This window comes from Mycobacterium sp. DL, from assembly GCF_039729195.1.
Lineage (GTDB): Bacteria > Actinomycetota > Actinomycetes > Mycobacteriales > Mycobacteriaceae > Mycobacterium > Mycobacterium hippocampi_A.
This window is the reverse complement of record NZ_CP155796.1, coordinates 3,771,687-3,996,196: the sequence shown is the minus strand read 5'-3', so window position 1 is coordinate 3,996,196 and position 224,510 is coordinate 3,771,687. Positions and strand designations below refer to the sequence as shown.

231 protein-coding genes, 5 tRNA genes, 1 other RNA gene and 4 pseudogenes (2 of these 241 cut by a window edge) are annotated in these 224,510 nt (G+C 66.2%); 136 read left to right on the top strand and 105 right to left on the bottom strand.

Going from position 1 to position 224,510, the window contains the following annotated elements; genetic code table 11:
• The 3 genes and pseudogenes from ABDC78_RS19080 to ABDC78_RS19070 all read left to right on the top strand — a co-directional run.
• A protein-coding gene (locus tag ABDC78_RS19080) for an acyl-CoA dehydrogenase family protein (RefSeq protein WP_067992172.1) crosses the window boundary here: on the top strand, positions 1-955 show its 3' portion. Its footprint begins 200 nt before the window's first position; 955 of the gene's 1,155 nt are visible here — the last part of the coding sequence; its start codon lies off the left edge, out of view; it ends in the stop codon at positions 953-955.
• A gap of 126 nt (positions 956-1,081) precedes the next feature.
• Complete coding sequence (locus tag ABDC78_RS19075) at positions 1,082-2,638, top strand: long-chain fatty acid--CoA ligase (protein WP_067992169.1); 1,557 nt, start codon at positions 1,082-1,084, stop codon at positions 2,636-2,638.
• 267 nt (positions 2,639-2,905) lie between these two features.
• A pseudogene (locus ABDC78_RS19070) lies at positions 2,906-4,302 on the top strand (IS1380 family transposase).
• A 458-nt stretch (positions 4,303-4,760) separates the two neighbouring features.
• Here ABDC78_RS19070 and ABDC78_RS19065 read toward each other — a convergent pair.
• The 5 genes from ABDC78_RS19065 to ABDC78_RS19045 all read right to left on the bottom strand — a co-directional run bounded on the left by ABDC78_RS19065 (position 4,761) and on the right by ABDC78_RS19045 (position 8,866).
• A complete protein-coding gene (locus ABDC78_RS19065; protein ID WP_078290120.1) occupies positions 4,761-6,053 on the bottom strand; it encodes a helix-turn-helix domain-containing protein in 1,293 nt (430 codons plus the stop codon).
• A gap of 18 nt (positions 6,054-6,071) precedes the next feature.
• On the bottom strand, positions 6,072-6,371 hold the full coding sequence (locus tag ABDC78_RS19060; RefSeq protein WP_131805205.1) for a hypothetical protein: 300 nt from the start codon (positions 6,369-6,371) through the stop codon (positions 6,072-6,074).
• Positions 6,372-6,837: 466 nt separating this feature from the next.
• Positions 6,838-7,737, bottom strand: coding sequence for an alpha/beta hydrolase (locus ABDC78_RS19055; protein WP_011895462.1), 900 nt, complete (start codon positions 7,735-7,737; stop codon positions 6,838-6,840).
• 52 nt (positions 7,738-7,789) lie between these two features.
• Complete coding sequence (locus ABDC78_RS19050) at positions 7,790-8,224, bottom strand: PaaI family thioesterase (protein WP_011895463.1); 435 nt, start codon at positions 8,222-8,224, stop codon at positions 7,790-7,792.
• A 48-nt stretch (positions 8,225-8,272) separates the two neighbouring features.
• Entirely contained in the window at positions 8,273-8,866 is a 594-nt protein-coding gene (locus ABDC78_RS19045; protein ID WP_011895464.1) for a TetR/AcrR family transcriptional regulator, read from the bottom strand.
• Between the two features lie 180 nt (positions 8,867-9,046).
• Here ABDC78_RS19045 and ABDC78_RS19040 point away from each other — a divergent pair, with 180 nt between their 5' ends.
• Genes ABDC78_RS19040 through ABDC78_RS19030 form a run of 3 tightly spaced genes read left to right on the top strand, consistent with a single transcriptional unit; the run spans position 9,047 to position 12,245 of the window.
• The gene (locus ABDC78_RS19040) at positions 9,047-10,540 is read left to right on the top strand and encodes an acetyl-CoA acetyltransferase (RefSeq protein WP_067992167.1); all 1,494 of its coding nucleotides are present in this window, start codon (positions 9,047-9,049) and stop codon (positions 10,538-10,540) included.
• Positions 10,537-11,634: a medium chain dehydrogenase/reductase family protein gene (locus ABDC78_RS19035; RefSeq protein WP_043985022.1), complete on the top strand. Its 1,098-nt coding sequence runs from the start codon at positions 10,537-10,539 to the stop codon at positions 11,632-11,634. The genes ABDC78_RS19040 and ABDC78_RS19035 overlap by 4 nt, the downstream gene beginning before the upstream one ends.
• 59 nt (positions 11,635-11,693) lie before the next feature.
• Positions 11,694-12,245: a carboxymuconolactone decarboxylase family protein gene (locus tag ABDC78_RS19030; RefSeq protein WP_011895467.1), complete on the top strand. Its 552-nt coding sequence runs from the start codon at positions 11,694-11,696 to the stop codon at positions 12,243-12,245.
• Positions 12,246-12,276: 31 nt separating this feature from the next.
• Here ABDC78_RS19030 and ABDC78_RS19025 read toward each other — a convergent pair whose 3' ends face one another.
• A complete protein-coding gene (locus ABDC78_RS19025) occupies positions 12,277-12,825 on the bottom strand; it encodes a hypothetical protein (RefSeq protein ID WP_052537336.1) in 549 nt (182 codons plus the stop codon).
• Between the two features lie 179 nt (positions 12,826-13,004).
• Positions 13,005-13,874 carry a metal-dependent hydrolase gene (locus ABDC78_RS19020; RefSeq protein ID WP_011895469.1) on the bottom strand — a complete coding sequence of 290 codons (870 nt, stop codon included), beginning with the start codon at positions 13,872-13,874 and terminating at the stop codon, positions 13,005-13,007.
• A 102-nt stretch (positions 13,875-13,976) separates the two neighbouring features.
• On the opposite strand from ABDC78_RS19020, the gene ABDC78_RS19015 reads away from it, so the two are divergent.
• Complete coding sequence (locus tag ABDC78_RS19015) at positions 13,977-14,618, top strand: TetR/AcrR family transcriptional regulator (protein WP_011895470.1); 642 nt, start codon at positions 13,977-13,979, stop codon at positions 14,616-14,618.
• A gap of 91 nt (positions 14,619-14,709) precedes the next feature.
• On the opposite strand, the gene ABDC78_RS19010 is transcribed toward ABDC78_RS19015, so the two are convergent.
• A complete protein-coding gene (locus ABDC78_RS19010) occupies positions 14,710-15,351 on the bottom strand; it encodes a TetR/AcrR family transcriptional regulator (RefSeq protein ID WP_085981140.1) in 642 nt (213 codons plus the stop codon).
• A gap of 137 nt (positions 15,352-15,488) precedes the next feature.
• On the opposite strand from ABDC78_RS19010, the gene ABDC78_RS19005 reads away from it, so the two are divergent.
• The 8 genes from ABDC78_RS19005 (at position 15,489) to ABDC78_RS18970 (ending at position 24,017) form a co-directional block, all read left to right on the top strand.
• Positions 15,489-15,614, top strand: coding sequence for a hypothetical protein (locus ABDC78_RS19005; protein ID WP_255620133.1), 126 nt, complete (start codon positions 15,489-15,491; stop codon positions 15,612-15,614).
• 110 nt (positions 15,615-15,724) lie between these two features.
• A complete protein-coding gene (locus ABDC78_RS19000) occupies positions 15,725-18,811 on the top strand; it encodes an MMPL family transporter (RefSeq protein ID WP_067992162.1) in 3,087 nt (1,028 codons plus the stop codon).
• A 449-nt stretch (positions 18,812-19,260) separates the two neighbouring features.
• A complete protein-coding gene (locus tag ABDC78_RS18995) occupies positions 19,261-20,784 on the top strand; it encodes a fused MFS/spermidine synthase (protein WP_178357487.1) in 1,524 nt (507 codons plus the stop codon).
• A gap of 80 nt (positions 20,785-20,864) precedes the next feature.
• Positions 20,865-21,158 carry a hypothetical protein gene (locus ABDC78_RS18990; protein ID WP_178357486.1) on the top strand — a complete coding sequence of 98 codons (294 nt, stop codon included), beginning with the start codon at positions 20,865-20,867 and terminating at the stop codon, positions 21,156-21,158.
• Between the two features lie 74 nt (positions 21,159-21,232).
• The gene (locus ABDC78_RS18985) at positions 21,233-21,658 is read left to right on the top strand and encodes a TIGR03618 family F420-dependent PPOX class oxidoreductase (protein ID WP_178357485.1); all 426 of its coding nucleotides are present in this window, start codon (positions 21,233-21,235) and stop codon (positions 21,656-21,658) included.
• A gap of 152 nt (positions 21,659-21,810) precedes the next feature.
• Positions 21,811-21,939 carry a hypothetical protein gene (locus ABDC78_RS18980; protein ID WP_256735893.1) on the top strand — a complete coding sequence of 43 codons (129 nt, stop codon included), beginning with the start codon at positions 21,811-21,813 and terminating at the stop codon, positions 21,937-21,939.
• 3 nt (positions 21,940-21,942) lie between these two features.
• Positions 21,943-23,289 carry a hypothetical protein gene (locus tag ABDC78_RS18975; protein WP_178357484.1) on the top strand — a complete coding sequence of 449 codons (1,347 nt, stop codon included), beginning with the start codon at positions 21,943-21,945 and terminating at the stop codon, positions 23,287-23,289.
• 245 nt (positions 23,290-23,534) lie between these two features.
• The gene (locus ABDC78_RS18970) at positions 23,535-24,017 is read left to right on the top strand and encodes a hypothetical protein (protein WP_178357483.1); all 483 of its coding nucleotides are present in this window, start codon (positions 23,535-23,537) and stop codon (positions 24,015-24,017) included.
• Positions 24,018-24,062: 45 nt separating this feature from the next.
• Here ABDC78_RS18970 and ABDC78_RS18965 read toward each other — a convergent pair whose 3' ends face one another.
• Positions 24,063-24,869, bottom strand: coding sequence for an ESX secretion-associated protein EspG (locus ABDC78_RS18965; protein WP_178357482.1), 807 nt, complete (start codon positions 24,867-24,869; stop codon positions 24,063-24,065).
• A 124-nt stretch (positions 24,870-24,993) separates the two neighbouring features.
• Between ABDC78_RS18965 and ABDC78_RS18960 the strand changes: the two genes are divergently transcribed.
• Positions 24,994-25,920 (top strand): phosphatase PAP2 family protein, encoded by a 927-nt coding sequence (locus tag ABDC78_RS18960; protein ID WP_347133145.1) that lies wholly within the window; start codon positions 24,994-24,996, stop codon positions 25,918-25,920.
• Positions 25,921-25,951: 31 nt separating this feature from the next.
• Here the strand turns inward: ABDC78_RS18960 and ABDC78_RS18955 are convergent, their stop codons facing one another.
• Genes ABDC78_RS18955 through ABDC78_RS18940 form a run of 4 tightly spaced genes read right to left on the bottom strand, consistent with a single transcriptional unit; the run spans position 25,952 to position 27,781 of the window.
• Positions 25,952-26,272: an SMR family transporter gene (locus ABDC78_RS18955; protein ID WP_178357480.1), complete on the bottom strand. Its 321-nt coding sequence runs from the start codon at positions 26,270-26,272 to the stop codon at positions 25,952-25,954.
• A gap of 5 nt (positions 26,273-26,277) precedes the next feature.
• Entirely contained in the window at positions 26,278-26,616 is a 339-nt protein-coding gene (locus tag ABDC78_RS18950) for an SMR family transporter (RefSeq protein ID WP_178357479.1), read from the bottom strand.
• 27 nt (positions 26,617-26,643) lie between these two features.
• Positions 26,644-26,784 carry a hypothetical protein gene (locus tag ABDC78_RS18945; RefSeq protein WP_178357478.1) on the bottom strand — a complete coding sequence of 47 codons (141 nt, stop codon included), beginning with the start codon at positions 26,782-26,784 and terminating at the stop codon, positions 26,644-26,646.
• 10 nt (positions 26,785-26,794) lie between these two features.
• On the bottom strand, positions 26,795-27,781 hold the full coding sequence (locus tag ABDC78_RS18940; protein WP_178357477.1) for an LLM class F420-dependent oxidoreductase: 987 nt from the start codon (positions 27,779-27,781) through the stop codon (positions 26,795-26,797).
• 204 nt (positions 27,782-27,985) lie between these two features.
• Between ABDC78_RS18940 and ABDC78_RS18935 the strand changes: the two genes are divergently transcribed.
• From ABDC78_RS18935 to ABDC78_RS18915, 5 genes are read left to right on the top strand one after another with little or no spacing between them, the layout of a single operon-like run.
• A complete protein-coding gene (locus ABDC78_RS18935; RefSeq protein ID WP_178357476.1) occupies positions 27,986-29,239 on the top strand; it encodes a hypothetical protein in 1,254 nt (417 codons plus the stop codon).
• 1 nt (position 29,240) lies between these two features.
• The gene (locus tag ABDC78_RS18930) at positions 29,241-29,894 is read left to right on the top strand and encodes a DUF4129 domain-containing protein (protein ID WP_178357475.1); all 654 of its coding nucleotides are present in this window, start codon (positions 29,241-29,243) and stop codon (positions 29,892-29,894) included.
• Positions 29,891-31,042, top strand: a complete 1,152-nt coding sequence (locus ABDC78_RS18925; protein ID WP_178357474.1) for a DUF4350 domain-containing protein — start codon at positions 29,891-29,893, stop codon at positions 31,040-31,042. Before ABDC78_RS18930 ends, ABDC78_RS18925 begins: the two co-directional genes overlap by 4 nt.
• A gap of 38 nt (positions 31,043-31,080) precedes the next feature.
• Positions 31,081-32,001 carry a MoxR family ATPase gene (locus ABDC78_RS18920; RefSeq protein WP_218620371.1) on the top strand — a complete coding sequence of 307 codons (921 nt, stop codon included), beginning with the start codon at positions 31,081-31,083 and terminating at the stop codon, positions 31,999-32,001.
• A gap of 10 nt (positions 32,002-32,011) precedes the next feature.
• Complete coding sequence (locus ABDC78_RS18915; protein ID WP_178357472.1) at positions 32,012-33,334, top strand: DUF58 domain-containing protein; 1,323 nt, start codon at positions 32,012-32,014, stop codon at positions 33,332-33,334.
• 8 nt (positions 33,335-33,342) lie between these two features.
• Here the strand turns inward: ABDC78_RS18915 and ABDC78_RS18910 are convergent, their stop codons facing one another.
• Positions 33,343-34,335: a stage II sporulation protein M gene (locus tag ABDC78_RS18910; RefSeq protein WP_178357471.1), complete on the bottom strand. Its 993-nt coding sequence runs from the start codon at positions 34,333-34,335 to the stop codon at positions 33,343-33,345.
• Between the two features lie 27 nt (positions 34,336-34,362).
• On the opposite strand from ABDC78_RS18910, the gene ABDC78_RS18905 reads away from it, so the two are divergent.
• Entirely contained in the window at positions 34,363-35,253 is an 891-nt protein-coding gene (locus ABDC78_RS18905) for an RDD family protein (protein ID WP_178357470.1), read from the top strand.
• An 11-nt stretch (positions 35,254-35,264) separates the two neighbouring features.
• Here ABDC78_RS18905 and ABDC78_RS18900 read toward each other — a convergent pair whose 3' ends face one another.
• Complete coding sequence (locus tag ABDC78_RS18900) at positions 35,265-36,605, bottom strand: carotenoid oxygenase family protein (protein ID WP_178357469.1); 1,341 nt, start codon at positions 36,603-36,605, stop codon at positions 35,265-35,267.
• A gap of 133 nt (positions 36,606-36,738) precedes the next feature.
• Between ABDC78_RS18900 and ABDC78_RS18895 the strand changes: the two genes are divergently transcribed.
• The 3 genes from ABDC78_RS18895 (at position 36,739) to ABDC78_RS18885 (ending at position 38,956) form a co-directional block, all read left to right on the top strand.
• Complete coding sequence (locus tag ABDC78_RS18895; protein WP_178357468.1) at positions 36,739-37,266, top strand: PadR family transcriptional regulator; 528 nt, start codon at positions 36,739-36,741, stop codon at positions 37,264-37,266.
• 94 nt (positions 37,267-37,360) lie between these two features.
• Entirely contained in the window at positions 37,361-38,074 is a 714-nt protein-coding gene (locus ABDC78_RS18890) for a PadR family transcriptional regulator (protein WP_178357467.1), read from the top strand.
• Positions 38,075-38,134: 60 nt separating this feature from the next.
• On the top strand, positions 38,135-38,956 hold the full coding sequence (locus ABDC78_RS18885; RefSeq protein WP_178357466.1) for an oxidoreductase: 822 nt from the start codon (positions 38,135-38,137) through the stop codon (positions 38,954-38,956).
• Positions 38,957-38,960: 4 nt separating this feature from the next.
• Here ABDC78_RS18885 and ABDC78_RS18880 read toward each other — a convergent pair whose 3' ends face one another.
• Positions 38,961-40,502 carry an NCS1 family nucleobase:cation symporter-1 gene (locus tag ABDC78_RS18880; protein ID WP_178357465.1) on the bottom strand — a complete coding sequence of 514 codons (1,542 nt, stop codon included), beginning with the start codon at positions 40,500-40,502 and terminating at the stop codon, positions 38,961-38,963.
• A 209-nt stretch (positions 40,503-40,711) separates the two neighbouring features.
• Here ABDC78_RS18880 and ABDC78_RS18875 point away from each other — a divergent pair, with 209 nt between their 5' ends.
• The 4 genes from ABDC78_RS18875 to ABDC78_RS18860 all read left to right on the top strand — a co-directional run bounded on the left by ABDC78_RS18875 (position 40,712) and on the right by ABDC78_RS18860 (position 44,899).
• Complete coding sequence (locus ABDC78_RS18875) at positions 40,712-41,446, top strand: class I SAM-dependent methyltransferase (RefSeq protein ID WP_178357502.1); 735 nt, start codon at positions 40,712-40,714, stop codon at positions 41,444-41,446.
• Between the two features lie 10 nt (positions 41,447-41,456).
• A complete protein-coding gene (locus ABDC78_RS18870; protein ID WP_178357464.1) occupies positions 41,457-42,935 on the top strand; it encodes a glutamate--cysteine ligase in 1,479 nt (492 codons plus the stop codon).
• Between the two features lie 177 nt (positions 42,936-43,112).
• Positions 43,113-43,691, top strand: coding sequence for a TetR/AcrR family transcriptional regulator (locus ABDC78_RS18865; protein WP_178357463.1), 579 nt, complete (start codon positions 43,113-43,115; stop codon positions 43,689-43,691).
• Positions 43,692-43,705: 14 nt separating this feature from the next.
• Positions 43,706-44,899: a cytochrome P450 gene (locus tag ABDC78_RS18860; RefSeq protein WP_178357462.1), complete on the top strand. Its 1,194-nt coding sequence runs from the start codon at positions 43,706-43,708 to the stop codon at positions 44,897-44,899.
• Here the strand turns inward: ABDC78_RS18860 and egtE are convergent.
• The 7 genes from egtE to ABDC78_RS18825 all read right to left on the bottom strand — a co-directional run bounded on the left by egtE (position 44,889) and on the right by ABDC78_RS18825 (position 52,146).
• The gene (egtE, locus tag ABDC78_RS18855; RefSeq protein WP_178357461.1) at positions 44,889-45,986 is read right to left on the bottom strand and encodes an ergothioneine biosynthesis PLP-dependent enzyme EgtE; all 1,098 of its coding nucleotides are present in this window, start codon (positions 45,984-45,986) and stop codon (positions 44,889-44,891) included. The genes ABDC78_RS18860 and egtE overlap by 11 nt on opposite strands.
• The gene (gene egtD / locus ABDC78_RS18850; RefSeq protein ID WP_178357460.1) at positions 45,983-46,948 is read right to left on the bottom strand and encodes an L-histidine N(alpha)-methyltransferase; all 966 of its coding nucleotides are present in this window, start codon (positions 46,946-46,948) and stop codon (positions 45,983-45,985) included. The genes egtE and egtD overlap by 4 nt, the downstream gene beginning before the upstream one ends.
• Entirely contained in the window at positions 46,948-47,637 is a 690-nt protein-coding gene (gene egtC, locus ABDC78_RS18845; RefSeq protein WP_178357459.1) for an ergothioneine biosynthesis protein EgtC, read from the bottom strand. The genes egtD and egtC overlap by 1 nt, the downstream gene beginning before the upstream one ends.
• Positions 47,630-48,919 (bottom strand): ergothioneine biosynthesis protein EgtB, encoded by a 1,290-nt coding sequence (egtB, locus tag ABDC78_RS18840; RefSeq protein WP_178357458.1) that lies wholly within the window; start codon positions 48,917-48,919, stop codon positions 47,630-47,632. The genes egtC and egtB overlap by 8 nt, the downstream gene beginning before the upstream one ends.
• Positions 48,916-50,178 carry an ergothioneine biosynthesis glutamate--cysteine ligase EgtA gene (gene egtA / locus ABDC78_RS18835; protein WP_178357457.1) on the bottom strand — a complete coding sequence of 421 codons (1,263 nt, stop codon included), beginning with the start codon at positions 50,176-50,178 and terminating at the stop codon, positions 48,916-48,918. Before egtA ends, egtB begins: the two co-directional genes overlap by 4 nt.
• 144 nt (positions 50,179-50,322) lie before the next feature.
• Positions 50,323-51,030 (bottom strand): sensor domain-containing protein, encoded by a 708-nt coding sequence (locus ABDC78_RS18830; RefSeq protein ID WP_347133144.1) that lies wholly within the window; start codon positions 51,028-51,030, stop codon positions 50,323-50,325.
• Positions 51,031-51,165: 135 nt separating this feature from the next.
• Entirely contained in the window at positions 51,166-52,146 is a 981-nt protein-coding gene (locus tag ABDC78_RS18825) for a bile acid:sodium symporter (protein ID WP_178357456.1), read from the bottom strand.
• Between the two features lie 162 nt (positions 52,147-52,308).
• Between ABDC78_RS18825 and ABDC78_RS18820 the strand changes: the two genes are divergently transcribed.
• Both ABDC78_RS18820 and ABDC78_RS18815 read left to right on the top strand, forming a co-directional pair.
• Positions 52,309-53,589, top strand: a complete 1,281-nt coding sequence (locus tag ABDC78_RS18820; RefSeq protein WP_347133142.1) for an Ig-like domain-containing protein — start codon at positions 52,309-52,311, stop codon at positions 53,587-53,589.
• A gap of 295 nt (positions 53,590-53,884) precedes the next feature.
• Entirely contained in the window at positions 53,885-54,544 is a 660-nt protein-coding gene (locus ABDC78_RS18815) for a thioredoxin domain-containing protein (RefSeq protein WP_178357455.1), read from the top strand.
• A gap of 63 nt (positions 54,545-54,607) precedes the next feature.
• On the opposite strand, the gene ABDC78_RS18810 is transcribed toward ABDC78_RS18815, so the two are convergent.
• Both ABDC78_RS18810 and ripC read right to left on the bottom strand, forming a co-directional pair.
• Positions 54,608-55,216 (bottom strand): copper resistance CopC family protein, encoded by a 609-nt coding sequence (locus ABDC78_RS18810; protein WP_347133140.1) that lies wholly within the window; start codon positions 55,214-55,216, stop codon positions 54,608-54,610.
• Positions 55,217-55,459: 243 nt separating this feature from the next.
• Positions 55,460-56,551 carry a peptidoglycan hydrolase RipC gene (gene ripC / locus ABDC78_RS18805; protein WP_218620339.1) on the bottom strand — a complete coding sequence of 364 codons (1,092 nt, stop codon included), beginning with the start codon at positions 56,549-56,551 and terminating at the stop codon, positions 55,460-55,462.
• 295 nt (positions 56,552-56,846) lie between these two features.
• On the opposite strand from ripC, the gene ABDC78_RS18800 reads away from it, so the two are divergent.
• The 4 genes from ABDC78_RS18800 (at position 56,847) to ABDC78_RS18785 (ending at position 59,779) form a co-directional block, all read left to right on the top strand.
• Positions 56,847-57,440, top strand: a complete 594-nt coding sequence (locus tag ABDC78_RS18800; protein ID WP_178357453.1) for a heme-copper oxidase subunit III — start codon at positions 56,847-56,849, stop codon at positions 57,438-57,440.
• 77 nt (positions 57,441-57,517) lie between these two features.
• Positions 57,518-57,790: a hypothetical protein gene (locus tag ABDC78_RS18795; protein ID WP_256735881.1), complete on the top strand. Its 273-nt coding sequence runs from the start codon at positions 57,518-57,520 to the stop codon at positions 57,788-57,790.
• 302 nt (positions 57,791-58,092) lie between these two features.
• On the top strand, positions 58,093-58,713 hold the full coding sequence (locus ABDC78_RS18790) for a TlpA disulfide reductase family protein (RefSeq protein WP_163681082.1): 621 nt from the start codon (positions 58,093-58,095) through the stop codon (positions 58,711-58,713).
• 70 nt (positions 58,714-58,783) lie between these two features.
• Positions 58,784-59,779, top strand: a complete 996-nt coding sequence (locus ABDC78_RS18785; RefSeq protein ID WP_178357451.1) for a cytochrome c oxidase assembly protein — start codon at positions 58,784-58,786, stop codon at positions 59,777-59,779.
• A 614-nt stretch (positions 59,780-60,393) separates the two neighbouring features.
• On the opposite strand, the gene ABDC78_RS18780 is transcribed toward ABDC78_RS18785, so the two are convergent.
• From ABDC78_RS18780 to ABDC78_RS18770, 3 genes are all read right to left on the bottom strand, one after another.
• Positions 60,394-61,338 (bottom strand): M56 family metallopeptidase, encoded by a 945-nt coding sequence (locus ABDC78_RS18780; protein WP_178357450.1) that lies wholly within the window; start codon positions 61,336-61,338, stop codon positions 60,394-60,396.
• On the bottom strand, positions 61,335-61,721 hold the full coding sequence (locus ABDC78_RS18775; protein WP_178357449.1) for a BlaI/MecI/CopY family transcriptional regulator: 387 nt from the start codon (positions 61,719-61,721) through the stop codon (positions 61,335-61,337). Before ABDC78_RS18775 ends, ABDC78_RS18780 begins: the two co-directional genes overlap by 4 nt.
• Before the next feature lie 202 nt (positions 61,722-61,923).
• Complete coding sequence (locus tag ABDC78_RS18770; protein ID WP_178357448.1) at positions 61,924-62,946, bottom strand: M23 family metallopeptidase; 1,023 nt, start codon at positions 62,944-62,946, stop codon at positions 61,924-61,926.
• 510 nt (positions 62,947-63,456) lie between these two features.
• Here ABDC78_RS18770 and ctaD point away from each other — a divergent pair.
• From ctaD to ABDC78_RS18750, 4 genes are all read left to right on the top strand, one after another.
• Positions 63,457-65,202 (top strand): cytochrome c oxidase subunit I, encoded by a 1,746-nt coding sequence (gene ctaD, locus ABDC78_RS18765; RefSeq protein ID WP_178357447.1) that lies wholly within the window; start codon positions 63,457-63,459, stop codon positions 65,200-65,202.
• A gap of 470 nt (positions 65,203-65,672) precedes the next feature.
• Entirely contained in the window at positions 65,673-66,503 is an 831-nt protein-coding gene (locus tag ABDC78_RS18760; protein ID WP_178357498.1) for a L,D-transpeptidase, read from the top strand.
• A gap of 383 nt (positions 66,504-66,886) precedes the next feature.
• Positions 66,887-69,445: a heavy metal translocating P-type ATPase gene (locus tag ABDC78_RS18755; protein ID WP_178357446.1), complete on the top strand. Its 2,559-nt coding sequence runs from the start codon at positions 66,887-66,889 to the stop codon at positions 69,443-69,445.
• 65 nt (positions 69,446-69,510) lie between these two features.
• The gene (locus ABDC78_RS18750) at positions 69,511-70,263 is read left to right on the top strand and encodes an adenylate/guanylate cyclase domain-containing protein (protein ID WP_347133139.1); all 753 of its coding nucleotides are present in this window, start codon (positions 69,511-69,513) and stop codon (positions 70,261-70,263) included.
• Between the two features lie 21 nt (positions 70,264-70,284).
• Here ABDC78_RS18750 and ABDC78_RS18745 read toward each other — a convergent pair whose 3' ends face one another.
• The 3 genes from ABDC78_RS18745 to ABDC78_RS18735 form a co-directional block, all read right to left on the bottom strand.
• The gene (locus ABDC78_RS18745) at positions 70,285-70,854 is read right to left on the bottom strand and encodes a hypothetical protein (protein WP_178357444.1); all 570 of its coding nucleotides are present in this window, start codon (positions 70,852-70,854) and stop codon (positions 70,285-70,287) included.
• A gap of 162 nt (positions 70,855-71,016) precedes the next feature.
• Complete coding sequence (locus ABDC78_RS18740; protein ID WP_306172895.1) at positions 71,017-71,370, bottom strand: hypothetical protein; 354 nt, start codon at positions 71,368-71,370, stop codon at positions 71,017-71,019.
• A 517-nt stretch (positions 71,371-71,887) separates the two neighbouring features.
• On the bottom strand, positions 71,888-72,844 hold the full coding sequence (locus ABDC78_RS18735; RefSeq protein ID WP_178357443.1) for a L,D-transpeptidase: 957 nt from the start codon (positions 72,842-72,844) through the stop codon (positions 71,888-71,890).
• 139 nt (positions 72,845-72,983) lie between these two features.
• Here ABDC78_RS18735 and ABDC78_RS18730 point away from each other — a divergent pair, with 139 nt between their 5' ends.
• The 4 genes from ABDC78_RS18730 to ABDC78_RS18715 all read left to right on the top strand — a co-directional run bounded on the left by ABDC78_RS18730 (position 72,984) and on the right by ABDC78_RS18715 (position 78,007).
• Positions 72,984-73,754: a cytochrome c biogenesis CcdA family protein gene (locus ABDC78_RS18730; RefSeq protein WP_178357442.1), complete on the top strand. Its 771-nt coding sequence runs from the start codon at positions 72,984-72,986 to the stop codon at positions 73,752-73,754.
• A 114-nt stretch (positions 73,755-73,868) separates the two neighbouring features.
• Positions 73,869-75,794, top strand: a complete 1,926-nt coding sequence (locus ABDC78_RS18725) for a cytochrome c oxidase assembly protein (protein ID WP_178357441.1) — start codon at positions 73,869-73,871, stop codon at positions 75,792-75,794.
• A gap of 268 nt (positions 75,795-76,062) precedes the next feature.
• Positions 76,063-76,824, top strand: coding sequence for a tat pathway signal sequence (locus ABDC78_RS18720; protein ID WP_178357497.1), 762 nt, complete (start codon positions 76,063-76,065; stop codon positions 76,822-76,824).
• A gap of 493 nt (positions 76,825-77,317) precedes the next feature.
• Complete coding sequence (locus ABDC78_RS18715) at positions 77,318-78,007, top strand: DUF305 domain-containing protein (RefSeq protein ID WP_178357496.1); 690 nt, start codon at positions 77,318-77,320, stop codon at positions 78,005-78,007.
• 19 nt (positions 78,008-78,026) lie between these two features.
• On the opposite strand, the gene ABDC78_RS18710 is transcribed toward ABDC78_RS18715, so the two are convergent.
• Both ABDC78_RS18710 and ABDC78_RS18705 read right to left on the bottom strand, forming a co-directional pair.
• Positions 78,027-79,211: an ATP-binding protein gene (locus ABDC78_RS18710; RefSeq protein ID WP_178357440.1), complete on the bottom strand. Its 1,185-nt coding sequence runs from the start codon at positions 79,209-79,211 to the stop codon at positions 78,027-78,029.
• The gene (locus ABDC78_RS18705) at positions 79,208-79,966 is read right to left on the bottom strand and encodes a response regulator transcription factor (protein ID WP_178357495.1); all 759 of its coding nucleotides are present in this window, start codon (positions 79,964-79,966) and stop codon (positions 79,208-79,210) included. The genes ABDC78_RS18710 and ABDC78_RS18705 overlap by 4 nt, the downstream gene beginning before the upstream one ends.
• Before the next feature lie 131 nt (positions 79,967-80,097).
• Between ABDC78_RS18705 and ABDC78_RS18700 the strand changes: the two genes are divergently transcribed.
• Complete coding sequence (locus ABDC78_RS18700) at positions 80,098-80,265, top strand: hypothetical protein (protein ID WP_178357439.1); 168 nt, start codon at positions 80,098-80,100, stop codon at positions 80,263-80,265.
• Positions 80,266-80,422: 157 nt separating this feature from the next.
• Here the strand turns inward: ABDC78_RS18700 and ripB are convergent, their stop codons facing one another.
• Positions 80,423-81,190 carry an NlpC/P60 family peptidoglycan endopeptidase RipB gene (gene ripB / locus ABDC78_RS18695; protein ID WP_178357438.1) on the bottom strand — a complete coding sequence of 256 codons (768 nt, stop codon included), beginning with the start codon at positions 81,188-81,190 and terminating at the stop codon, positions 80,423-80,425.
• A gap of 443 nt (positions 81,191-81,633) precedes the next feature.
• Between ripB and ABDC78_RS18690 the strand changes: the two genes are divergently transcribed.
• The 9 genes and pseudogenes from ABDC78_RS18690 to rpsR all read left to right on the top strand — a co-directional run.
• Positions 81,634-82,359, top strand: a complete 726-nt coding sequence (locus ABDC78_RS18690; protein WP_178357437.1) for an adenylate/guanylate cyclase domain-containing protein — start codon at positions 81,634-81,636, stop codon at positions 82,357-82,359.
• A gap of 44 nt (positions 82,360-82,403) precedes the next feature.
• Positions 82,404-83,027, top strand: a complete 624-nt coding sequence (locus tag ABDC78_RS18685; protein ID WP_178357436.1) for an isoprenylcysteine carboxylmethyltransferase family protein — start codon at positions 82,404-82,406, stop codon at positions 83,025-83,027.
• Positions 83,028-83,190: 163 nt separating this feature from the next.
• Entirely contained in the window at positions 83,191-83,970 is a 780-nt protein-coding gene (locus ABDC78_RS18680; protein WP_178357435.1) for a helix-turn-helix domain-containing protein, read from the top strand.
• Between the two features lie 47 nt (positions 83,971-84,017).
• Positions 84,018-84,986, top strand: coding sequence for a sterol desaturase family protein (locus tag ABDC78_RS18675; RefSeq protein ID WP_178357434.1), 969 nt, complete (start codon positions 84,018-84,020; stop codon positions 84,984-84,986).
• 127 nt (positions 84,987-85,113) lie between these two features.
• The gene (locus tag ABDC78_RS18670) at positions 85,114-85,497 is read left to right on the top strand and encodes a metalloregulator ArsR/SmtB family transcription factor (RefSeq protein ID WP_178357433.1); all 384 of its coding nucleotides are present in this window, start codon (positions 85,114-85,116) and stop codon (positions 85,495-85,497) included.
• Entirely contained in the window at positions 85,490-87,514 is a 2,025-nt protein-coding gene (locus ABDC78_RS18665) for a cation-translocating P-type ATPase (protein ID WP_347133137.1), read from the top strand. Before ABDC78_RS18670 ends, ABDC78_RS18665 begins: the two co-directional genes overlap by 8 nt.
• Positions 87,515-87,544: 30 nt before the next feature.
• On the top strand, positions 87,545-87,898 hold the full coding sequence (locus tag ABDC78_RS18660) for a DUF3703 domain-containing protein (protein ID WP_178357432.1): 354 nt from the start codon (positions 87,545-87,547) through the stop codon (positions 87,896-87,898).
• Positions 87,899-87,946: 48 nt separating this feature from the next.
• Positions 87,947-88,180, top strand: a pseudogene (rpsN, locus tag ABDC78_RS18655) (30S ribosomal protein S14); the annotation flags it as partial.
• Positions 88,181-88,191: 11 nt separating this feature from the next.
• Positions 88,192-88,338 (top strand): annotated as a pseudogene (gene rpsR, locus ABDC78_RS18650) (30S ribosomal protein S18); the annotation flags it as partial.
• Here the strand turns inward: rpsR and ABDC78_RS18645 are convergent.
• The 5 genes from ABDC78_RS18645 to ABDC78_RS18625 all read right to left on the bottom strand — a co-directional run bounded on the left by ABDC78_RS18645 (position 88,335) and on the right by ABDC78_RS18625 (position 93,843).
• Entirely contained in the window at positions 88,335-89,783 is a 1,449-nt protein-coding gene (locus ABDC78_RS18645; RefSeq protein WP_178357431.1) for a catalase, read from the bottom strand. The pseudogene rpsR and the gene ABDC78_RS18645 overlap by 4 nt on opposite strands.
• A 98-nt stretch (positions 89,784-89,881) precedes the next feature.
• Complete coding sequence (locus tag ABDC78_RS18640) at positions 89,882-90,361, bottom strand: hypothetical protein (protein WP_256735879.1); 480 nt, start codon at positions 90,359-90,361, stop codon at positions 89,882-89,884.
• 56 nt (positions 90,362-90,417) lie between these two features.
• Positions 90,418-91,467 carry a DUF4185 domain-containing protein gene (locus ABDC78_RS18635; protein ID WP_178357493.1) on the bottom strand — a complete coding sequence of 350 codons (1,050 nt, stop codon included), beginning with the start codon at positions 91,465-91,467 and terminating at the stop codon, positions 90,418-90,420.
• 71 nt (positions 91,468-91,538) lie between these two features.
• Positions 91,539-92,573 (bottom strand): aspartate-semialdehyde dehydrogenase, encoded by a 1,035-nt coding sequence (locus ABDC78_RS18630; protein ID WP_178357429.1) that lies wholly within the window; start codon positions 92,571-92,573, stop codon positions 91,539-91,541.
• A 4-nt stretch (positions 92,574-92,577) separates the two neighbouring features.
• Positions 92,578-93,843 (bottom strand): aspartate kinase, encoded by a 1,266-nt coding sequence (locus ABDC78_RS18625; RefSeq protein ID WP_178357428.1) that lies wholly within the window; start codon positions 93,841-93,843, stop codon positions 92,578-92,580.
• 85 nt (positions 93,844-93,928) lie between these two features.
• On the opposite strand from ABDC78_RS18625, the gene ABDC78_RS18620 reads away from it, so the two are divergent.
• From ABDC78_RS18620 to ABDC78_RS18605, 4 genes are read left to right on the top strand one after another with little or no spacing between them, the layout of a single operon-like run.
• Positions 93,929-94,507 (top strand): nitroreductase family protein, encoded by a 579-nt coding sequence (locus ABDC78_RS18620; protein WP_347133135.1) that lies wholly within the window; start codon positions 93,929-93,931, stop codon positions 94,505-94,507.
• Positions 94,508-94,524: 17 nt separating this feature from the next.
• A complete protein-coding gene (locus ABDC78_RS18615; RefSeq protein ID WP_178357426.1) occupies positions 94,525-94,860 on the top strand; it encodes a metalloregulator ArsR/SmtB family transcription factor in 336 nt (111 codons plus the stop codon).
• Positions 94,857-95,321 (top strand): SRPBCC family protein, encoded by a 465-nt coding sequence (locus ABDC78_RS18610; protein ID WP_178357425.1) that lies wholly within the window; start codon positions 94,857-94,859, stop codon positions 95,319-95,321. The genes ABDC78_RS18615 and ABDC78_RS18610 overlap by 4 nt, the downstream gene beginning before the upstream one ends.
• A complete protein-coding gene (locus tag ABDC78_RS18605; protein ID WP_178357492.1) occupies positions 95,321-95,938 on the top strand; it encodes a maleylpyruvate isomerase family mycothiol-dependent enzyme in 618 nt (205 codons plus the stop codon). The genes ABDC78_RS18610 and ABDC78_RS18605 overlap by 1 nt, the downstream gene beginning before the upstream one ends.
• On the opposite strand, the gene ABDC78_RS18600 is transcribed toward ABDC78_RS18605, so the two are convergent.
• Positions 95,939-96,922, bottom strand: coding sequence for a linear amide C-N hydrolase (locus ABDC78_RS18600; RefSeq protein ID WP_178357424.1), 984 nt, complete (start codon positions 96,920-96,922; stop codon positions 95,939-95,941).
• Positions 96,923-97,094: 172 nt separating this feature from the next.
• On the opposite strand from ABDC78_RS18600, the gene glnT reads away from it, so the two are divergent.
• The 8 genes from glnT to ABDC78_RS18560 all read left to right on the top strand — a co-directional run bounded on the left by glnT (position 97,095) and on the right by ABDC78_RS18560 (position 105,672).
• A complete protein-coding gene (gene glnT, locus ABDC78_RS18595) occupies positions 97,095-98,411 on the top strand; it encodes a type III glutamate--ammonia ligase (RefSeq protein WP_178357423.1) in 1,317 nt (438 codons plus the stop codon).
• A 24-nt stretch (positions 98,412-98,435) separates the two neighbouring features.
• Entirely contained in the window at positions 98,436-99,344 is a 909-nt protein-coding gene (locus tag ABDC78_RS18590) for a glutamine amidotransferase (RefSeq protein ID WP_178357422.1), read from the top strand.
• Complete coding sequence (locus ABDC78_RS18585; RefSeq protein WP_178357421.1) at positions 99,332-100,024, top strand: protein glxC; 693 nt, start codon at positions 99,332-99,334, stop codon at positions 100,022-100,024. Before ABDC78_RS18590 ends, ABDC78_RS18585 begins: the two co-directional genes overlap by 13 nt.
• Before the next feature lie 10 nt (positions 100,025-100,034).
• The gene (locus ABDC78_RS18580) at positions 100,035-101,372 is read left to right on the top strand and encodes an FMN-binding glutamate synthase family protein (protein WP_178357420.1); all 1,338 of its coding nucleotides are present in this window, start codon (positions 100,035-100,037) and stop codon (positions 101,370-101,372) included.
• A complete protein-coding gene (locus ABDC78_RS18575; RefSeq protein ID WP_178357419.1) occupies positions 101,369-102,583 on the top strand; it encodes an FAD-binding oxidoreductase in 1,215 nt (404 codons plus the stop codon). The genes ABDC78_RS18580 and ABDC78_RS18575 overlap by 4 nt, the downstream gene beginning before the upstream one ends.
• An 11-nt stretch (positions 102,584-102,594) precedes the next feature.
• On the top strand, positions 102,595-103,266 hold the full coding sequence (locus ABDC78_RS18570; RefSeq protein ID WP_178357418.1) for an XRE family transcriptional regulator: 672 nt from the start codon (positions 102,595-102,597) through the stop codon (positions 103,264-103,266).
• A gap of 159 nt (positions 103,267-103,425) precedes the next feature.
• Positions 103,426-105,243, top strand: a complete 1,818-nt coding sequence (gene leuA / locus ABDC78_RS18565) for a 2-isopropylmalate synthase (protein ID WP_178357417.1) — start codon at positions 103,426-103,428, stop codon at positions 105,241-105,243.
• A gap of 45 nt (positions 105,244-105,288) precedes the next feature.
• Positions 105,289-105,672 carry an SHOCT domain-containing protein gene (locus tag ABDC78_RS18560; RefSeq protein WP_178357416.1) on the top strand — a complete coding sequence of 128 codons (384 nt, stop codon included), beginning with the start codon at positions 105,289-105,291 and terminating at the stop codon, positions 105,670-105,672.
• Positions 105,673-105,679: 7 nt separating this feature from the next.
• Here the strand turns inward: ABDC78_RS18560 and ABDC78_RS18555 are convergent, their stop codons facing one another.
• Entirely contained in the window at positions 105,680-106,681 is a 1,002-nt protein-coding gene (locus ABDC78_RS18555; protein ID WP_347133134.1) for a DEDDh family exonuclease, read from the bottom strand.
• An 88-nt stretch (positions 106,682-106,769) separates the two neighbouring features.
• On the opposite strand from ABDC78_RS18555, the gene ABDC78_RS18550 reads away from it, so the two are divergent.
• Together ABDC78_RS18550 and ABDC78_RS18545 are read left to right on the top strand one after the other, a co-directional pair.
• Positions 106,770-107,999 (top strand): MurT ligase domain-containing protein, encoded by a 1,230-nt coding sequence (locus tag ABDC78_RS18550; protein WP_178357415.1) that lies wholly within the window; start codon positions 106,770-106,772, stop codon positions 107,997-107,999.
• Positions 107,996-108,712: a glutamine amidotransferase gene (locus ABDC78_RS18545; RefSeq protein ID WP_178357414.1), complete on the top strand. Its 717-nt coding sequence runs from the start codon at positions 107,996-107,998 to the stop codon at positions 108,710-108,712. The genes ABDC78_RS18550 and ABDC78_RS18545 overlap by 4 nt, the downstream gene beginning before the upstream one ends.
• Here the strand turns inward: ABDC78_RS18545 and ABDC78_RS18540 are convergent.
• The 3 genes from ABDC78_RS18540 to ABDC78_RS18530 all read right to left on the bottom strand — a co-directional run bounded on the left by ABDC78_RS18540 (position 108,666) and on the right by ABDC78_RS18530 (position 110,660).
• On the bottom strand, positions 108,666-109,550 hold the full coding sequence (locus ABDC78_RS18540; RefSeq protein WP_178357490.1) for a DUF559 domain-containing protein: 885 nt from the start codon (positions 109,548-109,550) through the stop codon (positions 108,666-108,668). The genes ABDC78_RS18545 and ABDC78_RS18540 overlap by 47 nt on opposite strands.
• Before the next feature lie 161 nt (positions 109,551-109,711).
• Entirely contained in the window at positions 109,712-110,323 is a 612-nt protein-coding gene (gene recR / locus ABDC78_RS18535) for a recombination mediator RecR (RefSeq protein WP_178357413.1), read from the bottom strand.
• Positions 110,324-110,327: 4 nt separating this feature from the next.
• Complete coding sequence (locus ABDC78_RS18530; RefSeq protein WP_178357412.1) at positions 110,328-110,660, bottom strand: YbaB/EbfC family nucleoid-associated protein; 333 nt, start codon at positions 110,658-110,660, stop codon at positions 110,328-110,330.
• A gap of 137 nt (positions 110,661-110,797) precedes the next feature.
• On the opposite strand from ABDC78_RS18530, the gene ABDC78_RS18525 reads away from it, so the two are divergent.
• Positions 110,798-111,559: an Rv3717 family N-acetylmuramoyl-L-alanine amidase gene (locus tag ABDC78_RS18525; protein ID WP_347133132.1), complete on the top strand. Its 762-nt coding sequence runs from the start codon at positions 110,798-110,800 to the stop codon at positions 111,557-111,559.
• Positions 111,560-111,589: 30 nt separating this feature from the next.
• Here ABDC78_RS18525 and ABDC78_RS18520 read toward each other — a convergent pair whose 3' ends face one another.
• Positions 111,590-112,045, bottom strand: coding sequence for an SRPBCC family protein (locus ABDC78_RS18520; protein WP_178357410.1), 456 nt, complete (start codon positions 112,043-112,045; stop codon positions 111,590-111,592).
• A gap of 81 nt (positions 112,046-112,126) precedes the next feature.
• Here ABDC78_RS18520 and ABDC78_RS18515 point away from each other — a divergent pair, with 81 nt between their 5' ends.
• The 3 genes from ABDC78_RS18515 to ABDC78_RS18505 are packed head-to-tail and all read left to right on the top strand — an operon-like array spanning position 112,127 to position 115,216.
• Positions 112,127-113,506 carry an FAD-binding oxidoreductase gene (locus ABDC78_RS18515; RefSeq protein WP_178357409.1) on the top strand — a complete coding sequence of 460 codons (1,380 nt, stop codon included), beginning with the start codon at positions 112,127-112,129 and terminating at the stop codon, positions 113,504-113,506.
• A complete protein-coding gene (locus tag ABDC78_RS18510; protein ID WP_178357408.1) occupies positions 113,503-114,825 on the top strand; it encodes a class I SAM-dependent methyltransferase in 1,323 nt (440 codons plus the stop codon). The genes ABDC78_RS18515 and ABDC78_RS18510 overlap by 4 nt, the downstream gene beginning before the upstream one ends.
• Positions 114,826-114,835: 10 nt before the next feature.
• Entirely contained in the window at positions 114,836-115,216 is a 381-nt protein-coding gene (locus ABDC78_RS18505) for a phage holin family protein (protein WP_178357407.1), read from the top strand.
• On the opposite strand, the gene ABDC78_RS18500 is transcribed toward ABDC78_RS18505, so the two are convergent.
• The 4 genes from ABDC78_RS18500 to ffs all read right to left on the bottom strand — a co-directional run bounded on the left by ABDC78_RS18500 (position 115,158) and on the right by ffs (position 119,763).
• The gene (locus tag ABDC78_RS18500; protein ID WP_178357406.1) at positions 115,158-116,186 is read right to left on the bottom strand and encodes a GGDEF domain-containing protein; all 1,029 of its coding nucleotides are present in this window, start codon (positions 116,184-116,186) and stop codon (positions 115,158-115,160) included. The two genes, ABDC78_RS18505 and ABDC78_RS18500, sit on opposite strands and share 59 nt — an antisense overlap.
• Positions 116,187-116,342: 156 nt before the next feature.
• Entirely contained in the window at positions 116,343-118,304 is a 1,962-nt protein-coding gene (locus tag ABDC78_RS18495) for a DNA polymerase III subunits gamma/tau (protein ID WP_178357405.1), read from the bottom strand.
• Positions 118,305-118,330: 26 nt separating this feature from the next.
• The gene (locus ABDC78_RS18490; RefSeq protein WP_178357404.1) at positions 118,331-119,629 is read right to left on the bottom strand and encodes an aminotransferase class I/II-fold pyridoxal phosphate-dependent enzyme; all 1,299 of its coding nucleotides are present in this window, start codon (positions 119,627-119,629) and stop codon (positions 118,331-118,333) included.
• A gap of 37 nt (positions 119,630-119,666) precedes the next feature.
• Positions 119,667-119,763, bottom strand: an RNA gene (gene ffs, locus ABDC78_RS18485) — signal recognition particle sRNA small type.
• 92 nt (positions 119,764-119,855) lie between these two features.
• On the opposite strand from ffs, the gene ABDC78_RS18480 reads away from it, so the two are divergent.
• From ABDC78_RS18480 to ABDC78_RS18455, 6 genes are all read left to right on the top strand, one after another.
• A tRNA-Ser gene (locus ABDC78_RS18480) sits at positions 119,856-119,941 on the top strand.
• 71 nt (positions 119,942-120,012) lie between these two features.
• Entirely contained in the window at positions 120,013-120,804 is a 792-nt protein-coding gene (locus ABDC78_RS18475) for a hypothetical protein (RefSeq protein WP_178357403.1), read from the top strand.
• 52 nt (positions 120,805-120,856) lie between these two features.
• Positions 120,857-121,870 (top strand): trypsin-like peptidase domain-containing protein, encoded by a 1,014-nt coding sequence (locus ABDC78_RS18470; RefSeq protein WP_178357402.1) that lies wholly within the window; start codon positions 120,857-120,859, stop codon positions 121,868-121,870.
• A gap of 45 nt (positions 121,871-121,915) precedes the next feature.
• On the top strand, positions 121,916-122,986 hold the full coding sequence (locus ABDC78_RS18465) for a dihydrodipicolinate reductase (RefSeq protein ID WP_178357401.1): 1,071 nt from the start codon (positions 121,916-121,918) through the stop codon (positions 122,984-122,986).
• 56 nt (positions 122,987-123,042) lie between these two features.
• The gene (locus ABDC78_RS18460) at positions 123,043-123,915 is read left to right on the top strand and encodes a DMT family transporter (protein WP_178357400.1); all 873 of its coding nucleotides are present in this window, start codon (positions 123,043-123,045) and stop codon (positions 123,913-123,915) included.
• Between the two features lie 27 nt (positions 123,916-123,942).
• Positions 123,943-124,584 (top strand): GNAT family N-acetyltransferase, encoded by a 642-nt coding sequence (locus tag ABDC78_RS18455; protein WP_178357399.1) that lies wholly within the window; start codon positions 123,943-123,945, stop codon positions 124,582-124,584.
• Here the strand turns inward: ABDC78_RS18455 and ABDC78_RS18450 are convergent.
• The 5 genes from ABDC78_RS18450 to ABDC78_RS18430 form a co-directional block, all read right to left on the bottom strand.
• Entirely contained in the window at positions 124,581-125,858 is a 1,278-nt protein-coding gene (locus tag ABDC78_RS18450) for an HNH endonuclease signature motif containing protein (RefSeq protein WP_347133131.1), read from the bottom strand. The two genes, ABDC78_RS18455 and ABDC78_RS18450, sit on opposite strands and share 4 nt — an antisense overlap.
• A 69-nt stretch (positions 125,859-125,927) precedes the next feature.
• Positions 125,928-126,677: an alpha/beta fold hydrolase gene (locus ABDC78_RS18445; RefSeq protein WP_178360686.1), complete on the bottom strand. Its 750-nt coding sequence runs from the start codon at positions 126,675-126,677 to the stop codon at positions 125,928-125,930.
• The gene (locus tag ABDC78_RS18440) at positions 126,674-127,204 is read right to left on the bottom strand and encodes a hypothetical protein (RefSeq protein ID WP_347133130.1); all 531 of its coding nucleotides are present in this window, start codon (positions 127,202-127,204) and stop codon (positions 126,674-126,676) included. The genes ABDC78_RS18445 and ABDC78_RS18440 overlap by 4 nt, the downstream gene beginning before the upstream one ends.
• Positions 127,205-127,221: 17 nt before the next feature.
• Positions 127,222-128,277 (bottom strand): non-homologous end-joining DNA ligase, encoded by a 1,056-nt coding sequence (gene ligD / locus ABDC78_RS18435; RefSeq protein WP_178360685.1) that lies wholly within the window; start codon positions 128,275-128,277, stop codon positions 127,222-127,224.
• A 1-nt stretch (position 128,278) separates the two neighbouring features.
• Complete coding sequence (locus ABDC78_RS18430) at positions 128,279-129,280, bottom strand: ATP-dependent DNA ligase (protein ID WP_347133520.1); 1,002 nt, start codon at positions 129,278-129,280, stop codon at positions 128,279-128,281.
• On the opposite strand from ABDC78_RS18430, the gene ABDC78_RS18425 reads away from it, so the two are divergent.
• Together ABDC78_RS18425 and ABDC78_RS18420 are read left to right on the top strand one after the other, a co-directional pair.
• Positions 129,279-130,451, top strand: coding sequence for a tyrosine-type recombinase/integrase (locus tag ABDC78_RS18425; RefSeq protein ID WP_067391639.1), 1,173 nt, complete (start codon positions 129,279-129,281; stop codon positions 130,449-130,451). The two genes, ABDC78_RS18430 and ABDC78_RS18425, sit on opposite strands and share 2 nt — an antisense overlap.
• A complete protein-coding gene (locus ABDC78_RS18420) occupies positions 130,448-132,967 on the top strand; it encodes a site-specific integrase (protein WP_084377508.1) in 2,520 nt (839 codons plus the stop codon). Before ABDC78_RS18425 ends, ABDC78_RS18420 begins: the two co-directional genes overlap by 4 nt.
• A 138-nt stretch (positions 132,968-133,105) precedes the next feature.
• On the opposite strand, the gene ABDC78_RS18415 is transcribed toward ABDC78_RS18420, so the two are convergent.
• Both ABDC78_RS18415 and ABDC78_RS18410 read right to left on the bottom strand, forming a co-directional pair.
• Positions 133,106-133,552, bottom strand: coding sequence for a methyltransferase domain-containing protein (locus tag ABDC78_RS18415; protein ID WP_234787695.1), 447 nt, complete (start codon positions 133,550-133,552; stop codon positions 133,106-133,108).
• A gap of 331 nt (positions 133,553-133,883) precedes the next feature.
• The gene (locus tag ABDC78_RS18410) at positions 133,884-134,342 is read right to left on the bottom strand and encodes a MarR family transcriptional regulator (protein ID WP_067391637.1); all 459 of its coding nucleotides are present in this window, start codon (positions 134,340-134,342) and stop codon (positions 133,884-133,886) included.
• Between the two features lie 239 nt (positions 134,343-134,581).
• Between ABDC78_RS18410 and ABDC78_RS18405 the strand changes: the two genes are divergently transcribed.
• The 7 genes from ABDC78_RS18405 (at position 134,582) to ABDC78_RS18375 (ending at position 141,890) form a co-directional block, all read left to right on the top strand.
• A complete protein-coding gene (locus ABDC78_RS18405) occupies positions 134,582-135,106 on the top strand; it encodes a hypothetical protein (RefSeq protein ID WP_067391634.1) in 525 nt (174 codons plus the stop codon).
• 418 nt (positions 135,107-135,524) lie between these two features.
• A complete protein-coding gene (locus ABDC78_RS18400; protein WP_131808574.1) occupies positions 135,525-136,187 on the top strand; it encodes a hypothetical protein in 663 nt (220 codons plus the stop codon).
• The gene (locus tag ABDC78_RS18395) at positions 136,184-136,774 is read left to right on the top strand and encodes a hypothetical protein (protein WP_067391627.1); all 591 of its coding nucleotides are present in this window, start codon (positions 136,184-136,186) and stop codon (positions 136,772-136,774) included. Before ABDC78_RS18400 ends, ABDC78_RS18395 begins: the two co-directional genes overlap by 4 nt.
• On the top strand, positions 136,771-138,393 hold the full coding sequence (locus tag ABDC78_RS18390; protein WP_067391624.1) for an ABC transporter substrate-binding protein: 1,623 nt from the start codon (positions 136,771-136,773) through the stop codon (positions 138,391-138,393). Before ABDC78_RS18395 ends, ABDC78_RS18390 begins: the two co-directional genes overlap by 4 nt.
• A gap of 46 nt (positions 138,394-138,439) precedes the next feature.
• Positions 138,440-139,450, top strand: a complete 1,011-nt coding sequence (locus tag ABDC78_RS18385; protein ID WP_067391621.1) for an ABC transporter permease — start codon at positions 138,440-138,442, stop codon at positions 139,448-139,450.
• Positions 139,447-141,117: a dipeptide/oligopeptide/nickel ABC transporter permease/ATP-binding protein gene (locus tag ABDC78_RS18380; RefSeq protein WP_084377504.1), complete on the top strand. Its 1,671-nt coding sequence runs from the start codon at positions 139,447-139,449 to the stop codon at positions 141,115-141,117. The genes ABDC78_RS18385 and ABDC78_RS18380 overlap by 4 nt, the downstream gene beginning before the upstream one ends.
• Positions 141,114-141,890: an ATP-binding cassette domain-containing protein gene (locus tag ABDC78_RS18375; protein WP_067391616.1), complete on the top strand. Its 777-nt coding sequence runs from the start codon at positions 141,114-141,116 to the stop codon at positions 141,888-141,890. The genes ABDC78_RS18380 and ABDC78_RS18375 overlap by 4 nt, the downstream gene beginning before the upstream one ends.
• A gap of 227 nt (positions 141,891-142,117) precedes the next feature.
• Here the strand turns inward: ABDC78_RS18375 and ABDC78_RS18370 are convergent.
• From ABDC78_RS18370 to ABDC78_RS18355, 4 genes and pseudogenes are all read right to left on the bottom strand, one after another.
• A pseudogene (locus tag ABDC78_RS18370) lies at positions 142,118-142,234 on the bottom strand (ATP-dependent DNA ligase); the annotation flags it as partial.
• Between the two features lie 57 nt (positions 142,235-142,291).
• Complete coding sequence (locus tag ABDC78_RS18365; RefSeq protein WP_178360683.1) at positions 142,292-143,425, bottom strand: epoxide hydrolase; 1,134 nt, start codon at positions 143,423-143,425, stop codon at positions 142,292-142,294.
• The gene (locus ABDC78_RS18360) at positions 143,422-144,405 is read right to left on the bottom strand and encodes an alpha/beta hydrolase (RefSeq protein WP_178360682.1); all 984 of its coding nucleotides are present in this window, start codon (positions 144,403-144,405) and stop codon (positions 143,422-143,424) included. The genes ABDC78_RS18365 and ABDC78_RS18360 overlap by 4 nt, the downstream gene beginning before the upstream one ends.
• Positions 144,406-144,432: 27 nt before the next feature.
• Positions 144,433-146,193: an amidohydrolase family protein gene (locus ABDC78_RS18355; protein ID WP_178360681.1), complete on the bottom strand. Its 1,761-nt coding sequence runs from the start codon at positions 146,191-146,193 to the stop codon at positions 144,433-144,435.
• A 113-nt stretch (positions 146,194-146,306) separates the two neighbouring features.
• Between ABDC78_RS18355 and ABDC78_RS18350 the strand changes: the two genes are divergently transcribed.
• The 9 genes from ABDC78_RS18350 (at position 146,307) to ABDC78_RS18310 (ending at position 154,686) form a co-directional block, all read left to right on the top strand.
• Positions 146,307-147,671: an aromatic ring-hydroxylating dioxygenase subunit alpha gene (locus ABDC78_RS18350; protein ID WP_178360680.1), complete on the top strand. Its 1,365-nt coding sequence runs from the start codon at positions 146,307-146,309 to the stop codon at positions 147,669-147,671.
• Positions 147,640-148,272, top strand: coding sequence for a TetR family transcriptional regulator (locus ABDC78_RS18345; protein ID WP_178360679.1), 633 nt, complete (start codon positions 147,640-147,642; stop codon positions 148,270-148,272). Before ABDC78_RS18350 ends, ABDC78_RS18345 begins: the two co-directional genes overlap by 32 nt.
• A 13-nt stretch (positions 148,273-148,285) precedes the next feature.
• Complete coding sequence (locus tag ABDC78_RS18340; protein ID WP_178360678.1) at positions 148,286-149,356, top strand: ATP-dependent DNA ligase; 1,071 nt, start codon at positions 148,286-148,288, stop codon at positions 149,354-149,356.
• A gap of 141 nt (positions 149,357-149,497) precedes the next feature.
• Positions 149,498-150,145, top strand: a complete 648-nt coding sequence (locus tag ABDC78_RS18335; protein WP_178360677.1) for an ABC transporter permease — start codon at positions 149,498-149,500, stop codon at positions 150,143-150,145.
• Positions 150,138-151,334 carry a betaine/proline/choline family ABC transporter ATP-binding protein gene (locus ABDC78_RS18330; protein ID WP_178360676.1) on the top strand — a complete coding sequence of 399 codons (1,197 nt, stop codon included), beginning with the start codon at positions 150,138-150,140 and terminating at the stop codon, positions 151,332-151,334. Before ABDC78_RS18335 ends, ABDC78_RS18330 begins: the two co-directional genes overlap by 8 nt.
• 8 nt (positions 151,335-151,342) lie before the next feature.
• On the top strand, positions 151,343-152,113 hold the full coding sequence (locus tag ABDC78_RS18325) for an ABC transporter permease (protein WP_347133519.1): 771 nt from the start codon (positions 151,343-151,345) through the stop codon (positions 152,111-152,113).
• Entirely contained in the window at positions 152,113-153,087 is a 975-nt protein-coding gene (locus ABDC78_RS18320) for a glycine betaine ABC transporter substrate-binding protein (RefSeq protein ID WP_178360674.1), read from the top strand. The genes ABDC78_RS18325 and ABDC78_RS18320 overlap by 1 nt, the downstream gene beginning before the upstream one ends.
• A gap of 56 nt (positions 153,088-153,143) precedes the next feature.
• The gene (locus ABDC78_RS18315) at positions 153,144-153,794 is read left to right on the top strand and encodes an MBL fold metallo-hydrolase (protein ID WP_178360673.1); all 651 of its coding nucleotides are present in this window, start codon (positions 153,144-153,146) and stop codon (positions 153,792-153,794) included.
• Positions 153,795-153,810: 16 nt separating this feature from the next.
• Entirely contained in the window at positions 153,811-154,686 is an 876-nt protein-coding gene (locus ABDC78_RS18310; protein ID WP_178360672.1) for an LLM class F420-dependent oxidoreductase, read from the top strand.
• Positions 154,687-154,689: 3 nt separating this feature from the next.
• Here the strand turns inward: ABDC78_RS18310 and ABDC78_RS18305 are convergent, their stop codons facing one another.
• A complete protein-coding gene (locus tag ABDC78_RS18305; protein ID WP_178360671.1) occupies positions 154,690-155,682 on the bottom strand; it encodes a phosphotransferase in 993 nt (330 codons plus the stop codon).
• Positions 155,683-155,731: 49 nt separating this feature from the next.
• Between ABDC78_RS18305 and ABDC78_RS18300 the strand changes: the two genes are divergently transcribed.
• The 5 genes from ABDC78_RS18300 to ABDC78_RS18280 are packed head-to-tail and all read left to right on the top strand — an operon-like array spanning position 155,732 to position 161,590.
• Entirely contained in the window at positions 155,732-157,054 is a 1,323-nt protein-coding gene (locus tag ABDC78_RS18300; RefSeq protein WP_178360693.1) for an aspartate aminotransferase family protein, read from the top strand.
• A complete protein-coding gene (gluQRS, locus tag ABDC78_RS18295; RefSeq protein ID WP_178360670.1) occupies positions 157,051-157,932 on the top strand; it encodes a tRNA glutamyl-Q(34) synthetase GluQRS in 882 nt (293 codons plus the stop codon). Before ABDC78_RS18300 ends, gluQRS begins: the two co-directional genes overlap by 4 nt.
• Before the next feature lie 44 nt (positions 157,933-157,976).
• The gene (locus ABDC78_RS18290) at positions 157,977-159,446 is read left to right on the top strand and encodes an ABC transporter permease subunit (RefSeq protein ID WP_178360669.1); all 1,470 of its coding nucleotides are present in this window, start codon (positions 157,977-157,979) and stop codon (positions 159,444-159,446) included.
• Positions 159,443-160,201 (top strand): amino acid ABC transporter ATP-binding protein, encoded by a 759-nt coding sequence (locus ABDC78_RS18285; protein ID WP_178360668.1) that lies wholly within the window; start codon positions 159,443-159,445, stop codon positions 160,199-160,201. The genes ABDC78_RS18290 and ABDC78_RS18285 overlap by 4 nt, the downstream gene beginning before the upstream one ends.
• Positions 160,202-160,225: 24 nt before the next feature.
• On the top strand, positions 160,226-161,590 hold the full coding sequence (locus ABDC78_RS18280; protein ID WP_178360667.1) for an FAD-dependent oxidoreductase: 1,365 nt from the start codon (positions 160,226-160,228) through the stop codon (positions 161,588-161,590).
• A gap of 3 nt (positions 161,591-161,593) precedes the next feature.
• Here ABDC78_RS18280 and ABDC78_RS18275 read toward each other — a convergent pair whose 3' ends face one another.
• Positions 161,594-162,361: an SDR family NAD(P)-dependent oxidoreductase gene (locus ABDC78_RS18275; protein ID WP_178360666.1), complete on the bottom strand. Its 768-nt coding sequence runs from the start codon at positions 162,359-162,361 to the stop codon at positions 161,594-161,596.
• Positions 162,362-162,447: 86 nt separating this feature from the next.
• On the opposite strand from ABDC78_RS18275, the gene ABDC78_RS18270 reads away from it, so the two are divergent.
• Positions 162,448-163,377, top strand: a complete 930-nt coding sequence (locus tag ABDC78_RS18270; RefSeq protein ID WP_178360665.1) for a LysR family transcriptional regulator — start codon at positions 162,448-162,450, stop codon at positions 163,375-163,377.
• Here ABDC78_RS18270 and ABDC78_RS18265 read toward each other — a convergent pair.
• Together ABDC78_RS18265 and tgt are read right to left on the bottom strand one after the other, a co-directional pair.
• Positions 163,360-164,583, bottom strand: coding sequence for a cytochrome P450 (locus ABDC78_RS18265; protein WP_178360664.1), 1,224 nt, complete (start codon positions 164,581-164,583; stop codon positions 163,360-163,362). The genes ABDC78_RS18270 and ABDC78_RS18265 overlap by 18 nt on opposite strands.
• A gap of 34 nt (positions 164,584-164,617) precedes the next feature.
• Entirely contained in the window at positions 164,618-165,826 is a 1,209-nt protein-coding gene (gene tgt / locus ABDC78_RS18260) for a tRNA guanosine(34) transglycosylase Tgt (RefSeq protein WP_178360692.1), read from the bottom strand.
• A 53-nt stretch (positions 165,827-165,879) separates the two neighbouring features.
• Between tgt and ABDC78_RS18255 the strand changes: the two genes are divergently transcribed.
• Together ABDC78_RS18255 and ABDC78_RS18250 are read left to right on the top strand one after the other, a co-directional pair.
• On the top strand, positions 165,880-166,338 hold the full coding sequence (locus ABDC78_RS18255; RefSeq protein WP_178360663.1) for a lipoprotein LpqH: 459 nt from the start codon (positions 165,880-165,882) through the stop codon (positions 166,336-166,338).
• Positions 166,339-166,458: 120 nt separating this feature from the next.
• Positions 166,459-166,920 carry a lipoprotein LpqH gene (locus tag ABDC78_RS18250; protein ID WP_178360662.1) on the top strand — a complete coding sequence of 154 codons (462 nt, stop codon included), beginning with the start codon at positions 166,459-166,461 and terminating at the stop codon, positions 166,918-166,920.
• 22 nt (positions 166,921-166,942) lie between these two features.
• Here the strand turns inward: ABDC78_RS18250 and ABDC78_RS18245 are convergent, their stop codons facing one another.
• Complete coding sequence (locus tag ABDC78_RS18245) at positions 166,943-167,287, bottom strand: DUF732 domain-containing protein (protein WP_178360661.1); 345 nt, start codon at positions 167,285-167,287, stop codon at positions 166,943-166,945.
• 114 nt (positions 167,288-167,401) lie between these two features.
• On the opposite strand from ABDC78_RS18245, the gene ABDC78_RS18240 reads away from it, so the two are divergent.
• Positions 167,402-167,779, top strand: coding sequence for a hypothetical protein (locus tag ABDC78_RS18240; protein WP_178360660.1), 378 nt, complete (start codon positions 167,402-167,404; stop codon positions 167,777-167,779).
• Here ABDC78_RS18240 and ABDC78_RS18235 read toward each other — a convergent pair.
• A complete protein-coding gene (locus ABDC78_RS18235) occupies positions 167,770-168,789 on the bottom strand; it encodes a dihydrodipicolinate reductase (protein ID WP_178360691.1) in 1,020 nt (339 codons plus the stop codon). The genes ABDC78_RS18240 and ABDC78_RS18235 overlap by 10 nt on opposite strands.
• A 72-nt stretch (positions 168,790-168,861) precedes the next feature.
• Between ABDC78_RS18235 and ABDC78_RS18230 the strand changes: the two genes are divergently transcribed.
• The 3 genes from ABDC78_RS18230 to ABDC78_RS18220 are packed head-to-tail and all read left to right on the top strand — an operon-like array spanning position 168,862 to position 170,658.
• Entirely contained in the window at positions 168,862-169,779 is a 918-nt protein-coding gene (locus tag ABDC78_RS18230) for a nitronate monooxygenase (protein ID WP_178360659.1), read from the top strand.
• Between the two features lie 30 nt (positions 169,780-169,809).
• On the top strand, positions 169,810-170,148 hold the full coding sequence (locus tag ABDC78_RS18225; protein ID WP_178360658.1) for a hypothetical protein: 339 nt from the start codon (positions 169,810-169,812) through the stop codon (positions 170,146-170,148).
• 27 nt (positions 170,149-170,175) lie between these two features.
• Positions 170,176-170,658, top strand: a complete 483-nt coding sequence (locus tag ABDC78_RS18220; RefSeq protein WP_178360690.1) for a DUF309 domain-containing protein — start codon at positions 170,176-170,178, stop codon at positions 170,656-170,658.
• Here ABDC78_RS18220 and ABDC78_RS18215 read toward each other — a convergent pair.
• Both ABDC78_RS18215 and ABDC78_RS18210 read right to left on the bottom strand, forming a co-directional pair.
• A complete protein-coding gene (locus ABDC78_RS18215) occupies positions 170,645-171,403 on the bottom strand; it encodes a DeoR/GlpR family DNA-binding transcription regulator (protein ID WP_178360657.1) in 759 nt (252 codons plus the stop codon). The two genes, ABDC78_RS18220 and ABDC78_RS18215, sit on opposite strands and share 14 nt — an antisense overlap.
• 21 nt (positions 171,404-171,424) lie before the next feature.
• Positions 171,425-173,419, bottom strand: coding sequence for a PTS mannitol transporter subunit IICBA (locus ABDC78_RS18210; RefSeq protein WP_178360656.1), 1,995 nt, complete (start codon positions 173,417-173,419; stop codon positions 171,425-171,427).
• 189 nt (positions 173,420-173,608) lie between these two features.
• Here ABDC78_RS18210 and ABDC78_RS18205 point away from each other — a divergent pair, with 189 nt between their 5' ends.
• The 4 genes from ABDC78_RS18205 (at position 173,609) to ABDC78_RS18190 (ending at position 177,266) form a co-directional block, all read left to right on the top strand.
• The gene (locus ABDC78_RS18205) at positions 173,609-174,694 is read left to right on the top strand and encodes a zinc-dependent dehydrogenase (protein ID WP_178360655.1); all 1,086 of its coding nucleotides are present in this window, start codon (positions 173,609-173,611) and stop codon (positions 174,692-174,694) included.
• 114 nt (positions 174,695-174,808) lie between these two features.
• Positions 174,809-174,982, top strand: coding sequence for a CsbD family protein (locus ABDC78_RS18200; protein ID WP_178360654.1), 174 nt, complete (start codon positions 174,809-174,811; stop codon positions 174,980-174,982).
• Positions 174,983-175,173: 191 nt separating this feature from the next.
• On the top strand, positions 175,174-175,803 hold the full coding sequence (locus tag ABDC78_RS18195; protein ID WP_256736279.1) for a hypothetical protein: 630 nt from the start codon (positions 175,174-175,176) through the stop codon (positions 175,801-175,803).
• Positions 175,804-176,003: 200 nt separating this feature from the next.
• Positions 176,004-177,266 (top strand): hypothetical protein, encoded by a 1,263-nt coding sequence (locus ABDC78_RS18190; RefSeq protein ID WP_178360652.1) that lies wholly within the window; start codon positions 176,004-176,006, stop codon positions 177,264-177,266.
• 34 nt (positions 177,267-177,300) lie between these two features.
• Here the strand turns inward: ABDC78_RS18190 and ABDC78_RS18185 are convergent.
• The 3 genes from ABDC78_RS18185 to ABDC78_RS18175 form a co-directional block, all read right to left on the bottom strand.
• Positions 177,301-177,391 (bottom strand) — tRNA-Ser (locus ABDC78_RS18185).
• Positions 177,392-177,519: 128 nt separating this feature from the next.
• The gene (locus ABDC78_RS18180) at positions 177,520-177,969 is read right to left on the bottom strand and encodes a nucleoside deaminase (protein ID WP_178360651.1); all 450 of its coding nucleotides are present in this window, start codon (positions 177,967-177,969) and stop codon (positions 177,520-177,522) included.
• Entirely contained in the window at positions 177,966-178,490 is a 525-nt protein-coding gene (locus ABDC78_RS18175; RefSeq protein ID WP_178360650.1) for a tRNA adenosine deaminase-associated protein, read from the bottom strand. Before ABDC78_RS18175 ends, ABDC78_RS18180 begins: the two co-directional genes overlap by 4 nt.
• A 106-nt stretch (positions 178,491-178,596) precedes the next feature.
• Between ABDC78_RS18175 and ABDC78_RS18170 the strand changes: the two genes are divergently transcribed.
• Complete coding sequence (locus ABDC78_RS18170; protein WP_347133518.1) at positions 178,597-179,541, top strand: prephenate dehydrogenase; 945 nt, start codon at positions 178,597-178,599, stop codon at positions 179,539-179,541.
• On the opposite strand, the gene ABDC78_RS18165 is transcribed toward ABDC78_RS18170, so the two are convergent.
• From ABDC78_RS18165 to ABDC78_RS18145, 5 genes are read right to left on the bottom strand one after another with little or no spacing between them, the layout of a single operon-like run.
• Positions 179,504-180,106 carry a putative glycolipid-binding domain-containing protein gene (locus ABDC78_RS18165; protein ID WP_178360648.1) on the bottom strand — a complete coding sequence of 201 codons (603 nt, stop codon included), beginning with the start codon at positions 180,104-180,106 and terminating at the stop codon, positions 179,504-179,506. The genes ABDC78_RS18170 and ABDC78_RS18165 overlap by 38 nt on opposite strands.
• Complete coding sequence (locus tag ABDC78_RS18160; RefSeq protein ID WP_178360647.1) at positions 180,103-180,897, bottom strand: ABC transporter permease; 795 nt, start codon at positions 180,895-180,897, stop codon at positions 180,103-180,105. Before ABDC78_RS18160 ends, ABDC78_RS18165 begins: the two co-directional genes overlap by 4 nt.
• Positions 180,894-181,565, bottom strand: a complete 672-nt coding sequence (locus ABDC78_RS18155) for an ABC transporter permease (RefSeq protein ID WP_178360646.1) — start codon at positions 181,563-181,565, stop codon at positions 180,894-180,896. The genes ABDC78_RS18160 and ABDC78_RS18155 overlap by 4 nt, the downstream gene beginning before the upstream one ends.
• A 7-nt stretch (positions 181,566-181,572) precedes the next feature.
• A complete protein-coding gene (locus ABDC78_RS18150; RefSeq protein WP_178360645.1) occupies positions 181,573-182,673 on the bottom strand; it encodes an ATP-binding cassette domain-containing protein in 1,101 nt (366 codons plus the stop codon).
• An 18-nt stretch (positions 182,674-182,691) separates the two neighbouring features.
• Complete coding sequence (locus ABDC78_RS18145) at positions 182,692-183,645, bottom strand: ABC transporter substrate-binding protein (RefSeq protein ID WP_347133127.1); 954 nt, start codon at positions 183,643-183,645, stop codon at positions 182,692-182,694.
• A 103-nt stretch (positions 183,646-183,748) separates the two neighbouring features.
• On the opposite strand from ABDC78_RS18145, the gene ABDC78_RS18140 reads away from it, so the two are divergent.
• Positions 183,749-184,093, top strand: a complete 345-nt coding sequence (locus tag ABDC78_RS18140; protein WP_178360644.1) for a lipopolysaccharide assembly protein LapA domain-containing protein — start codon at positions 183,749-183,751, stop codon at positions 184,091-184,093.
• Between the two features lie 6 nt (positions 184,094-184,099).
• Here ABDC78_RS18140 and ABDC78_RS18135 read toward each other — a convergent pair whose 3' ends face one another.
• The 3 genes from ABDC78_RS18135 to ABDC78_RS18125 form a co-directional block, all read right to left on the bottom strand.
• Positions 184,100-184,912, bottom strand: a complete 813-nt coding sequence (locus ABDC78_RS18135; RefSeq protein WP_178360643.1) for a transglutaminase family protein — start codon at positions 184,910-184,912, stop codon at positions 184,100-184,102.
• A gap of 92 nt (positions 184,913-185,004) precedes the next feature.
• Positions 185,005-186,024: a phosphotransferase family protein gene (locus ABDC78_RS18130; protein WP_178360642.1), complete on the bottom strand. Its 1,020-nt coding sequence runs from the start codon at positions 186,022-186,024 to the stop codon at positions 185,005-185,007.
• A 9-nt stretch (positions 186,025-186,033) separates the two neighbouring features.
• Positions 186,034-186,642 carry a histidine phosphatase family protein gene (locus ABDC78_RS18125; protein ID WP_178360641.1) on the bottom strand — a complete coding sequence of 203 codons (609 nt, stop codon included), beginning with the start codon at positions 186,640-186,642 and terminating at the stop codon, positions 186,034-186,036.
• A gap of 18 nt (positions 186,643-186,660) precedes the next feature.
• Between ABDC78_RS18125 and ABDC78_RS18120 the strand changes: the two genes are divergently transcribed.
• Positions 186,661-187,734: a putative zinc-binding metallopeptidase gene (locus ABDC78_RS18120; RefSeq protein ID WP_178360640.1), complete on the top strand. Its 1,074-nt coding sequence runs from the start codon at positions 186,661-186,663 to the stop codon at positions 187,732-187,734.
• Positions 187,731-188,501 carry an SDR family oxidoreductase gene (locus ABDC78_RS18115; protein WP_178360639.1) on the top strand — a complete coding sequence of 257 codons (771 nt, stop codon included), beginning with the start codon at positions 187,731-187,733 and terminating at the stop codon, positions 188,499-188,501. The genes ABDC78_RS18120 and ABDC78_RS18115 overlap by 4 nt, the downstream gene beginning before the upstream one ends.
• A gap of 86 nt (positions 188,502-188,587) precedes the next feature.
• Here ABDC78_RS18115 and ABDC78_RS18110 read toward each other — a convergent pair whose 3' ends face one another.
• Entirely contained in the window at positions 188,588-190,465 is a 1,878-nt protein-coding gene (locus tag ABDC78_RS18110) for an alkyl sulfatase dimerization domain-containing protein (RefSeq protein ID WP_178360638.1), read from the bottom strand.
• A gap of 48 nt (positions 190,466-190,513) precedes the next feature.
• Here ABDC78_RS18110 and ABDC78_RS18105 point away from each other — a divergent pair, with 48 nt between their 5' ends.
• Complete coding sequence (locus ABDC78_RS18105; RefSeq protein WP_178360637.1) at positions 190,514-191,062, top strand: cupin domain-containing protein; 549 nt, start codon at positions 190,514-190,516, stop codon at positions 191,060-191,062.
• Here the strand turns inward: ABDC78_RS18105 and ABDC78_RS18100 are convergent, their stop codons facing one another.
• The 7 genes from ABDC78_RS18100 to ABDC78_RS18070 all read right to left on the bottom strand — a co-directional run bounded on the left by ABDC78_RS18100 (position 191,063) and on the right by ABDC78_RS18070 (position 196,442).
• Positions 191,063-192,820 (bottom strand): HNH endonuclease signature motif containing protein, encoded by a 1,758-nt coding sequence (locus ABDC78_RS18100; RefSeq protein ID WP_256736274.1) that lies wholly within the window; start codon positions 192,818-192,820, stop codon positions 191,063-191,065.
• An 82-nt stretch (positions 192,821-192,902) separates the two neighbouring features.
• Positions 192,903-193,319 carry an MmcQ/YjbR family DNA-binding protein gene (locus tag ABDC78_RS18095; protein WP_178360636.1) on the bottom strand — a complete coding sequence of 139 codons (417 nt, stop codon included), beginning with the start codon at positions 193,317-193,319 and terminating at the stop codon, positions 192,903-192,905.
• Complete coding sequence (locus tag ABDC78_RS18090; RefSeq protein WP_178360635.1) at positions 193,312-193,815, bottom strand: metallophosphoesterase; 504 nt, start codon at positions 193,813-193,815, stop codon at positions 193,312-193,314. The genes ABDC78_RS18095 and ABDC78_RS18090 overlap by 8 nt, the downstream gene beginning before the upstream one ends.
• A 37-nt stretch (positions 193,816-193,852) precedes the next feature.
• Entirely contained in the window at positions 193,853-195,514 is a 1,662-nt protein-coding gene (locus tag ABDC78_RS18085) for an FAD-dependent oxidoreductase (protein ID WP_178360634.1), read from the bottom strand.
• A gap of 125 nt (positions 195,515-195,639) precedes the next feature.
• Positions 195,640-196,212, bottom strand: a complete 573-nt coding sequence (locus ABDC78_RS18080) for a DUF664 domain-containing protein (protein WP_178360633.1) — start codon at positions 196,210-196,212, stop codon at positions 195,640-195,642.
• 13 nt (positions 196,213-196,225) lie between these two features.
• Positions 196,226-196,301: transfer RNA gene (locus ABDC78_RS18075), tRNA-Arg, on the bottom strand.
• A gap of 52 nt (positions 196,302-196,353) precedes the next feature.
• Positions 196,354-196,442: transfer RNA gene (locus tag ABDC78_RS18070), tRNA-Ser, on the bottom strand.
• An 83-nt stretch (positions 196,443-196,525) separates the two neighbouring features.
• On the opposite strand from ABDC78_RS18070, the gene hisC reads away from it, so the two are divergent.
• From hisC to ABDC78_RS18050, 4 genes are read left to right on the top strand one after another with little or no spacing between them, the layout of a single operon-like run.
• Positions 196,526-197,593, top strand: a complete 1,068-nt coding sequence (hisC, locus tag ABDC78_RS18065) for a histidinol-phosphate transaminase (RefSeq protein WP_178360632.1) — start codon at positions 196,526-196,528, stop codon at positions 197,591-197,593.
• Entirely contained in the window at positions 197,590-198,102 is a 513-nt protein-coding gene (locus ABDC78_RS18060) for a DUF4334 domain-containing protein (RefSeq protein WP_178360631.1), read from the top strand. The genes hisC and ABDC78_RS18060 overlap by 4 nt, the downstream gene beginning before the upstream one ends.
• 18 nt (positions 198,103-198,120) lie before the next feature.
• On the top strand, positions 198,121-198,564 hold the full coding sequence (locus ABDC78_RS18055) for a hypothetical protein (protein ID WP_178360630.1): 444 nt from the start codon (positions 198,121-198,123) through the stop codon (positions 198,562-198,564).
• 26 nt (positions 198,565-198,590) lie between these two features.
• A complete protein-coding gene (locus ABDC78_RS18050) occupies positions 198,591-199,415 on the top strand; it encodes a crotonase/enoyl-CoA hydratase family protein (protein WP_178360629.1) in 825 nt (274 codons plus the stop codon).
• Between the two features lie 12 nt (positions 199,416-199,427).
• On the opposite strand, the gene ABDC78_RS18045 is transcribed toward ABDC78_RS18050, so the two are convergent.
• Together ABDC78_RS18045 and ABDC78_RS18040 are read right to left on the bottom strand one after the other, a co-directional pair.
• A tRNA-Ser gene (locus ABDC78_RS18045) sits at positions 199,428-199,514 on the bottom strand.
• A gap of 10 nt (positions 199,515-199,524) precedes the next feature.
• Positions 199,525-200,037 carry a MarR family transcriptional regulator gene (locus tag ABDC78_RS18040; protein WP_178360628.1) on the bottom strand — a complete coding sequence of 171 codons (513 nt, stop codon included), beginning with the start codon at positions 200,035-200,037 and terminating at the stop codon, positions 199,525-199,527.
• 78 nt (positions 200,038-200,115) lie between these two features.
• Here ABDC78_RS18040 and ABDC78_RS18035 point away from each other — a divergent pair, with 78 nt between their 5' ends.
• On the top strand, positions 200,116-201,090 hold the full coding sequence (locus ABDC78_RS18035; RefSeq protein WP_178360627.1) for an NAD(P)H-quinone oxidoreductase: 975 nt from the start codon (positions 200,116-200,118) through the stop codon (positions 201,088-201,090).
• Positions 201,091-201,105: 15 nt separating this feature from the next.
• Here the strand turns inward: ABDC78_RS18035 and ABDC78_RS18030 are convergent, their stop codons facing one another.
• The gene (locus ABDC78_RS18030) at positions 201,106-202,302 is read right to left on the bottom strand and encodes a cysteine desulfurase-like protein (RefSeq protein WP_178360626.1); all 1,197 of its coding nucleotides are present in this window, start codon (positions 202,300-202,302) and stop codon (positions 201,106-201,108) included.
• A gap of 356 nt (positions 202,303-202,658) precedes the next feature.
• Between ABDC78_RS18030 and ABDC78_RS18025 the strand changes: the two genes are divergently transcribed.
• From ABDC78_RS18025 to ABDC78_RS18010, 4 genes are read left to right on the top strand one after another with little or no spacing between them, the layout of a single operon-like run.
• Entirely contained in the window at positions 202,659-203,174 is a 516-nt protein-coding gene (locus ABDC78_RS18025; protein ID WP_178360625.1) for a bacterial proteasome activator family protein, read from the top strand.
• 37 nt (positions 203,175-203,211) lie between these two features.
• On the top strand, positions 203,212-203,997 hold the full coding sequence (locus ABDC78_RS18020; protein ID WP_347133517.1) for an ABC transporter ATP-binding protein: 786 nt from the start codon (positions 203,212-203,214) through the stop codon (positions 203,995-203,997).
• Positions 203,990-204,913: a glycosyltransferase family 2 protein gene (locus tag ABDC78_RS18015; protein WP_178360623.1), complete on the top strand. Its 924-nt coding sequence runs from the start codon at positions 203,990-203,992 to the stop codon at positions 204,911-204,913. Before ABDC78_RS18020 ends, ABDC78_RS18015 begins: the two co-directional genes overlap by 8 nt.
• Positions 204,910-205,740, top strand: a complete 831-nt coding sequence (locus tag ABDC78_RS18010) for an ABC transporter permease (protein WP_178360622.1) — start codon at positions 204,910-204,912, stop codon at positions 205,738-205,740. The genes ABDC78_RS18015 and ABDC78_RS18010 overlap by 4 nt, the downstream gene beginning before the upstream one ends.
• Here ABDC78_RS18010 and ABDC78_RS18005 read toward each other — a convergent pair.
• The gene (locus ABDC78_RS18005) at positions 205,728-206,159 is read right to left on the bottom strand and encodes a pyridoxamine 5'-phosphate oxidase family protein (protein WP_178360688.1); all 432 of its coding nucleotides are present in this window, start codon (positions 206,157-206,159) and stop codon (positions 205,728-205,730) included. The genes ABDC78_RS18010 and ABDC78_RS18005 overlap by 13 nt on opposite strands.
• Positions 206,160-206,238: 79 nt before the next feature.
• Here ABDC78_RS18005 and ABDC78_RS18000 point away from each other — a divergent pair, with 79 nt between their 5' ends.
• On the top strand, positions 206,239-206,580 hold the full coding sequence (locus ABDC78_RS18000) for a zf-TFIIB domain-containing protein (RefSeq protein WP_178360621.1): 342 nt from the start codon (positions 206,239-206,241) through the stop codon (positions 206,578-206,580).
• Here ABDC78_RS18000 and ABDC78_RS17995 read toward each other — a convergent pair.
• Both ABDC78_RS17995 and ABDC78_RS17990 read right to left on the bottom strand, forming a co-directional pair.
• Positions 206,577-207,341: a phosphotransferase gene (locus ABDC78_RS17995; RefSeq protein WP_178360620.1), complete on the bottom strand. Its 765-nt coding sequence runs from the start codon at positions 207,339-207,341 to the stop codon at positions 206,577-206,579. The two genes, ABDC78_RS18000 and ABDC78_RS17995, sit on opposite strands and share 4 nt — an antisense overlap.
• A 20-nt stretch (positions 207,342-207,361) precedes the next feature.
• Positions 207,362-207,823: a carboxymuconolactone decarboxylase family protein gene (locus tag ABDC78_RS17990; RefSeq protein ID WP_178360619.1), complete on the bottom strand. Its 462-nt coding sequence runs from the start codon at positions 207,821-207,823 to the stop codon at positions 207,362-207,364.
• 49 nt (positions 207,824-207,872) lie between these two features.
• Between ABDC78_RS17990 and ABDC78_RS17985 the strand changes: the two genes are divergently transcribed.
• Positions 207,873-209,279, top strand: coding sequence for a PLP-dependent aminotransferase family protein (locus ABDC78_RS17985; RefSeq protein WP_178360618.1), 1,407 nt, complete (start codon positions 207,873-207,875; stop codon positions 209,277-209,279).
• A gap of 9 nt (positions 209,280-209,288) precedes the next feature.
• The gene (locus ABDC78_RS17980; protein WP_178360617.1) at positions 209,289-209,783 is read left to right on the top strand and encodes a nitroreductase family deazaflavin-dependent oxidoreductase; all 495 of its coding nucleotides are present in this window, start codon (positions 209,289-209,291) and stop codon (positions 209,781-209,783) included.
• 45 nt (positions 209,784-209,828) lie between these two features.
• Here the strand turns inward: ABDC78_RS17980 and ABDC78_RS17975 are convergent, their stop codons facing one another.
• The 4 genes from ABDC78_RS17975 to ABDC78_RS17960 all read right to left on the bottom strand — a co-directional run bounded on the left by ABDC78_RS17975 (position 209,829) and on the right by ABDC78_RS17960 (position 211,476).
• Entirely contained in the window at positions 209,829-210,005 is a 177-nt protein-coding gene (locus tag ABDC78_RS17975) for a hypothetical protein (RefSeq protein ID WP_347133126.1), read from the bottom strand.
• A gap of 53 nt (positions 210,006-210,058) precedes the next feature.
• Entirely contained in the window at positions 210,059-210,283 is a 225-nt protein-coding gene (locus ABDC78_RS17970; RefSeq protein WP_178359608.1) for a hypothetical protein, read from the bottom strand.
• Positions 210,284-210,388: 105 nt separating this feature from the next.
• Positions 210,389-210,697, bottom strand: coding sequence for a hypothetical protein (locus ABDC78_RS17965; protein WP_137145757.1), 309 nt, complete (start codon positions 210,695-210,697; stop codon positions 210,389-210,391).
• Positions 210,694-211,476, bottom strand: coding sequence for an AAA family ATPase (locus ABDC78_RS17960; protein WP_178359607.1), 783 nt, complete (start codon positions 211,474-211,476; stop codon positions 210,694-210,696). The genes ABDC78_RS17965 and ABDC78_RS17960 overlap by 4 nt, the downstream gene beginning before the upstream one ends.
• 151 nt (positions 211,477-211,627) lie before the next feature.
• Here ABDC78_RS17960 and ABDC78_RS17955 point away from each other — a divergent pair, with 151 nt between their 5' ends.
• Positions 211,628-212,347 carry a DUF3800 domain-containing protein gene (locus ABDC78_RS17955; protein ID WP_178359606.1) on the top strand — a complete coding sequence of 240 codons (720 nt, stop codon included), beginning with the start codon at positions 211,628-211,630 and terminating at the stop codon, positions 212,345-212,347.
• 77 nt (positions 212,348-212,424) lie between these two features.
• On the opposite strand, the gene ABDC78_RS17950 is transcribed toward ABDC78_RS17955, so the two are convergent.
• Positions 212,425-213,000 (bottom strand): recombinase family protein, encoded by a 576-nt coding sequence (locus tag ABDC78_RS17950; RefSeq protein WP_178359605.1) that lies wholly within the window; start codon positions 212,998-213,000, stop codon positions 212,425-212,427.
• 184 nt (positions 213,001-213,184) lie between these two features.
• Here ABDC78_RS17950 and ABDC78_RS17945 point away from each other — a divergent pair, with 184 nt between their 5' ends.
• The 4 genes from ABDC78_RS17945 to ABDC78_RS17930 all read left to right on the top strand — a co-directional run bounded on the left by ABDC78_RS17945 (position 213,185) and on the right by ABDC78_RS17930 (position 214,456).
• A complete protein-coding gene (locus ABDC78_RS17945) occupies positions 213,185-213,415 on the top strand; it encodes a hypothetical protein (RefSeq protein ID WP_178359604.1) in 231 nt (76 codons plus the stop codon).
• 47 nt (positions 213,416-213,462) lie between these two features.
• The gene (locus ABDC78_RS17940) at positions 213,463-213,714 is read left to right on the top strand and encodes a MazF family transcriptional regulator (protein ID WP_317161269.1); all 252 of its coding nucleotides are present in this window, start codon (positions 213,463-213,465) and stop codon (positions 213,712-213,714) included.
• Between the two features lie 56 nt (positions 213,715-213,770).
• Positions 213,771-214,160 carry a VOC family protein gene (locus tag ABDC78_RS17935; protein ID WP_178359602.1) on the top strand — a complete coding sequence of 130 codons (390 nt, stop codon included), beginning with the start codon at positions 213,771-213,773 and terminating at the stop codon, positions 214,158-214,160.
• 125 nt (positions 214,161-214,285) lie between these two features.
• Positions 214,286-214,456 (top strand): hypothetical protein, encoded by a 171-nt coding sequence (locus ABDC78_RS17930; RefSeq protein WP_178359601.1) that lies wholly within the window; start codon positions 214,286-214,288, stop codon positions 214,454-214,456.
• A gap of 100 nt (positions 214,457-214,556) precedes the next feature.
• Here ABDC78_RS17930 and ABDC78_RS17925 read toward each other — a convergent pair whose 3' ends face one another.
• From ABDC78_RS17925 to ABDC78_RS17900, 6 genes are all read right to left on the bottom strand, one after another.
• Positions 214,557-214,784, bottom strand: a complete 228-nt coding sequence (locus tag ABDC78_RS17925) for a ribbon-helix-helix protein, CopG family (protein WP_178359600.1) — start codon at positions 214,782-214,784, stop codon at positions 214,557-214,559.
• Positions 214,785-214,904: 120 nt separating this feature from the next.
• Complete coding sequence (locus ABDC78_RS17920; protein WP_178359599.1) at positions 214,905-215,570, bottom strand: Fic family protein; 666 nt, start codon at positions 215,568-215,570, stop codon at positions 214,905-214,907.
• A 69-nt stretch (positions 215,571-215,639) separates the two neighbouring features.
• A complete protein-coding gene (locus tag ABDC78_RS17915; protein WP_178359598.1) occupies positions 215,640-216,011 on the bottom strand; it encodes a hypothetical protein in 372 nt (123 codons plus the stop codon).
• A 2-nt stretch (positions 216,012-216,013) separates the two neighbouring features.
• A complete protein-coding gene (locus ABDC78_RS17910) occupies positions 216,014-216,922 on the bottom strand; it encodes a hypothetical protein (protein ID WP_178359597.1) in 909 nt (302 codons plus the stop codon).
• Positions 216,913-219,291 (bottom strand): hypothetical protein, encoded by a 2,379-nt coding sequence (locus tag ABDC78_RS17905; RefSeq protein WP_178359596.1) that lies wholly within the window; start codon positions 219,289-219,291, stop codon positions 216,913-216,915. The genes ABDC78_RS17910 and ABDC78_RS17905 overlap by 10 nt, the downstream gene beginning before the upstream one ends.
• Positions 219,292-219,306: 15 nt before the next feature.
• A complete protein-coding gene (locus ABDC78_RS17900; protein ID WP_178359595.1) occupies positions 219,307-219,774 on the bottom strand; it encodes a hypothetical protein in 468 nt (155 codons plus the stop codon).
• A gap of 354 nt (positions 219,775-220,128) precedes the next feature.
• Here ABDC78_RS17900 and ABDC78_RS17895 point away from each other — a divergent pair, with 354 nt between their 5' ends.
• Both ABDC78_RS17895 and ABDC78_RS17890 read left to right on the top strand, forming a co-directional pair.
• Positions 220,129-220,329, top strand: coding sequence for a toxin-antitoxin system (locus ABDC78_RS17895; protein WP_178359594.1), 201 nt, complete (start codon positions 220,129-220,131; stop codon positions 220,327-220,329).
• A gap of 433 nt (positions 220,330-220,762) precedes the next feature.
• Entirely contained in the window at positions 220,763-222,676 is a 1,914-nt protein-coding gene (locus ABDC78_RS17890) for a hypothetical protein (RefSeq protein WP_178359593.1), read from the top strand.
• Between the two features lie 130 nt (positions 222,677-222,806).
• On the opposite strand, the gene ABDC78_RS17885 is transcribed toward ABDC78_RS17890, so the two are convergent.
• The gene (locus tag ABDC78_RS17885; protein WP_256736144.1) at positions 222,807-222,986 is read right to left on the bottom strand and encodes a hypothetical protein; all 180 of its coding nucleotides are present in this window, start codon (positions 222,984-222,986) and stop codon (positions 222,807-222,809) included.
• 703 nt (positions 222,987-223,689) lie between these two features.
• Here ABDC78_RS17885 and mobF point away from each other — a divergent pair.
• Positions 223,690-224,510, top strand: the 5' end (the start) of a protein-coding gene (mobF, locus tag ABDC78_RS17880) for a MobF family relaxase (RefSeq protein ID WP_347133125.1). It continues 4,999 nt past the right edge of the window; only the first 821 of its 5,820 coding nucleotides appear in the window; its start codon is at positions 223,690-223,692; its stop codon lies beyond the right edge, outside the window.

Below are 224,510 nucleotides of genomic sequence, written 5' to 3'. Positions count from 1 at the left end.
CGACATGCAGATCGTCGGTGAGGAACTGGCCGCGGCCGGCTGCCCGCTGCTGATGACGGTGGTCTCCCCCACCATCTGCGGCACGATCATCGAGGCTTTCGGCAGCGACGAGCTAAAGGCGCGCTGGCTGCCGGGCATCGCCAGCGGCGAGATCATCATGGCGTTCGCGATCACCGAGCCGGATGCGGGCTCGAACTCTCACAACATCTCCACCCACGCCAAGCGCGTCGGTGGGGATTGGGTGCTCAACGGCACCAAGTACTACATTTCCGGCGTCGACGAGGCGGAGGCCATCCTGGTCGTCACCCGCACCGCGACCGACGACCGCGGCCGCGGACGGCTGAGCCTGCTGGTGGTCCCGACCGACGCGCCCGGGTTGACCAAGACCCTCATCCCGGTGCAGGCGGTGACACCGGAGAAGCAGTTCACGCTGTTCTTCGACGACGTGCGGGTGCCGGCCGAGAACCTGATCGGCGCGGAAAACGACGGTCTGCGTCAGGTGTTCATGGGCCTCAACCCCGAACGCATCATGGGCGCCGCCCTGGGCAACGGCATCGGCCGCTACGCGCTGGACAAGGCGTCGGCCTACGCGCGCGAGCGCAAGGTCTGGGACGTGCCGATCGGAGCCCACCAGGGCCTGTCCCACCCGCTTGCGCACGCCAAGATCCAGCTGGAGCTGGCCCGGCTGATGACCCAGCGGGCGGCCTCACTGCACGACGCCGGCGACCCCGGTTCCGCGGAGGCGTCGAACATGGCCAAATACGCTGCGGCGGAGGCCGGCATCCTGGCCCTCGACCAGGCGATCCAGACCCACGGCGGCAACGGGTTGGCCACCGAGTACGGGCTGGCCACTCTCTGGGGCCCGGTGCGGCTGATGCGCACCGCGCCGATCAGCCGAGAGATGATCCTCAACTATGTGGCTCAGCACAGCCTGAACCTGCCCCGCTCATACTGAGCATCCTTCATCCGTTCGTGTCCGCTTCGGTCTACAAGACGGACGGTGGTGATCGGTCGCCCGCCGGGGCCGGGTCCTGCCTTACCGAGCATTTGTCAACCAAAACTGCCGAGGAGGCAAATCAACATGGATCGCGGTATCGGTCAGTGGGTCACCAAACGGGCCTTCCTCAACGGGCAGCGCACGGCGTTCGTCTGCGGTGACACCAGCTTCACGTACTCCGACTTCGATCGGCGCACCAACCAGGTCGCTTCGAACCTGTTGCGTCTCGGCGTCCGCAAGGGGGACCGGGTGGCCATACTGCTGGTGAACTCGGTCGAGTTCATGGAGGTCCTCCTCGGCTGCGCGAAGATCGGCGCCATCACCATCCCGATCAACGTCCGACTCGCAGGCCCGGAGATCGGCTACATCCTCGCCGACTCCGGCGCCGACGTGTTCGTGTTCCACGAGCCGCTCGCGGCGGCGGCGGTCAGCGCGCTGGCCGAGCCGGGGGTCCGGGTCCGCCACACGGTCCGGGCCGGGGGCGCCCCGGCCGACGGCGAGATCGCCTACCCAGACCTGCTCTCCGGCGGCGCCCCCGAGCCTCTCGACAGCGACGTCGAGGGCCGCGACGCCGCGTTCATCATGTACACCTCGGGCACCACCGGCCGCCCGAAGGGCGCCATCCTCACCCACGACAACCTACTGTGGAACGCCATCAACGTGCTGGGCGCCGAACAAGGCCTGACCGGCAGCGACGTGACTGTTGCAGTCGCCCCCATGTTCCACATCGGCGGGCTCGGGGTACATACGCTGCCATTGCTCTACGTCGGCGGGACCAGCGTGATCCTCCCGTCGTTCAACCCGGTGAGCACGCTCAAGGCGATGGCCGAAAGCCGCGCCACCGTCCAGTTCATGGTGCCGGCGATGTGGTCGGCGCTGACCCAGGTGCCCGACTTCGACTCCTACGATCTCTCCGCGTTGCGTCTGGCCATGGGCGGCGGCGCACCGATGCCGCTGACTGTCATCGACTTCATGCAGCAACGTGGCGTCCCCTTCACCGAGGGATTTGGGATGACCGAGACTGCACCCATGGTCTCGGTCTTGGACGCCGCCAACATCACGACGCGGGCCGGATCAATCGGCCGGGTCGCCATGCACGTCGATGCCCGCATCGTGGACGCCGACGACCGGGACGTCCCGGCCGACACCGTCGGCGAACTCCTGGTGCGCGGACCCAACGTGTTCGTCGGGTACTGGATGAAGCCGGCGACCACCGCCGAGGCCTTCCGGGGCGGCTGGTTCCACACCGGCGACCTCGGCCGGATCGACGCCGACGGCTACATCACGCTCGTCGACCGCAAGAAGGACATGATCATCTCGGGCGGGGAAAATGTCTACCCCATCGAGGTCGAGCAGGTGCTGTTCCGTCACCCCGGTGTGCTCGACGCCGCGGTGGTCGGCGGTCCGGACGACAAGTGGGGTGAGCGCGTCGTCGCGGTGGTGGTGGCCGACCCAGCCGCCGAGCAGGAACCCAGCGCCGACGAACTGATCGCCTGGTGCCGCGAACGGCTGGCGCATTTCAAGTGCCCCCGCGAAGTGCACCTCCTTCCCGAGCTGCCCCGCAACGCCACCGGCAAGCTCCTCAAGACCGAGCTGCGCAAGCGATTCACCGGCGTCGAGGGCGGCGTCGTCCAGCGCTGAGGCACGACACCGGAGGCGGAGCGCGGGTTTGGGAAGTGTTGTCACGACGAGTAGCCACGGTCGCCGCTGCAAATAGCTGAAGATGTTAATCGTCGCTAACGTCTAGCGCGTGGCAAGACCACGCGCGCCACTTGTCGGATGTTCTTATCCTCGATCCACCGATGAATTGGCTGGTCGTGGGGTGTCGGAATGAGGAAAGTGCCCTCTGAGCTGCGATGATGAGTGTTCTCTACGCACTTATCGGCACAACTCGGAAAGGCACTTCCGGTGCAAGTGTCCCATAGGTTCGCCGCATCGTCGGCGGTCTTCGATGATGAGCGTCTGGTGTCGTGCGCAGGCCTGGTACCGGTGATGGCCCTTGCCGAGCAGACCGGACTGTCATCGTCATTGGCCGACAAAGTTCGGTTCAGCTGCGAGCGGGTCAAGTCCGGTGCGGCCAATCCGTCGCCGAAGCTGACCACGCTGATCGCCGGGATGTGCACCGGCGCGGACAGCATCGACGACCTCGACGTAGTTCGTAGCGGCGGGATGAAGACCCTGTTCGGCGAGGTGTACGCCCCGTCGACCATCGGAACCTTGTTGCGGGAGTTCACCTTCGGCCATGCCCGGCAACTGGAGTCGGTGCTCAGTGAGCACGTGGGCGCTCTGTGCGAGCGTGTCGATCTGTTGCCCGGCGCCGACGGGCGGGTGTTCATCGACATCGACTCACTGCTGCGCCCGGTCTACGGCCAGGCCAAACAAGGTGCGAGCTACGGCCACACCAAAATCGCCGGCAAGCAGATCCTGCGCAAGGGTCTTTCCCCGTTGGTGACCACCATCAGCACCGAACACTGCGCTCCGGTGATCACCGGAGCACGACTGCGGGCGGGCAAGACCAACTCGGGCAAAGGCGCGGCCCGCATGATCGCCCAAGCCGTCGCCACCGCCCGCGGCGCCGGTGTCACCGGGCGCATCCTGGTGCGCGGCGACTCGGCCTACGGCAACAGCAGCGTGGTCACCGCCTGCCGCCGCGCCGGTGCCCGGTTCTCGCTGGTGCTGACCAAGACCGCCGCAGTCGTCGCGGCCATCGCCGACATCAATGACACCGCGTGGATCCCGGTGTGCTATCCCGCCGCGATCCCGACACCGGTGCCTGGATCTCCGATGCCGAAGTCGCCGAAACCACCTGCACCGCTTTCAGTTCCACGAAGACTCCGATCACGGCACGGTTGATCGTGCGCCGGGTCAAAGACGCCCGATACCCCGACGCCCTGTTCCCGGTCTGGCGATATCACCCGTTCTTCACCGACACCGACGAACCCGTCGACGTCGCTGACATCACTCACCGCCGCCACGCGATCATCGAAACCGTGTTCGCCGACCTCATCGACGGACCCCTGGCCCACATGCCCTCGGGACGTTTCGGGGCGAACTCTGCCTGGATACTGTGCGCGGCCATCGCCCACAACCTGCAGCGCGCCGCCGGCATCCTGGCCGGCGGTGCACACGCGGTGGCTCGCGGCGCCACCCTGCGCCGACGCCTCATCACCATCCCGGCCCGACTGGCCCGCCCCCAACGCCGACCCATCCTGCACCTACCAGCCCACTGGCCGTGGGCGACGCACTGGCTCCGATTGTGGCGCAACACCATCGGCCACAGCCCGCCAGCAACCGCCCCCACCTGACCAATCCGCCGAAAGGCCACGACCGGAGCACACAGGAAAAAGCTGGACAGACCAGCCGATACCCCCTGCTCACAGCCAGCAAGCGACCACCAAACCATTCCAGCCTCAGCCACGACAGCTCATCGGTGGATCAAGGCTTATGCCTCCTGGTTGTCTGGGCCGACAAGTCGCAACCTGCGCCACGACTCGCCTGTCGCCTTGCGCGATGGGTGCTTGAGCGTGTCTGACGTCGATGAGCTTCGGTGAATGGGTTGCTTCAGCTCCGTACGGCGGCGATCGACGACTCCACTCGATCAGCCTGCCCGCAGCAGAGCCCCGCGGCAGCGTCGAAACATGAATCGAACTCGGATTATCAGGCCGGGCGGCGCCGGATCGTCGCGCTGACCATCCTCAGATTCGGCGTGTTCGTCAGTAGACGGCACAGTTACGCAGCAAGGGCGTTCGCGGGACACGAACGACTAGGACCGCCCCAAGGCTTGTGTTGGGTTCAGTGCTACTTCGCCGAGCCAATAGCACATCAGTAGGGCGACCTCGACGTCTAATCGTTCCGCGGCGATCGGGCGACCGCGGCGCTCGAGTGCTCGATTTACGCGATACTTGACGGTATTGGCGTGTATCTGCAATTCGTTGGCGGCGGCTTTGAAGCTGGAACCGGCACGCAAGAACACCCTCAACGTGTCTCGTAGACGCTGGTCCGATGCAGTGTTCTGAGCCAACGGGCCCAGCACATCGTAAATCCATTCCTTCAGAGTCGCGTCATCGGTCATCAGCATCGAGGCCAGGGCCACACCGGGATCTCGTGCAGCGACGATCCGGTGCCGTGAGGAGCCGTCGGCTGCCACCGCGACCACACGGGCCTGCTCAGCCTGTCGGTAGGTGCGGCGGAAGCCTTCAATCCCCGGAAGTGGTTCACCGACGGAAAGTCTTGGGCCGTCAGGTTGAGCCCGGACGAAGTCGCGCAGCTGCGATAAATAGTCCGACGGGCGGTGAACCGTCATCCATGCGCATCCGACGAGGCGGTCGATGGAGAAGTAGACCGATTGCTTCGCTCCAGTGGCGGAGACCGCGTGTTGCATGAAGCGCTCCATGGCGATGAACTCGTCGGTGTCGGCGCCCGCATCTCGGTCGAGCCATACCATGAGAGCCACATGCGTTGCGCCCAAGAAGTACCTCATAGCCGACGACGCTTCGGTCAGGTCTACGTCGCGTCCGTTGAGGATGTCTCGAATGGCTTGTGCACGCAAACTTCGTCGGCGCTCGTCCCACTCCGCGCGTTCAGTCTGATATGTCTCCAAGACCTGCTCAGACATCCAGTCGATGTAGCGGAAAGACACACGGGTGATGTGTTCAATGAGCGCCAATTTCTCCTCGGGCGGTAGGTCCGCGCTCCGAAGGCCAGCGATGATGAGGTTCAATCCATACTGGTGCCCGAGCCTGTATGCCCGCAGCAGCGCGTTGACGGGTACCTCGCGTTGCGCCATCCTCCGGGCGTGTTCAAGGGCGGCCGTCGGTGACTCCATGCGGTCGAACGGGATCGAGTGACGGACGACGGAGAACCAAGTGTCTACGTTCGCGGCGACGGTGTCACTCAGTAGCTCTTTGAGCTGTTGATCGGCAGCGAGTTCGGCAACTTGCTCAATCAGAAGGCCATGTATGGACTCGGGCAATTCTCTGACGAGGTCGCCGAGGTCTCGGAATAGGTGATGAACCGCGTGACCGGGGGTGTCTTGAACTTCGGATGAATCAAGCACAGCTGCGACCGTACTCGATTACTTGTCTTTGCGAGACAACAGACGCCCGCAGGTTCGACCCTTCGAGACATACCGATCGCGGATCCGGGTATCTACGCTGTTAAGGAGCGGTGAGCCACGTTTTACCATTTCAGCAGCCGAACGAGGCATTGCTGTGGGCCACGGCGAACGGATGCGCGTGAAGAGGAAGGCGGAGGCATGAGTTGTCTGCTCGCAATAACCTTGTTTGCGGCCTTCGCGGCCGGAGCAGCCCCATTGCGAGGAACGATCAGCACCGCCCTGGCCGCAATAGACGACTTTCTCGATCGTTTCGGCCACGAAGTTTCCGGAACTGCTCATGCGAAGGAACGCCCGCCGCTCTGACGAGGTGGTCGAATCGGGCGCCGGATATGCCCGCCCGCCTCCCGCATACCGAAGCTGAAGCCTGGATAGCAGTAGGCTGTCCTCTGGACTCGCCCCCGGCCGTCGACTGACTCCAAGATCCCAACAGCAGCGCCGATCTGATCCGGGTCGCCCCGGCGGCGGGTGTGTTCGTCAAGGTGTGCGGGCACTGGTTCGGAGAACTCCGACCGCTCGATCCGACCTGGACAGCGCCCACCAGCAAAATGCTTCGGTTCGAATGATAATTCGGCCCAGGCGATGGTCGAACCATACGGTTTGGCATCGCTGCCTTCGGATGCGCCGATACTGCGCCGCCGGGGTTCCGTTCATGGAGGTAGTTCTGACACCTCGACAACGAACCAGAGTGGCCGGGCCGCGGCCATCGCAGGGCCCTGAAAGACGCTCAGTCCGACGAGTCGTTCAGCGTGCGGTCGAGAAAATCTGCGACTGCCGAAGTGAAGGCGTCGTTGTCGTCGCCCGCAACCATGTGGCCCGTGCCCGAAACGTCGACAGCCTCGGCGTGCGGTACGACTTCGAGGAACTCCTCGACCGACTGCTGCGACGTCACGTCGGAGTGAACGCCGCGAATGAGAAGCGTTGGTGCTCGCACGCGGCGGGCCCCTTCGATGAGAAGGTCGCTTATGGCGCCGAATTCTTTGGCACCAGTTGCTGGGTCGCCCTGCAGGAACTCGAAGTTGGAAGCTATGAACGCCGGATCCCATCGCCAGATCCACCGACCGTCGTCGCGCTGCTGCAAGACCTTTCGGAGACCGTCCAAGTTCTTGGGCCGAGCGCGATGCCGGTTGTACTGGGCAATGACGTCCGCGGCCGCGTCGAGCGTATCGAATCCGTCGGGATGGGCGCCCATGAAAGACACGACGCGGCGTGCTCCGTGAAACTCCATTCGCGGAGTTATGTCGACCAGTACGACGGCTCCCCACAGATCGGCAGGCGCCACCAAATGCGTTCCCAACACCGTCATGCCGCCCAAGGATGCGCCAACGACAGCTGGCGGGCGGCCATCGCTGGCATATCGGCGAATCGACAGCAGGTCGGATGCAAGTCGGTCGAGATCGTATCGACCATCGGGGTCCCACTCGCTGTCGCCGTGACCGCGGGCGTCGTAAGCGACGACGGTATACCCGCGCGCGTGTAAGCGGCGCGCGGTAGTCGCCCAGGCATGGCGGTTCTGTCCACCGCCGTGCAGCAGTATGACGACCGCGCGGGCGGATTCGTGTCGGTAGACATCGGCTGCAAGGGCGGTTCCGTCTTCGTTGCGGACGCGCTCGAACGTTGAGGTCATTTGCTGTGTCCTCGATGGTCGCCTTGGGCAGCGTTCTCGTTCCGCGACCGGATCACGAGGCGCTCTGGGCGACGACGGTCACTGTTCCCTGTGCGGCGCATACCGGGCGTCCCGTATTGGTGATGTCGATCCTGGCGACGCCGCTACGCTTCCCCAGCGCGATGATGTCGGCGACCGCAACGCAGACTCCACTGGACACCGGACGTAGGAGGTTCAGTTTGAATTCGGTTGTGGCCACCCATGACCCAGGTGGGATCACCGGATAGAACACCACGCCCAAGCAGTGGTCGACCATCGCTGACAGGCATCCGCCATGCAGAGTGCCGAAAGGAGTCAACAAATCGGCTCGGGCGTCCATTTCCACTACCAGTCTCCCGGCGGAGAACTCGATGTGGCGGAAGTCCAAGTACTTGGCGAGCCCTCCCGAGGTTCCCCCCGCGTGCTGGAGCTCCTCGGCTATTTGCTTGTTGAACTGGGGGAAGTCCATGGTCAGCGCCTCGTTTCGTTCAGCGATACCGATGCCATCGCTGAGACACTACTCCGCAGTTGTCGCAGCAATGCAACTGTGAGTGTCGGCCAGTAGCGCGGGAAGCAGGAATCGGCGCAAGAAAGCATCGATTCCTTCGGGGCTGCGGTGCCGGGGGCCGCGAACCGCGAGCAAGCTGAGGATGATGCGCAAAATCCATTCGGCGGCGTCATCGACCGAAACGCCGGCTTCGAGTTGATGCCAGTGTGCGGCGAACACGGGTCGCAGAAACTCGGCGACGAGTTCGAACAGCGCCACCGACGTTCCCTCGGCCAGTCCCACGCCGGCGAGTTCATCGTCGCTGGCGAAGAGCATGCCGATTATCGGTTCGCGGCGTGCCGCGCGCACCGTGACTGCAACGAAGTCCAATATGGCAGAGCCCAAGTCGGTGTGCGCCAAGATCCGTCCGCTGGTGCGGTGCAGGTAGCGTTCCGCTGCGCGGACGATGACACCGGATACGACGGATTCGCGACTAGCGAAGTAGCGATAGACCGTGGCGCGCGATACGCCCGCATGCCTGGCGATATCCTCCATCGTGGTGCCCGACAGCCCCTTGCCTTGCAGGCACGTTTCGGCGGCGTCGAGTAGGCGATCGCGCGCCATATCGCGGTTTCGCCCAGGAGTCGCGTCGCCCCGCCGCAACGATCTCTTCGTCACGGGTACGAGTATGCCCTGTCAAGGGACCCGCTCTGTCGAACACCCGCGGTTGTCGCATGGAAACGGATGTGACAATATCGCAGTCGTGTCGCATAGAAGACCTCGACGATGAGCGTGATCTGACCGTTGGCCATCCCACCACGCACTCCGGTTGTCGTCGGCGTCGGTGAACTGACACATCGCGGTGAAGGCACCGTCGATCCCATCGATTTGGCCGCCGAGGCCGCGCGTCGAGCGCTGCATGATGCTTCGGCCGCGATCGGGCATCGCATCGATACCGTGGCGACGCCCGGAATCTTGATGATCCCACGCGACAACCCCGCGTCGAGGATTGCCGAAGCGACTGGGCTGACGCCGGATCATCGCATCAGTTGTCCGGTCGGCGGCAACACCCCCCAGTATCTGGTCGAGGTCCTCGGCCGCCGCATTTGGCGCGGCGTCAGCGACGGGGCTCTGATCGTCGGAGCGGAAAGCGGCGCGTCAGCACGCAAAGTCGCATCCGGTAGCGCACTTTTGGAGCCCAAACCCATCGCAGCACAGGACGAGTCACTCGGTGACACCCGCCCGGGACTGAGCGAAGCCGAGGTGGGCGCCGGGTTACATTGGCCGCACGAGGTGTACCCGATCTTCGAATCCGCGATCGCGGCCCGATCAGGCCGCACATTCGACGAACAGCGCCGCTGGCTGGGTGACTTGATGGCTCCGTTCACGGTTGAGGCGTCCCGACATCTCGAGCAGGCCTGGTTTCCGCGTGCCCGTAGCGCAGACGAGCTCAGCACGGTCTCCCCGGCTAACCGGATGGTGTGCGAGCCGTATCCGAAGCTGCTCAACAGCATCATCGCCGTGGATATGGCTGCCGCTTTCGTGATCATGGCCGCCGAAGTCGCCGAGGAACTCGGAGTGCCCAGTGATCGTTGGGTCTTCCCGTGGTCGTCGGCCACATGCAACGACGTGTATTTCCCGGTTCAGCGGCCTGATCTGGGTCGTTCCGCCGGAATAAGGGCCGCCGGCAAGGCGGTATTGGCGGCCAGTGGACTTCACATCGACGACATTAGATGGTTTGATTTCTACTCTTGCTTTCCTTCCGCGGTCGAGGCGGCGATCGACGCCTTGGATCTCGACCCGGCGGATGACCGCGGGTTCACGGTGACCGGCGGACTGCCCTACCACGGAGGGCCGGGTAACAACTATGTCAGCCATTCGATCGTCGAGATGGTGCGACGCTGCAGGAGCGACCCGGACGCCGTCGGGCTCGTGTCCGGACTGGGCTGGTACATCACAAAGCACTCGCTGGGTCTGTGGTCGGCGACTCCACCGCCAACGGGATGGCAGACTCCGGACATGGCCGATGCGCAGTCTGCGATCGACGGCACCTCCCTCCCGGTCGCTTCTCCCGCCGACGCATCCGGAGAGGCGACCATAGATGGATACACGGTCGTGCACGACCGTGACCAAGGCCCCTCCTGGGTGCCGATTTTCGCGCGCATGACCGACGGCCGCCGCGTCGCGGCGCGCAGTGACGATGCCGAGGTGGCGGTGGCAATGTCACGAGACATGTGCGTCGGACACCAAGTCGCCGTGCGGCAGGCGGACGGACACGTCGAATTCGAACTGTCGTGAACGCCGACGCGCTCGTGCTGACCAAGCCGCGCACCCTTGAACGGCGGCATCTTCCGGTGCCGCGCATCGACGACGAGTCCGGTCTCCTGCGGATCGAGGCGTGCGGGCTCTGCGGAACCGACCACGAGCAGTTCAGCGGACACCTGCCGACGGGGTTCGCCTTCATCCCCGGACACGAGATCATCGGCGTCATCGAGGGAATCGGTGACGCCGCGCGCGAGCGTTGGGGCGTCTCGGTGGGTCAGCGAGTCGCCGTCGAGGTGTTCCGATCGTGTCGGGAGTGCGACTCGTGCGGCCGCGGCGAGTATCGCAGGTGCTCGAGCAACGGCCTCGCCACCATGTTCGGCTTCGTCGACGTGAACATCCCGCCCGGCCTGTGGGGAGGCTATGCAACCCACCTGCATCTGCCGTTCGATTCCATGCCGTTGCCGGTCCCGGACGGACTCGACCCGATCGTCGCGACGTTGTTCAATCCGCTTGGGGCAGGGATCAAATGGGCTGCCATGTTGCCCGAGACAAGCCCGGGCGACGTCGTCGCGGTCCTCGGACCAGGGATCCGCGGGATTTGTGCTGCCGTAGCCGCCAAGGAGGCCGGAGCGGCATTCGTCGCGATGACCGGGGTCGGCCCTCGCGACCGAACTCGGCTAGCCGCAGCCCACCAGTTCGGCGTGGACCTGACCATCGACGTCACCGAAGACGACCCGGCGCAGGCCCTGCAAATGGCGACCGGCCGGCTCGCAGATGTCGTCGTCGACGTCACCGCGAAGGCGCCAGCCGCATTCGCGGACGCCGTCGCACTCGCGCAGCCCGGCGGACGCGTGGTGGTCGCGGGCACACGCGGCGGCGGCGGAGCGCCGGGCTTCGAGCCAGACCTGCTCGTATTCAAGGAACTACGCATCTTCGGTTCGTTGGGGGTCGACTACCCCGCCTACCAGAGCGCCATCGAGCTGCTGGTCTCTAGGCGTTGGCCCTTCGAAGAATTGCACCGCGAGATCACCGGTTTCGCCGGCCTGCCCGGGCTGCTCGACCTTCTGGCCGGCAACGAGCCGGACCGGGTCCCCGCTCTGCACAACGTCTTTGTGCCGATCGCCTGACAGCGCCAACTAGCGCCCAACCGGAAGGATCCACCGTGAGCAGCCAAAGCCGGGTTGACATGCTTGCCCTGACAGATGCCCGCGAGCGCGCCGCTCAATGCGGGATTCCGGACGCCATGGCTGAACTGTCTGTTTTCAGGATCGCGCTTCATCAGCCCCCTGTAGCCGTCGCATTGCATGGAATGCTGGAGGCGTTGCTGTGGAAAGGCGCGCTGGATGCGCGGCTACGGGAGCTGATCATCATGCGAATCGGCTGGGTCACTGATTCGGTCTATGAGTGGACGCAACACTGGAGGGTTGCCCGCTTGCTCGATGTGCCCGAACGCGACCTGCTCGGGGTGCGCGACTGGCAGAACGCCGGCCACTTCGGCGAAGCCGAGCGGGCGGTACTGGCGGCGACAGACGAGACGTTGCGTGACGGCACCATCTCGGATGAAACCTGGGCTGAGTGTCAGCGCGCGTTGCACGGGGACCCGGCCGTCCTCGTCGAACTCGTCGCCGCGATCGGGAATTGGAGATTGTTCTCAGCGCTGCTGCGGTCCTTGCACGTGCCGCTAGAAGACGGCCTCGAAGGATGGCCCCCTGACGGAGTTCGACCCTCCGTTGACTGAAGGGTGATCGGCTCGCCATGTCGACTCCGTGCTATGACTCTGCCCCTAGCACCTGTTGGTCGGGATCTGACGATGTCGAACGGTCGGGCGGTTGCATCTGCAGACGGCGATTCCACCACCGAGGATTGCGCCGGGCCTGAAGACTGAGCCGACGGAATTCCATCCGCTGCAGTCGAAGGAGAACTGGAACACCCAGCAGCGGGACGATCGCACCACGGACCGCACCTCGGCGACCATTCTCCAGCAATCCGGCTACAGCACTGAGCCCCGAAATGTAAAGAATACCGTTGTAAGGCACCAGGATTGGGCCGCATAGTCCTTCGCACTCGGACAGGCTTGGCACACCAAATCTCCAGCGCTTCGGCCAGTGTATGAAGTGAGCCAACACGGTCGTCAGGAACAGGCCGTTCACAACACCGAGGACAGCCTCGTGACGCTTATCGGCACGTTCCGCCATGCGAAGTACTACTGCGGTGCTCATGCCCCAACCCGTCGCTGCCGGCACCGGACCAATCACCGACGCGAACGGCATCGCAACTCCGGACAGCAATTCGTAGAAGACATGCGCGCTCGCTGACACGGCGCCAACTTGTGTGCAGATTTGCCGGGACGTCTTCGGACGCTGACGGGACGGCGGTAATGGCCCTTCCGCCCGCATCAGCGGAATGCCTGAACGCGCGATGCGGCCACGGCGCAACGCACTTCTTCGTGAAGAGGTCGTTCCATATGGCGGCTTTCACCACAAAAGTACTTGTCGACCTACACGTTACTCCGTAGCTGTTGGCCGCCATCGGCGTCGAAGAGTTCCTTGGTCCAACGTTCGAGGATTTCTGCGCTATCCCAGTCGTCGGGATGGAACCCGGCGTGGGTGTAGGAACGGAAGCGCTCAATCGCTGCTCGGCTGAACAGCGGGTTATGACGGAAGGCTCGAAGGCTGCGCAGCAACCGCACCGGGTTGTAGGCGGCACGATCGCCGGCCAGAGAGCGGGTGGTCTGGATGACCAACTCGGTGAACAATAGGAGACTGGCGATCCGCATTCCCCAGACCCTGGTGCGTTCGCTTCCACCGACCGTCTCGTAGACATCGAAAGCGACGGCCTTGTGCTCGCATTCCTCCAGTGCGTGCCAAAGCAGAATCGGCCGCACCTCGGTGTAGCCGATCAGTTCTTGAGCTTCGTCGCTGGTGAGAATGATCTCGGCGAATGTCGCCGTGTAGTGCTCGAGGGCTGCCGTCACAGCCAGGCGCATCTTGGGAGAAAAACGCTTCTCGAGTCGGCCAACCAACTTCTTGATATGCCGATCGATCCCCTCGGTGGGATAGCCCATCGCTTGAAGGCGATCGTTGAGCAGCCGATGCTGGTGCCGGTGGGTGGCCTCTTGAGCGATGAATCCCTTGACCGCCTCCTTCAGGTCAGCGTCGCTGATGTGGTCCCGGTACTCGCGGACTGACCGGATGAAGAAGTCTTCGCCTTCGGGGAACGTGGCCGACAAGGTGGACACAAAGTGGCTCATCACCAAGTCGCCATCGACGAAGTGCTGCCGACTGGTCTCAGCAGGCATGTCGAATCGGACACGGCGGGGCTTCGGGACGACCCGCGTGGTGGGCCGTGTGGACGAATCGTCGCTCATGTTGTTCTCCTGTTGTCATGGGCACTGATGATCTGACTTTACGCCTAGTCAGAATTAGATGGCAAGCTATGCGTTGTGCGATCGGTGCGGGTGTACAGCGGGATGTCCGCCGAGGAGCGTCACCGGAACAGGCGCACGCGTCTCATCGAGGCCGCGATGGAGTTGATCGGCACGCACGGCGTTGCCGCCGCCACGGTGACTGCCGTATGCGCTGAGTCCGGCGTGACGTCACGCTACTTCTATCAGCATTTCCCTGACAGAGACGCCCTCTTGCGAGCTGTCTACCAGCAGCTCTACGCAACCTTCCAGGAGGTGATAGTTGACGCGATCCCCGATGCCGGCGCCCCACCCGAGGTGCTCGCGTACGCGCCGATCCGCGGGCTGGTCAGCATGATCAACAATGATCCTCGACTGGGTCGGATCTTGTTCGTGGAATCTGCAACGGAGCCGCTGCTTCGGGAGTTACGCAGCGACATGATGACCGGTTTCACCGACCTCGTATTGCGTGAGGCCAGACTTCACCTTGACATCGCCGACTCCGCAGTGGGCGTTGCCCATTTGGCCTCGACATTGGGTGTGGGTGGGTTATTCGAAGTCTTGCGCCGCTGGCTCGACGGAGAACTCGAGTTCACCACCGATGAACTCGTTCAGCACTGCGCAGGTTTCCTGGGCAGCCTCGGCAGCTATGTGCTGCTGCAGAACGCAGTCGAGTCGGCCACGACCAAAGCCAAACCTCAGAGTTAGCTTCTGGCGCCTCCCGGCCGCGCTTCGCGAATGTCGAGGTGCCTCCGCTTGCTTCATTCCGGACTGAACACATGAACGCCGCTGTACAACATTAGAGGCCAGCGTCGTCGACCAAATAACGTTCGGCGAGCGTCTCGGCAAGCCGACTCGTGTGCTCCACGATCTCCCCCTGGATGACGTCAAGCAAACCTGCATGCCATGCGGTGATCAATTCGACGAAGCCACCAACGGCCACCAGTGTGTCCATCCGAAGGGCGGTTTCATCGGCTTCCGGCCTCAGGTGTGGCTCACTGGCTGCGATCACCAGGTGTGTCGCCTCCTGCAGTGCGACAGCGCGCCGATCCTGAAGCGGGGAACTGCCCACGTGTTGAGCCAGTAGAATCTTCGCCCTGCCCGGATCCTCTGCAATCCGGTCGACCACCGCGGCGATGGTCACGCGGATGGTCTCCATCGGCGGCTGCCCGATGCGTTCTGCGAGCGTCGCAGAAACCTCACCGAGCATCTCGTTGCGCACGCCGTCCCATGCAGCGACAAGTAACTCGTCGCGGGTCTTGAAGTCTTCGTAGAAGTAACGGTCGTTCAGGCCGGTTTTGGCGCACACTCCTCTCATCGTGACTGCTGCCCAACCGCTTTCACTCCAGATTTCCGTCGCGGCATCAATGAGGCGCTGACGGCGCTCCGCCCGGCGTTCAGCACCGGTACGCCCGCCCCATCTCTTCGACCGCGTCCGCACATGTCCATCTTGGCAAGCCACAGTAGGTCGCAACACTTTGGTAGCATCCGCCCCCAATGGGGGCGCGTGCCACCATAGGACTCCGCGGAGGGCAGCGATTGACGATCAGAACGCTCAAACTTCGAGTTCTCAGAGACGTGGCAGCGGCTGTCGTCATTCCCGCCCCCAGCAGTGATCGTGCGGCACTGGCGACGGTGGCGGTAGGAGGCGCCCTGCACGCCGTGCAGGTATTCGCGGCCGACTGGCCCGCCGCAATCCCGTAGGGAGTCGACTCATGACGCTCTTGAGCGAGGCCCCCACCGGTCGCCGTCACCACTTGCACTACGTGCGGTAGCGTACCGATACCGGCAGTATCGCTACCAGTGGAGGCCAAGTGACCGACGGCAGTGCAGATGCCCCAAGCCAGGCCAAGCGGCCTGGTCGGCGCGCCAACGGATCCACCGACCCGGCCGACACTCGCGAGTACAGCGAACGGTTGGCGACCCTGGCCCGGTTCACCCTCCGACACAAAGCGCTCGTCATCGGGGTATGGCTAGGCGCCGCGGTGGTTCTCGCGCTGCTGTTCCCACAGCTGGAAACCGTGGTGCGCCAACAGTCGGTGGACCTCATTCCTCGCGACGCCCCGTCCTTGCAGACGGTTGACCGCATGAGCGCCGCGTTCGGCGAAGAAGGCTCGAAAACCATGGTGTTCGTCGCCATGGAAGACCCCACTGGCTTGACTCCAACTGCACGGCAGCGCTACGGCGAACTCGTGCGCCGGTTGCAGGCCGAGGGCGACCACGTCCTGCTGGTGCAGGACCTGCTGGCCGATCCGATTACCGAAGCTCAGGCAGTCAGCGCCGACCGCAAAGCCTGGTATCTGCCCGTCGGTGTCACCGGCACCCTCGGAGACCCCACGGCAGCCGAATCCTTGAACGCGGTGCGCGACATCGCCGCGGAGGTGTTCACCGGATCGACCACGACCGTCCAAGTGACGGGACCACCGGCGACCTTCAGCGACATGATCGCCTCCGCCGAGCACGACCTGCTGTTGATCTCGATCGCTACCGCCGGCGTGATCGCCCTGATCTTGCTGATCGTCTACCGGTCAGTGTTCACCGCGCTGTTGCCACTGCTGGTAATCGGGTTGAGCCTGGCGGTTGGGCGCGGCGTGCTATCCGCCCTCGGCGAGATGGGCATGCCGGTCTCCCAGTTCACCGTCGCATTCATGACGGCGATCCTGCTCGGCGCCGGAACTGATTACACAGTTTTTCTGATCAGCCGGTACCACGAGCAGCGCCGCGCCCAAGTACCCGCCGATCAGGCGATCATCCACGCCACCGCCAGCATCGGGCGCGTCATCCTGGCGTCCGCCGCCACCGTGGCACTCGCGTTCTTGGCCATGGTCTTCGCGCGGCTCAGCGTCTTCGCCGCCCTGGGCCCCGCGTGTGCCATCGCCGTGCTGTTCGGATTTCTGGCGACCGTCACCCTGCTGCCACCCGTGCTGTCGCTAGCCGCCAAACGCGGCATCGGTGAACCCAAATCCGATCGCACCCGCCGCTACTGGAACAGCGTCGCCGTCGCCGTGGTCCGCCGTCCGGTGCCACTGCTGATCGTCAGCCTGGCCATCCTGCTCGCCCTGTCGGCAGCCGCTGCGACCATCAAAATCAGCTACGACGACCGCAAGGGACAACCAGACACCACGGCCAGCAACCAGGGCTACCAACTTCTGGACCGCCACTTCCGCAAGGACGTCGTCATCAGCGAGTTCCTCGTCGTAGAGAACCCGACCGACATGCGGACCGGGAGGGGGCTGGCCGATCTCGACGAGATGGCCTCTCGCGTCTCCCAGATCCCCGGCGTCACCAGGGTGTCCGGAGTCACCCGCCCCACCGGGGAGCGCCTCGACCAAGCAGAACTGGCCTGGCAGAACGGCCAGATCGGCGAGAAAATGGCCGGCGCGGTCGCCGAGGGCAACTCACGCAAGGACGACCTCGCCAAACTCACCGGCGGCGCCGACCAGCTCGCCGACGGCCTCGCCCAACTCGATGGCACGGTGCGCACCGCCCTCGCGCCACTGGCCGGAATCCTCACCCAAGCTCAATCCGCGGGAACTCAGGTCAACCAGTTCCGCCCACTGCTGCAACAACTTTCCGCCACCGCCCCCGCCGTCGACCAAGCCATCCAATCCGGCCCAGGACTGCGACCGCTGGCCAACCAGGCGCAGAACGCGATCACCCAGCTCGATCCACTCGTGGGCGCGCTCAACACCTCACCGTGGTGTGCCGCCACCCCGCAGTGCGCCCAAATTCGTGACCAGGTGAAGATTTTGGTCAGCCTGCGCGACAGCGGATTCTTCGACCAGATCGCCGACCTCGGGGACCGCTACGATCCCGCGACCAATGCCACCGTTGGTGGCACCCTCTCCAACGTCCAGAACGCAGTCGCCTCGCTGGACAAGGCATTCGGAGCCCTCGGTGACCCCGCCGACCTAGCCACCAATCTCCGCCGATTGCAGGAGGGAATCGGACAGCTCGCCTCCGGCGCTCAAGCACTCGCGACCGGTGTCCGCACCCTCGCCGACAGCAACATCGAAATGCTGTCCGGTATGAGCCAGATCGCCACCCAACTACAGAATTCCTCACGCGCAGCGGCGGACTCCGACTCCTCGAGCGGTTTCTACTTGCCCGCTAATGCATTCGAGAACCGGCAATTCACCGATGTTGCCAAGCAATTCCTCTCACCGGACGGCAAGACCGCGCGGTTCATGATCGAAAGCAGCCACGACCCTTACAGCGTCGAAGCCATGGAGCTCGCCAGCCGCATCACCGACACCGCCAACACCGCACGACCCAACACGTCGCTCGCCGACGCCACCGTATCCGTCGCCGGCTTCCCCGCCGTCAACTCCGATATCCAACGATTCCTATGGGCCGACTTCGCACAACTGGCCGTCGCCACCATAATCATCGTCGGCGTCATCCTGGTCCTACTGCTGCGCGCACTCCTGGCACCGCTCTACCTCTTAGGCACCGTCGTGCTCAACTACCTCGCCTCGCTCGGCATCGGCGTTGTGGTATTCCAATGGGGACTGGGCTACGAAATCGCTTGGCCCGTACCATTACTGGCATTCATCATCCTCGTCGCCGTCGGCGCCGACTACAACATGCTGCTCGTCTCACGGCTCCGCGAAGAATCCGGGACCAACATCCGCGTCGGCGTCCTGCGCACCGTGGCAAACACCGGAGCCGTCATCACCTCAGCTGGTCTGATATTCGCCGCCAGCATGTTCGGCCTCATGGTCGGCTCAGTCGCAATCATGATCCAAGCCGGCCTCATCATCGGCTTCGGATTGCTGCTCGATACCTTCCTCGTGCGCACCCTCACCGTGCCCGCCATCGCCACACTTCTACGCGAAGCCAGCTGGTGGCCTTCCAAAGCAACGCGGACCCCAGTAGCTGACACCGCCACGCAGAAATAAGGAGCAACGCACTACTAGTGGAAGCGAGGAATGCGAGGAACGCGAGGTCCATTCGCAGACGTGATCTTTGGTTGCGGATCCGTCGTGATCTGGTGTTGCAAGCCCGTCGAGTAAGCGTCCAAACTGACATCCTGATTTCAAGGTTCCCGCTCTCGGTAAATCAAAGGCGGCCTTGACCACCAAGGTGTCTCAGTCCGCAGGCAGTCCGCAGTAGATTTTCGCGACTCCTGCGCGCGCCAACCCACCCAATGCAGCTGAGCTGGGAAAACTTACGCGGGCCAACGTACCCAACGTCATCAAAACCCCAGGTGGCGTGGTTCGGGACGAAGAGGTCGTGGGTTCAAATCCCGCCACCCCGACTCGTGTGATCGCAGGTGAGAGGCCCTGACCGGGAATTCTGGTCGGGGCCTTCTTCCTGTTCGGCGGCCATCGCGAAGTCGCCTGCGAGGATGGGCTACGTGGCCCAAGCGAATCGCCCGTCCGGGCAGCCCGCGACCCCGGAAGTCACCCTGATGGGTTCCCGCACGGCGTCAGCGCTGGCCTTCTTCTCCTCGGCTGCGGTGCTGGTGGTCGAGATCACCGCGCTCAGACTGCTCGCTCCCTATCTCGGTCTGACACTCGAGACGAGCACGATGGTGATCGGAATCGCGCTGTGCGCAATCGCTTTCGGATCTTGGGTGGGTGGGCGTGTCGCAGACTGGCGGGATCCGCGTCAACTCATCGGGCCCGCACTGGGCATATCCGGGACTGTGGTGGCGTTCACTCCGGCGCTGCTGCGAAGTGTGGCCGAGTGGGCACCACCTGCCCTGATGTTCGTGGCGTCGGCGAGCATCCTGGTGCCTGGTGCGCTGCTGTCGGCGGTGACGCCGATGGTGACGAAGCTGAGGCTGAGCAGGCTCGCCGAAACCGGGACAGTGGTGGGTCAGTTGTCCGGAGTCGGCACCGTGGGCGCGATCGCCGGAACCGTACTCACCGGCTTCGTCCTGATCTCGCGGCTACCGGTCACCGCCATCCTGGTCGGCCTCGGAGTTCTGTTGGTTGCCGGCGCCGGCTTGTTCGAGTGGCGAACCCGCAGGTGGACCAGTGCTACTGCGGCGGCAATGGCGCTCGTGACCGTGGCGGGTGGTGTCGCCGGCTACTTCGCGCCCGGCGGGTGCGACGCGGAAACGCAATACCACTGCGCCCGGCTGATCACGGACCCCGACCGCGGCAGCGGCCGCACCCTGGAACTCGACGGTGTGCGGCACTCCTACGTCGACGTCGACGACCCGACGTTCCTGCAATTCACCTACATCCGTGCGATCGCCGCGATCGTCGATACGTCGTTTCCCGGGTCCGCGCCACTGACGGCCTATCACCTCGGCGGCGGTGGTCTGACGTTTCCCCGCTATCTCGCCGCCCGCCGGCCCGGCACCGACAATGTCGTCTCCGAGATCGACGGCGGAGTGGTGCGCATCGACCGCGACGTACTCGGCGCATCAGACATCGGGATCGACCTTCGCGTCGAAGACGGCCGACTCGGTCTGCGCCGACTCGAAGATGACAGCCGCGATCTCATTGTGGGCGACGCCTTCGGCGGTGTGAGTGTGCCCTGGCACCTCACCACCGTCGAGGCCATGGCAGACGTGCGCAGGGTCCTCAAACCCGACGGCATCTACGTCGCGAACCTCATCGACCACGGAGCCCAGGCGTTCGCGCGCGCAGCGGTCGCGACCTTAAGGCAGACCTTCGATCATGTCATCCTCACCGGCCAGTCCAACCCGCCAGACGGCGGCAATCTGGTCGTCGTGGCCTCGGACGGTCCACTCGATCAACGCGGCATCCACACGGCGCTCGACATCCAGGAAACGCCATGGACCGTCATCGCCGACACCGACTTGTCCACATGGATCGGGGAGGCACACGTGCTCACCGATGACTACGCACCGGTCGACCAACTTCTCCAGCCCTATTCCATCCCACGCGCTCGGTGAGTACCCGAAGACGTTCCGTCCCGTCAGCCCGCGAAATTGGGCGCTATCGTGATAGACGACGCACTCTGCGAAGGAGTTCGATGACGCCGCCGCTCGAAACGCCAACGCCCGCAATGCGCAACGGTGTGGGAACCGCTGCGCTGATTCTCGGGGTCATCTCGATCACGTTCACCTTCGTCCCGATCGTCGGAGATTTTGTCGCGCTCCCCGCCGCGGTCTGCGCGATCATCGCCGGGGTGGTCGGTTCCGGCCGCGTCGATCGCAGGCAAGCCACGAACCGGGGCGCCGCACTGGCCGGCGGCGCCCTCGGAGTTCTCACTCTGCTGCTTGCGCTTGTCATATTCGCCGTGGTCCACGGATTGGCACAGTCCTGAGCTCGAGCCGGTGTAACTCATCGGCGGCCGGGCACTCTGTGATGACAGTGACGCAACCCCACTCAGGAGACCTCATGCCTTCAGCACTGACCGACGACGCCAAGAAGATGCTGTCGAAGCCCAACCCCGCCGTCATCAGCACCGTCCGCAGCGACGGGCATCCGGTCTCGGCCGCGACGTGGTACCTCCTGCGAGGCGACCAGCTGCTGGTCAACATGGATGTTCACCGCAAGCGGCTGAATCACATGCGCAAGGATCCGCGGGTCTCGCTGACGGTGATCGACGACGGCGACTGGTACACCCACGTCACCGTCATCGGACATATCACCGATATCTATGACGACGAAGGCCTCACCGACATCGACGCACTGTCCCAGCACTACCAGGGAAAGCCATACCCGGACCGTGACCGGCCGCGTGTCAGCGCGCTGATCGAGGTCGACCGGGTGCACGGCTGGGGCGCCCAGAAGAACAACGATCAGCCTGACGGCCGCGGCTGAGCGTCGCGCCTCCGAGTCCGGTGACCATCCGGCGCGGCCCAGATTCCATGCCCTGACTGGTCTTCCGGTCATGGCCCTCTTGCCGTCCAGTCCGCCCGAGCGGACGAAATTGGTGCACCACCGGCCCCTCTGGCTGCACTAATCTGGTCGCCATGGATGTCGATCCGGAGATTCTGCGGGCCTTCGCCGGGCAGGTCGACAACGCCGCGGCGCTGATCCGCGACGCCGATATCGGGACCAAGGTGGCCACCGCTGCCGACGGCTTCGAGGGAATCTTCTGACCCGTGCTGCCTTCTCGTTCCCGATTGGAGCGCTGGAATCCCGATTCTCTGGCCTTCACCGGACAAGCGGTCGAGGACAGCGGCCGAGCTGTCGCCGATGCGGTGACCATGATGAGCAACAACATCGACACCATGCCCGAGACCAGAGCGTGGTCCGGTGACGCGCACACCGCGGCCAACAAGATGTTCGGACGCGCAGCGGACGCGGCGAGTGACTTGGCGGCGTACACCAAGACCGTCGGCGCGGCGCTTCGGGGCGGCGCCGGCACCGTCAGCGAAGCACGAACCGCATTGTTGAACAGGGCCGACGAGATCGACATGACCGGTCAATTACACGTCAGCGATCAGTGGGTGGTCCTGATCACCGGCGCTGCGATGACCGCCGAGGAGGCGGCAGCGCTGGAGCGACGCGCCCAGGCCGAGCAGATCACCGTCAACGGACTTCTGCTGGCGGTGGGCGCTGCCGACGACGACACTGCCGCCGCGGTGGTCGCGGCGGCGAAGCCGCACGGGTTCGAAGCGCCAGATCCGACCGGACTGGACAACTTGATGCCCGGACTACAGAGGCCCGGCGATGAAGTGCCTTGCCCGGCGGCGGCGACCGGACTGATGCAGCAGGCAATGCTGCGTGACATCGACATGTCACAAACGGTCAGGGATACGGCGGTGGAAGCCGACGGTGACATCACCACCACAACGCACACCATGCAGGATGGCAGCAAGCAAGTGGTGACCGACGACAACGAGTACCAGTGGGACCGTGGCCCTACCCTGCGCGTCGCCCACTACGACAGAGATGGGAACTTCTTGTCGCAGACCAGCACTGTCACGTGGAAGGACTCGACGACCTATTCACTTCGAGGCGCCACGACAACGAGTACACGTCTTGCAGACGGCACACTCATGGAAACCCATCAGTGGCCGAACGGCAGGACCGAAGCCAAGCTGTACACCCCCGACGGGCGGGAAGGCGACATCCCGATTGAGATTTTCAGCAATCCACCTACGGCCATCGCGGGTGGTGCTCTGACCGGTTTGGAGCGATACGTCGAACAGGGTGGATCCATCCCGAGACTGAGTGCGGAAGCACTCGAGAAGGTCGGTACAGGAGCCAAGTTCGCCGGACCTGCCGTCGGGGTCGCTGAGATGTTGCTCAATGTCGCCGGCGCCCAAAGTGCTTTCGAGCGATGCGTTGACACCTACACCGGTGCCGGCTCAATCGCGGGTGGATTCGCGCCTTTGGCATTCCCTGGAGTGGGATGGATTGGTGCGGGATTCATCTCCGCGGCCGGCTCTCAAGGTGTTGGCGCTCTCGGCACCTTCCTGGGAAATCAGTTCTGCACGCGATGAGACTGGTCAGCAACCTAGCCGCATTCGGGTTTCTGCCTGCATGCGGAATATTCTTTCTCTGGTGGGGGCTCGCGGAAATCGTTGACGGAAAAGGCCTCTCGGGAGCAATCGCGTCAATATTCGCTGTCGGAATTTTCGGCTTTTCGGCCCAATGGGCGGTCATGCGGTGGATGGCGGAGCCTAGAGGCCAGTTCAACTCCGTCGGAACCACAATTCGACCGAGGAAACTCTTTGACGCACTTTCCATGATCTGGATCGGCGCGGCGGTACTCGCGGCCGTACTCTATGTCGCTTTCGCACCATTCGGTCATGTCGACATGCCCACTTATCGGTCTTCCACGCCCTGGATGATGGTCTTCATCCTGGTGACGGGCGTGGCGACGCTGTGGCGCATGATCGCTCACGGCGGCGACTGCTATCTGCGCTTGACCCCGGACAGTTGCGAAGTGTGGAACGGGCCGTGGCTGGCATTCCGGCGCGCCAATTGGGAAGACATCAAACAGATTCAGGACCACCCGGTGCGTCGCAAACTCCGCGGCAGAGAGCTGATCGTGCTGGTGCTGCCCGAGGGTAGAAGCGCCACCCTTCTCTCAGATTGTGTCACCGGCAACAGCGACCCGTTGCGAGACTGGGTTCGGTTCTATTGGCAGCACCCCGAATGCCGCGACGAGCTCGTCGACGGCCGCGCCCTTCAGCGTCTCGATGACAAGAAGTTCACCCGCGAATGACATTGGTCGTCTCTCGTCGCACCGGGGTGAACGCAGTTCTCAACCTCAAATAAGGCCGCGGCGCGCACGCGCGGACTCCATGTCGTCTGCGATGGAACCCTCGATGAAACTCCGCAGCATGTCTTCGCTCAGCGGCTCGGCGTGGCCGTCAGATTCGTAGATGTAGTCGCCGTCGCCGCTGACCCGCACCCACTGCAGGATTCGACTCTGCGGGTCCGGACCCCACTGCCGCGCCGGCTCGTAACGGGTCTGCACCGTCCCGGTCGCCACGATCTCGCTGACGTCGAAGACGCGGGCAGGCAGTTCGTCGGGCTCGGCACGCCGGACAGGGAATCCGAGGTCATCGTATTCTTCCAGCGTATCGGGCATCTTCGGCAGATGATTGCCACCTCCGGCCACCGCGATACGCGGGTGCGCACCCGCGCCGACCAGTCCTACCGATTCTGCAATCGCGGCCGCCAACGCATCCGGCGCCACCGAGTGGATGTCGACGACGTCGATACCGTCCCGGTCGCGGGTCTGCACTGCGACGAACCCGGATTCGCCCGCACGCAACGCGTGCAGCCGCAACTCGGGCGCGTGCGCGTCCAAGGAGTGCACTCGGCATTCCACGCAGACATCGCTTCGCACAAGGGCTTCCACCCATGATCGGACTCCGGGGAGGTCTCCACCGGCGAGTCGATCAGCGATCGGTTCGCCCGCTCTGGCGGCAAGCCACACCGACCCGACGGGTCGGCTACGCCCCAGTGGATACGGCAGCATGTCCCAGCCGAACAGTGCGCACGCCGATTCCAGGTCGACCACGGCCACGGTGTCCCCCGGCGTCTGAGCGAAGCGCGGCACATACGTCATGGACTTATTCTGCGGGCGGCCACGCTCACTGCGTACAAACGGTGCGGGATACAGACTGCCGATACGCTCGGTCGAACGCTGGGTTTCGGTCCGGACCGGACGTACGAATAGGAGCTCTGGGGCGGTGACGAGGACCGAGAGGCGGGTGGCGCTCGATGGGGACGACCGGCTGCATCGGGCCCGGCACCGGTGGACTGCAGTACTGATCGCCGCATTGCTGTTCGGCGCCGTGGTCTACCTGCTGGCCGTGCAGACCACGACGGGCCAGCGGTTCGAGGACGCGGCGCTGCGCGGCGCCACCCAGGTCGACGCCGAGTTGCGTCAGGCGGCGCTGGACCAATTCCACACCATCACGGTGACGTCTCAGCTGGCCGCGGCGGCGATCGTCGGAGTGATCGGGTTACTGCGTCGCCAGGTGTGGCTGGCCGTGGCCGGGGTGGGGGTGATCCTCGGCGGGCAGGCCGCCACGCAGGTGCTGAAGTATCACGTGCTGTCGCGTCCCGAACTTGTCGCGATCAACGGCACGTTCGCCGACAACACATTGCCCAGCGGGCACACCACCGCGGCGATGTCGCTGCTGTTCGCCACGCTGATCGTGATGCCGTACCGGTTCCGTGGTGTGGCCATGTTCTTCACCCTCACCTGGGCGGTGGGCATCGGTGCCTACACCGTCATCATCAAGGCCCACCGGCTCTCGGACACTCTGGCTGCCGACGCGGTGGCGCTCATCGTGGCCTGCGCCGCGTCACACTTCCTGGCCCGTACCGGCCGGATCCGCGCGGTGATCTCCCCCTCTGCGACGCGCTACACACTCCGTACGGTGTTCGTCGTGCTGGTCGGCGCTGTGGGGTCGGCGAGCCTGGCACTCGGCGTGGTGCAGGTGCTGCGCGGCGCGTCGGCCCATCTGAACGACGACCCCGCAGAGTGGCATCTGTTTCTGGGTTCGCAGTGGCTGGCCGCCGCCGGTTCGGTGGCCGCTGCGCTGCTGTTCTGGTGGACCTGGCACCGACTGGAGAGCAAACGTAGCGGCGACCCGGTCAGAACCCGTTAGGGCCGCGTAACGACCCGCGGGTCCTCCGTGCTCAGTGTCCGGCGCCCAGTTCGACCAGCAGGACACCGACCATGATCAATCCGAGTCCGGCAACCATCCGGCGCGTCAACTGCTCACCGAACAGCACCCGTGACGCCAAGGCGGTCAGCGCCACCCCCGCCGCGGCCCAGATCCCGTAGGCGATGCCCAGCGGCATGCCCTGGCGCAGCGAACCGAGCAGCATCGTGAAGGCGACGACGTAGCCGACCAGGACCACGGCGTAGAGGCGCGGCCGGCCGGTCGCGGCGACCCGCAGCGTCAGCGTGGCGACGACCTCCGACAGGATCGCGCCGCACAACAGCAGGTACTGCACTCGCCTCAGCCACCCTCAGACGGCGTCGCGGGATGCGAGCCGGTCTCGACCAGCAGCACCCCGGCGATGATGCAGACCAGGCCGACGCCCATCGCGACGGTGAACGCCTCGCCGAAGAACATCGCCGACAGCGACGCCACGAGTGCCACTCCCGTCGCTGCCCAGATGCCGTAGGCGACACCGATTCCCATGCCCCGCTTGAGCACAGCGGCAAGGAAGACGAACGATGCGAAATAGCCCACCACCACCACGACGTACAGCGCCGGAATCGTGGCGGACCCCTTCAGCGACAGTGTCGCCGCCACTTCACACAGGATCGCGCAGGCCAAAAGAAGCCACGTCATGGCATACCTCTGCGTGTCTCGCCCGCCTCAGGCTGTCGGCTCGCCTGCGTCCCCGTCGACGTCGGGGGTGTCCTTCCGCCGGTCGGCGCCCTCAGCCTCGTCGGCCTTGGTGTTCTTCGAAGATGCCGAACCCTCTTCGTCGTCGTAGATACCTTTGCCTCGGGTCATCGAATTCCCCTCACTGCGAAGCGCTTCGGAGCTTGTCCAGGAGTGGGCCGGCCGCCTGTTCGAGGAACGCATCCTGGCTGTCGCCGCCGACCTGCACGAGTGCGATGTCGGTGAAGCCCGCCTCCCAGTATTCACGCACCGATTCCACGATCGCGTCCAGGTCGGGACCGCAGGGGATGGACTCGGCGACATCCTCGGGTCGGACGAACTGCGTGGCGCCGTCGAAACCCGCCGTGGTCGGCAGATCCGCGTTCACCGCCCAACCACCGGCGAACCATCGGAACTGGTCGTGCGCGCGGGCCACGGCGGCGTCGCGGTCGGGATCCCAGCAGATCGGGATCTGACCGATCACCCGGACGTCGCCCGGAAGCCCGGTCCCACGCCGGGTGTCATGCCAGGAATCGACAAGCTCCTTGTTCGGCTGCACGGCGATCAGGTGGTCGGCCAGCGGCGCGAACTCCTCGACGGAGCGGTCGCCCGAGACCGCCGCTGCAATGGCGATCGGTACATCGGGGACGTCCCAGATCCGCGCAGAATCGACCTGGAAGTACTCACCTTTCCAGTCGACCAACTCCCCGGTCCACAGCTCGCGGATGATCTGAATGGCCTCCCGCAGCATGTCCTGACGCCGCGCCACGGTCGGCCAGCCTGCGCCGACGACGTGCTCGTTGAGGTTCTCCCCACTGCCCAGGCCCAGCGTGAACCGGCCGTCGGCCAGGATCTGCAGGGTCGCCGCCTTCTGAGCGACCACGGCGGGGTGGTATCGAATGGTCGGGCAGGTGACGTAGGTCATCAGCTCCACCCGTTCGGTGGCGTGTGCGACCGCTCCGAGAACCGACCATGCGTAGGGCGCGTGACCCTGCGACGACAGCCAGGGGAAGTAGTGGTCGCTGGACACTTCGAAGTCGAAACCGACTTCTTCTGCCGAAATCGCATAGCGGACAAGCTCTTTGGGTCCACTCTGTTCGGTCATGAGGGTGTAGCCGAAACGCGTCATGCGCGTCGGATACCCGAGCTTCCCAGTCCGAAACGATGACGCCGACCACGGCGTCGCCGAACCCCGATATGACGCACATGTCCCACTCGCGGGCCGCCGGTTGATGCGGTGATCTCGATGATCTCCGGGGGTGCCGGAACGTCAGGCGTGCGTCTGGAGTGACTGACGTTGTCAATTCCGGCGGTGATCGACAGGATGGTGATCATGACCTCAAACGTCGGCGGGTTCGGTCCGGCGGGGACTCCTCCCCCCAGTGGCCCGCCCACCGGCTATCCCCCACCCGGATACCCGGGCTACCCGCCGGCAGGCTACGGGCCACCGCCCGGTTACGGGCCACCGCCGGGCTACGGGCCACCGCCGGGCTACGGGCCACCGCCGGGCTACGGGCCACCGCCCGGTTACGGGCCACCGCCGTACGGCGGCGCGCCCGGCTACGGGTCCCCCGGCTACCCACCGCCGGGATACGGACCGCCGCCGGCGTTGAAGCCGGGCATTGTTCCGCTCCGACCGCTCAGCCTGTCCGACATGTTCAACGGCGCGGTCGCCTACATCCGGGCCAATCCCAAAGCCACCCTTGGCCTCACGACGATCGTCGTGGTCGCGGCGCAGATTCTGACGCTGGTGCTGTCGCTGGTGCCGTTCGCGTTCACCGGCCAGTTCGCCGACGCGATGGGCAGCGACGAGCCCACCGCCGAGATGATGGTCGGCTGGGTGGCATCGAGCCTGACCGCGAGCGTCTCCACGTTTCTGTCGGCGATCCTGCTCAGCGGTCTGCTGACCGTGATCGTCGGGCGCGCGGTGTTCGGCGCCACGATCACGATCGGGGACGCCTGGCGTCGGTTCCGCCCGCGACTGTGGGCGTTGATCGGGTTCACGCTGCTGCAGACAATCGGCGCCGTGCTGCTGATCGTCGTCGCGTTGTTCATCATCTTCGGGATCGCGGTCGCCACCGACGACGGCCTGGTCGCATTTCTCGTCGGTGCCCCGCTCATGCTCGCGGTGCTCGCCGCACTGGTGTACCTCGGCACCATGCTGACGTTCGCACCGGTGGCCATCGTGTTGGAGCGCCGCGACATCATCTCGTCGATCAAACGGTCCTTTGTCCTGATCAAAGGTGACTTCTGGCGGGTGTTCGGCATCCGGCTGCTCGCGACGCTGGTGGCGAATCTGATTGCGGGGGCGGTGGCGATCCCGTTCAGCTTCGGCGGCCAGCTCGTGTTCGCCACGTCGGTGTCGACCGCGGCAATGCTGCTGTCCATGGTGTTGTTGTCGGTGGGTGGCGCCATCGGCCAGATCATCACCGGACCGTTCAGCGCAGGCGTCATCGTGCTGCAGTACACCGACCGTCGCATCCGGTCGGAGGCCTTCGATCTGGTCCTGCAGACGGGCGCGGCGAGCGGACCTGCGACATCGTCACCAGAATCCACCGACGACCTCTGGCTGACCCGCCAGAGCTGACATGCCCACGATCGACATCGACCGCGATGCTGCCCACGGCGCCGCCCAGCGGGAACTCGCAGATCCCGTCTATCCGCGGCCGTCGCTGACCGAGCAGATCGTCAACTGGATCGACGAACTGATCTACCGACTGGTGGCCGGCGGCGCGGACGTTCCGGGTGGCTGGTTCACCGTCACGGTGCTGCTGATCCTGTTGGCCGTCGCCGTGGTGGTGGCCGTCCGCATCGCCCGACGGGCCATGCGCACCAACCGCGGTGCTACGGCCGCGCTGTTCGGCGGCCAGGAACTCAGTGCTGCCGAGCACCGCGCCACCGCCGAAGGGTATGCGGCGGCCGGAGATTGGGCGCCCGCCGTGCGCCACCGGCTGCGGGCAGTCGCGCGCCAGCTCGAGGAGAACGGTGTGCTCGATTCCGTTCCGGGGCGGACAGCGACCGAGCTGGCGCGTACCGCGGGCCGCGCGCTGCCGGATCTGGCCGGCGAACTCACCTCGGCCGCAGAGGCTTTCAACGACGTGACCTACGGGGAACGGCCCGGCCTGGAGTCGCAGTACCGGATGATCGCGGCGCTGGACGACAAGCTGGGCAGCCACATCGCGCGACGGCAGGGCGCATCCCCGCAGACCGAGGCGCCTCCGGCTTGGGCCGAGGTGCGATGACACAGCACTCGTCGACAGTGGTCGGCCCCACCCTGAGCCAGCGTTGGCGCGGACTGCGATGGGTGCTGCTCGCCCTCGCCGTCATCGTCGTCGTCGCCGCGGCAGGAACCTACCTCACCGCCCCTCGACCCGGCGGCAGGATGGAGGCGACGTCGACGTCCGCGGAAGGGGCGCGCGCCCTGGTGACGCTGTTGCGTGACAACGGCGTGACGGTCGTCGAGGCAGAGACCATCGCCGACGTCGAACGCGAGGCCCGATCCGACAGCCTTCTCGTGGCGGCGCAGACGTTCAACCTGTTCGGTGACTCACTGCTGAGCCGGCTGGCGGAGGTGCCGGGCGATCGTCTGCTGGTCGAACCGGTGGGCAGCACCCGCGAGCAACTCGCACCCGGGATCCGCCGCGCGGAATCAACGAGCTATGGCGGGCTGGCACCGAATTGTGATCTGCGCGAGGCGAATCGGGCCGGAACGGTGCAGTTCGGTGTGGCCGACGCCTACCAGGCGTCCGGGACGACACCTGTGACCCGCTGCTACGACGGCGTGCTGGCGCGCTACACCGCAGACGGCCGCACGGTCACCATCGTCGGCAGCTCCTACTTCATGACGAACGAGGGCCTGCTCGAGGAGGGCAACGCCGCGCTGGCGATGAACCTCGCGGGCACCCGATCCCGGGTGGTCTGGTACGCCCCGCAGCGCGACGAGGGTCAGGACTCCGGCGGTAGCGCCACGGTTTCCGACCTGATCCCCCCGCAGGTGACCTGGGTGGTGTGGCAGCTGGTGCTGGCGGTGGCGTTGCTCGCGCTGTGGAAGGCGCGCCGGGTCGGACCGCTGGTGGCCGAGAGGCTGCCGGTGGTGGTGCGTGCCTCGGAGACGGTGGAGGGCCGCGGACGGTTGTACCGGTCGCGACGGGCCAGGGACCGCGCCTCCGACGCGCTGCGCACATCGAGCCTGCAGCGTCTGCTGCCCCGCCTCGGGTTGGGACCGGGGGCCCAGCCGTCCACCGTTGCCGCTGCCGTCGCCGCACGCAGCGGCCTGGACCCCCAGCCCATCACCCATACGCTCTACGGGCCGGCGCCGGCCACCGACGCCGACCTGGTCAACCTCGCCCGCGAACTCGACAACTTGGAAAGGCTGGTCGCACAGTCGTGACACAACCCACCGAGCACGACAGCGCCCGCGCCGCGCTGATGGCGCTGCGCACCGAGATCGGCAAGGTCGTCGTCGGCCAGGACGCCGTGGTCAGCGGCCTGGTGATCGCGCTGCTGTGCCGCGGCCACGTGCTGTTGGAAGGGGTTCCCGGCGTCGCGAAGACGCTGCTGGTGCGCACCCTGGCGGCGGCGCTGCAACTGGACTTCAAGCGGGTGCAGTTCACCCCCGACCTGATGCCCGGCGACGTCACCGGATCGCTCGTCTACGACGCACGCACCGCGGAGTTCGAGTTCCGCGCGGGTCCGGTGTTCACCAACCTGCTGCTGGCCGACGAGATCAACCGGACGCCACCCAAGACGCAGGCAGCGCTGCTGGAGGCGATGGAGGAGCGGCAGGTCAGCGTCGACGGCGAGCCTCGCGCGCTGCCGGACCCGTTCATCGTCGCGGCCACCCAGAACCCGATCGAGTACGAGGGCACCTACCAGTTGCCCGAGGCCCAACTCGACCGGTTCCTGATCAAACTCAACGTTCCGCTGCCGCCGTGCGACCAGGAGATCGCGATCCTCGACCGCCACGCGCGGGGCTTCGACCCGCGCGACCTGTCTGCCGTCAGACCCGTCGCCGGCCCCGCCGACCTCGCCGCAGCGCGCGAAGCGGTCCGGCAGGTGCTCATCGGCGACGAGGTCCTCGGCTACATCGTCGACATCGTCGGTGCGACAAGGCAATCCCCGTCGCTGCAGCTCGGGGTGTCGCCCCGCGGTGCCACGGCCCTGCTGTCGACGTCGAGGTCGTGGGCATGGCTGTCGGGCCGCAGCTACGTCACCCCCGACGACGTCAAGGCGATGGCCAGGCCCACGCTGCGGCATCGTGTCGCACTGCGCCCCGAGGCCGAACTCGAAGGGGCAAGCGCGGACGGCGTGATCGAGGGCATCCTGGCTGCGGTGCCGGTGCCGAGATAGGTGCCGCACAGTGATACTCACCGGACGCACCGGACTGATCGCACTGCTGTGCGCGCTGCCCATCGCGTTCTCCGCCCGGCCCGCACTGGCTTTCGCGGTGCTCGCGGCACTGCTCGCTGTAGCCGTCGCGGCGGATCTGGTCCTGGCGGGGAGCCCGCGGGCCCTCGAGCCGACACGCAGCGGTCAGACCTCGGCGCGCCTGGGCCAACCGGTGACCGCGGTGTTGACGGTGGCCAACGGCGGTAGGTCGCGCTTCCGGGGGGTGGTCCGGGATGCGTGGGCACCCAGCGCCCGCGCCGAACCGCGCACCCATCCTGTTGATATCGCTGCAGGCCAACAGATCACGCTCGAAACACAGTTGCGGCCGGTACGACGCGGCGACCAGGTGTCGGCGCTGGTGACCGCCAGATCGGTGGGGCCGCTCGGCCTTGCCGGAAGGCAGGGGTCGCACCGGGTCCCGTGGACGATCCGCATCCTGCCGCCGTTCCTGTCGCGCAAGCACCTGCCGTCACGGCTGGCCAGGCTCCGTGAGCTCGACGGGATGACGCCTGCGCTGATCAGAGGGCAGGGCACCGAGTTCGATTCGCTCCGTGAGTATGTCGTCGGCGACGACGTCCGCTCGATCGACTGGCGTGCCACAGCGCGACGCGCCGACGTGGTGGTGCGCACCTGGCGGCCCGAACGCGATCGACGGGTGGTGATCGTGCTCGACACCGGTCGGACGTCGGCCGGGCGGGTCGGTGTGGATCCGACGGCGGCAGACCCCGGAGGCTGGCCGCGCCTGGACTGGTCGATGGACGCGGCGCTGCTGCTGGCGGCGCTGGCCACCCGCGCCGGAGACCACGTCGACTTCCTGGCACACGACCGCGTCACCCGGGCCGGGGTGTTCAACACCTCGCGTACCGAACTACTGGCCCATCTGGTCGAGGCGATGGCGCCGTTGGAACCTGCGCTGGTCGAGTCCGATTCGCGGGCGATGGTCGCCGCGATCCAGCGGCGGACGCGACGGCGCGCCCTCGTCGTACTGCTGACCGACCTCAACGCCTCGGCCATCGACGAGGGGCTGCTCACCGTGCTGCCCCAACTGACCGCCAAACACCATGTGCTCTTGGCAGCGGTCGCCGATCCGCGGGTGGACGCACTCGCCGCGGGCCGCACCGATGCCGTCGCGGTGTACGACGCCGCGGCGGCCGAGCGCGCCCGCAACGAACGACGCGACGTCGCGTCCCGGTTGCGGCGCTGCGGGGTCGACGTGGTCGACGCCCCGCCGGAGCAACTCGCACCGGAACTCGCCGACCACTACCTGGCGATGAAGGCCACCGGACGGCTGTAGGGCGACGCTCAGCGGGTCGGCACCAGGTCCGGAGCGTCCTCGATGTCACCGGTCTCACCGGCCATCGACGCCTTCCGGCCGAAGTGGATCACGTACCCGATGAAGGCGGCCTCCGCAGCGACTCCGATCAGGATGCGCGCGAATGTCGGCAGCGGCGACGGTGTGACAAACGCCTCGATCACCCCGGATATCAGGAGCACGACGACCAGGCCGAGCGCCACCGCGATCACCGCGCGGCCCTGCTCGGCGAGCACCTGACCTCGTGGCCGGTTGCCCGGCGACACCACCGACCAGCCGAGTCGCATCCCGGCACCGGCGGCCAGGAACACCGCCGTCAACTCCAGCAGCCCGTGCGGGGTGATCAGGCCGAGGAAGATGTCACCCTTGCCTGCGTCGAACATCAACCCGGCGTTCGCACCGAGATTGGCCGCGTTCTGGAACAGCACATACGGGATGGGGATGCCGAGCAGGATCGCGAAACCGATGCACTGCGCCGCGACCCAGGCGTTGTTCACCCAGACCTGCAGGGCGAACGATCCCGCCGGATTCTCGCTGTAGTACGCGGCGAAATCGTTGTTGACCAGTTGGTCGATCTCGGCGGGCGTGCCGAACGCGGCCTGCACCTCGGGGTTACCGGCGATCCAGACGGCGATCAACGTGGCGACGAAGAAGAACCCGATCGCCGAGCCCAACCACCACCGCCAGGAACGGTATGCGACCACCGGGAAGGACACCGTCCAGAAGCGGACGAACTCGCGCCACAGCGGCGCATGGGCCCCGGTCACGACCGAGCGCGCCCGGGCCACCAACCCGGACAGCTTGCCCACGAGAACGGCATCCGAGGACGACGAACGCACCATCGACAGGTGGGTGGAGACCCGCTGGTAGAGGTCCACGAGCTCGTCGACCTCGGCGCCGGTCAACTGCCGGCGTTTCTTCACCAACCGGTCGAGTCGATCCCACGTCGGGCGATTCGCCACCACGAACGCGTCGACATCCACACCCGCTGATCCTAGTAGCGTTGGGATATGGCCAGTCCGCAAGAGCCCGTGGTGACCGGGGACGCGGTGGTCCTCGATGTCCAGATCGCCCAGGTCCCGGTGCGTGCATTGGCGGTGTTGATCGACATCGTCGTCGTGTTCATCTGCTACGTGACCGGTGTGGTGCTGTGGGCGGCGACGCTGTCACAGTTCGACTCGGCGTTCTCGGGTGCGGTGCTGATCATCTTCACGGTTCTCGCCCTGGTGGGCTATCCGGTCGTCTTCGAGACCGCCACCCGAGGCAGGTCGCTGGGCAAGATGGCGATGGGCCTGCGGGTGGTGTCCGAAGACGGCGGCCCGGAACGCTTCCGCCAGGCTCTCTTCCGCGGGCTGGCGGGTGTGATCGAGATCTGGATGCTCACCGGCGGTCCTGCGGTGATCTGCAGCCTGATCTCGCCGAAAGGCAAGCGTATCGGCGACATCTTCGCCGGCACGGTGGTGATCAGTGAACGCGGACCGAGGCTTTCACCCCCGCCACCGATGCCCCCGCAGCTCGCGTGGTGGGCGTCTTCGCTGCAGCTGTCCGGCCTGGGCTCCGAACAGGCCGAGCTGGCTCGTCAGTTCCTCACTCGCGCACCACAATTGAATCCCCAGATGCGCGACCAGATGGCCCACCGGATCACCACCGAGGTGATCTGCCGCATCTCGCCGCCGCCGCCGCCCGGTACGCCGGCGCCGCTGATCCTCGCGGCCGTGCTCGCCGAACGTCATCGCCGGGAACTGACCCGGCTTCGGGCGCCGCAGCCGCCCGCGTGGGCCACGAATGGCGGAGTGGATCCGAGATACACCTATCCCACTTTCCCGCAGACGCCGACACCCCAGCAGCCGTCACCCCAGCAGCCGTCGAAGGAACCAGGAGCGTTCACCCCGCCGTCGTAGCCCACCAGGGGTCAGTCGGCGATCCAGTTCCCGTGGAAGCCGTACGGAACACGCTGTGGCAGCTCAATTCTGGCCACCGGAGCACCGGCGAAGTCGGACGCATCGATGATCACCAGATCGCTGCCGTCACGTGCGGGATCGTAGACATAACCCAGGTACCAGCCACTGCTCTCGTCGGCGGCGCCCGGGTCCGGCACGAACACGAACTCTCCCGGTCCGCCCGGCGCGTCCACGGTTCCGAACCGGTGCGTGGCGGCGTCGCCGGTGAGCAGGTCGTGGCGGACCAGGCCGCCGTCCCCCACTGACACCGCGTAGCGCGCCGGCAGGGTCGCCAGCCGGTCGTCGATCCGGGGGAACTCCACCGACCGGTCATCGAGCTGACTCTCGGTGACGGTGCCGCGGCGCAGGTCCACCGTCCACGTCCACATCACCCCCTGCGCGTCGAATCCGTCGTTGCCGCGCCACAATTCGGGGTAGCGGACGCCTTGGAGCACCACGGTGTCGGCATCACGGTCGTAGGCGTTGGCGACGTGGAAGACGAAGCACGGATCGATCTCGAACCACCGCACCTCACCGTGGGGATCGTCTCGGCGCAGCAGCCCCAGCCGGGCCCCGTACGAGTCGTCCCACCCGTAGGGCATGGCACCGGAGCCGCTCATCGCGACGTCGAGGTTGAACACGATGGGCAAATCCATGAACACCACATAGCCGGCCGTCAGCGCGAAGTCGTGCATCATCGTCAGCGCCTTGACCTCCAAAGGCCGGTTGACGACGAGTTGTCCGTCGGCATCCGCACGGTGGTAGGTGACGTGCGGGGCGAAGATGCTGCCGTATCCGAAGAAGTGCAATTCACCGGTGGTCGGACAGATCTTGGGATGCGCGGTCATCGAGTTGTCCAGCTTGCCGCCGAAGTCGTAGGCGCCCACTGTCTCGAGTTCGTTGGTGATCTCGTACGGCAACGACGACTCGACGAGCGCAAGCGTCCGACCGGCGTGGTTGACGATGTGGGTGTTGGCCACGCTGGCCCGCAGATTGCGGGTGCCGTCTTCCCTGTACAGCGGAAAGTCTTCTCTGAAGCTGTCGGTGCGCACCCATCGATTGCGGTACCACGCGGCCCGCCCGCCCTCGATCCGCACGCCGTGGACCATGCCGTCTCCGGTGAACCAGTGACCCGTCGCGTTCCGCGGGTTCGGCCCGTTACGCAGGTACCAGCCGGTCAGTTCGGGCGGAATCGAGCCCTGCACCGGAAGACCGAACTCGGTCAGCTCGTCGGCGACCGGCGCATAGTTGCCCACCTGAAAGATGTCGGTCTGCTCTGCGGTGTCGGTCTGGTCTGAGGCGGTATCGGTCACGGGTCGACCTCCTGTCGGGCTCGGCTTCACCCTGACATGGCATTGATGACATGTCAATGATGGACTGTGAAGGTCGCCGGGTGTCGCAGTCCGATGCTCCAGTTCTGGAATGTCGAGGCCGTACGATGCCGCCATGAGTCTTCGATTCGCCGCGCTCGGCCTGCTCGCTCAGCATCCCGGCAGTGGCTATGACCTGCTCAAGCGGTTCGAGAAGTCGATGGCCAACGTCTGGCCCGCCACCCAGAGTCAGCTGTACGGCGAGTTGAACAAGCTGGCCGACGCAGGCCTGATCGAGGTGGCCGCCGTCGGACCGCGCGGCCGCAAGGAATACCGGGTCACCGGCTCCGGTCGCGCCGAACTCGTCCGCTGGATCGGTGATTCCCAGGACGACCCGCCGAGGCGCCGACCGGACCTGCTTCGAGTCTTCCTGCTCGGCGAACTGGCCCTCGACGACGCCAGGAGCTACGCCTCAGCCTTCGCGCAACGCGCCGCCGCCGAACGCAAAAAGCTTGAGCACCTTCGTGATTCATTGGAGTGGGGCGACAGCGACGCGGCGTTCTACGGACGCGCAGCGCTCGAGTTCGGACTGCGGGACACCGCGATGGAGGAGCAGTGGGCGCAGTGGCTGGTCACCTCGATCGACGCCCGCGCGGCCGACTGACACCAAACTCGTCGTTGCATCGCGATAGTTTCCGATATATCGTCAACGTATCGGAAGCGCACTCCGTGCTTCCTGTCGAAAGAAGGACACGAACATGAACACCCCATTCACACCCCCGGGACCCCCCTTCGGTGGCCCCGGCTTCGGCTTCAGCCCCGAGAACCGTCGCGCACTGCACGAACAGCGCAGACAGTCCCGTCGCGAGTTCCGCGACCACATCCGCGAGCACCGCGGCGACGCCGGCTTCGGGCCCGGGTTCGGCGGCTTCGGACCAGGCGGCTTCGGCCCCGGCGGCTTCGGGCCCGGCGGCGGTTTCGGCTTCGGGCCGGGCGCTCGCGGCGGCCGGCGCGGTGGGCCGCGCGGCGGCGGCCGCGGCAGGCGCGGTGACGTCCGCGCCGCGATCCTCAAACTGCTCGTCGACGGCCCGATGCACGGCTACGAGATGATCCAGGAGATCAACGAACGCAGCCAGCAGCTGTGGAAGCCCAGCCCCGGCTCGGTGTATCCCACGCTGCAACTCCTCGTCGACGAAGGCCTGCTGATCGCCACGGAGTCCGAGGGCAGCAAGAAGCGCTTCGAGCTGACCGACGACGGTCGCGCCGCAGCCGAGAAGATCGAGACCGCGCCGTGGGACGAGATCACCCAGGACGCCGACCCCGGCGCGATGGGCCTGCGCAACGCCGTCGGACAGCTGATGGGCGCGGTCGCCCAGTCGGCCCACGCCGCCAACAGCGAGCAGCAGCAGCGCATCGTCGACATCGTCAACACTGCCCGCCGCGAGATCTATCAGGTTCTCGGAGAAGACTGACCACATGGACTTCTTTCCCCCCTGGGCACCCACTCCGTCGGTCGCGTCGGGTTCGGCGCCATGCAACTGCCCGGACCCGGCGTGTTCGGCCCGCCGCGCGACCACGACCAGGCCGTCGCCGTCCTGCGGCGGGCAGTAGAACTCGGCATCAACCACATCGACACCGCGCAGATCTACGGCCCCGACGTCGCCAACGAACTCATCCGCGAAGCGCTGCACCCCTACCCCGCGAACCTCGCTCTGGTCAGCAAGGTCGGCGGCAAGCGCGACGACGTGGGCAACTGGCTGCCGGCACCAGAGCCCGACGACCTACGCCGGCAGATCGATGAGAATCTGAACACGCTGCAGACCGACCGGCTGGCCGCGGTCAACCTGCGGGTGTTCGGCGGCGTGGACCCCAACGCGCCCATCGAGGTGGATCACGACCTGTTCGACCGTCAGTTGTCCGCGATGATCGCGGCGCGCGATGAAGGTCTGATCGACGGGATCGGCCTGAGCAACATCGCAGCCGAGCACCTACGAATCGCCTTGGACCGCACGGAGATCGTCTGCGTCCAGAACGCCTACAACCTGCTCGACCGCACGTCTGGCCCGGTGCTGGAACTGTGCGCGGAACACGGGATCGCGTTCGTTCCGTTCTTCCCCCTGGGTTCTGGTTTCTCCGCCGACAACCCGGTGCTCGGACACCCGGCGGTGGTCCGTGAGGCGGCCCGTCTGGGGCACACCCCGGCCCAGATCGTCTTGGCCTGGACGCTGTCGGTGGCACCGAACGTGTTGCTGATCCCCGGCACCTCGTCGGTGGCTCATCTGGAGCAGAACACCGCCGTCGCCGACATCACGCTCGACGACGACATCCGACAGGAACTGGACTCCGCCGCCTGAGATCTCAGGCGGTGACCGACTCCTTCGGGGCGTCGATCGAGTGACCGCGCATCACCAGCCAGTGCAGCCCCGCACCCAGGGCCGCGCCGAACACCCAGGCGAACCCGGACAGCGCGTGCAGCGCGGGCACCCAGACCGCGGAGATCGCGAACACCCCGGACACCGCAAAGGCCCACAGCGCCCGGACATTCCAGCCCTTGTTGAAGTAGTAGATGCCGACAGGATCGACCGAGTACAGGTCCTTCAGCTTGAGCGTCTGGCGCCGCAGCAGGAAGTAGTCAGCGATCATGATGCCGTAGAGCGGGGCCAGGACCGCGCCGAGGGTGTCGACGAACTTGGGCAGACCCGCGTTGCCGATGACCGACACCCACAGCGCGCCGATGAGGAAACCCAATGCGGCGGTGATGAACCCGGCGATCCGGAAGTTCAGCTTCTCCGGCTTGAGGTTCACGATGTCGTAGACCGGCGGAATGAAGTTCGCCACCAGGTTGATGCCGACGGTGGCGATGAAGAAGGTGACCGCAGCCAGAATGGAGAGCCACACGTTGCCGACCGCGCCGACGATGTCGGCGGGGTTGGTCATCGGGTCGCCCTGACCGTCCTGGAACACGATGTAGGCGCCGGCGGTGATGAACAGCGACAGCAGCGTGAAGAACGTCAGGCTCACCGGGAGCCCGAGCAGGTTGCCCTTCTTCATTTCCTGGTCGCTGCGGGTGAACCGGGCGAAGTCGCCGAAGTTGATGATCACCGCCGAGAAGTAGGCGATCATCGTTCCCACCACCCCGAAGAACGCGGCGATCGCGGCGGTGCCCTGCTTCTCCCCGGCGAACAGGTCACCGACCGAACTCAACAACCCGGAACCGGCCTGCCACCAGATCGCGACCAGCAGCAGGATCATCACCGCGTACACCGCGGGGCCCGCGAAGTTGAGGAACTTCACGATTCCGTCCAGACCGCGGACGAACAACCAGATCTGGAAGCCGGCCACCACGGTGTAGGAGACCCAGTCCACCCAGGTCATCCCGAGGAACATCCCCGTCGGCGTCGCACCCAGCACCGCGTTGATGGCCAATGCGACTGCGGTGGAGGCGAAGTAGGTCTGCGCGCCGTACCAGAAGATGGCGACGATACCCCGGACGGTGGCCGGGAACATCGCCCCCCGCACGCCCATCGACGCTCGGGCCACCACCGGATAGGGCACGCCGTACTTGACGCTCGGCCGACCCGACCAGTTCACGAAGAACATCACCAACGTCCCGGCCAGGACGATCGCCGCCAGGACGAACCAGCCGTTGATGCCGGCGGTGACGAACAGGCTGGCGGCCAGCGTGTAGCCGGCCAGGCTCTGGACGTCGTTGGTCCAGACGTTGAAGATCTCGAACCAACCCCACTTCCGCTGCGCAGGAGACGTCGGTGACAGTTCTTCGTTGTGCAGTGAACTGTGCGCCTCCGACGCCACAAAATCGTCGACGACGATCGCCGCCGACGGCGACGAGGAGATGATCAAGGGGTCGTGGCTGACGGGGTCGCTCTGCTCGGCGGCCATCAAGATCCTTTCCCGGACCGCCGTACCCACCGGACGAGCCCGTACGACCTGGCACACACTGGACGGCGCGCCGACATGACGTGACGCTATGACCATGTGGTTGCGATGATGTGTGCGCCGTGTTTCCCTCCGATGACCGACGTGGCGACGGGTCGTCCATGATGGATGGCGTGGGTACCTCAACAGTCAGCACGATCGACATCACCCGCATGCCCCGGGGCGGCCCGGACGCCTCCTGTCTGGACCGGCTGCTGCAGACCGGCCGGCGGGAGTACCTGGACCGTGCCTCCGACGGAGATGCGGACCTCGAGGCGCGCAAGCGCAGCGTGATCCGCGCGCTGGACTGGACCGGCGAGGTGTTCGGCAACCACGAGAAGTTCGCCAAGATCGTGCTCGACGAGGTGGCCGAGGTCGCCGACCCTCGGATCCTCGAATTGGGCGCCGGCCACGGCGCACTGTCCCGCAAGCTGCTGGACTGGCATCCGACAGCGCGGCTGACGGTGACCGACGTCGAACCCGCGTCGGTCGCGGCGATCGCGGCCGGCGACATCGGAGCCCATCCGCGCGCCACCGTGCGCGAAATGGATGCGACGTCGTTGGATGCCGATGACGAGGAGTTCGACCTCGCGGTCTTTGCACTGTCCTTCCATCACCTGCCGCCGGATTCGGCCGCGCGGGTGTTCGCCGAGGGCACCCGGGTAGCGACCAAGCTGGTGATCATCGACCTGCCGCGGCCCCCCGCGCCGCTGCATGTGCTGCAACTGGCCGCGATGCTGCCGCTGGCGCCGTTCGCCCCGTTTCTGCATGACGGGGTGATCAGTTCGCTGCGTGCCTACAGCCCGTCGGCGATGCGGGCGCTGGCCGCCTATGCCGACCCGTCGATCGAGGTGGAGTTACGCGGCGGGTTGTTCAGTCCGCAAGTGGTGGTGGCATCCCGCCGTTAGGCTTCGGCACGTGGGCGAGGAACTGAAGCAGACGGTATTCAGTCGCGCGCACCGCCGGGACTACCGACGCAAGGTTCAGTTGTCCCTCGATGTCTTCGAGACCATGCTCGCGCAGTCGAGTTTCGACTTCGAGAAGCCACTGACCGGCATGGAGATCGAATGCAACCTCGTCGACTCCCACTACCAGCCTGCGATGAGCAACTCCGAGGTACTCGCCTCGATCGCCGACCCTGCCTATCAGACCGAATTGGGCGCCTACAACATCGAATTCAACGTGCCGCCGCGGCGATTGCCGGGGCGCGCCGCGCTGGACCTCGAGGGTGAGGTCCGCGCCAGCCTCAACGCCGCCGAGGTCAAGGCCAACACCGACGGCGCTCACATCGTGATGATCGGGATCCTGCCCACCCTGATGCCCGAGCACCTGTCCGGACCCTGGATGAGCGAGTCGACGCGGTATCAGGCTCTCAACGACTCGATCTTCACCGCCCGTGGTGAGGACATCATGATCGACATCGCCGGTCCCGAACGGCTGTCCCTGCAGACCGCGTCTATTGCACCCGAGTCGGCGTGCACCAGCATGCAGTTGCATCTGCAGGTCTCCCCGGCCGACTTCGCCAACAACTGGAACGCCGCCCAGGTGCTGGCCGGCCCGCAGTTGGCGCTGGGCGCCAACTCCCCGTACTTCTTCGGCCACCACCTGTGGTCGGAGACGCGGATCGAACTGTTCGCCCAGGCCACCGACACGCGTCCCGACGAGCTCAAGACGCAGGGAGTGCGCCCGCGGGTGTGGTTCGGGGAACGCTGGATCACGTCGATCTTCGACCTGTTCGAGGAGAACGTGCGCTACTTCCCGTCACTGCTTCCCGAGCTCTCCGACGAGGACCCCGTTGCCGAATTGGCAGCCGGACGCACCCCGCAGCTGTCGGAACTGCGGCTGCACAACGGCACCATCTACCGATGGAACCGGCCGGTGTACGACGTGGTGAACGGTCGACCGCACCTGCGCGTCGAGAACAGGGTGCTGCCTGCGGGGCCGACCGTCGTCGACATGATGGCCAACTCCGCGTTCTACTACGGGATGCTGCGAGCACTGTCCGAGGAGGACAGGCCTTTGTGGACGAAGATGAGTTTCGCTGCGGCAGAGGCCAATTTCCTGGCCGCGGCGCAGCGGGGCATGGACGCCCGGTTGTACTGGCCGGGCCTGGGTGAGGTCACCCCGGACGAACTGGTGCTGCGCGAATTGTTGCCGATGGCCGAGGAGGGTCTTCGTCGGTGGGAGGTTGCCGCTGATGTGCGCGACCGCTACCTCGGGGTGATCGAGGGCCGCGCCAAGACCGGCCGCAACGGAGCGGTGTGGCAGTCGGCGGCGGTCGAGGCGCTGCAGGGTCGCGGGTTGAGCCGGCCCGACGCGCTCGCCGAGATGCTGCGGTTGTACTGCGAGCGGATGCATTCCAACGACCCGGTACACACCTGGGACCTGCCCCGCTGACAGTTTCGGATCGTTCGGCCGCGACAAGCGCGCGCTCCTGCACACCATTTGCGGCGCGCCGCTGTGCAGACACGCGCGCTCGCGGAATGGACGCTGCCCCCTCTTGACCGAGGAGCTTTCGGATGATCTGATCTGAACACTGTTCGAATCCGAACGTTGTTCAGAAGGGTGAGGGGCATGGCACGGACCCGACGCACCACCTCGGTCCTGCCCTACGGCGCGCTCGACCGCGAACACCTGGTCAAACACCTGCTGGAGCTCGCGCGCCGGGTCGGCGTCGAGAACGTCACGATGCGCAACCTCGCCGCGGAGGCAGGGACATCGGCGTCGTCGGTCTACTACCACGTCAAGGACAAGGCCGCGATGCTCGACCTGCTCACCGACTCGGTCCTCGAGAGCATCGAGATCCCCGTGGACGGCGACTGGGAGGACCGGATCACCGAGATCTACGGCAACGCCTGGCGCGCGATGGTCGCCGTCCCGGGCATCGCCGCACTGATCCAGCAACGCCCGATGATCGGCGCAGCCCACGCCATGAATCACACCGCCAAGCAGATCCTGGCCGAATCAGGTTGGCCGCCAGACGATGTGGATTCCGCGCACGCGGTCCTCTACATCCATCTCCTCGGCTCGGTGCAGCTGGAGCACCACCTGCGACGCACCGGAGCGGGCGATGCCCAGCTGCTCTTCGAACACGGCCTGCGAGTCATCCTGGCCGGCCTGCACCACTGTTCGGCACCACCACCACCGACCTGACCGAAGGAGATCTGATGGCCCAGCCCCTGCACTCCCCCGCGTTCTACGCAGGCGACCCGTACCCCGCCTACCGGGAACTGCGTGCCACCGAACCGGTGTGCTGGAACGCCGAGGCCGGTTTCTGGGGGCTGCTGAAGTACGAGGACATCCGATACGTCTCGACCAACCCGGCACTGTTCTCCTCGGCCAAGGGCATCACCGTCCCCGACCCGGCGATCGGCAACCCGGTGCTCGACGGCAGCCTGATCTTCACCGACCCGCCGCGGCACCGGCAGCTGCGCAAGCTGATCAACACCGGGTTCACCCGCCGCCAGGTGGCGATCCTGGAACCCAAGCTGCGCACGTTCGCCCGGGCCGCACTGGACAGCATCGATCCGGACGCCGGCGCCGAGTTCGCCGAACAGATCGCCGCACCACTGCCGACGCGGATGATCGCCGAGTTGCTCGGTGCTCCCGACCAGGACTGGGAGCAGTTCCGGACGTGGTCGGATGCGACGGTGGGGATGGACGACCCCGACGTCGAACTGGACACCTTCACCGCGCTGGGCCAGCTCTACGAATACTTCCAGGAGCTGATCTCGCTGCGCCGCAGCGGTGCCCTCGGCCACGCCGACGATCTGCTGTCGGTGCTGGTCGCCGCCGAGGTAGACGGTGAACGGCTGACCGATCAGGACCTACTCCAGTTCTGCCTGCTGCTGCTGGTCGCCGGCAACGAGACGACCCGCAACCTCATCGCTCTGGGCACGCTGGCGCTCATCAACAATCCCGAGCAGTTCCGGCTGCTGCGGGAGGATCCCGAACTCATGCCGTCGGCGGTCGAGGAGTTGCTCCGCTTCACCACGCCGGTTGCCAACATGTCCCGATGCGCCACCCAGGATGTCGAGATTCGCGGACAGCTGATCCGCGAGGGCCAATTCCTCACCATGCTCTACGGTTCGGCCAACCGCGATGAGGAGATCTTCGGACCCACCGCCGAGCAGCTCGACATCACCCGGAACCCGAACCCGCACTTGGCATTCGGGTGTGGTGAGCATTCCTGCCTGGGTGCGCAGCTGGCCCGCCTGGAAGCGCGGGTGCTGTTCGAGGAACTGCTGGCCCGCTTCGAGCACATCGAACTCGACGGTGCGGTCGTCCGGATGCAGGCGACGATGGTGCCCGGGGTCAAGCAGATGCCGGTGCGGTTGGCAACGACGACGGTCAGCGCGTAACCGCGGCCAGCGCCTCGACGAGTGTCTCGAGGTCGGCATCGGTGACGTCGACGTGCGGCGACACCCGCAGCGCCGGTCGAGTCATCTCCCGCGGCGCACGTTCCAGACCGAGGAACGTCGTGACGATGGAGTGCTCGGCGATCAACCGCGCCCGCACCTCCATCGGGTCGACCCCGTCGGGCGGCTGCAGAGTCGTGATGGCGCTGGGTTCGTCGTCGGGCTCGACGACACGCCACCCGGTGGCCTGCCCGAGCGCGCCGCGGGTGACAGCACCGACCTCGCGCAGCCTGGCCTGAATCTCCTGTGGCCCCGCCGCGACATGCTCACCGAGGGCAACCGACAGCGCGACGTGCAGCCCGATGTTCTTCTCCGCGTGACTCAACCGCTCCATCGTGGCCTGGGAGAACCAACCGGGGCGGGTCGCCAGCATGCCGACGCCCCGCGGGCCGGCCGTCCACTTGCGCGACGTGGTGTACAGCACGTCGGCACCGATGCCGGTGCAGTCCAGATGGGCGAAACCCTGGGCCGCGTCGACGATCAGCGTGATGTCGTGTGCCCGGCACGCCGAGGCCATCTCACGTGCGGGTTGTACGATCCCGGTGTGGCTGGCCAGCACGGTGAAGTGCACCAGCGCAGGCGGATTCGACGACAGGAACGCACCGACCGCGTCGAGGTCGAGACGGCCGAATCCGTCGACCGGAAGCTCGCGGATCTCGAAGCCGTGACGCTGCATGCTCATCAGGCTGGGACCGAACTCCCCCGGCAGGCACGCCAGCGTGCGTTCCCCGGTCCACTCGCCGAGCAGGATGTCGAGTGCGTGGTTGGCACCGGTGGTGAGGACGACGTCGGCGTCGCGCATCCCGGTCAGCGCCCGGACCGCGGCATGACCCGCATCGAGGGCGGGGGCGGCGGCCTCGGCGGCGACGTATCCGCCGACCTCGGCCTCATGACGGGCGTGCTGGGCGGCGGCGTCGATCACCGCGAAGCTCTGGCGCGAGCAGGCTGCGCTGTCGAAGTGCACCCCGGCGACGGGCGGCCTTGCCGCGCGCCAGTTCTCGGCGAGCGTGCGGTCTGCGGCCGGAGTCATTTGACCGACAGCGACAGTCCGAAGTCGCCGGGCTCGTCGGTCCACCAGTGGGTGCGGCGTAGCCCGGCGGCGGCCAACTCGGCGTCGACACCCGAGCGGCGGAATTTGCACGACACCTCGGTGAGCATCTCCTCGCCGTCGGCGAAGTCGACCTCGAGGTCCAGAGCGGCGATGCGGACACGTTGGGCGCGCGTCGACCTCAGCCACATCTCGATGCGCTCCTCGGCAGCGTTGAACCGGGCCACATGCGCAAATGCGGTGACATCGAAGTCGGCGTCGAGTTCCCGGTTCACCACCGACAGCACGTTGCGGTTGAACTGCGCCGTCACCCCCGCGCTGTCGTCGTAGGCGCGGATCAGCCGGTCGGTGTCCTTGATCAGGTCGGTGCCCAGCAGCAACGAGTCGCCGGGTTGAAGCATGTCGGCCACCGAGGACAGGAAGTCGGCGCGCGGCCCGGGAGTCAGGTTGCCGATCGTCGATCCCAGGAATGCAACCAGGCGCCGGCCCTCGGAAGGGATCTTGCCCAGGTGCTCTTCGAAATCGCCGCAGACCGCGGTGATCTCGACACCGGGGTACTCCTGCTCGATGGCCGCCCCTGCGGCGGTCAGCACGCTGGCGTCGACGTCGAACGGCACGAACCTGCGCAACGATTCCCGGTCGCGCAGTGCGTCGAGCAACATCCGGGTCTTCTCCGAGGTGCCACTGCCCAGCTCCACGAGCGTGTCGGCGCCGGAGGCAGCCGCGATCTCCGCGGCACGCGCCCCGAGGATCTGCGCCTCGGCACGGGTCGGGTAGTACTCGGGAAGGCGGGTGATCTGGTCGAACAGGTCACTGCCGACGGAGTCGTAGAACCACTTGGGTGGCAACGACTTCGGAGACTGTGCCAGGCCATCGCGGACATCGCGGCGAAGCGCTTCCTCGGCGGCGTCGGCGGCCAGGTAGTTGGCCAGTGAGAACGTCATCACGATCCTTTCAGCGGGGTCAGCTGCACACGCTCGTTGATGACCTCCACGAGGTGGCGGTCGGGGATCTCCTGCCAGGCTGGGTCGTCGTCGTAGGGTTCGCTGGCCAGCACCACGCCGTCGTCTCGGCGCAGCACCGACAGGGTGTCTCCCCACGTGGTGGCGACGAGTCGAGAACCGTTGGCGGCCAAGATGTTCAGCCGGGCATTCGGGTCGTCGGCCGCAACCCCGGCGATGGTGTCGGCGAGGCGGTCCACGCCGCGGTCGAAGATGAGGGCCGCGAGCAGGGCACTGTCGTTGGTGGATTCGGCCTGCCGCGTCGCGGGCAACACTGCGCGGTCGACGATCCCGTTGTGCGACAGCAGCCAGGTTCCGTCGGTGAACGGCGCCGAGGCCGACGGCTCGATCGACATGCCGACGCTCGCGGATCGCACTGCCGCCACCACACACCCGCTGACCAACGCCGGTGCGACAGAGGCGAAGGACGCGTCACCCCACAGCGGTGTCGCGCTACGCCAGCGTCGCGGCACTTCGCTGTCGAAAAAGCCGATGCCCCAACCGTCGGCATTCATCAGACCGTGCTTCTGGCGACGGGGTGCATAGGACTGGACCAGCAGGCCCGACGGTGGGTCGAGGATCAGCGACGCCACCGACACCGGCGCACCGAGCCAGGCCAGGTGTCTACACATCCCACGCCAACCGCACGCCCGAGAAGATCTGCCTGCGGATGGGGTGATCCCAGTTGCGGAAGCTGGGGCGCAGGATGCCCGCCGCCACCGCCCAGGATCCCCCGCGCAGCACCCGGTAGTCACCGGAGCCGACGCCGTCGAAGAACGGTTCGGAGTACCGGTCGTAGACCATCGGGGTGAAGCCCGGCCACGGCCGCAGCGGCGAGGTCGTCCACTCCCACACATCACCCAACATCTGCTCGGCCCCGTACGCCGACGCACCCGCGGGGTAGGCGCCGACAGGTGCCGGACGGAGCGCGTCGCCCCCCAGGTTGGCCAGCTCAGCGGTGGGTTGTGCCGCGCCCCAAGGGTATCGACGCCGGGACCGGGAATCCGGATCCCAGGCACAGGCTTTCTCCCATTCGATCTCGGTGGGCAGCCGCGCACCCGCCCAGGCCGCGTAGGCCTGCGCCTCGAAGAAGGTGACGTGCTGAACGGGTTCGTCGCCCGGGATGTCCTCCACGTGGCCGAACCGGGTGCGGCTGCCGTCACCGTTCCAGAACAGCGGAGCCGTCAGACCGGCCTGCTGCCGGTGGGCCCAGCCCGCTTCAGACCACCAGCGGCTCTCCCGGTACCCGTCGCCGTCGATGAACTGCTGCCACTCGGCGTTGGTCACCGGCACCCGGCCGATGCGGAAGGCGGCGACATCGACGGCGTGGGCGGGACGTTCGTTGTCCAGCGAGAACGGTTCCGCCGCGGCGTCGACCCCGAGAACGAACTCACCGGCTGGGATCAACACCGACGTCCCGGCCACTCCGGCGCGTCCCGCGGGCAACACACTGCCCCGGTCCAGCAGCGGCGCACCGGTCCGTAGGTTCAGCGCCTGCAGCATCGTCTCGTCGTGTTGGTTCTCGTGGCTGACCACCATCCCGAAGGTGAATGCGTCGGGGTGTCCGTCGGGCAGCGTGTCCAGCGCGTCGAGGATCCTGCCACGCACGGTGGCGCAGTACGCACGGGCATCGGCGGGAGGCAGCAGCGGCAGGCCGACCCTGCTCGCCCGGGAGTGCGTGAATGCGTCGTAGAGCTGATCGACCTGTCGTGACAGCAGGCCGGGCCGGTTCGGGTCGCCGCCACGGAGAAGCCAGAACTCCTCCTGCTGGCCGATATGCGCCAGATCCCAGACCAGCGGGCTCATCAGCGGGTCGTACTGGCGGTGCACCTCGTCGTCGTCGAAGTCGACGAGCCGCAGCGTGCGGTTCCTCGCCGCGGCCAGTTCGTCGGCGAGCATCTCGCGTGACGTCACAGCTCCCCTTGTGCCAGTTGGGTGACCGCGCCGGCGATCCCGTACCGGACCGCGCGGTCGGCGAAGTCGTCGGCCGGGCTGCGGCCCTGTTCGACCGAACGCATCAGCAGCCCCATCGATTCCTCGAGGTCGCCTGGCGCGCGCTCGGCGGCCGCCTGCACACACCGCAGCGCGGCTGCGTGCAGTCGCCGGTCCCGGAGGCCGACCTGCGCGGCCCGGTCCCATGCGGTGGCCACTGATTCGGTGGCCTCGGCCGCGGTATCGGAGGCTCCCGGATCGTCCAGCAGGGTGGCCAGGGTGAACACCACTGCGGGCCAGATCGCGTCCGGCACGCTGTCGAGGTAGCGCACCTCCAGGAATCCGCGTGGTCGCACCGGCGGGAACAGCGTGGTCAGGTGATAGTCCAGGTCAGCCATCGTCGGCCTTCGGTCGCCGAGCAGCACCCGCCCGTCGGCCCAGTCCGCGAACGGCACCCATTCCACCACCGGAACCGGGTCGGGACTGTGCACGAGCATCACCGGCGCGCGCAACGCGTAGCGCGCCCAGTCGCTGGCCGGATCGTCCCCGCTCTCACCCAGAATCGGCCCGCACCGAGCCGAGTCCAGTTGGCTCCACACACGCTGACGGGTCGACTGCCAGCCGGTGAAACTGCCACCGAGCACCGGGGAGTTCGCGGAGATCGCAATCATCGTTGGGCCCAGGGCATGCGCCAGCCGAACCCGGTCGGCCCACATCGTCCGCGGTCCGGCCTCGACATTGACCTGGATCGACGCGGTGGAGGTCATCATCGCCGCACCCGCGGTGCCGGTCTGGCTGGCGTGGAAGAACTGTTCCATCGCGTGATAGCGCGCACCGGGGTTCACCCGCTCGGACGGCCGCAGCGGGTCGGCGCCGAGCAACACCACACCGAGCCCGGCCTGCTTGAACGCCGTGCGCAGCACTGCCCGGTCCGAGGCCATCGCCGAGATCGCCGTCGTCGGATCGCTCATGGGCGGCCCCGAGAGTTCGACCGCACCGCCGGGTTCGACGGTGACCAGGCTGCCGCCGGGCAGCGGCGGCAGATCGGAGATCGCCGCGGTCAACTCGTCCCACCCGGGCCGCCTCGAAGGATCGGCCAGGTCGTAGCAGTGCGCCTCGATCTCGAGGCCGACCCGGCCCGCCGGACCGTCGATCAGGCACCCGGCGACGAGGTGTTCGGCAGCGGCGGATGCGCTGGTCAGTTCATCGGCGACACAGTCGGATGCCATGGTGCGGGCCATCTCCGCCGCTCCCTCCGGGTCTGGATCGATCGATGCGTCTTCTATTGTCCAGAGCGCACCGACAAAGTCTCGCGTTCGGCGCATGACGCGTGGATGACGTGTGCCCGAATTCGACGGGCGTTACGCGTTGTGTGCGGCCGCGTACTACTGGCCCAGGGTGTTCTGCATCGCGCCCGCCAGGACGTTGACGGCAGGACCGCCGTTGCCCGACTGACATACCTTGGCCTGTAGCAGCACGTTCTCACGTTTGCGGGTGGTGACGAAGCACCGTCGGTCGGTGCCGGCCTCCTGCTTGACCCAGTCTGCGTCCGTCGCGGTCGTCGGCCCGCCGGTGAACGTCCACACCTGGGTGGTGAAGTTGTCCAGGTGCATTGCCGTGGTCTGCCCGCTACATCCGGCGGTCCGGTCGACGACCCGCGCAAAGGCCCGGTCGGCGGCCTCGGAGGTGGCGAACACCCCGACCGCCTGCTTGACGAAGTGCGTCATGTCGGTCGGAGACTGCTGCGCCACCGCACCGTTGAACGCCGCCAGGTCGGGATCGTTGTACACCTCGGGCAGACCGATGTCGGCCCAGTTGTTGCACACCGGGTTGTCGACGTAGAAGGACTGGAACGGGTCGGAGTAGGTCCACTCGAAGCCCATCCGCGCACCGACGATGTTGCCCACTGACCCCTTCGGCAGCACGGCGTAATTCACCACGCCGGGATCCGACGGCCGCGCGTTTGCGGGGGATGCGAGCGCCAGGGCGAGCCCTGTGCCGACCGCGATGCCGACTGCACCGGCTCTCACGTCAGGCCACCGTCGCCGCGAGCGTGACGTGTGCACGGCATCGATGCTCATGAGTTCGATCATGCCAGCCGACCTCAGGGTCGGGTCAGGCCTCGTGGCCACCCCGTTTGTCGTTGTCGCTGAGCAGCGCATCGATGAAGGCACCGTCTGCCTCCAACGAGATGTCGGTCCACGAGCGCAGGGGGTGTTGAGGCAGTTCTACGCATTGTCGGGCAGTGCGGGTGTCAGTCGTGGGATGAGACGGACGTAGATGATCATTCCGAGGAGTTCGACAAGGGTTTGGGTGACGACGATGATCGCGGTGACCGCGTACGCGTCGGGCAGGGCGAGCGCCAACGGCAGCACGACCAGCGAATTGCGTGTCGCGCCACTGAAGATCAACGCACGCGAGCGCGGGGAGTCGAGGCGGAGTAGCTTCGCCGCGACCATTCCAACACCGGCCATGATGACCAGGAATGCGGCGTAGATCGGTACGACCGTCAGCACTTGGTCGCTCTGATCGGCGATTTTCGGGAACTGACTTGCCACGACCACGAACAGGGTGGCGGTCATGAGCGGCACCATCGCGGTGGTCATCGCAGCGGAGATGGCATACCCGATGCGGTGGCGGTTGGACAGGGCTTCGGTGGCCCAGGCCAACGCGAGCGGGAGCACGATCAGAACGAGGAAGGCTTCCACGAACGGGCCGACCTCGACGATGTCGGCGAGTTCTGGTCCGACGAAGAGCCACAGCAACAGTGGCAGTGTGGCCATTTGCGCGAGCATCAGCAGCGGCGCAGCGGCTAGCAAGCGTTGGCTGTCCCCGCCGGCGAGGCCGCTGAAGACGATTACATAGTCGATACATGGAGTCAGCAGCGTCAGCAGGACACCGAGTAGCACCGCCTGCTGCAGTGACACCACGAGCGTCAGTCCAGCGACCACCAGTGGCACGACGACGAAGTTGACCAGTAAGACTGCGCCGAGGAATCGGCCGTCGCGGAACGCGGCAGTGAGTTTGGTGAACGGCACCTGCAGGAACGTGGCGTAGAGCAGCGCGCCCAATACCGGATATATCGCCGCTTCCCAGGTCGGTCCGCCGGCAGGCCAGGCCAGTCCCGCGGCGGCGCCGGCAGCGAGCCCGCCGAGGTAGATGGCGATCTGGTGGCGTTCCATCGTCACGGTGACAGACGAGTTGGACATAGTGCCTTCCGGAGTTCGTAAGTACTGCGCACGTCACTATCGCCGGTGCTCAGTCGCGTTGAAATTGAGGGCCGCCCTTCTACCGCCCCGCCCCGTCGGAACGGTAGTTGGCGGCGCCACCAACTACTATGTGGCTACGTAAGAAAGAGCGCGATCCGACGGATGGTTGTGATGAAGAAGTTGGCTGGACGCCGACAGGCAGCTGCGCTGAGCGTGTTGTCGGCTGTCGCGGTATTGGTGACGGCATCGCAGACGAGTGCGCTCAAGCCTCGGCTGTCGAATGCACTGGCGGCGCCCGGTGCTCTCGAGGTTGAGCAGACGCCGCAGGCCGCGCCCGAGCCTCCTGCAATCGAGATTCTCCCCCGAACAGGCGCGAGCGATGTGGTACCCGTCGGAGCAGTGAAGGTGACCGCGACTGCCAGCACCCTGACCGATGTGCGTATGCAGAACGAACAGGGCAAGCTCGTTGCCGGTCGAATGGTGAGGGGCGGACGCGCGTGGGAGCCCGCCGAGCCACTCGGGTACGGACGGTCCTACACGCTCAGCGCGACCGGCCGGGGGGCCGACTCCCGCACCATCACGTCCGTTTCGGAGTTCTCTACCGTCGCGCCGCAATCCCAGGCCGGGATAAGACTGGGCATGACCAACGGAGCGTCGCTGGTAGACGGAGGCGTCTACGGTGTCGGAACGGTGATCGTGGCAACTTTCGACGCGGATATCCCTGACCGTGCTGCGGCCGAATCCCGCCTCCAGGTCAAAACGTCGCCGCAGTTAGCGGGTTCGTGGATGTGGGTCAACGATCGCAAGGCGCACTGGCGGCCCCGCGAGTATTTTCCTTCCGGGACCGAGGTCACGGTCAACGCAGATCTCTACGGCACCGATCTCGGTGGTGGACTATTCGGAGAACAGGACAAGCGGGTCAGTTTCCGGATCGGGCCATCTCGTGTGGCGATCGCCGATGACACGACCAAACAGGTCAGTGTCTACGAGGACGGCCGTTTGGTCCGCACGATGCCGACATCGATGGGCCGGGGAGGGACGCAGACTGTCGGGGACAAGACGATCGCTTTCTGGACACAACCTGGCGTTTACACGGTGATGGAGAAGCAGAATCCCGTCCTGATGGACTCGTCGACTTATGGATTGCCCGTCGATTCTGCGTCGGGGTACAAGATCAGCGTCCCGAACGCAGTGCGGATCAGTCCCGACGGCATCTACCTCCATGACCGCGAAGCGACGGTGTGGGCGCAGGGAAACACCAACGTTTCGGCGGGCTGTCTGAATCTGAGCGCTGAGAATGCCGCGTGGTACTACGACTTCGCCAATGTGGGCGATGTTGTCGAGGTCCGCAATACTGGCGGCGCACCTCTGGAACAGTGGCAGAACGGAGATTGGTCTGTGCCCTGGGACAAATGGGTAAGTGGCAGCGCATTGCGCCCTTGACCAGGAGGCGATGAGCCGCACTACGGCGCCAGTCCATGCGGTTCGGGCCTGAGGGGCGAAGGCGCCGGACTGATGTCGACATGCTTCATCGCAAAGGGTTTCGAACGCCGCCGACATCGAGCCCGGCAGTGATTGGCTCCGGGTGTGCTCCGAACCATGTTGAGAAATAACAAGAGTCGGCAAGCGAAGGACGCTTGAACGTGGGCGGAGCGCTATCGTGGTAGAACTATTTACGTAGATACACCGTAGATTGCTCAGGCTCAGAGAGCGCTGCGGAGCGAAAGGACCTCCCGACGTGAATCCAATGACTCGAATTCTGCTGACTGTCTTTGTTGTCATCACTGCGGTGATCGGCGCCGGTGTGTACTTTTCAAGCCGAGATGGTGGTACCGCAGGATCGGGTGCAACACAGGGTGATGGCGAAGCCCAGGTGGTGCGCGAGAACAGTCATCGCCTCAGTTCCCCGCCCGACAGCGATGTGACCTTTGTCGAATTTCTCGATTTCGAATGTGAAGGTTGCGGCGCGGCGTTCCCCGCCGTTGAGCAGTTGCGCGCACAGTACGGCCAGCAAGTCACCTTCGTCGCCCGCTACTTCCCGATGCCCGGGCACTTCAACGGAGAACGCGCGGCACGTGCGGTAGAAGCAGCGGCGCAGCAAGGCCAGTTCGAACCGATGTACAAGAAGATGTTCGAGACGCAGAGTCAATGGGGCGAACAGCAGGTCCCGGCAGACGAGGTGTTCCGCGGATACGCAACCGAACTGGGTCTCGATGTAGCTGCGTGGGATGAGGCGTACAACGCTCCGGCCACACTTGAGCGAATCAAGGAGGACATCGCCGACGGCACCGCCCTCGGCGTGCAGGGCACGCCTACCTTCTTCGTCAACGGGAAGCAGTTAGATATCAAAACTTACGCCGACCTGGGCGTTGCGATACAGAACGCTCTCGGCCAGTAGGAGTAGTCAGCGCCTGGCAGGCCCCGCCCCTGGTTCGGCATATTCGAAAGTGACGGTGGAGTGCTACGCCGACCTGCCCGGCCCGGGTTCAGAGCCGGGGTGATGGGCAGCGTTCTTCCGACGGCGCCTGTGTTGCCAGAACGCGATCACACCTCCAAGGGCCAGGCCGACGCCGGCCGCTGTGAGTACGGATGCTTTGGTGTCCGAACCTGCGGGTGCCGCGGGCGCCGGTACTGACGGCTCATCGGTGCTAGGTGCTGCAGGGGATGGCGCAGTTGTGGGTGAAGGCTGGTCGCGGACGCCGGCGATGGTGAACGTGTACGAGCCGGTGACGGGGTGGCCATCTGCTGAGACCACGCGGTAGCCGACGGTGTATCGGCCGTCCGTGAGCCGGTCGGGTCCGAGGGCGGCAGTGAGTCGCGGACCTTCGACGCTTGCTGAGCCGGACACCCAGTTTCGACCATCAGCGCTGGTAACTGCGACGTCAGCGAACGCTGGATTGATTTCTTCGGAGAAGTTCAGCACAACGGCGGTCAATGGGGAGGCGACGGTCGCGCCGTTCACCGGATCAGAACCAACGAGTGAGGTGTGCGCGGCAGCAACCCCGACTCCGGACAGCAAGAACGCCAGCGCCACCAGTGTGGTCGTGACGGCGCGCGTGGCCAGATTCACAGTCCTCCTTGAGCTTCGTGTCCATCGGACCAACACGAGGTCCGCGCGGATGAGTTTATGTTCCGGTCTGGCAACGCCAAGGTCAGTCACGCCTCTGGGTCACTCCTTGAGATGGCAGGTGCTTCTGCGACGACGATTGCCGCGATGTCGTCGATACGGTGGGCCCCCTTGCGGATGGCCGACGCACTCGGCCACTGAAACATTGCCTAGGCAAGTGAAGGCGGGCAACGCTCCGGTAGCCGGCTAGTAGCGGCGCACGTTGTAGATCGGCGCCGACGAGATCGGCGCCACCTTCACCGGAGTGCCGTACGTCGAGGCATGCACCATGTTCCCATCGCCTATGTAGATGCCCGCGTGCGAGGCATCCGAGTAGAAGGTGACAATGTCGCCGGGCTGCACTTCGGCCGTCGCCACGGGTTGTCCGCCCGCCGCCAGCGCCTGACTGGATCGCGGGAGCGACTTGCCGTTCTGCAGGAACGCCCACTTGATGAGCCCCGAGCAGTCGAACGCATCTGGTCCTGTCGCACCCCACGAATAGGGCGCACCCACACGGGTCAACGCCGCCTGCACGACCGCTGCCCCACCGGGTGCGTTGGACGGACCCGGCCCCGCCGGCGCTATCGCCTCGGGCAATGCCATGATGGCGGGGTTTGCCGCTGGTGGGGCCGGCGGCGCGGTCGGCACCGGCCCGGGATCGGCGAGCGCCGCACGTTGGTCGGGAGTGAGTGCGCGGTAGAGCGCCTCTACTTCTGCTATCTGTGTTCGCAGCCGACTCTGCTTGGATTGCAGGCTTGCGCGGACGGCTGATGCCTGCTCGGCGGCGGTACGAGCTGCCAGCGCCGATGACTGCGCCGCGCGCGCTGCGTCGTCGGCCCGGGCCGATGCAGCGCGAAAGGCATTGATGCGGTTCGACATCTGAGCCGCCATCACCTTGCTGGCCGAAAGGTCGTCCAGTAGGCGTTGCGGAGACTCCGCGGTCAGCGCCGCGCTGATTGTGCTGGTGGAACCGCCCATGTACGACGCGGCCGCCACCTGGTTCACGGCGGTCTGATACTCGGCGAGATTGGCCCGCGCCACGGTCATCGCCTCCTGTTCGGAGCGTTGACGATCCTCGGCCGCGCGCTGCGCCGTGAGTTTCGCCTCGAGGTCTAGTTCGGCCGAATACACGGCCTCTGTGGTCCGTTCGGCCTCGCGCGAGAGCTCCGTCAAGCGGGCCAGGGCATCGGCAGCCGGATCGGCCCGCCCGACGCCCGCCGAATCGCCAAGTGTCAGTGCCAGCACTACCGCCACGACGAGAGCACCCGCCGATCGGCATACTGCGGCAGGGCGGTTCATTCTCAAAACATCAATCCTCACACGCAGGGACATCTATGGTCTAGCTACGTAGGTCACGGAAAGATTACGAGCAACCGCGTCCAATGTCCACGCGCATGGCAAGGATCATCGTCTGCACGGTTGCATCTCGCGTGCTCCACCGCACGGAACGCGGTTCAAAAGCATTCTTCCGCTTCGCATTCCGGACAACTCCAACCGGGGTACCCCAACGTCGCAACTATCGCACAACTACTGTGTGCAATAGTAGGTCGTGACTCAGTAGACAGTCTGCGGACTTGGCTCGACGAGGAACGACATGACAAGTTCGACCGCCATCACGGCACGGGTTCATTCGTTGAACCGGCCGAACATGGTCGCCGTGGGGACGATCGTGTGGTTGTCCAGTGAGTTGATGTTCTTCGCCGGTCTGTTCGCGATGTATTTCACCGCTCGTGCCCAGGCCGACGAGTGGCCGCCACCCCCCACCGAGCTGAATCTCGCGCTCGCGGTGCCGGTGACCCTGGTCCTCATCGCGTCTTCGTTCACTTGCCAGATGGGAGTGTTCGCCGCCGAACGCGGCGACGTATTCGGCCTGCGCCGGTGGTACTTCGTCACCTTCGTCATGGGATTGTTCTTCATGCTCGGCCAGGGATACGAATACCTCAGCCTGGTGCGGGAGGGAACCACGATCGCCGGCAGCGCCTATGGCTCGGTCTTCTACCTCACGACCGGTTTCCACGGTTTGCACGTCATTGGCGGTCTCGTCGCCTTCATCCTGCTCCTCGTGCGCACGCGCATGAGCAAGTTCACCCCCGCCCAAGCGACGGCCGCCATCGTGGTGTCCTATTACTGGCACTTCGTCGATATCGTGTGGATCGCGCTCTTTGCCACCATCTACTTCGTGAGATGACCAGGAACACGGCGCGCACGTGGTGTCGACGACGACCCCGGAGGAGGCCTGCGCACGCGGCCGTTGTCGTCGCAGTCGTGGCCACCCTCCTTGGACTCGCCTCGTCCGTCGCACCGACCGTCGTTGCGGAGCCGACGTCGGCACAGGACTCCTCGACAGTCCCTCCCACACCCGCTGCAACCACGCCCACCACACATTCCTACGACGACACGCATACCGGGCAACAACCCGAAACCGCGAACCCGGCGCTGTGGATCCTGGCGGGCGCCGCCGCCGGATTGATCGCGATCGCCGTCATCATGTTGCGAGCGGGCAAACCGCCACGCCACCACCTCAGCCGCGGCCCGTGACATGAAGGCGCGTGGGTCCGTCCGGCTCATCAACGTCGTCGTCGTCCCGGCATTCGTCGTGAGTGGTTGCGCTACGCTTCTACGTAGTCTCTACGGAGAAGACGCCACGCTGACCGGGCCCCGCCGGCGCCGCACGCCCAGTCACGGAGGTCGTCGTGTCGATGCGCAGCATGCTCCGCGCGAGTGGCACTTGGACTGACCCATCGACTCAACGGGGCGCCCGGAGGGTTCCCCCGAAGCGGCACATGGACATGGGCGCTGAGCGTTGGCGACAGCGGCGATCTCCGATACTTTGGCCACCGATGATACGGCGTTGCACCGCGGCGGGCCTGAGCGCGTTGCTGCTGGGTGTCGCAGTGTCAGGATGCTCCAGCGGAGACGACGCCGTCGCGCAGGGTGGCACGTTCGAGTTCGTGTCGCCAGGGGGGCAGGTCGATATCTTCTATGATCCACCTTTGAGTCGTGGTCGACCGGGGCCGATACGCGGACCCGACCTCATGGACCCCAACCGCACGTTGTCACTCGATGACTTCGCCGAGCAGGTGGTGGTGATCAACGTGTGGGGTCAGTGGTGTGGTCCCTGTCGGACCGAGATGCCCGAATTGCAAAGGGTGTACGACGCGACCCGAAACGAGGGGGTCGCCTTCCTTGGTATCGACGTCCGCGACAACAACCGCCAAGCTGCGGTCGACTTCATCGTCGATCGCAAGGTCACCTTCCCATCGATATACGACCCACCGATGCGCACGATGATCGCCTTGGGCGCGAAGTATCCCACTACCGTGATCCCGTCCACCATCGTCTTGGACCGGTCGCATCGCGTTGCCGCGGTGTTCCTGCGGGCGCTGCTCGCCGAGGACCTCGAACCGGTGGTCCGTCGCCTCGCCGCCGAGACCGCATCCGGCTCAGGACCCCCGCGGTGAACGGCGACCCCGCCTCGGCTCCACGTCGCCGCTGGGCCCGGCGCACACCCGGGCGCGCCAATGTGACTCGATGGTGGTCGGAACCGTGATCGGTCAGGTGGTGCTCCCCGCCTCACCGCCGACGGTTTGGGCGATGCTCGGTTGGTTACCGCCGCCGGTTCCATTACTGCCCGTATTGGCAGTGGTGTTGGCGGTGTGGTACGTGCTCGCCGTTCGAGTCGTCAGATCGCGAGGCCGCCAGTGGGCGTGGACGCGGACGGCGAGCTTCCTGGGAGGGTGTATCGCCTTGGCGGCGGTCACGGGCCTGGCCATCGACGGCTATGGCTACCGTTTGTTCAGTGCCTTCATGTTTCAGCACCTGACGCTGTCGATCCTCGTTCCGCCTCTGCTGGTTCTGGGTGCGCCTGGCCGGTTGCTACTCAGGTCCACACCCCACAGTGGCCTCGGACGTTACGTCGTGATGTCCGCGCTGGCTGGACTTCGGTGCCGGGCGAGCAGGATCGTGTTGCACCCCGGCTTCACTATTCCGGTTTTCCTCTTGAGCTACTACGGCCTGTACCTCTCCGACCTATTCGATGCGGCGGCGGCCAGCGTGGCCGGACACGTAGCACTGCAGGTGTTCTTCCTCGTCAGCGGCCTGTTGTTCATCCTGCCGATACTGTCGACCGGCCCCTTGCCGGTCCGGCAGAGCAACCTGGGCCGCTTCTTCGACATCTTCGTCGAAATGCCGCTGCACGTCTTCATCGGCGTGATCCTGATGATGGCACCGCGGACGCTCACCGAGACCTTTGCCAATCCTCCACCGGACTGGAACGTCGACCCCGTCGCCGACCAGGCGGTGGCCGGCGCGTTGGCGTGGTCTTATGGCGAGCCCGTCGCGTTGCTGACCATAGTGATCTTCGCCATCCGCTGGCGCCGTGACGAGGAGTCGGAGGCGGCGAAAAAGGAGGCCGACGTCGAACGCGACGATGCGGAACTTGCTGCCTACAACGCGTTTCTGCGCGGATTGCAGCAACCGTCGCGACGGCCTACCGACCTGCCGAGCACCGCCGACAAGGATGACTGACACCGTGGCGACGACGCGGCGGCGCTCAGTTCGAGGCCAAACCCAGCTCACCGCAGCGACATTCGTCAGTGCCGCAGTGTCTTCATGGCCAGGAGATGTCGACTTGATGGCATCCGATGAGCGATCCCGCGGTCATGGTGAATTTCCATCCGTCACGAGCGCCTGCAGCTCGTTGACGTAGGTGCTGCTGCTCGCGCTGATCTGTCTGGCGACGTCACGGATTAGCCAACGCCTATCCCTACCCCGGGTAGAGGCGAAGCGATGGTCACATACGTAGTGACATAGTAGATTGGTCGTGTGAAGAGTTCGCTCGCCGTGTCCTGCCACGGAGCGCGGTCGCGGTGGCCTCAGCAGCACCACACGCAGTCGGCAGGTCGATTGGGTCGTCGACGGATCGTGACGTCGCTACTGTTAGCCCTGGGCTTGGCGGTGTTGGCCTTGCTGGTGGCTGAACCGGTCGCGGCTCATGTTGCGTGCATGGCCATCTTCCCTCCCGCGTAGCCGCCTGCCGAAGCACCACGACCTTGCCGCAGTCATAGTGACGTAATCATGCTGTGCCGCAACACATTTGGGTCGCATCGAATGTCCGGGGGTCGGTGACCTCGTGGACCCGCTTACGCGAAGCAGATCAGTACGCCCGTCAGCGACAGAGTGACGATCGCGAACGGTGTGGCGGCCATCGCCGCTACGGCTCCGCTCAGCGCGACTTGGGTCTGGATGCGGGCGAACCGTCGTGGTGGCTTCGATAACCGTTCGGCACGGGTGAGCACGGCGATACCGGCAGCGGCCAGACCGTGAGCCGGGGTGGTGGCGCCTGACAGGGTCAACAGGCCCGCGAGCAGGGGCTGACGGCCGTGGCGACGAGCGGCCGCATCGTCGGCGCACATTTCCAACAGAGAATTGATGTGCGTGGCTGCGCCCGCGAACAACCTGCAGGTGGGCAGCGCAGCAGTCAGGCAGCGCGCCGCGGCGATGGCGTAGGCGTGACGGCCGTCGAGGTGAGCACGTTCGTGGGCGACGACAGCCGCAAGTTGATTCTCATCGAGTGCGGCCAGAGCTGCGGTGGTCACCACTATCGCCGGCGGACGTCCCGCCACACAGTACGCCGCAGGCTCCGATGCCTCGATGACCACGACGTCGCTGCCGTAGGACCTGCCCACCAGGCGCACGGCGTCGGCATGGGCGAAAGTGTGGATGCGCATGCGGCCCAGAGCGCGACCTATTCGTATGACTATGGCGATCAAACTTCCGACGGCGAAAGCCACCGCGACGGTCGCCACGATTCGTGCCGGCAACCCGGCGTGGCCGAGGAGAATGGCGCGGAGACGTTCCAGGCAAGAGACGATCAGCGCGTCGGGGCTGTCCCAGTGTCCAGCGGCCTCGATGAGGACCAGCGCGACGGCGGCAACTGAGCAGCCGAGCACCGTTACGACAGCGGTGGTCCACGCGGCTATCGCCAGGCGCGGAGCCTCGCCGTCGGCGGTGATGTGAACCAGAAGCTTCGGTCCGATCGTCAGTACCGCTGCGACGTATAGCAGCAAAGCCGCCGCGACGGTCATCGGCGGCCTGACTTGCGGGCCAGCCGCCGCAGCGCAGCGCGCAAGTCAGCGGATTCGTCCGGGTCGATCTGCGCCACGAAATGACTCAGGACCGCCTCGGATCGACCACCGCCGCTCAGCGCCTCCAGCATGAGTCGTGCACTGTGCTCCTCGCGAGTCAGGGTGGGCCGGTATCGATATGCCTTGCCGTCGCGTTCACGCGACAGCCAACCCTTTCCGTGCAGGTTGTCCATCGTCGACATGACCGTGGTGTACGCGATATGCCGTTCGGTGCTCAACTCGTCAAAGATCTCCCTGACCGTGGTGTCGCTGTCGGGATCACGATTCCAGAGGCGATCCATGATCGATGCCTCGAGTTCTCCGAAGCCACGCACCCGAGCCATGATCGAACCTCCTGAATTGGTCAGTAGGTAGCTTACGGCGTTCGTCGGCGTGCCGGGCGCTGAAGCGAGCGCATGGTGCCGCTGATCGAGCGCCGGCCAGCCGGCTCGGCATGATCTTACTGAGAAAGTCAGTAGCTGAGCTACTAGCCTTCGCTGCGGATATGCATGCGCGATGCTGACGGCCCCCGAGGCCGGGCTGCCGCTAGTAACGGTTCGACACTCCCCGTTCCCCTAACCACGCCATCGGGTCGGTCTTGTCCGATCCGTTGCGGTGCACCTCGAAGTGCAGGTGCGGTCCGGTCGAGTTGCCTCGGTTGCCCATGGTGGCGATCTGGTCGCCGGCCATCACCGGCTGGCCGGTTTGCACCAGTGTGGTGTCGATGTGACCGTAGAGCGTGACCGTGCCGTCCGCGGCGCGGATCTTGACCCACATGCCGAACCCCGGTGTCGGACCGGACGCAATCACCTCTCCATCGGATGCCGCGTAGATCGGAGTACCGACGGCGTTGGCGACATCGAGTCCGGCGTGCAGGGTGCCCCACCGGGCTCCGAAGCCCGATGTCAGCATGCCTCGGGCGGGAAAAGTGAACTGTGGGCGCAGAAGTCGCGCCTCCCGCTGCGCCCGCTCCTCAGCGAAAGCCGCGCCTCTGGCCGATTCCTGTCGATGGATCCCGGCATCAAAGCTGTTCGCCACAGGGATGATCTGCATACCCGAGGCTTCGGGGCGGGCAGCCAGTGACGTGGCAGTGTCGGCGACCAGAACCGGCTGCTGCGCATCGGTTGCGTTGACCGCGGTGTTCGCCGCGGCGGCGACCGCGCCGACTGCGACAGCCGTGATAACCAGCCTGCTGTGCGCCGCGCCGGTCGCCTCAGGGGTCCTTCGATGCGCCCCGCGAGAAGAACGGACGGAAGCGCCCATCAGCGCCCGGCTAGACGACCGCTGGCCTTCCCTGAGGCTTGCCCCGTCGATGGGGATCGGCACCGTCGGCGTCGCCGCGTTCGATGCATCTCTCGGTAAGAGCAGCAGCCGAGGCGACTCGTCGGCAATATCGTTGAGGTCGTCGAGTTCAGGTGCGCTCAACACCTCGTAGTCGATCGCGAACGGATCGCTGTGAGAACCGGCCATGTCCACCATCGCGCCGAACTCATCGAAGGCGATGATCTCGGTGACGTCGGTGGCACGGTCGACCGACGCATCTGGTCGCGCGATCCGGTGATGCACCACTTCGAGACGATCCTTTGCCGTTACCAATTCGTTATCTGGTTGGCGAGACGCTAACCCAACACCCGCGATCGGGCAAGTCATCGACTTCCGACGAATGTCGCCACGCGACGGCGCGCGTCGCTAAAAGCGTTGAGGTCCAATCGATTCGGTCACGATATGCGCAAGGTCGCGAACGGTCTCCCCGACTCGGTACCTACGTAGTAGCTGCGGAATTGGGACGATTGCCAAGGACGGAGGCGTCGTTCGACGATCCGCCTCGAAACAGCTCGCGCTGTCGCTAGGTCTTGCAACGCCGCCGCGCCGAAGGTCGGCCCGATGCGCCGGGGCCGGAGCGGGTGCGAGTGCTCTGCACCCGCCCCGGCGGGGCACCCGTCACCGGGCGATATGGCGCACTTCCGGGCCCGGAATTTCGCAGCCACGCGAGTAGTCCTAAACACCGCCGTAGAGTAACCTACGTATCTAGTCAGTAGATAATGAGAACGCTGTACCACACGTCGCGGAAGGAGCTTCATGGTCGCCGATGCGCCGCAGATCGGGGAACTCGAGGCCCGCCGTCCCTTCCCCGCCCGGATGGGCCCGAAGGGCAACCTGATCTACAACCTGATCACCACCACCGATCACAAGCTGATCGGCATGATGTACTGCGTCGCCTGCTTTGCGTTCTTCCTCATCGGCGGCCTGATGGCGCTGTTCATCCGCACCGAGTTGACGGTTCCGGGCCTGCAGTTCCTGTCCAACGAGCAGTACAACCAGCTGTTCACCATGCACGGCACGGTGATGCTGCTGTTCTATGCGACCCCGATCGTGTTCGGCTTCGCCAACCTGGTGCTGCCCCTGCAGATCGGCGCGCCCGACGTGGCGTTCCCGCGGTTGAACGCGTTCTCGTTCTGGCTGTTCCTCTTCGGCGCACTGATCGCCACCGCGGGCTTCATCACCCCGGGCGGCGCCGCGGACTTCGGCTGGACCGCGTACACGCCCTTGTCCAGTGCCATTTATTCACCCGGTGCCGGCGCCGACCTCTGGATCGTCGGCCTGATTGTGGGCGGCCTGGGCACGATCTTGGGCGCGGTGAACATGATCACCACCGTGGTGTGCATGCGTGCACCCGGCATGACGATGTTCCGGATGCCGATCTTCACCTGGAACATCCTGGTGACGTCGATCCTGGTGCTGCTGGCCTTCCCGCTGCTGACCGCGGCGCTGTTCGCCTTGGCCGCCGACCGCCACCTGGGGGCCAACATCTACGACCCGGCCAACGGCGGGACACTGCTGTGGCAGCACTTGTTCTGGTTCTTCGGCCACCCCGAGGTCTACATCATCGCGCTGCCGTTCTTCGGCATCGTCAGCGAGATCTTCCCGGTGTTCAGCCGCAAACCGATCTTCGGCTACACCACGCTGATCTACGCCACGCTGGGTATCGCGGCGCTGTCGGTGGCGGTGTGGGCGCACCACATGTACGCCACGGGTGCGGTGCTGCTGCCGTTCTTCTCGTTCATGACGTTCCTGATAGCGGTGCCCACCGGGATCAAGTTCTTCAACTGGATAGGCACGATGTGGAAAGGCCAGTTGACGTTCGAGACACCGATGCTGTTCTCCATCGGCTTCATCGTGACCTTCCTTCTCGGCGGTCTGTCGGGCGTGCTGCTGGCCAGCCCGCCGATCGACTTCCAGGTCACCGACAGCTACTTCGTCATCGCGCACTTCCACTACGTGCTGTTCGGCACCATCGTGTTCGCCACCTACGCCGGCATCTACTTCTGGTTCCCGAAGATGACCGGCAGGCTGCTCGACGAACGGCTGGGCAAGCTGCACTTCTGGCTGACGTTCATCGGGTTCCACACCACGTTCCTGGTGCAGCACTGGCTCGGCAATGAGGGCATGCCGCGCCGCTACGCCGACTACCTCCCCAGCGACGGCTTCACCACGCTGAACATCGTCTCGACGATCGGCGCGTTCATCCTCGGTGCGTCGACGCTGCCGTTCCTGTGGAACATCTTCAAGAGCTGGCGCTACGGCGAGGTCGTCACGGTCGACGATCCGTGGGGCTACGGAAACTCCCTGGAGTGGGCCACCAGCTGCCCGCCGCCCCGGCACAACTTCACCGAGCTGCCCCGGATCCGCTCCGAGCGTCCCGCCTTCGAGCTGCACTATCCGCACATGGTCGAACGGATGCGCCGCGAGGCCCACGTCGGCCGGGCGCACGGACCTGATGACGGAGATGTCACGCGCCGCGACGACGCTCAAGTGCGCACCTAAACGGCGCGCCATGATGCCGAAAACAGAACGCGGGCACTATTTCTGGCTGGTGCGAGGTCATGCGCAGGACGCTCGGATCCTGACGCAGCTGCGACCGTCGTTGGGTATACACGCGGAGTTCCAAGAGTAGTTGCGGCAGCGTCCACCCGTTGCGGATTTTTTTGCGACCCCTCCAAATGTCCCGGGCTTCCGTGAGAGTCACGGACGTTCGTGCAAAACTGCCCACTCAAGGGTGCACTGACGGCAGTGCTACGTCTCACCCATGGAGCAAGGGGCGCTCGGACCTGTGGACCGTGGCCGCAGCGTGACGAACCCTTAACCGAATCGAAGGCGCGCAGGTGCTTTCGCGAAATGACCTCGCAGCCCTACCATTAGCGACGATGAACGATGCGATACCGCAGAGTGTGGTGGGAGCCCTTCGTAGCGGTCCAGTGGTTCTGGGACTTTGTTGCCCGGTGTTTCGAAAACCCATGCGCCTGACTATTCGTAGCGTTCTCACCGCGGCCATGTTGGCTGCGAGCGTGGTTGCGGGCCCCGTGGACATCAGTAGGGCCGCGAGTTCGTCCAACCGACCCGATGTCGCGTCGCTGCTACCTGCGGAGGGCGCGGTCGTGGGCGTAGCCCATCCTGTGGTGATCACGTTCAACCGCCCTGTCGCCGATCGGCGCGCGGCCGAACGCGCCGTTGACATCAAGTCGGTGCCGGCGATGACGGGCAAGTTCGAGTGGATTCAAAACGATGTCGCGCAGTGGGTACCTGACCAGTTCTGGCCTGCACACAGCACGATCTCCCTTTCGGTGGGCAACTTGCCAACCAGAAACTTCCAGACTGGTGCCGCCGTCGTCGGCGTCGCCAACGTCTCGGACCGCACTTTCACCGTGACCATCGACGGCGTACCGCCCTCCGAGCTACCAGCGCCGCATCACCGAGCCAATTGGGGACAACCGGGCGTGTTCCCAGCTTCAATGGGACGCCCTGATTACCCGACCCCGGTTGGTGTCTATTCAGTATTGGCGAAAGAACGTGACATCGTTATGGATTCGAGTAGTGTCGGCATCCCCATCGATGACCCCGACGGCTACCTGCTGGACGTGGAATACGCAGTCCGTTTCACGTGGCGTGGCTTATTCGTGCATTCAGCTCCATGGGCTGTTGATCAAATGGGCTACGAGAATACAAGCCATGGTTGTATCGGGCTCAGCACCCAAGATGCCGAATGGTACTTGAATACAGTCAACCTGGGTGACCCAATCATTGTGCGGGAGAATGGTACCGAGGTTCCGCAGACCGTTTCTGGCTAGCTCCGAAGCTTCATGTCTTCTTAAGGTCCACCAACTCGACCAGGCATCCGAATCCAAACTCGCGTTGCCGCCCACCCGCTTACCAATATTCGGGGATTACCTTTGACCCTAATCCGGACCCGCGCAGGGTGCGACTCTTGGCTTAGAGAACCCGGAAACTGGGGAGGGAACCATGAACAAATTCCTTTCTGGCCCGTTCGCCGGGTTCGCCTTCACCCACTTCGGTTTCGCGTTCTCCGACATGAGTTCTCGGCAATTCCTCGGCAGGACTTGGAGCGTCGCCCGCCGGTCTGTTCGACGCATCCGTCTCGTCGACCCCAGCGTGATTGAGCCCATCGATGCGGTGGGACTTCGCAGCCGGGGTTGACGCATCATATGCAAACATGCGTATTATTGCATGCATGGCAGATCGCAACGGCGGGACGGCGAGGGGACACGGTGCCGACGGAACGCCCACGAGTAGGACCCTGGCGCTAGACCTGACAGACCTGCTTCCCGGTAGCGACGAGCGCTGCGCTGACCGCCTCACGCGCGGCCTGGTGGATGACGGGATCGTCGAGCAGGCCCACGTCATCGATGGCGACACGACCAAACCCCGCCTGTGCGTGCACTACGACGCCGCGGCTATGTCCCCAACAGAAGTGCAGCGTCGAGCTCTGCAGGCGGCTGACACCATCGCGTCGAAGTACGGGCATCTGCGGTGGTTGACCACAGACACCCAAGACGATGAGGCCATACCTGCAGCACTCGTCGACACGCTGTCGGCAATGCCTGGCGTGGTCTCAGCAGCAGCGACGCCCGATTCGATCGAGCTGGAGTTCGAGCGGATGACGGTAACCGCCCAGGAACTCGTGGATGTCATAGCCGCGCAGGTGGCGCCGCAAAGGAGAGCAGTCGACGACGAAGCCGCCGTCGCGCACGACGGAGACGATGCCGACCATCAACACGGTCACGGCGGGATCTTCGGCGAACGCACCGAATTGGTCTTCGCTGGACTGGCGGGCGCGCTGCTGCTCACGGGCTGGCTACTCGCTGCCTTCGCCGATACACCGCGCGCGGCTGAGGTGGTGGTCTACGGCCTGGCGTTCTTCTTCGGCGCGTTCTTCACCGTGCAGGAAGCCTTCGCCAGTGTGCGGCAGGGCCGGTTCGAGATCGACTTCCTCATGCTGGTCTCCGCTGCGGGTGCGGCGGCGCTCGGCGAAGTCGCCGAAGGCGCACTCCTGCTGTTCCTGTTCAGCGTCGGGCACGCGCTCGAAGGCTATGCGATGGGCCGCGCTCGACGGGCGATCGAAGCGCTCGCCGAACTCGCCCCGAAGACGGCACTGGTCCGACGCGGCGGCACCGGCGACACCGTCGAGGTGTCTGTCGCGGACCTGCGCATCGGGGACATCGTCGTGGTGCGCCCAAACATGCGCCTGGCCGCAGACGGCTTCGTGGTGGCAGGAAGTAGCAGCATCGATCAAGCCCCGGTGACCGGGGAGAGCGTACCCGTTGACAAGAATCCGGTTCCGGATGTAGCGGTCGCCGCCGCCTCACCTGAGCTCATCGACGCCGCATCACGCGTGTTCGCCGGCACCATCAACGGCGCCGGCGCCATCGAGGTTCAGGTGACCCGGCTGGCCGGGGACTCCACCCTGGCCCGGGTAGTGCGTCTGGTGGCCGAGGCGCAAACCAAAACCACCTCCGCACAGCGCTTCACCGACCGGTTCCAGCGCATCTTCGTCCCGGTGATCCTGATCGGGGTATTCGTGCTGCTCTTCGCCGGGTTCGTCGTTGACGAGCCGTTCAGCGACACGGTGTACAGGGCTCTCGCCGTTCTGGTGGCGGCGAGCCCGTGTGCGCTGGCGATCGCCACACCGAGTGCGGTGTTGTCGGCGGTGGCTCGGGCAGCGCGTGCCGGCATCCTCGTGAAAGGCGGCGGAGCCTTGGAGGAACTCGGTCGGGTCCAGGTGCTGGCCTTCGACAAGACCGGCACGCTCACCGAAGGGCGGCCCAGGATCGCCGATGTTTTTGCCACCGCAGACAGCGATGACGCCGAACTGCTGAGAATCGCCGTGGCCGTCGAGGAGCAGAGCGACCATCCGCTCGCCCGCGCCATCGTCCGTGACGGCCGCCAGCGGTTGGCCGGAGTGGCGACGCCCCGTGCGTCCGACGTCCGTGCGGTGATCGGCCGCGGCATCGTCGCATCCGTCGAAGGTGTCGAGGTCTGCATCGGCAAGACCGAATTGTTCACCGATGTTGCCCAGCCCCCGCCGGCGGAGCTGGCGGCCGAGGTGGATCGTCTCGAAGAAGCCGGCCGCACAACGATGCTCGTCCGCGCAGGAGACCGCTGGTTGGGCGCGATCGGATTGATGGATCTTCCCCGACCGGAGGCGTCGGCGGTGATCGCACGTCTCGCCGAGCTCGGCTTGACGAACACCGTGATGTTGTCGGGGGATAATCAGCGGGTGGCCGACGCCGTCGCCGCCGAAGTCGGTGTCGCCTCCGCGCGCGGCGATCTGATGCCTGAAGACAAGGTCGCCCAGATAGCCGCACTCCGGGAACGCCACGGCCGCGTCGGGATGGTCGGCGACGGCGTAAACGACGCACCCGCAATGGCCGGTGCGAGCGTCGGTATCGCGATGGGGGCGGCAGGCTCCGACGTGGCGTTGGAGACCGCTGACGTTGCGCTGATGGCCGACGACCTGCGCGCGTTGCCGTTCGCGGTGAGCTTGAGCCGGCGCTCGTCGCGCGTGATCAAGCAAAACCTGTGGGCGAGCCTCGGAATCGTCGCGGTGCTCATCCCAGCCACGATCTTCGGCTTGGGCATCGGTCCCGCCGTGCTCATCCACGAAGGCTCCACACTCATCGTCGTCGCCAATGCGTTGCGCCTCCTCGGATTGCCGATGCAGTCGGTAACCCCAGAAGCGCCACGCGTCGAGCGTGCAGTGGAGACCCAATGATGTTCGAAACATCCAATCCTGCAGGCAGATTCGATCATGCGGACGTAGACAGAGTGGTCGTCTTCGTGGACATCGCTGGGTTCGCGGCCTTCACCGAAGCCCACGGCGATCACCGTGCCGCCGAACTGGCAAATCGGTTCACCACCATAGCCGCTAGCAACCTCGGACCCGGCGACGACATGATCAAGACCCTCGGCGACGCTGTGATGATCACCAGTTCGGACCCCACTGCGGCGCTGGCCTTTCTTCGGCGACTTCACGTCGAGACCCGTCGCATCGACGGATTTCCGTTGCTGCGCGCGGGCATCTGCACTGGGGCAGTGGTGAAGCACCGCGGAAACGTCTTCGGGGCGACGGTCAATACCGCAGCTAGACTGGCCGCTGTCGCCCGGCCAGGTCAGATCGTCGGTGACGCCTCGTCCGCGTCCGCGCTTCGAGGAACGGACCTTGTCGCGATGACGTCGTTGGGCCCGCTTCGACTGCGAAACGTCGGCGCCCTGGTGGAAGCGTTCGCCCTCGACGTCGGAACCCGTCACCAAGAGCACGTCGATCCGATATGTCGGATGCACGTCACGGCAGATGCCCAACCGCTGACGATCACGCACGAGGAGGAGACCTACCGCTTCTACTTCTGTTCCACGGCCTGTCTACGCCAATTCGCTGACCGCGTTGGCGATTTGAGCACGTCGTCTGGTGACGGGGATTCGCAGTCCACTCAGTCGTTTTTCGGTGAGGTCGCGACCCACTTCGGCACGCTAGAAGCCTCTCCGGGCGGGCGGGAGGCTGCACCGATGTCTACTCGTTCTACTTCCTCGTAAAATGGGTTTGCTTGCTTTGGTTCAGCCGGTTGGTCCCATCATTCCGTGACCCGTGCCGGGTCCCATCATCCCGCCGCCCATCATTCCACTCATCATCGCCGGCATTCCTTCGATGACGAATCCGGTGACTTCGTGGGCGTGTTCGCGAATGGCGTTGGCCAGTTCGGGATCGCTGGAGGTTTCGACGACGACCACGCCGCCGGGTGTGAGCGTTATCTGACGTTGATAATCAGCAGCGCGGCGGAACAGCGTGGGCAGGCTTGAGCTCATGCAGGTGACTTCACTGCCTTGATCGAGGTGGGTATACATCGATGAGACGTGGGCCTGCAGTTCGGCGACGAGGTCGGCGGAGTCAGTTTCGGTGGTGGTGCGCACACCTCCGGGAATCTCTTCGACGCTGCGTCGAAGCTCGGTATGCCGCATGAACATGTTCATGTAGGCGCGCATGTCCATTCCCGTCGAGCCACCCATCCCGGGTTGGGCACGGCTCACCGGTATGTCGATGATGTTGCGCAAGACACACCCCAGGCCGAAGAGGGCCGCACCGGTGACGAGCATTCTCAGCGCCGCTCGTCTACCCATTCCGTCCATACCTGAAGTTCCTCCTCGTGCTGACCATGTGTTGTGGGAATCGCGTTGTCGGCGGACGCTTGGTGCGGAGCTTCTTCGGGCATCGGCCGCTTCTTGCCGACGATGGCCCGCCCGACAAAAGTCTGGAATCGATTCTCCTGCAGCGTAATCAGCTATTGCACGCTACGGCCGAGGTGTGGTCGGTGTGATTGTCGGCGGCTGCGACTGGCCAGGACCCCAGGGACCTGAAGGCCCCACGTTTCCGTGTGGCCACGGGCCCTGCGGCCCCATCATGCCGGGCCCCATCATGCCGGGCGTTCCTTGACAATGTCCCTGATTGCCGCCGAAACCGTCGGTCGCCCTGCCGATTAAGAACCCGGAAGAGAACACCACCGCAACGATGAATACCGCAGCGGCGGCAATGCCACTCCACGCCAAGGCGTGGTTCACCCCTTGGCGCTGTCCGGCCACAGCGATTCGTTCGCTCGTTGGTTCAGGTGTATCGGTCATGCTTCCAATCTCCTTCGCTGCATCCAACTCTTGAGGTGCTGAGTCGACCGGCACCGCGCTATCCGCCGACCGTGAGCCCGCGGCACTTGAGTCATCGCGATTCCTGTTGTCCGCCCAGCAGCGTCATTCGCCGCCGAAACTCATCACCCACGATGTACTGGTAGGGCGCCCCGACAGTAGGGCCAATGTGCCTCAACATTCCCGCAAAGAGTGCGAGACCGTGATGTGACCACTCTGTAGAACGGCGTCGCCCGGCGATCACTTTCCCCTGAGGCTGTTGCCTCGGCCCCAATCCGCAATACCCCTGCAGGTATATCGAACAGTTCTCGGGGCCGGGTCCAGACAAGGAGGGGCAAGACATGTGCTGCGGCAAACGGCTACAACTGGGCGAGCGATGCGCGTGACAGCTTCCAAACGTGAAGCAGCACCATCGGCGCCACCCCTGACCCCCGGGCGGTCAGTGCAGCGAGCAGGAACAAGCACTATCCGCGATTCGTCACGGATGATCCGTGTATGCGTTTGGTTGCATTCGCCCGCCCAAGCGTCAGATCTGCCAGTCCTGGGCTCCGTCGTTTTCGTCGTATATGCCGAGGGAATTCTTGACGACGACGGGGTCCCCGCTGCCGAAGTTGTCGTAGAACCACTGCGCGTTCGCGGGGCTCAAATTGGGGCACCCGTGGCTGACGTTTCGCTTACCCTGATCGGCGACTGACCAAGGCGCGCCGTGAACGAAAATGCCGGCATTGTTGATGCGCACGGCGTCTTTCACCTCGAGCTTGTAACCTTCAGCGGAGTCAACCGGCACACCATAGGTGGACGAGTCCATCACCATGTCGGCGAACTTCTCGAGCACGTAGTAGGTGCCGTTGGGCGTTTCGTATCCCGGCTTACCCAGGGACACCGGCATGGTCTTCTCGAGTACGCCGTTGCGCATGACCTCCATTTGGAGGGTGGCGTTGTCGATGGTCGCCACCAACGAGTCGCCGGTGCGGAAACTCGATTTCGTGCCGCTGGCATCAATGCTGACCGTGGTGTTGGCGGGCCAGAAGTCGATGGGTCGCCATCTGAGCTGGGTCGTGCTCATCCAATAGAACTTCCCGGGGACCGCGGGGGTGGAGGAGATGTGGACGGCCTGTTCTGCCAGCGTGCGGTTGGCGATAGGCCTTTGAAAGTTGATGATGATGGGTTTGGCGACGCCGACCATCGAGCCGTTCGTCGGGTTGAACGTGGGGGGAGCGAATACCGGTGGGCCGAGGTAGGGCGCCGAGTTCTGGCCGGCTGGCGGATCCTCAGCAGCTGTCGGCGATAAGCCGGGGGGCGTTCCGGTTAGCGGCGGGAGGAAGGGACTCGGCGCTGTCGATCCGGGGTCCGTGAGGGGATCGGCGGGTGTGGGCAAAGGTGTCTGGGGCTCCGCGGTCGCCGACGGGCCGGCCAGCACAGTCACGACTGTTAGTGCGGCCAACATCGTTGCCACGACCAGCTTGGGGGTCGGGTACCGCATGCGGACCTCCTCCCTCAAGCAATTTGTTGCTACGTAGCTCCATAGTAGATGATGGGAAACGGACGCGGCACTATGGCCGCGGACCTTGATCGTTGTCGAGCGATGTCGGACCGGTGGGTACGAAAGGGTGTCGGACTTCGTGGATGGTGTCACCGCGATCGCTACGTCTGGAAATGTTCTCCTCGCGGTATTCGTGTCGGCTTTGGCCGGGTTGGTGTCGTTCGCCTCGCCCTGCGTCGTCCCTCTCGTACCCGGCTATCTCTCTTACCTGGCCGCGGTGGTCGGCGTGGATGATCAAGCGCGTGCCCAGCCGCTGTCCAGGGCACGTCTGCGGGTGGCGGGGGCCGCGGGGTTGTTCGTTGTCGGGTTCACGGCGGTGTTCCTGATGGGAACGGTCGCGATTCTCGGTCTGACCACGACGATCATCTCTAATGGGGTGATGTTGCAGCGCATCGGCGGAGTCGTCACGATCGTGATGGGTCTGGTGTTCATGGGTTTCTTCCCCGCGCTGCAACGCGACGCACGGTTTACGCCCACGACGTTGTCCACACTATGGGGTGCACCGCTCCTCGGGGCGGTGTTCGGGCTGGGCTGGACCCCCTGTTTGGGACCGACGCTCACGGGCGTCATCGCCGTCGCATCTGCCACCGAGGGGCCCAACGTCGCGCGCGGAATCGCGCTCGTCGTCGCCTACTGTGTGGGCCTGGGCGCTCCGTTCGTGCTATTCGCGGTGGCATCCGGACGGGCAATGAGGGCGCTGGGCTGGCTGCGACGAAACACCCGGCGTATTAAGGTCTTCGGCGGCGTGCTCCTCGTCGCGGTCGGCATAGCGCTGCTGACCGGGCTGTGGAACGAGGTGGTGTCGTGGATACGCGATGCGTTCGTCAGCAACACCACACTGCCGATATGACGCAGTCGCTTTCGGGCGCGCCGCACCGCCGCGCTGTCCGGGGACAGGCGTGTTACCTGTGACGCGCCGGAGTCGTGACGGCGAAGACACCGCGCGATCGGAATGGGGGAGGTGATGGCCACCTCTGTCGCTCCCCGACGCTGGATGGTGCGGGCTGTATTGCTCGGTGTCGCAATGATTTCGGGCGTTACAGCTGCCGTGATCGGCGCGTTGGCACTGCCTGAGGTACTTGCGGTGACCGGTCTCAGCGATCCGGGGCCCTTCACTACCTACGGCCTGTCCTTCGTGCGTGCCGCCGGAGAGATTGCTGCGGTGGTGGCGATCGGACACTTCCTGTTCGCGGCGTTCCTCGTGCCGCCGCAGCCCGGTGGAGTGCTCGACGTCGGCGGTTATCGGGCGCTTCGGGTCGGCGGTGCCGCTTGTGCGGTTTGGGCTGTGTGCGCTGCGCTGTTGGTGGCGTTGACGGTCTCCGACGTGTCGGGGGTGCCGCTGACCAAACTCACACCGCTGGACATATGGTCGGCGGCCGACCTCGTCGAAACCAGCGCGGCATGGCGCACCACCTCGATTCTGGCGGCGTTCGTCGCCGTAGCGAGCCTGACGGTGTTGCGCTGGTCGTGGACTCCCGCAATGCTGGCGGGCGGCCTGATGACGTTGATGCCGCTGGCCGTCACGGGGCACTCCTCATCGGGCGGCTCACACGACATCGCGACTAACAGTCTGATCATTCACCTGGTTGCCGGGACATTGTGGGCGGGCGGATTGCTGGCGCTGCTCGTGCACACGCTGCGAGACGGCAGCCACACCGACATCGCCGCCCGGCGGTTCTCGGGTCTGGCGCTGTGGTGCTTCGCGGCGATGGCCGTGAGCGGAATCATCAACGCGGCGGTCCGGATCGACGTGTCGACCATGCTGGACAGCAGCTACGGACTCCTCCTCGTGGGGAAGGTGACGGCGCTGGTCGGCCTCGGTGCGATCGGCTGGCGACAGCGACGGACGTCGATCGTTGCGCTGCAGCATGATCCGACGTCGCGCAGACCCCTGCTGCGGCTCGCACTCACAGAAGCCGCCCTGTTTGGCGTCGCAATTGGAGTGGCGGTCGGGTTAGGTCGCACGCCACCGCCGCCCGCGACGCGCGAACCACTTCCGGCCGAGGCTGCGCTCGGCTTCGCTCTCGCCGAGCCGCCGACGATCGCGTGGGTGTTCCTCGAATGGCGATTCGACCTGATCTTCGGCACGGCTGCGTTAGTCATGGCCGGCATATACCTTGCTGCGGTGTATCGGCTGGCTCACCGCGGAGCCCCGTGGTCAATGCGGCGCACCGTATCGTGGCTGATCGGTTGCCTCGCTTTGCTGTTCGCCACTTCATCGGGGCTTGGCATGTACATGGCGGCAATGTTCAGCATGCACGCTGTCGCTCAATTGATGCTCACGATAGTGGTGCCGGTGTTGCTCGTGCAGGGCGCACCGGTAACCCTCGCGCTGAAGGCATTGCAGGCAGTCGATCCCAGCGGGGTGCCCGGACCTCGCGAATGGCTTGTCAGCGCGCTGAATTCGTCACTCGTGCGTTTCATCGCGCATCCGTGGACGGCGCTGGCACTTCTCGTGGTGGGCGTCTACGGGCTTTGCCTCCAAGTGGTGTTCGATGCCGCCGTGAGCGAACACGCCTCGCACATGCTGATGATCGGGTACTTCTTAGTCAGCGGTTCGCTGTTCTTCGCCGCCGTCAGCGGTGTCGAGCCGGTGCCACGGTTGATGCCCAAGCGGCGCCGGATCGCGATCCTGTTGTTCGGGCTTTCGCAGTTCGTCATTGCCGGGGTCGTGGTGATGAACATGCGCGAGGTTCTCGGCGCCGTCTTCTACCGCTCCTTGAAGCTGAGCTGGCATGCGGACTTGCTCGGCGACCAGCGGCTGGGAGGCCAAATAATCGCTGCCGGCGGGCTTCTGGCAGTGGGGGTGGCGCTTGCGGTGCTGATCCTCCAGCGCCGCCGCTCGACCGCGATTGAGCAGAGAGCGGCCGCGCCAAGCCCGGGCTCGTGACGACAAGGACCGCATTGTCAGAAGGACGGACGCATCACGACGGCGCCCTTCTGTAGCAGATGATTACTGCGCGACACGCCGCGTACGCCGAACGGGACAACGAGCCGGCGTCACACGTCTACCCGCGACAGCGCCCCAGTCGTCATCAGCCTGCACGTACGGAGATGGGTAGTAGGAATCGAGGCTTACACGGCGTGCCGTCGGCCATGATTGCCACTGGGGCTGACAAGCTACGCACGTGAAGACCGTCGTCACCGGCCTCGTCGCTATGACCGTATTGCTCTTCGTGCCTGCGCCTGTGGCGGCCGCTGAGATCGGACAGCGCATCGCGCAGGCAGACGCCTACCTCGCCACTCGTCCGGGCACGGTCGGGTATGTGCTTCGCGACCGGACGACCGGACAGGCTCACCGAAACAACGCGGCTACCACGATGATGTGGACCGCATCCACCATAAAGCTGGCGATGGTGGTCGACCTGCTGACTCGGGCACATGCCGGCAAGATCACCTTGACCCCGGCTGATCGCCAACTCATGGTCGACATGATGCACTCATCGGACAGCGATGCTGCAGATACGCTTTGGGAACGCTACAGCGGACCCGACAACATGGCATTCAACCGCAATTTCGCCGCGTACGGACTCACCAGCCTGCAACCCCAGCAGGGATTCAGCGGCACGTACCCGTACTGGGGTTTTCAGAAGGCCACGAGCGACGACCTCGACCGGCTGATGAACTACACGCTCACCAGTTTGCCTGCGGCCCAGACCGCGGCCATCGTGTCGGAGATGCAGCACCTCGACGCCAACCAGCAATGGGGCGTGTGGGGAGCGGGCCCGGCCATGACTCCCGGAAACAAGAACGGGTGGTCGCAAGAACAGGGCGGCTGGGTCGTCAACAGCGTCGGTTTCGCCGGCCCTCAGCAGCGCTATACATTGGCGATCATGAACTCGCTCAACGGGGAAGGCGGCTACGACGATGGTGTGGAAACGACCACCCGGCTGGCGCAGATTCTGCTTTCGCCCGCTTAGCGGGACCCATCCCTCGCGGCCCCTAACAAAGTGTCCCAGTACGGGAACAAACCGGCCGACGGCTGGACCGTGGGACCGGTAGGCGTCCTCAGTGCGGGAGTACCTCGTAGGGCTCCAACACGCCTACTCGCAATTCGGATCGCCACGATCAGAGGAATGTGTGCAGCCAGCGCCAGGACGTTCGGGATTGCGCACGAACGCGAATGCACCGCTGCGTGTGTGCGTCGTGGACTCCTGCGCATTGACGCCCACCCGCCACGAATCGCCCATGTCGTTCTGTGCATACAACGTCCCGGCGAAGCCGCTGAGCGCCAACACGAAACCTAACCGCCTGAAGACCCAGGCCTTGAAAGCCAACCGGGGAGCGTCTTCATCAAATCTTCATCAGAATACGAGCCGACCCATATTCGGGTTCTTGAGGCTGGACCGAGGCGGCGAGAGCGCTCGCCCTGTGGACGTCTGGTGTCACCACATGTTTGAGAAGGGATGTGCGATGCAGCACAAGCGATTCGGAATTGGGTTTGCAGCTCTAGCGGCGTCGGCCTTGGTAATCGGCGCCTGTTCGAATGCGACAACGGACTCTCAGCCTTCGCCCAGCAGCACCTCGGCAGCCGCATCGGCATCGCCGAGCGCTACCAGCAGCGACGCTACCCACAACGACGCTGATGTGACCTTCGCCCAGGGCATGATTCCTCATCACCAGCAGGCGATCGAGATGACTGACATGCTTCTCGGCAAGCAGAGCATCGATCCCGAGGTCATCTCACTGGCAAACGAAATCAAGAACGCTCAAGGCCCTGAGATCGAGCAGATGCAGGGCTGGCTTCAGGAGTGGGGAGCGTCGTCCTCGCCTGCACCTGCGCCGACCGGCGCCGCAATGCCTGGCCACGATATGCCCGGCCACCAGATGCCTAGCGGCGACATGGGCGATATGCCGGGTATGGGTAGCGGCGACCACGGCATGATGTCGGAAGTCGACATGGCTGCGCTGCAGAACGCGCAGGGTGCGGAGGCGAGCCGACTCTTCTTGACGCAGATGATTGCCCATCACAAGGGCGCAATCATGATGGCGCAAGAAGAGATTGAGATCGGCCAGTTCCCGGCGGCGGTCGAAATGGCGCGCAACATTGTGTCTTCTCAGCAAGCGGAGATCGACACGATGCAGGGGATGCTGAACAAGTAGCGAGTCGAGGGCTGGACGGTCAGGCCCGTGTTGAGGCAGCGGTAACAGGGAAGTAGTCGGCATGTACCTGGGCTATGGGTAAGTCGACGGTGAATGTTGCGCCGGCGCCGAGTCCAGCGCTCGCTACGGAAATGGATCCTCTGTGGGCCTCGACCAGCGCTTTGGCGATGGCGAGCCCTAAACCGGCACCGCCGTGCTCGCGATCGCGGGCGGCGTCGGCCCGGTAAAACCGTTCGAACACCCGGGTGACGTGCTCGGGGGCAATCCCTTCACCGGTGTCGGCGACGGCGATGCTCAACCGGTCGCCGTCGCGGACACAGCTGAGTTCGACCGAGCCGCCGGAAGGCGTGTGCCGCAGCGCGTTTTCCAGCAGGTTGCCCAGGACTTGGGAGAGTCGTTGCTGGTCGGCCCACAGCGGCGGGAGTGTCGTCTGAAGACGTACGCGTAGCGCAACACCTTTGCTGTCGTAGCGTTCCTTCACCGCGACGACGCAGTGGCGCGTCAGGCGGTCGACGTCAATGGTGTTATACGACATGGAGACTGAGCTCTCCTCGGCCTTGGCGAGAGCGGCGACATCATCGGAAAACCGGACCAGCCGGCGGGTCTGGTCGCGCAGCATCGCCGCTGTCTGCGGAGTCAAAGTGCGCACCCCGTCTTCGAGTGCTTCGATATAGGCCTCCAGCACCGAGACCGGTGTGCGGATCTCGTGCGCCAAGTCTCCGAACAGTTGCTGTCTTGTCGAATCAACGGCTTGGAGCCGGGAAGCCATCTGGTTAAAAGCGGTCGACAGCGCGTCGAAATCGTCGCCTAGTCGCGGTGGTGACACACGGATCTCGTAATTCCCCTGAGCGACATGGGTGGCGGCGGACGCAACCTCGGTGATGGACCGTTGAAGCCGTCGACTGACGTAGAAGCTGACGGCAAGCGCGGCCAGCGCCGACACCGCCAGGGCGCCCCCGATGGATATCACCGTCGCGTAGCCGTAGGCCTCCTCGGCGTGGAATTCCTCAGGGGAGTTCATCGGCACCCCCGCGCGGTGAAGATGCTCGCGAAATAGGGGAGGACCGACGACGGCGGCCACCACCGCGGTCGTCGCGGCCCCGGCTACCAGCACAATGGTTTGGGCCGCCAGCAGCCGCAAACCGATACCTGGACGACCCCACCGTCGACGCCGGCCAGCTGTGGCCGCCCGTACCGGAGTCACTGTCCCGACCCCATCCGGTATCCCACCCCTCGCACGGTGGCGATGTAGCGCGGAGAGGCTGCATCGTCGCCTAGTTTGCGCCGCAGATGGCCGATGTGGACGTCGACGAGATGCTCGTTGCCTACCCAGGGTCCGTCTCTGACGGTTTCAAGAAGTTGTCGCCGGCTCAGCACATTGCCCGGCCGCCCCGAAAGCGCTTCGAGAATGTCGAACTCTGTGCGGGTCAACAGAATCTGTTCGTCGTCGATGCGTACCTCACGTGCAGCGACGTCGATGCTCAGCGGGCCGAAGCGACGCGGTGGCGCGATGTCGGCCTCTGCGGTCGCGATGGCCGATTGCAGGACGCGGGGCCGGCGCAGCATGGCGCGAATGCGCGCGACGAGTTCGCGGGGGCTGAAGGGTTTGGTGATGTAGTCGTCGGCGCCGACGGTCAGTCCGAGGACGGTGTCGATTTCGGTGTCGCGGGCGGTGAGCATGACGATGTAGGCGTCGGAGAACGTGCGTATCTGTCTGCAGACTTCCAATCCATCGATGCCGGGCAGGCCGATGTCGAGGATGACGACATCGGGGTCGAGGTCGCGGGCGACGGCGATCGCATCGACGCCGTTGCCGGCCACAGCCGCCTCGAACTGCTCGCGTTCCAAATAGCTGGCCACCACTTCGGCCAAGGGAAGTTCGTCGTCGACAACCAGGGCGCGGTATCCCTTCGCCTGCTCAGTCGGTGTACCCGGGGGGTGGTGCTCCATGATGAACATGGTGCCCGCTGATACGGACGCGGCGGCGCGCGACTGCCGCAACGGCGCGATCTTCAACAGATCTTTACAGGAGTCGTACCGGTTGCGTTCTGCAGGCGCGTGAGGCTGAAAGTGACAGGAGGATCCGACCCATGCGGTGGGTGCTCGGCGTCTGCCCCAACAGTATCGATTGGCAGACGTGGCTGATGCTGTGTGCCATCGTCGTGGTGCTGTGGGCCGCCGCCTTTGCCGGTACGACGGCCTTGTTCTACGCTTCCGGGCCGGGCCGGGCCGGGCCGGGCCGGGCCGGGCTGAGCTGAGCGGCGTAAGGTAAGGGAGGAGCCAAGTCCGACGCGAACGCGTCAAACTCCAGCAAGTAGTCAACCAAAACTGAGACAGACGACTAACGGTACAAAGTCGCCGACATGACGGCCGCGCCCGCGATGATCTCGGTACTGACAAGATGGCCGATTTCGGTCAGCTCTCGATAATCCGAACAACGTACGGGGTCATCCCGGCTTGGCGCACTGGTGAGACCTTGACGGGAACGCCAGTCCGTTGCGCCTCGATCATCTGCCCTCCGCCCAAGTAGATCGCCTCGTGTTGACTTCCGCCAGGCCCCCAGAACAGCAGATCGCCCCGCTTCGCTTGGGAGGGTGGCACCTTTCGCCCAGCGTTGTACTGGTCACCGGACCACCGCGGCAGCAACACTCCGACGCCGGCGAAGGCGAACCGCGTAAGGCCTGAACAGTCAAAGCCGACAGTGCCTGCACCCTGGTCGACACCGCGGGTTGGACCGGTGAGGCTTCCGCCACCCCAGGAGTAGGGGACACCGATTTGTGTTCCCGCCCGGCGAATCACGTACTCGATCGCTTGGGGACCATTAATGCGATTTCCACGCACGCTCGTCGACGGATCTGCGGCGGGACTGACGATTCCCAGGCTGCTGAGAAAATCGCGACCCATATTCATCGCTGTCTGCGTCGCCAACGCCGTTGCCTGAAGGGATGCGTTGGCGATCGCAAGCGGATCACCGGGAGCGCCCGCGCTTGGCCGCTTTGGAAGAAGGGGGTCCCAAGGGCCGGCAGCAGGTTGGGTCGACGCGACCGGCGCACACACGAGAGAAATCAGGATAACCATCGCGATAACAGCGGGGACCCGCCAAACGCTTCCCGCAGTACCGGCCGGGTGAGAGCGGTCAGCGCCGGCAGGTAGTGCACCCTTGCTCCGGGCGTGTGCTTCCATGTCTTCTCCTCGGCGCGCCGCGCGGTGAGCTACTTCCACAAGCCGATAGCGGCTGAATCGCAAACGTGAGCTCGGTACTCAATTACGTATCTCCTACGTAGAAACGTATCTCACATTAGCCCCTTTAGTAACAGCAGCCACATAACTACAGCAGTGAAATTTTCCGTGGACCGATCGCTTGGACGCGGCCACCGCTGGACAAAGACCCCCCAATATGGCCAGGGAAAAATGCGTGCGGGAAGGATTAGCGGAGACGAACTGCAGATCACCGAACGAACTGCACAGCAACAGGTGTCAGTGACGTTGAGCCGGACGCCATGTCGGCACGGCGTCGTGAACTGCGGTCGATTAGCGGTTGGCGTTCCCGGCCTTCACCGCTCGTCTCCACCGCACCGCTCCAACATATATAGACACATGCGCATATCACTATGTATGGTGTCCTCATGTCGGAAGCGGTGACACAACTCAGTACGGTGACGGCCAAGGCAAGTGCTGAACCGACTCTCGACCATGTCGACACCAATGCGGCCATCGTGTTCGTCGACATGTCTGGCTACACCGCACTCACCGAGATTCATGGCGATCACGTCGCTGCCCAGTTCGCCGAGGACTTCGCAGGCATGGCAGGCGAAGCGCTGGGGCCCGGCGACGAGCTGATCAAGACGATGGGTGATGCCGTCATGGTCACCAGTGCGGACGCACCTGCGGCGCTGGCCTTCCTGCGCCGCTTGGGCGTTGCGGCCAGGCGTGCCGAGGGCTTTCCGATGCTTCGTGCGGGGCTCAGCGCGGGAACGGTGGTGAGACGGCGCGGCGATGTGTTCGGGACGATTGTGAACGCCGCGGCGCGGTTGGCAGCACTCGCTGCACCTGGGCGAATCGTATTCGGCCGCGACGTCGCCGCGGCCGCCGCCGATCTCGGCCTTCCCGTCGAAGCGCTCGGGCTGGTGAGCATCAGAAACATGGCTAACCGGATGGAACTGTTCGCGGTGGACATCGGCGAGGAACACCAGCAGCACGTCGACCCGATGTGCCGGCTACATGTGACCGCCGCGTCCGCCGCGATCACCCGAAGCCGTGATGGCCGCACCTACCGCTTCTGCTCGGCGGCTTGCGCCGACCGATTCGACACACGGGCCCGGTTCGCGAGCGAGTCTTCGGTCGCGGAGTAGTCGCTCTTGCTCACAACGGTTATGGATTGAATGGAGAGGCCACGATGGCAATGGCGGCGCTGATGCTCTACGGGATATTTATCGTTTTGGGGTTCGGGTGGCGTAGCTATCGGCAGTGGCGCCGTACAGGGTCCACGGGTATGCGCGGCTTCCATGGACAACCCGGGTCGTTAGAGTGGCTCGCCGGTGCCGGCTTCGTGGTGGCGATTGTGGTGGGTGCGCTCGCGCCAATCCTTCAGCTAGCCGGCTTGCTGTCGCCTGTCACCACGCTCGACGCCCCCGTATTTGGGGCGCTGGGAACGCTGGCGGCGCTTGTAGGTATCGCCGCGACGTTGTGGGCGCAAGAGTCGATGGGTGACTCGTGGCGCATCGGCGTCGACGCCGGCGAAACCACCCAACTCGTCGACCGTGGAATGTTTGGCTGGGTCCGCAACCCCATCTTCACCGCAATGCTGATATTCGGTGCCGGCATAGCGCTGATGGCGCCAAATCTGCTGGCAATCATGGGGTTTGTTCTGTTGTTGACGTCGATCGAGCTGCAGGTCCGCGTCGTGGAGGAGCCGTATCTGCATCGCACGCACAGCGAGCGTTACCGCGATTACGTGAGCCGCGTCGGACGTTTCGTTCCGCGCATCGGTCGGTCACCTGTCAGGGGGCCATCGGCTTGATGGCGCTCAAACCCGTCCGACCGCTATCGCGGCGTAGGCGTCGCCGTGCCCGACGGCGCCCAACGGTGACCCGTTCATGCGGAGCGATACGTCCCCGACGCCTGTTCCTCTGGGCTCGCGTTCTGGCAATTACTACGGCACCGCCGCAAGAACACCTCGAACGATGAGCGTCCCGGAGACGAATAACTCCGCAGACGATGTCCAACCGCGCTGGGGCGGTGCGGCGCTGCTCCGGTCGGGAGTGCTGGCCTTCGCCGGGTCTATCGGTGCCACCGATACCCACGCCCACCACGCCGTACAAATCATAATGGCGACAACGCCTTTGACCGTTCCCGATGAGCAGGGAGCGCCACACACGGGCACGAAGGTAGTGGTGCCTGCCGACGCGGCCCATCGAATCTGGGGCGGTGCCGAGGACGGCACAGTGGTGTTCCTGGACCCGGCATCCGCGCCGGGACGAGCTGCGCATAGGCGGGCAATCGACGCCGGATGGGTCATCAGCTCGGCGTTCGCCTCCGCTGCGCGCCGACCGCTTGCCACCGTGGTCGCCGACGTAGTCGCTGACCTATCGCCCGCTACCTCCGATCGCGATGTCCCGGCCCAACACTCCTCGGTCGACCATGCATTGCGGTTGCTGCCAACTCTCGTAGCAGCCGGTCCCGTTAGCGGTACCAAACTCGCGGCGCAGGTGGGCCTTTCGGCGAGCCGCTTCACTCACCTGTTCACCGAGCAGGTTGGAATCCCGCTTCGGCGTTATGTGTTGTGGTCACGGCTGCGGATTGCGATCACTCTGGTCCAGGGCGGGGACGACCTGACTGGCGCCGCGCACGGTGCAGGCTTCGCCGACAGTGCCCACCTCACTCGCACCACCCGCGAGATGTTCGGCCTGCCGCCCTCGGTGCTGAGTCGGCACGTGTCCTGGGACCTCGACCCCAGCAGCTAGCCGAATCATTCAAGCCCTGTCCCGGCGGCTACCGCGACGATCAAGGCATGAGTACAACTTCTCGCACGGCCTCGACATCCACCACCGCAGTGAAGGCCCTAGCCCGATACGGCTACGTGCCGTTCATGCTGGTCGGACTCAACGGCGCAGGCATCGCCGTAGCCGCCGCTGGCTTACCGAAATATTGGCTGCTCGCGATTCTGGCAGCCGCAATCGCTACCGCGCTCCTGGTGGAGCGAATCATCCCGTACGACTCAGAGTGGAACCACGATCGCGCCGATGGCAAGCGTGACAGCATTCACGTCGCGGTCAACGAAACCCTCATTTTGGCCAGCGTCGCCGCGATCCCGCTGCTCGCCGCCATCGTCCCCGCACCTCAACTATGGCCACACAGTTGGCCATTCGCCGCACAAGTCCTCGCCGCGATCCTGGTCGCCGACTTCGGCATTACCGTGGTACATCTTGCCAGCCACAAGGTCGGCGTGCTGTGGCGCTTCCACGCGGTGCACCACAGCGTCACCCGCTTCTACGGCCTCAACGGCCTGATGAAACACCCGCTGCACCAAACCGTGGAGATGGCCGCCGGCGTCGCACCCCTGATCCTGATCGCGCTACCCGTCGACGTCGCATCCGCCCTCGCCCTGGCCGTCGCGATTCAACTGCTGCTGCAACACTCCAACGCCGAGTACCGTATCGGCCCTGCCAAGTACGTCCTGGCCCTCAACGAGGGCCACCGATTCCACCACCTCAAATGGGCCGGCATCGGCGACGTCAACTTCGGGCTGTTCACCTTGGTGTGGGATCACATCATGCGGACCTTCTCCTATGACCCCGCAAGACGATTCGACTCCACCCAGCTGGGTATGGCCGCCAAGCCTGATTACCCCACCAGCTATCTGCGCCAGGTGCTCTACCCATTCACTCGACGCGGCGGCTGTGCGTCGGAGGACACCACAACGCCGACCGGTGCCACTCAGACGTCGACCCCCGACCCGGCATCGAAGAATCGCTGCTGATGGCTCGCCCACTGGCGGCAACCGGACGTCGCGCGATGGCCACTGCAGATTCTTCGACTCGGCCCAGTGTTGATCAAGATGGGCAAGACCCTTCACAGGACATATCGACATACTTTAGTATGTCGATATGTCTGAGCCGGTGGACACCTGCGACCTTCTCTGTCTGGACCTGCCTCATGCGGAGTCCATCCGGGCCACGGTGCCCGACAGGGCCACCGTCCAAGTCGCCGCCGCCGCGGCGCGCGGCCTGAGCGACGCGACCCGGTTGTCCATCGCGGCCGCGCTCGCAGCCGGTGACGAGTTGTGCGTTTGCGACATAGCTTGGGTGGTTGGACTGCCTCAGGGCTTGGTGTCGCACCATCTACGCCAACTCAAGAATGCGTCTCTGGTGTCCTCGCGGCGTCAGGGCAAGTTGGTGATGTACCAGCTGACCGCGCGTGGGCGCCAGTTGACCGAGTCGGTGCTCGCCAGCGTGAGCGCGCCTGCGGGGAAGGGCATCGATCGTGTCTGATGCATGCTGCGGGCCACGCAACGACGCCGAACCCGACGCGGGTCCCGAAAAGCTCTGGCAAGTAAAGGAACTGCAATTCGCGGCGCTGGCTGCAGTCTTGCTGGCCGTGAGCTGGATCGTGGGGCGGTTCGATGGCCTGGATGGTGCCGCGAAAGCCGTCGAGTTGGCTGCCGTAGCCGCAGGCGCCATCACGTTCGTGCCCGATGCGATCCGCAATCTGCGGCACGGTCGCCTCGGGGTGGGCACGTTGATGACGATCGCCGCGATCGGTGCGGTGGCCTTGGGCCAGTTCGCCGAAGCGGCCCTGCTGGGCATCTTGTTCTCGATCGCTGAGGGGCTTGAGCACTATGCGGTGAGCCGCACCCGCCGCGGGCTGCGATCCCTGTTGTCCCTGGTGCCGCCGAAAGCCTCGGTGCTGCGGGATGGCGCCGAAACAACCGTGCCCCCCGGCGATCTCGTCGTCGGCGACGTCATGGTGATCCGGCCCGGTGAACGGGCCGCCACCGACGGCACCATCCGATCTGGTCAGACGAGCCTGGACCTGTCGGCGATCACCGGCGAGTCGGTGCCCGTGGAAGCCGGACCGGGCAGCAGCGTGTTCGCTGGTGCGATCAATGGCGGCGGAGCGATCGAGGTCGAGGTCACCGCCTTGGCCACTGACAGCTCCTTGGCGCGGATCGTGCACATCGTCGAGGAAGCTCAGGAGCGCAAGGGTGCCGGCCAACGACTGGCCGATCGGATTGCGCGTCCGCTGGTGCCGGCGATCATGGCGTTCGCTGCGGGCGTCGCGGCGCTGGGCTCGGTTTTCGGTGACCCGATGCTGTGGCTGGAGCGGGCGCTGGTGGTGCTGGTGGCCGCTTCACCGTGCGCGCTGGCGATCGCCGTCCCGCTGACCGTGGTCGCGGCCATTGGGGCCGCCAGCCGCCACGGCGCCTTGATCAAGGGTGGCGCCGCAGTCGAGGAACTCGGCCGCATCAAAGTCGTCGCCCTGGACAAGACGGGCACGCTCACCCGCAATCAGCCCCGTGTCATTGACGTCGTCACCACCGACAGCTTCAGCGACGATGAGGCGCTGAGGTGGGCAGCATCTCTGGAGGCGCGCAGTGAACACCCACTCGCGCAAGCGATTCTGACTTCCGCGGGTGACCCGCCGACCGCCAGTGACGTGACCGCAGTGCCCGGCCACGGTCTGCACGGTGACCTCGATGGCCACCGACTGCGCCTCGGTAAACCCTCCTGGGTTGCGCCCGGACCACTCGCCGGCGACATCGAGCGGTTGCAGGCAGCCGGTGCGACCGTGGTGGTGCTGGCCCGAGACGAACAGCCGGTCGCCGCTATCGCCGTGCGCGATGAACTTCGCCCCGAAGCCGCCGACACAGTGGGGCTGCTGACACGACTTGGCCTCACGGTGGTGATGCTCACCGGCGACAACACCCGTACCGCCCAGGCGGTGGCCGCCGAAGCCGGCATCACCACCGTGTACTCCGAGCTGCTCCCCGAGGACAAGGCAGCTCTGCTGCCGACCGTCGCAAAGGGCCGCCCGATCGCCATGGTCGGCGATGGCATCAACGACGCCCCCGCGCTGGCCACCGCCGACATCGGCATCGCCATGGGCGCCATGGGCACCGACGTCGCCATCGAAACCGCGGACGTCGCGCTTATGGGTGAAGACCTTCGTCACCTACCCCAGGTACTGGCCCACTCGCGGCGCGCCCGCCGAATCATGGTGCAGAACATCGCGTTTTCACTGGCCATCATTGCCGTCCTGATACCGCTAGCCGCGTTCGGCATTCTCGGCTTGGCCACCGTGGTCCTGATCCACGAAACCGCCGAGGTATTCGTCATTTTCAACGCCATCCGTGCCGCTCGCATCGCCGCGCTCCCCGGCGTGACAACGACTGCCGTGCGGTCAACAACCCACTCGGTCGACATCGGCTCGGGACCCACACTCGACGACCCCTGCTGTGGCAAAACAATCGACGGCCCGACCACATCCACAACGGCCAACCACCGGTAGACCCCTCTCCGCACGAAAGGAGCTGACTCGATGGCACGAATCAGTGCGCAGGCCCGCCAGGTCTACCGAGGTGAGATGACCGCTGCGAAACATGCGACCAGCCCCGCGACCAGGTGGCGACATCTGGAGCGCGCACACATTGTCTCGCAACCAGATCCGTGGTTGCACACCCGCAACCACGGCGCGATGCTGACATTGGCGTTGCGCCAGCACGACCGCCGCGAAGCCTTCGGCCAAGTCCTACGCCTGATCGTCGCTGCCCCCGGTTCAATGACCGGCCGCTATCCCGTCGGCAACACCGGTCGCGTCGACGCGGGGCTGATGACAGCAATGCCCATTCCTGAGGACCTCGCCGCAGCCACCACCATGAGTCGAGGCGCTTGATGCCTGATGCTCCGGATCGCCACGTGAGATCGGAAGCAGTGCAACGTTGCCGAACTCGAGCGCATCATCAAGTCACCGTCGGCCGCGCCTGAGGCCCGGATCGCCGCACAGGCGGAGTTGGCGCGCCAACCGCGCGACGCCAGCGCGGTACGGGTGCGCAATCGCGACGCGGTCGACGGGCGTCCCCGCGGACACCTGCGCAAGTTCGGCCTGTCCGGGGTGCGGGTCCGGGAACTCGTCCACCAGGGCGAGCTGCGCAGCAACCGGAATTCCAGCTGGTGAAGGCGAAACGGCTGCGGCAGTTCCTCTCCGAGCGCGGAAAGATCCGCTCCCGCAGCGTCACCGGGCTGACGGTACAGCAGCAACGCCAGATCGCCACGGCCGTCAAGACCGCGCGCGAGATGGCGCTGCTGCCGTACCCGGGCCAGGGTCAGCGCTAGTCGGAACCGGCCCTGACGCCCTCCTCGACCTTCTTGCCGAGGTCGGGGTCGACGTTCTTCCAGTACTCGAACACCCGTGACAGCACCGGTTCCCGGACACCCTTGGACACGTGCCCGATGATGTTGTGGGCCAGTCGATCTCGGGCCTCGTCGTCGAGGACCTCACGGACCAGGGTGCCGGCCTGACTCCAGTCGTCGTCTTCGGGACGAAGGGCGTACGCCGACCGGACCATGTCACCGTCGGAAGCCCAGTGCACTTCGGCGGCGCGTTTGGGGTCGGCCTCCGGGCCGCCCATCGAGTTCGGCGCGTACACCGGATCGGTCGCGTTGCGAATCCGCATCGCACCGTCCTTGGAGTACGCCCGGACCTCGACCTGCGGTTCGTTGACCGGGATCTGCTTGTAGTTCACCCCGAGCCTGGCGCGGTGTGCGTCGGAGTAGGAGAACCCGCGGGCCAGCAACATCTTGTCGGGGCTGAGCCCGGTACCCGGGACGACGTTGTTGGGCTCGAAGGCCGCCTGCTCCATCTGTGCGTGGTAGTCGACGACGTTGCGGTTCAGCGTCATCTTGCCGACCTCGTGCAGCGGGTAGTCGCTGTGCGGCCACACCTTGGTCAGGTCGAACGGGTTGAACCGATACGTCTTGGCGTCCTCGAACGGCATGATCTGGACCTTCAGCGTCCAGGTGGGGAAGTTGCCGTCCTCGATGGAGGTGAACAGATCGCGCTGGTGGTAGTCGCCGTCCTCACCGGCGAGACGGTCGGCGTCCTCCTGGGAGAGGAAGTCGATGCCCTGGTCGGTCTTGAAGTGGTACTTCACCCAGAACATCTCGTCGTTGGCATTGACCCAGCTGTAGGTGTGGCTGGAGTAGCCGTTCATGTTCCGCCAGGTCTTGGGGATGCCACGATCCCCCATCAACCAGGTGACCTGATGCGCCGACTCCGGTGACAATGTCCAGAAGTCCCACTGCATGTGGTGGTCACGGAGGTTGTTGGCCGCCATCCGCTTCTGGCTGCGGATGAAGTTCTGGAACTTCATCGGGTCGCGGATGAAGAACACCGGGGTGTTGTTGCCGACCATGTCGAAGTTGCCGTCGCTGGTGTAGAACTTCAGCGAGAAGCCCCGTGGGTCACGCCAGGTGTCCGGGCTTCCCCGCTCGCCGGCGACGGTGGAGAACCGGGCAACCATCTCCGTGGTGGCGCCAGGCTGCAGAAACGCCGCCTTGGTGAACTGGCTGACGTCCTGGGTCACCTCGAACGTGCCGAATGCGCCGCCGCCTTTGGCGTGGGGCTGACGCTCCGGGATCCGCTCGCGGTTGAAGTTGGCCATCTGCTCGATCAGATAGTGGTCCTGCAGCAGGATCGGCCCGTCTGTGCCGACGGTCAGCGAGTGCTCAAAGCTCGGTGCGGGCGCGCCGGAATCGGTGGTCGCGTACTTCTCGGTCATAAGCCTCATCTCCTCGGGACGCGACGGCTTGTGGGCTGTGCCGCCGCCCTGCTGCCGGTGTACCCGAAAGCCGGTCGATCCACCCGAGGAACGGCCGATCAGGGGCGAGGCAGGGCCGGCGCTTCGTCAGAACCACCCGGGGACCGAGGTGGCCCGGGCGGAGTATCGGCGTTCGGCCCGCCCGGCGACCGCGGCATCTCGACCATCGGGCCACCGGGACCGAACGGTCCCGCGAAACCGGGTCCCCGCTGGAACTCGCCGCGCTCGCCCATCGGGAACATCGGCGGCCCGGGTCGCAGCACCATGTGGTTGGACCGGTCGGGGCCGCGGGAATCGTCACCGACCTGCTGGCCGACAAAAAATCCGGTCCCGAAGATCACCGCGACGATGATCACCGATCCGGCGATGATGCCGACCCACGCCGCGGCCTTGTTGAGTCGATTGGACTGCTCGACGAAGACGGGTTGCGGCTCGTGATACGGCGCGGGTTCGGGGACCGGCGCGGCGGCCGGCGGTGGGGTGACCACCGGCCCGGTGGGGGGTTCGGAGTTCGCGGGTGGCGGGGTTGGATCGCTCATGACGGTGATCATTCGCCGCAATCCACAGCGTCAGATAGGTGCAGGCTGTGAATCAGCTATGAGGGCTTAACCGGGTTCACCGCGTACTGGATGACGCGATACGGTGAGCCGCCGCGGGCCATGGTGTTCCACTGGCTGACGAACACCCGCACCGCGTCCAGCGTGGATCCCGGCGCGATGTAACCCCCGTACGGCTGGGCCAGCCGATTGATCTCAGGCGGCGGCAGTTGTTCCACCTGTTCCGGCCATTCCGTAGCGACCACGACCGTGGTGACCGGCGCGGCACCCAAACTCGTCGGGCCGTCGGCGACCCGCATCTCCATGTTCCCGGTGCTCGCGTTGAAGTAGGACAGCACGGTTCTGCCGTCGATCTGGCGCACACTCATCTCCCCCACGCGGTCACCCCACAGCGGCGTCGGCTCGTGCCCCCAGCCCAGGGTGTCCGACCAGCCCTGCCACGCCGATCTGTCGGTGAAGGACTCTGGCGTGGTCCGGTACAACACCACCGGCGCGCTGCGGTCGAAGTTGTTCGCCACGATATAGATCCAGCCACGCTGGGAGTCAGCCGTCGGGATCGGGTCGTAGTAGCCGCTGATCTGCGACTGCCCGCCACCCGCATAGGCGGCGTCGCGTTCGGAGTCCGGCACCGTCACCCAGTTGCCTTGTCCTGGTTCGGCTTTCACCAATCGAGAGGTCTGCGGCCGGAGGTCTTTCGTGGTGGTCACCATCAGGTAGTTCTCGCGGTTGATCTCGACGACACCCGCGGGCAGCTGCGACGCCCCCGGGGGCGTCGGGTCGGCGAGCAACGGGGTGTCGATACCGGTGACACCGTCGTAGCGCACACCGGCCGCGTCATCGAGGGTGTCGTCTTCGACGTGCAGTGCGACCGGCGAGAACCATCCGCCGAAACCCACGCCCTGGCCGCGAAAGCTGTCTCCGCAGACCTGCAGCAGCTGCTCCGGGAACTGCATGAACTCGCACAGGTCTGTCGCGCCGATGCCGTAATCGACTGTCGGCGTGCCCGTTCCGGCCGCCGGGCCGATCCGCAGAACCTGGCCCGGCTGCAGCGGCGGCAACTCGATCGGCGTGGCCTGTGCCGCCGGAATTGCATTCCAGCAGAGAAACGCCGAGAGCAGACCTGCTGGAATGCAATTCCGGCGGAGTGGGCGCACGGGAGCTAGAGTTCGGCGGCCAGCAGCTCGGCGATCTGGATGGTGTTCAGCGCCGCGCCTTTTCGCAGGTTGTCCCCGGAGACGAACAGCGCCAGTCCGCGGCCGTCGGGAACACCGGGGTCCTGCCTGATTCGACCGACGAGTGAATGGTCGGCACCGGCGGCGGCCAGCGGCGTGGGCACGTCGACCAGCGTCACCCCCGGTGCGCCGGCGAGGATCTCGGTAGCCCGCGCCACCGACAACGGTTGCGAGAACTCCACATTTATCGACAGCGAGTGTCCGGTGTAGACCGGCACCCGCACGCAGGTGCCGGAGACGGCCAGCTCGGGGATGCCGAGGATCTTGCGGCTCTCGTTGCGCAGCTTCTGATCCTCGTCCGTCTCGCCGGATCCGTCGTCGACGATCGATCCGGCAAGGGGCACCACGTTGAACGCGATCGGTGCGACGTACTTGTCGGGCGCCGGGAAGGCGACCGCGCTACCGTCGTGCACCAGTTCCTGGCTGTCGGCGACGACGGCACTGGCCTGACCGAACAGTTCCTCGACCCCGGCCAACCCGCTGCCCGAAACCGCCTGGTACGTCGAGGCGATCATCCGCACCAGACCGGCCTCGTCGTGCAGCGGTTTGAGCACCGGCATCGCGGCCATCGTGGTGCAGTTCGGGTTGGCGATGATGCCTTTCGGGCGGTTGTGGGCATCGTGCGCGAAGTTGACCTCGGACACCACCAGCGGAACGTCGGGATCCTTGCGCCATGCCGAAGAGTTGTCGACCACCACCGCACCCGCGGCCGCGAAGCGCGGCGCCTGCACCCGCGACATCGTCGCACCCGCGGAGAACAGCGCAATGTCCAGGCCGGACGGATCGGCGGTCTCGGAGTCCTCGACCTCGATCTCCTGACCGCGGAACTCCAGCTTCTTTCCGGCGGAGCGCGCCGAGGCGAAGAACCGCACCTCGGTGGCCGGGAAGTCGCGCTCTGCCAACAGTTTCCGCATCACCTGGCCGACCTGGCCGGTCGCTCCGACTACACCTATCCGCACCATTTTCTCAGCGCCCCGTTCCCGCGTACACGACGGCTTCTTCATCGCCGCCGAGTCCGAATGCCCTGTGCAGCGCGGCCACCGCACTGTCGAGTTCGGTGTCCTTGATCAGCACCGAGATGCGGATCTCGGAAGTGGAGATCAGGTCGATGTTGATGCCCGCCTCGGCGAGCGCTTCACAGAAGGTTGCCGTCACACCGGGGTGCGACCGCATGCCCGCACCGATCAGCGACACCTTGCCGATGTGGTCGTCGTAGAGCACCCGGGTGAAGCCGATCTCGTCCTGCAGCGAGGTCAGCTTCTCCACGGCGCCGGGCCCGCTCTCCCGCGAGCAGGTGAACGTGATGTCGGTCTTGCCGTCCTCGACCTTCGAGATGTTCTGCAGAACCATGTCGATGTTCACGTCGGCGTCGGCGACCGCGCGGAACACCTGGGCGGCGTAGCCGGGGACGTCGGGCAGTCCGACGACGGTGACCTTGGCCTCGCCGCGGTCGTGCGCGACTCCGGTGAGGATGGCGTCTTCCATCGGGATGTCCTCCATCGATCCTTTGACGAGCGTGCCGGGTTTGTCGGAATACGACGACCGGACGTGGATGGGCAGGTCGAAGCGGCGTGCGTACTCCACGCAGCGCAGCATCAGCACCTTGGCGCCGGCGGCGGCCATCTCCAGCATCTCCTCGAAGGAGACGGTGTCCAGTCGGCGGGCATCGGGAACGATGCGCGGATCGGCGGTGAAGATGCCGTCGACGTCGGTGTAGATCTCGCACACATCGGCCTTGAGTGCTGCCGCCACCGCGACCGCGGTGGTATCTGATCCGCCGCGGCCCAGCGTGGTGACGTCCTTGGTGTCCTGGCTGACGCCCTGGAATCCGGCGACCAGCACGATCTGGCCGTCGTCGAGCGCCTGGCGCAGTCGGCCGGGGGTGACGTCGATGATCTTGGCGTTGCCGTGGGTGCCCGTGGTTATCACGCCGGCCTGGGATCCGGTGAACGAACGGGCCTGCGCGCCGAGGGACTCGATGGCCATCGCCACCAGTGCGTTGGAGATGCGTTCGCCGGCGGTCAGCAGCATGTCCAGCTCGCGGGCCGGCGGCGCAGGGCACACCTGTTTGGCCAGGTCCAGCAGTTCGTCGGTGGTGTCGCCCATCGCGGAGACCACGACAACGACGTCGTTGCCCGCCTTCTTGGTCTCGACGATGCGCTCGGCCACACGGCGGATTCGATCGGCGTCGGACACCGAGGATCCGCCGTACTTCTGTACGACGAGCGCCACTACTGAACCTTCCATTGCCGGGGGGATGCCCATAAAGGATAAAGGCTGCCCGCATCCGATTAATCCCGCCGGTAGCGTCGCGACCGTGCCCGACGCACCCGCCGGCCGGTTGGCCGACACCTCCGTCCCGATCCATCCTGCCCTCGCGGCCCGCTGGAGCCCGCGGGCCTTCGACCCCGCCGCGGTTCTGGCCGACGCGGATCTGACCGCTCTGCTCGAGGCGGCGCGCTGGGCTCCCACCTGGGGTCGGCGCCAGCCGGTGCGGTTCGTCGTCGGCCTGCGCGACGACCCAGCGTTCGCCGCGATCGCGGACCTGCTCCGCCGCGGCAACAGCTACGCCAAGGCCGCCGCTGCCCTGATCCTGCTCTGCGCCGACGAAGGCGAGGACGACAAGACAGCGCTGTACTCCGCTGTGGACACCGGCGCCGCGATGGCCAACCTCAGCATCGAAGCCGTCTCGCGCGGGCTGATCGTCCATCCGATGGCGGGGTTCGACGCCCGTGGAGCCGCCGAGGTGTTCCAGCTGCCTGACGGGATGCGTCCGCTGGTGGTGATCGCCGTCGGCGTGCTGGGTGACTACGCCCGGACGGACCCGCAGATCACGGAGCGCGACGCGATGCCCCGCGAGCGCCTGCCGCTGAACGAGGTTGTCCTCAACTGGTAAGTGGTAACTTACCGTTAGTGAGTACTTACCGAACATCCGACGAGGCTTGGCACGCGATCGCCGACGGCACCCGGCGCTCGATCGTCGAGCGGCTCGCGCAGGGACCCTGCGCGGTCGGCGAGCTGGCACGCGACCTCCCGGTCAGCCGACCGGCGGTCTCCCAGCACCTCAAGGTGCTCAAATGCGCCGGCCTGGTCACCGATCGCGCCGTGGGCACCCGCCGCGTCTACCACCTGGATCCCAGAGGAATCGAGACGCTGCGCGCCGACCTCGACCGCTTCTGGGCGCAGGCGCTCACCAACTTCAAACAGCTCGTCGAGGACCCAGCAGAATCCGCGGAGGAGGACACATGAGCGGCAACATCAGGCACCAGATCCTCGTGAACGCAGCGGTGGAGCGGGCTTTCACCACGTTCACCGCCCGATTCGGGGACTTCAAGCCCCGTGAACACAACCTGCTCGCCGTGCCGATCGCCGAGACGGTGTTCGAGCCTGAGGTGGGTGGCCACATCTACGACGTCGGCACCGACGGCAGTCGGTGCGAATGGGCCCGAGTGCTGGTCTTCGAACCGCCGTCGCGAGTGGTGTTCACCTGGGACATCGGCCCGACCTGGGCGGTGGAACCCGATCTGAGCAGAACCAGCGAGGTGGAGGTTCGCTTCGTCGCCGAAGCCCCGGACCGCACCCGGGTCGAACTCGAGCACCGCCATCTCGACCGTCACGGACCGGGGTGGCGCTCGGTCTCCGACGGTGTGGACGGGAACAGCGGATGGCCGCTGTATCTGCGGCGCTTCGCCGGGATCCTGGCCGGCTGATGGGCGCCGATCTGATGGCCATGGCACGCGCGGAACGCACCGAGCTCGCGGAGTTTCTGGCAACCCTGAGTCCGCAGCAGTGGGAACACGACAGCCTGTGCGCCGGCTGGAGCATCAAAGATGTTGTCGCACACATGATCAGCTACGAAGAGCTCGGCGCTGTCGGTCTGTTCGAGAGGTTCGCCAGAGGTCGCGTGGTACACGCCAACCAGGTGGGTGTCGACGAATACTCGTCGCTGACCCCGGAACAACTCGTGTCGTTCCTCGCCGACCACGTGCAACCGCGCGGCCTGACCGCGGGGTTCGGCGGGATGATCGCGCTGGTCGACGGCACGATCCACCATCAGGACATCCGTCGCTCGCTGGCGCTTCCTCGCACCGTCCCGCCCGATCGGCTGGACCGGGTGCTCCGGCTCATGCCGCTCAACCCCAGGCTGGGTGTCCCGCGCCGGATCAGAGGGTTGCGGCTGCGCGCCGACGACATCGACTGGACACACGGACGGGGCCGCGAGGTCGTCGGGACGGGGGAGGCTCTGCTGATGGCGATGGCGGGCCGGCCATCCGTTCTCGGCGAACTCAGCGGAGCCGGGCAGAAAGTTCTGGCTTCCCGGCTGTGACTACGGCACGCCCAGGAAGGTGAACGGCTCGGCCTGCGCGAACTGTGCGCTCGCATCGCCGGCGTAGATGGTCTTCTCGCCTTCGCCGAGGTTCAATCGCAATGTGGGCGCGCCTTCGGAGAGGTCGAGGTTCTTGAGTTCGACCCAGAAAGTGTTGGGAGACAACGCCGACTCGAAGAAGTAGCGCAGCGACGCATGGTCGACGACGGTGCGCCAGCGCGTGGAGGAGATGTTGGGCTGGTCGGGCGTCGTGATGCCGTAGGGCACCGAGACGTTGCGCATCACGCTGAACACGGACGCGGCGGCCAGCAGCGGGTCGGCGGTCTTGGGTACCGCGTTGACGTAGAACGAGGCGCGCACGAACCGGTCGGCTGCCCGGTTGGTTCCGGGCAGCATCACGGTGCCACCGATCTCGTCCCAGTACTCGGTGATCGCGAGCTGCTTGTCGAAGGTCGGCGAGTTCGTCATGACCTGGTACTGCCGGCCGTGGTGGATCACCTGTTCACCGTCGATGTACTCGACGATGGCGCTGTCCCCGCTGGCATCCGACATCGCCAGATGCACGGTGGCCAGCCGCTCCTGACCGGGAACCTGGGCGGTGACCACCCGCAGCGGCGTCGCGGTCAACGCCGCCACCGCCTCGCTCACCGTGGCGAAGTTGTCGAGGACGTACTGCGCCCACACCGCCAGTGACATTGCGGGCCGGTCCCCGCTGTTGGCCGGGTACTTCGATTCGGCCAGCCACAGCAGGTTGGTGACCAGCCCCGCTTCGTTCAGGCCATCGGTGGTGGAGATGTCGTAGCCGCTGGCCACCACGCTTCCGTAGGTCGACGTCCACGTCGCCGAATCCGGTCCGGCCTCACCGGTGCGTCGCACGCCGCGAGGAAAGGCCCACAGGTTGGTGCCGATCTCGACGGTCCAGTCCATGGACCTGCCGGTGACGATCCGCTCTTCCGGGCCGAGGTAAACCACGCGGGTGCACACGCGTTGCACCGTATCGGCCCGACGTGGTTACCGCCCCGAAACGACACACGACCGCGGCCGTAACAACAACCGCTGACTGTCAGTCCACAGGCGGCACGCGGTGTTTCCTCGCGCTGCGCGTTGTTTCACTCCGTGATACTTTGATTCCCGTTAAGAGACAGAGGTGATCCGAATGCCATCCGACCTCGCCACCAAGGCTGAGCAGTCCGGGACGAAGTTCATCCTCGCGCTGTTCGTGGACCTGCGGGGCAAGCCGTGCGCCAAACTGGTCCCGGTCGAGGCCGTCGAGTTGCTCGCCACCGAGGGCGTGGGTTTCGCCGGGTACGCGGTCGGCGCCATGGGCCAGGAGCCCAAAGATCCCGACCTGATGGCCATCCCCGACCCGTCGTCGTTCACACCGATCCCGTTCATCAAGGACGGCCTGGCGATCGTGCACTGCGACCCACACGTCAGTGGCAAGCCGTGGCCGTACGCGCCGCGCGTCATCCTCAAGGCACTCGTCGAGCAGTGCGCTGACGCCGGGTTCGAACCCTGGGTCGGCGCCGAGGTCGAGTACTTCCTGCTGCGCCGCGGGGACGACGGCAGCGTGACGGTCGCCGACGCGGCCGACACCGCCGCCCAACCCTGTTACGACGCACGCGGTGTCACCCGGATGTATGACCACCTGACCGCGGTGTCGTCGGCGATGAACCAGCTGGGGTGGTCCAACTACGCCAACGACCACGAGGACGGCAACGGTCAGTTCGAGCAGAACTTCAAGTTCGCCGAGGCGCTGATCACCGCCGACCGCGTCGTCACACTGCGCTACCTGCTGTCGATGATCGCGGCCGAGCGCGGCATGATCGCCACCTTCATGCCGAAACCGTTCTCGGACAAGACCGGCAGCGGGCTGCACCTGCACCTGTCTCTGACCAGCGGCGGCTCCCCGGTGTTCCCGGTCGGCTCGGGCGATGCGGACGGCCGTGGTCTCGGCCTGTCGGAGACCGCCTACGGGTTCATCGGCGGAATCCTCGACCACGCCTGCGCCCTGCAGGCGGTCATCGCCCCGACAGTCAACTCCTACAAGCGAACCGGTGCTCTCTCGACGGCGTCGGGAGCATCCTGGGCGCCGCGACTGCCCACTTACGGTGGCAACGACCGCACCCACTACATCCGTGTTCCCGACGGCGACCGGATCGAGTTGCGCGGCGGGGACGGCGCCGCCAACCCGTATCTCGCGATCGCGGCGGCCCTGGGCGCCGGCTTGGACGGAGTCAAGCGCAGCACCGACCCGGGTGGCGTCGGCGGCGGTGTCAGCTCGCGCGCGCTACCCCCGACCCTGCTGCACGCGGTCGAGGACTTCGAGGGTGATCCCGTGGTGACCGGTGTGCTCGATGCTGCGGGGGAGGGCGTCGCCGGCTACTTCGCGAAGGTCAAGCGCGAGGAGTTCTTCGCCTACCACAGCGACGTCAGCCCGTGGGAGCTCGACAACTACCTGACGGCATTCTGAGCCGAAAACGAAGGGAAGCAAGCCATGTGCGGGATCGTCGGACTACACCTGCGCACCCCCGAGTTGTATCCCCAACTCGGAGAACTGCTCACCGGCATGCTGTGTGAGATGGGTGACCGCGGCAGCGACTCCGCCGGCGTCGCCGTCTACGGCGACCCGACCTGGTCACCGCCGGGACAGGGCTGCGTATCCGTGGCCGACCTCGGCGCGGGGCTCATCGATGACGTCGCCCTGGTGACCTCCGCGGTCGGAACGGCCCTCGACAGCGACGTCGGCGTCGTGGCAGTTCAGGGCAGCTACCTGCTGTCGGCCGACGTGGACTCCGAAACGCTTCTGCGCGCCGTGCGATCGGTGTACCCGCAGGCATTGATCGCCGGATTCGGTTCGGACATGGCCGTTCTCAAAGGTGTCGGGCACCCGCGACAGCTCACCGACGGATGGCAACTGGAGAAGGCGCAGGGCTGGCAGGGTGTCGGCCACACCCGGATGGCCACCGAGTCCGCCGTGACACCCGCGGGTTGCCACCCCTACGCGGTCGGCCCGGAGCAGTGCATGGTGCACAACGGCTCCTTCGCCAACCACGCGACCATCAGGCGTGAACTGCGCGCGGCCGGTGTGCCTTTCGACAGCGAGAACGACACCGAGGTGGGCGCCCGGTTCATCGCCAGGCTGCTCTCCGAGGGCCGGGATGTCGAGACCGCGCTCAAGACGTTGTGCGCCACCTTCGACGGCTTCTACACGCTGCTGGTCTCCAACCGCGACTCGTTCGCGGTGGTCCGCGACGCGATCGCCTGCAAGCCGGCGGTCATCGCCGAAACCGACGACTGGGTGGCGATGGGCAGTGAGTACCGCGCCCTGGCAGGCCTGCCCGGCGTCGAGAAGGCCCGGATCTGGGAGCCCGAACCGGAGGTCGTGTACGCATGGAGCAGGTGATCACAAAACTGTTCGATCTGCGCGACTCCCCTCTTCGTGAGATCAACACCGCCCTGCACACACCGGATCTCGCCGGCGAGTTCGTCATCGCCCATCCCGCAGGTGCCCACAATGTCGCCGTCGGCCTGGATGCCCCGGTCAAGGTGACGATCGACGGCCACGTCGGCTACTACGCCGCCGGGATGAACAAGCACGCTGAGGTGATCATCAACGGCAACGCCGGCACCGGCGTCGCGGAGAACATGATGAGCGGGTCGGTCTGGGTCAAGGGCAACGCATCACAGTCCGCGGGCGCGACGGCCCACGGCGGACTGCTCGTCATCGACGGCAATGCCGCTGCGAGGTGCGGCATCTCGATGAAGGGCGTCGACATCGTCGTCGGCGGAAACGTCGGTCACATGAGCGCGTTCATGGCGCAGGCCGGGCGCCTGGTGATCCGCGGCGATGCGGGCGAGGCGCTGGGAGATTCGATCTACGAGGCTCGCCTCTACGTGCGCGGCGACGTGGCATCACTGGGCGCCGACTGCGTGGCCAAGCAAATGGACGCCGAGCACCACACCGAACTCGCAGAACTGTTGAAGGCGGCTGGATTCGGGGACGACGACACCAGTGCGTACACCCGGTACGGGTCGGCGCGGTCGTTGTACCACTTCCACGTCGACAACGCTGCGGCGTACTAGGACGGAACCCATGAGTGACACCAGCGATGACCGGGCCCGCCGCGGACTGCGCGAATCGGCCACCTTCGATCGGGCCACCATCGCGGCCATCCAGCGTGCCGCCGACACCGGCATCTACGACATCCGCGGCTGGGGCGCCAAACGCGCGCTACCCCACTTCGACGATCTGCTGTTCCTGGGCGCGTCGATGTCCCGCTATCCGCTGGAGGGATACCGGGAGCGCTGCGCGACCGACGTCGTGCTCGGCGGTCGGTTCGCCAAACACCCCTTGCATCTGGACATTCCGGTCACCATCGCCGGCATGAGCTTCGGTGCGCTGTCCGGGCCGGCCAAGGAGGCGCTGGGTCGCGGCGCCAGCGAGGTCGGGACGTCGACGACCACCGGTGACGGCGGGATGACCACCGAGGAGCGGGGCCAGAGCAAGTACCTGGTCTACCAGTACCTTCCGTCGCGCTACGGGATGAACCCCGACGACCTGCGCAAGGCCGATGCCATCGAGATCGTCCTCGGCCAGGGCGCCAAACCGGGCGGCGGAGGAATGCTGTTGGGACAGAAGATCTCCGAGCGTGTCGCGGGCATGAGGACCCTCCCCCAAGGCATCGATCAGCGCTCAGCATGCCGGCATCCGGACTGGACGGGCCCCGACGATCTGACCATCAAGATCAACGAACTGCGCGAGATCACCGACTGGGAGAAGCCGGTGTACGTCAAGGTCGGCGCCACCCGCACGTACTACGACGTCAAGCTCGCGGTGCACGCCGGCGCGGACGTGGTGGTGGTGGACGGTATGCAGGGCGGCACGGCAGCCACCCAGGACGTCTTCATCGAGCACGTCGGGATCCCCACCCTCGCGGCGATCCCACAGGCCGTGCAGGCGTTGCAGGAACTCGGCGTGCACCGACAAGGTGTGCAACTGATCGTCTCCGGTGGCATCCGCAACGGCGCGGACGTGGCCAAGGCGCTGGCCCTGGGCGCCGACGCGGTCGCGATCGGCACCGCGGCGCTGATCGCGTTGGGCGACAACCACCCTCGATACGCCGCCGAGTACGAGAAGATCGGCAGCGCAGCGGGTTTCTACGACGACTACCAGGACGGCAACGACCCCGCGGGAATCAGCACCCAGGACCCTGAACTCGCCGCCCGGTTCGATCCGGTGGCAGGCGGTCACCGGCTGGCCAACTACCTGCGGGTGCTGACGATGGAAGCCCAGACCATCGCCAGGGCCTGCGGCAAGTCGCACGTCTGTCACCTCGAACCCGACGACCTCGTCGCGGTGAGCATCGAGGCCGCGGCGATGGCGCGGGTGCCGCTGGCGGGCACGGACTGGATCCCCGGCATGCGTTCATGACCGAGACCGCGGACGTCGTCATCGTCGGCGGCGGCATCGAGGGCTCCGCGACCGCGTGGGCACTGAGCCGGCGCGGGGTCACGGATGTGGTTGTGGCCGAACGCAATACGGTCGGATCCGGGATGACCGGCAAGTCCAGCGGCATCGTGCGCTGCCACTACGGTGTCAGCTCGCTGGCAGCGATGGCCGCCGACGGGCTGGAGGTCTTCGAGCGCCCGCAGGAATTCCTGGGAGACGACGTCACCGACATCGGGTTCCGCCAGACCGGCTACGTCGTCGGCGTGGGCGATCCCAATGTGGACTCGCTGCGCAAGAGCATGGCCGCACAACGCGCCGTCGGGGTGCAGACCGAGGAGATCGACCACAGCGAGGTCGCGCGACTGTGGCCGTTCGCGGATCTGACACCGTTCGCCGCGTTCGGCTGGGAGGCCCGCGGCGGGTACGGCGACGCCTACCAGACCGCACAGGCGTTTTCGACGTCCGCCCGCGCGGCCGGGGTTCGGGTCCGCCAAGGATTTGCGGCCACCGGCCTGCTGGTCGACGGCGACACGGTCACCGGAGTGCGGTTCGCCGACGGCTCGGAGATCTCGGCGGGCACCGTCGTCGTCGCCACCGGGGTGTGGACCCGGCCGTTCCTCGCGCCCTACGGCATCGACGTGCCGATCCGGGTGGTGCGCGAGCAGATCGTGATGATCAGCCCCGGCATAGACGAAACGGTCATCGGTCGCCTTCCGATCTTCTCCGATCTGGTGTCGCTGCAGTACGTCCGCCCCGAGGTGGGCGGGGACATCCTGTTCGGCAACAGCGACCTGCCCGGTTACGAACACATCGATCCGGCCGATCCCGACGACTACCTCAACCGGGCCACCGAGGCCGCGGTCGACGTCACCGTCGACAAGGTGGGAACCCGATTTCCCGGCTTCGCCGACGCATCCATTGCCGGCAGCTACGCCGGCTGTTACGACGTCACGCCGGACTGGAACCCGGTGATCTCCCGGGCGCCGCTGGACGGGTTGGTGATCGCGGCCGGCTTCAGCGGCCACGGTTTCAAGATCGCGCCCGCGGTCGGCCGGCTCGTCGCCGACCTCGTCGTCGACGGACACGGCAGCGACCCGCGCATCCCGTCCTCGGACTTCCGCTTCTCCCGATTCGCCGAGGGCGAGCTGCTCAAAACGCCCTACCCGTACGTCGGGGCCGGCCAGATGCGCTAGACAGGAGCACTGTGGCCCCGCCTGACTCTCACGCCGACGACAACGTGCCGCTGCTTCGCAACAAGTCCGGCACCGCCCGGGACCGTGATCCGGCCGAGCCGGTCGAAGAGCTCGAGATCGAGGCCGCGATCGGACACAACGTGCGCCAGCTACGGCTGCAGCAGGGCCTGACCGTGGCCGAGACCGCAGCTCGCATCGGCATCTCCAAAGCCATGATGAGCAAGATCGAGAACGCCCAGACCTCGTGCAGCCTGTCCACCCTCGCGCTGTTGGCCAAAGGCTTCGACGTGCCCGTGACCAGCCTGTTCCGCGGAGCCGACGTGGAGCGGCCGGCAGCGTTCGTGAAGGCCGGCAACGGCGCCCGGATCGTGCGCAACGGGACCAAGGAGGGCCACGAGTACCAGCTGCTCGGATCGCTGCGCGGCGAGCACAAACGCCTGGAGTGCCTGCACGTCACACTGTCGGAGAAGAGCCAGACCTACCCGCTGTTCCAGCACCCCGGAACCGAGTTCATCTACATGCTCGAGGGTGTCATGGACTACAGCCACAGCCGGTCGGTGTACCGGCTGCACCCGGGCGATTCGCTGCAGATCGACGGCGAGGGCGCGCACGGCCCCATCGACCTGGTGTCGCTGCCCATCCGGTTCCTGTCGGTGATCGCGTTCCCGGACTCCCAGGTCTGACGGGGTTTGGGCAACCGCTGCACACGGGAGTACAGTCATCCCCGTGCAGCGGGTGCTCCTTCTCGGACGCCGCGACGGGGTCTAGTCCAGACCGGCTTCCCGTCGCGGGTTTTCGCGATGCGCCGGTCTGAGAAATCCCCAGACCTTCCGGAGCACGAGATGACTGAGAACTTCAACCCCGCTGACGCTTACAGTTCGGTGCGCACGATCAACACCCCCGCCGGTGCGCCACATCCGAACCAGCCCTCCTGGAACACCCAGCGAGGGGTGTCCATGCCGGTGAGCCGCTACCGCAGTTTCGCCGCTGAAGTCCCCGGGGGACAACCCCCCGCACCGTTCGACCGCACCTGGCCCGACAAGGTGATCGACAGCGCGCCGATGTGGTGCGCGGTGGATCTGCGCGACGGCAATCAGGCGCTGATCGACCCGATGAGCCCGGGCCGCAAGCGTCGGATGTTCGACCTGCTGGTGCGGATGGGCTACAAGGAGATCGAGGTCGGCTTCCCGTCGGCGAGCCAGACCGACTTCGACTTCGTCCGCGAGATCATCACCGAGGGTGCGATTCCCGACGACGTCACGATCCAGGTGCTGACGCAGTGCCGGCCGGAGTTGATCGAGCGCACGTTCCTCGCCTGTGAAGGTGCGCCGCGGGCCATCGTGCACTTCTACAACTCGACGTCGATCCTGCAGCGGCGCGTGGTCTTTCGCGCCGACCGCGACGCCGTCAAGAAAATCGCCACCGACGGCGCCCGGTTGTGTGTCGAGGAGGCCAAGAAGTACCCCGGCACCCACTGGCGGTTCGAGTACTCCCCGGAGTCCTACACCGGCACCGAACTGCAGTACGCCGTCGAGGTGTGCAACGCCGTCTCCGACATCATCGCCCCCACGCCGGACACACCGCTGGTCGTGAACCTGCCGGCCACCGTTGAGATGGCCACCCCCAACGTCTACGCCGACTCGATCGAGTGGATGAGCCGCAACCTGGCCCGCCGGGACGCGATCATCCTGAGCTTGCACCCGCACAACGATCGCGGAACCGCGGTTGCCGCAGCCGAATTGGGCTACGCAGCCGGCGCCGACCGCATCGAGGGCTGCCTGTTCGGCAACGGTGAGCGCACCGGCAACGTGTGTCTGGTGACGCTGGGCCTGAACCTGTTCAGCCGCGGCGTCGATCCGCAGATCGACTTCTCCAACATCGACGAGATCCGGCGCACGGTCGAGTACTGCAACCAGTTGCCGGTGCACGAGCGCCATCCCTACGGCGGCGACCTGGTGTACACCGCGTTCTCCGGCAGCCACCAGGACGCCATCAACAAGGGCCTGGACGCAATGAAAGTCGCTGCCGACGAGGCAGATTCGGACGTCGACGACATGCTGTGGCAGGTTCCTTACCTGCCGATCGACCCGAAGGACGTCGGCCGCACCTACGAGGCCGTCATCCGGGTGAACTCCCAGTCGGGCAAGGGCGGCGTCGCCTACATCATGAAGGCCGACCACGGGCTGGCCCTGCCGCGCCGACTGCAGATCGAGTTCTCCCAGGCGATTCAGCAGATCACCGACGGCGAGGGCGGCGAGGTGTCGCCCAAGGAGATGTGGGACGCGTTCCACGAGGAGTACCTGGCCCCGATCACGCCACTGGAGCGGATGCGACAGAAGGTGGACGCCGCAGAGGTCGACGGCGGCACCGACACCATCACCGCGATCGTCAAGATCGACGGGGTGGAACGTGAGATCGTCGGCGCGGGCAACGGACCGCTGGCGGCGTTCTGCGACGCGTTGGGTGCCGTCGGCTACGACGTGAGCGTGCTCGACTACTCCGAACATGCGATGTCGGCGGGCGAGGAGGCCCAGGCCGCGGCCTACGTCGAGGCCTCGATCGGCGGGAAGACCGTGTGGGGTGCCGGGATCGCGACCTCCATCACAACTGCGTCACTTCGGGCCGTTGTGTCGGCCGTGAACCGTGCCGCGCGTGGTTAACTGACGTCCGCGCAAACCGCGCGACTCGGTTGAGGAGTAGCCGTCATGTGGGATTCGTTCTGGGATTTTCTGTGGTCAGCGGTCGTCATCTTCGCGTTCATCGCGTATCTGATGATCCTGTTCAACATCTTGGCGGACCTGTTCTGGCGTGATCACAAGACCTCCGGCGTGGTCAAGGCGATCTGGGTGATCTTCCTGATCCTGATCCCGTACCTGACGGCGCTGGTCTACCTCATCGCGCGCGGCAAGGGCATGGCCGAACGGGCGCGCGAGCAGGCGCTGCAGGCCAAAGCGCAGACCGACGACTACATCAAGCAGGCCGCCGGGCGCTCGCCCGCGCAGGAGATCGCCGACGCCAAGGCGCTGTTGGACTCGGGCACCATCAGCGCGGCGGAGTTCGAAGCACTGAAGACCAAGGCGCTCAGCTAGTCACGGGTCAGAACAACGTGAACTGATCGGCGACCGCCGAGGTGTCGACGAACTCCTCGATGGCGGGGCCGCCGAGCACCGAGTCCAGCTTCTGCAGGAACTCGACACCGGCGAGCAGCGGCACGCCGAACTCCCTGGCCAGGTATCCCCTGCCCTGCTCAGGCGCGTCGTCGTCGCAGATCACCAGCGACGTGTGCAGATCCACCGCGTCGGTGTAGGCCAGCCCGGCGTGCAGGATGCGCTCGACGAGCTCCTCATGGGTGTGGCTCACCTCGGACGCCAGCGCCACCCGCATCCCCTGGACCAGCGGCCGTCCCGGCACGAACCGTCCGGGATTGGCGTACGGACACGGCATCCGGGCGGCCTGCACCTTGAGCGGGCGCAGTTCGTCGTGGGTGACGGTGCCGTTGGGCCAGGTGCGGCGCGTCACCGGATGCACCGGCAGCCACGCCCGGCGCTCGGCGGCCCGCACCAGCACCGGTTTGAGGATCTGGGCCAGCACCATCGCGTCGTCGAGGGCGTCGTGCGGTTTCATCTGCGTGATGCCCCAGTGACGGGCGAGCGTCTCGAGTCGAAGGTTCTCGGTGCCCAGGTCGAGGCGCCGCGCCAGTTCGACGGTGCACATCACCGTCTCGACCGGTAAGTGGGCTCCGACCAACTCCGCCTCGGCCGCGAGGAAGGCGTAGTCGAAGCCGACATTGTGGGCGACGAGGGTGCGCCCCCGCAGCAGCTCGTTCAGGTCGGCGACGACGTCGCCGAAGGTCGGTTGACCCTCCAGCATCTCGGAGGTGAGCCCGTGCACATGCGTGGGGCCGGGGTCGACGCCGGGGTTCAGCAGACTGTAGAGGCTCTTCTCGACGTTCCCGTCGTCACTGAGGGCCAGCGCCGCGATGCTCACGATGCGGGCCTGCCCCGGATGGAAGCCTGAGGTCTCCACATCGACGACGGCCCAGCCGGCGCCGGTCTGGTCGGCTGGTCGGCCCCAGTGCATTCCGGCGGTTGAGCTCACCGTTCGAGGATGGCACGCGGCGCTGACATGCCCGCCGCCATCCGCCGCGTGTCGGTCGCCGCAGTTCGGTCTCTTTTAGACTGCCGGGATGGTTACCGGACGGGGTCGGATCGCGCTCGCGGCGGGCGCCGCCGCGCGGTGGGGGTCGCGGGTCACCGGCAGGGGTGTCGGAGCCATGATCGGCGGCCTGGTCGCGATGACGCTGGATCGCTCGATCCTGAGCCAGCTGGGTCGCGACCGCCGCGCAGTCGTCGTGACCGGCACCAACGGTAAGTCCACGACAACCCGCATGACAGCGGCCGCACTGGCCACGCTCGGACCTGTGGCCACCAACGCCGAGGGCGCCAACATGGACGCCGGCCTGGTGGCCGCGCTGGCCGCCGCACCCGGCGCAACGCTTGCCGCCCTCGAGGTCGACGAGATGCACGTCCCGCACGTCTTGGATGCGGTGCAAGCCGCCGTCGTCGTCCTGCTCAATCTGTCTCGCGACCAGCTCGACCGGGTCGGTGAGATCAACCACATCGAACGCACCCTGCGCAGCGGGCTGGCCCGGCACCCGTCGGCGGTGGTCGTGGCCAACTGCGACGACGTGCTGATGGCGTCGGCCGCCTACGACAGCCCGAACGTGGTGTGGGTCGCGGCGGGTGGCGGCTGGGCGAGCGATTCGGTGAGCTGCCCGCGCTCCGGGGAGATCATCGTGCGGGAACAGTCGCACTGGTACTCCACCGGCCAGGATTTCAAGCGCCCCGACCCTGCCTGGTGGTTCGACGACACCCACATCCACGGACCCGACGGCCTGTCCCTGCCGATGACCCTGGCGCTGCCCGGCGCGGTCAACCGCGGCAACGCGACACACGCGGTCGCCGCGGCGGTGACACTGGGCGCCGATCCCGCCGCAGCGGTCGCGGCGGTGTCACTGGTCGACGAGGTGGCGGGCCGGTACCGGACCGTGCAACTCGGCGCGCACACCGCACGCGTGTTGCTCGCGAAGAACCCGGCCGGTTGGCAGGAGGCGCTGTCGATGGTGGACCGCGATGCCGCGGGGGTGGTGATCGCGGTCAACGGGCAGGTACCCGACGGCGAGGACCTGTCCTGGCTGTGGGACGTGCGCTTCGAACACTTTGACACGGTGCAGGTGGTCGCTGCCGGCGAACGTGGCACCGACCTCGCGGTGCGTCTGGGCTATGCGGGCGTCGAGCACACGCTGGTGCACGACACGATGCGCGCGATCGATTCGTGCCCGCCCGGCCACGTCGAGGTCATCGCGAACTACACCGCATTCCTGCAGTTGAACCGAATCCTGGAGCGCCTCGCATGACCGAATCGACGGTGCGGATCGGGCTGGTGCTGCCCGACGTGATGGGCACCTACGGCGACGGCGGCAACTCGGTGGTGCTGCGACAGAGGTTGCGCCTGAGGGGAATCGACGCCGAGATCGTCGAGATCACGCTCGACGATCCAGTGCCGTCGGAGCTGGACATCTACACCCTCGGCGGCGCCGAGGACTACGCGCAACGGCTGGCCACCAAGCATCTGATCCGCTATCCAGGTCTGCAGCAGGCCATTTCGCGAGGAGCCCCGGTACTGGCGATCTGCGCGGCCATCCAGGTGCTGGGGCACTGGTACGAGACCTCGGCCGGGGAACGCGTCGACGGGGTGGGAGTGCTGGACCTGACGACGTCGCCGCAACCGGAGCGCACCATCGGTGAGGTCACGGCGACTCCGTTGGTCGACGGGTTGACCGAACCGTTGACCGGTTTCGAAAACCACCGCGGTGGAACGGTATTGGGCGCTGACGCGCGGCCACTGGCCGCAGTGACCAAGGGCGCGGGCAACCGGGCCGGGGACGGTGTCGACGGAGCGGTGCAGGGCAGCGTCGTCGCCACCTATCTGCACGGCTGCTGCCTGGCCCGCAATCCGGAGCTCGCCGACCACTTGCTCGCCGAGGTCGTCGGTACGCTGGCGCCGCTGCAACTGTCGGAAGTCACGCAGCTGCGCCGGGAACGCCTCGCGGCACCCCGACGGGTGTAGGGCAACCCCGCTCCCGCAGCGCCGCGTCGACCCGATCCAGCCACTGCTCGGCTTCATCCTCGGCGATCACCCGGATCACCGTCCACCCCATCGCCTCGAGCATCCGCAGCCGCTTGATGTCCTTGACGTACTGCTTCCGGTTCTTCCGGTGATGATCACCGTCGTATTCGACAGCGACACGGTGTTCGGGCCACCCCATGTCCAAGAACGCGACGGGTCGAGAGCCCGCCAGAACCGGGATCTGCGTCTCGGGCCGGGGAAAACCCTTGTCCAGCAGACGCAATCGCAGTTCGCTTTCCCGTGGCGAAGCGGCTCCGCCGTCGACGAGCGGGAGCAGCTCTCTGAGCTGAGCGATCCCCCGCAGCCGCGGCAGCCGATCAGCCAGGCTGACGACGTCGGCAACGTCGAAGTGCTGGTTCCACATCAACGCATCGAGTCGGGCCAGCGCCTCGGGTCTGTCGAGGTGACGGCCGAGGTCGAAAGCCGTCCGGATGCGCGTGGTGACGGGAAGGCCTGAGCGACGGGTGATCTGGTTGCCGGGAAGGGAGTCGGTGCGGATGATCAATCCGTCGCGAGGGCGGCACTTGACGCCCGTCACTTCGATCGGGATATCGGCGTCGATCCACGGCGCACCGTGCAAAGCGGCTGCCGCAACGCCGGCGATCGCCCCTTTGCGTCCGGTGGCCAACCAGGCGCCGATCGCCCGGTCACGCAGCGTGATCTCCATACCCTTGCGCACGAACACGCCGCGGTAGAGCGTCGTGTAATCGCGCGCCAACTCATGCCTGGTCACTACACCGGCCCTGACAGCCTCCCCGCCCAGCACGACCCTGTTCACGCCGGTCATGTTGCCAGCCCGCACCGACATCACTGACGAACCGACCGATCCACGTTCTGCAGGAAAAGTGCGAGTAACCGGCTGCAAAAGGTGGATCGGTCACGCCAGCGGGCCTCTGAACTCCCGCAGGTGACCCCGTACGTTCGGCGCGCGAACCCGAGTCAGGCCATCGCGCGGCGGCCGACCAGCGCGCGACCCAGCGTCAACTCGTCGGCGAACTCCAGATCACCGCCCATCGGCAGGCCCGAGGCGATCCGCGTCACGGACAGCCCGGGGATGTCGCGCAGCATCCGCACCAGATACGTCGCGGTGGCCTCACCCTCGGTGTTCGGATCGGTGGCGATGATCACCTCGGCGACGTCGACACCGTCGACCCGCTCGCCGATCCTGTTGAGCAGCTCGCGGATTCGCAGCTGGTCCGGGCCGATGCCCGACAGCGGGTCGAGCGCGCCGCCGAGCACGTGGTAGCGACCGCGGAACTCCCGGGTGCGTTCGACCGCCTGCACATCCTTGGGTTCCTCGACGACACAGACCAGGGAGGCGTCGCGGCGCGAGTCGCTGCAGATGCGGCAGCGGTCCTCGTCGCTGACGTTTCCGCACACCGCGCAGAACTTCACCCCGTCGCGGACCTTGCCGAGGACGGCGGTGAGCCGGTCGATGTCCGGCGGCTCGACCGAGAGCAGGTGGAACGCGATGCGCTGGGCACTCTTCGGCCCGATGCCGGGCAGCTTGCCCAGCTCGTCGATCAGATCCTGGACCGGTCCTTCGAACAAGGAGTCACATCCCCGGCAGCCCGAGGCCGCCCATTCCGCCCGCCAGCGGGCCGAGCCTGTCGTGCGCCAGGATGGTCACCTGCTTGGCCGCGTCGCCGATCGCGCCGACGATCAGGTCCTGAAGAGTCTCGACGTCGGAGGGGTCGACCACCTTGGGGTCGATCGCCACGGCCACCACCTCGCCGCTGCCACGCATGCTGACCTGGACCAGGCCACCGCCCGCCTGGCCGTGCACCTCGGCATTGGCGAGGGCCTCCTGGGCCTCCATCAACTGCTGCTGTACCTGCTGGGCCTGCGCGAGCAGTGCTGACATATCGGGTTGACCACCGGGCTGCATGACTGTCCTCTGTACGTGTTGGTGAATCGGGGATAGATATGCGGATAGGTTTCGTCTCGGTCTCGACTTGGTTGCGCTCGCCCAGATCCGGCACTTTGGTCTTTAAGCGTAGTCCGCATGCGGGCTACCGTGGCGCCGTGCACGCGCCAGCCCGCCACCGTGTCGGCACGCGAGTAGCTTCAGCGCTCACCGCCGGACTGCTCGTCGCCGCGTCGACGCTCATCAGCCCTGCCCATGCCGCCCCGACCAGCGTGGCGGGGAAGATCGTCTTCCTCGACCCCGGTCACAACGGCGCCAACGACGCCTCGATCAGCAGACAGGTCCCGACCGGGCGCGGCGGCACCAAGGACTGCCAGGCCAGCGGCACCACCACCGGCGACGGCTATCCCGAGCACAGCTTCACCTGGGACACCACCCTGCGGATCCGGCAGGCGCTGACCGCCCTGGGCGTGCGGACCGCGATGTCGCGGGGCGACGACACCGGCCTGGGCCCGTGCGTCGACGAACGGGCGGCGATGGCGAACCAGATCCGGCCCAACGCCGTGGTCTCGATCCACGGCGACGGCGGCCCGGCCAGCGGGCGTGGTTTCCACGTGTTGTACTCCTCGCCACCGCTGAACGCGGCCCAGGCGGGGCCCTCGGTGCAGTTCGCCAGGGTGATGCGCGATCAGCTCGCCGGTTCGGGCATCCCGCCCGCGACCTACATCGGCTCGTCGGGACTCAATCCGCGCTCCGACATCGCCGGCCTCAACCTGGCTCAGTACCCGTCGATCCTTGTCGAACTGGGCAACATGAAGAATCCGGCCGATTCGGCCCTGATGACAACAGAGCAGGGGCGCCAGAAGTACGCCGACGCCGTCGTCCGCGGCATCGTGGCGTTCCTCAGCTCCCAGAGTTGAGAGTGACGTCCACGACACGCTCGACGGAGATCAGTTCTCCGATCCGAGGGTGCCCTCGACCTCACGCTTGAGGTTTCCGAGCACTACGGCCTGGATCTTGCGCAGGCCGATCGGGGCGAAAGTCTTCTCGAAGAAGCCGCCGATCCCGCCCGCACCCTGCCACGACGTCTTGACCGTCACCGACGATCCCGGACCTGCCGGCGCGACGGTCCAGTTCGTCACCATCGACGAGTTCGCGTCCTTCTCGATAACGGTGTGACCTGCGACGTCGACGTCAGCCTTCACGTCGCGGGACCGCGACTTGGTGGCCTGCAGCTTCCAGGTGGCAACCGTTCCGGCACCCTGGCCGCCCTCGAGTACCCGGTAGCCGCTGTAGTGCTCGGAGAGGATTCTCGGGCGCATGGCCTGGTAGTCCGCGACGGCGCCGAAGACGGTCGCCGGGTCGGCGTCGATCAGGACCGTGCTGGACGCGCTGACCTGTCCCATCAGTGCAAACTCCTCGTCAACAGGGGGTGAAGGTGTCTGGGTACGGTCGCATCGGGTGCCACCGCGGACTAGCGTATATGTGTGTCTGTCGCCTCGACCGACGCACGTGCCGCTCATACCGACGGCGTGCGGCGGCTTCTTTCCAGTTATCGGGCGATTCCCGCCGACGCCTCGGTTCGGCTGGCCAAGCCGACGTCCAACCTGTTCCGCGCCCGCGCCAAGAACACCGGCCCCGGCCTGGACACCTCAGGGTTGACACACGTCATCGCGGTCGATCCGCACACCCGCACCGCCGACGTGGCCGGCATGTGCACCTACGAGGACCTGGTGGCCGCCACGCTGCCGTATGGGCTCTCGCCGCTGGTGGTCCCCCAGCTCAAGACCATCACCCTCGGCGGTGCGGTGACCGGGCTCGGCATCGAGTCGGCGTCGTTCCGCAACGGTCTGCCCCACGAGTCCGTCCTGGAGATGGACATCCTCACCGGCACCGGCGAGATTCTGCGGGCATCGCCCGACGAGAACCCCGAACTGTTCCGGGCGTTTCCGAATTCCTATGGCACGTTGGGTTACTCGGTTCGCCTGAAGATCGAGTTGGAGCCCGTCAAGCCGTTCGTGGCGCTGCGGCACGTCAGATTCGGATCGCTGACCGACCTGGTCGACGCGATGGAGGCGATCATCACCTCCGGCGAATTCGACGGCGAGCGAGTCGATTACCTCGACGGTGTAGTGTTCACCGCCGACGAGGGCTACCTCTGTCTCGGCACCCAGTCGGCCACCCCCGGACCAGTCAGCGATTACACCGGCAGCGACATCTACTACCAGTCGATCCAGCACGAGGGCGGTGAGAAGCACGACCGGCTCACCATCCATGACTACCTGTGGCGGTGGGACACCGACTGGTTCTGGTGCTCCAGAGCGTTCGGCGCCCAGAATCCGCGCATCCGCCGCTGGTGGCCGCGAAAGTACCGGCGCAGCAGCTTCTACTGGAAGCTCATCGGCTACGACCAGCGCTTCGACATCGCCGACCGCCTCGAGGTACGCAACGGCCGGCCCCCACGCGAACGGGTCGTCCAGGACGTCGAGGTGCCGATCGATCGCACCGCCGAGTTCGTGGCATGGTTCCTCGATAACGTACCCATCGAACCGATCTGGTTGTGCCCGTTGAGACTTCGCGACGAGGGCAACTGGCCGCTGTACCCGCTGCGCCCGCACCACAGCTACGTCAACATCGGCTTCTGGTCTTCGGTGCCCGTCGGTCCGGAGGAGGGCCACACCAACAAGCTGATCGAACGCAGGGTCAGCGAACTGAACGGACACAAGTCGCTGTACTCCGACGCGTACTACTCGCCGGAGGAGTTCGACGAACTCTACGGCGGCGAGACCTACAAGACGGTGAAGAAGACCTATGACCCTGACTCACGATTCCTCGATCTGTATGCGAAGGCGGTGAAGAGACAATGACGACATTTCGGGAACGCGCCACAGATGCGGCGGACAACTCCGAAGGCAGACTCTCACTGGCGGAGGTTCTGGAGATCTTCGCGGCCGGCCGACTGCCGCTGAAATTCACTGCGTACGACGGCAGCAGCGCCGGGCCCGACGACGCCACGTTGGGACTCGACCTGCGGACGCCGCGTGGGACCACCTATCTCGCGACCGCACCGGGCGACCTGGGGCTGGCCCGGGCGTATGTCTCGGGCGACCTGGAAGCCCTCGGCGTCCATCCGGGTGATCCCTACGATCTGCTCGCCGCGATGGCGCAGAAGATGAAGTTCAAGCGCCCGCCCGCGCGGGTGCTGGCCAACGTCATCCGGTCCATCGGCATCGAGCACCTCGTGCCGATCGCACCACCTCCCCAGGAGGCGCTGCCCCGATGGCGACGCTTCGCAGAAGGGTTGCGACACAGCAAGACCCGTGACGCCGAAGCGATCCATCACCACTACGACGTGTCGAACACCTTCTACGAGTGGGTCCTGGGCCCGTCGATGACCTACACCTGCGCCTGCTATCCACATCCGGATGCCACGCTGGAGGAGGCGCAGGAGAACAAGTACCGGCTGGTCTTCGAGAAGCTGCGACTGCAACCGGGTGACCGTCTGCTCGACGTCGGCTGCGGCTGGGGTGGCATGGTGCGCCATGCCGCGCGCAACGGCGTGAAGGTGATCGGCGTGACGCTGTCGCGGGAGCAGGCCATCTGGGCGCAGAAGGCAATCGCCGAGGAGGGTCTGGGAGACCTGGCCGAAGTGCGCCACAGCGACTACCGCGACGTGCGTGAGTCACAGTTCGACGCCGTGTCCTCGATCGGGCTCACCGAGCACATCGGGGTGGGGAACTATCCGGCGTACTTCCGGTTCCTGCGATCGAAGCTGCGTACCGGCGGCCTTGTGCTCAACCACTGCATCACCCGTCACGACAATCGAGCGGGGGCCACTGCCGGCGGGTTCATCGACCGGTACGTGTTCCCCGACGGGGAGCTCACCGGTTCCGGGCGCATCATCACCGAGGTGCAGAACGCCGATCTCGAGGTGCTGCACGAAGAGAACCTGCGCCACCACTACGCGCTGACGCTGCGTGACTGGTGCCGCAACCTCGTCGAGAACTGGGACGAAGCAGTCGCCGAGGTGGGCCTGCCCACCGCCAAGGTATGGGGCCTGTACATGGCCGGATCCCGGATCGGGTTCGAGCAGAACGCTATTCAGCTACACCAGGTACTGGCGGTCAAGCTCGACGATCGCGGCGACGATCACGGGCTGCCGCTGCGGCCCTGGTGGAACGCCTAGGGGGACACCGGTGATCCGCTTCCTGCTGCGTGTCGCCGTATTTCTCGGGTCCTCGGCAATCGGGCTGCTCGTCGCCGACTGGTTGGTGCCTGGTGTGTCGGTCTCGGTGTGGGGCTTCGTCACTGCGGTGGTGATCTTCACTGTGGCCCAGGCGATCCTGTCACCGTTCTTCCTGAAGATGGCCAGCCGATACGCCTCGGCGTTCCTCGGCGGCATCGGCTTGGTGTCGACTTTCGTCGCGCTGGTGTTGGCCTCGCTGTTGTCCAACGGGCTCAGCATCCGCGGCATCGGTTCGTGGGTCGCGGCCACCGTGCTGGTCTGGTTGGTCACCGCTATCGCGACGGTGGTGCTGCCAGTGCTGATCCTGCGGGAGAAGAAGAAAGCACCCTAGGCACCGGTGCGTGGGCGTAGACCGCGCACCGACCGCCACCGGCCCGTTTCGCCTCGTACATCGCCGCATCGGCATGCCGGACGACATCGTCGACCATGAAGTGTGAGGCATCGGTCGCCAACGCCGCGACACCGACGCTGGCGCTGAGTTCGGTTCCGTCGATCTCGCCGCGTGTCAGGGGGGCCAGCCGGTCGGAGAGTTCCGCCACGTCGTCGGCATCGTCGAGAAATCCGACGAGCACCAGTTCGTCGCCGCCGATCCGTGCGACGACCTCGCCCGGTCGAGCGATGTCGCGAAGCTTTCCCGCCATGTGCTCCAACGCCGCGTCGCCTGCGGCGTGGCCTTGGCGGTCGTTGAGTTCTTTGAAGCGGTCGACGTCGCACACCGCGACGAACATCGTCGTCGGCCCGGTCAGCTCGCGCAGTGCCGAGCCGACAGCGGCGGTCATCCCCCGGCGGTTCCGCAGTCCGGTCAACGGATCGTAGGCGGCCGACCTGGCGGTCCTGCGGATTGCGCGCCGTCCGCCCACGATCAGCGCGAGACCACCCAGCGGCACAAAAACCACCCACGTCAACGCCGGCATGTAGAAGACGGACAACTCCATCAGGTCGGATTGTCCGGAAGCGGTGGCCCAGCCGGTGATCGCCGCGATCACCAGAAATCCGCCAGCGCAGTGCAGGTACAGGATTCGGGGGCTGAGTAGAAAGGCAGCGAACACGCCGACCAAGCCCATGTAGAGCGTGGAGCAAAGTTGGGCCTGCGGCGTGGACATCGTCGACGCGCCCAACGCGAGCGCACAGTCCGCCCAGATCACGAACGCCACCGCAGCGCCGTACCGCGGCCACGGCGTCAACAGCCAGCGCGCCCCGACCACGGTCGCGGAAATGATCACGACGACGAGAATCAGCCTGCTCGTGAGGCTGTTGGGGCCGTAGGGCAGGAACTGCGCAACCACGCCCATGCCCGCCATCGCGACGCTCGATGCGCCGACGAAGCGGCTGAAATCTTGGTGAGGCGACCTTCGCGCAATGCTTGAGTCGCAAAAGCGAACTCGTTTCTGCCCATTGCCGGCCTCCTGTCGGCAACGTAAATTTAGGTCGCCAGTTCGTGACAGAGGGCAGTCTAGCTAATCCGCCTGGATGCGACGCGCCCCGAGTTCGGTCTGTAATAACTCGAGGGCGGCCTCTTCGGGGTCGCGGCGCGGCGCCAAGGGGTCGTCCTTGCCCGCCTCGGCGAGCATGCTCTCTTCGTCGTCATTGGCCTGCTCGGGTTCAGCGGGGCTCTGCCGCGGCGGCGGGGACACTGCCGGCTCAGAGGCCGCTGCGCCGGTCTCGCAGCGGATCTTCCAGTTAACCCCGAGCGCGTCTTTGAGAGCTTCGCGGATGACATCGGCGTTGCGTTGCTCGGTCAGTCGTTTCGCCAGCGGCGCCGATTCATGGCTGAGGACCAGCGTGTCCCCGTCGACGGCACGCACGATCGCACCCGCGAGCATCACCTCGGTGGTGCGACTGCGCTCGCGGACCTTTTCCCGCACGGTGGTCCACATGCTGCGCACCGCAGCGGCGTTGGGTTCACCGGTGGCGACCGCTGCCGGCGGTGTAGCGGCCGGCGCCTCCACAGCCGGTGCCGCCGGTGGCCGGACCGGAGGTGGCGAGGCAGGTTCGGGCTCAACGGGTTTCGGAGCCGGCGGCGGGGCGACGGATTCAGGCGCAGGCTCGACGGGCGCAGGCTCGACGGCCGCAGGCTCGACGGCCGCAGGCTCGACGGCAGGCGCGACAGGCTTGGGCACCGCAGGCGCGACAGGCTTGGGCACCGCAGGCGCCGGCGCGGCGGGCTTGGGTGTCAGCTCGGGCTCGGGGGCGGCCTTGGTCTTGCGGACGAATTGTTTCGGAGGCGCGAGGGCGGCACTGACCTGCTCGCCGGCGGGAATCGACATGTCGAGCCGGGTCTCGATGCGTTCCACCCGCTGCAGCAGCGCGGATTCGGTGTCACTGGCCGACGGCAGCAGCAGCCGGGCACACACCACCTCGAGCAGCAGCCGCGGTGCGGTCGCTCCGCGCATCTCTCCCAGTCCGGCGTGCACCACTTCGGCGTAGCGGGTCAGGGTGGCCATGCCGACCCGGGCCGACTGGTCACGCATCCGCTCCAACACGTCCTCGGCTCCGTCGACGACGCCCCGCGCGACCGCGTCGGGCACCGCCTGCAGCACGATCAGGTCGCGGAACCGCTCGAGCAGGTCGGTGGCGAACCTGCGCGGGTCGTGGCCGGCGTCGATGACACCCTCCACCGCGCCGAACAGCGCAGCGGCGTCACCGGCGGCTAACGCGTCGATCGCATCGTCGATCAGGGCGAGGTCGGTGGCCCCCAGCAGGGACAACGCCCGCTGGTAGGCGACGTGGTTGCCGTCGGCCCCGGCCAGCAGCTGGTCGAGCACGCTCAACGTGTCCCGGGGTGACCCCCCGCCGGCGCGGATGACCAGCGGGAACACCGCGTCGTCGACGTCGACGTCCTCCGAGGCGATGATCTTCTCGATCAGGGTGCGCATCGTCTTGGGCGCCAGCAGCCGGAACGGGTAGTGGTGGGTACGCGACCGGATGGTCGGCAACACCTTCTCCGGTTCGGTGGTGGCGAACACGAAGATCAGGTGCTCGGGTGGCTCCTCGACGATCTTGAGCAGAGCGTTGAAGCCCGCCGTGGTGACCATGTGGGCCTCGTCGACGATGAAGATGCGATAGCGCGACTGTGCGGGCGCGTAGAACGCCCGGTCTCGCAGTTCGCGGGTGTCGTCGACACCGCCGTGGCTGGCGGCGTCGAGTTCGACGACGTCGACGTTGCCGGGACCGTTGGGCGCCAGCGCGACGCAGGAATCGCAGACGCCGCACGGCGTGGAAGTCGGCCCCTGCTCGCAGTTCAGCGAGCGCGCCAGGATCCTCGCCGAGGATGTCTTGCCACAGCCTCGCGGCCCGGAGAACAGATAGGCGTGGTTGATCCGCCCGGAGTTCAGCGCTGTCGACAGCGGCTCGGTGACGTGTTCCTGGCCGACGACTTCAGCGAAGCTCGCCGGTCGGTACTTGCGGTATAGAGCCACGGGAGCAGGCTACCCAGCCTGACCGACTACTTGTCGGCCAGCAGTGCTTCGGTGGCCGAAAGCAGCGCGCACGTGGCGAGCCCGTCGATGGCCGCGCGCACATCGGCCTCGGCGGGAAACGTGGGTGCAATCCGGATGTTCTTGTCCTCCGGGTCTTTTCGGTACGGGAACGAGGCACCCGCCTCGGTGACCGCGATGCCCGCATCCTTGGCCAGTGCCACGGTCCGCTTGGCTGTGCCCGGAATGATGTCGAGGCTGATGAAGTAGCCACCCTTGGGATCGGTCCAGGACGCGATCTTGGAGTCACCGAGGCGGTCCTCGAGGATCTCCAGCACCAGCGCGAACTTCGGGGCCAGCAACTCCTGGTGGCGCTGCATGTGCAGGCGCACCCCGTCGGCATCGCCGAAGAAACGCGCGTGCCGCAGCTGATTGAGTTTGTCGGGACCGATCGATTTCTTTCCGGCGTGCTGCAGGTACCAGGCGATGTTGCCCAGCGAACCGCCCAGGAAGCTGACGCCGCCTCCGGCGAAGGTGATCTTCGACGTGGAGGCGAAGACCAGCGGCCGGTTCGGATGGTTCGCCGCCGCGGCCAGGCCCAGCACGTCGACCTGGCGGACGAAGTCGTGGGTGAGCGTGTGCACCGGGTACGCGTTGTCCCACAGGAGCCGGAAATCGCTTGCGGCCGTTTCCATCTGCACCAGCCGGCGGACCGTCTCCCAGGAGTAGGTGACGCCCGTCGGGTTCGAGTACACCGGCACCGACCACATGCCCTTGATCGCCGGATCCGCGGCGACGAGTTCCTCGATGAGGTCGACGTCCGGACCCTCCTCGCCCATCGGCACCGGAATCATCTCGATGCCCAGGCTCTCGGTGATCGCGAAGTGCCGGTCATAACCCGGCGAGGGGCACAGGAACTTGACGCCCGGACCGTCCCGGAGCTCGTCGATCCACGGCCGCGGCGAGTCGACGCCGCCGTGCAGCAACGAGAAAACCACCACGTCGTGCATGAACTCGAGGCTGGCGTTGTTGCCGGCGATCAGGTTGGGCACCGGGATGCCGAGCAGCTCGCCGAAGATGGCGCGCAGTTCCGGCAGGCCGTGCAGGCCGCCGTAGTTGCGGGTGTCGGTGCCGTCGGCGTCGCGGAACGCGTCGCGTCCACCTCCGGGAAGCTCGAGCAACGCGTTGGAGAGGTCGAGCTGCGCCGGTGACGGCTTACCGCGGGTCAGGTCGAGGTGGAGCGCTTTGGCCTGCAGTTCGGCGTAGTTGCGCTTCTGCAGATCGTGCTGCGCGAGCAGTTCGTCTCGGCCCAGCGACTGAAACGACACTGCTCGCCTTTCACCGTGGTCGGTGGAATCTCTGAAACGTAAGGGGACCCCGCGCACCCGCCAGAGCCCATTGACCCTTGCTGCCTTCCGGCCCTGGGGGAGTTCACAGGATAGACGCCGCGCGGGGTCCAACGAGAGTGTAATACCCGCGTCGAACCGATCTGCCGCCGAGCGACGGCCGAGCAGATTTGTGGGGCCAGCAGGGGGGTCGGCTACCATGGCCGACGGAGGATTCGCCTAGTGGCCTATGGCGCTCGCCTGGAACGCGGGTTGGGTTAATAGCCCTCAGGGGTTCAAATCCCCTATCCTCCGCACTCAGCCCGGGATGCGACCGGCTGGCCGACAGCCGGTCGCATCCCGGGCGAACAAGATCGAGGAGGGGTATGGGCCGCACCGCCGCGGTGATCTGGCACGCGTCGTTTTCCGTTGCCGCCGGTGTCCTCTACTTCTTCTTCGTGCTGCCCCGCACGTCGGAGCTGCTGGGCGAGACTTCTCCCACGCTGGGGACCGCGCTTCGCATCGTGACCGGCGCCCTCATCGGGCTGGCGGCGTTGCCCGTCGTGTTCACACTCCTGCGCACCCGTCGCCCCGAATTCGGCACCCCGCAGATGGCGCTGACCCTGCGGACGTCGTCGATCGGGCTGCATGTACTCGCCGGTGTTCTCATCATCGGCGCCGCGATCAGCGAGATCTGGCTCTCTCTCGACTCCGCGGGTCAGTGGCTGTTCGGGATCTACGGTGCGGCGGCTGCCCTCGCGTTGCTCGGGGTGTTCGCTTTCTACCTCGCGTTCGTCGCCGAGATGCCGCCGCCCCCGCCGAAACCGTTGAAGGTCAAGGAGCGCAAGAGCAGGCGCGGACGCAAGAGCACGACCGACGACGCCGACGAGACCGACGAGACCGAGCCGGCAACGGCCGAAGTCATCGAATCGTCAGCGAACGCCGAATCATCGGACGACGTCACGGTCACCGAGGACGATCCTGCGCCGACGGCCGAGACCGACGTCGACTCCGGGTCGCCTGACAAGACGAGCCCGACCTCGGAGGATGCTGACGAGGACCAATCTGCCGAGCCTTCCGCCGACAGCGGGGCACTCCAGAATCGGCGTCCGACCGGCAAAGGAACGGTGCTGGGCAGGCGCAAGAGGACTCGTGGCGGCGTCGCAGTCGAGGACTGAGCAGACCCCGTCACATCGACAGCAGCCGACGGCGCGGCCACTATTGATGGGTATGGGCCTGTTTCCCCCGTTTCGTCTACTGATCGCACTGGCTGCGGTCGTGGCTCTGGTCGCCCCTGTGGCGCCGGCCGCCGCCCAGCCCGGCGAACCGCTCGCCGCGGCGGCCCAGGCGGAAGCGTCGGTGGTGCGCATCGACACCAGAGTCGACTATCAGGGTGTCATCGGCCTGGGGACCGGCATCGTGCTTGATCCCGGCGGCCAGGTCCTGACCAACTTCCACGTCGTTCAGGGTGCCGACCAGATCACCGGAACGGTGGGCGGCCGCTCTTACCCGGCAACTCTCGTCGGTTACGACCGCGGACGCGACGTAGCGGTTCTACAACTCCTCGGGGCGGCGGGGCTACCGCCCGCGGCCATCGGCGACGCGAACGTGCTGGTGCCCGGTGAACCCGTAGTGGCCCTCGGCAACGCGATGGGCACCGACGGACCGCTCACCCGCGAGGTCGGCACCGTCACCGGGTTCGGTCGGACGGTCAACGCCGAGGACACTCTGACCGGCACCTCCGACGAGCTGACCGGCCTTCTGGAGTTCGCCGCGCCCGTGCGCGCGGGCGACTCCGGCGGTCCGGTGGTCAACAGCGCCGGTCAGGTTGTCGGCGTGACGACGGCCGCGTCGGTGAACTTCCGGATGGGGCCCGGCGGCAAAGGCTTCGCGATCCCCATCAACGATGCGATGAGCGTCGCCGGCCAGATCCGGGCCGGGGTCCCCTCCGACACCGTCCATATCGGCCCGCCCGTGCTGCTCGGTGTCGGTGTGCGTACCGCGCCGCGGGATCAGCCGGGTGTCCTCATCCAGGAGGTCATGATCGGCGGGCCGGCAGAGCGCGCCGGCCTGATCGCCGGTGACATCCTGGTCGCACTGGACGGCGTCACGCTGGACTCGACGAACACGCTGACCTCGGTGCTGGATCGGCACTACCCCGGCGACGTACTCGACCTGACATGGGTTGATCGCAGAGGAGCGGCCCGCACCGGCACCGCGTTGCTGACACCCGGCGTCAATTGACCCAATCCTTCCGGACTGCACGCCCAGGAACCCTATGCTGAGCGAGTGCCCAACAATGCGCCCTATCGGGTCGTCCAGTGGACGACGGGAAACGTCGGAAAGAGCTCGGTCGCCGCGATAGCCAGGAACCCGACCCTCGAACTGGTCGGCTGCTACGCCTGGTCCGACGACAAGACCGGCCGTGACGTCGGCGAACTCGTCGGACTCGAACCGCTGGGGGTCTGCGCCACCAACGACGTCGACGCGTTGCTGGCGCTGAAGCCCGATGTGGTGGTCTACAACCCGATGTGGAACGACGTCGACGAGTTGGTCCGCATCCTCGAATCCGGTGTGAACGTCGTGGCGTCGGCGTCGTTCATCACCGGGCACAACCTGGGCGACGATCGGGAGAAGCTCGCGGATGCGTGCGAGCGCGGCGGATCGACGCTGTTCGGCTCCGGCGTCAGCCCCGGCTTCGCCGAGATGCTCGCCATCGTGGCAGGCACCGCGTGCGACCGCATCGACAAGATCACCATCGCCGAGTCCGCCGACACCACCCTGTACGACTCCCCGGAGACCGAGCGACCCGTCGGCTTCGACATGGCCATCGATGATCCCGACTTGGCGCCGATGGCCGCGAAGGGGACCGCGGTGTTCGCCGAAGCCGTGCGACTGGTCGCAGACGCTCTCGGCATCGAGCTCGACGAGATCACCTGCGTGTCCGAATACGCCCAGACGACAGAGGATCTGCCGATGGCGTCGTGGACCATCAAAGCCGGACATGTGGCGGGCGTCTTCGCCAGCTGGCAGGGAATCGTCAACGGCAAGACCGTCATCGACATCAACGTCCGCTGGAAGAAGGGCCAGACCCTCGAGCCGGACTGGCAGCTCGACGGCGACGGCTGGAAGATCACCATCGACGGCAGGCCGACGGTCAACATGACGGTCGGCTTCCTGCCGCCTCCGGACATGATCGAGAACGCCAAGACGCTCGAGGACTTCTTCGTCCTCGGCCACATCATGACCGCGCTGCCGCCGATCCACGCGATCCCGGCAGTCGTCGCCGCGGCGCCCGGGATCGCGACCTACAACGACCTGCCGATGCCCTTGCCGCGCGGAGTGGTGCACGTCGGCTGAGCTGCGTTTCGAAGATCTCATTGGATTTCGGGGCGCTCATGCGCTGACATTGACCGGTGAGCACACGCGGATGGCTGCTGTTCGCCGCGATGAGCGTCATCTGGGGTATCCCCTACCTGCTGATCAAGGTCGCCGTCGAGGAAGTCTCGGTACCCGTGCTGGTGCTGGTGCGGACCGCGGTCGGTGCGATGGTGCTGATTCCGCTGACGTTGAGCCGCGCCATGTGGACTCCCGTCATCACGCACTGGAAGCCGGTGGCGGGATTCGCGTTCTTCGAGATCATCGCGGCGTGGCTTCTGTTGACCAACGCCGAACGCCACATCTCCAGTTCGCTCACCGGTCTGCTCATCGCGGCCTCACCGATCGTGGCAGCGCTTCTTGATCGGCTCACCGGCGGCGAACACCGGCTGACGCCCATTCGACTCGCCGGACTCGGCGTCGGAATAGCCGGTGTCGCAGTGCTTGCCGGCCCCGCGCTGACCGGCGGGAGCGCATGGCCGGTGACCCAGGTGCTGATGGTGGCCGTCTGTTACGCGATCGCGCCGCTGATCGCCGCGCGTTACCTCGGTGGCGTGCAGGCGTTGCCGCTGACGGCTGCCTGCCTCGGCCTGGCCGCGATCGTCTATGCGGGTCCCGCGGCGGCGACCTGGCCCGAGGTGGTGCCGTCACCTCGGGTCATCGTGGCACTCGCACTGCTCGCCGTGATCTGTACCGCGCTCGCGTTCATCGTGTTCTTCGCGCTGATCCGGGAAGTCGGCGCGGCGCGCGCGTTGGTGTTCACCTACGTCAACCCCGCGGTGGCACTCGCTGCGGGTGTCATCGTGCTGGACGAGCCGCTGACGCCCTGGCACCTGGTGGGCCTGGCACTGATCCTCGCGGGTTCGGTGTTGGCGACCCGGCGCACCGCAGCTGAAATTGTGTTGAAGTGACGTCCGGTCTGCGGTGACATGGGACCCATGCCTGCAGCACTCTGGCCGCTCGATGACCTCGTCGTGTCGACCCCACGGCTGTCGCTGCGCTACCTGAATGACGAACTCGGCGAGCAGATCGCCCGGCTCGCCGCCGACGGCATCCACGATCCCGCGACGATGCCGTTCTCGGAGCCGTGGACGGACGTCGCACCGCCGGAACTGCAGTGGAATTCGTTGCGCTACTTCTGGCGCTGCCGAGCGGAAACCACCGTCGAGAGTTGGCATCTCAATTTCGCAGTGCTGGAGAGTGGTGATCCGGTCGGGGTCTGCACCGTCGATGGCAAGCAGTTCCCGTCAACGCACACCGCAACCACCGGGTCGTGGCTGGGTCGCCGCTACCAGAGGCGCGGACTCGGGCGCGAAATGCGCCAGGCAGCACTGCATCTCATCTTCGCCGGGTTGGACGGCGAACGTGCGACAACCCGGGCGTGGCATGACAACATTGCGTCGTTAGGCGTGACGCGGTCGCTGCCCTACATCGAGGACGGCGCCACCCAGGAGCAGCGGCGTGGCAGAGCCGACACCATGCTGGCGTTCTCGATGACCCGCACACAATGGAAGACAGTGCGCCGCAGGGATATCGAGATCAGCGACCTGGCCCCGGTCCGGGGGTTCCTCGGCCTCTAGCTCGCCTGGTTGAGGGGCTGCGGTGGTGGTTCGGGTTGGTAGGGGTGGTACCACTTCCATTGGGCGCGTTCGCCGGTGGGTCCGGGGTAGGGGTCCACTGCTGGTGGGGGTGTGGTGGGGGGTCGGGCCAGGGACCGGTTGGTCAGTGGTCGGCCGGTCTGGTCGGTGACGACCAGTCGGTCGGCGGGGCCGGTGATGGTGATCAGCCCGCGGTGGTGGGCGCGGTGATGGTACGGACATACGAGGGCCAGGTTGCACAGGTCGGTGAGGCCGCCGTCCTCCCAGTGCCGCAGGTGGTGGGCATGCAACCCTCGGGTCGCCCCGCACCCGGGGACCACACAGCAGCGGTCGCGGTGCTCCAACGCCCGACGCAGCCGCCGGTTCACCGTGCGGGTGGCCCGCCCAGCACCGAGGACCTGTCCGTGGCGTTGGAACCACACCTCGCACGTCGCGTCGCACAGCAGGTACTGCCGGTCAGCGTCGGAGAGCAGCGGCCCCAGATGCAGCGAGGCGACGTGGGAGTCGGCGTCGACGTGGATCACCGCGGTGGTCCGCTGTCCGTGGGGGCGCCGCGCCACCTCGGTGTCCCAGCCGGCGTCGATGAGGCTCATGAACGCATCGATCGTGGTGGGGAACGGTGGCGCCTGCTCACTGACCGACTCACCGCCGCCGTCATCACCCGATCCGTGGGCGGCTTTCCAGTCGGCGACGAGCCCGTCGAGGTGGGTGCCCAGTGCGGCGTCGACCGTCGCGGCGTCGCTGTGCGGCAGCCGGATCCGGTAGGTGGTGTGCGTCTGGTCGCTGGTCTTGCTGATCGACCGTTCGGGCTCCGGTGTGGGTTTGGGTGCGGGTCGCGGTGCCGCTCTGAAGGCGGTGCGTAGTTGGGTGACTGTCGCGCTCTCGGCGAGCAGGGCGTAGTGGTCGTCGGAGCCGTCGGCGGCGCGTTCGGCGATGACCCCGACCTGATCTAGTGAGAACCGGCCCTCACGCAGCCCGTCGACGCAACGGGGGAATTCCTCGACCCGTTCGGCGACGGTGACCAGGGTCTCGGCGTTGTGCGGGGAGGTGCCCAGTTTCCAGGCCACCAGCGCGGTCACTGTTTTGGCGCCGGTCGTCGACCACAGCCCGTCGCGATCGATCTCGGCGACGATATCGACGATGCGCCCGTCAATCGCATTCCGTTGACCGGCCAGCTCGGACAGTTCCTCGAACAACACCTCCAGCCGCGCCCCCCGCGGCGGGCTGGGAACGAAACATGGTGCAGCCGAAGACATGACACCATCATCACAGACAGGTCCGACAAGTCCGCTCTGTCAAGCAGTCAGGCCAGAGGAGAAACGAGATCAGCCCACGCTCCGCAGTGTCGAGGCGACGATGTCGATGACCCGCTGGGCCTGCTTCTCGAGGAAGAAGTGTCCGCCGGTGAACATATGCACGTCGCCGCCCGCCGTCGTGTGATCCAGCCACGCCCCCGCCGCGGCCTCGCTGGTCTTCGGATCGTCGGTCGCCGACAGCACCACGACGGGTGCGCTGATCGTGACGTCGGTGCCCCGGTGGTACGCCTGCAACGCACGGTAGTCGTTTCGGAACGCAGGCAGGAACGTGTCCAGAAGTTCCGGGTTGTTGAGCACCCGTGGATCGGTGCCGCCGAGTTGGCGCATCACCTCGACCAGACCGGTGTCGTCCTTGTACTCCCGCTCGTCGCCGTAGTGGCTCGGAGCGCGCGACCCCGACGCGAACACCGTGACCGCCTGCCGCCCCGCCGCCTCGAGTCGGCGGGTGACCTCGAATGCCAGCACCGCGCCCATGCTGTGGCCGAAGAACGCCGTCGGCGCCTCGGGCAGTGTGCCGACCGCGGTGTAGACCTGGTCGGCCATGTCTTCGATCGAGTCGACGAAAGGTTCCTTGTGGCGGTCCTGTCGGCCCGGGTACTGCACGCTGTACACCTCGAATTCGGGAGCCAACGCCGAGGACAAGGGGAAGTAGTAGCTCGCCGAGCCGCCGGCGTGCGGCAGGCAGATGAGCCGGGTGCGCGCGGCGGGCGCGGGATGGAAGGTGCGGATCCAGCGGCTGAGCGGCGGCGGCGTCGTCATGACCCCGGAGGCGGCGCGGCACCAGGCGGCGGCGCGGCGCCAGGCGGCGGTTCGGCGCCCGGCGGCGGCAGCTCCCCGGGCGGTGGCGGCGGCGGCTCGAAGATCCGCAGCACATTGGCCTGCAATTGGGCTCCGGGCGGACCCTCGATCATGACGTCCTTGAGGATCTGCGCCTGCTGACCCTGGACGGTGAACTGGCCGGGCTGAGGCTGGTTCCCACCGACGACCTCGTACTCCACCGTGAACGGAGTTTCCGGGAAAGGATGCAGCCCAACATATTTCGGGTCGATGGTGTAGGTGTAGACGCAGGCACCGGCGGGGTCACAGTTCTGCGCGGTGACGGCCACCCCGATCAGGAACTCGTCGTTGGTCGGCACCGACGGGGGCGGCGGCTGGGGCGGGGTGCGGCGCGGGGGCTCCGCCTGCTGTTGCGTGGGGTTGCTGAAGATCATCACCGACGCGATTCCGATACCACTGGCGAGCATCCCGAGGATCGCAATAGTCGCGAGCAACTTACGGATGGTCACCTCAGCAGGGTAACGGGCTACTCCTCGACGCGGTTACCGTGCTCGTCCCAATGCTCGGCAACCTTCTTGCTCGGCTGGACCCGGGGCGGCTCCCCGGGCATCTTCGGGTAGCTCGGTGGATACGGCAGGTCAGCGAGGCCATGGTCCTCGTCGGCGGCGACCATCTCCAGCAGCGGCTCGATCGACTGCGCTGTCGTGTCGATGTCCGCCCACGGATCGGGCCGCCCGGCGAGGAACTCCGGCACCGTGATGATCGTGTAGTCGTCAGGATCAGCACCACGCAGTTCGTCCCAGGTCAGCGGCGTCGACACCGTGGCGATCGGGGTCTTGCGCGCCGAATACGCCGACGCGAACGTGCGATCGCGGGCGTTCTGGTTGTAGTCGATGAAGATCCGCTCCCCACGCTCCTCTTTCCACCACGACGTGGTCACCGCATCCGGAGCCCGCCGTTCGACTTCGCGGGCCAGCGCGATTCCGGCGCGCCGCACCGCGATGAAGTCCCAGTCGGTGGCGATGCGGAGGAAGACATGCACACCACGACCACCCGACGTCTTGGGGTAGCCGACCAGGCCCAGCTCGTCGAGGAGTGGTTTGAGGACGTCTACGGCGACGGACGCAGCTTCGGCGAACCCGGTGCCGGGCTGCGGGTCGAGGTCGATGCGCAGCTCGTCGGGATGCTCGGTGTCAGGGCATCGCACCTGCCACGGGTGCAGGGTCACCGAGCCCATCTGAGCGGCCCACGCGATCGCCGACGGGTGGGTGATCTTCAGTGCGTCGGCGGTGCGCCCGGACGGAAACGTCACGGTGCAGATCTCGAGGTAATCGGGATGCTTCTGCGGCACCCGCTTCTGGTAGATCTCCTCGCCGTCGATGCCGTCGGGGAACCGTTGCAGATGTACGGGCCGGTCCCGCAGCAGGGTCACCATGCGGTCGGCGACAGACAGGTAGTAATCGACGAGTTTGCCTTTGGTTCCGTCTTTGCCGAGCGCCGGAAAGTACGGCTTGTCCGGGTTCGTGAGCCGGACCTTGATGCCGCCCACGTCGATTTCGGTTGCGGAGCTTTTTCCAGCCATGTCAGGACTCCAGAACGTCGTAGAGGTCGTAGTTCAGCGGAACATCGAGCTGGTCGAAGGTACAGCTGGCCGGGTCGCGGTCCGGCCGCCAGCGCATGAACTTCACCGCGTGGCGGAAGCGCCTGCCGTGGGCGGTGTTTCCCTCCATCTGGTCGTAGGCGACCTCACACACCTTCTCCGGGCGCACCGGGATCCAGCGCTTGTCAGCGGCGGAGTTCCACCGGCTGGGCTCACCGTCGCGGACGTCGTCGCCGAGGCGTAGCGGCTCCAGGTCGGCCAGCATCAACAGCCGCGCCTTGGCGGTGAACGACGCGGCGCCACCGACCATCTGCAGCTCACCGTCATCGCGGTAGAGGCCGAGCAGAACCGACCCGATTCCTTCGCCGCTCTTGTGAATCCGGTAGCCGATCGCGACGCAGTCCGCGTCACGGGCGTGCTTGACCTTCACCATCTCCCGCTTGCCGGGAAGATACGGACCGTCGAGCCGTTTGGCGATGACCCCGTCGAGACCCGCTCCCTCGAACTCCTCGAGCCAGGTTGCGCCTACCTCGGGATCCTCCGTGGTACTGGTGACATGGCACCACTGCTTGTGGAGGACCGCGTCTGCCAGCGCTTCCCGCCGCACCCGGAACGGCTCCTTCATCAGAGAGGTGTCGCCTGTTGCGAGCGCGTCGAACCCGATGAAATGTGCGGGGGTCTCCGCGGAAAGCTTGCACACCCGGGACTCGGCGGGGTGGATGCGCTGGCTCAGCGACTCCCAATCCAACCGGGTGCGGCCGGCGATCTCGCGGGGGACGACGATCTCGCCGTCGAGAACGCAGCGGGGCGCGAGTTCGTCGCGCACCGCATCGAGAACCTCGGGAAAGTAGCGGCCCAGATCCTTCCCGCTGCGCGACAGCAGCACCACCTCGTCGCCGTCGCGGAACACCAGCGCTCGTCTAGTTGACTGAACTTCGGCGAGCCTTCCGGTGGGGTGGGTGCGGCGGGCGGAGGATCCGGTTATGGGCGAGCTGGGTCGAGTGGAGTCAGCCGAGTCGGGCCTGCCGTGGCGGGTGATCTTCCCTGACGACGAGCACCTCGGCGCCTCGTCATACCTGCGGGAGCTGGCGGCTTCGGATTGCAGTCCACTCACAGTTCGAAGTTACGCGTTCGACCTGCTGCGGTGGTTCAGGTTCCTCCACGAGCGCCTGGTCAATTGGGAGCAAGCTGAACGCGTCGACGTCCGTGCCTTCGTCGAGTACCTCCGCGAGACGCCGAACCCGCAGCGCCTGCGCCGGCGCCCGAACAGACCTGCGCCCGGTTCGGTGAACGCTCTGACCGGCAAGGCCGAGCTGCCGGCGAAGTACGCGGCAAGGACGATCAACCATCAGCTCTCGGTGTTGTTCGGCTTCTACGAGCATGCTTGCGCAGCCAACCTGGGACCGCTGGTCAACCCGGTGCCCGCGCAGCGGACTCGTGGCGGCGGCCGTCCGCATTCGCACCATAATCCGATGCAGGACTTCGTCATTCACAAGCGTGCGAACTATAGGCAGAAGACGCCTCGTCCGGTCTGGCGGGGTATTCCGGACGAGGCCGCGACGACGCTGTTCGATGCACTGCGTAGCCACCGTGACCGCGCTCTGGTGAGTTTCTACCTGTCGTCGGGAGTTCGGGCGTCGGAGTTGTTGGGGCTGTGTCACGGCGATCTCGATGCCGGCCGCTATACGGTCACGGTGACCAGTAAGGGCAGCCGGGCGCGGGAGGTGGTGCCGGCGTCGGTGGACTCGTTCGTGTGGTTGGCGCTTTACTTCGCCGAGCAGCAGCCACCCATGAGTCCGGGCGGTCCGGTGTGGTGGACGCGGCGATCGAAGCCTGCGCCGTTGAATTATCACGCGATGCGCGCGGTGCTGCGCCGGGCCAATGACAGCTTGGGGACGAACTGGTCGCTGCACGACTTTCGCCATACGGCCGCGACGCGGTTGCTAGCCGATCCGGCGTTCACGTTGGTGGACGTGCAGACAGTGCTGCGGCATGCCAGCGTTACGACGACGCAGATCTACACCCAGCCGCGACTCGAGGATCTGGTCGGCAAGGTGCTTGAGCATTACGCCCGACCGCCGGTCACGGGGCCGACGATCGAACCGAGCTACGACGCGGCCGCCGTGCGCGAACTGCTTGGACTCCCGCTGTCGTGACGGCCGAGGACGAGGACACGCGGCTGCAGCGCAGTCAGCAGGCCGCGGCGACCCGCGCGGCGGCGGCTCCGTCGATTCAGCTGCTGTCACGGCCCGATTCGCCGCACCTGGCGGCGATCCCACCCGACGATCGGTTCGGACGCACCGGGCGATTGCGAATCATGAAGGGCTACGACGCAAGTCAGCCGCCACCCGAGCTGCCCGCCCAAGCTCACGGCGCCGCGATGCAGCACCGCACCGTGGATGAGCTGTGTGACGCTGTCCGCCGCCATCACCACTCCTACAACCAGAAACGCCGACAGGCGATCGTGCGCGGATCCCGGGCACTGCTCACCCGACTTCACGGCTACCCCGGTGACACCTGGGAGCAGCGCTGGCTGGCCAGCGGCTCGGACGCCGCCCCAAGGACCTGGATGGACCATGCGGACCTGCCCCAGTACAACCGGTGGTCACCCACCCTGCTTGGAATGAACGCGCTGCTGCAACTGCGTGTTCTCCGACCGTCCTACAGCTGGATGCTCGACTCCCGGACGAAGCTCAACACGGCCCAATTCATCGAGCACAACGGCGGCAACGCCCTCACCGAGTTGCGGCAGCTCGACGAGTATCAGTCAGCGCTACTGCGCCATCAACGCGACGCAGAAGCCGGTCTGTCGCGAGTGATGATCCGCACCGGCAAAGCCATCGAGCAGGTCACCGGCGACGACCTGCTCTACTACGCCGACGTGGTGAAGACCTCAGGGAGGCAACGCCGCGAACATCTACTGTGGGAACTGCTGGTGCGCCTCGGTCCGCTGGCCACTGAAGCCCCGACGTTGCGGGCCGCCTGGTCGGCAAAAGGCAATACACGACAGCACTCGACCGCCACCCTGGTCGACCGCTACGGCATTCCACCTTCGGGCGTACGGGATCTGCTGACGGATTACTTCGAAGAGATTCGCCCCGGCATGGATTACGGCTCGCTAGAAGGCTTGGCCTACCGGATCGTGCGTCTGTTCTGGTGGGAGATCCTACAGATCAACCCCGAGCAAGCCGACCTACGGCTGTCGGCGGACGTCATTACGGCGTGGCGTCAACGACTGTCCGTGACGACCGACGGGCGCGACCGCCGGGATGTCCACTCCGTTTTGTTCGCGATCCGCGGCTTCTACCGCGATTTGGCCGAATGGTCCCACGACGACCCAGTGCGCTGGGGCGTCTGGGTGGCACCTTGCCCCGTCCCGCGAGAACTGAGCCGAGCGGCTGCCAAGAACAAGCGGCGCCAACAAAGTCAGATGCAAAGCCGTACCCGCGTACTGACGCCGTTGCTGCCGACGTTCCTGACCGCCGTGAACGAACACAAGCAGCGCAGCGCGCTGTTCCTGGAGAAGGCTCGCGCCGCCGAGCACGATATCCAGTTCGAGATCGACGGCTACGTGTTCGTGCGGGATGCGCCGCCGGAGCGTCTGGCAATCGACGAGCGCGCGCGGGTGTGGGCCCGGCTGGCGCCGGGACAACCGCGACCGAACTGGATCCGCGGCGAGGCCAAGCGCATCGATGTCACCGGTGTGGAGGATGACGGATTTTGGTGCTGGGCGGTCGCCGAGACCCTGCGCCACACCGGTATTCGCGTCGAAGAGCTGATGGAGCTGACGCAGCTGTCGCTGCGCCACTACACCGCATCGACCACCGGAACACTGGTACCGCTGCTACACATCGTGCCGAGCAAGACCGACTGCGAACGACTGGTGCCGATGACCCCAGAGCTGGTGCAAGTGCTGCTGGCGGTACTGCGGCGAGCCAAGGGCGGCGGTGATCACGTGCCGCTCTCGGTCCGCTACGACGTCACCGAGAAGGTGCACGGTCAACCGTTTCCGCACCTGTTCTCCCGCAGGGTCGGCGCCCGCCAGGAAGTCCTCTCCGGGCACTACTTGCGTGGCATCCTCAGCCATTTGGCGGTAGTGGCCGGACTCAGCGATGCTGGCCAGCCGATCCGGTTCACCCCGCACGACTTCCGCCGCTTGTTCGCCACCGACGCCGTCAACGGCGGCCTTCCGCTGCACATCGCCGCTGCGCTGCTGGGTCACCTGAACCTCGACACCACCCGCGGCTATACCGCGGTGTTTCCCGAGCACCTCATCACCGCCCACCAGGCGTTCATCGAACGGCGCCGGCAGTTGCGCCCGATCGGCGAGGACCGGGTCGCCGAGGCCGACGAATGGTCGGAGTTCGAGAACCACTTCCTGCTGCGTCGGGTGGCCCTCGGTGAGTGCCACCGCCCCTACGGCACGCCCTGCGTGCACGAGCACGCCTGCACGAGATGCCGGTTCTTGCGCGTGGACCCCGCCCAGTTGGGGCGCATCAACGAGATGACCGAGAACGCCGAACAGCGCCTCGTGGAGGCGAAGGATCGTGCATGGCTCGGCGAGGTCGCCGCGCTCGAAGAGAGCATCAAGCATCTGCGCAGCCGGCAATCCGAGGCGGAGCAACGACTCTCAAACGGCAGCAACCCGTTCACCGAGCAGAGACCACAATGAGGCGATGAAGCTCCCCGTCATGCCGCCGGTCTCGCCGATGTTGGCCAAGTCGGTACCTACAATTCCTGCCGACGCCTCCCTATGACGAAGTGGTGTTGACGGCTTCCACTCGATCTGCTTCGGTCGCGAGGAAGTCGGCTAGGGTACTTCGCGACGCCAGAACGGTTCACCGATCAGCATCAGGCCACCGGGACGGAGACTCTTGCTCAGCAGTTCGACGATACCGGCCACACCGCCGCCGATCCAGGTGGCGCCCACGCACGCGGCGACATCGACCACCTTGCCCGCAACGAAGCTGGAAGCGTCGGAGTGCACGAAGGTGGCCTGGTCAGCGACGCCGAGTTCGGCGGCACGGACACGGGCTTGCTCAGTGAACACCGTGCTGATGTCCACCCCAATCCCGGTGACGCGGTGGTCGCGGGCCCACGTGCAGAGCATTTCGCACGACCCGCTGGCGAGATCCAGCACGCGCGTCCCGGGTTCCAGATGCAGTGCTTGGCCCAGGGCGGCGAGCTTGCTAGAGCTAAACGGGTTGTGGATCCGGTGGCTACTTTCGCGAATGGTGAAGATGCGTGGAAGATCCACGAGAGATACTCCTTGGGTTTGATTCAGTCCTGGCATGCGCGGAGGACAGTCGACCTGAGTCGGCTGCCGTTGCTCGGACCGTCACCAATACACCTCGTTCGGACGCATGGCTCTTCAACCGGATGAACCTAACCTTCCGTGTTAGACGTTTCCACCCAATATCTGAGAGATGGTCAATCCCGTGGAACGGGTCCGAGCACCGTCGCGAACGATCTCATCGAGCAGCGACCGCTGGCCGCCATCGCTGTCGTTGGCCTGCTGAACTACGGTGAGCATGGGCGTACCTTCCCAACCGGATGAGTGTCGCGGGGATCGATGGCCGCCTCGGTGGTTACGGCTGACCTTCGTTGAGCAACTGGACCATCTTTTTGATGACCACCAATCCGTCAGCGAGCGAGTCGATCTCGTTGTCGGAGAGCTGGTCGAGGATTCCCGCCAGAGCCGTACGCCGGGCCTTGCGGGAATTGTCGGCGACGCGCTGCGCATTGGCGCTGAGCCGCAGTCGGCCCACGCGCCGGTCCGTCGCGTCCACCTCGCGGATCACCAGACCGTCACCGGACAGCTTGGTGACCAGCGTGGAGGCGGTGTTGGCCGCCATGCCGAGTTCTGCCGCCGCGGCGCTCACCGAGATCCCAGGCTGTCGACCGATGAGCCGCACGAGGTCAGCTTGCGACTCGGGCAGTCCGGTGGTGAAGGCGCGACCGGCCGTCCGACGCACCTGACGACGGAAACGCCCGTGGGTGTCGAAGATGTCAGCTGCGATCTCGGAGTGGGTGGCCACACCTTGCATAATACCTCTGGGTCCGAGCTATTATGCGCATGGCTCGGTGTGTGCGTACCTAGGAAGGAGTTGCGCGGCCGCCCATCCAGAAGCCATGCCTACCGGGCGGAGACGCCATCGCTCGGTTCTTGCCGGCGCCCGTGAGTGGTGACTGCTTCAGCCGGTGCAGCGCGCCGTGCGCGCATGCACGGCGCTCGGCGTTGACCGTTCGGCAACGTGAAATCTCTTGACACAACCGAAGGAATCACATGTCATACCCTGATACCGAGACCCTGACAGTCACCGAGGGTGGCCAGCCAATCCAGTTCACCTTCGATGAGATGCTGCGATACCACGGCTTCGGCTTTCCCGGCGGGGTGGCCCATGCGTTCAAGGTCATGGAACGCGGCTTCCCGCTGTTGGACGACGGTAAGGCGCCCGAGCGGGCGGACCTGTCCATAGAGACTGCGTTCCCCGGTCCCGGAGGCCGCGACGCATTTGAGATCGTCACTCGGGTCGTGACCGGCGGGCGCTATCACGTCGACGTGGCGCTGGCCGGCGACGATATTCTGCAAAGTCCCAAGGGCAAGTATCTTTTCCGGTTGAAGTACCGGGGCCGGACCGTCGACCTCACGTTGCGTCCCGGACTTGTTGCCGACGAGTTCATCACGCTGGCAAGAAAAGTAGAACGTAGCCCTGAAGAGGAAGAGCGTCTCGTCTGGCTGAAGAAGGATATGGCTCAACGCCTTCTGAGCCACCCGGCAAAGGACGTCTACGACGCCACAATTCGGTGATGTGATCCTGTGCTGAAGGCGATCCGTCGGATGCCGGACCGTCTGGGGCAGTGCGCTTTTGGTGCGTGCGGTCGCCGCCGCCATCGATTTCGCGTTGCCGTGCCTGGCCTTGGACGGTCCGACCCGTCCGAGTGGAGAAGTGCCTAAACGCCGGACGTGATCCGGCAATACAGACTATTGACCTTCACACCGCTAGTTCTGCACCGCAATGACTTTCGCGTCGACACCCTGTCGGCCGGCACGAAGTTGCAAAGTGCGTCGGGCGGTGTGACGTGCTATTCGCGAGACAACTGTCCGGCTCTCCTGCGCGCGCAATTCAATTGGCTCCGGCCACCTTTCGTCTCTACGGAGAGGTAGCCGGAGCATTGTTCGCGTGCTAAACAGGACAGGTAGCTTCGCCTAACCTAAGGAAGTTGACTTGACCTGTTACCTCAGGCTGCATGAAGTCGCAATCGCAGTGCACCCGACGCCTGGGCCGGGCCAGAGCGGTGAGATGGACTGGGACGAGATCCACCGTTTGTGGACCCTCGCCGGCGGGGTCGACGGCCGCGATGCCGCGCTTGACGCGATGCCGGTCACGCTGCTCGACATGGACGACCTGCCCGACGCCGACCTGGAGGGGTTTGCCGGTCTGATCATCGCGGGTCGCGCGGACCAACTGCTGCTTGCCCGAATGAAACAGCGCATCGCCGGCCTGCTCGACCGGGGTGGTGTCGTGGTGTTCAGCGGCCAACTCGCGGAGGACTGGCTGCCCGAAACCACGACATTCGAGTGGCATCAAAGCAACGCGGACACCGCGGGATCGCCGGTGCTCGCCGACCACCCGGTCTTCGCCGGCGTCGCGCCCGCAGAGCTCGGGCACTCGTTCCTCTACGCCAATGGCTGGCATCGGCCACCGGAGCATGCCGAAGTGATCGCGTGGCGAGCCGACGAGACACCGGGCACCTACGTCGCGAAGGCGGGGAGCGGCACGGTTCTGGTGCACAGTGGCAACAACCTGATCGCGAACGGCGTCACCACCACCACGGCTGCACGGATCATGCCGCAGCTGGTCCAGTGGATCGCGGGAGCCACCCGATGACCGGACTGGTTGCGCTGACCAGCGGATCGGCCGCGGAAACTGCGACATTCGCCGAGCCGCACCACCGCGCACACCTCGATGCGGTGGTGTACACCGGCGCGACGGGATACCCGGCAATTGACGACGCGGAGGCGGTCTGGGTGCCCGAGGGGACCCCCAGACGCCGGTTGTCCCGACTGGCTCCGCAGCTGGAGGCATTGCTGAACCGCGGGGGGATCGTGCTGATGTTCGGTGAACAGCAAGGGGGATGGCCACATTCGCTGCGCTGGACCTTCCGTCCGGTCGGTGGCGCGGGACAGACCCGCATCGGCGGGACCTGGTCGCACACCGAGGTAGGCGCCGCCGGGCAGGCCCTGCACCACCACGGTGTGCTCGATGCACCCGATGGCGCCGAAGTGTTACTCAGCGCGCCCGACGGGTCGGCCGTCGCCTACCTGGAGCGGCCCGCCTCGGGCGGCACGCTGATGGTCAGCACCATCGATCCACTCGCGCATTACGGCCACACCAGGGCGCCCGCCAGCGCGCGGTTCCTGGCCGCCTTTCTGCCGTGGGTGACGACGACCCTGCTACCCGGGAGTGTGCGATGAAATACCGGTGGGGCGCACTGATGTGCGCGTCTGCGTTGCTGGTGGGCGGATGTGCCGATAAGGGCTCAGGACCCAGTGCCGGCCCGGACACGGTTGACCGGCTCACCGTGGCAATCCCGTTGGACGTCGGCCCGGTCAACGTCTTCGTCGAGCACGAGGAATGGATCAGCGAGTTGGTCTACGACAAGCTCGTCGCACCGTCTCCCTTTGTCGACGACCCGCAACCGTGGCTGGCCTCGGAGGTCACCATGGTCGATCCCAGCACCTGGGAAGTTACCGTCCGAGACGACGTCACCTGGCATGACGGGGAGCCGTTCACCGCCGCCGATGTGGAGTTCACCTTCGCCTACGCCCAAGAGGCCGACACCGGCCGCTGGACGCACCACATCACGGAGATTCCTGAGATCTCCTCGACGACCCGAATCGATTCCGACACAATACGTTTCGAATGCGCGTTTCCCTGCCCGGAGCTCGGCACGGTGACACTTGCCGACCTCCCGATCCTGCCCAAACACATCTGGTCGCAGATTCCGCCGGAGAGCGTCAAAAAGGTCACCGCACTGCCGATCGGCACCGGCCCATACCGGCTCGCCGAGTACGACCCCGTCACCGGTTACCGATTCACCGCATTCAGCGAATATTTCGGTGGCAAGCCGCGGGTGAACGAACTGGTGATGCCGGTCATCGAAGACCCCTCGGCCACATTCACCGCGTTGCGCGCGGGTGAGATCGACGTGGCCGCCCGTCAGGTTCCGCCGGAGTTGCTGGACGAGTTCGAGGCCTCCGACACGATCGAGGTCGTGAACACCACCCCGCTCGAACAGGTCGACCTCCGGATGAACTACACCAAACCGATGTTCGCCGACGCCCGGGTGCGCAGCGCGGTATCGCTGGCGCTGGACAAGGAGGAACTGCTCGACGTCGTTGTGTTGGGTCGCGGACGCGCAGCGACGATGGGACGCATGCATCCCGACTCACCGTGGGCCGATCCAGAGGCCTCCACGCCGACCGACCCGGAGCGGGCACGCGCGATCCTCGACGAAGCCGGGTATCGCGACACCGACGGCGATGGTCTCCGGGAGAGCCCCGATGGCGCTCCGCTCACGCTCACCGTGGAGGTGAACGGCGCCGAACCCACGCAGGTCCGTGCCGCCGAGGTGGTCGCCGAACAGCTCGGTGACGTCGGGCTGGCAGTCAATGTGCGGCCCCTGGACGCCGGCCGGCACGCTGCATCCGGCAAGGACATGGAGACCTTCGACCTCCTGGTGCGGGACGGAGTCCCGCATACCGTGGCCGACCCCACTCAGTATGTGCTGAGCCTGTTCTCGGGCTCCTCCTGGAACCTCGACGAATACCCGTACCCGGAACTCCAGCAGAAGATCGACCGCTGGAAGCAGACCGCCACGCTGGAAGACCGGCGCGAGGCAGGCTTCGAGATCCAGCGACTGTTGAACGAGGTGCCGCCGGTGGTTGCGCTCTACCATCCCGACAAGTACTTCGCCTACCGGATCGGTAGCTACGGCGGGTTCGTCGACTCACCGGGGTACGGCATCATGCACAAATGGTCGTTGATTCCGCGAGACCGGGCTGAGGCGGCCAACGCCGTGGTGACACCGTGAGGCACCCGTACCTGCCCGACGTAGCACGGACGACGGTCCCGGACGGATGAGGCCCGGCCGGCTACTGGCGAGGGCCGGGCAGTACGCGCTGGTGTTGTGGGTCGCGGCCACACTGAATTTCGCGCTGCCACACCTCTCCGGTGGCGATCCGGTCGTCTACCTGTACGGCGAGAATGGCGATCTGGCACCGGAACTATTGGAGGAGATCCGGGCCAGCTACGGATTGGACCGGTCCATCCTCGAACAGTACGGCGCATTTTGGGCTGACTTGGTACGGGGTGACCTGGGGACATCGGTCGAGTTCAACCGGCCGGTGGTCGACATTCTGCTGGACTACCTGCCCTGGACGGTTGCGCTGGCCGCCGTATCGATCCTGCTGGCTTTCGTCATCGGCACCCTCCTGGGCGCTTGGGCGGCCTGGCGGCGCGGCACCCGTCGCGACGCGGGCTCGGTCATCGGGGTCCTCCTGCTTGACGCCATGCCCAGCTTCTGGATCGGCATGATCCTCGTCGCAGTATTCGCGGTGCAGCTCGGGATCTTCCCGTCCTACGGTGCCGCGGCGATCGACGGCGACGGCCTCGGATGGCTCGCCGACGTCGCCGCGCGCATGGTGTTGCCGGTGGCCACGCTGGTACTCGCCACGCTCGGCGGATTCTTCCTGCTGGCCAGGGCGACGATGACAACCGTCCTGGACGAGCCCTTCGTCCGGCTCGCCCGGGCCAAAGGCCTCTCCGAACGACGGATCGTGATCACCCACGCCCTGCGGAACGCGCTGCTGCCGGTGTACACCAACGTGACGCTCGCCGTCGGGACGCTGGTATCCGGGGCTGTCGTCGTCGAAACGGTCTTTGCGTATCCCGGGATCGGCCGGTTGATCTTCAACGCGGTCACGGCGAGGGACTACCCCCTGCTCCAGGGCGGGTTCCTGTTGATCACGGTCGGCATCGTGGCGGCAAATCTGTTGGCAGACCTCACCTACCCACTCCTCGATCCTCGGGTACGACCCGAGCGGCGAGAGTCCGCCGTGACGACAACGGGCACCGCGGTGCCGTCATGAGGACCCGCTCGCGGCGGCTCGCGATGGTCGGCCTCGCCCTCCTCGGGGTGCTGGTATTCGTTGCCTTGGCGGCACCGCTGCTGGCGCCCTACGCGCCGAGCGATCGGGTCGGGCGGCCATTCTCGGCCCCGTCGGCCGCGCATCTGCTGGGCACCAACGACGTGGGGCACGATCTGCTGTCCGAGCTGATCTACGGCGCGCGCATCTCCCTGCTCGTCGGAATCGTTGCGGCGCTGGCGGCGACGGTCATCGGGGCGAGCGTCGGACTGCTCGCGGGCTACGCCCGAGGCTGGGTGGACACCGTATTGATGCGCTTCGTCGACGTGGTCTTGGCACTGCCGGTGCTGCCGTTGACCATCGTCATCGGGGTGTTTGCCGGGCCGGGCCTAATCACCCAGGTCATCGTCATCAGTGCCGTGATCTGGGCCGGTATCTCGCGCGAGCTGCGGGCACAGGTGCTTTCCCTGCGCGAACGTGACCACATCCAGGCCCTGCGCGCGATGGGCGCCGGAGCAGGCCACGTCCTCCCTCGACACATTCTGCCGGCGGTTGCCCCGCTGCTGGTGCCGCAGTTCGTCCTCGCCACTAAGTCCGCGATCCTCTTGGAAGCGTCCCTCGCCTTCCTCGGACTTGGTGATATCACCGCCAAGAGCTGGGGTTCCATGCTCTCGAACGCACACGCCCGCAGCGCCTTCCTCACCGATGCCTGGCTGTGGTGGGTGGTCCCACCGGGCCTCGTGATCGCACTCACCGTCCTGGCCTTCGCACTGCTCGGCTACGCGTTCGAAGAACGCGCCCGGCCCTCGCTGCGCGACGGTCAGCCGCCTCGATCCGCGCCCACCCGTGCTGCCGGCCCGGTCGACTTGGGTGCGCCGCCACTGGTGATCGAGAATCTGACCGTCACGTATCAGTCCGACCGTGGTGTCGTCACAGCCGTGGACGGTCTGAGTGTCACCGTCGAGGCAGGTGAGCTGGTCGGCGTGGTCGGGGAGTCCGGTAGCGGCAAATCCACGGTCACCGCGGCCGCCATCGCGCTACTGCCGCCGGCCGCGACGGTGATCGCGGGCACCGTCGCGGTACAGGGCCGAGACCTGGCGACGCTCACAGCCGAGGAGCTGCGGGCACTGCGCGGGGACCGGATCGCGTTGGTGCCGCAGGACGCGATCAGCGCGCTGAACCCGGTGCGCACTGTCCGCGCGCAGCTCGCCGAGGCAGTTCGCGCACACCGGTCGGTCACGCGGGCCACGGCACGCGCGCGTGCCGACGAGCTGCTGAACCTGGTCGGGCTCGACCCGGCTCGGGCCGGGAGCTATCCGCACCAGTTCTCCGGCGGCATGTGCCAGCGCGTCGTCATTGCGATGGCACTGATCAACGACCCCGCAGTGGTGATCGCCGACGAACCGACCAGTGGTCTCGACGGCGTCGTTCAGGGTGAGATACTCGACCTGCTCGATGACATACGTCACCGGCTGAATCTCGCATTGCTGATCGTGTCGCACGATCTGAGCGTGGTCGGGCGGATCGCCGATCGGATCGCGGTGATGCAGGCCGGTCGGATCGTGGAGGTCGGCCCGACCGAACAGGTGCTCACCGCATCCGCGCACCCCTTCACCCGAAGTCTGGTCGACGCGGTACCGCGCCTCACGACCGCGGGAACACCAGCGTGATCCGCGAGCAGTCACCCGCGCTCGACGTCAAGGGGCTCATCGTGAGCTTCGGTGCGGTGCGGGCTGTCGACGAGTTCGATCTCCAGATCGCGGCGGGGGAAACCGTCGGCCTCGTCGGCGGGTCCGGCGTCGGCAAGTCAACCGTCGCGCGGGCCGTCGCCGGACTCGTCACGCCCGACTCGGGAGCCATCCGGCTGGACGGGGTCGACCTCGTAGGACTGCGCCAACGGGCTGCGCGGCGCCAGCGGCGGCGGTTGCACCTTGTGTTCCAAGACCCTTACGCGGCCCTGCCCCCGACGCTGCGAGTCCTCGACATCGTCGCCGAACCGCTGGTCATCCACCGCATCGGCGACCGGGAAGAGCGCCGGGAGCGAGCCGCCGATGCTCTGAACGCCGTCTACCTGCATCCTCGCCACCTCACCCGATACCCGCATCAGCTGTCCGGCGGCGAACGGCAACGAGTGGCTTTCGCCAGGGCGCTGGTGACCGAGCCTCGGCTGGTGCTCGCCGATGAGCCCACCCGGATGCTCGATGCGACGCTGCGCCGCGACATCGTGGACCTGCTCAGCGAAATGGCCGCCACCAAAGGTGTCGCGATCCTGCACATCACCCACGACCTCGCCCTGGTCGGGCACGGCTGTGAACGGGTGGCCGTCATGCGGCGGGGCCGGGTCGTCGAGCATGGGCGCACCACCGAGGTGTTCGACGCGCCTCAGCACCCGTATACCGCCGCGCTGATCGCGGCCGCTCAACGCAGGAGGGCGAAGCAATGACCTTCGGAATTCTCGGCATGGACACCCATTCAGCGAAACGGCCCGCTCCGCGGATGTGTTGCAGCAGCTTCGTGGCTTCGACGGTCGCGTCACGGTGAACCGTCCGCTTCCTGCTGCACTCCCGCTACCACGCCTGAGGCGAGTTGATGTTTCTACGCCGCCGCCTGCTCGAAGACTTCTCTAGCTAGTTCTCCAGTCACCAAATCGGGTTGACAAGTTCAGTGAAGAAAGCCGTCCCACTTGGGTTCATACGACCAGACGCCGGCCTCGGACGGCACCTTGGCCTGCGCCTTGGCCAGCATCGGTTCCAGCGGCGGCCGCACAGGGAGATCCATGGTTTCCATACTCACGTAGACCGGTGTACCCAGACAATGTCATCGAATCCGCTGCGACGTTCTAGCTCAATTGAACAGACCGGCTTCGCGCAGGACCGTTCCGTACGCGTTCAGATCGGCGGCGAAGAGTTGCGGTTGCTCGAAGGCGGCAAAATGCCCGCCGCGGTCCTGATGTGTGTAGTGCACCAGGTTGTAGTGCTTCTCTGCCCAGACCCGCGGCGTCTGCAGGATCTCGCACGGGTACACGGCATAACCGGTCGGCACGTCGACCCGGCCCTTCCACGGGCTCAGCGCACCGGTCCCGGCCCGTTCGGATTCGCAGTACAGCCGCGCGGCCGATGTCGCGGTGCACGTGAGCCAGTACATCATCAGGTTGTCGATCAGCCGGTCGGTGCTCACCGGCATGCCGTCGCGGCTGTCACACCACGCCGCGAACTTCTCCAGGATCCAACCGGCCAGTCCGATCGGTGAGTCGTCCAGCCCGAAACCGACCGAATGCGGTCGCGTCGCTTGCAGCTCCATGTACGCGGTGCCGTTGGCCACCTGCGCTGATGTCCGGACGATGGCGGCGACCTCGTCCTCGGTGACGCCCGCCATGGCATCGGAAGCACTGTCGGGGGGCAGCGCGAACAACATATTGGTATGAATCGCAGCGACATTGGGGGCGAAATGTTCACCGAGGTATCGGGTGACGAGCGCGCCCCAATCGCCACCCTGAGCCACGTACCGGTCATAGCCGAGCTGGACCATGACGTCGTTGACCGCGACGGCCACCCTGGCGACGTCGACCCCCTGTTCCGTCGTCGGGCCGGAGAACCCGTAACCGGGCATCGACACGACAACGACGTGAAAGCGGTCCAGCAGCAGGGGCAGCGTGTCGAGGAACTCGACGATCGAGCCGGGCCAGCCATGGGTGAGAACCAGCGGGATGGCGTCGGGGTCGGCCGATCGAGCGTGCAGCAGATGCACATGCTGACCGGCGGCGGTGGTGGTGAACGATCCCCATCGGTTCAGCTCGGCTTCGGTTGCCCGCCAGTCGTAGCCATTTGTCCACCGCGCGATCACCGATCGCAGGAACGTCTGGTCGGTCCCGTAGTCCGCGCCTGCCCCGTCGACCTCCGCCGGCCAGCGGGCGGATTCCAGGCGGCGTTGCAGATCGTCCAGCTGCGCTTGTTCGACGGCGATGAGGAACGGCCTCACGGACGCGGATCCTTCCGGGCGGTACCGCCGAAGACGGCAGGCAGCAGTTCATTGAAGATGTCGGCGCGTTCCCACTGCAGAAAGTGCCCTGCCCCGGGAACCACCAGCGGCCCAATACGATTGCTGAACGCCCGCTCGCATCGAGGGACGAAGTCCTCGCCGATGGCGTGGTCGTCCGGCCCGTAGAGGATCAGGGTTCGAACGTCGACAGCGTCCATCAGCGGGAACTCGGGCAACATCCGGCCGTACGCCAGTTGGTAGGTAGCCCACCCCGCGCGTAGCCGGGCCTCGTCGGCGAACGGCTCGGTCATGAAGTCGACGTCGGCCTGCTCGAACGAATACTTCGACCCCCACAGCCTGTTGGTGTACATCGAGGCGACCCACTGCCTGCGCGCCTGCGCCGAGCCCAGCATCGCGGCGAGCTCCTCGGGGAATGCACCCTGCATCCACCGGTAGTCTCCGGTCGGATCCGAGACCGCCGTTCCATCGGCGATGTCGTCGAACACAATTCCGGTGTAGTCCACACCCATGGGTGGCACGGTGTTGAACACACAGAACCCCTCCACGAAGCCGGGGAACCGGTGGATCATGTCGGTCGCCACGACTCCGCCGACGTCGCTCGCGGCGATAATGCACGAGGTGTGGCCGAGGTGTCCGTGCACCAACGCGTGCAGGTCACGTGAGTAGGTCACGAGGTCGTGTTGATCGTCAGGGGGCAGGTCGCTGTCCCCGAACCCCCTCAGGTCGGGCGCGATCACCTCGAAGCCCGACACTGCCAGCGCCTCGATGTTGCGCCACCAGATTCGTTTGGTCTCGGGGTAGCCGTGGATCAGCAGCAGCGGTATCCCACCGACGCCCTCCCGCACGAAGGACAGCGAAACACCCTCGGCAACAACGGCATTCGCGACAGTGAAGGCATCCGGTGCTGGTAGGGCGGGCTGAGCCGGGCGGTGACGTGGGTCGTACCGGAAGGCTGTCATTCTCCCCGTCGCTACGCTCGCCCCGGCCTACCGGGCTCCTCGTACCAGCCGACCCGGACGCGCACCCGTGTCTGCACCGTGCCGGCGCGTCACGACTCCGCTGACGACGGTGGCGTCGTAACCGGACGCCCCCTGGACCAACCGGTGACCGCCGGCGGGCAGGTCGTAGGCCATCCGCGGGGCGTGCAGTGTGAGCGCGTCCATGTCGATCACGTTCACGTCGGCCTTCTTGCCGACGCTGATGACGCCGCGGTCGGTCAGCCCGAACAGCTGTGCGGTGTCGTGCGCCTGCTTGCGGATCACGTACTCCAGCGGCAGCGTGGCACCGCGATGGCGGTCTCTCGCCCAGTGCGTCAGCAGGAACGTGGGGTAGGACGCGTCGCAGATCATGCTGCAGTGCGCGCCCCCGTCGGACAGTCCCATCACACCGGCGGGATGGGTGATCATCTCGCGGATCGCGTCGTGGTTTCCGTTGGAGTAGTTGAACATCGGGAACATCAGCATGTTGCCGGCATCGGCCTCCAGCATCAGGTCGTACATCGTCGCCAGCGGATCCTGGCCACGCTCGCGCGCGATCGCGGCCACCGTGTCCTCGTCGGTGGGCTCATAGTTGGGCGGCTCGCCGAGGTAGTACAGCCGCTCCGTCACGTTCTGCGCCAGCGCGAACATGCCGTCGAAGAGCTTCGTCGGATCGATCGGCATGTCGTCCTCGGACAGGATCGCAGCCCGCACCGCGGGTTCGGCCAACCGTGCGGCGAGCTCCTCCCGGGTGCACTCGGCCTTCAACCGCCGGTAGGTGGGACGGTGGGTGAACGCGTGGTGGCCCGGGAAGCCGAGCAGCATGCCGAACGGGCGGGCGGCGATCTGCGGGTGCAGTCGGCTGCCCGCCTCGTGCGCGGCCGCCGAGATGTCGAGTTGTTCACGCCACAGATTCGGGTCGGCGTCGACCTGGATCAATGCGAAGCTCAGCGCGCAATCGATCTCGCCGCCGAGCCGTTGCATCCACTCCAGTTCCTTCTTCGGCGCGACGATGTCCTCTCCGGCTGCCCCCTGGGGCGCGAGCTCGAACACCCCGGCGCCACCGGCGGCCATCGCATGGCCGAGCGCGAACAGTTCGTCTTCGGCGGCATATGTCCCAGGCACAGGTTCGCCGTCCATGGCGCGGTGGGCGATCGTGCGCGACGACGAGAAGCCCAGTGCGCCGGCCTCGGCGGCTTCGCGGACCAGCCGGCTCATCGCCGCGATGTCCTCCGCGTTGGCGGGTTCGTTGCGGGCGCCGCGCTCCCCCATCGCGTACGCGCGCACCGTGCCGTGCGCGATCTGGCTGCCGAAGTCGACGGCCAGTTCCCGCTTGCCGATCACGTCGAGGTACTCCGCGTAGCTCTCCCAGCCCCACGTGATGCCCTCGGTCAGCGCCGTCCCCGGGATGTCCTCGACACCCTCCATCAGGGCGATCAGCCATTCCTCGCTGCCCGGGCGCACCGGCGCGAATCCGACACCGCAGTTGCCGGCGACGACGGTCGTCACCCCGTGATTGCTGGACGGCTCCAGCACGCTGTCCCAGCTGACCTGACCGTCGTAGTGCGTGTGGATGTCGACGAACCCGGGCGCCACGATCTTTCCCGTGGCATCGATGGTCTCGGTGGCGTTGCCCTCCAGCGGCGGGTCGCCGGGTCCACGCCGACGGATCTCGACGATCTTGCCGTCCTTCACCGCGACGTCGGCGGTGAATCGGTCCGCCCCGGTGCCGTCAACCACGGTCCCACCGGTGATCTTCAGGTCGAACACGATTTCCTCCTCGAGCGCGAGCGTCAGCCGACTTGTTTGTGAATGTAACACCGTTACAGAGTCGAATGTAATAGCGTTTCCCAGCGCGGGTAGCGACTTTCGAAGGACGAGTCATGACACACACGGCGCAGCCCAGCCGCCACGCTGGGCCACAGCGTGAGGACGCCATCGGTGCGCCGCCACAGCGACCGACCATGGTTCCTGCGGAGCGTTACTACTCACCGGAGTTCGCCCGACTCGAGGACGAACGGATGTGGCCCAGGGTGTGGCAGTTCGCCTGCACTGTCGACCACGTGGCCGACCCAGGTGACTACTTCGAATACCGTTGTGGGCCATACTCCGTTCTGGTCCTCCGGGGTGACGACGGTGAGCTGCGGGCGTTCCAGAACGTCTGTCGTCATCGTGGGAACAGCCTGTGCACCGGCGCCGGTTCCCAATTGCGCGAACTCCGGTGCGGCTATCACGGCTGGACATGGGATCTGCAGGGCGCTTTGCGGCGGGTGCCTCACCGCAAGGGTTTCGGCGCGCTCGCGATGAGTGAGTTCCCGCTGATCGCCGCGCAGGTCGACACGTGGGAGCGACTCGTGTTCGTCAATCTCGACGTATCCGCTATGCCGCTGCGCGACTATCTCGAGGCGGTCCCGGATGACATCGCGTGGAACCGGCTGAGCGAATTCCGCTGCTACGCGACGATGACCATCGACGTCGACGCCAACTGGAAGACGATCGCCGACGGGTTCAGCGAGACCTACCACATCCAGACGTTGCATCCCGAACTGCACCGGTGCATGGACGACGTCTTTGCGCCGCAATCCATCTGGGGGCACACGGGCAAGTCCGAACAGCTCTACGGCGTACCCAGTCCGCACCTCAAGGAGAGTGTGGACGACGCCGCGGTGTGGGATGCCTACGTGTGCACCCAGGGTGCGCTCATGGGCGTCGCCGAGGGCACTCCGTTTCCGGTAGAAGACTCATCGGAGCGTTCGGCCGCTGAGCTCATCGCAGACCGGACACGGTCCTTCGCCTCCGAACGCGGTGTCGACCTGGCGTGGGCCACCGACGATCAGATCATGCGGCTACACCAGTACAACGTGTTCCCCAACATGTCGCTGCTGACCAACGCCGACCACCTGACGGTGCTGACCTCCCGACCCGGCGTCGATCCCGACCGCGGCGAACTGGTCATGACGCTGTGGATGAGAATGCCGCCCGGGGCGCCGCGAACCAAACCTGCAGACGTCCGGTTGACCGCCGACGAGGCCCACCCCGGCCTGGTTCTGACCCAGGACATCGCGGTGCTGCCCGGGCTTCAACGCGGACTGCACCAACCGGGGTTGACTCATGTCGTCCTGTCGAACGAGGAGCGCCGCATCATCAACATGCACCGCAACCTCGAACGTTATCTCGATGTGCCGGAAGCAGATCGAATGACCGGGGGTGAAACCGATGGCGCCCCCGCGTCGCAACCCCGCGGGTGATCCGGGCGTCACGGCGGACCTGATCCTGCAGACCGCGGCCCGGCTGATCGAGATCGACGGGGTGAAGGCGCTGACCATGCGCAGCCTCGCCGACCGACTGGGCGTGGCGGTCACGTCGATCTACTGGCACATCGGCGGGCGCGACCAACTTCTGGACAGCCTCGTCGAAGGACTGCTCGTCGAGCTGTCGAACCTGCCTGTCGAAGGCGATGGTCCCGTCGAACGCATTGCCTCACTTGCCCGTTCACAACGCAGGGTGCTCATCGAGCGCCAACACCTGCTCGGTATCGCCCACGAACGCGACCGCACACCGGAGTTGTTCCTACCCATCCAACGGGCACTGGCGGCACAACTGGCAGATCTCGGAGTGACCGGAACCGACGCTGCGCTCATCCTGCGCGCCATCCAGGTGCACGTCATCTCCTCGGCGGTCATGCAGTTCTCGGCAGTGCGCGGAGCCAAGCACGACGAGGAGGATCCCTCACTCTGGGCGAACGCCTGGCCCGATCAGGCGCTCGTCGAAGCCCTGCAGGCCCCCACCGACTACGACGCGGTCTTCGAGTACGGACTCGACGCGTTGTTGGCACGCTTGCGCGCGTAGCGACAATGAACGGGTGCAACTGCCCGTGATGCCGCCGGTGCCTCCGATGCTGTCGAAGTCGGTTCCCGCCATCCCTGCGGAGGCCTCCTATGAGCCCAAGTGGGACGGATTCCGATCGATCCTGTTCCGCGACGGGGACGAGGTCGAGTTGGGCAGCCGCAACGAGCGGCCGCTGACTCGGTACTTCCCGGAACTCGCCGCCGCGGCCCGCGCAGAGCTGCCGCCGCGATGTGTCATCGACGGCGAGATCGTGATCGCCGGTGCGCACGGCTTGGACTTCGATGCGCTGCAGCTACGGATGCACCCGGCAGCCTCGCGGGTGCGGATGCTCGCCGGACAGACGCCGGCGGCGTTCATCGCGTTCGACCTGTTGGCGCTCGACGACACCGACTACACCGGGCGGCCGTTCGTCGAGCGGCGCGCGGCGCTGGTCGACGCGATGGCCGGCTCCGGTCCGACATTCCACATCACGCCGGCGACCACCGACCTCGCCACCGCGCAACGGTGGTTCGACGAGTTCGAGGGGGCCGGCCTGGACGGGGTGGTCGCCAAGCCGCTCGACGGGCACTACCTCCCGGGCAAGCGGGTGATGTTCAAGATCAAGCACGCGCGGACCGCGGACTGCGTGGTCGCGGGTTACCGGCTGCACAAATCCGGTGACGATGCGATCGGATCGCTGCTGCTGGGGCTCTACACCGACGACGGCACGCTGGCCTCGGTCGGGGTCATCGGTTCGTTCCCGATGGCGACAAGGCGCCGACTGTTCACCGAACTGCAATCGCTGGCAACAACGTTCGACCACCACCCATGGAACTGGGCGGCACAGGCCGCGGCGGACCCGGAACTCGCACGCCGGTACGGCGGCGGCTCACGGTGGAACGCGGGCAAAGATCTGTCCTTCGTGCCTCTGCGGCCTGAACGTGTCGTCGAGGTCCGCTATGACCACATGGAAGGTGCGCGATTCCGGCACACCGCACAATTCAACCGCTGGCGACCCGACCGCGATCCGCAGTCATGCACCTACGAGCAACTGGAACGCCCGGTGCTGTTCCGCCTCGGCGACATCGTCCCGGGCCTCGGATAACGCACCCAGCAGCAAAGTTGGAAGACTAGGTATACATCTCGCCGGGAGTGGGTACGCGGCGCTGATGCACCAGGCTTCGATGGGCCTTCGACGGGGCGGCGCGTTCGCCGCGCCTGCGCGCCCATTCCGTGTGGCAGCCTGATGGGCTTCCTCGAGTTCGTCTCCGACCGTTGGGCGGTGCTGTCCTTCCTGGCCTACCAGCACATGAGCCTGGTCGTGCAGACGCTCGCGGTGGCCACCGTGCTGGCACTCGTCATCGGCGTGCTGATCTACCGGTCGCCGTGGGGTTCCACGGTCGGCAACACCATCACCGCGGTCGGTCTCACGATTCCGTCGTACGCCCTGCTCGGGGTTCTCGTCGGAATCGTCGGTATCGGGGTGCTGCCGTCGGTGATCATGCTGGTGTTCTTCGGCTTTTTCCCGATTCTGCGCAATGTCGTGGTGGGGTTGACCGGAGTGGACAAGACGCTGGTCGAATCCGCCCGCGGCATGGGCATGAACAGGCTCACCACCCTGGTGAGGCTCGAATTGCCGCTGGCCTGGCCGGTGATCATGACCGGCGTCCGCGTCTCGGCGCAGATGCTGATGGGTATCGCCGCCATCGCGGCGTTTGCATTGGGGCCCGGTCTGGGCGGCTACATCTTCTCCGGGATCTCGAGGACGGGCGGCGCCAACGCGACGAACTCCATCGTCGCCGGCACCGTCGGCATCCTGATCCTCGCGGTCGTCCTCGACACCGTGCTCAACGTCCTCACCCGACTCACCACCCCAAGGGGGATCCGTGTCTGATCCGGCAACCGACGAGGCACCCTCGACAGGTCACCGCTCCGCCGGCGGCGCCCGCATCCTGCTGGAAGGTGTCAGCAAGCTGTACGAGGGGCAATCGGTGCCGGCGGTGGACAACGTCACCCTGGAGATTCCCGCCGGGGAGATCGTGATGCTCGTCGGGCCTTCCGGTTGCGGCAAGACCACCACGATGAAGATGATCAACCGGCTCATCGAACCGACGTCCGGCCGCATTCTGATCGGCGACGAGGACGTGACCCGTCAGGACCCCGACCAACTCCGGCGCCACATCGGTTACGTCATCCAGGGTGCGGGTCTGTTTCCCCACCTCACTGTCGGCGACAACATCGCGCTCGTCCCCCGTCTGCTCAAGTGGGACAAGAAGCGCATCGCCGACCGCGTGGACGAGCTGCTCGACCTAGTCAGCCTCGAGCCCGAAAAGTACCGGAACCGCTACCCGCGGGAACTCTCCGGCGGTCAGCAGCAGCGCATCGGTGTGGCACGCGCGCTGGCCGCCGACCCGCCGGTGCTACTGATGGATGAGCCCTTCGGCGCGGTCGACCCGATCACCCGGCAGCGCCTGCAGGACGAACTGCTGCGACTGCAGGAGGAACTGCGTAAGACCATCGTGTTCGTGACACACGACTTCGACGAGGCCGTCAAGCTCGGCGATCGCATCGCGATCCTGCAGGTCGGTTCGAGGATCGTGCAGTACGACACCCCGGAACAGATTCTCGCCAACCCCGCCGACGACTTCGTCAGCGACTTCGTCGGCCACGGTGCGGCTCTCAAGCAGCTGACGCTGACGCGGGTGCGCGATGTGGAACTCCACGAAGCCGCGGTCGCGCGGGTCGGTGGCGACGCCGCCGAGGCGGTCAGGGCCGCCCGGGCCATCGACCGCGAGCACGTCATCGTTCTCGACGACCAGGACCGACCACAGAGATGGCTGTCGATAGCCGAACTGCAGGAACCGAATTCGCTCTCCGGAGTGAGCCGTGACGAGGATCTCGAAGCAGTGAGCCTCGCGTCGACTCTCAACGATGCCCTCGACGCCATGCTCACCTCCTCGCACGGCGTCGTCGTCGTGACGGGGCGCCGCAACACTTATCGCGGGGTGATCCGGATCGAGACCATCATGGAGGCGATGTCCGGCATGCCCAGCGCGGCCGGATCCGCGGAGTCCGTGACGTGACGGCCGTCATCCCCGAGGTCCCCGCGGCGACGGACGCCGGCTCGGAGCAGCCCCGGCGTCGCGGTCTCGGCCGCTGGGTGTTTCAGCCACTGGCGTGTGTCGTCGCCGTCGTGGGCGCGCTGGTGTATGTCAACGTCGCCGACGTATCCGACTCGGAGCAGCGCTCGCTGGGCATCCCGAACCTGTTGACGCTGCTGCGCGAGCACATGACGATCAGCCTGGCGGCAACGGTGCTGACGTGCGTGATCGCCATCCCGATCGGAATCCTGCTGACCCGCGGACCGATGCGTCGCTACTCGAAGCCGGTCATCACCGTCGCAGGTTTCGGTCAGGCCGCGCCGGCGATCGGTTTGATCGCACTCGGTGCGGTGCTCTTCGGCATCGGTCAGGTCGGTGCCATCGTCGCGCTGACGGTCTACGGCGCACTGCCGATCATCGCCAACACGGTGACCGGCCTCGACGGTGTCGACCCGCGCCTGGTCGAAGCAGCCCGCGGCATGGGGATGTCCGCGTTCTCCACGCTGTTGCGCGTCGAGTTGCCGCTGGCGCTCGCCGTGATCGTGGCCGGCGTGCGGACCGCGTTGGTACTCATCGTGGGTACCGCCGCGCTGGCGTCGTTCACCGGCGGCGGCGGGTTGGGTCAGCTGATCACGACCGGGATCAAGTTGCAGCAGAACGTCACCCTCCTGGTCGGTGGCATCCTGGTGGCCGCGTTGGCATTGTTCATCGACTGGTTGGCGCGTGTGGTCGAAATCGTCGCCGCGCCAAAGGGACTCTGATGCGCACGACCGTCGGCAAGCGCTTCTGGCCCGGAGTGATCGCCGCCGTCGCCTGCGTCGTCTTGCTCGGCGGATGTGGGCTGCGGTCGGCCAGTGGGGCGGTGCTGGCCGCGGAACCGGGGTCGATCCAGTACTACGAGTCGCTCGAGGGGGTGCCGATCACCGTCGCGGCCAAGGACTTCACCGAACAGCTGATCCTCGGCAACATGCTGTCGACCATCCTGAGCACAGCCGGAGCCGATGTCACCAACCTGACCAACACGCCGGGAAGTTTCGGTGTGCGGCAGGCCATGCTCAACGGTGATGCCAACATCTCACCGGAGTACACGGGGACCGGGTGGATCAACTACCTGGGCAACGAGCAACCGATCAAGGGCGAGATCGCACAGTGGCAGGCGGTGAACGACGCGGATCAGGTCAACGGACTGTCCTGGCTCCCGCCGGCCCCCATGAACAACACCTACGCCTTCGCGATCCGCGAGGACGCCGCCGAGCGCCTCGGGGTGGCCACGCTCTCCGATCTGACGAATCTCGACAGATCAGAGCTGACCTTCTGCGTGGAAAGCGAATTCGCCAGTCGCAACGACGGGTTCGTCCCGATGCTGCAGACCTACGGGCTGACCCGGGCGGACCTCGGCAACGTCGTCACGCTCGACACCGGCGTCATCTACACCGCCACCGCCGACGGGGTGTGCAACTTCGGCGAGGTGTTCACCACCGACGGGCGCATCCCCGCTCTCGACCTCAGAGTCCTCGAGGACGACAAGGCGTTCTTCCCGCTGTACAACCTCACCGAGGTCGTCGCCACCGACCTGCTCGCCGCGCACCCTGAACTCGAGGAGATCTTCGCGCAGCTGAACCCGAAGCTCACCAATGAGACGATGCTCGAGTTGAACGCCAAGGTGGACAACGACGGTGACGATCCCGCACTGGTCGCCCGCGAGTGGCTGATCGAGCAGGGACTGGTGTCGTAGCCAGTTCGGAAAACCCCCTTGACCTCAACCATTGTTGAGGTTGCAGCCTGGGCTGCATGAACAAAGTACTGAGCGATCTCTGGGAGACGCAGACGGATTCACCGTTCCCCGGCCTGACCACCCATGCATACCTGTGGAAGGGGCCGAACGCGCTGTTCTATTCGACGGCCACCGACGCCGAGTTCGACGAACTCGTCGAACTCGGTGGCATCGAGGACCAGTACCTCTCACACCGCGACGAGGCCGGGCCGATGCTCAAAACCATTGCACAGCAGTTCCATTCGACGCTGCACGCACCCGCGGCCGAACTCGCCGAGATCAGCGGGCACCACCCCGTCGACGTCCCACTCGACGGACGTCACACCGACGACAACGGCGTCGAGGTCATCCCGACACCGGGGCATTCGCCGGGCAGCATCTCGTACCTGGTCGCCGGCGCGGAGGGCACCTACCTGTTCACCGGCGACACCCTGATCCGCAACCCCGAAGGCCGGTGGTGGGCCGGCTACATCGAGGGCATCAGCGACGCGGAGTCGCTGGCAGACAGCCTGCGCGTGCTCGCCGAACTCGAACCCGACGTGGTCATCTCCAGCGCCTTCCAGGGTGACTCGGCAGTGCATCGGATCAACCCGGGCGAATGGCGGGATCACGTCGCACAGGCGCTCGACGGACTTCCTGCGCCCGTGGGGAATGCTCGCCGCCGCTGACGCCTTGGAACAGGTCATGGACCTTGGATTCCACGTACCCATTTTCGACATCGACGGCGGGACCACCGCGATCGCGGGCGAACTGGCTGAGGTCGGCGCCGCCGCCGAGGCCGCAGGCGCGACCTGGCTGTCCTTCATGGATCACTTCTTCCAGATCGAGCCGACCGGATTGCCCGCCGAATCGAACATGCTGGAGGGCTACACCACCCTCGGCTACCTGGCGGCACACACGTCGTCGGTCACGCTCGGACTTCTCGTCACCGGGGTCACCTACCGCCACCCGGGACTGCTGGCCAAAACCGTGACGACACTCGACGTGCTCTCGGGCGGCCGCGCGGCGCTCGGCATCGGCGCCGCGTGGTTCGAGCGTGAGCATCGTGGCCTCGGCGTCCCGTTCCCGCCGTTGTCCGAGCGCTTCGAACGCCTCGAGGAGGCGCTGCAGATCTGCAACCAGATGTGGGATCCGGACAACAACGGCCCGTTTGTGGGCGAGCACTATCACCTCGAGGAGACACTGTGCTCCCCGCAGCCGATCACCAAGCCCACCGTGTTGATCGGCGGGGGCGGGGAGCGCAAGACGCTGCGGCTGGTGGCCCGCTACGCCGACGCGTGCAATCTGGTCGCGACGTCTCCCGAGGAGGTCGCCCACAAACTCGACGTGTTACGTCGCCACTGCGACGACGCCGGCCGCGACTACGACGGCATCCGCAAGACCGTGATGGCCCACAAACCCGATGTCACACCTGATCGCATCGACGAATTCGTCACGGCGATGGCCGAGTACGCACGGTTGGGTGTGCACACCGCGATCATCACCCCGAGCACCGGTTCGCCTGCGGCCTGGATCGACGCGATGTCACCCGCGGTCCCCCGGCTGGCCGAGCTCGGCTGACACCTAGTCGTAGCGCATCCAGGCCGGGTCGCCGAGGTACCGCTGCGCCAGGTCCGCGGTGCCCGGGGCGTAGCCGTCGGTGAAGGCGATCGCCGCGTCGGCATCGGCGTGCGACGCCACCCACGCGGTGAGCATCAGCCGGCGCAGCATCACGAAGGTCGGGATCATGTCCAGGTGGTCGGCGGGGATGTCCCGCACCTCGCGGTAGCCGCGCAGCCAGTCGGCGATCATGTGTTCGGCCTCCGGAGTGTGCTCGATGAACGACACCACTGCGCCGAGGTCGGCGAGATGCCAGGACCATCCGCAGTCGTCGAAGTCGATCACGGTGATGCCGGCTGATCCACCGGGATCGATCATCAGGTTCGCCATCCGCAGGTCAGCGTGGATCAGCCCGAACCGGTCGGGATCCTGCCCGAACGCCGTCAGCGCCGTCGCCACCCGGGCAGCTGCCTGCTCGACGACCGCAGAGCCGGAGGGGGTCAGCCCGGGGGCCTCTAGCCAGTTGCCCCATCGGGCCTGCGGCCCGAGCGTGGCGTCCACATCCCAGCGGAACCGGCTGAAGTACTCCGGCGTGGTCCAGCCCTCGACGTGCGAGTGCATGTGCCCGCAGAGCCTGCCGAGCTCGTCGAAACCGACCGCTTCCGGCTGCTCCTCGGCAGTGCACCCCTCGATGAACGTCACCGCGTCCACGTAGAGCGTGTTGTCTCCCACGACTGCGGCCACCACGTCGGCGCCGTCGGCGGCGCGGATCAACTCCGGCGTCGCCACCGGCGTGTCCGCACGCAGCGCCGCCATCCAGCTCAACTCCGAGCGGATGCCGTCGAGCGAGTGGTAGCCGGGACGGTGCACCCGCAGCACCATCGGCTCGTCGCCGACCACCAGGTAGGTGGCGTTCTCCGACAGGCTGAGCAGCCGGAGGTCCGAATCCGGGTCGCGGCCGTAGGCCGGCAGCACGGCGCGGGCGTAGCTCTCGTGGTCGGGCGGCAGTCCGGACATCCCCACAATTCTGACGGAGAACCCGCGATGCAGCAGACTGGGGCGCGTGGTGGGTTTCTCCAACATCATGGACTCGAACAGTTTCCGGGGGCAGCCGCCCGCGGACGACACTGCGCCGCTCATCGCTGCGCGCGAACGACTGCTCGGACCGGCGAACCGGCTGTTCTACGAACGGCCGGTGCACATCGTTCGCGGCGAGGGCGCTCATCTGTACGACGCCGACGGCCTGCAGTACCTCGACGCCTACAACAACGTCGTCAGCGTCGGGCACTGTGAGCCGCGGGTCGTCGACGCCGTCACCCGGCAGATGTCGACGCTGAACACCCATACCCGCTATCTGCACGAAGGCATCGTCGACTACTCCGCGCGATTGCTCGCCACCCTCTCCGACGGCCGCCCCGGGTCCCCGGACCAGGTGATGTACGCCTGCACCGGCTCCGAGGCCAACGACCTCGCATTGCGGGTCGCCGAAATGTACACCGGCGCAACCGGAGTCATCGTCACCAGCGAGGCCTACCACGGCAACACCACCGCCGTCACCGCGATCTCCCCGTCCCTCGGGGGCGCAGCGACCCTGGGTTCCCACGTCCGTGTGGTGCCGCCGCCGGACAGCTACCGGGTGCCGGCCGCAGAACTGGCGGCACGATTTGCCGCCGACGTCGCCGCCGCCGCGGACGACCTCGTTGCCGCCGGGTTCGGTGTCAGCGCCCTGGTTCTCGACACGATCTTCTCCTCCGACGGGGTGTACGCGACACCGGGTGTGCTGGGCTCAGCTGTGGCCATCGCCCGCAGCCACGGCGGGGTGTTCCTGGCCGACGAGGTGCAGCCCGGTTTCGCCCGGACCGGTGACGCCATGTGGGGTTTCGCCAGACACGGTGTGGTCCCCGACCTCGTCACGATGGGAAAGCCGATGGGCAACGGGATGCCGGTCGCGGCGATGGCGGGCCGCTCGGAGGTGATCGCGCCGTTCGCGACCGGCGTGCCGTACTTCAACACCTTCGCCGGCAACGCGGTGTCGATGGCCGCGGCCAACGCGGTGCTCGACGTCATCGACGACGACGGACTGCTCGACAACGCCCGCGACATCGGGGCGGCGTTGCGCGGCGAACTGGCCCGCGTCGATGACCCGCGGATCGGGGATGTGCGGGGCACCGGCCTCTACATCGGCGTCGAGATCGTCAGCGACCCGCAGGCCAGGACTCCCGACCGCGCGCAAGCCCGTCGGCTTGTCAATGCGCTGCGCGAGCGGCGGGTGCTGATCTCGGTGTGCGGCAGCGAGGGCCACGTGCTCAAGATCCGGCCACCACTGGTGTTCTCGGCTGCCGACGTCGACTGGTTCTGCTCGGCCTTCGTCGACGCCCTGGCGCAGTGACGAGCGCGGGGGCGGGCAGGTTCGCGCCGAGCCCGTCTGCCGACCTGCACATCGGAAACCTGCGCACCGCGGTGCTGGCCTGGCTGTTCGCCCGGTCCACAGGGCGACGGTTCCTCATGCGGGTCGAGGATCTCGACGACCGCACCCACGCCGACATCGCCGACCGCCAGCTCGCCGACCTCGCCGCACTGGGCCTGTCCTGGGACGGTCCCGCCGACCGGCAGACCGCACACGAGCAGCGCTACGACGCGGTCGTCGACACCCTCAACGCGCGCGGGCTGCTGTACGAATGTTATTGCACCCGAAAGGATATTGCCGCCGCGCCCCGGGCCCCGCACGCTCCGGAAGGGGCCTACCCCGGAACCTGCCGCGATCTCACGCAGGATGAACGGGAGGCCCGGCGGCAGGAGACGCAGCGTCCCCCAGCGCTGCGGCTACGCACCGACACGGTCGAATGCACCGTGCACGACGTGCTGCACGGTGACTACACCGGCCTGGTCGACGACTTCGTGATCCGACGCGGCGACGGGGTGCCGGCGTACAACCTGGCGGTGGTCGTCGACGACGCCGCCTCCGGGGTGGATCAGGTGGTACGCGGGGACGATCTGCTGTCCTCGTCGCCGCGCCAGGCGTATCTCGCACGGCTGCTCGGGCATCCGGAGCCGGTATACGCCCATGTGCCGCTGGTGCTCAATTCCGCCCGGGCGCGGCTGGCCAAGCGCGACGGTGCGGTCACGCTGGCCGAGATCGGCGTGCCGGACGCGCTGCGCCAGATCGCCGACTCGCTGGGGTATGCGGCGGCCACCGTCGACGGCATGCTCGCCGAATTCGACCCGCAGCGATTACCGCGCGTTCCGTGGGTATACCGCCCCCGATGAACAGAACCCTTGGGTCGCGGCCCGCCGGTTGTTACCGTCCGCCGATGGGTTATCCACGACGAGGCCTCCTCGCGGTGATCGCGCTGCTCGCCGTGCTGCTGACGGCATGCGGGTCGGCGGCGAACAATGTCGACGACCCGGTGCAGTCAGCGGGTGTCCTGCGGGTGGGCACCGAAGGCGTCTACGCACCGTTCAGCTATCACGACCCGGCGACCGGCCAACTCACCGGCTACGACGTCGACGTGGCCCGCGCCGTCGCCGAGAAGCTCGGGGTGAACATCGAGTTCGTCGAGACGCCGTGGGACTCGATCTTCGCCGCGCTGGAGGCCAACCGCTTCGACGTGGTGGCCAACCAGGTGACGATCACCCCGGAACGCCAACAGCTCTACGACCTCTCCGACCCCTACGCCATCGGCGAGGGAGTGATCGTCACCCGCGCCGACGACGACTCGATCACCTCGCTGGACGACCTGCGCGGCCGGACTGCGGCGCAGAGCACCACCAGCAACTGGGCCCAGGTGGCCCGCGACGCCGGCGCCCGGGTCGAAGCGGTGGAAGGGCTCACCCAGGCGATGGCGCTGCTGAGCCAGGGCCGGGTGGACGTCGTGGTCAACGACAGCCTCTCGATCTACGCCTACCTTGCCGAGACCAACGACACCGCCGTGAAGATCGCCGCGACCACCGGCGAGAGGAGCGAGCAGGGTTTCGCCGCACGCAAAGACAGCGGCATGCTGCCCGAACTGAACCGGGCCATCGAGGAACTGAAGGCCGACGGGACCCTGGGCGAGATCTCGCAGAAATACCTGAGAGCCAACGCCTCCGGTGGTCAGGATGCACCGCCGACGCAGCCGCGGTCGACGATGCAGTTGGTCCTCGACAACCTGTGGCCACTGGCCAGGGCGGCGCTGACGATGACGATCCCGCTGACGATCATCAGCTTCATCGTCGGACTGGTGATCGCGTTGGCGGTGGCGCTGGCGCGGCTGTCGCCGAACGTGGTGCTGAGCAACCTCGCGCGCTTCTACATCTCGATCATCCGCGGCACCCCGTTGCTGGTGCAGTTGTTCATCGTGTTCTTCGCGCTTCCGGAGTTCGGCGTGCGGATCGACCCGTTCCCCGCGGCGGTGATCGCATTCTCGCTCAACGTCGGCGGATACGCCGCCGAGATCATCCGCTCCGCGATCCAGAGCATCCCGAAGGGCCAGTGGGAGGCGGCCGAGACGATCGGCCTCAACTACGTGGGGGCTCTGCGGCGCATCATCCTCCCGCAGGCCTCCCGGGTGGCGGTGCCGCCGCTGTCCAACACGCTGATCTCACTGGTCAAAGACACCTCGTTGGCGTCGACGATCCTGGTCACCGAACTGCTGCGGCAGGCGCAGATCATCGCCGCTCCGACGTTCGAGTTCTTCGCGCTGTACGGCACGGCCGCGGTGTACTACTGGGTGATCTGCCTGGTGCTGTCGTTCAGCCAGGGCCGCATCGAACGCCGTCTGGAAAGGTATGTGGCGAAATGACAGTCGAGAATGTCGTCGTCGCCGATGGCCTGCGCAAGGCGTTCGGGGACAACCAGGTCCTCGAGGACGTCTCGTTCACGGTTCCGCGCGGCACGGCGACGGCGATCATCGGACCGTCGGGTTCGGGCAAGACCACGCTGCTACGGGCACTGAACGCGCTCGACGTTCCCGACTCGGGTGTGGTCCAGATCGGGGACGTCACCATCGATTTCGCGAAACCGGTGAGCAAGGACGAACTGCGCCGCTACCGGGCACAGAGCGGCTTCGTGTTCCAGTCCCACAACCTGTTCCCGCACAAGACGGTCCTGCAGAACGTCACCGAGGGTCCCCTCGTGGCGCAGAAGCGACCCCGCGACGAGGTGGAGGCCGAAGCCGACGAACTGCTCGGCAAGGTGGGGTTGGCGGACAAACGCGACCAGTACCCGTTCCAGCTCTCCGGCGGTCAGCAGCAGCGGGTCGGCATCGCGCGGGCGCTGGCGCTGCGTCCCAAGGTGGTGCTGTTCGACGAGCCGACCTCGGCGCTGGACCCCGAACTCGTCGGGGAGGTGCTCGCCGTGATCAGGGATCTTGCGGTCGAGGGCTGGACCCTGGTCGTCGTCACCCACGAGATCCAGTTCGCCAAACAGGTTTCCGACCAGGTGCTGTTCACCGATCAGGGAGTCATCCTCGAGCAGGGCCCGCCGGCAGCGGTGATCGGCGACCCCAAGGAGGAGCGCACCCGGCAGTTCTTGCAGCGGATCCTCAACCCGCTCTGACTCCGGCGTGAGAAGGTGTCCCGCATGGCACTCCACGAAGCGGACGTCATCGTCGTCGGCGCCGGCATCTCCGGGCTTATCGCGGCCCGCACTCTGCTCGGCGCCGGCCTGACACCGCTGATCCTGGAGGCCGACGACCGCGTCGGCGGCCGCATTCTCACCGAGGAGGTGCTGCCCGGTCTGCCGGTCGAACTCGGCGCCCAGTGGATCGGCGACACCCACCACCGGATGTTCGCGCTGGCCGCCGAACTCGGTGTCGAGACCTATCCGCAGTACGACCAGGGTGAGACGTCCTACGACCTGGTCGGGTCGGGGGTGCTGCGGGAGAGCGAGTTCCACACGCAGTTCGCCGACGAGCTCACCGAACTGGAGAAGGTGTTGCGTCGCCTCGACGAGTTGGCCGCCGAGGTTCCCGTCGAGGCTCCGTGGCTGGCCCCCAGGGCGGCCGAATGGGACATCATGACGGCCGCGGATTGGTATGACCGGCAGGGACTTTCACCGGTGGCGCGCACGCTGTTGGAGATCTGCACCGTCGGGATCCTCGCGGTGCCCACCGTCGAGGTGTCGTTCCTGCACCTGCTGTTCACGATCCAGACCTGCGGCGTCACCTCCGAACTGTTCGCCGAATCGGAGGGTGGCGCTCAGACCACGCGGTTCGTCGGTGGCACCGCGGAGATTCCGAACAGACTGGCGGCGCTCGTCGCCGACCGGATCGTCCTCGAGAGCCCGGTTCAGCTGATCGAGCACACCGCAGACAGTGTCGCCGTGCACTGCCGTGGCGGCCTGGTGGCCCGCGGTCGCAGGGTCATCGTCGCGATCTCGCCGACGCTGGCCGGACGCATCATGTACGACCCTCCGCTGTCCGGGGAGCGTGATCAGCTCACGCAGCGCCTTCCCAACGGCTCGGCGATGAAGGCGTTTTTTGTCTACGCCGAACCGTTCTGGCGCGCCGACGGACTCAACGGACAGCTCATCTCGGACATCGGGCCGGCGCGGATGTCCAACGACACCTGCATCCCCGGCGACGACCACGGCGTGATCCTGCTGTTCCTCGAGGGCGAGCAGGCCCGCGTCTACGGCCGGCTGCCCGTCGATGAGCGACGGGCGGCGTTGACAGCCGAGTTGGTGCGCCACTTCGGAAGCAGGGCAGCAGATCCCGAGTTCTACGTCGACGGTGAATGGTCCGATCGGCAGTGGACCCGCGGATGCTACAACGCCAACCACGGCCCGCACGTGTGGACCACGTACGGTCACGCGCTGTCGGCGCCGATCGGTGCGATCCACTGGGCCTCGACCGACACCGCCACGTTCTGGAGTGCCTACATGGAGGGCGCCGTCGAGGCGGGCGAGCGGGCGGCACACGCCGTCATCGACGACCTGGCGCGCTGACCGTCAGTCGCCACCGTGCGGGTCGGCTGCGTTCAGCGTCGCCACGACCGTGTCGTAGTCGCCGCGGGCTTCCCCGTAGCGAAGGAACTTCACCCGTTCGACCTGGATCTCAGTGGCATCCGGCTGGGTTTCGAGAAGGCCCATCACCTCGGAGACGAAGTCGTCCAGGGGCATCGCGAAATCGCTGTCCCGTTGGCCGGGAATGAGATCGGTCGCCACGGAGGGAGGTACGAGTTCCACGAAGGCGACGTTGGTGTCGGCCAGTTGGAGTCGGACTGATTCGGTGAGCATGTGGATCGCGGCCTTGGACGCGTTGTAGCTCGGCGTGGCTTTCAGCGGCGCGAACGCCAGGCCCGAGGACACGGTGACGAAGGTGGCCGACGGCCGGTTCTGCAGATGCTCGACGAAGGCGGCGATGAGCCGGATCGGACCCAGGACGTTGGTGGTGATGACGGACTCGGCCGAGGCGAGGAAGTCGTCGGGGCGGTGCCAGTCCTCGACCTTCATGATGCCCGACATCGCGACGACGACATCGAGGTCCGGGTATTTGGAGATGACCTCGTCGGCCGCGCGCGCGATGCTCGCCGGGTCGGTGGTGTCGATCTGCACCGTGCCGAAGTCGGGATGTTCGGCGGCGATCCGGTCGAGCAGTTCACGGCGCCGCCCGCCGATGATGACGGTGTTGCCCTTGGCCTTCAGTTCGGTCGCCAGCGCGAGTCCGATCCCGCTGGTCGACCCTGGAATGAAGATGGTGTTGCCGGAGATCTTCACGATCGGGTCCTTTCGGTAGAGGGGTCCTGACCACCACGCTGCCGGATGAGTCGCCATCTGTCTCATGCATTTCTATGATGCGCACTATGCAACTGACGCATGTGCTGCGCGCAGACCTGAACCTCGTCCCCGCGCTCGCCGCGCTCCTGGAGGAGCGGCACGTGTCGCGAGCGTCTGCTCGTCTCGGCTTGAGCCAGCCGGCGACGAGCCGCGCACTGCAGCGGCTGCGGTCCCTGCTGGGGGACCCGCTGCTGATTCGCGAACCCGACGGTTACCGCCTGACCCCCCGCGCGGAGGGACTGCGTGCTCAACTCGAGGACGTTCTCCCCGCACTCGAGGCGCTGGTGGGCCCGGAGTCGTTCGATCCCGCGTCGGCGACGTTGCCGATCAATCTCGCGAGCACCGATTTTGCGGTGCACACCTACGGCGCGGCGATCTGTCACCGCCTGCTACACGAGTCACCACTGGCCTCGGTGCGGTTCCACAGCTGGCGTTACGACACGATGGCCGAGCAGATCCGAAGGGGCAGCGTCGACCTCGGCCTCTACGGCGAGTTCGCCCCCTCCGACCTGTCGAGTGCCGACCTGCGCAACGAGCGGTTCGTGTGCGTCGTCGACATCGACCATCCCTGCGCCACGGGACAGTTCACCCTCACCGAGTACTCCCGGCTGCGCCACCTCGTCGTCGACGTCCACGACGGCGCCCAACCCGACGTCGACAATCGGTTGCGGTTGCTGGGTGCCGAACGGGCCGCCGTCGTCACCGTCCCCTACCACGCGGCGGTGCCTCAGATACTCGCCGGAAGCGATCTGGTGGCCACCATCCCCGGGAGCCTGGCCCTGCGGTGGCCGGACACCTATCCGGTCCGGATCATTGCCGCACCGTCGCAGATCCGGCGGCTCGCCTACCGGATGGTCTGGCACCGGGCCTACGACGACGACGGCAGGCACCGGTGGCTACGCTCGATCGTCCGGGCCGCTGTCACCGAATACGCTGTGTCACAAAGTGATCGGTAGTTCCGACATACCGCGCAGCGTCACGTTCTGTTTGTACGCAGGCTCACCGGCCAACGCCGCTTCCGGGAACCGCGCCGTCAATGCGGTCAACGCGACAGTGGCCTCCAGCCGGGCCAGCGGCGCACCGATGCAGAAGTGCGGCCCCTTGCCGAAGCCGAGGTGGCGGATCGTCTCGCGATCCGGATCGAATCGGTCCGGATGCTCGAAGGCCGCCGGGTCGCGGTGCGCCGCGGCGAGAAGCACAAGCATGTTGTCGCCCTTGGGAATCGACACCGGACCGATCGTCATGTCCTCGGCGGCGATCCGGCCCATCAGCTGCACCGGCGGGTCGTAGCGCAGCGTCTCCTCGATCACCGCTGCCACTCTCGTCGGATCGGCCGCCAGCGCTGCCCACTGCGGGGGGTCGCGCAGCAGAGCCAGGATGGCGTTGGCGATCAGGTTGACGGTCGTCTCGTGCCCGGCGACCAACAGCAGGTTGCACGTCGCGACGATTTCGTCCTCGGTGAGCTGATCGCCGGACTCCTCGACTCCGACGAGGCCCGACATCAGGTCGTCGCCGGGGTCGCGGCGCCGCCGGCCGATCAGCTCGCGCAGGTAGTCGCGCAGCCACATCGCGGCCTGCATGCGCTCCTCGAATCCACCGCCGGCCGAACCCGTCACGCTGACAAAGGGATCCAGCGACTGCGCCAGCAGACCCGAGGCGGCGCTGAACTCGGGCTCGTCCTCCAGCGGAACGCCGAGAAGACGGCAGATCACTGCGACCGGCAACGGATACGCCAACCCGGAGATCGCGTCGAACGGTGCGCCGTCACCCGTCTCGGCGAGCAACGTGTCGACCAGCCTGGTGATCTCGGGCTCGAGCGCCTTGACCACCTTCGGGACGAACGCCTTGCTCACCAATCTGCGCAGCCGGGTGTGGTCGGGCGGATCGAGGAACAGGAACCCGGGCGGGCCCACCGGACGAGCTTCGGCCCCGTCGGCGATCATCCGCTGCACGACTGTGGACTTCAGCCGGTCACTGGCCGAGGACGGATGCCGCAGCACCTCGTCACAGTCGGCGAACGAGGAGAAGACCACGAGGTTGTTCTCCGGCACCTGCATCGGGCCCTGCTCGAGGATGCGGCCGTAGAGGGGATACGGGTCGGCCCGGTGGGCCGGGTCGAGCATCTGCAGCAGCAGCGACTGCGGTTCTGCGGCGGTCGTCATGGTCTTATTGTGCACACGTGCAAGAAGCTGCTGGTCAGGCCGGCTTCGAGTAGTACCGACCCAGTACGTGCTCGCGCAGTTCGTCGAACCGGCCCGTGGCTATCGAGTCGCGGATGTCGTCGACGAGCCGGACGATGAAGCGCTCGTTGTGGATCGTGCACAACGTCGACGCCAGGATCTCCTTGGCCTTGAACAGGTGATGCAGATACGCCCGGGTGTAGTGGGCGCAGGTGTAGCAGTCGCACCCGGCGTCGATCGGTGTGAAGTCACGTCGGAACCGCGCGGTGTTGATGTTGTACCGCCCGGTGGCCGAATACACCGCCGCGTTGCGGGCGACGCGCGACGGCGACACACAATCGAACGTGTCGGCGCCCGATTCCACTGCGGCGAACAGGTCGTCGGGTTCGCTGATGCCCAGCAGATGGCGTGGCTTGTCGACGGGCAACTCGCTGCTGACCCAGCCGACGATGGTCGCCAGATTCTGTTTCTCCAGCGCTCCCCCGATGCCGTACCCGTCGAACCCCCGACCGTCCTCATCGACGATCGACACCAGCCCGCGGGTGGCCTGCCGGCGCAGATCCTCGTACTGCGCGCCCTGCACGACACCGAACAACGCCTGGGGCGGTTTGTCGGCACGCTCGATCGACAACCGCCGATGCTCGGCCAGGCAGCGCACCGCCCAGTCGTGGGTGCGTTGCACCGAAGCCTCTTGGTAACCACGGGTGTTCACCAGTGTGGTCAGCTCGTCGAACGCGAAGATGATGTCGGCCCCGAGCTGATGCTGGATTCCGATCGACACCTCGGGGGTGAACCGGTGGGTCGAACCGTCGAGGTGCGAGCGGAACGTCACGCCATCGTCGTCGACGTGGGCGAGCCGTTCCTTGCCCTCGGCGATGATGTCGTCGGTCTGCACACGGGTGGCATCCATCGACAGCACCTTCTTGAACCCGACGCCCAGCGACATCACCTGGAAGCCGCCGCTGTCGGTGAAGGTGGGTCCGGACCAGTTCATGAAGGCGCCCAGGCCGCCCGCTTCGTCGACGATGTCAGGGCCCGGCTGCAGGTAGAGGTGGTAGGCGTTGGCCAGCACCGCCTGCGCACCGAGTTCGGCCATGGTCTCGGGAAGGACCGCCTTCACGGTGGCCTGAGTGCCGACAGCGATGAAGGCGGGCGTCGCGATGTCACCGTGCGGAGTGCTGATCACCCCGGTCCGGCCGAGGCGGCCCGGCAGTTCGGCTTCCACACGAAAGAACGGATCACTGAACAACGGGTCGCCCACGTCGTAGATTCTGCACTGTGACCACACGATGGGCCCTCGCCGCCGGCGCTGTCGCGGCCACCCTTGCCGCCGCGGGGTGCTCGTCTTCGCCACCGTCGGACTACCAACCGCCGCCGGGTGAGCTGATCGCGGGAACCGCTCAGGTGTCGGTCAACGGTCAGGAACTGGGGATGACCGACGCGGTGCAGTGCAGTGAGGCGGGCCCACTGACCACTATCACCACCGGCGACCCGGACGATCCCGACGCCAGCGGAATCTCCGCGTTGGTGGCCAGCGAGGACGAGCTCGTCGTCAAGGAGGTCGGCGTCACCGATCTCGGTGGGTTCACGGGCAGCTTCAACGCCGGACTGGGCGGCGAGGCGACGGTCACGATGACCGGGCGCACCTACGAGATCGACGGGACAGCAGAGGGCTTCGAGACCGCCAACCCGAGCTTCCGCACGTCAGGGACTTTCAAGATCAAAGTGGCCTGCTGACCGGTTTCACCTGCACCGATTGATTTTGAGATTCATGGTGCCCTCGCGCGGAGTGCCGACCATACTGCTCTGGATGGTTCGCCGCTCTCGACGAACCACACAACACAAAGGAGAACCGTCGTGAACCGTGGAATCGTGGTCGCCGTGGGCGGCGCAGCGATCGTCATCGCCGGTCTGTCGGGCTGTTCCTCGAACGAAGAGTCCAGCACGTCGGGCGAGACCTCGTCGGCCGCCGCGGCGGAAGGCACCAGCACAGTGACGATCGACGGGCAGGACCAAGAGGTCGCAGGCACCGTCGTCTGCTCGGACATGGGCGGCAACACCAACATCGCGATCGGCGACGCCACCACAGGGATCGGCGTCGTCGTCAGCACCGGTGACGAGCCCGCGGTCCAGTCCGTCGGTCTCGGCAACGTCAACGGTGTGACGCTCGGCTACCAGAGCGGCGCCGGCCAGGGCGAAGCCACCGCCGAGAAGGACGGCAGCACGTACAAGATCTCCGGAACCGCAACAGGTGTGGACATGGCCAACCCGATGCAGCCGGTGAACAAGCCGTTCGAGATCGAGGTGACCTGCCCGTAGCGAGGCGCGCGGCCGCCGGTTGTCAGAAGGGTTTGTAGCCGGCGGCCGACTGCCGCAGTTGCCAGATCTGCGCAGGGCAGAGTTCGTTGACGGCCTGGTTGATCAGGTAGCCGCCCTGGTAGTAGTCGGTGGTGCGGAAGTCGGCCTTCACCTGGTCGACCAGTTCGGCGTAACCCATCTTCGCCGCCACCCGGTCGCAGATCGTCTGTCCGTAGCCGATCGCGGCCTCGGCGTTGGGAAAGTTGTAGCCGGGACGGACATGCACGTTGACCAGATAGGCCACGGTGTCGGCGTTCGCCGTGGGCGCCGCGACCAGCACACCCGCCGACAGCAACCCCATGGACAGCACTCCTACCAGCGACTTCATGCCATCAGACCATACGCCTCGGGACTGCGACACGGAGCAAATGCCCGATCCTGCGTCGGCCAATGCGGGCAAACGGCGCTCACGACAGGGGCCCGGCAACCTACGCTATGGCCCATGAAGCTGATTGCTGTCGCTGCACTCGCCGGTGGTGTTCTCGCCGCGCCCCTGATCGGTGTCGGAACCGGCACGGCGGTGGCGTCACCGACCACGTGCGACGGCGCCGACTGCGTGCCGTATGTGGACTTCGAGGCGCAGGCAGGCGCCGCCTGCAATCAGGCGCCCCGCTACAACTTCGGCACGGACTCCGCCGGCAACACCCTGGCCTGCAACTCGAAAGGGCAGTGGGTGTCCCACGCGCCGTTGATCGGGGTGCGCACGCTTCGGTCGCCGTGCACCGAAACCTCCAGTGCGGCGCAGAGTCCCGACGGTCACCCGCTCAAGTGCGACGGCGGTGCGTGGAGCAACGATTTCTGGGTGATGTACTACGGCTGACGGAAGGCCCGCTGGTTGTAGATCAGCGGTAGCGACGCGGCCGTCGCGAAGCCGGGCGGAGCCTCGCAGACCGCGGGCACGGCGTTGAGAACCTGCATCGCGGTGGCCACGCTCGCCGAACGGACATGTTCGGTCATGGACGCGGCGCGGGTGAAACTCGCCAGCGAGAAGAAGTGCGTGCGCATCGACGGGTCGCCCTCGATCGTCAAGGTCCACCCGTGCTGCGGGGTGGGCCAGTGCCCCGGGTACTCGCCGCCGACCGTCCACAGTGTCTCGATCTCGACCAGTGGCTGCCCATCCCGACGACCGGTCCAGTTCCATCGCTGACCCGCGGTCGTCCCCGCCCGCAGCAGATGGTCGAAGATCTGGTGATCCTCTTGCGCGGCAACGGCTTCGACGGTGGCGGTCACCTCGTCGAGGTCCGCTCCGAGTGAGTCGCCGAGGAACCAGACCTGCTCGACGAAGATCGAACTGTTGAAGGCGAGGAACTCGGTCGCCGTCGGGCTGATCTGATCGACGGGCCGACCGAAGCCCATGTTGTCGAACGTGATCCCGGTGCTCTCGTACACCGACCAGTCGGCGCGCTCCTGCAGCGTGATCCGCTCGATGGTGCGACTCATCCCGGTCAGCGCCAACGGCAGCACGCTCGACAGGTTCCCCGGGTTGATACCGCTGCCGTGCACCGAGGTGCCACCCGTCTGGCATGCCGCGAGCACCCGGTCGCGATCGGCGGCGGACATCCGCTGCGGGTGGAACATGAACGCCGTGGTGGCCACGTTCTTGCCACTGGCCAGCAGCGCACACACGTCGTCGACCCGCGCGGTGCGCGGCGTGTACAGGACGCAGTCGGCCTCCAGCGCCATGATCTCGTCGACGTCGGTGGTGGCACACACCCCGATCGGGTCGCGGCCGACGAGCGTGCCGATGTCACGGCCGTTCTTGTCCTCGGAGTACACCCTGGCGCCTACGAGCGCCAGGTCCTGCCGGTGATCGAGGATGGTGGTGACCATTTCGGTTCCGACAGCGCCTGTCCCCCACTGGATCACCCGGTACACGCACCGGACCGTAGCAGGATGGGCTGCGTGACCAACCGCATTCAAGCGCTCCTCGGTGTCGAGTTCCCGATTGTTCAGGCCCCCATGACCTACATCGCCCGCGCCGAACTGGCGGCGGCGGTGTCCGAAGGCGGCGGTCTCGGCATGATCGAGACACTCACCGAGGCGGGCCGGGCCGACCTGCTGCGGGTGCGCGATCTCACCGACCGGCCGGTCGCGGCGAACCTGATGATCCAGGGATGGAAACGCGACCCGTCGATCGTCGACGTCCTGGCCGCCGCGGGGGTGCGCCACGTGTTCACCTCCGCAGGAGACCCGGCGCTGTTCACCTCACGGCTGCACGACGCCGGCATGACGGTCGTGCATGTCGTCGGGTCGCTCAGGGGTGCGCTGAAGGCGGCCGACGCGGGGGTCGACGCGCTGGTGGTCGAAGGGGTCGAGGGCGGCGGATTCAAGTCGGCGCTGGGCGCCTCGACCATGGTGCTGCTGCCACTGGTCGCCGAGCGCGTCGGGCTGCCGATCATCTGCGCCGGCGGGATGTGCGACGCCCGCTCAGGGGCCGCGGCGGTGGTGCTGGGCGCCGAGGGTGTGCAGATGGGCACCCGGATGCTCGCCAGCACGGAGGCCGCGGTGCACGCCAACTTCAAGGACGCGATCGTCGCGGCCGACGACGCGGGCACCGTCCTGCTCGACGTTCCGGGCAATCCGACCATGCGGGTGCTGCGGACCGGGCTGGCCGCGCGCATCAGCGACCACGATCCCGGGGCACAACTGCTCGGCCGGATCACCGACCTGTACTTCGCGGGCGACCTGGAGGCCAGCGTCGCCAACACCGGTCAGGTGTCCTCACGGATCACCGACCTGCAGCCCGTCGCCGACATCGTCCGCAGCACGTGGTGCGACATCGAGGCGGTTCTCGACGGCGCGCGGGCACGGCTCGGTTGACCGTCTGCGCAATGGGGCACACTCGACGACATGGATGGTGACAGGGACGACGCAGGCCCGGACAACACTCTCGGCCCCAGTGAATCACTCGACTCCGACGAGGTCCGCAACGACGACGGCGACATCGTCGTCGACCCGCCCGAGGAGTGGATCGAGCCCGAGGAGGACGAGACCCTCGACGAGAAGCTGGCCGCCGAGGTTCCCGACGTCCTTCCGCCGGGTGGGTCCGACGAGCGCCCGACCCGCCGCACCGCCGGGCAGATCGACGGGACACCCGAGGACGGTGACTCGTTCTTCACCGTCGTCGACGAGGACGAGAAGGAGCGGGTGCCGGGTGACGACGCGGCCGACACGATCATCGAGGACTAGCGTCTGAGCATGGCCGTGAAAAGGCCGATGGCCGAACGCGATCGCGACGAGTCCGGCCGGCCGCGGAACACCCGACCGCGGGACGCGTTGGGCCGACCGCTTCCGCCGGGCAGCGAGGGTGTCCCGCGGATCCCGGACGATCTCGACCTGCCTCCGGCCCGATCCCTGGCTTACGCCCAGGATCTGATGAACCGCGGTCTGGCCTTCAACGCCCACGAGGTGCTCGAGGCCGCCTGGAAGAACGGCCCGGCCGACGAGCGACCGCTGTGGCAGGGCCTGGCGCAACTCGCGGTCGGCATCACCCACGTCCAGCGCGGCAACCTCCCCGGAGCGACCACGCTGCTGCGACGCGGATGCCTCAGCCTGGACGCCGTCGCCCATCCGCCGCCGCACTCCGTGGACGTCGACGGTCTGCTCGACTGGGCCGCTGCCCTGATGGCCGATCTCGCCGCGGGCGCCGACATCTCGCCACCGCGCCTGTACCCCACGCTGACCGTCACGCCCGGATGACGACCGGGCCCAGCGCCTCGTACCGACGGGCTTCGGCGACACCGAGTTCCGAGCCTGTCACGATCGACTCGAAGTCGGCCACCTTCGCGAATCGGCAGAAGCTGCTCTCCCCGAACTTCGAGTGCGCCGCCACCAGGATCGGCCGCCGCGCCACCCGCACGGCGGTGCTCTTCACCGCGGCCACCGCCGGATCGGGTGTCGTCAGACCGTGTTCGAGCGAGATCCCGTTGGTACCGAGAAACGCCACGTCGATCACCAGACCGCTGAGCATGTCCACCGCCCAGTGATCCACCGTCGCAAGCGTTCTGCCCCGCATCCGGCCGCCGAGCAGCAACACCGTCACCGTGCGACTGTGGGCCAGCGTCTCCGCGGCCAGCAGAGATGACGTCACCACCGTCAGGTCCCGCTCGGAGAGTCGCTCGGCGATCAGTCGTGGCGTGAAGCCCTCGTCCAGATACACCGTCTCGGCTCCGTGCAGCAGTTCCATTGCCGCGGAAGCCATCCGGTGTTTCTGGGCGAGGTCCACCTGACTTCGGTATTCCACACCCGATTCGAAGGCCGCCGTCTCCATGGGCACCGCGCCGCCGTGCACCCGCTTGAGCAGACGGCGGCCGGCCAGCACCTTGAGATCGCGTCGGATCGTCTCGCTGGCGACATCCAACTCCTCGGCGAGCGCCCCCACCTCGACCCGCCCACGGGTGCGGGCGAACTCGACGATCCGGCTCTGACGAGTGTCGGAATCCACCGACGTCACGCTACGTATCGCCTACTTGCCGCCACCGGTGAGGATGGTCCTGATCTCGTCGGCGGTCTGCGCCTCCCGCAACCGCGCGACGTCCTCGGACTTGAGGAAGACCTGGGCGATCTGGGTCAGAAGCGCCATGTGATCCTTGCCCGCACCGGCGATCCCGACGACGAACTCGGCCGGCTTGCCGTTCCAGTCGATCGGGTCGGCGTAGCGCACGAAGGACAGCCCGGTTCGGCGGATGGTGTCCTTGGCCTCGTTGGTGCCGTGCGGAATGGCCAACCCGTTACCCATGTAGGTCGAGATGGACCGTTCCCGCTCGTGCATGGCGTCGACGTAGGCCGCCTCCACTGCCCCGGCGGCCACCAGCAACTGACCGGCCTCGCTGATCGCATCGGCGGTGGTGCGCGCCGACCCGTCCAGCACGATCGACTCCAGCGCCAACACCTCGGCACCGCCTGCGGAGTCCTCCGCGGCCGGCTCCTCGACCGGCGCGTTCGCAGTGGCGCCATCGCCCTGGTTCTGCTGCAACTGCTCGACGATCTCGTCGTACCGCGGACTGCTCATGAAGTCCTCGACAGAGACATGGGCGGCCGACGGCGTCTTCTGCCGGGCCCGATCGGTCAGATCGCGGTGCGAGACCACCAGGTCGTAGGTGTCGGTCAGGTTGGAGATCGCCGAGTTGGTGACCTTGATGTCGCCGAAGCCGGCTTTCTGAACCTTCCTGCGCAACACCGACGCTCCCATCGCCGACGATCCCATTCCGGCATCGCAGGCGAACACGATCGTGGAGATCGGTCGCGTCAGGGTCGCCGTCCCGCCCCCTGTCAACGCCGAGGCCACACTGGACTTCTTGCCCTTCATCGCCTCCATGTCGGCGGTGGCGGCAGCAAGATCGGGATCGTCGGTGGCGCGGTCGGTCTTCAGCAGCAGCCCGGCGACCAGGAACGAGACCGCCGCCGCACCGAACACCGACAGCGTCACGCCCAGGAAGCTGCCGCTCGCAGTCTGGGCGTAGACCGCGATGATCGAGCCCGGAGCAGCAGGTGCACGCAGCCCGGAGCCGAACAGCACGTTGATGAAGACGCCGGTCATGCCGCCGAGGATGGTCGCGATGATCAGCTTGGGCTTCATCAGCACGTACGGGAAGTAGATCTCGTGGATGCCGCCGAAGAACTGGATGATCGCCGCGCCGGGTGCCGATGCACGGGCGATGCCGCGACCGAAGAACGTGTACGCCAACAGGAGTCCGAGGCCGGGGCCGGGGTTGGCCTCCAGCAGGAACAGGATCGACTTACCCGTCTCGAGCGCCTGGGTGGTGCCCAGCGGTGTCAGCACGCCGTGGTTGATCGCGTTGTTGAGGAACAGCACCTTGGCCGGCTCGATGAGGATCGACGTCAACGGCAACAGGTTGTTCTCGACCAGGAAGTCGACCGCGTTGCCGGCCACCCGGGTGAACGACGACACGATGGGTCCGATGCCGAAGAAGCCGAAGATCGCCAGGAACATCCCGAGGATGCCGGCGGAGAAGTTGTCGATCAGCATCTCGAAGCCTGGCCGGATCTTGCCGTCCCACAGCGCGTCGAGCTTCTTCATCGCCCAACCGCCCAGCGGTCCCATGATCATGGCGCCCATGAACATCGGGACGTCGGCGCCCGTGACGACGCCGATGGTGGCGATCGCGCCGACCACCGCGCCGCGGTTGCCGTGGATCATCCGGCCGCCGGTGTAGCCGATCAGGATCGGCAGCAGGTAGGTGATCATGGGTCCGACGATTCCGGCGCCGTCGTAGGCTCCCCAGCCGCCGAGCTTGGCGACCCAGCCGTCAGGATCTCTCAACCCGGCGAAGATCGCCTGCAGCCAGCCCTGTTCGATGAACAGCGCGGTGATCAGGCCCCACGCGATGAACGCGCCGATGTTGGGCATGACCATGTTCGACAGCGCGGTGCCCAGCTTCTGCACGCGCACGCGCATCCCGGTCCGCGCCGGCGCGTCCTGGACAGCTGCTCCTGACATTCGAGTCCTCCGATTCCGTATCGGCTGGTGATGCCGATCACATACGCCCAGTACACCGCATAAACGGGCACAAATGCAAGCATTCGGTCAAAAGTGGTCAAAGATTTCGGTGGTTTTGTGCCCGGTTGAGCGATAGAGTGCTGAAGAGCACACCAGTCGATACGTCGTTGACTCGAGAGGAATCCCCCCATGAAGGCACTGCGGTTCTACGCACCCGAGGATGTCCGACTCGAAGACGTTCCGGAGCCGACGTGCGCCCCCGACGAGGTCAAACTGCGGGTCCGCAACTGTTCGACGTGCGGCACCGACGTGAAGATCTTCTACAACGGCCACCAGAACCTGACGCCGCCCCGCACCATCGGACACGAGATCGCAGGCGAGATCTCCGAGGTGGGTGCCGACGTCAACTCGACGTACGGCAGCAACTGGCAGGTGGGCGACCGGGTCCAGGTGATCGCCGCCGTGCCCTGCGGAGAGTGCTACGAATGCAAGAAGGGCTGGATGGCGGTGTGCCAGAACCAGACGTCGATGGGATACCAGTACGACGGTGGCTTCGCCGAGTACATGATCGTGCCGCGCCAGGTGCTCAAAGTCGATGGCCTGAACCGGATTCCGGACAACGTCGGCTTCGACGAGGCCTCGGCCGCCGAGCCGTTCGCGTGCGCCATCAATGCCCAGGAGCTGCTGGGCATCGAAGAGGGCGACACCGTCGTGGTGTTCGGCGCAGGCCCGATCGGCTGCATGCACATCCGGATCGCGCGCGGCGTCCACAAGTGCGGCCCGATCTACCTCGTCGACGTCAACGACGCCCGGCTCAAGATGTCCGCCGACGCCGTCAACCCCGACGGTGTCATCAACGCCGCCGATGTCGACGTGGTGGAGAAGGTCATGGAACTCACCGGCGGTCGAGGCGCGGACATCGTGATCACCGCAACCGCAGCCAATGTCGCCCAGGAGCAGGCCATCGCGATGGCCGCCCGCAATGGCCGCATCTCGTTCTTCGGCGGGCTGCCCAAGACCGATCCCACCATCACCTGCGACTCCAACGTCGTGCACTACCGCCAGCTGCACATCCACGGAGCCAACGGCTCGGCGCCCGAACACAACAAGCGCGCACTGGAGTACATCTCCACCGGTCAGGTGCCCGTCAAGGACCTGATCACCCGTCACATCCCGCTGGATGACGTGCTGAATGCGTTCCAGATCGTCAAGAAGGGCGAGGCCATCAAGGTGACGGTGGAGCCCGCACCCGCCGAGGTGGCGGCGGGGGTGTGACCCGTCGAGTGTGACGTCTCACTCGAATGGGTTTCAGAAGACGGTCCCCGAGGTAACCGTCGCGCATGGCTCGACTCCGAGCCGCAACCCGATGCATACGAAGGAGGCGCACACATGAGCGCCGGAGACAAAGCGAACAACAAGATCGAAGACCTCGGCGGCAAGGCGAAAGAGGGCTTCGGCAAGGTGACCGGAGACAAGGACACCGAGAACGAAGGCAAGGTCGACCAGGTCAAGTCGAGCCTCAAGGACGCCGGCGAGAAGGTCAAGGACGCGTTCAAGAAGTAGAACGCCCACGGCATTCGGTCAGCCCGTCACTCCAGTCGGAGTGGCGGGCTGACTGCTGTCTGCGGTGTCGGGTCAATCTCGGTCGGGTTGAGATGTGATGTCGCCCGGCGACGTCGTGGGCACACGCTGTCATCATCGGACGAGTGGCAGCCAGAACAGCGACGCAGAGCGACAGCGGGCTTGCCGCACGGATGGCAGCGATCGCATCACTCGGCGCAGCGATCATCCACTTCGCCGTCGTACCGACGCATTGGCAGGAATGGCTCCCCGCGGGATTGTTCTTCGTCTCGGTCGCGCTGTTCCAACTCATCTGGGCGCTGTGGGTGCTCGTCCGGCCGAGTTCGCCGGTGCTGGCCGCCGGAGTCATGGTCAACGTCGGGACCATCATCATCTGGGCGCTGTCCCGGACCGCCGGAGCGCCGTTCGGTCCGCGGGCAGGGACACCCGAACTGGTACACGGTGCCGACCTGTGCGCTCTTCTGCTGGAGATCTACGTGGTGATGGGCGCGGGCTGGGTGTGGTACCGCGGCCACCAGCGGGATCTGATACCCGCGTTTGCGAACGCGGTCGTCCTCGTCGGCGCCGGGGCGGTCATCGCAGTCGCGTCGACGGTGGGAGTGGCCTCGGGCCTGCAGCATGACCACCATGCACCGGCCGGCACCGGACAGTCTGATGGCCACCATGACCATCCGGCGCCGCCCGCCGCAGAACCGCTCGGCACGCCCGTCCCCCTGGCACCTGTGGAAGCCCCGGCGCCTACCGAAGCGCCGACCCCGGGGCCGTCACACGACGCTCACGGGGACCATCACCACGGCGAGTGACTGTTCCAGCAACCGAACGACTTCTTAGCCAGATCTGCGTGCTTCGGTATAAACTCTCCCCGGCCGGAGACTGAGGAACATCCGCGGAATCGGTCCGGCCTCGGGGATACGGGGGCATCACCATGGGCCGGCACAGCGCGTCGTACATCGCTGCACAGCAAGCACTCTCAAGTGTCGAGCCTCGGTCGCGACGCAGCTCGATGTACGTCGGCCGCGTCGGACTGCTGGCGGTGGCCCTGGGGATCGGGGCGGCGGCGGTCGCCGGTGGCACCGCGGTCGCCGGTGCTGACACACCGTCCAGCAATTCCGGTGGCGACCGTCCTTCGCAGTCGTCGACTGGTGGGGACACCACCGCAGATTCGAGTGCGGCCAAGTCGCCGAAAAGGCAGACGACCGAGTCCACAGAGCGGGACACGCAGGACGAAGCCTCCGACGACACAAGCGACGACACCGGCAGCGACACCGATCGGCGCTCCCGGGCCGACGACGATCCCGCGTCAGCGCCGCCGGCCTCGCTCGCGGGCGTGACGGAGTCTCACGATGACGCACCCGGCGACGAGCAGTCACTCGCCATCGAGAGCAGGTCGAGCCGAAAAGGCGGCTCCGCGGCGGCGCCGGAGACGTTGGTGCTCGATGTGCTGCCGCAGCCTCGCCGCGAAAACCAGGACACCTCGGCTGCATCGAACGTCGAGACGCCAACGCCTGTAGCTCCTTCGCCCGCCGACCAGGTCACGACGGAATACGGCGACATCGGCAAATGGATGCTGGAGTGGACCGGCAACATCGCCGACTACGGCGGGTTGCCGTACGAAGGCAGAACGGTGCTCGAACCGATCAACGTGGTCATCGTCGATCCGACGTCGAAGAGTGCCCTGGGGGCGGCGTGGAAACTCAACGCCGCGATGCGCCGTGCCGGATTCCCACCCCGCCTCTTCCACAGCACCGGTTTCCGGGGACTCATCGACGATCGCCGCTACGGGCAGCAGCCTTGGGGCCTGCTGGTCGGCTACTCGGACGACTTCTTCCTGGTGGACAACAACCACGGCCGGATCTTCGGACCCGACCCGGTCGAGACCAGCAGCGGTTACGTCTGGAGCGGGGCATTCAGCACCGAGGAACTCGTCTGGACCGGCTTGCTGCCCCGGCACGGTTACGTGTCGTCGAACGTGGCCAGAGACGCGCTCGCGGCAGATCTCATCGCCAGCGGCCGGGCACGGTTGGGCGGCACGGTCTCTCTGGCGAACGCCTACAACACCGACACGACCACCACCGGCGATCACGACGGTTATGCCGTGGTGGTGATCCTCAACCAGCTCAACCTGTTCGGCGTCCCGATCACCGCTGCGATGCCTGCCGTCGGCGCAGCGACGGACAGCCGGATGTGTATGGCAGCAGGCGCGGCCACCTCGGCAAGCTCACCGTGCGCCATGGTCACCGTCGACGCCGGAACCGGCTCCGGATAGCGGAAAGCCCCGACGTGAGCCGGGGCGATCTGCGTGGCGGTGGCGGAGGGATTTGAACCCTCGGACGGGGGTTACCCGTCACACGCTTTCGAGGCGTGCTCCTTAGGCCGCTCGGACACGCCACCGTGTGGCAGCTTACCGACGAGCGGCTATCTGCCCAAACCGCCGACTGTCAGCCACACGAAAGTGAACTGGTGGTCGCTGAAACCACCCAAAGCACAGCCGTGGGTTCACACTCGGCGAAAGCGAACGCTCAGCGCTGGCGGGCGAAGAACTCCCCCAGCAGGCCGGCGCATTCGTCGGCGAGCACTCCCCCGCGGACCTGCGGCCGGTGTGTCAGCCGCCGGTCGCGGACCACGTCCCACAGCGAACCGACCGCGCCTGTCTTCGGCTCCCACGCCCCGAACACCACCCGCGCGACCCGCGCCATCACCAGCGCACCCGCACACATCGTGCAGGGCTCCACAGTCACCGCGAGCGTGGCACCTTCCAGCCGCCAGCCGTCACCCATGACCAGCGCGGCAGCGCGCAGCGCCAGGATCTCCGCGTGCGCGGTGGGGTCGCCGAGTTCCTCGCGGGCGTTGGCTGCGCGGGCCAGTTCGGTCCCGTCGGCATCGATGACGACGGCACCGATCGGCACGTCCCTGGGCCCCGCGCCGCGAGCGGCGGCCAACGCAGCCCGGATCAGGTCGTCGTCGGTCACCGATCCAGTCGCTCGAGCACCGCCGCCAGCTCGTCGGCGAAGCCCATCTCCCTGGCGATCCGGCCCAACTGCTCGTCGGCGTAGAGGTCGTCGCTCTCGTCGAGGATGACGCCCAGCACCGCTTCGGGCAGCCCGATGTCGGACAGCAGCCCGAGATCGCCCTCCTCGAACGGGTCGGCACGTTCGAGATCCTCGTCCTCGATGTCCGCATCGAGCTTCTCGAGCACCTCCGCGGCGATGTCGTAGTCCAGCGCCGCGGTGGCATCCGATAGCAGCAACTTGGTTCCCGACGGAGCCGGGCGCACGATCACGAAGAACTCGTCGTCGATGTCCAGCAGGCCGAAAACCGCTCCGGCACTGCGTAGTTCACGCAGCTCGGTCTCGGCGGCGGTCAAGCTGGTCAAAGCTGCGGCACGCATCGCGGTGCACCGCCATTTTCCGTCCTCCCGGACGACGGCCACACCGAAGCCATCCGGCACATCCACGGCCCTCTTCTGCGGCTGTGCACTCTGCGCTCCCATGTCACGTACGGTAGTCCCCCGTCAGGGCCATGACCAGCGAGTCCGTACCTCCTGACGTCGCACGGGCGCGCTGATGTGCCAACCTTGGACCGTGACGAAGACACCGGTGTGTGTGGTCGGTCTGGGACTGATCGGCGGCTCGGTCATGCGGGCGGCCACGGCGGCCGGTCGCGAGGTGTTCGGCTACAACCGATCGGTGGACGGCGTCGACGCAGCGCGGTTCGACGGTTTCGATGCCACGGGCCACCTCGATGAGGCGCTGTCGCGGGCGGCGGCCACCGGAGCGTTGATCGTCCTGGCAGTGCCCGTGCCCGCGCTGCCGCAGATGCTGGGACACATCCGCGAGGTCGCACCGGACTGCCCTTTGACCGACGTCACCAGCGTCAAGGGTGCCGTGCGCGACGCGGTGCGCGCCGCCGGACTGCTGGAACGCTTTGTCGGCGGGCATCCGATGGCGGGCACCGCACATTCGGGGTGGATCGCCGGCAGCGCCGACCTGTTCGCCGGCGCACCGTGGGTGATCAGCGTCGACGATCACGTCGACGCGGCGGTGTGGACGCAGGTGATGCATCTGGCGCTGGACTGCCGGGCCGTCGTCGTCCCCGCCCGCTCCGACGAGCACGACGCCGCCGCCGCGACCATCTCGCATCTGCCTCACCTGCTGGCCGAGGCGCTCGCCGCCACGGCCGGCGAGGTGCCGTTGGCGTTTGCGTTGGCCGCAGGGTCGTTCCGCGACGGCACCCGTGTCGCGGCGACCGCCCCGGACCTGGTGCGGGCGATGTGCGAAGCCAACGCCGCGCAACTGGTGCCCGTGCTCGAGCACGCGATGCTGCTGCTCGGCGAGGCACGCGACCAGTTGGCAGCCGGCCAGCCGGTGTCGGCGCTGGTGGAAGCCGGTCACGCCGCACGGATCCGCTACGAGGGCTACAGCCGGCCGGAGATCATCGCCACCGTCGTCGGCGCCGAGGGCTGGCGCGACGAACTCGCCGCCGCCGGACGTGCCGGCGGGGTGATCAGATCCGCGTTGCCAACCCGGGGTAGTCCAGGATGAAGCCGTCGGAATCGACCGTGATCGGCGTATCGGCCACCGGCGAGTGCACCTCGAGGCCGTTGGCTCCGGAGCTGTAGCTGATCGTCGCGACGTCCACCGACAGATCGGGGACCCGGACGTAGACGACGGGCATCAGCTCGGTCTTCTCGCCCGTGCGGTGCACGCCGGTGCGTCGAATAGGCAGCGCGTTGAAGAACGGGCTGAAGATCACGTCGACGTCGAGGGCGCCGTCGAAGTCCGACCTGCTGGTCTGACCGTTGTGGTCCTGGACCAGCCACATGCTCTCCTCGTCGCGGGCGATGGAGAGCTGGCGCTCCCGCTCGGCGAGGGTGACGGTCAGTGACAATCTCTTCGTCGCTCCGACCTCGTCGGTGACCAGGTCGTAGGAGGCGCTGAAAGCCGGGTGCGACTCGGTGGCCGCCGCCACGATCCTGCCGTAGGCCTTGATGCGGTCACCCGAGAGCTGGACGCGCACCGACTCCATCCTGGGCACGTCGTGTGCCCGCCACGTCAGGATCGCGGGGTAGGCGGCAGAGCTCGCATCAGAGCGACTTTCTTCACTCATCCCCCTACCGTATGCGACGGGTCCCCTCGTTCGTGGCGGGCTTCGAAACTGGGTCGAGAACTGACGTGCGGACGTGATTCGAGCGCGACCTCGTCACCGATGAGAGGCTGCGGGATCCGACGCAGCCGACCCAGTCGCCCGGTTCCCGGCACCGACGCCCACACCGCGTAGGCGAGCACCGCGTCGAGGATCAACGCCAGCACGGTGACCATCAGTGCGCCCACCAGAGCGATGTGGAACTCCCGCACCTTGATGCCGTCGATCAGGTACCGCCCCAGCCCCCCGAGGCTGGCGTAGGCCGCGACCGTGGCGGTCGCCACGATCTGCAGCGTCGCGGTGCGCAACCCGCCGAGGATCAGCGGCAGCGCGTTGGGGGTCTCGACGCGCAGCAGGATCCGCGACTCGGTCATGCCCATCGATCGGGCGGCGTCCACCACCGACCGGTCGACGTTCGCGATACCCGAGTACGTGCCCGCCAGCAGCGGCGGGATGCCGAGCAGCATGAGCGCGACCGTCGGCGGGATCAGACCCAGTCCCCACAGCAGGACCCCGAGGAGCAGGACGCCCAGCGTCGGCAGGGCACGAAGCGCGTTGACGCCGGTCACCACCAGGAACGTGCCGCGCCCGGTGTGGCCGATGATCATGCCGATCGGAACCGCGATCAGCACCGAGAAGACGACGGCGATCGCGGTGTACTGGAGGTGCTCGATGGTGCGCGCACCCAGTCCGGCGGGGCCACCCCAGTTGGCGGCGGTGAAGATGAAGGACAGTGCCTGCTCGAGGAAGTTCACGTCGCCGCTCCCGCCTTGGCGACGCGGCCGGGTTCGGCGGCTCGGGTCCAGGGCGTGAGCATCTTGCCCACGAGCATGATCAGCGTGTCGATGACGACGGCCAGCACGAAGATCGCGATGATGCCCGCGACGATCTGGTCGCTCTTGTTCGCCTGGTAGCCCTCCGTGAACCAGGTACCGAGACCGCCGATACCGATCACCGAACCGACCGCGACCATCGAGATGTTGGTGACGGCGACCACCCGCAGGCTGGCGATGAGCACCGGGAGCGCCAGTGGCAGTTCTATTTTCAACATCCTGGTGAGCGGCCGGTAGCCGATCGCGGTGGCGGCGTCGAGCACCGCGGGTGACACCGCGTCCAGCGCCTCCGGGACCGCCCGCACCAGCAGCGCCACCGTGTACAGCGTGAGCGCGACGATGACGTTGGCCTCATCGAGGATTCGGGTCGGGATGATCAGCGGCAGCACCACGAACAGCGCCAGCGACGGGATCGTGAAGATGATGCTCGCGGTGATGGTCGTCAGCCGCCGGAACACCGTGGTGCGTTGCACCAGCGCACCGAGCGGCACGGCGATCAGCAGACCGAGGACGATCGGGATGAGCGACAGTCGCAGATGGATCAGCGTCAGCGTCCACAGGTCGTCGAGGTGGGTGACCAGATACTGCATCGGCGGGTCAGCCGTTCTGCCGCTGGGTGTTCAGCGCGGCGAGCACGTCTTCGGCCTTCACCCCGCCGATCACCTGCCCGTCGGCATCCACTGCCACCCCGAGTCCGGCCGGTGACGACAGCGCCGCATCGAGCGCCAGCCTCAGGGTGCCGTCCGGGCGGAACAGTGATCCACCGGCGGTGGTGCTGTCGTAGAGGGTGCTGCCGTCGCGGTGCAGTTCGACCCCGGCGGCATCGATCCAGGCGTAGGGCGTGCCGTCGGGCCTGGTGACCAGTGCCCAATCACCCGGATCCAGTGTGAGCGAGTCGATTTCGGGTTCGGGAAGATGGCGGATGTTGTGCAACGGCAGTCCGGTCGCGTGGAAGAACTGCAGTCCGCGGTAGCCGCGGTCGGCGCCGACAAACCCGGCGACGGCATCGTTGGCCGGATTGGACAGCAGCCGTTGGGGCGCGTCGTACTGCTGCAGCTTGCCTCCGCGACCGAATACCGCAACCTTGTCGCCCAGCTTGATCGCCTCATCGATGTCGTGGGTGACGAACACGATCGTCTTGTGCAGTTCGCTTTGCAGACGCAGGATCTCGGCTTGCAGATCCTCGCGGACCACCGGGTCGACGGCGCTGAACGGCTCGTCCATCAGCAGGATCGGCGGGTCCGCCGCAAGCGCCCGGGCCACCCCGACGCGCTGCTGCTGCCCGCCGGAGAGCTGCGCCGGGTAGCGATCGGCGAGCTTGGGATCCAGCCCGACCCGCTCGAGCACACCGATCGCGGATTTCCTTGCACTGCGCCGCGATTCGCCACGAAGAACCGGCACGGTCGCGACGTTGTCGACGACCCGCAGGTGCGGCATCAGGCCGGCACTCTGGATGACGTAGCCCATGCCCAGCCGCAGCTTCACGGCATCGACCTTGGTGACGTCCTCGCCGTCGACACTCAGGGTGCCCGACGTCGGATCGATCATCCGGTTGATCATCCGCATCGAGGTGGTCTTGCCGCACCCTGACGGGCCGACGAACACCGCGAGGGTTCCCTCCGGCACCTCCAGCGTCAGATCGTCGACCGCGACGGTGCCGTCCGGGTACTTCTTGGTGACGTTCTCGAACGTGATCAAGGCGCGTTTACCCTTCGTCTACTTCTGGACGGGTTGGTCGAAGCCGTTGTCCGCGATCCACTTCTCCGCTGCCTCATCGGGATCGACGCCCTGGTTGCCCTCGACCGAGGTGTTCAGCTCGATCAGACCCTCGGTGGTCAGTTTCGCGCTGACGGCGTCGAGCACTGTCTTGAGCTCGTCGGACATCTTCTGCGAGGCGACCAGCGGCACCACGTTCGCCGACAGGAACGCGTTCTCGGGATCCTCGAGGACCACCAGATTGTTCTGCTCGATCGCCGGCGACGTGCTGAAGATGTTCGCGGCGTCGACCGTCCCGCCGGTCAGCGCCTGCACCGTCGCCGGTCCGCCGCCGTCGCTGATCGCGATGAAGTTCGCCGGCGCGATGTCGATGCCGTACTTCTCCTTGAGCCCCACCAGTCCGGTCTGGCGGGTCTGGAACTCCGAGGGCGCACCGACTTTGACCTCCGCGGAGCGGGGGGCGAGGTCGGCGAGCGACGTGAGGTTCCAGCGCTGCGCGGTCTCCTCGGTCACCGCGATGGTGTCCTTGTCCTCGGCGGGCGACGGATAGAGGATCGACAGATCGCCGGGCAACGCCTTGAACAACGCCAACAGCACCTCGTCGGAGGTGGTGGCGGTGCTCTGCTCGTCGAAGTACTGCAGCAGGTTGCCGGTGTACTCCGGGATCAGGTCGATGGAGTGGTCCTGCACCGCGGGGATGTAGGTCTCCCGACTGCCGATGCCGAATTGGCGGGTGATGGTGAATCCGTTGGCCTCCAGCGCCTGGGCGTAGATCTCGGCGATGATCTTCGATTCGGTGAAGTCCGCAGAACCCACCTTGATCGACATCAGGTCACCGGAGATCTCGCCGCCACCCAGGGGATTCGAGCTGCCACATGCGGCAGTGATCAGCGCGAACACTGCCGCCAGAGCGGCGAGCAGCCGGTACCGGATGGTTCGTCGGGAGCTGTTCACGCAAACGTCCTCTCGGGCTGCAGAGTCTGCCAAAACTTGTTGTGACCCTATCGCCACCTGCGTTTCGGTTTCATTCAACGTGCGAAAGGGCAAAGATGGACCTATGACCAGCGATCCGTTCGCGACGGCTGACCCGCCGCCACCACCGCCACCGCCGCCGCAGCGGACCCCGCCGCCGCCCGAGTCGGCGGTCAAGTTCACCAAAGCCGCGGCCTTGTGGGCGTCACTCATCCTCGGTTTCCTGGTCCTGATCATCCTGCTGATCTTCATCGCCCAGAACACCGAGTCGGCGGAGTTCGCGTTCCTCGGCTGGCACTGGTCCCTGCCGCTCGGAGTCGCCATCCTGTTCGCGGCGGTGGCCGGCGGGCTGCTGACCGTGGCAGTCGGTGCGGTCCGCATCCACCAGTTGCGGCGTGCGGCCAAGAAGAACCTCAAGGCCGGGCTGTAGCGGGCGCTACCGGATCGACACCAGCTGGTCGAGCGAATCCCGCGGCAGGTCACCGTCGACCGTCGCGGTCACGGTCATGTTGTTCAGCGTGATGGCGCCCTTGTGGTTGTCCAGGAACGCGGTGTCGGCCGCATCGCGACCTGTCGCGATGCGCACCATCGACTGCCGCGGCGCCAGACACGTTGCGTCGACCACCCGCCACTGCCCCTCGACGAACGCCTCGGCCACCGCGTGGAAGTCCATCGGCTCGCATCCCGGCGCGTAGACGGCCACCAACCGGGCGGGCACGTTCACCGCGCGCAGCAGTGCGACGACGAGGTGCGCATAATCGCGGCACACGCCGGCGCCGGCCAGCACCGTGTCGGCGGCACCGTCGATCGGGTCGCTCGAACCGGGCACGTAGCTGAGCCGGGTGCCGACCCACGACGAGACCTTCTCCAGAAGCGTGGCCGAGTCGGCGAACTCGCCGAACTCTGTGGCGGCGAAGCCGTAGAACTTGTCGGCCTCGGCGTACCGACTGGGCCGCAGGTAAGTCGACATGTCGATGTCGCGCAGCGGAGCGGGGTCGGCCTCACCGACGACGGTCGCCGAGTAGCTCACCTTCAGGTTGCCGACGGGGGCCTCGAAGGTGTGGATCCGGTTGCCGTGGTCGCCCGCGATCTCCCGGATGTCAGCCAGCGGAATCTCCTTGCCGTCCAACACGAATGTCAGCGACTCGGTGACTTCGGCGCCCGGTTGCGGGGCCACCGCGATCTGGAATTCCAGGGTGGTCGGGGCGGTGATCTCCACGTCCAACTCTGCACCGACATCACGCTTCATGGCCGCTCGCCTTCTTCTCATCCTGGGGAAAATTTTCACGGCGCTTCTTCGGGCCACGCGCATCTCTACCCCCGAGGACCACGGGCGAAACGTCAGGACAGTTCGGTCAGACCCGCGGCGATCAGCGGTGCGACAGCCTCTGCAACCTTATCCGTATCGTCGGTGACTCCGCTCTCCCTGGCGCGGTAGGCGATGCCCGCCCCGATGATGGCGAGCTTGAAGTAGGCCAGCGCCATGTAGAAGTCCCAGTGATCCAGGGACTGGCCGGCGGCACGCGAATACTTCTCGGCGAGCACGTCGGCCGGCGGGATCAGTTCGGAGGCCCATGCGGCGTCGGCGTGGACGAGGTGAAACGTCGGGTGCCGGTAAACACACATCAGTGCGGCGTCGCTGAGCGGGTCGCCCAGGGTGGACATCTCCCAGTCGAGCACGGCGATCACCTTGGTCGGGTCGTCGGCGTCCAGGATGGTGTTGTCGATGCGATAGTCCCCGTGCACGATCGCGGTGCGACTCTGCGGGGGAATGGCCTGCGTCAGCTTCGTATGCAGGGTGCGGACGTCGTTGTCGCAGGGGTCGTCGTCCTGCTTGACCAGGTCCCACTGCGAACCCCACCGGCGCACCTGGCGCTCGAGGTAACCGCTCGGCTTTCCGAAGTCTCCGAGGCCGACCGCGTCGGGGTCCACCGCGTGCAGGTCGGCGAGCACCGTGATCAGTGCGTCCACGCAGGACTCGATGGTGGCCCGGTCCCCGAGCGCCGCGAGTTGCTCGGTGTAGCGCACCACGTTGCCCGGTACGTAGGCCACCATCTGGAACGGCGCGCCGAGCACGGTGTCGTCGTTGCGCATCGTGACCGCACGGGCCACCGGGACAGCAGTGTCGGCCAGCGCCGCGACCACGCGGTACTCGCGCGCCATGTCGTGCGCGGACGGGGTGAGCCCGTGCAGCGGCGGGCGGCGCAGCACCCACTGGGACGCGTCGTCGGACACCAGGAACGTCAGGTTCGACCGGCCGCCGGACACCAACTCCGCACGCAGCGCCCCGGTTCGCGGAATCCCGGTGTCGCGCAGGTGTCGATCCAGGGCGGTCAGATCGAGGCCATCGAGGTCAGTCACGGGACTTGTCTACCACCGCTGATTCCGGGGGAGGAGGTCCCATACGTGTTCGGTGCCGTTGACCGCCGCCACCCATAGACGGCCGGTGCGCGACGACAGGAGGCGCGTCACCGAGGCGTAGTCGACGTTGAACGACAGCAGCCGCTCGGTGCCCAGGATCTGGTGCAGCAGCACGTTGATCACGCCGCCGTGGCTGAAGACGGCCACGGTGTCGTCGTGGTCGGTGCCGGCGACCAGATCGTCGACGGCGGCCCTGACCCGGCCCAGGAACTCGGCTTCGTCGACGCCGCTGGGCAGCTTGCCGTTGATCAGCCGCTCCATCTCCGCCGGGTTCTCGGCGGCGATCTGTTCCACCGGGATGTAATGGGCCATGTCGCGGTCGTATTCGGCGAGTCGGTCGTCGACCTCCACGGCGATGCCCAATGCGTCTGCCAGCGGCTGAGCGGTCTCGATCGCCCGGACCTGGGGGCTACTCACCACGCGCCGAACGGGGAACCGGCTGAGTGCTTCCGGCAGTCTCGCCGCCTGCTCGATCCCTTCGGCGGACAGGCGAGGGTCAGACCCCTGCCCGGGTTCGCTCCGCAACGGCAGCGCATGTCGGACCATAAGCAATTGCACCGTGACACCATATGGCCAATGCGCGCCTTCGCCTGTCCCGTGTGCAACGCCTTCACGCCGTTCGAGGCGGACCACTGTGCAGCCTGCGGATCGGCGGTGGGGCTACATCTGCCGTCGAAGGAGATGCTCGCGCTCGACAACGGCGCCGCCCGCGTCGACGGCCAGCGGTGGATCCTGTGCACCCAACACACGACGCTGGGCTGCAACTGGCTGGTGCCCGACGAGGAGAGCGACGCCTATCAGCGCGGGCGATGCCTGTCGGACTCGTTGATCCGCCGCGAACCCGACGCGGCGGACACCCCGGCCCGGGAGAAGCTGGTGCCGACGGCCGCCGCGCTGCGCCGGTTGGTGTACCAGCTGATGGACATCGGCCTGCCCGTGGAACCCTTCTGGCGGCGCGATGGCGGCCTGGCCTTCGACCTGCTGTCCAGTTACAGCGAGGGACAGCGGGTGACGATCGGCCACGCGAACGGCGTCATCACGATCGACCTCGTCGAGTCGCTCGACGCGTACCGGGAGTCGTTGCGGGTGCGCCTCGGCGAGCCGTACCGCACCATGCTCGGCCACTTCCGCCACGAGGTGGGCCACTACTACCAGAACGTTCTTGTCGAGACCGGCCCCGGCGCCGACAGATATCTCGACGACTGCAGGAGACTCTTCGGAGACGAACGGGCCGGCTACAGCGAGGCGATCGACCGCCACTACCGGTTCGGCGCACCCGAGGACTGGCACCGCGACTTCATCTCCGAGTACGCCACCATGCACCCGTGGGAGGACTTCGCGGAGTGCTTCGCGCACTACCTGCACATCACCGACACCATCGACACAAGCCGGGAAGCGGGGATGGTGCTGCACGCCGACAAGGTCCGGTTCGCGGCCCCTCGTGACGCCGCGCCGTTGGCGTCCTACGACGAGGTGCCCGTCGAGCGACTGCTCTACGACTGGCAGTGGATCTCGCTGTTCTTCAACCGGGTGAACACCGCGATGGGCAAGAACCCGTTGTATCCCTTCACGATTCCCCCGCCCGTGGTGGCCAAGCTCGGATTCGTGCACCGGGTGGTCCGGGAGTCGGCCGTCCAGGAGCCGGCATGAGTGCCCAGATCCCCACCGCGGCAGAGCTTTTTGATCTGACCGGCAGGGTGGTACTGATCACCGGTGGCAGTCGCGGGTTGGGCCGCGAGATGGCGTTCGCGGCGGCGCGCAGCGGGGCCGATGTCATCGTGGCGAGCCGCAAGTACGACGCATGCGTGGCCACCGCCGAGGAGATCACCGCGGAGACAGGGCGGATCGCCTTTCCGTACCAGGTGCACGTAGGGCACTGGGACGAACTCGACGGGCTGGTCGACGCCTGCTACGACCGGTTCGGGCGGGTCGACGTCCTGGTCAACAACGCCGGTATGTCACCTCTTTACGGCTCGCTGACCGATGTCACCGAGAAACTGTTCGACGCGGTGATGAACCTCAACCTGAAGGGTCCCTTCCGGTTGTCGGCGCTGATCGGGGAACGGATGGTCGCCGCCGGAAGCGGAACGATCATCAACGTCAGCACTCACGGCTCACTGCGCCCGCACCCGTCGTTCCTGCCCTACGCGGCGTCCAAGGCCGGGCTGAACGCCATGACCGAGGGCCTGGCGTTGGCGTTCGGTCCGACCGTCCGGGTGAACACGTTGATGCCCGGGCCGTTCCTCACCGATGTCAGCAAGGCTTGGAACTTCGGGGAGTCGGCCACCCCATTTGCGCACAGTGCGCTTCAGCGGGCTGGCGATCCCAGCGAAATCGTCGGTGCCGCACTGTTTCTGATGTCCGACGCGTCGAGTTTCACCACGGGCTCCATCCTGCGGGCCGACGGCGGGGCGTGACTCGATCTCGGCCGTGGCCCGCGGAATAGCATTCCTGGCAGTGGCTCGGCCTTCGAGCGCAACCCGGAATGCTATTCCGCGGAAAGTCAGGGCGTGACGATGTTGAACCCGGGATCGGGCTTGTCCAGAGCCCCGACCAACGACTCGAGAACCGTGGCGTCGCCGGTGATCTCGAGGCCGGCCGAGGTGCTGTCCCCCGCCGCCAGCGTGAGCAGACGCAGCTTGCTCGCCAAGTTCAGCGTCGCCTGAGCGGTCGCCGCATCGGCGGGCACCTTGCGGTAGACCAGCACGCCGTTGCGCAGCGTGAGCCGGTAGTTGGTGGCGGCATCGAGGAACGTGATGTCGATGGCGAGGTCGAGATCCCAGGCCCGCGGACCGTTCACGCTGATCGCCAACACGTCGAACATCTGCTCGGGCGACAACTGGGACGCCATCGACGTGGACGAAGTCTGCGTCGGGGTACCGAAGTTGCCGTCGCGCAGTTCGGTGGCGCCGGCGAGGAAGAAGTTGCGCCAGGTCGCGGTCTCGGACCCGTACGCAAGCTGTTCGAGAGTGTCGGCATACAACTGCCGAGCCCCCGCGTGGTTCTCGTCGGTGAAGATCACGTGATCGAGCAGTGTTGCGGCCCAACGGAAATCGCCCTCGTCAAACGCCGACTGGGCGATCTCGACAACTCGGTCGACACCGCCGATCGCCGCCACATAACGCGGCCCGATGGCTTCGGGCGGGTGCGGCCACAACCGCGCGGGGTTGCCGTCGAACCAGCCCATGTAGCGCTGGTACACCGCTTTGACGTTGTGGCTGACCGATCCGTAATACCCGTGGGCGTGCCAGGCCCGTTCCAGCGCCGGCGGCATCACGAAGTCCTCGGCGATCTCGATACCGGTGAACCCCTGGTTGAGTTGCCGCAGCGTCTGGTCGTGCAGGTAGGAGTACAGATCCCTTTGCAGCGAAAGGAATTCGACGATCCGTTCTCTGCCCCACGTGGGCCAGTGATGCGAGGCGAACACCACGTCGGCGCGGTCGACGAAGGTGTCGATGGCCTCGGTGAGGTAGCCCGCCCAGCCGTGCGGGTCGCGCACCAGGGCGCCGCGCAGGGTCAGCAGGTTGTGCAGGTTGTGCGTGGCGTTCTCGGCCATGCACAGTGCGCGGTAGCGGGGGAAGTAGAAGTGCATCTCGGCGGGCGCCTCGGTGCCCGGCGCCATCTGGAATTCGATCTCCACACCGTCGAGAGTGTGCGTCTCGCCCGTCTCGCGGATGTCGACGGTCGGGACGATGATGGCCACCTCGCCCGTCGACGGGGTCTGTCCGAGCCCGCAGCCCACCTGCCCTTTCGCCCCGCGCTCGAGGACGGCGCCGTACATGTAGCCGGCACGACGCGCCATCGCCGTTCCCGCGTAGACGTTCTCCTGCACCGCGTGCTCGAGGAATCCTTCGGGAGCCAGCACTGCGACCTTGCCGGCGTCGACGTCGGCCTGCGTCGTCACCCCGAGCACGCCGCCGAAGTGGTCGACATGGCTGTGGGTGTAAATGACGGCGACGACCGCCCGGTCACCACGGTGTTCGCGGTAGAGCGCCAGTGCCGCGGCGGCGGTCTCGGTGGACACCAGCGGGTCGATCACGATGATCCCGGTGTCGCCCTCGACGAAGGTGATGTTCGACAGATCAAAGCCACGCACCTGGTAGATACCCTCGACGACTTCATAGAGTCCCTGCTTGGCGACCAGGGCCGACTGCCGCCACAGGCTGGGGTGCACGCTGGTCGGCGCGTCCCCGGACAGGAAGTCGTACGCGTCGTTGTCCCACACCACGCGCCCGTCAGCCGCGGTGATCACACACGGCTGCCGGGCGGCGATGAAACCTCGGTCGGCATCCTCGAAATCGCGGGTGTCGTCGAACGGCAGGGTGCTCAGGTGCTCATGGTGGGCAGCTTCGATTGTCGCTGAAGGCGGCTTGTTGTCCATGTATCCAGATTGCCACGCAGCCCCCGCCCCCGATGGTTGACTGACGATATGGATGTACGCCGAGTGGTCACCGGACACGATGCGTCCGGCAAGTCCGTGTTCGTCAGCGACGAGGCCGTCGCTCCGCGCAAACCGGTGCTGTTGCCCGGCTCCGAATTCACCCTGCTGTGGGGCGGGGACGAAACCCCACGCTTCCCCGACGACGGATCGATGCCGAACTGGCACAGCTACTTTCCGCCGATCGGTGGATTCCGGTTCTCGATGTTCACGCTGCCGCCGGGCACCGCAGAGGCCAGGACAGACAACCTCAGCACCGAAGATGCGGTGGCCGACGGGGAGCAGAAACTCCCCGGCCTGCTGGCCTACATGGAACTCGACGACCCCGGCATGCACACCACCGACACCATCGACTTCGAAGTGGTGCTGGAGGGCACTGTGGTGCTCGAACTCGACGACGGCGCCGAGGTGACGCTGCATCCGGGAGACACCGTCGTCCAGAACGGCACCAGGCACCGCTGGAAGAATCCGGGGGACACGCCGGCCCGACTGGCACTGTTCGTGTGCGGGGCCGCCCACGACAATGTCAGGCGTGCGTAGCTAGGTCGGCGGTATCGACTGCTGGAGTTCCAGCCATTCGATGTTCTGTTGACGTTCGGCGTCGATGCGGTGTTGGCGTGCTTGGGCGCGGGTGGTGTCGCGTTTGGGCATGGTCAGGCCGGCGGTGTGTTTCGGTGGCGGGGCGCCGGTGGTGGTCACGTCGGCTGTGGGCGTGCACAATTCCGGGAACAGCAGCCTGCTGCCGGGGTAGGTGGTGTAGGTGTGGCCTTCGGGGTCGGTCCATATCAGGGTCGCGTCGCTTAGCTGGCGGGAGGTCCAGCCGGGCCAGAACGTCTTCAGCAGGTGGTGTTCGCGGCATAGGCAGGCCAGATTCGACGCTGCAGTGGGCCCCCAGGGGTAGGGGACGGTGTGGTCGAGATCGGCGATGGTCGCCGGTCGGGTGCAGCCGGGGAAGCGGCAGGTCAGGTCTCGACACCGCACGAACTCTGCGAGTTTCTTCGATGGTCGGTAGTGGGATTCCGGGGGTGCCGGGCCGGGCTGGATCAGCAGAGCCACGGTGGCGCACATCGCGACCTGGGCGATGACGGGTGCGGGTAAGACTGGGCCGCCGAGGATCACCCCGGGCCGTGCCGGACAGTACTCGCCGCGGTCGGCCTGGATCGCCTCGGTCAACCCGGCCCAAGTATAGGAATACCAAGGCATGGGGAGCAGCTCCGGTAACTCACCCACTAACCCGCGGCGCTGCACGCCCAGATCCCCCATAGGCGCGGGTTCGGGCTCAGGCTCAGGCTCAGGGTCGGAGCCTGATTCGGCTGTAGCCGAACCGGATTCGGCTTCCACTGTATCCTCGTCGAGTCCATCGACGAGCTCGTCGGGCAAGTCGCCGTGGGCGCCGTCGGTGCCCGGGTCGGGCGGTGGCGGAGGGGCATCTTCATCCGGCGGCCCAGGACCGTCTTCGGGCGGAAGCTCGGGATCGTCCCCGGTGGTGGCGAGGGCGTCGGAGTGGGCGATGAGGTGAATGACGATCCCCCCTACCGGCGGGATGGCCGTGGCCTCGCAGTCGGGGCTTTCGCACAGACACGGCAGCCGGTCCCAGCCAAAGCCCACCGCTCCCAGCGCCGCAGCGCGGCGTTGATCTGCGGTGCGGGGATCGCGCTCACACACCGTGGCCGCCAACGCGTCCAGCCGCCGATCGAGAGCCACCGCATCGGTCGCCGCCAAGTCGGCATCCACCCGGGCAGAACCAGACGCGTCATCGATGTGAACATCGACGCGATGCCCGCGGCTTGCGGTCTGAGTGCGTCGCACCGCGTACCGGTCGTGCGTCAGGATCAGCGCGTCGATGGCCTTCTGGGCCTGATCGACCGACATCGCCCCTGCCGACGCGACCAATTCGGCCAGCTCGGCGTCGATGGATCGCAGCGCTGCCGCGTCTTGGACCAGGAGGGTTCGCGCGCAGATCTGGTGCACCAGCCGGTAGGCGATGCGGCCAGTCGCGAACACCGCGGCCACCTTCGGTAACCGTTCCCGCAGTACCACCGCATCGAGAAGAAGGCCGTTGGCGATCCCGCTTGTCACCGAGTGCGCGGCCCCGATCTGGGCGCAGACTGAGCCCCAATTGTCCAGGCGCCATTGCTCCCTATCGGCCGAGCCGGCGGCGGCATAAGCCTGCTCGAGCAGATCGGCCATGAACCGCAATCGGGCCGCGCACGCCGCGTTCTCCAGTTGCGCGCACGCCCGCACCCCATCACCCGGGGTACGGACCGCGGCCACGGCGGCGAGCTGACTATCGAACATTCTTTCGATTCTTGTCGCACCGGCACCCCACCACCACAACCCAGGACCAACCTGGGGATCAATCAGCGATTGGGGATAACCCCTAGCTGCCGTGTTCGGCCAACCAGCGTTCCGCGCGTCGCTTCGAGGCCTGGGCGAGCCATGCGTCCTGAATCAGTTCCCGTAGTTCACTGACACCGACCTCGCCGATCCTGCTGGCACGCACCAGCACCGACAGGTGCCCGTCGAAGTGCGCGGTGCTGAAGAACGGTGACTTCGGATCCTGCACCAGCGCGCGCTTGTCGGCCTCGGATTCCACCCAGACCACGATGACGTCCGGGTACTTCTCGCCGGTATCGGGATCGACGGCGTCCGGACGCGGCGTGCGGAAGAACACGAACGACTTGCCGCCGACCTGGTAGATCGAGTTGCCCGCCTTGGGGCCCTCGACCCGGGTCACGTGCGGCATGGACGCCGCGATCTCGTGCACGTCGGCCTCGGTGGCGGGTCGGTCACGCATCACGTTGCAACCGGTGCAGTTCGACGTCGGTCAACTCGCCGCCCGCCACCGTGGCGGTCATGTACGTGCAGTGCGGCTGACGGCGGCGGTCGGTCGGCGAACCCGGATTCAGCAGTCGCAGGCCAGATTTCGCGGTTCCATCCCACGGGATGTGGCTGTGGCCGAACACCAGCACATCGGTGTCGGGATACGCCTTCGCCATCCGTTCGTCGCGCCCGGCCGACGCACCGGTCTCGTGGGTCACGGTGAATCGCAGACCGCCCAGCACCACGTCGGCGCGTTCGGGAAGCCGGCGCCGCAGTTCGTCGCCGTCGTTGTTGCCCCAACACGCCACCAGCCGCCGGGCCTGCGCCTCCAGCGCGTCGAGCAGGGCCGGCGCCATCCAATCACCGGCGTGGATCACCACGTCCGCGGCAACCACCTCGTCCCAGACGACAGCGGGCAGATCACGCGCCCTCGTGGGGACGTGCGTGTCAGCGATCAGCAGCAGGCGCACATCCCCCACATTAGGAGGTCCGGCCGAGGTGGGACCGTCAGCGTGCGAGCGTCTGATGAATCGACCGCGCCGCGCTGGCGCCCTCGCCGACCGCGGCGGCCACCCGCTTCATCGAACCCGCGTGCACGTCACCCACCGCGAACACGCCGGGAAGCGACGTCTCGAACGGGCGCGGCCGCCGGCTCAGTGACTGCCACGTACCGCCGCTCAGTACGGCATCGGGCAGCGCCGAGTCGGTGAGGATGAATCCTTTGGCATCCAGGGCGACGCCACCACACCACTGGGTTGCAGGTCGTGCACCGATGAAGCAGAACAGGCCGCGGCACGATTGCGGCGCGAGTTCGCGTCGGGAGCTGTCAGTGATCGAGATCGCCTCGAGATAGGTGTCTCCATGGAGCGCCGTCACCTCGCTGCACAGTCGCGTCGTGATCGCCGGATGTTCGTCGATCCGGTCGGCAAGGTAACTCGACATGTCCTTGCGTAAAGTGCTGCCACGCACGATCAGGTCGACGCGAGAGCCGTTGGCGGCCAAGTGTAATGCGGCTTGCCCAGCAGAATTGGCACCGCCGACGACGGCGACCGGGTCAGCGCCGCAGGCGTCGACCTCCAGTTGTGTGGCGGCGTAGAAAATCCCCGCACCTTCGAACTCATGCCACCTCGGCAGAGGCAGGGTGCTGTAGGCCGCACCGGTGGCGATGACGATGGTGCGGGTCTTCATCACCGCACCGTCGGCCAGTTCGACTGCCAGGTGCGGACCGTCGTCGACGATCCCCACCGCAGCGGCCGGACTCAGCAGTTCGGCACCGAATTTCTGCGACTGGATCATCGCGCGGCCGGTGAGGTCGGCGCCGGAGATGCCCGAGGTGAACCCGAGGTAATTCTCGATGCGCGAACTGGCCGCGGCCTGGCCGCCGATCGTGGTCGCCTCGAGCAAGACCGTGTCGAGGCCCTCGGAGGCGGCATATACCGCACTCGCCAGACCCGCCGGCCCTCCGCCCACGATGACGACATCACACACCCGGGTGCTGGCATCGCTGCGAATCGACCCTGCCATCCCGAGGGCTTGCGAGACCGTCGCGGCTGTCGCGGCGCGCACCGTGCGGGTCGGGGTCACCAGTACCGGCAGATCCGCCGACGTGAATCCATGGGACGCCAACATCGATTCGGCGTCGTCGGTTTCGACGTCATTCCAGGTGTAGGGGATCTCGCAACGGGCCAGCCACCTGCGGATGGCCAACGTGTCGCCCGACAGCCCACTGCCGATCAGCTGCACACTCTCTGTCGCGGCCCCGCTGAGCATCATGTGCCGCCGCGCGAGCAGAGCGCGAAAGATCACATCCGACAGTTCGACTTCCCGGTCCATCAGCTCGCGGAAGCGGGCCGCGGGAACCCGCACTACCTCTCCCGCCACGATGACCCGGGCTGCGAGAACCGTCTCCTGACCGGTCAGCATGTTCAACTCGCCGAGAAAACGCCCCGGACCATCGGTGTCGATGAGCACCTCGCCGCCGGAAACCGCCGAACCGACCACCTCGACGGTGGCGCTCTCGAGATAGAAGAAGTCGTAGTACGCCTGACCCGGCTCGAACAGCAGGTCGCCCACCGCGACCGATTCTCCGGTGCCGTAGCGGCGGATCTGCTGTACCTGCTGCGCGTCCAGCGTCGGGTAGGCGTTGTTCACGCCGAGAACTTCGCTCACAGCGGCCGCCAGCCCGTCCAGTTGCATCGATCAGTGCGCGCTCTCCCTGCGATGCTAGCTGACGGTGACGTGCGTCGATCTGTATGAAGACAGGGCGAGCGGTGGAGTCGTTGGGCGAGAACGCTTTACGTCGACCCGCGCGACACCGGCCGCCAACCCGACGGCGGGTCCTCACCGACCCGGCCGTCCACGGCCTCCCGCAGCAGGTCGGCATGCCCGGTGTGTCGGCCGTACTCCTCGATCAGATCGCACAGCAGCCGGCGAAGGTTGGCGTGGTTTCCCTGCTCGTCGCTGACCGCCACGATCTGATCGAGTCCGCCGTGCGCCAACGCCGCGGCCAGTCGGGTCCGCGAACGGTGCACCGCGTCATGCCAGAAGGTATACAGCTGCTCTGGTGTGTCCGCTGCCGCCGAGGTGAACTCCCAGTCCTCGGTGTCGTCCCACAGCGCATCCCACGGCTGCCCGACTGGGTCGCCGGTGAGCTTGCGGGTGAACAGGAAGTCCTCGTTGAATGCGAGGTGCTTGAGCAGCCCGCCGAGGGTCAGCGCTGAAGCGCCTGTGCGCGCCTGCAGACCCGCCGCGTCCAGTCCGTCGGCCTTCCACAAGAACGTGGTGCGCAGCCGCTCGAGCGCACCGACGATCTGCTCGAGCTCGCTGCCCGCGAGCGGCGGTTCCCAAGGAGTGTCGCTGTCGGCCATGTGACCAACGTTATGGTGCGCCCGAAGGGATTCGAACCCCTAACCTTCTGATCCGTAGTCAGATGCTCTATCCGTTGAGCTACGGGCGCTGGGTGAAGCTATTCAGTTCTCGACGCCGGCGAGCCGACGAGCTGTCCTACGCGGAGGCGAGAGGATTTGAACCTCCGGTCCGCTTTAAGACGGACAACTCATTAGCAGTGAGTCCCATTCGGCCGCTCTGGCACGCCTCCCGACGTTTACCGCCGCTGGATGAGAGTACACAGGGGCCGCCGCGGGAGGCAAAGCAGATCCGACCGGGCCCTAAACTGTTCGGGTGTCCGTCCGCCTGCGCCCCGAACTCGCCGACATCCCCGCCTACACGCCGGGCAAGACGGTGCCGGGCGCGATCAAGATCGCGAGCAACGAGACCGTCGACGGCCCGCTGCCCAGTGTGCGGGCCGCGATCACACAGGCGATCGACGGCATCAACCGCTATCCCGACAACGGCTACGTCGAGCTCAAGGAGCGCCTGGCCAAGCATGTGAACTTCGCACCGGAGAACATCTCCGTCGGGTGCGGGTCGGTCAGCCTGTGCCAGCAACTGATCCAGATCACCTCGACCGTCGGCGACGAGGTGCTGTTCGGCTGGCGCAGTTTCGAGATCTACCCGCTGCAGGTTCGCACCGCCGGCGCCACCCCGGTGCAGGTGCCGCTGCGTGATCACACCTTCGACCTGGACGCGATGCTCGCCGCGATCACCGAGCGGACCCGGTTGATCTTCGTGTGCAACCCGAACAACCCGACCAGCACCGTCGTCGACCCCGGGGCGCTCAGCCGGTTCGTCGAGGCGGTGCCGCCGCACATCCTGGTGGTGCTCGACGAGGCCTACATCGAGTACATCCGCGACGACCTGGTGCCCGACAGCTTCGGACTTGTGCGGGCTCATGCGAATGTTGTTGTGCTGCGCACTTTTTCGAAGGCATACGGGTTGGCCGGACTGCGCATCGGCTATGCCGTCGGCGATCCGGACATCATCACCGCGCTGTCCAAGGTGTACGTGCCCTTCACCGCCACGAGCGTCTCCCAGGCTGCCGCGATCGCCTGCCTTGATGCCGCCGACGAGTTGATGGTGCGCACCGACGCCGTCGTCGCCGAACGCACCCGGGTCACCGCGGCCCTGCGCGAGGCCGGTTACGAGGTGCCGCCCTCGCAGGCCAACTTCGTGTGGCTGCCGCTCGTCGGCCGGGCCCAGCAGTTCGCCGGGGACGCCGCGAACAGCCGCATCATCGTGCGTCCGTACGGGGAGGACGGGGTGCGGGTGACCGTGGCCGCCCCCGATGAGAACGATGCCTTCCTCGAATTCGCCAGGGGCTGGATCACCGAACAGGAGACGCACCGATGACCGCAACACCACCCACCCCGCTCGGCCCGCCCGTGACACGCACCGCACGCGACACCTTCGTCGAACTCAAGGGCCGCACCGGTCAGATCACCGACTCCGAGCTCGACGAGTTCTGGGAGAAGCTGGCCCCGGCCACGATCGACTTCATGATCGGCGAGTGGAAGGGCGGCGAATTCCAGACCGGGCACAAGGCCAACGGGTTCATGAAACGGCTGAACTGGTTCGGCAAGACGTTCCACTCCGCGGCCGACGCCAAGCCGCTCGTCTGCATTGATGCCGACGGCAACAAGTTCTCCAACACCGAGGCGATGAACGGCGAGGCCAGCCTGTGGATGGAGGAGTTCCGAGGCGAGTCGGTCGCCTCGATGGTCTACGACGGTAAGCCGGTGCACGATCACTTCAAGGTCGTCGACGCCAACGCGGTGATCGGGCTGATGAACGGCAAGGGTGCGCTGGACACCTCGTCGGGCACACCCCGCCACCTGTACTTTTACCTCGAACGGAGCTAGCCGCATATCGTGGCCAGGATGAACACACGCGTACGGGTGGCGGCAGCCACCGTGGTCGGTGTGGGAATCGTTCTCGGCGTGGCCACGGGATGCCAGCAGACCACCGAAGGTGTCGTCGCGCAGACGACGGAACCGGGTCCGCCGCTCACCTCGCCGCCGACGACCGGGGACCGTACGCCGTCCATCCCGGGTCTGCCGGACATCCAGATCCCCAACATCCCGCTGCCGACCCGCAACACCGACGTCCCCGAGGTTCCCGCTCCGGCGAACGCACTCGAGATGACGTGCGAGGAGTTCAGCGCGCTCGACGAGGCCACCAGGGTGGCGGTGGTCCGGGAGATCCTCGCTCAGGAGGCCAACCCGCTGGGTCCCGACGGCGAGTTCGTCGGGCAGATCCTCGCCGACGCAGCCTGTCAGTTCCTGCCGACGGCCACCGTCAGCGAGGTCCTGATGGGCGGCTAGCAGAGCCCCGGCTAGCCTTTTGCTCCATGAGCAGCTCATACGAATCGGTGACCGTCGATATCGCCGACCGCATCGCACAGGTGACGTTGATCGGCCCCGGCAAGGGCAATGCGATGGGTCCGGCGTTCTGGGCCGAGCTTCCGGTGGTCTTCGCCGAGTTGGACGCCGACCCCGAAGTGCGGGCGATCGTCCTGACCGGGTCGGGCCGCAACTTCAGCTACGGCCTCGACCTGATCGCGATGGGTGACACGCTCTCACCGATGCTGGCCGGCGGTGCACTGGCCAAGCCGCGGGCGGACTTCCATGCGCGACTCAAGGTCATGCAGCAGTCCATCACCGCGGTCGCGGACTGCCGCACCCCGACCATCGCGTCGGTCCACGGATGGTGCATCGGCGGTGGCGTCGACCTGATCTCCGCGGTCGACATCCGTTACGCGAGCGCGGACGCGAAGTTCTCGGTACGCGAGGTCAAGCTCGCCATCGTCGCCGACGTCGGCTCGCTGGCCCGGCTGCCGCTGATGCTGTCCGACGGCCATCTGCGCGAACTGGCATTGACGGGCAAGGACATAGATTCAGCACGCGCCGAGAAGATCGGACTGGTCAACGACGTGTACCCCGACGCCGAGTCGTCGCTGGCCGCCGCGCGCGCCACCGCCGCAGAGATCGCCGCGAACCCACCGCTGGTGGTGCAGGGCATCAAGGACGTGCTCGACGAGCAGCGGACCGCAGACGTGTCGGCCAGCCTGCGCTACGTCGCGGCGTGGAACTCGGCGTTCCTACCGTCCCGGGACCTGACCGAGGGCATCACCGCGATGTTCGAGAAGCGGGCGCCCGACTTCACCGGTGAGTGAGACGGGCGACAGCGGTGGCGGAGGGATTTGAACCCCCGGTCGGTGTTAGCCGACTCTCGCTTTCAAGGCGAGTGCATTAGGCCGCTCTGCCACGCCACCGCGGGACAGTCTAAACGCGACCGATCTTGGCCGACGGCGCCCCGGACTTCAGCCCGACACTGATCCGCCGGCAGTTCTCCCCCATCGCCGACACCTGGGGCCGCGACAGCTTGTCGAGAAAGTGTGTGCGTACTGCCACGCCGTAGGTCCGCATCGCCGTTCCGAGGGCCTCCCTGCCCTCGGAGGTGATGCTGGCGACGACTCCGCGACCGTCGTCGGGACTGGCGCCCCGCGTGACGAGCCCCTGCTTCTCCAATCGGTGGATCTGGCGCGTCACCCGACTGGGCAGCGACAGCAGAGCTTCGGCGAGATCACCCATGCGGGCCGCCCCGTTGGGTGATCTGGCCAGAAGATCCAGCAGTCGTACGTCGTTGAGCGTCAGACCGTGTTCGTCGATCAGCGACCGATTCATGGTCGCGTACATTCTCAGCGCGGCGTCGAGAAAGTTCTGCCACGCGCGTTGTTCAGCGATGTCCAAGCCCGGCGTTTCGCTCGCCGTGCGCCCCCCTATGATCCCCTCCATCTGCATATGATAGGGCCGCGGTGCCGTCACCGGAGGTCGAAAGAGCGACGCGTTTCCGCAGCGTAGTAGCGTTGCGGGATGCGTGCGATCGTGGCCGAATCCCCCGACAGACTCGTCTGGCAATCCGTCCCGGACGTGGCGCCCGCCATCGGCGAGGTCCTCATCAAGGTTGCCGCCGCAGGGGTGAACCGCGCCGACCTCATGCAAGCCGCGGGGAAGTATCCACCCCCGCCCGGCGCCAGCGAGATCATCGGCCTGGAAGTGTCGGGAACCATCGAGGCTGTCGGCGAACACGTCACTCGATGGTCTGCGGGGCAACAGGTCTGCGCTTTGCTGGCAGGCGGCGGCTACGCCGAATATGTGGCCGTTCCCGCAGGTCAGGTGATGCCTCTACCCGATGGTGTCGAGCTGCCACACGCCGCCGCCCTGCCCGAGGTCGCCTGCACTGTGTGGTCGAATCTGGTGATGACCGCGGGGCTGCGCGCCTCGCAGCTTCTGCTCGTCCACGGCGGCGCCAGCGGCATCGGCACCCACGCCATCCAGGTCGCCCGCGCACTGAACTGCCGGGTCGCCGTCACCGCAGGTTCGCGCAACAAGCTCGACCTGTGTGCGGAACTGGGCGCCGAGATCACCATCGACTACCACAACGAGGACTTCGTCGACGTGGTCCGCAGCGCAGGTGGAGCCGACGTCATCCTCGACATCATGGGGGCGGCCTACCTGGACCGCAACGTCGACGCACTGGCCAACGACGGGCGGCTGGTCATCATCGGCATGCAGGGAGGAGCCAAGGCAGAGCTGAACATCGCGAAGCTGCTGGCCAAACGCGGCGGCGTCATCGCCACCGCACTGCGCGCCCGCCCGGTCGAGGGCCCGGGCGGCAAGAGCGACATCGTGGCCCGGGTGGTCGACGACGTCTGGCCGATGGTGGCCGACGGGCTGGTCCGGCCGGTGATCGGGGCTGAGTTCCCGATCGCCGAAGCCCAAGCGGCCCACGAGTTGCTGGCATCGGGTGATGTGTCAGGCAAAGTGCTTCTGCGCGTAGGCGATTAGCACTGGCAGAAGGCGTCAGCCGAGCGACGCCAACGCCCGCACCAACTGGTCGACCTCGGCGATGGTGCTGTAATGCGCCAGCCCGACGGTCACCGCGCCGCCGATGTCGTCGACGCCGATCAGGTCCAGAACGCGCGAACTGGCGTTCGCCATCGCCAGCACGCCGTTGTCCGCAAGGCGCTGCACGACGCGTTCGGCGGGTACCTTGTCGATCGCAAAACTCAGCACCGGGATCCGCACCTCGGGGCTGCCGAGGACCATCACCGTCGGCAGCGACCGCAGCGACGTCAGCAGGTAGTCGAACAGCCCGCCCAGGTACGCCTCTGAGGACTGCATCGACACCGACAGCCGCTCACGGCGGCTGCCCTGTGCCGAATCGTCCAGGTTCGCAAGGTATTCGATGCTGGCCACCACGCCCGCGAGCATCCCGAACTGATGTGACCCGATCTCCAACCGGGCCGGCCCGGTGGCCTCGGGGTCCAGCGACACCGAGCCGAAGGCGTCGATGATCGAGGGGTCGCGGAAGGCCAGCGCTCCGATCGGCGGCCCGCCCCACGCCAGGGCGTTGACCGCGATGACGTCGGCGTCGATCTCGTTGATGTCGACGAGCCGGTACGGCGCCGCGGCCGAGTGGTCGACGACGACCAGTCCGCCGACCTCGTGCACCAACTTCGTGACCTCGCCCAGCTCGGTAACCGTGCCCAAAGTCGAAGAGGCAGAGGTGATCGCGACCAATCGGGTGGGACGGGTGATCAAGCCCTCCCACTGCCAGGGCGGCAGTTCGCCGGTCTCGATGTCGACCTCGGCCCACTTCACCTTGGCGCCGTAACGGTTCGATGCGCGCAGCCACGGCGCGATGTTGGCCTCGTCGTCGAGGCGGGTCACCACCACCTCGTAGCCGAGTCCGACCCGACCGGACGCGGCGTCGGCCAGCGACGTCAGCAGCACCGCACGATCGGCGCCCAGCACCACTCCGGCCGGATCTGCGTTGACCAGATCGGCCACCGCCTGCCGGGCGGCGGCGAGCACCGCGGCGCTGCGCCTCGCGGAGGGGTGCGGACCGGACGCATCGGGCATCGAACCGCGGAATGCGGTGGACACCGCGCGGCTGACCGAATCCGGCAGCAACATGCCGTGCTGGGCGTCCATATGAACCCAGCCATCGCCCAACGACGGGTGCAATCCCCGCACCCGGGCGACGTCGTATGCCATGTCAGCCCACCTTAGTGCGTCAGTGAATTCCGCCTCACCAGCCCGAACACGGACCGATTCGACGGACGTCCGACCTTGCGTCTTGCTGCCCGCGCCCAACCGGAACGGGTCATCTGCGCAGCAATACTAGTCCAGTGCGCCGCGGGCTCGGAGTCCTACTTGTGGCGTCGTTGCTGGCAGCGGGCAGGGCAATCGTCGCACCGTGTAGCGGGGTTTGCGGACCGGGACACGACGGCCGGGATCGCTGGACAAATCGTTGTCGTGGGAGAAGATCTGAGACGACGGCACGGACCGCGCCCACCACCGGTGCGTGGCCCCGCCGCAGCCGGAAAGCGATGCTGGGGCACTCTAGGGACATGACAAGCAACACCGACGACGACAACATCGAGATCATCGCCGACGGTCCGGATGCGATGGACGTCGACCGGGGCGACGGCAAGTCGTTGACCGACCTCGTCGAACAGCCCGCAAAGGTGATGCGGATCGGCACGATGATCAAGCAGCTGCTGGAGGAAGTGCGGGCGGCTCCGCTGGACGACGCCAGCCGCGGCCGGCTGCGCGACATCCACCGCACCAGCATCAGCGAGCTGGAGGAGGGGCTGGCCCCCGAACTGCGCGACGAGCTGGAGCGGCTGACGCTGCCCTTCACCGAGGACACGGTTCCCTCCGATGCCGAGCTACGGATCGCCCAGGCGCAGCTGGTCGGGTGGCTCGAGGGGCTCTTCCACGGCATCCAGACGGCGCTGTTCGCCCAACAGATGGCGGCCCGCCAGCAGCTCGAGCAGATGCGCCAGGGTGCGTTGCCGCCGGGCGTGGCCGTGCCGGGGCAACGAAGTGGTCCGGGGCACCCCGGCACCGGTCAGTACCTGTGAGACGAGTGTGGCCAGTCCTGAACCGTTAGAACCACGGATCGACACCCGCAATGCGTGGGTGGAGTTCCCGATCTTCGACGCCAAGTCGCGCTCGCTGAAGAAGGCCTTCCTCGGGAAGGCGGGCGGCGCGATCGGACGCAACGACTCCAACGTCGTCGTCATCGAGGCGTTGCGCGACATCACCCTGTCGCTCAAGATGGGCGACCGCGTCGGCCTGGTCGGACACAACGGTGCCGGCAAGTCGACGCTGCTGCGCCTGCTGTCGGGCATCTACGAACCGACCCGGGGCGTGGCGACGGTCCAGGGCCGCGTCGCGCCCGTGTTCGATCTGGGGGTCGGGATGGACCCGGAGATCTCCGGATTCGAGAACATCATCATCCGCGGCCTGTTCCTCGGGCAGACCCGCAAACAGATGATGGCCAAGATCGACGAGATCGCCGAGTTCACCGAACTCGGCGACTACCTGTCGATGCCGTTGCGCACCTACTCGACCGGCATGCGGGTCCGGCTTGCGATGGGCGTGGTGACCAGTATCGACCCGGAGATCCTGCTGCTCGACGAGGGCATCGGCGCCGTGGACGCCGACTTCCTGAAGAAGGCCCAGACCCGGTTGGCGGCCCTTGTGGAGCGCTCGGGGATCCTCGTCTTCGCCAGCCACTCCAACGAGTTCCTTGCGCGGTTGTGCAACACCGCGATGTGGATCGACCACGGCACCGTGAGGATGTCGGGTGAGATCGAGGACGTCGTGCGGGCCTACGAGGGCGAAGACGCCGCCCGACACGTGCGTGAGGTTCTGGAAGAGACAGCACACACGCATGAGTGAGGCTGTCATCGCGGTGGTCGTCACCCACCGCCGCCCCGACGAACTCGCCAAGTCACTCGACGCGGTTTCGTCGCAGAGCAGACGCCCCGACCACCTGATCGTCGTGGACAACGATCACGACGACCGCGTGCGTGATCTGGTCGAGGGCCAACCGATTCCGACGACATACCTGGGATCTCACCGAAACCTGGGCGGCGCAGGCGGTTTTGCGCTGGGCATGCTCCATGCGCTGAGCCTGGGCGCGGACTGGGTCTGGCTGGCCGACGACGACGGGCGCCCCCAGGATGCCGAAGTGCTGGCCACTCTGCTGGCATGCGCCGACAGACACGGCCTGGCCGAGGTCTCCCCGATGGTGTGCAATCTCGACCACCCCGACCGCCTGGCGTTTCCGTTGCGGCGCGGTCTGAAATGGCGCCGACTGGTCAGCGAGTTGCACTCCGACGCCCACGAGGATCTGCTCTCCGGCATCGCCTCGCTGTTCAACGGTGCGCTCTTCAGGGCCTCGACCATCGAGGCGGTTGGAGTCCCGGACCTGCGACTGTTCATCCGCGGTGACGAGGTGGAGCTGCATCGCAGGCTGGTGCGCTCCGGACTCCCGTTCGGCACCTGCCTGCAGACCAGCTACCTACACCCTTGCGGCACTGAGGAATTCAAGCCGATTCTCGGCGGACGGATGCACACCCAGTATCCCGACGACGCGGCGAAGCGGTACTTCACCTATCGCAATCGCGGTTACCTGCTCTCCCAACCCGGCCTGCGCAAGCTGCTGCCCCAGGAGTGGCTACGGTTCGGCTGGTACTTTCTCATCACCCGGCGCGATCCCGCTGGATTGCGGGAGTGGATTCGATTGCGGCGCTTGGGCCGACGGGAAGAGTTTCACCAGGGCGAGCGAAGCGACGGGACCAAGAAGAGATGACGATCATGGATGCCGCCGCGCAGTCCAGGACGTTCCGGCGGGCGTGGGGCGACCTCGTCGAGGGCTTCGGCAAGCGTGAGCTGTGGTTGCACCTGGGCTGGCAGGACATCAAGCAGCGCTACCGGCGCTCGGTGCTGGGTCCGTTCTGGATCACCATCGCGACCGGGACCACCGCGGTCGCGATGGGCGCGCTGTACTCGGTGCTGTTCAAGCTCGAACTGTCCGAACATCTTCCGTACGTCACGCTGGGCCTGATCATCTGGAACCTGATCAACGCGTCGATCCTCGAGGGGTCCGACGTGTTCATCGCCAACGAGGGTCTGATCAAGCAGCTCCCCACGCCGCTGTCGGTGCATGTCTACCGCCTGGTGTGGCGGCAGATGATCCTGTTCGCGCACAACATCATCATCTTCGTGATCATCGCGATCATCTTCCCCAAACCGTGGCAATGGACCGACCTGACGTTCATCCCGGCGCTGTTCCTGATCGCGCTGAATTGTGTCTGGGTGGCACTGTGTTTCGGCATTCTGGCCACCCGCTACCGCGACATCGGCCCGCTGCTGGCCAGCCTGGTGCAGCTGTTGTTCTTCATGACGCCGATCATCTGGAACGAGTCGACGCTGCGCAGCCAGGGAGCCGGCGACTGGGCCAGGATCGTCGAGCTCAACCCCCTGCTGCACTACCTCGACATCGTCCGTGCCCCGCTGCTCGGCGCCGAGCAGGAGTTACGGCACTGGCTGGTGGTGATCGCGCTGACCATCATCGGCTGGATCTTCGCCGCGTTGGCGATGCGCCAGTACCGGGCGCGGGTCCCCTACTGGGTCTGAGGTTCCGGCCCGAAGACGAACCGCCGGCCGGTCAACGTCTCCGGCGTGATGCGCACGAACCGCAGCTTCTCGGTGGCGACCCACGGGTAGAGCCCGGCGCAGTGGGCGTCGTCGATGTCGGCCGAGGTGGACAGCAACTGTGCGGTGCCGCGGACCACGACGCTCCACCCCTCGCGGACGTCGTGGTCGTCGGCTTCGAACACCACATGCTCGTTGAGCACAGCGGTCAGCAGCTTCGTCCCTTCGGCCGTACGGAACAGCAGCGTCTTGTGCTGCACGACGAAGTTGACGGGAAAGATCTCGGTCCATCCGCCGACCGTCGTCACCAGCCGGCCCAGCGAAACTCCGGCCAGCAGACTCCAGCTCTCGTCCTCGGTGAGCGCGGTGACCGGTGCGTCCGGCGCGGTGGTGGCGTCCATGGTCACGATCGTCGTCGGCCGCGACTGCGCGTCGTAGGGTCCAAAGGCACTTCTGCGCGGTGTCGCCCGTTGTGAACTCATGAGCATTCCGCCATATGAGCCGCCGCCCCTGCCGTCGTCCGGCGCGGGAAACACCCTGCTGTGCCCGAAGTGCTCGGGCGTCATGAAGACCTACGAGCGCAACGGGGTCCACCTCGAACAGTGCGACACGTGCCGCGGCATCTTCCTCGACATCGGCGAACTGGAGTCGCTGACACAGATGGAGAACCGGTTCGCTTCTGCCGCGCCTCCCCCGATGCCGCCGCAGCAGCAGGGCTACGGAGGCTACGGCGGGTACGACAACTACGGACCCGGCTGGGGTCACCGCGGCAACAAGCACTACCGCAAACAGGGCTTCGGCCGGCTGTTCTTCTCCAGCTAGACCATCCGCTCACACGCGGCGAGCACCATCTGCTGGGCCTCGTCGGTGTCGCCGTGGGCGAGCCCGGACGCGGCGGCGTGGACGACGGCCGCCCGGGCGAACGGTTCCAGCACCACCCACGGGTCCGCGTCGGGCAGGGCGGGGCCCCGCGCGCCGCGGTAACCGTCGACGAATGCTGTCCAGTCGTCGTCGGGGATCAGGCCCGCGGCCCAGAAACCGGCCGGTCTTGCCAGATCCCACACCGGGTCACCGACACCGACGTCGTCGACGTCGATCAGCACCCACGGTGCGCCCGAGGCGAGCCGGCCGATCTGCCCGAGATGCCAGTCTCCGTGAACCAGCGTCGACGGCCGATCCGCTGAGCCGGCGCGCCAGACGACTTCGGGAAGCACGGCGGCGGCCCGCTTCACGGATCCGGGTGACTTCCGGACGTAGTCGACGCCTCGACGGAGACGCTGCGGCCAGCCGTGAACCGGCGCCGGGCCGGGTACCGGTTCGTGGTGCAGCGCGGCCAGCAGTGCCCCCGCCTGAGTCCAGGGTAAGCAATCCGATTCGGCGACAACGGTTTCCACGACAGGCCAACTCGTCCGCCAGCGAGGCCCGACGGCTTCGGGAATGACTGAGATCGGGGCCAGCAAAGACGCGGATTCCGCGGCGATGCGCAGTCGCTGTCCGAGTGCGCGCGGATCCGTCCCGACCCGGTGCAGCTTGTGCACAACGACGCCGTCGACGTCGATCTGCGCACCGGACCGGGTCTGCACGACCCCGACGCTATTGCACCTCAGCGCCGCGGTGGTGCCGTCCGCACTGCTGCGTTGATGCGGTTCCAGGCGTTGATGGTGACCGCCATGGTTATCACCTGTCCCAGTTCGCGGTCCGAGAACACCCCGGCGGCCTGCGCGTAGACGTCATCGGAGACCCCTCCGTGGCCGAGTTCGGTGATCGCCTCGGTCAGCGCCAGCGCGGCGCGCTCCCGCTCGGTGAACAGGTCGCCCGCCTCTGCCCAGGCCGCGAGAACATCCAGCTTCTGCTCGCTGACGCCGTGCTTGCGGGCGTCGCGGGTGTGCATGTCGAGGCAGAAGGCGCAGTGGTTGATCTGCGAGGCGCGGATCTTGATCAACTCCCCGAGCTCGGGGTCGACGTCTTTGGCCGCGGCGGTCGACAACGTCATCATCGCGTCGTACAGCTCGGGGGAAGCCTTGTAGATCTTGAGGCGGTCCTGGGTGGCGAATGTCTGGGTCATGGGATCCACGCTAGTTCCGAATAGCCCATGATGATGGTTCAATCTGCAGATGGTTTCTTGGGCCAATTCGGGGGGTCGGGATCTGCACGTCGATCTGGGTCGATCACTCGTCCCGGGCGCTCGAGGCACCAAGGACGCACTGATCGCGGGACTGCGCGACGCCGCCCGATCCGGCCGCCTCGTACCGGGCACGATGCTGCCCGCATCCCGCGCCCTGGCAGCCGATCTGGGCGTGGCCCGCAACACCGTCGCCGACGCCTACGCCGAACTCGTCGCCGAAGGCTGGCTGGGATCTCGTCAGGGCGCGGGCACCTGGGTCGTCGGCACCGCCCATCGGCTCGAACCACCGCGTCCCCGCGGCGTGCGCGTCACCCCCGTGCACAACCTGATGCCCGGCTCGCCGGACGTCTCGGAGTTCCCCCGCAGCGACTGGGTGGCGTGCACGCGACGGGCGCTGGCCAACGCGCCTCACGAAGCGCTGCGGATGGGTGATCCGCGCGGTCGACCGGAGTTGCGCGAAGCGCTCGCCGAGTACCTGGCGCGGGCGAGGGGCGTGCGCGCGTCTGCGGATTCGATCGTCATCTGCGCGGGGGTGCGTCAGGGTGTGGAGTTGCTGGTACGTGCGGTGGGTGGACCGATCGCGGTGGAGGCGTACGGACTCCACCTGTTCCGGGACGCCATCGCGGCGAGCGGTGTGACAACGGTACCCATCGGCGTGGACGACGACGGTGCGGTCGTCGGCGAACTCGACGATCTCGATGTGACGGCGGTGTTGTTGACCCCGGCCCATCACAACCCCCTGGGGATGCCACTGCATTCGTCGCGGCGCACCGCGGTTGTCGAATGGGCTTGCAGAACAGATGGTTTCATCTTCGACGACGACTACGACGGCGAATTCCGCTATGACCGTCAGCCGATCGGTGCGCTCCAGGCACTGCGCCCGGAGAAGGTCGTCTATCTGGGTTCGACGAGCAAGAGCCTGTCGCAGGCGCTGCGCCTGGGCTGGATGGTGTTGCCCGAGGGCTTGATCGACCCCGTCGTGGAAGCAGCTGGTGGACAACAGTTTTCCGTCAGCGCCATCGACCAGCTCACCCTCGCCGAGTTCATCTCCGGTGGCTACTACGACCGGCACATCCGGCGGATGCGGACGCGGTACCGGCGACGCAGGGACACGCTGACCTCCACGCTGTCCGCGTTCGATGTCGGGGTCGGTGGGCTTGCCGCAGGAGTCAACGCGCTGGTGACCTTGCCCGACGGCGCCGAGCCGGAGGTCATCCGTCGTGCCGGTCAGGCAGGCATTGCATTACAAGGACTTTCGCTCATGCGGCATCCGGACGCGGGTGTCGACGTGCCTGATACCGACGGCCTGATCATCGGCTTCGCCGCGCCCGCCGAGCACGCCTTTGTGCCCGCTGTTTCTGCGTTATGCGAGGTCCTGCGTGCCAGCGGGTTGTAGCGTTCATCCATGACCGCTCCGCGCCGACCGATGAGCATCTACGAGCGAACGCTCGAGAAGTTCGCGAGAACGTCGGCCGGGTACTGGTTTGTCAGAAATGTGGCGCCGCGGGTCGATCCGCCTCTGCTGCGGATCACCGGCGGCCGGGTCAGCACCGTCTATCCCGCGCCGGTGATGCTGCTGACGACGACGGGCGCGAAGTCCGGACTACCTCGGACACTGCCGCTGCTGTACCTCGTCGCCGACGATTCGCTGATCCTGATCGCGTCGAACTACGGAAGGCCGGGTCATCCTGCGTGGTACCGCAATCTCAAAGCCACCCCGACCGTCGAGGTACTCGCCGGGAACCGCAGCGGAACCTACAGCGCATCGGAGATCACCGATCACACCGAGCGCGAGGATGCCTGGACGAAGGCACTCGATCAATACGCCGGGTATGGGGATTACGAGGCGCGGGCCGCCGCGCGCACGATTCCATTGATCCGACTTCGGCGTTCGGGATGACGAAAGGGGCACCTCCCAGAGGAGGTGCCCCTTTTGGTGGGGGGGTTAGTTGACGTCGACGAAGTAGACGTGGCCGGTGATTTCGCGGACCTGGTCGTCGCCCTGGGCGTCCCAGACGTATTCGCGGATCGGCTGGCCCTGGCGGACCGAGGTGACGCCGGCTTCGTGCTCTGCGGACTGCTCGGCCGCCTTCTTCTTCGCCACATCTTCCAGTGTCGTCATCACGGCACCTTTCTCGCCGAGCATCGCTCAGCGTGTCAGTGCCGGAAACACCGTTATTTCCACAGTCCCTCGGCGACGCGATCGTGTGCGGCGAGGTATCCGGCGGCGTGCAGCTGGCCGGGTTGCGAGAAGACAGCTTGCATGGTGGCCAGGTTGGATTGGAAGTCTTGATAGGCGGCGCGGCGTTCGTCGTGAGTGGCGTAGTCGTCGCCGTACCGTTCGAGCCAGGCCGCCCAGTGCTCGGCGGTACCCGGCTGCGGCGGGGTGTTCGCTTCCATGACTCTTACGGTACGACGGGTGTCTGACATGTTGGGCTCCTTTGTGGCCTGTTTGCCCAGATGAGAGCGTTTTGATAGCTGTGATAGCTGTGATAGCACAGCTAGCTAGCAGCCGTGTTGAGTGAGGTAGGCGTCGAGGGCTTGGTCGGTGATGGAGGCGATGCTGATGGTGCGGTCGCCGGTTTCGTAACGGAGCTTGTCGACGGCTTTTCCGAGGCGGTTTTTAGTGGAGGGCCGGATTCTGACGTTGTGCTGCTCGGTCAGTCGCTCGGCCGCTCCTCCGGCCTGCGGTGACGATGCGAGTTGAGACGAGTCAGGCGGGGCGGCGGTGATGGGGACTGCGGGTCGGTCGGGGATGGTGTCGGCTGGGTGGCTGGTGGTGCGGGTGATGGCTGGTTTGCGTGTGGTGCTCATGCGGGCGCTCCGATGGTGATGCCGAGTTCGTCGGCCAAGTCGTCGTAGGCGACTTGCAGGCTGAGTGCGCGGCCGCCTTTGAATTTGTGCATGGGCACTTCGGCGCTGTGGGCGTCTTGGCGGGCTCCGAGGTCGGGTATGACGGTGCGGGCCACGAGGTCGCCGTAGGCTTCGCGCAGCTCGCGTTCACGGTCGATGTGTTCGCCTTTGTTCTGGCGGCGGGAAATAATGATCTTGGCCAGCTCCAGACGCGGGTTGGGGCGCAACTTGACCTTCTGGACGGTGGTTTCCAGCCGCGTCACGCCTTTGACGGAGTCTTTCGTTGGTTCGGTGATGGCGTACACGGTGTCCACAGTGAGCAGAACGGCGAACAGCAGCTTGCCCAGGCTGGGTGGGCAGTCGAACAGCACGGCGTCATACGGCGAGAGGTCCAGGCCTTCGAAAGCGACATCCAGGCGGAACACGAGATCGGAAGCGCCGCTGGATTCGGCGTTGGACAGATCCAAGTGGGACGGGATGAGGTCGACGCCGTCCCAGTCAGTGGCCACGACGGCATCGATGGCTGAGCCGGCTTCGGTGCGATCCATGAGGTCAGCGGTGGTGAGTTGCCCATCTTCTGTGTACACACCGAGGCCTTCGGTGGCGTTGGCCTGGGGGTCCACGTCGACGATGAGGGCACGCCCTCCGCGGTGACTGATGGCGCTGGCCAGCCCGAGTGTCGTCGCAGTCTTGCCGACGCCACCTTTCTGGTTGGCCAAGGCGTGCCGTTTTGGTTGCACGATGCGCTTCCTCCGTAGTTAGGCTGGCGATGCTGGCTAGCTGTGCTAGCATAGCTCAGATAGCTATGCTAGCACGCCTAGCTAGCTAGATTGCGTTGTCCCTGCGTGTCGGATAGGTCGGGTCTGCGGTTATCGGGAAGCATCCTGAGGCATGCCACGGCACCTCAATCGGATGATCTACATAGACGACTCTGGACACCCCCAGTCTGGGATGGTCGTGTACGGCTGGGTTGAGTTCAGCCCGGACCGCTGGGGTTCTGTGCTCCGGTGCTGGCTCGATTGCCGAAAGATGCTGTGGCGTGAGTACCGGGTGGCCATCCAACAGGAGCTGCACACAACGGACTACGTGAACGGCCGCGGCCGGATTTCCAAAAATGTCCCTGACCGGCACGTGCACAACGGGATCGAGTTCTGGAAAGACTTCGGCCGCGAGGTCGCGGTGGAATGCCTGGACACACTGCGCTGTGCCGAGGGGCTGGTCGTGGGGTCGGTCTACCGCCAGGGGGACCCCGCGCGCCTTGCCGCGACCAAACGGGAGCTTTACCGAGATTTGATCATGCGCTTTGAAAAAGAGCTGGCCGCCACCGACTCGCTCGGTGTCGTGGTGATGGACGGGGACGGCAGCGATAGCAGTTACCGGACCACGCACCGTCAGTTGAAGCTGGATGAACGGCGCATCATCGAAGACGCGATCCATCTCGATTCGAAATCGTCGCAACTTGTGCAGATGGCCGACTTGGTCGCTTGGAGCGCGTATGCGGCCGCCGACCGCCACCCGCGGAATGAGTTTGCCTGGGACTGGTACGAGAAATACCTGGCTGAGCGGGATCCGAACAGGCAGCCGAAGGAACTTGCCCCCAGAAACAGCTAGACCCCCTTATCCACAGGTGTGGGGGGGTCTGCACTCACGAATATACACCGGATCGGGCGTATTGCCCACTACCGACGCTAAGTACCGATATCTCCGCGTGCGAGATATCGGTACGCAGTCGCCCTGCCGATCCCGAACGCCGCGGCGAGCTCGGTGACCGGTTCACCGGTCGCAGCGAGACGACGCAGTTGCTCTTGGCGGTCGGCGCTGAGCCTGTGGGGTTTGGTGGCCGGCAAGCTGCGAGCTCGGCGGGACTCGCGTGAGGCGGCACGGCGCTCTTTTCCGAGCTCGAGCTCGAGCTCCGCGAGGGTTGCCATTATGGCGGCGACGGCACGGCCGGTCGGAGTGCCCGTATCCACGCCTTCACGCAAGGCGCGCAACAAGATTCGACGCTCACCGAGTTCAGCGATAGTGCGTGTCACTTCGGCGACGGAGCGGCCCAGACGATCGATCGCAGTGACAACGACGGTGTCACCTTCACGGGCGTAGTGCAGCATTGCCGTCAACCCAGGCCGGTCGGTGCTCACCGCTCCCGAGAGTTTGTCAGTGAAGACTTGATCCGGTCCGACACCGGCCCCTGCGAGCGCGACGAGCTGCGCATCGAGGTCTTGGCCCACGGTGCTCACGCGGGCGTACCCGAGAATCTTCGTCACATCACTACCGTCTCATTGCCTTCTGGCATTGAGGATCTGAGACACGCGGTGTGAGACAAGAAATGAGACACCGCGACCTGGCATTACGCGGTGGGGGAGTGGTGCCTCGGAGGGTGTCTCGTTTCTTTAGATATGAGGCCAGCCAAGGTCACGATGTGCTATCAACAAATGCTATCATCGAGTGATGGCTAAGACTGTTACGTTGCGCTTATCCGACGGTGCCTACGAGGCGGTGAAGCGGTACGCAGATGCTGACCATACGTCGATGAATTCCTGGATCGAGGGCGTGCTCGATGTTGAGGACATGCGCCGCAGATGCGAAGCTCACGACCAGTGGATGCGGGAGCACCCCGATTCCGTCGCCTTCAGCGAGGCCTGGGCCGACCGAAATCTTGACGAGTTGACAAAGCGTTGAAATCGCCACGCCGAGGCGAGATTTGGGTTACGGGCACCGGAATCAACGTGCTCGTCATCTCCTCCACGGTCTACAACGAGATCCCCAGTGAGCCGACCGTAATCGTCGTGCCGGTGTTCGACCACAATCCAGATACCGGGTTCGGCGTGCCGTTGGGAGACACCGCGTGGGCAGCTCCCGGCCTGGTAACCAGCCTGCGCAAGTCAGCGCTGGATGAGTTCTTTCGCCGCGTTGACGTCCAGGCTCTGACCGATGTGAACAACATGCTTTTCAAGATCCTGGCCACACCGGACAGATAGCGGCGGCTGGATCGTCCCGAGACAGCTTTCGGCGATAGCTAGCTAGGCTGGACTCTGTGGCTCCCCTGCGTGCGTTCCCGGTCGTTTATGCGGCGACGGATGTCAGGCGTAGCGCTGATTTCTGGCAGCGACTGGGCTTCGAACGCTCCGTCGAGCTGCCCTCCGACAGCGAACCCGGGTACATCGGCTTGCGTCGCGGTGCAAGTGAGATTGCCATCGTGTCTTGGGACTGGTCGGCGCAACGCTACGGTTTAAAGCCGCCCGCGGGTCCGCGGTTCGAGATGTATGTCTATGTCGACGATCTGGACACATTGGTGACCGATCTGCGCAATGACGGAATCCCTGTCCTGGCCGACGTGGCCGACATGCCATGGGGTGAGCGTGTCGCGACCATCGTCGACCCGGATGGCAATCCGGTGACGCTGTGTCTAGCCCAGGACGGCTAGCAACGCCGCTCCCGGTGGGCACTCTGTGAGACAGGAACTGATCTGGGTGAGACAGGAACTGATCTGGCTCGTTTTTCAGAAACGAGACTCTTGAAACGAGACAGGGGCGACCAGGAGGACGACCGATGAACATCGACCAGGACCGCTACAACAAGCTGGCCGACTGGGCTGAAAACGACGAGCGCGAGATCGATCCCACTCGCGGCGAAACCGGGCGCGCTGCAGTCGAATCCAGCCGCGAGCTGATCCGCCGCGCCAGGCGGACGGCCGCGCGTCGACCCCAACGCGGCGGGTGACCCAGTGGACTCGCCGCGCGACATTCACCTTCAGCGGTAGAAAGGACTTCACCCTGGCGACGAACATTGGCCGAGCGCATTGGGTGCGCAGCGGAGGTGGTCACAGCCCAGCAGCCCGATTCGCTTGGTAGACCTTCTGCGCGTAACCGTCGATGCCGAGAGTCGGGACTGTTTCCGCGGTGTGGTTCTGGAGGGCGATCCGAAGATGTTCGTGTCGCAGGGCCTGTTCTAACAATTCCGATCGGTTCAAGCCCGTTGCCTGCGCATCCGCATCTGCTGCCGCCAGAACTGCGCGGTCCAACGTCACCGAGACCTTGTCTTTCGCCACAACCGACCATTCTAACTAATGGTCGATACTTGGATGATGTAGCTGCCAGGGCATGTGCCCTCGAATCACGCGTCCCTGGCCGCACCTCAATCCACGTCCAGAACCAGCCATCACCGCGGCTTATCGTTGACAGTCCGGATTCGAACGAAGTCGACTGCGTAGCAACGTCTTCACCGCCTCATGCTCGCCGTAGATGTAGGCCCTCGCTAGGAGGTCGTTGAATGTTCTGGCCACTCCGGGGTCGTTGTCATTGACGGGGATCGTCAGGAGGATGCCTGCGCCGGAACCGATGAGCAGGCTGTTGGCCACGAACACGGCGGTGCGTTTGTTGCCATCCTCAAAAGGCTGCGACTTGGCCAGGTCCACGAAGAGGGCGAGCGCGTTCTCGTGGACCTGTGCGCTGCGCGTCGCACTGTCGAGCACCGCTTGCAGTCCGTCCTCGGACAGGGCGGCGGGGGTGTGGCGACCGTAGGCCGTGCTTACCCCGATGGCCTGTTCCTGGGTGCGCAGTTGGCCTGGATGCAGTGCACCGCTGCGGGTGAGAGTGGCGTTGACGGCCCGGACGAAACCGGCGTCGAGCGGATCGCCGGCGGCGTGGTCGATGACGAACTGCGCCGCGTCGCGCAGATCCTCGAGAAGCGCAAGATCGGCCCGCGATGCGACGCCCTCAAGGCTGCCGGACCGCAGGAAATTCTCGGTGTCGCGTCGGCTGACAGATAGACCGTCGAAAACCTTGCCCGCGGAATACACCACCTCCGCAAGATCTGAGAGGGTAAGCGCGTCCACGGTCACCCTTCCCGGTCGCAGTCGGTGTGCTATTCAAGCAAAAGCCCAGGGGCGGGCGCTCTGGCGGACCTACACGCTGGCAGTCGCCGCACCCGGCGCGACGGCCACGATGCCTGCCGCATTCTCGGTGTCCTGGGCTTCCAGCTGCGCTGCGCTGGCCACGTCCCCGCTGGCAACGGCGCTGCCCGCTCGACTCAGGTCAGCCAGAAACGTGCCATCCTGGGCAGGCCACGTGCTGGTGACGGCGTTGATGGCCAGCGAAACCCCGTCAGGCTGTGCAGCCGCACCTGCCAAGCCGCCGACACCCTGGGCAGCCCCGGCCGCACCGCCTGCGGCGACCGCCGCAGCCTCGGCGCCGGTGGTCGCACCTGATGCGGGCAGGGCGATCGGATCGACCTTAATACGGTCCCCGGAGCCTCCCGAAGGTGGTACTGCGGCCATGATCATTGTCCTTTCTGGCCGTGGTTCATCCAGTAATCCGGTATGCGCTGCATCTCCGCACGGTATGCCGAGTCGTTGAGACGCGCGAGGTGCGCGGCTCGCTGCTGATGATCAGCATCAGCCCAGCGGCGTGTACGGGCGATCGCTTTCTCAACCCAGTCGGTCTGGCGTAGGTCTTCTCGGCCCGCGTAGCGCATCCACCTTTCGCCGAAAACATCGAGCAACTCTGGTGAACGAACGCTCAAAGCGGCAATAGCCGCCTCCACACTCTCGGTGAGCAGGTCCCGCCGAATCAGGGCACGTTCCCGAATCTTGGCCTCTGATTCGATGCCCAGCACGGTGCAAGCAAGATGTCGTTGGCCGATCCCTCTACGCTGTTGTTCTTCGTGCAGCTTCGAGGATTCCTCGAAATCGATGATTTCGGAACAGGATATCCACCAGGCGCGTAGTGCTTGATCCGGACCTCCGGATGCGCCTGGCTCCCAATCCCACGGCCCGCCCTCCACTACCTCGCGTAGCGCAAGAATTTCTGTCTCCGCCTGGCATGTAAACGGATAAGCCCACGGACTCATCGGAGTTCCGCCACCAGCGCCGCTGCCCTCGCGGGCACGTGCGTGGTGCAACCTACTGCTGGCTGCGCCGGCACGGATTTCCCGCCAATCCGGCTCCAGCTCTCCAGAGCGCGCATCGGCCACAATCCGGGCGAATGCAGCCGTCGTTGTGTCAGTCCAGCTCGGAGTACGACCCATACCAGGAATCAAAGACATTCCGGTGTCCTGGGCCTCCAGCCAGCTGCGCGCGCCGAACTTGCCGACCTTGCCCACTGAGGTGGACTTTGCAGAAGGCACCGTGCCGCCAAGGGCCCTTAAGCTGTCCGCGTCGAACGCATCGCCAGGCGAAATCATCGACATTGGCGCTCCAGAGTCGATAGGGTCGACGCCACCACCTGGCCGAACCCGGACACCACCGCGCAGTACACGATATCGGCCAAGGACGGTGACGCCGGCCGCTGCCAATACCGAATCAACTCAGCAATGAGTGCGGTCCTGTAGAACGCTATATACAACAGCCGCGCATCCCGCGAGTCCTTTGAATCGTCCAGATCCAACGGCCCATTCAGGTGCGGACTCGTCGCGTTTCCGTCGTGGCGCTGGGCCACCTCGTTGTTGTAAGCCGCCCAGTCGATGGGCGTCCCCTGGGCCAGCTCATTGAGAAATGCCAGGTCGGCCACCTCGGCAACCTGAATTGGCCCGTCCGCACTGGATACCGGACTGCCCTTGATCATGGCCGCTGGAGTTTGCGTCGCCGCCTCCACGACCGCGCGGGTGATTACCGCAGCCACGGGAACCTCAGACGTTCCACTGCCCACCGTTGAAATCTGTTGCGCCAGATCAAGATCAATAGCCCCTAAGCGGTGTTGGTGCGCGCCGTCGAGCACCGGCACCGAACCGGGGGAATGTAGGATCGACCGCAACGTCGCCGTCTCAAAGTCCTGCCATCCCGCAGGGCGCGGACCCTCCGCCGTAGTCACCAACGCACTGCGCACCACTCCAGAAGCCCTGTCGGCCAACGCATCCGCATGCCCGGCCAGCACATCAGCCGGCCGACGCCACCCCATGTACTTATCCGCCCACCTCATCGGCAACGCCGGATCACGGGGTGCGATCCGCGCTGTCGTCGGAATGTACACCGACGCAGGCACATACACCCCGCCACCCGCGCTAGAGGCGATCACAAGCTGCGGCCCAAACTGTGTACGCACCACGGACACGGCCCAATTCACAAACCCTGAGTCGATGGTGTTCCAGCCCGCATCCGTGCCACGAACCAACCCGTCGAGCACCTGCCGCGCCAACATCAGATCCGCGCTCACCTCAGGCTCAGGCAAGCTCGCCGCCGTCGCCGCACCCGAGGTACCCGCCATCACCGGAGCCGCACCGCCCTGCTGAGACGGCGCACCCGCGGCGGCCGGTGCGCTCGCCCCCGAAGCAGGAGCCGTCGGCCCAGCCGGGGTCGCCGCAGCCCCGCCACCCGGAGGCACGAACGGCGCCAACGGACCACCACCAGCACCACCGGCCGCAGGAGGATGAGCCATCATCGGCATCCCTCCACCCCCGCCGACCATCGGGCCAGCCGCCGGACTCGCCGCGCCACCGGAGGCCACAACGGGCGGCTGCACCGGGCCCGCAGGCTGAGCCACCCCAGGCGTCGCCCCCGGATGCTGAGCAACAAACTTCTCCAACGCAGGAGAAGAAGACACCGCCCCCGAGGAACCCATACCGGACGCCAAGCCCGAGTTGAAACTTGACGCCGCACTGGTCAACGAACCACCACTACCCAACGAATCCGCTGCCGACGCTGGCGACGTGAACGCATCCGACAACGACTTCCCGCCACTACCAAACGGATTGCTCGGCATCTGCGGCGGACGCAAACCACCCATCGCCGAACCCGGCGATGGCATCCCACCGGACGGCGATGGCATCCCACCACCAGAACCCATCGGCAACCCAGTCGCCGGCATCCCCGTCCCGTTACCTACCGACGAAACGGGTAATGCGACCTGCTTCTGGTCCTGTGTCGATTGCCCGTTGGTAGCTGCTGCGTCGTCGTTCGTCAGTTCTTCCGCGAGGGGTTTTTCATCCGCATTGTCGCCAGCGGCGAGGCCATCTGGTTCCTCTGTCGTGCCTTCCGCAAGTTGTTTTTCATCGTTGTTCGCCGACTCGTGGCTGGCCGGCTCAGCGGTGCTTGGGCTTTCGCCGACTGGTGCTTCCGGGATGGGGAGGACTGCGGGTGTGGCGGCGATATCCCCGAGGGCAGTGCTGTAGAGGGTGGCGGCTTCGGCGTTGAACGGGGCCATGGCCGACACGGCGGCCGAGGTTCCTCCACTCGATTGCGCGGTGTCCCACGCTTCTGCAGCGGCATCAGCGACGCGACTGAGGTCGGTCTTCAACCCGGACACGACCGCCTTGAATGAATCGGCCGCCGTTGCAGTGGATTTGAAGTAATCTGCACCGCCGTCGGCATGGTCGACCATCTTTCGCATCAACGCGATGCGGGCTTCGCCTCCTTGGCCTTCCAGCAGGCTTGCGCCGTTGGTCATCTCTTTGTGAACCGTCCCGGCGTACCCGGACACCGACTCGGCCATTGCCCGCCTGTCTTCGGCAAGGGCTTGTAAGTCAGTCTCACTGATCGACGGCCAGTAGGGCAGAACCGTCAGTGACGACGCGCGTCCTGATGGCCGAGGCACGTCCCCTGGATTGTTAATGACCGCCGCCATCGAACCCCCTCGGAACTATTTTTCGTCCAGGCCGCAAACAGCCCAGACCTGGTCATAGGCCGCCTGCTCTTTAGCAAGGTCGTGTGTGGGCGGCTCAGCGAGACCACGGGTCCGAACCTCGCCGTAAGTGGCGATCCGCGCGTAGTAAACCGATACAACATCCGTAATAGCGACACGAACCGGGGTGCTGGCATTGGGATTGTCCGCCAGCGCATTCTCCAGAGCGGTCGCGGCTGGGAGGATATCCAAGGCCCTGCGATCAGTCCGTGGTTGCGTTGTGTTCACCACCGCATACCGGGTGCACAGGGCGACATCTTGAGCATGCACTTCTGCTGCTGACGGTGGTGCGCTGACGGTGTCAGCGGCCGATTTGCTCGTCACTGCTGCACCGGTCGTGTCGGCAACAGTGCTACTTCCTCCATCGCTGAAGACAACGCCGAGCGCCACACCGATACCCAGCGCGACCGCAGCGGTACCGGCCATGATGGCAGGGGTCAGCCACCGGCGTCGTGGCGGTGGGGGTTGCCACGCGGCACTTGGGTATCCAGGCTCTTGTGTTCCCATGTGGGCAGCGTAGGACGGACCACCGACAAAATCACGGCTGAATTGCGCTGGTGCACAGCATGATTACAACGTGAGTCGCATTGATTGATCTGCTCACTGATGAGTCATTCCGGTGTTGGCGATGCTGCGAGACCGCCGCACCGCGTTTACTGGCTGATTCGTACTGCCTCATCTGATTACTGATGACGCATTTCTGCAGGTAGTCGGCAAAAAACTGAGCGGCTACGGCGTGTCTTACCGGCGTTTATCAGATACGTACGGAACGGTAGTGGCATGGCTCAACCGCATAAGGGGGACCGGGCGCAGATCATGTGCCGGCCGGTCTTGCCCGTCTATGAGGAGATTCGCGCCCGCGCGGCTGCGCGGGGCATGTCGATGTCGCAGTACGCGGCCGATGTCCTAGCTCAGCATGTGGGCCGGGCGGACCTCGTGCGCGAGCTAGACGACCGCGAGGGGTTGCCGTTGGCGATGTGAACACCGGCGGCCCGGTGTACGCGGCCGGGCAGATGGACAAATCCATAGCGGTGCGGATCACCCCTTGACATGACGAAGGCCCCCGGAGGGGCCTTGTCTTTGGGGGTTCGATCTGAGCTCCAACTCAGGTCTGGGTCCGCACCCGGTACCCCCGAAGGGGCGATGTCTTGCAGGACTCGTCTCACGGTAGCGCACTGTGTCTAACAGGTACAGGTGGCGCGCGAAACCGTGACCGAAATCGTGATCTTTTACCCGCCGTTGTGACGCGGGCCGCGCAGTGGTGGCGTGGCTGGATCGAGCGTGCCGGTGCGTGTGCACCACGTACGCCGATGGGAACCCACCGTCTGGGGTGGCTGACCGCGTTACCGTGCTGGACTTACTTGTCGGCGGTGCCGCACGGTCTAGGTAGGTCGTTGTTGGCGACGGGGTGCCGGTGACTGTCCGCGACGTCTACTCGGTTGCGCCCGCGGTGGTGTGGAAATCGTTGGCGCGGCTGCTGTCCCAGCCGGGTCGGGACCGCATGAAGGTGTTCGATCCCGACACCAAGGAGTACCGCAAGACCCGGCGCATCACCGACACGCTGCCTACGTTGATGGCGGCGGTGTACCTGTACACCCACCGCAGGACGACGCTGCTGGCGCTGGACTTCGACAGCAAGTCCCACGGCCAGGCTCAGGTCGACGCCGACTTCGCGCGCGCGCTGGGCTGGCTGACCGCGTGCGGGGCCCGGGTTGTCACGGACCGCTCCACCAATGGCGGCCGCCACATCTTGGTCCCGCTGGCCATCAACACCACCGCCAGCTTCGATGAGATCCAGTCGCTGATGCGCCAGCTCAAGGCCCGGCTGCCCAGCTTTGACCCAAAACCTATGCAGAACGCCAAGGAGGGCTGTATCAGTGTGCCGGGCACCCCGTGCGCCGGCGGTGGCCACCGCATCCTGGACGGCACGCTTACCGACGCCGTGGCTGCGCTCACCGAGCGCAGCGCCCCCACGCTGCTGCCCGAGCTCTACGCACTGCTGGGCACCCTGCCCAGCCCGCCGCAGGCAGCCACAGCGGACCTCCGGTCGCCGGGCAGCACGAGAACTCATGCCGGCGAGGACGAGCGCCTGGCCGAGCACGCCCGCTGGAGCAAGCCACTCCCTGCCTGCGTCGCCGCCTTCGCCGCAGCCGGCGACGCAGCCCTGGCCCGCGAGCACACCGGTTCCCGGTGGGAAAGCCCCTCAGAGGCCCGCATGTCGGTGGTTCTCAACGCCGTGCTGCGCGGCCACAGCCTTGCCGACATCCGCGCCCAAACCGAGCCCGGCCGCCCGTGGAGCGGCCTAGGCGACTCTTACCGAACCAAGCACGGCACCCGTGCCGACGCCCAGCTCGCCCGCGATGTCCGCAGCGCCCTGGACTACACCTCAACACTCGCCGTAAAAGCGAATCAGTCCGCACACAGGTACAAGAACTCACACGGGGGGCAGGGCTCGACCGGCCCCCACGCACGGTGGCTGGCCCACGCGCTGGCCTGGGCAGACCGTGAGTTCGCGGGCAGCCCCTTTAGGTGGACGGTGCGTGACGTGCTTCAGGCCCTGGCGATCAAAGCAGCAGTCGCCGGGGAGATCAGATCAGGCACCGCGATCGTCGGGGTAGGAGGCCGAGGCTTATCCCTGTCGGCTGGTCTCATGCCGGCTACCACCACCTTCGAGGTGTTGCGACGGACACGAGAGATGGTGGGTGCTCCGATCCTGTTGGTGCGGCCCCGTATCGGCCGCGACGCCGACTTCTACGCCTTGATCACCGAGACTGTGGACACGATCACGCCGGTTCCCTTAGAGCGAGTGAGGGTGTCCGATGTGCACCCGGCGTGGAGCATCCTCGGCCGCCACCACCGCGCGGTGTACGAACTGATCGCCCATACGGGCATGCGTCGGCCGGCTGATGTGTACGCCGCAGCACGTATCAGCGCACGCACCGGGCAGCTCTCCATTGCCGCGCTCGCGGCCGCCGGGTTGATCACCCGAGAAGGCCGCACCGTGGTGCCGGGACCGACGACGCTGGACGACATCGCCGCCGCACACCGACTCGATGAGGTCCAGGCCGACCGGATCGCTCGCTACCGCCGCGAACGCGCCGCCTGGCACGCATGGCTGGCCCTACAAGACGCGCTGAAGGGAATCACCCCAGAGGCCGGCGAACGTGTCCACGCGAGCCCCCACGGCCGCCTGGTGCTCGCCGGCGAGGACGACTACCTCGCCCACGTCATGGCTCACGGCCCACCACCGGCCGACGACGAATACACCGCGATCACCCTCGTGACCGAACTCATGGGCGCACGGATCCTGGCCGGGACGCGCCAGTAGTGGTGTAGCGGTAGCCGAGCACGCTACCGAGAGGTTCGAAGTGCCGGGTGCAGCTCTCACGCTGAACACGATCTTGGCGGCGGCCTGTAATCGTGTCAGCGTGGCACGTCGCGTCGGCCACGCCCTCGAATCAGCCACGGCCACGTAACAGGTCTGGGTTGTCCAGGGCGCGGGTGAGGATCTGGGCGACGGCTTCGCCGTTGAGTTCGCGCATGAGTTCGGGGTGGCCGACGATGGCGGCCAGAAGGTCTGCGACCCATTGGGACATCGGGATGCCGTAGTCGCCGTACTGGCCGCTGTTGGCAGCCACTGCCTCGTAGACAACCCGATCGACGCGGGGTCCGAGCTGAGCCCTGTCTCCTTTGTGTGTGCTGCGAATCGCCATAACCTAGGACCCTTTCAGACGGGAGGGACGATCCGTCCACCGCGTGATGGCCCGGGCCGGCCCGTTGTTGATCGGCGGTTATCGTGCTTGCAGGGTCATGGATCGAACTGCGCCGCCCTGGCGGGATTGTCCCGCAACTTAGGAATGTCGGCGCTGAGCCCGATGCGGTTAAAACGCGCGGCGGTGCGCGAACCGATACGGCGGGGTGGTTCGCCGACCGCGCGTACGGCCTTCGAGGGATCTCGCGCACTTCGTTCTCGGCGCTCTGCGACCGACGCGAGAGCCTTGGCTTGTTCTGGTGTGTAGCTCACGGGCACCTTCCCGCCCCCACCTTCTTCAGTACCTGCTGTGCCCTGTTTATCGAATCGCTTGCTGTTCCAGCATTTCTGCTGTCAGCGTCAATCACTGGTCAGCCAACTGTCTCACCCCTGTTGACCTGCATCGTTGATTTCCAGCCTGGTTTTGACCCACACACCTCTTGCACTTAGGTAACGGTTTGGTAACGGCCCGTTCGGGGGTTGCGGAAAACTGCCTTGGTTTCGTCGTGAGAACTCGGTGCGCTGGTGGGGTGAATGCGGGCATCCACAAGCTCACTGCTGGCTCCGGGTACTTGTACCTGGTGCGGCAGGTGGCTGCCCATGACCGCACTCATGGCCCGGAGTCGCTGGGTGACTACTACTCGTCCAAGGGCGAGACTCCTGGCCGTTGGGGTGGGCGCGGACTGGCCGGGTTGGCCGCCGGATCAGAGAACTGGACGCGCACCGACTCCGGGGACCGGCTGTGGTCGCTGGAAGAGGGCTCGGAGGTCACCGAGGACCAGATGAAGGCCCTGTTCGGGCTCGGGGTGCATCCCAACGCCGCGGCATTGACCAAGCAACTCATCGCACAAGGGGCGCGCAAGAACTCAGCCCTGACGGCGACCTCGCTGGGGCGGCCGTTTCGGGTCAACGCCGGTGAAACCGAGTTACAGCAGCGCCTCGCGTTGGCCTACCGGGACCACAACCTGTCGATCGGTGCGCACTGGAACGCCGCCATAGACGAGTCCCTGCGGGCGCAGATGCGTACCCAGATCGCTACCGAGATGTTCGAAGAACAGCACCGCCGCGCACCGCTGGACGAGCGAGAACTCACCGGGTTCATTGCCCGCGGCACCCGCGACCAGACCACATCGGTGGCCGGCTACGACATGACCTTCACCCCGGTCAAAAGCGTGTCCGCACTGTATGCGCTGTGCCCCGAGCCGATCGCCAAACAGATCGAGGAATGCCACAGCCGCGCGGTGCAAGATGCCCTGGACTTCCTGCAAGACCAGGCGGCCTACACCCGCATCGGGGCCCAAGGCATCGCCCAAGTCGACACCGAAGGCTTCATCACCGCCTCGTTCCTGCACCGCGACACCCGCGCCTCGGACCCCGGCCTGCACACCCATGTGGCCATTTCCAACAAGGT

Bases quoted from the DNA above. Each gene is read 5' to 3' on its own strand.
- ABDC78_RS17900 (WP_178359595.1), bottom strand. From the start codon at position 219,774: ATGGCCGGTACCGCTGCGGTCGCGCTGGGTATCGGTGTGGCGCTCGGC.
- ABDC78_RS18015 (WP_178360623.1), top strand. From the start codon at position 203,990: ATGAGTGAGGCTGTCATCGCGGTGGTCGTCACCCACCGCCGCCCCGAC.
- ABDC78_RS18865 (WP_178357463.1), top strand. From the start codon at position 43,113: ATGGCACGGACCCGACGCACCACCTCGGTCCTGCCCTACGGCGCGCTC.
- ABDC78_RS18985 (WP_178357485.1), top strand. From the start codon at position 21,233: ATGCCTTCAGCACTGACCGACGACGCCAAGAAGATGCTGTCGAAGCCC.
- ABDC78_RS18980 (WP_256735893.1), top strand. From the start codon at position 21,811: ATGGATGTCGATCCGGAGATTCTGCGGGCCTTCGCCGGGCAGGTCGAC.
- ABDC78_RS18390 (WP_067391624.1), top strand. From the start codon at position 136,771: ATGAAATACCGGTGGGGCGCACTGATGTGCGCGTCTGCGTTGCTGGTG.
- ABDC78_RS18675 (WP_178357434.1), top strand. From the start codon at position 84,018: ATGAGTACAACTTCTCGCACGGCCTCGACATCCACCACCGCAGTGAAG.
- ABDC78_RS18550 (WP_178357415.1), top strand. From the start codon at position 106,770: ATGGTTACCGGACGGGGTCGGATCGCGCTCGCGGCGGGCGCCGCCGCG.
- ABDC78_RS18660 (WP_178357432.1), top strand. From the start codon at position 87,545: ATGGCACGAATCAGTGCGCAGGCCCGCCAGGTCTACCGAGGTGAGATG.
- ABDC78_RS17910 (WP_178359597.1), bottom strand. From the start codon at position 216,922: ATGTCGATGATTTCGCCTGGCGATGCGTTCGACGCGGACAGCTTAAGG.
- ABDC78_RS18335 (WP_178360677.1), top strand. From the start codon at position 149,498: ATGGGCTTCCTCGAGTTCGTCTCCGACCGTTGGGCGGTGCTGTCCTTC.
- ABDC78_RS18605 (WP_178357492.1), top strand. From the start codon at position 95,321: ATGGGCGCCGATCTGATGGCCATGGCACGCGCGGAACGCACCGAGCTC.
- ABDC78_RS18700 (WP_178357439.1), top strand. From the start codon at position 80,098: ATGCGGTGGGTGCTCGGCGTCTGCCCCAACAGTATCGATTGGCAGACG.
- ABDC78_RS18530 (WP_178357412.1), bottom strand. From the start codon at position 110,660: ATGCAGCCCGGTGGTCAACCCGATATGTCAGCACTGCTCGCGCAGGCC.
- ABDC78_RS18820 (WP_347133142.1), top strand. From the start codon at position 52,309: ATGGTTGTGATGAAGAAGTTGGCTGGACGCCGACAGGCAGCTGCGCTG.
- ABDC78_RS18395 (WP_067391627.1), top strand. From the start codon at position 136,184: ATGACCGGACTGGTTGCGCTGACCAGCGGATCGGCCGCGGAAACTGCG.
- ctaD (WP_178357447.1), top strand. From the start codon at position 63,457: ATGGTCGCCGATGCGCCGCAGATCGGGGAACTCGAGGCCCGCCGTCCC.
- ABDC78_RS18100 (WP_256736274.1), bottom strand. From the start codon at position 192,820: ATGTTCGATAGTCAGCTCGCCGCCGTGGCCGCGGTCCGTACCCCGGGT.
- ABDC78_RS18905 (WP_178357470.1), top strand. From the start codon at position 34,363: ATGGCCAGTCCGCAAGAGCCCGTGGTGACCGGGGACGCGGTGGTCCTC.
- ABDC78_RS18755 (WP_178357446.1), top strand. From the start codon at position 66,887: ATGCGTATTATTGCATGCATGGCAGATCGCAACGGCGGGACGGCGAGG.
- ABDC78_RS18060 (WP_178360631.1), top strand. From the start codon at position 197,590: ATGACCGCAACACCACCCACCCCGCTCGGCCCGCCCGTGACACGCACC.
- leuA (WP_178357417.1), top strand. From the start codon at position 103,426: ATGACTGAGAACTTCAACCCCGCTGACGCTTACAGTTCGGTGCGCACG.
- ABDC78_RS19015 (WP_011895470.1), top strand. From the start codon at position 13,977: ATGTCCGCCGAGGAGCGTCACCGGAACAGGCGCACGCGTCTCATCGAG.
- ABDC78_RS18970 (WP_178357483.1), top strand. From the start codon at position 23,535: ATGATCTGGATCGGCGCGGCGGTACTCGCGGCCGTACTCTATGTCGCT.
- ABDC78_RS18885 (WP_178357466.1), top strand. From the start codon at position 38,135: ATGCAACTGCCCGGACCCGGCGTGTTCGGCCCGCCGCGCGACCACGAC.
- ABDC78_RS18050 (WP_178360629.1), top strand. From the start codon at position 198,591: ATGAGCAGCTCATACGAATCGGTGACCGTCGATATCGCCGACCGCATC.
- ABDC78_RS18705 (WP_178357495.1), bottom strand. From the start codon at position 79,966: ATGTTCATCATGGAGCACCACCCCCCGGGTACACCGACTGAGCAGGCG.
- ABDC78_RS18500 (WP_178357406.1), bottom strand. From the start codon at position 116,186: ATGGCGGGCATGGGCGTGGTTGCGCAGTTCCTGCCCTACGGCCCCAAC.
- ABDC78_RS18165 (WP_178360648.1), bottom strand. From the start codon at position 180,106: ATGAGTGAAGAAAGTCGCTCTGATGCGAGCTCTGCCGCCTACCCCGCG.
- ABDC78_RS18025 (WP_178360625.1), top strand. From the start codon at position 202,659: ATGACAAGCAACACCGACGACGACAACATCGAGATCATCGCCGACGGT.
- ABDC78_RS17915 (WP_178359598.1), bottom strand. From the start codon at position 216,011: ATGGCCGCAGTACCACCTTCGGGAGGCTCCGGGGACCGTATTAAGGTC.
- ABDC78_RS18780 (WP_178357450.1), bottom strand. From the start codon at position 61,338: ATGACCGTCGCGGCGGCTTTGCTGCTATACGTCGCAGCGGTACTGACG.
- egtD (WP_178357460.1), bottom strand. From the start codon at position 46,948: ATGACGTTCTCACTGGCCAACTACCTGGCCGCCGACGCCGCCGAGGAA.
- ABDC78_RS18830 (WP_347133144.1), bottom strand. From the start codon at position 51,030: ATGATCGAACTCATGAGCATCGATGCCGTGCACACGTCACGCTCGCGG.
- ABDC78_RS18205 (WP_178360655.1), top strand. From the start codon at position 173,609: ATGAAGGCACTGCGGTTCTACGCACCCGAGGATGTCCGACTCGAAGAC.
- ABDC78_RS18405 (WP_067391634.1), top strand. From the start codon at position 134,582: ATGTCATACCCTGATACCGAGACCCTGACAGTCACCGAGGGTGGCCAG.
- ABDC78_RS18315 (WP_178360673.1), top strand. From the start codon at position 153,144: ATGAACAAAGTACTGAGCGATCTCTGGGAGACGCAGACGGATTCACCG.
- ABDC78_RS18575 (WP_178357419.1), top strand. From the start codon at position 101,369: ATGACCGAGACCGCGGACGTCGTCATCGTCGGCGGCGGCATCGAGGGC.
- ABDC78_RS18235 (WP_178360691.1), bottom strand. From the start codon at position 168,789: ATGGTCACCACCATCCTCGATCACCGGCAGGACCTGGCGCTCGTAGGC.
- ABDC78_RS18925 (WP_178357474.1), top strand. From the start codon at position 29,891: ATGACACAGCACTCGTCGACAGTGGTCGGCCCCACCCTGAGCCAGCGT.
- ABDC78_RS17965 (WP_137145757.1), bottom strand. From the start codon at position 210,697: ATGAGCACCACACGCAAACCAGCCATCACCCGCACCACCAGCCACCCA.
- ripB (WP_178357438.1), bottom strand. From the start codon at position 81,190: ATGGAAGCACACGCCCGGAGCAAGGGTGCACTACCTGCCGGCGCTGAC.
- ABDC78_RS18320 (WP_178360674.1), top strand. From the start codon at position 152,113: ATGCGCACGACCGTCGGCAAGCGCTTCTGGCCCGGAGTGATCGCCGCC.
- ABDC78_RS18225 (WP_178360658.1), top strand. From the start codon at position 169,810: ATGGATGGTGACAGGGACGACGCAGGCCCGGACAACACTCTCGGCCCC.
- ripC (WP_218620339.1), bottom strand. From the start codon at position 56,551: ATGAACCGCCCTGCCGCAGTATGCCGATCGGCGGGTGCTCTCGTCGTG.
- ABDC78_RS17975 (WP_347133126.1), bottom strand. From the start codon at position 210,005: ATGACGACACTGGAAGATGTGGCGAAGAAGAAGGCGGCCGAGCAGTCC.
- ABDC78_RS18585 (WP_178357421.1), top strand. From the start codon at position 99,332: ATGGAGCAGGTGATCACAAAACTGTTCGATCTGCGCGACTCCCCTCTT.
- ABDC78_RS18265 (WP_178360664.1), bottom strand. From the start codon at position 164,583: ATGACGACCGCCGCAGAACCGCAGTCGCTGCTGCTGCAGATGCTCGAC.
- ABDC78_RS18195 (WP_256736279.1), top strand. From the start codon at position 175,174: ATGGCAGCGATCGCATCACTCGGCGCAGCGATCATCCACTTCGCCGTC.
- ABDC78_RS18680 (WP_178357435.1), top strand. From the start codon at position 83,191: ATGAGCGTCCCGGAGACGAATAACTCCGCAGACGATGTCCAACCGCGC.
- ABDC78_RS18950 (WP_178357479.1), bottom strand. From the start codon at position 26,616: ATGACGTGGCTTCTTTTGGCCTGCGCGATCCTGTGTGAAGTGGCGGCG.
- ABDC78_RS18380 (WP_084377504.1), top strand. From the start codon at position 139,447: ATGAGGACCCGCTCGCGGCGGCTCGCGATGGTCGGCCTCGCCCTCCTC.
- ABDC78_RS18475 (WP_178357403.1), top strand. From the start codon at position 120,013: ATGGGCCGCACCGCCGCGGTGATCTGGCACGCGTCGTTTTCCGTTGCC.
- ABDC78_RS18000 (WP_178360621.1), top strand. From the start codon at position 206,239: ATGAGCATTCCGCCATATGAGCCGCCGCCCCTGCCGTCGTCCGGCGCG.
- ABDC78_RS19020 (WP_011895469.1), bottom strand. From the start codon at position 13,874: ATGAGCGACGATTCGTCCACACGGCCCACCACGCGGGTCGTCCCGAAG.
- egtE (WP_178357461.1), bottom strand. From the start codon at position 45,986: ATGACTCCGGCCGCAGACCGCACGCTCGCCGAGAACTGGCGCGCGGCA.
- ABDC78_RS18450 (WP_347133131.1), bottom strand. From the start codon at position 125,858: ATGTCTTCGGCTGCACCATGTTTCGTTCCCAGCCCGCCGCGGGGGGCG.
- ABDC78_RS17970 (WP_178359608.1), bottom strand. From the start codon at position 210,283: ATGGAAGCGAACACCCCGCCGCAGCCGGGTACCGCCGAGCACTGGGCG.
- ABDC78_RS19030 (WP_011895467.1), top strand. From the start codon at position 11,694: ATGCTTGCCCTGACAGATGCCCGCGAGCGCGCCGCTCAATGCGGGATT.
- ABDC78_RS18095 (WP_178360636.1), bottom strand. From the start codon at position 193,319: ATGCGTGACCGACCCGCCACCGAGGCCGACGTGCACGAGATCGCGGCG.
- ABDC78_RS18995 (WP_178357487.1), top strand. From the start codon at position 19,261: ATGGGCTACGTGGCCCAAGCGAATCGCCCGTCCGGGCAGCCCGCGACC.
- ABDC78_RS18520 (WP_178357410.1), bottom strand. From the start codon at position 112,045: ATGGGACAGGTCAGCGCGTCCAGCACGGTCCTGATCGACGCCGACCCG.
- ABDC78_RS18875 (WP_178357502.1), top strand. From the start codon at position 40,712: ATGCCCCGGGGCGGCCCGGACGCCTCCTGTCTGGACCGGCTGCTGCAG.
- ABDC78_RS18115 (WP_178360639.1), top strand. From the start codon at position 187,731: ATGAGTGCCCAGATCCCCACCGCGGCAGAGCTTTTTGATCTGACCGGC.
- ABDC78_RS18040 (WP_178360628.1), bottom strand. From the start codon at position 200,037: ATGGAGGGGATCATAGGGGGGCGCACGGCGAGCGAAACGCCGGGCTTG.
- ABDC78_RS18935 (WP_178357476.1), top strand. From the start codon at position 27,986: ATGACCTCAAACGTCGGCGGGTTCGGTCCGGCGGGGACTCCTCCCCCC.
- ligD (WP_178360685.1), bottom strand. From the start codon at position 128,277: ATGGCTGGAAAAAGCTCCGCAACCGAAATCGACGTGGGCGGCATCAAG.
- ABDC78_RS18005 (WP_178360688.1), bottom strand. From the start codon at position 206,159: ATGGACGCCACCACCGCGCCGGACGCACCGGTCACCGCGCTCACCGAG.
- ABDC78_RS18940 (WP_178357477.1), bottom strand. From the start codon at position 27,781: ATGACGCGTTTCGGCTACACCCTCATGACCGAACAGAGTGGACCCAAA.
- ABDC78_RS18580 (WP_178357420.1), top strand. From the start codon at position 100,035: ATGAGTGACACCAGCGATGACCGGGCCCGCCGCGGACTGCGCGAATCG.
- egtC (WP_178357459.1), bottom strand. From the start codon at position 47,637: ATGTGTAGACACCTGGCCTGGCTCGGTGCGCCGGTGTCGGTGGCGTCG.
- ABDC78_RS18990 (WP_178357486.1), top strand. From the start codon at position 20,865: ATGACGCCGCCGCTCGAAACGCCAACGCCCGCAATGCGCAACGGTGTG.
- ABDC78_RS17895 (WP_178359594.1), top strand. From the start codon at position 220,129: ATGGCTCAACCGCATAAGGGGGACCGGGCGCAGATCATGTGCCGGCCG.
- ABDC78_RS18035 (WP_178360627.1), top strand. From the start codon at position 200,116: ATGCGTGCGATCGTGGCCGAATCCCCCGACAGACTCGTCTGGCAATCC.
- ABDC78_RS19055 (WP_011895462.1), bottom strand. From the start codon at position 7,737: ATGACCTCAACGTTCGAGCGCGTCCGCAACGAAGACGGAACCGCCCTT.
- ABDC78_RS18760 (WP_178357498.1), top strand. From the start codon at position 65,673: ATGCGCCTGACTATTCGTAGCGTTCTCACCGCGGCCATGTTGGCTGCG.
- ABDC78_RS18545 (WP_178357414.1), top strand. From the start codon at position 107,996: ATGACCGAATCGACGGTGCGGATCGGGCTGGTGCTGCCCGACGTGATG.
- ABDC78_RS18290 (WP_178360669.1), top strand. From the start codon at position 157,977: ATGGGTTATCCACGACGAGGCCTCCTCGCGGTGATCGCGCTGCTCGCC.
- ABDC78_RS18825 (WP_178357456.1), bottom strand. From the start codon at position 52,146: ATGTCCAACTCGTCTGTCACCGTGACGATGGAACGCCACCAGATCGCC.
- ABDC78_RS18455 (WP_178357399.1), top strand. From the start codon at position 123,943: ATGCCTGCAGCACTCTGGCCGCTCGATGACCTCGTCGTGTCGACCCCA.
- ABDC78_RS18470 (WP_178357402.1), top strand. From the start codon at position 120,857: ATGGGCCTGTTTCCCCCGTTTCGTCTACTGATCGCACTGGCTGCGGTC.
- ABDC78_RS18305 (WP_178360671.1), bottom strand. From the start codon at position 155,682: ATGTCCGGACTGCCGCCCGACCACGAGAGCTACGCCCGCGCCGTGCTG.
- ABDC78_RS17945 (WP_178359604.1), top strand. From the start codon at position 213,185: ATGGCTAAGACTGTTACGTTGCGCTTATCCGACGGTGCCTACGAGGCG.
- ABDC78_RS17985 (WP_178360618.1), top strand. From the start codon at position 207,873: ATGGTTTCTTGGGCCAATTCGGGGGGTCGGGATCTGCACGTCGATCTG.
- ABDC78_RS18445 (WP_178360686.1), bottom strand. From the start codon at position 126,677: ATGACGACGCCGCCGCCGCTCAGCCGCTGGATCCGCACCTTCCATCCC.
- ABDC78_RS18200 (WP_178360654.1), top strand. From the start codon at position 174,809: ATGAGCGCCGGAGACAAAGCGAACAACAAGATCGAAGACCTCGGCGGC.
- ABDC78_RS18280 (WP_178360667.1), top strand. From the start codon at position 160,226: ATGGCACTCCACGAAGCGGACGTCATCGTCGTCGGCGCCGGCATCTCC.
- ABDC78_RS19045 (WP_011895464.1), bottom strand. From the start codon at position 8,866: ATGGCGCGCGATCGCCTACTCGACGCCGCCGAAACGTGCCTGCAAGGC.
- ABDC78_RS18120 (WP_178360640.1), top strand. From the start codon at position 186,661: ATGCGCGCCTTCGCCTGTCCCGTGTGCAACGCCTTCACGCCGTTCGAG.
- ABDC78_RS18190 (WP_178360652.1), top strand. From the start codon at position 176,004: ATGTACGTCGGCCGCGTCGGACTGCTGGCGGTGGCCCTGGGGATCGGG.
- ABDC78_RS18720 (WP_178357497.1), top strand. From the start codon at position 76,063: ATGACCGTATTGCTCTTCGTGCCTGCGCCTGTGGCGGCCGCTGAGATC.
- ABDC78_RS18790 (WP_163681082.1), top strand. From the start codon at position 58,093: ATGATACGGCGTTGCACCGCGGCGGGCCTGAGCGCGTTGCTGCTGGGT.
- ABDC78_RS18590 (WP_178357422.1), top strand. From the start codon at position 98,436: ATGTGCGGGATCGTCGGACTACACCTGCGCACCCCCGAGTTGTATCCC.
- ABDC78_RS18920 (WP_218620371.1), top strand. From the start codon at position 31,081: ATGGCGCTGCGCACCGAGATCGGCAAGGTCGTCGTCGGCCAGGACGCC.
- ABDC78_RS18350 (WP_178360680.1), top strand. From the start codon at position 146,307: ATGACACACACGGCGCAGCCCAGCCGCCACGCTGGGCCACAGCGTGAG.
- ABDC78_RS18895 (WP_178357468.1), top strand. From the start codon at position 36,739: ATGAGTCTTCGATTCGCCGCGCTCGGCCTGCTCGCTCAGCATCCCGGC.
- ABDC78_RS17930 (WP_178359601.1), top strand. From the start codon at position 214,286: ATGAACATCGACCAGGACCGCTACAACAAGCTGGCCGACTGGGCTGAA.
- egtA (WP_178357457.1), bottom strand. From the start codon at position 50,178: ATGGCCCGCACCATGGCATCCGACTGTGTCGCCGATGAACTGACCAGC.
- ABDC78_RS18010 (WP_178360622.1), top strand. From the start codon at position 204,910: ATGACGATCATGGATGCCGCCGCGCAGTCCAGGACGTTCCGGCGGGCG.
- ABDC78_RS18135 (WP_178360643.1), bottom strand. From the start codon at position 184,912: ATGAAGCGTGATGTCGGTGCAGAGTTGGACGTGGAGATCACCGCCCCG.
- ABDC78_RS18105 (WP_178360637.1), top strand. From the start codon at position 190,514: ATGGATGTACGCCGAGTGGTCACCGGACACGATGCGTCCGGCAAGTCC.
- ABDC78_RS18775 (WP_178357449.1), bottom strand. From the start codon at position 61,721: ATGGCTCGGGTGCGTGGCTTCGGAGAACTCGAGGCATCGATCATGGAT.
- ABDC78_RS18410 (WP_067391637.1), bottom strand. From the start codon at position 134,342: ATGCAAGGTGTGGCCACCCACTCCGAGATCGCAGCTGACATCTTCGAC.
- ABDC78_RS18080 (WP_178360633.1), bottom strand. From the start codon at position 196,212: ATGGCCGACAGCGACACTCCTTGGGAACCGCCGCTCGCGGGCAGCGAG.
- ABDC78_RS17990 (WP_178360619.1), bottom strand. From the start codon at position 207,823: ATGACCCAGACATTCGCCACCCAGGACCGCCTCAAGATCTACAAGGCT.
- ABDC78_RS18385 (WP_067391621.1), top strand. From the start codon at position 138,440: ATGAGGCCCGGCCGGCTACTGGCGAGGGCCGGGCAGTACGCGCTGGTG.
- ABDC78_RS18685 (WP_178357436.1), top strand. From the start codon at position 82,404: ATGGCAATGGCGGCGCTGATGCTCTACGGGATATTTATCGTTTTGGGG.
- ABDC78_RS18360 (WP_178360682.1), bottom strand. From the start codon at position 144,405: ATGACAGCCTTCCGGTACGACCCACGTCACCGCCCGGCTCAGCCCGCC.
- glnT (WP_178357423.1), top strand. From the start codon at position 97,095: ATGCCATCCGACCTCGCCACCAAGGCTGAGCAGTCCGGGACGAAGTTC.
- ABDC78_RS19050 (WP_011895463.1), bottom strand. From the start codon at position 8,224: ATGGACTTCCCCCAGTTCAACAAGCAAATAGCCGAGGAGCTCCAGCAC.
- ABDC78_RS18645 (WP_178357431.1), bottom strand. From the start codon at position 89,783: ATGACCGAGAAGTACGCGACCACCGATTCCGGCGCGCCCGCACCGAGC.
- ABDC78_RS18310 (WP_178360672.1), top strand. From the start codon at position 153,811: ATGGACCTTGGATTCCACGTACCCATTTTCGACATCGACGGCGGGACC.
- ABDC78_RS18640 (WP_256735879.1), bottom strand. From the start codon at position 90,361: ATGAGCGATCCAACCCCGCCACCCGCGAACTCCGAACCCCCCACCGGG.
- ABDC78_RS18890 (WP_178357467.1), top strand. From the start codon at position 37,361: ATGAACACCCCATTCACACCCCCGGGACCCCCCTTCGGTGGCCCCGGC.
- ABDC78_RS18670 (WP_178357433.1), top strand. From the start codon at position 85,114: ATGTCTGAGCCGGTGGACACCTGCGACCTTCTCTGTCTGGACCTGCCT.
- ABDC78_RS18945 (WP_178357478.1), bottom strand. From the start codon at position 26,784: ATGACCCGAGGCAAAGGTATCTACGACGACGAAGAGGGTTCGGCATCT.
- ABDC78_RS18510 (WP_178357408.1), top strand. From the start codon at position 113,503: ATGACGACATTTCGGGAACGCGCCACAGATGCGGCGGACAACTCCGAA.
- ABDC78_RS18055 (WP_178360630.1), top strand. From the start codon at position 198,121: ATGAACACACGCGTACGGGTGGCGGCAGCCACCGTGGTCGGTGTGGGA.
- ABDC78_RS18110 (WP_178360638.1), bottom strand. From the start codon at position 190,465: ATGGACAACAAGCCGCCTTCAGCGACAATCGAAGCTGCCCACCATGAG.
- ABDC78_RS18725 (WP_178357441.1), top strand. From the start codon at position 73,869: ATGGCCACCTCTGTCGCTCCCCGACGCTGGATGGTGCGGGCTGTATTG.
- ABDC78_RS18240 (WP_178360660.1), top strand. From the start codon at position 167,402: ATGAAGCTGATTGCTGTCGCTGCACTCGCCGGTGGTGTTCTCGCCGCG.
- ABDC78_RS18965 (WP_178357482.1), bottom strand. From the start codon at position 24,869: ATGACGTATGTGCCGCGCTTCGCTCAGACGCCGGGGGACACCGTGGCC.
- ABDC78_RS18270 (WP_178360665.1), top strand. From the start codon at position 162,448: ATGCAACTGACGCATGTGCTGCGCGCAGACCTGAACCTCGTCCCCGCG.
- ABDC78_RS18785 (WP_178357451.1), top strand. From the start codon at position 58,784: ATGGTGGTCGGAACCGTGATCGGTCAGGTGGTGCTCCCCGCCTCACCG.
- ABDC78_RS18560 (WP_178357416.1), top strand. From the start codon at position 105,289: ATGTGGGATTCGTTCTGGGATTTTCTGTGGTCAGCGGTCGTCATCTTC.
- ABDC78_RS18930 (WP_178357475.1), top strand. From the start codon at position 29,241: ATGCCCACGATCGACATCGACCGCGATGCTGCCCACGGCGCCGCCCAG.
- ABDC78_RS18210 (WP_178360656.1), bottom strand. From the start codon at position 173,419: ATGTCAGGAGCAGCTGTCCAGGACGCGCCGGCGCGGACCGGGATGCGC.
- ABDC78_RS17980 (WP_178360617.1), top strand. From the start codon at position 209,289: ATGACCGCTCCGCGCCGACCGATGAGCATCTACGAGCGAACGCTCGAG.
- ABDC78_RS18880 (WP_178357465.1), bottom strand. From the start codon at position 40,502: ATGGCCGCCGAGCAGAGCGACCCCGTCAGCCACGACCCCTTGATCATC.
- ABDC78_RS18155 (WP_178360646.1), bottom strand. From the start codon at position 181,565: ATGCAGTATCTGGTCACCCACCTCGACGACCTGTGGACGCTGACGCTG.
- ABDC78_RS18345 (WP_178360679.1), top strand. From the start codon at position 147,640: ATGGCGCCCCCGCGTCGCAACCCCGCGGGTGATCCGGGCGTCACGGCG.
- ABDC78_RS19075 (WP_067992169.1), top strand. From the start codon at position 1,082: ATGGATCGCGGTATCGGTCAGTGGGTCACCAAACGGGCCTTCCTCAAC.
- ABDC78_RS18800 (WP_178357453.1), top strand. From the start codon at position 56,847: ATGACAAGTTCGACCGCCATCACGGCACGGGTTCATTCGTTGAACCGG.
- ABDC78_RS18715 (WP_178357496.1), top strand. From the start codon at position 77,318: ATGCAGCACAAGCGATTCGGAATTGGGTTTGCAGCTCTAGCGGCGTCG.
- ABDC78_RS18690 (WP_178357437.1), top strand. From the start codon at position 81,634: ATGTCGGAAGCGGTGACACAACTCAGTACGGTGACGGCCAAGGCAAGT.
- ABDC78_RS18860 (WP_178357462.1), top strand. From the start codon at position 43,706: ATGGCCCAGCCCCTGCACTCCCCCGCGTTCTACGCAGGCGACCCGTAC.
- ABDC78_RS18610 (WP_178357425.1), top strand. From the start codon at position 94,857: ATGAGCGGCAACATCAGGCACCAGATCCTCGTGAACGCAGCGGTGGAG.
- ABDC78_RS18220 (WP_178360690.1), top strand. From the start codon at position 170,176: ATGGCCGAACGCGATCGCGACGAGTCCGGCCGGCCGCGGAACACCCGA.
- ABDC78_RS18175 (WP_178360650.1), bottom strand. From the start codon at position 178,490: ATGGGAGCGCAGAGTGCACAGCCGCAGAAGAGGGCCGTGGATGTGCCG.
- ABDC78_RS18285 (WP_178360668.1), top strand. From the start codon at position 159,443: ATGACAGTCGAGAATGTCGTCGTCGCCGATGGCCTGCGCAAGGCGTTC.
- ABDC78_RS18140 (WP_178360644.1), top strand. From the start codon at position 183,749: ATGACCAGCGATCCGTTCGCGACGGCTGACCCGCCGCCACCACCGCCA.
- ABDC78_RS18425 (WP_067391639.1), top strand. From the start codon at position 129,279: ATGGGCGAGCTGGGTCGAGTGGAGTCAGCCGAGTCGGGCCTGCCGTGG.
- ABDC78_RS18735 (WP_178357443.1), bottom strand. From the start codon at position 72,844: ATGCGGTACCCGACCCCCAAGCTGGTCGTGGCAACGATGTTGGCCGCA.
- ABDC78_RS18745 (WP_178357444.1), bottom strand. From the start codon at position 70,854: ATGGACGGAATGGGTAGACGAGCGGCGCTGAGAATGCTCGTCACCGGT.
- ABDC78_RS18630 (WP_178357429.1), bottom strand. From the start codon at position 92,573: ATGGTGCGGATAGGTGTAGTCGGAGCGACCGGCCAGGTCGGCCAGGTG.
- ABDC78_RS18245 (WP_178360661.1), bottom strand. From the start codon at position 167,287: ATGAAGTCGCTGGTAGGAGTGCTGTCCATGGGGTTGCTGTCGGCGGGT.
- ABDC78_RS17905 (WP_178359596.1), bottom strand. From the start codon at position 219,291: ATGGCGGCGGTCATTAACAATCCAGGGGACGTGCCTCGGCCATCAGGA.
- ABDC78_RS17955 (WP_178359606.1), top strand. From the start codon at position 211,628: ATGCCACGGCACCTCAATCGGATGATCTACATAGACGACTCTGGACAC.
- ABDC78_RS18030 (WP_178360626.1), bottom strand. From the start codon at position 202,302: ATGGCATACGACGTCGCCCGGGTGCGGGGATTGCACCCGTCGTTGGGC.